The organism is Sphingomonas sp. BK069, assembly GCF_014193405.1.
Taxonomy (GTDB): Bacteria; Pseudomonadota; Alphaproteobacteria; order Sphingomonadales; family Sphingomonadaceae; genus Sphingomonas.
The window spans coordinates 1-226,356 of sequence record NZ_JACHZH010000005.1 but is presented as its reverse complement, the minus strand read 5'-3'; the positions used below and the strand labels follow the sequence as shown (position 1 = coordinate 226,356).

220 protein-coding genes, 3 tRNA genes and 4 pseudogenes (1 of these 227 only partly in view) are annotated in these 226,356 nt (G+C 69.9%); 96 read left to right on the top strand and 131 right to left on the bottom strand.

Annotated features, from left to right (window positions below; translation table 11 throughout):
• Positions 1-365, bottom strand: the beginning of a protein-coding gene (locus tag FHY02_RS23085; RefSeq protein WP_311731865.1) for a PEPxxWA-CTERM sorting domain-containing protein. Its footprint begins 478 nt before the window's first position; 365 of the gene's 843 nt are visible here — the first part of the coding sequence; the start codon lies at positions 363-365; its stop codon lies beyond the left edge, outside the window.
• 288 nt (positions 366-653) lie between these two features.
• Here FHY02_RS23085 and FHY02_RS16520 point away from each other — a divergent pair, with 288 nt between their 5' ends.
• A complete protein-coding gene (locus tag FHY02_RS16520) occupies positions 654-1,454 on the top strand; it encodes a hypothetical protein (protein ID WP_183924158.1) in 801 nt (266 codons plus the stop codon).
• Between the two features lie 362 nt (positions 1,455-1,816).
• Positions 1,817-2,080, top strand: a complete 264-nt coding sequence (locus FHY02_RS16515; protein ID WP_183924156.1) for a hypothetical protein — start codon at positions 1,817-1,819, stop codon at positions 2,078-2,080.
• 164 nt (positions 2,081-2,244) lie between these two features.
• Here FHY02_RS16515 and rfbA read toward each other — a convergent pair whose 3' ends face one another.
• The 8 genes and pseudogenes from rfbA to FHY02_RS16475 all read right to left on the bottom strand — a co-directional run bounded on the left by rfbA (position 2,245) and on the right by FHY02_RS16475 (position 9,001).
• A complete protein-coding gene (rfbA, locus tag FHY02_RS16510) occupies positions 2,245-3,117 on the bottom strand; it encodes a glucose-1-phosphate thymidylyltransferase RfbA (protein WP_183924154.1) in 873 nt (290 codons plus the stop codon).
• The gene (rfbD, locus tag FHY02_RS16505) at positions 3,114-4,001 is read right to left on the bottom strand and encodes a dTDP-4-dehydrorhamnose reductase (RefSeq protein WP_183924152.1); all 888 of its coding nucleotides are present in this window, start codon (positions 3,999-4,001) and stop codon (positions 3,114-3,116) included. Before rfbD ends, rfbA begins: the two co-directional genes overlap by 4 nt.
• 99 nt (positions 4,002-4,100) lie before the next feature.
• A pseudogene (locus tag FHY02_RS16500) lies at positions 4,101-5,023 on the bottom strand (dTDP-glucose 4,6-dehydratase).
• Between the two features lie 11 nt (positions 5,024-5,034).
• Positions 5,035-5,601, bottom strand: coding sequence for a dTDP-4-dehydrorhamnose 3,5-epimerase (gene rfbC / locus FHY02_RS16495; protein WP_311731864.1), 567 nt, complete (start codon positions 5,599-5,601; stop codon positions 5,035-5,037).
• 109 nt (positions 5,602-5,710) lie between these two features.
• Positions 5,711-5,821 (bottom strand): annotated as a pseudogene (locus FHY02_RS23465) (PEPxxWA-CTERM sorting domain-containing protein); the annotation flags it as partial.
• Positions 5,822-6,081: 260 nt separating this feature from the next.
• The gene (locus FHY02_RS16485) at positions 6,082-6,954 is read right to left on the bottom strand and encodes a glycosyltransferase family A protein (RefSeq protein ID WP_183924148.1); all 873 of its coding nucleotides are present in this window, start codon (positions 6,952-6,954) and stop codon (positions 6,082-6,084) included.
• Positions 6,951-7,991, bottom strand: a complete 1,041-nt coding sequence (locus tag FHY02_RS16480) for a glycosyltransferase (protein WP_183924146.1) — start codon at positions 7,989-7,991, stop codon at positions 6,951-6,953. The genes FHY02_RS16485 and FHY02_RS16480 overlap by 4 nt, the downstream gene beginning before the upstream one ends.
• A gap of 8 nt (positions 7,992-7,999) precedes the next feature.
• Positions 8,000-9,001 carry a glycosyltransferase family 2 protein gene (locus FHY02_RS16475; protein WP_183924144.1) on the bottom strand — a complete coding sequence of 334 codons (1,002 nt, stop codon included), beginning with the start codon at positions 8,999-9,001 and terminating at the stop codon, positions 8,000-8,002.
• Between the two features lie 106 nt (positions 9,002-9,107).
• Here FHY02_RS16475 and FHY02_RS16470 point away from each other — a divergent pair, with 106 nt between their 5' ends.
• The 3 genes from FHY02_RS16470 to FHY02_RS16460 are packed head-to-tail and all read left to right on the top strand — an operon-like array spanning position 9,108 to position 12,531.
• The gene (locus FHY02_RS16470) at positions 9,108-10,571 is read left to right on the top strand and encodes an oligosaccharide flippase family protein (protein WP_311731863.1); all 1,464 of its coding nucleotides are present in this window, start codon (positions 9,108-9,110) and stop codon (positions 10,569-10,571) included.
• Complete coding sequence (locus tag FHY02_RS16465) at positions 10,568-11,716, top strand: glycosyltransferase family 2 protein (protein WP_183924141.1); 1,149 nt, start codon at positions 10,568-10,570, stop codon at positions 11,714-11,716. The genes FHY02_RS16470 and FHY02_RS16465 overlap by 4 nt, the downstream gene beginning before the upstream one ends.
• Positions 11,713-12,531 (top strand): beta-1,6-N-acetylglucosaminyltransferase, encoded by an 819-nt coding sequence (locus FHY02_RS16460; RefSeq protein WP_183924139.1) that lies wholly within the window; start codon positions 11,713-11,715, stop codon positions 12,529-12,531. Before FHY02_RS16465 ends, FHY02_RS16460 begins: the two co-directional genes overlap by 4 nt.
• Positions 12,532-12,570: 39 nt before the next feature.
• On the opposite strand, the gene FHY02_RS16455 is transcribed toward FHY02_RS16460, so the two are convergent.
• From FHY02_RS16455 to FHY02_RS16445, 3 genes are read right to left on the bottom strand one after another with little or no spacing between them, the layout of a single operon-like run.
• A complete protein-coding gene (locus FHY02_RS16455; protein WP_183924137.1) occupies positions 12,571-13,539 on the bottom strand; it encodes a glycoside hydrolase family 26 protein in 969 nt (322 codons plus the stop codon).
• Entirely contained in the window at positions 13,536-14,777 is a 1,242-nt protein-coding gene (locus FHY02_RS16450; RefSeq protein ID WP_183924135.1) for a hypothetical protein, read from the bottom strand. Before FHY02_RS16450 ends, FHY02_RS16455 begins: the two co-directional genes overlap by 4 nt.
• Entirely contained in the window at positions 14,774-15,892 is a 1,119-nt protein-coding gene (locus FHY02_RS16445; RefSeq protein WP_183924133.1) for an acyltransferase, read from the bottom strand. The genes FHY02_RS16450 and FHY02_RS16445 overlap by 4 nt, the downstream gene beginning before the upstream one ends.
• 56 nt (positions 15,893-15,948) lie before the next feature.
• Here FHY02_RS16445 and FHY02_RS16440 point away from each other — a divergent pair, with 56 nt between their 5' ends.
• Positions 15,949-16,266 (top strand): hypothetical protein, encoded by a 318-nt coding sequence (locus tag FHY02_RS16440; protein WP_183924131.1) that lies wholly within the window; start codon positions 15,949-15,951, stop codon positions 16,264-16,266.
• Between the two features lie 318 nt (positions 16,267-16,584).
• Here FHY02_RS16440 and FHY02_RS23355 read toward each other — a convergent pair whose 3' ends face one another.
• The 13 genes from FHY02_RS23355 to FHY02_RS16375 form a co-directional block, all read right to left on the bottom strand.
• On the bottom strand, positions 16,585-18,738 hold the full coding sequence (locus tag FHY02_RS23355) for a polysaccharide biosynthesis tyrosine autokinase (RefSeq protein WP_183924130.1): 2,154 nt from the start codon (positions 18,736-18,738) through the stop codon (positions 16,585-16,587).
• Positions 18,735-20,018, bottom strand: a complete 1,284-nt coding sequence (locus FHY02_RS16430; RefSeq protein ID WP_183924128.1) for an outer membrane beta-barrel protein — start codon at positions 20,016-20,018, stop codon at positions 18,735-18,737. The genes FHY02_RS23355 and FHY02_RS16430 overlap by 4 nt, the downstream gene beginning before the upstream one ends.
• Entirely contained in the window at positions 20,018-20,572 is a 555-nt protein-coding gene (locus FHY02_RS16425) for a polysaccharide biosynthesis/export family protein (RefSeq protein ID WP_183924125.1), read from the bottom strand. The genes FHY02_RS16430 and FHY02_RS16425 overlap by 1 nt, the downstream gene beginning before the upstream one ends.
• Entirely contained in the window at positions 20,572-21,585 is a 1,014-nt protein-coding gene (locus FHY02_RS16420; protein WP_183924123.1) for a glycosyltransferase family 2 protein, read from the bottom strand. Before FHY02_RS16420 ends, FHY02_RS16425 begins: the two co-directional genes overlap by 1 nt.
• Positions 21,582-22,709: a glycosyltransferase gene (locus FHY02_RS16415; protein ID WP_183924121.1), complete on the bottom strand. Its 1,128-nt coding sequence runs from the start codon at positions 22,707-22,709 to the stop codon at positions 21,582-21,584. Before FHY02_RS16415 ends, FHY02_RS16420 begins: the two co-directional genes overlap by 4 nt.
• The gene (locus tag FHY02_RS16410; RefSeq protein ID WP_183924119.1) at positions 22,706-23,905 is read right to left on the bottom strand and encodes a glycosyltransferase; all 1,200 of its coding nucleotides are present in this window, start codon (positions 23,903-23,905) and stop codon (positions 22,706-22,708) included. The genes FHY02_RS16415 and FHY02_RS16410 overlap by 4 nt, the downstream gene beginning before the upstream one ends.
• An 82-nt stretch (positions 23,906-23,987) precedes the next feature.
• Complete coding sequence (locus FHY02_RS16405; RefSeq protein WP_183924117.1) at positions 23,988-24,416, bottom strand: sugar transferase; 429 nt, start codon at positions 24,414-24,416, stop codon at positions 23,988-23,990.
• Between the two features lie 433 nt (positions 24,417-24,849).
• Positions 24,850-25,815, bottom strand: coding sequence for a glycosyltransferase family 2 protein (locus tag FHY02_RS16400; protein WP_183924115.1), 966 nt, complete (start codon positions 25,813-25,815; stop codon positions 24,850-24,852).
• Positions 25,812-26,675, bottom strand: coding sequence for a beta-1,6-N-acetylglucosaminyltransferase (locus FHY02_RS16395; RefSeq protein ID WP_183924113.1), 864 nt, complete (start codon positions 26,673-26,675; stop codon positions 25,812-25,814). Before FHY02_RS16395 ends, FHY02_RS16400 begins: the two co-directional genes overlap by 4 nt.
• A 415-nt stretch (positions 26,676-27,090) precedes the next feature.
• Positions 27,091-27,477 (bottom strand): hypothetical protein, encoded by a 387-nt coding sequence (locus FHY02_RS16390; RefSeq protein WP_183924111.1) that lies wholly within the window; start codon positions 27,475-27,477, stop codon positions 27,091-27,093.
• Between the two features lie 391 nt (positions 27,478-27,868).
• A complete protein-coding gene (locus tag FHY02_RS16385; protein ID WP_183924109.1) occupies positions 27,869-28,177 on the bottom strand; it encodes a type II toxin-antitoxin system RelE/ParE family toxin in 309 nt (102 codons plus the stop codon).
• On the bottom strand, positions 28,174-28,425 hold the full coding sequence (locus FHY02_RS16380; RefSeq protein ID WP_183924107.1) for a type II toxin-antitoxin system ParD family antitoxin: 252 nt from the start codon (positions 28,423-28,425) through the stop codon (positions 28,174-28,176). Before FHY02_RS16380 ends, FHY02_RS16385 begins: the two co-directional genes overlap by 4 nt.
• A gap of 149 nt (positions 28,426-28,574) precedes the next feature.
• The gene (locus tag FHY02_RS16375) at positions 28,575-29,216 is read right to left on the bottom strand and encodes a PEPxxWA-CTERM sorting domain-containing protein (RefSeq protein ID WP_260172951.1); all 642 of its coding nucleotides are present in this window, start codon (positions 29,214-29,216) and stop codon (positions 28,575-28,577) included.
• A gap of 277 nt (positions 29,217-29,493) precedes the next feature.
• On the opposite strand from FHY02_RS16375, the gene FHY02_RS16370 reads away from it, so the two are divergent.
• Both FHY02_RS16370 and FHY02_RS16365 read left to right on the top strand, forming a co-directional pair.
• The gene (locus FHY02_RS16370) at positions 29,494-29,766 is read left to right on the top strand and encodes a WGR domain-containing protein (RefSeq protein WP_183924106.1); all 273 of its coding nucleotides are present in this window, start codon (positions 29,494-29,496) and stop codon (positions 29,764-29,766) included.
• 35 nt (positions 29,767-29,801) lie between these two features.
• Positions 29,802-31,070: a glycosyl hydrolase gene (locus FHY02_RS16365; protein ID WP_183924104.1), complete on the top strand. Its 1,269-nt coding sequence runs from the start codon at positions 29,802-29,804 to the stop codon at positions 31,068-31,070.
• Positions 31,071-31,093: 23 nt separating this feature from the next.
• Here the strand turns inward: FHY02_RS16365 and FHY02_RS16360 are convergent, their stop codons facing one another.
• The 8 genes from FHY02_RS16360 to FHY02_RS16325 all read right to left on the bottom strand — a co-directional run bounded on the left by FHY02_RS16360 (position 31,094) and on the right by FHY02_RS16325 (position 36,204).
• Positions 31,094-31,522, bottom strand: coding sequence for a type II toxin-antitoxin system VapC family toxin (locus tag FHY02_RS16360; RefSeq protein ID WP_183924103.1), 429 nt, complete (start codon positions 31,520-31,522; stop codon positions 31,094-31,096).
• Between the two features lie 119 nt (positions 31,523-31,641).
• Positions 31,642-31,776: a type II toxin-antitoxin system prevent-host-death family antitoxin gene (locus FHY02_RS23350; RefSeq protein WP_183924101.1), complete on the bottom strand. Its 135-nt coding sequence runs from the start codon at positions 31,774-31,776 to the stop codon at positions 31,642-31,644.
• A gap of 210 nt (positions 31,777-31,986) precedes the next feature.
• Positions 31,987-32,433, bottom strand: coding sequence for a hypothetical protein (locus tag FHY02_RS16350; protein WP_183924098.1), 447 nt, complete (start codon positions 32,431-32,433; stop codon positions 31,987-31,989).
• A gap of 134 nt (positions 32,434-32,567) precedes the next feature.
• Positions 32,568-32,729 carry a hypothetical protein gene (locus FHY02_RS16345; protein WP_183924096.1) on the bottom strand — a complete coding sequence of 54 codons (162 nt, stop codon included), beginning with the start codon at positions 32,727-32,729 and terminating at the stop codon, positions 32,568-32,570.
• 705 nt (positions 32,730-33,434) lie between these two features.
• The gene (locus FHY02_RS16340) at positions 33,435-34,061 is read right to left on the bottom strand and encodes a hypothetical protein (protein WP_183924094.1); all 627 of its coding nucleotides are present in this window, start codon (positions 34,059-34,061) and stop codon (positions 33,435-33,437) included.
• A complete protein-coding gene (locus FHY02_RS16335; RefSeq protein ID WP_183924092.1) occupies positions 34,043-34,393 on the bottom strand; it encodes a hypothetical protein in 351 nt (116 codons plus the stop codon). The genes FHY02_RS16340 and FHY02_RS16335 overlap by 19 nt, the downstream gene beginning before the upstream one ends.
• A gap of 126 nt (positions 34,394-34,519) precedes the next feature.
• A complete protein-coding gene (locus FHY02_RS16330) occupies positions 34,520-34,723 on the bottom strand; it encodes a hypothetical protein (protein WP_183924090.1) in 204 nt (67 codons plus the stop codon).
• A 1,136-nt stretch (positions 34,724-35,859) separates the two neighbouring features.
• Positions 35,860-36,204, bottom strand: a complete 345-nt coding sequence (locus FHY02_RS16325) for an acyltransferase family protein (protein ID WP_183924088.1) — start codon at positions 36,202-36,204, stop codon at positions 35,860-35,862.
• Positions 36,205-36,837: 633 nt separating this feature from the next.
• Between FHY02_RS16325 and FHY02_RS16320 the strand changes: the two genes are divergently transcribed.
• Positions 36,838-37,452, top strand: a complete 615-nt coding sequence (locus FHY02_RS16320; RefSeq protein ID WP_260172950.1) for a PEPxxWA-CTERM sorting domain-containing protein — start codon at positions 36,838-36,840, stop codon at positions 37,450-37,452.
• A gap of 262 nt (positions 37,453-37,714) precedes the next feature.
• Here FHY02_RS16320 and FHY02_RS16315 read toward each other — a convergent pair whose 3' ends face one another.
• Positions 37,715-37,948 (bottom strand): hypothetical protein, encoded by a 234-nt coding sequence (locus FHY02_RS16315; protein WP_183924086.1) that lies wholly within the window; start codon positions 37,946-37,948, stop codon positions 37,715-37,717.
• 409 nt (positions 37,949-38,357) lie between these two features.
• On the opposite strand from FHY02_RS16315, the gene FHY02_RS16310 reads away from it, so the two are divergent.
• Positions 38,358-38,552 carry a hypothetical protein gene (locus FHY02_RS16310; RefSeq protein ID WP_183924084.1) on the top strand — a complete coding sequence of 65 codons (195 nt, stop codon included), beginning with the start codon at positions 38,358-38,360 and terminating at the stop codon, positions 38,550-38,552.
• A 233-nt stretch (positions 38,553-38,785) separates the two neighbouring features.
• Positions 38,786-39,301 carry a PEPxxWA-CTERM sorting domain-containing protein gene (locus tag FHY02_RS23070; protein WP_260172949.1) on the top strand — a complete coding sequence of 172 codons (516 nt, stop codon included), beginning with the start codon at positions 38,786-38,788 and terminating at the stop codon, positions 39,299-39,301.
• A gap of 5 nt (positions 39,302-39,306) precedes the next feature.
• On the opposite strand, the gene FHY02_RS16300 is transcribed toward FHY02_RS23070, so the two are convergent.
• From FHY02_RS16300 to FHY02_RS16280, 5 genes are all read right to left on the bottom strand, one after another.
• Positions 39,307-39,678 carry a hypothetical protein gene (locus FHY02_RS16300; protein ID WP_183924080.1) on the bottom strand — a complete coding sequence of 124 codons (372 nt, stop codon included), beginning with the start codon at positions 39,676-39,678 and terminating at the stop codon, positions 39,307-39,309.
• 54 nt (positions 39,679-39,732) lie between these two features.
• On the bottom strand, positions 39,733-39,957 hold the full coding sequence (locus tag FHY02_RS16295; RefSeq protein WP_183924078.1) for a hypothetical protein: 225 nt from the start codon (positions 39,955-39,957) through the stop codon (positions 39,733-39,735).
• Positions 39,951-40,511 (bottom strand): DUF1996 domain-containing protein, encoded by a 561-nt coding sequence (locus tag FHY02_RS16290; RefSeq protein WP_183924076.1) that lies wholly within the window; start codon positions 40,509-40,511, stop codon positions 39,951-39,953. The genes FHY02_RS16295 and FHY02_RS16290 overlap by 7 nt, the downstream gene beginning before the upstream one ends.
• Positions 40,512-40,723: 212 nt before the next feature.
• Positions 40,724-41,020, bottom strand: coding sequence for a hypothetical protein (locus tag FHY02_RS16285; RefSeq protein WP_183924074.1), 297 nt, complete (start codon positions 41,018-41,020; stop codon positions 40,724-40,726).
• 55 nt (positions 41,021-41,075) lie between these two features.
• Positions 41,076-42,059, bottom strand: coding sequence for a hypothetical protein (locus FHY02_RS16280; RefSeq protein ID WP_183924072.1), 984 nt, complete (start codon positions 42,057-42,059; stop codon positions 41,076-41,078).
• A gap of 117 nt (positions 42,060-42,176) precedes the next feature.
• Between FHY02_RS16280 and FHY02_RS16275 the strand changes: the two genes are divergently transcribed.
• Complete coding sequence (locus tag FHY02_RS16275; protein ID WP_311731869.1) at positions 42,177-43,610, top strand: acyltransferase family protein; 1,434 nt, start codon at positions 42,177-42,179, stop codon at positions 43,608-43,610.
• Here FHY02_RS16275 and FHY02_RS16270 read toward each other — a convergent pair.
• From FHY02_RS16270 to FHY02_RS16220, 13 genes are all read right to left on the bottom strand, one after another.
• Entirely contained in the window at positions 43,607-44,017 is a 411-nt protein-coding gene (locus FHY02_RS16270; RefSeq protein ID WP_183924068.1) for a hypothetical protein, read from the bottom strand. The two genes, FHY02_RS16275 and FHY02_RS16270, sit on opposite strands and share 4 nt — an antisense overlap.
• A 282-nt stretch (positions 44,018-44,299) precedes the next feature.
• A complete protein-coding gene (locus FHY02_RS16265; protein ID WP_183924066.1) occupies positions 44,300-44,887 on the bottom strand; it encodes a hypothetical protein in 588 nt (195 codons plus the stop codon).
• Between the two features lie 108 nt (positions 44,888-44,995).
• On the bottom strand, positions 44,996-45,349 hold the full coding sequence (locus tag FHY02_RS16260) for a hypothetical protein (RefSeq protein WP_183924064.1): 354 nt from the start codon (positions 45,347-45,349) through the stop codon (positions 44,996-44,998).
• Positions 45,346-46,335 carry a hypothetical protein gene (locus tag FHY02_RS16255; RefSeq protein WP_183924061.1) on the bottom strand — a complete coding sequence of 330 codons (990 nt, stop codon included), beginning with the start codon at positions 46,333-46,335 and terminating at the stop codon, positions 45,346-45,348. Before FHY02_RS16255 ends, FHY02_RS16260 begins: the two co-directional genes overlap by 4 nt.
• Before the next feature lie 229 nt (positions 46,336-46,564).
• On the bottom strand, positions 46,565-46,894 hold the full coding sequence (locus tag FHY02_RS16250) for a hypothetical protein (protein ID WP_183924059.1): 330 nt from the start codon (positions 46,892-46,894) through the stop codon (positions 46,565-46,567).
• A 223-nt stretch (positions 46,895-47,117) separates the two neighbouring features.
• Positions 47,118-47,261, bottom strand: coding sequence for a hypothetical protein (locus tag FHY02_RS16245; RefSeq protein WP_183924057.1), 144 nt, complete (start codon positions 47,259-47,261; stop codon positions 47,118-47,120).
• Entirely contained in the window at positions 47,258-47,740 is a 483-nt protein-coding gene (locus FHY02_RS16240) for a hypothetical protein (protein ID WP_183924055.1), read from the bottom strand. Before FHY02_RS16240 ends, FHY02_RS16245 begins: the two co-directional genes overlap by 4 nt.
• Positions 47,741-47,758: 18 nt before the next feature.
• On the bottom strand, positions 47,759-47,947 hold the full coding sequence (locus FHY02_RS16235) for a hypothetical protein (RefSeq protein WP_183924053.1): 189 nt from the start codon (positions 47,945-47,947) through the stop codon (positions 47,759-47,761).
• Between the two features lie 97 nt (positions 47,948-48,044).
• Positions 48,045-48,314 carry a hypothetical protein gene (locus FHY02_RS16230; RefSeq protein WP_183924051.1) on the bottom strand — a complete coding sequence of 90 codons (270 nt, stop codon included), beginning with the start codon at positions 48,312-48,314 and terminating at the stop codon, positions 48,045-48,047.
• Between the two features lie 5 nt (positions 48,315-48,319).
• Positions 48,320-48,442: a hypothetical protein gene (locus tag FHY02_RS23065; protein WP_260172946.1), complete on the bottom strand. Its 123-nt coding sequence runs from the start codon at positions 48,440-48,442 to the stop codon at positions 48,320-48,322.
• A gap of 49 nt (positions 48,443-48,491) precedes the next feature.
• Positions 48,492-48,800, bottom strand: a complete 309-nt coding sequence (locus FHY02_RS16225) for a hypothetical protein (RefSeq protein ID WP_183924049.1) — start codon at positions 48,798-48,800, stop codon at positions 48,492-48,494.
• Positions 48,801-48,811: 11 nt separating this feature from the next.
• A complete protein-coding gene (locus FHY02_RS23060) occupies positions 48,812-48,946 on the bottom strand; it encodes a hypothetical protein (protein ID WP_260172945.1) in 135 nt (44 codons plus the stop codon).
• 237 nt (positions 48,947-49,183) lie between these two features.
• Positions 49,184-50,344: a hypothetical protein gene (locus FHY02_RS16220; RefSeq protein WP_183924047.1), complete on the bottom strand. Its 1,161-nt coding sequence runs from the start codon at positions 50,342-50,344 to the stop codon at positions 49,184-49,186.
• 115 nt (positions 50,345-50,459) lie between these two features.
• Here FHY02_RS16220 and FHY02_RS16215 point away from each other — a divergent pair.
• Positions 50,460-50,535, top strand: a tRNA-Val gene (locus FHY02_RS16215).
• 21 nt (positions 50,536-50,556) lie between these two features.
• On the opposite strand, the gene FHY02_RS16210 is transcribed toward FHY02_RS16215, so the two are convergent.
• Genes FHY02_RS16210 through FHY02_RS16195 form a run of 4 tightly spaced genes read right to left on the bottom strand, consistent with a single transcriptional unit; the run spans position 50,557 to position 52,325 of the window.
• Positions 50,557-51,003 (bottom strand): winged helix DNA-binding protein, encoded by a 447-nt coding sequence (locus FHY02_RS16210; protein WP_183924045.1) that lies wholly within the window; start codon positions 51,001-51,003, stop codon positions 50,557-50,559.
• Positions 50,954-51,460 carry a hypothetical protein gene (locus FHY02_RS16205; protein WP_183924043.1) on the bottom strand — a complete coding sequence of 169 codons (507 nt, stop codon included), beginning with the start codon at positions 51,458-51,460 and terminating at the stop codon, positions 50,954-50,956. The genes FHY02_RS16210 and FHY02_RS16205 overlap by 50 nt, the downstream gene beginning before the upstream one ends.
• Before the next feature lie 45 nt (positions 51,461-51,505).
• Positions 51,506-51,796: a hypothetical protein gene (locus tag FHY02_RS16200; RefSeq protein WP_183924041.1), complete on the bottom strand. Its 291-nt coding sequence runs from the start codon at positions 51,794-51,796 to the stop codon at positions 51,506-51,508.
• A gap of 25 nt (positions 51,797-51,821) precedes the next feature.
• Positions 51,822-52,325: a response regulator transcription factor gene (locus FHY02_RS16195; protein WP_183924038.1), complete on the bottom strand. Its 504-nt coding sequence runs from the start codon at positions 52,323-52,325 to the stop codon at positions 51,822-51,824.
• 136 nt (positions 52,326-52,461) lie between these two features.
• Between FHY02_RS16195 and FHY02_RS16190 the strand changes: the two genes are divergently transcribed.
• Together FHY02_RS16190 and dapF are read left to right on the top strand one after the other, a co-directional pair.
• Entirely contained in the window at positions 52,462-52,932 is a 471-nt protein-coding gene (locus tag FHY02_RS16190; protein WP_183924036.1) for a DUF6456 domain-containing protein, read from the top strand.
• 45 nt (positions 52,933-52,977) lie between these two features.
• Positions 52,978-53,919 (top strand): diaminopimelate epimerase, encoded by a 942-nt coding sequence (gene dapF / locus FHY02_RS16185; protein ID WP_183924034.1) that lies wholly within the window; start codon positions 52,978-52,980, stop codon positions 53,917-53,919.
• Positions 53,920-54,098: 179 nt separating this feature from the next.
• On the opposite strand, the gene FHY02_RS16180 is transcribed toward dapF, so the two are convergent.
• The 6 genes from FHY02_RS16180 to FHY02_RS16155 all read right to left on the bottom strand — a co-directional run bounded on the left by FHY02_RS16180 (position 54,099) and on the right by FHY02_RS16155 (position 59,595).
• Complete coding sequence (locus FHY02_RS16180; RefSeq protein ID WP_183924032.1) at positions 54,099-54,896, bottom strand: SirB1 family protein; 798 nt, start codon at positions 54,894-54,896, stop codon at positions 54,099-54,101.
• A 206-nt stretch (positions 54,897-55,102) separates the two neighbouring features.
• Positions 55,103-55,822 (bottom strand): hydroxyacylglutathione hydrolase, encoded by a 720-nt coding sequence (gene gloB, locus FHY02_RS16175; protein ID WP_183924030.1) that lies wholly within the window; start codon positions 55,820-55,822, stop codon positions 55,103-55,105.
• Positions 55,822-56,274 (bottom strand): VOC family protein, encoded by a 453-nt coding sequence (locus FHY02_RS16170; protein ID WP_183924028.1) that lies wholly within the window; start codon positions 56,272-56,274, stop codon positions 55,822-55,824. The genes gloB and FHY02_RS16170 overlap by 1 nt, the downstream gene beginning before the upstream one ends.
• A 254-nt stretch (positions 56,275-56,528) precedes the next feature.
• Positions 56,529-57,257, bottom strand: coding sequence for a tetratricopeptide repeat protein (locus tag FHY02_RS16165; protein WP_183924026.1), 729 nt, complete (start codon positions 57,255-57,257; stop codon positions 56,529-56,531).
• Positions 57,254-57,979, bottom strand: coding sequence for an alpha/beta hydrolase (locus tag FHY02_RS16160; protein ID WP_183924024.1), 726 nt, complete (start codon positions 57,977-57,979; stop codon positions 57,254-57,256). Before FHY02_RS16160 ends, FHY02_RS16165 begins: the two co-directional genes overlap by 4 nt.
• A gap of 323 nt (positions 57,980-58,302) precedes the next feature.
• A complete protein-coding gene (locus FHY02_RS16155) occupies positions 58,303-59,595 on the bottom strand; it encodes an aspartyl/asparaginyl beta-hydroxylase domain-containing protein (RefSeq protein ID WP_183924022.1) in 1,293 nt (430 codons plus the stop codon).
• A 7-nt stretch (positions 59,596-59,602) separates the two neighbouring features.
• Here FHY02_RS16155 and FHY02_RS16150 point away from each other — a divergent pair, with 7 nt between their 5' ends.
• The gene (locus FHY02_RS16150; protein ID WP_311731862.1) at positions 59,603-60,685 is read left to right on the top strand and encodes a hypothetical protein; all 1,083 of its coding nucleotides are present in this window, start codon (positions 59,603-59,605) and stop codon (positions 60,683-60,685) included.
• A 13-nt stretch (positions 60,686-60,698) separates the two neighbouring features.
• Here FHY02_RS16150 and FHY02_RS16145 read toward each other — a convergent pair whose 3' ends face one another.
• Together FHY02_RS16145 and FHY02_RS16140 are read right to left on the bottom strand one after the other, a co-directional pair.
• Entirely contained in the window at positions 60,699-60,953 is a 255-nt protein-coding gene (locus tag FHY02_RS16145; RefSeq protein WP_183924020.1) for a hypothetical protein, read from the bottom strand.
• 82 nt (positions 60,954-61,035) lie between these two features.
• Positions 61,036-61,299, bottom strand: coding sequence for a hypothetical protein (locus FHY02_RS16140; protein WP_183924018.1), 264 nt, complete (start codon positions 61,297-61,299; stop codon positions 61,036-61,038).
• 55 nt (positions 61,300-61,354) lie between these two features.
• Between FHY02_RS16140 and FHY02_RS16135 the strand changes: the two genes are divergently transcribed.
• The 6 genes from FHY02_RS16135 to FHY02_RS16110 all read left to right on the top strand — a co-directional run bounded on the left by FHY02_RS16135 (position 61,355) and on the right by FHY02_RS16110 (position 68,681).
• Positions 61,355-62,995, top strand: a complete 1,641-nt coding sequence (locus FHY02_RS16135; RefSeq protein WP_183924016.1) for a sulfotransferase — start codon at positions 61,355-61,357, stop codon at positions 62,993-62,995.
• Between the two features lie 80 nt (positions 62,996-63,075).
• On the top strand, positions 63,076-65,133 hold the full coding sequence (locus FHY02_RS16130) for a S9 family peptidase (RefSeq protein ID WP_183924014.1): 2,058 nt from the start codon (positions 63,076-63,078) through the stop codon (positions 65,131-65,133).
• Positions 65,134-65,155: 22 nt separating this feature from the next.
• Positions 65,156-65,719 (top strand): DedA family protein, encoded by a 564-nt coding sequence (locus FHY02_RS16125; protein ID WP_183924012.1) that lies wholly within the window; start codon positions 65,156-65,158, stop codon positions 65,717-65,719.
• A complete protein-coding gene (locus FHY02_RS16120) occupies positions 65,716-66,108 on the top strand; it encodes a thioesterase family protein (protein WP_183924010.1) in 393 nt (130 codons plus the stop codon). The genes FHY02_RS16125 and FHY02_RS16120 overlap by 4 nt, the downstream gene beginning before the upstream one ends.
• Before the next feature lie 235 nt (positions 66,109-66,343).
• On the top strand, positions 66,344-67,597 hold the full coding sequence (locus tag FHY02_RS16115) for an HD-GYP domain-containing protein (protein WP_183924008.1): 1,254 nt from the start codon (positions 66,344-66,346) through the stop codon (positions 67,595-67,597).
• A gap of 4 nt (positions 67,598-67,601) precedes the next feature.
• The gene (locus FHY02_RS16110; RefSeq protein WP_183924006.1) at positions 67,602-68,681 is read left to right on the top strand and encodes a GGDEF domain-containing protein; all 1,080 of its coding nucleotides are present in this window, start codon (positions 67,602-67,604) and stop codon (positions 68,679-68,681) included.
• Positions 68,682-69,138: 457 nt separating this feature from the next.
• Here the strand turns inward: FHY02_RS16110 and FHY02_RS16105 are convergent, their stop codons facing one another.
• The 5 genes from FHY02_RS16105 to FHY02_RS16085 all read right to left on the bottom strand — a co-directional run bounded on the left by FHY02_RS16105 (position 69,139) and on the right by FHY02_RS16085 (position 74,029).
• The gene (locus FHY02_RS16105) at positions 69,139-70,521 is read right to left on the bottom strand and encodes a methyl-accepting chemotaxis protein (protein WP_183924004.1); all 1,383 of its coding nucleotides are present in this window, start codon (positions 70,519-70,521) and stop codon (positions 69,139-69,141) included.
• A 130-nt stretch (positions 70,522-70,651) separates the two neighbouring features.
• Complete coding sequence (locus FHY02_RS16100) at positions 70,652-71,785, bottom strand: glycosyltransferase family 2 protein (RefSeq protein ID WP_260172943.1); 1,134 nt, start codon at positions 71,783-71,785, stop codon at positions 70,652-70,654.
• A 295-nt stretch (positions 71,786-72,080) separates the two neighbouring features.
• Positions 72,081-73,088, bottom strand: coding sequence for an NAD-dependent epimerase/dehydratase family protein (locus tag FHY02_RS16095; RefSeq protein ID WP_183924002.1), 1,008 nt, complete (start codon positions 73,086-73,088; stop codon positions 72,081-72,083).
• Positions 73,089-73,379: 291 nt separating this feature from the next.
• Positions 73,380-73,838 carry a hypothetical protein gene (locus FHY02_RS16090; protein WP_183924000.1) on the bottom strand — a complete coding sequence of 153 codons (459 nt, stop codon included), beginning with the start codon at positions 73,836-73,838 and terminating at the stop codon, positions 73,380-73,382.
• A complete protein-coding gene (locus FHY02_RS16085; protein ID WP_183923998.1) occupies positions 73,796-74,029 on the bottom strand; it encodes a hypothetical protein in 234 nt (77 codons plus the stop codon). Before FHY02_RS16085 ends, FHY02_RS16090 begins: the two co-directional genes overlap by 43 nt.
• 766 nt (positions 74,030-74,795) lie before the next feature.
• Between FHY02_RS16085 and FHY02_RS22700 the strand changes: the two genes are divergently transcribed.
• Positions 74,796-75,014 (top strand): hypothetical protein, encoded by a 219-nt coding sequence (locus FHY02_RS22700; protein WP_221198694.1) that lies wholly within the window; start codon positions 74,796-74,798, stop codon positions 75,012-75,014.
• A 29-nt stretch (positions 75,015-75,043) separates the two neighbouring features.
• Entirely contained in the window at positions 75,044-75,160 is a 117-nt protein-coding gene (locus FHY02_RS23460; RefSeq protein WP_221198693.1) for a hypothetical protein, read from the top strand.
• Positions 75,161-75,210: 50 nt separating this feature from the next.
• On the opposite strand, the gene FHY02_RS16075 is transcribed toward FHY02_RS23460, so the two are convergent.
• The 11 genes from FHY02_RS16075 to FHY02_RS16025 all read right to left on the bottom strand — a co-directional run bounded on the left by FHY02_RS16075 (position 75,211) and on the right by FHY02_RS16025 (position 87,640).
• Complete coding sequence (locus FHY02_RS16075) at positions 75,211-75,450, bottom strand: hypothetical protein (protein ID WP_183923996.1); 240 nt, start codon at positions 75,448-75,450, stop codon at positions 75,211-75,213.
• Positions 75,451-76,379: 929 nt separating this feature from the next.
• Positions 76,380-77,042, bottom strand: a complete 663-nt coding sequence (locus FHY02_RS16070) for a sugar transferase (protein WP_311731861.1) — start codon at positions 77,040-77,042, stop codon at positions 76,380-76,382.
• A gap of 322 nt (positions 77,043-77,364) precedes the next feature.
• A complete protein-coding gene (locus tag FHY02_RS16065; RefSeq protein ID WP_183923994.1) occupies positions 77,365-77,832 on the bottom strand; it encodes a PilZ domain-containing protein in 468 nt (155 codons plus the stop codon).
• Between the two features lie 148 nt (positions 77,833-77,980).
• Positions 77,981-79,267 (bottom strand): DUF1996 domain-containing protein, encoded by a 1,287-nt coding sequence (locus FHY02_RS16060; RefSeq protein ID WP_183923992.1) that lies wholly within the window; start codon positions 79,265-79,267, stop codon positions 77,981-77,983.
• Between the two features lie 112 nt (positions 79,268-79,379).
• Positions 79,380-80,138, bottom strand: a complete 759-nt coding sequence (locus FHY02_RS16055) for a PEPxxWA-CTERM sorting domain-containing protein (protein ID WP_260158886.1) — start codon at positions 80,136-80,138, stop codon at positions 79,380-79,382.
• A 478-nt stretch (positions 80,139-80,616) separates the two neighbouring features.
• Positions 80,617-81,918 carry a DUF1996 domain-containing protein gene (locus FHY02_RS16050; RefSeq protein ID WP_183923990.1) on the bottom strand — a complete coding sequence of 434 codons (1,302 nt, stop codon included), beginning with the start codon at positions 81,916-81,918 and terminating at the stop codon, positions 80,617-80,619.
• A 95-nt stretch (positions 81,919-82,013) separates the two neighbouring features.
• Positions 82,014-83,372 carry an O-antigen ligase gene (locus FHY02_RS16045; protein ID WP_183923988.1) on the bottom strand — a complete coding sequence of 453 codons (1,359 nt, stop codon included), beginning with the start codon at positions 83,370-83,372 and terminating at the stop codon, positions 82,014-82,016.
• Positions 83,369-84,094: a hypothetical protein gene (locus FHY02_RS16040; protein WP_183923986.1), complete on the bottom strand. Its 726-nt coding sequence runs from the start codon at positions 84,092-84,094 to the stop codon at positions 83,369-83,371. Before FHY02_RS16040 ends, FHY02_RS16045 begins: the two co-directional genes overlap by 4 nt.
• A gap of 5 nt (positions 84,095-84,099) precedes the next feature.
• Positions 84,100-85,317 (bottom strand): glycosyltransferase family 4 protein, encoded by a 1,218-nt coding sequence (locus FHY02_RS16035; protein ID WP_183923984.1) that lies wholly within the window; start codon positions 85,315-85,317, stop codon positions 84,100-84,102.
• Positions 85,314-86,297 carry a glycosyltransferase family 2 protein gene (locus FHY02_RS16030; RefSeq protein WP_183923982.1) on the bottom strand — a complete coding sequence of 328 codons (984 nt, stop codon included), beginning with the start codon at positions 86,295-86,297 and terminating at the stop codon, positions 85,314-85,316. Before FHY02_RS16030 ends, FHY02_RS16035 begins: the two co-directional genes overlap by 4 nt.
• Complete coding sequence (locus FHY02_RS16025) at positions 86,294-87,640, bottom strand: oligosaccharide flippase family protein (protein WP_183923980.1); 1,347 nt, start codon at positions 87,638-87,640, stop codon at positions 86,294-86,296. The genes FHY02_RS16030 and FHY02_RS16025 overlap by 4 nt, the downstream gene beginning before the upstream one ends.
• Before the next feature lie 147 nt (positions 87,641-87,787).
• Between FHY02_RS16025 and FHY02_RS16020 the strand changes: the two genes are divergently transcribed.
• Positions 87,788-88,879, top strand: coding sequence for a glycosyltransferase family 4 protein (locus FHY02_RS16020; RefSeq protein WP_183923978.1), 1,092 nt, complete (start codon positions 87,788-87,790; stop codon positions 88,877-88,879).
• Positions 88,880-89,068: 189 nt separating this feature from the next.
• Here the strand turns inward: FHY02_RS16020 and FHY02_RS16015 are convergent, their stop codons facing one another.
• Together FHY02_RS16015 and FHY02_RS16010 are read right to left on the bottom strand one after the other, a co-directional pair.
• The gene (locus FHY02_RS16015; protein WP_260172942.1) at positions 89,069-90,751 is read right to left on the bottom strand and encodes a long-chain-fatty-acid--CoA ligase; all 1,683 of its coding nucleotides are present in this window, start codon (positions 90,749-90,751) and stop codon (positions 89,069-89,071) included.
• Between the two features lie 41 nt (positions 90,752-90,792).
• Positions 90,793-92,409, bottom strand: a complete 1,617-nt coding sequence (locus FHY02_RS16010) for a peptide MFS transporter (protein ID WP_183923975.1) — start codon at positions 92,407-92,409, stop codon at positions 90,793-90,795.
• A 120-nt stretch (positions 92,410-92,529) separates the two neighbouring features.
• Between FHY02_RS16010 and FHY02_RS16005 the strand changes: the two genes are divergently transcribed.
• Positions 92,530-93,108, top strand: coding sequence for a nitroreductase (locus FHY02_RS16005; protein ID WP_183923973.1), 579 nt, complete (start codon positions 92,530-92,532; stop codon positions 93,106-93,108).
• Between the two features lie 480 nt (positions 93,109-93,588).
• Positions 93,589-94,824, top strand: coding sequence for a DUF1996 domain-containing protein (locus FHY02_RS16000; RefSeq protein WP_183923971.1), 1,236 nt, complete (start codon positions 93,589-93,591; stop codon positions 94,822-94,824).
• Positions 94,825-95,960: 1,136 nt separating this feature from the next.
• On the opposite strand, the gene FHY02_RS15995 is transcribed toward FHY02_RS16000, so the two are convergent.
• From FHY02_RS15995 to infA, 5 genes are all read right to left on the bottom strand, one after another.
• Positions 95,961-96,036: transfer RNA gene (locus FHY02_RS15995), tRNA-Phe, on the bottom strand.
• A gap of 31 nt (positions 96,037-96,067) precedes the next feature.
• Positions 96,068-96,247 (bottom strand): DNA gyrase inhibitor YacG, encoded by a 180-nt coding sequence (locus tag FHY02_RS15990; RefSeq protein WP_183923969.1) that lies wholly within the window; start codon positions 96,245-96,247, stop codon positions 96,068-96,070.
• A complete protein-coding gene (locus FHY02_RS15985; RefSeq protein WP_183923967.1) occupies positions 96,247-97,170 on the bottom strand; it encodes a ribonuclease in 924 nt (307 codons plus the stop codon). The genes FHY02_RS15990 and FHY02_RS15985 overlap by 1 nt, the downstream gene beginning before the upstream one ends.
• Positions 97,163-97,753 (bottom strand): nucleoside triphosphate pyrophosphatase, encoded by a 591-nt coding sequence (locus FHY02_RS15980; protein WP_183923965.1) that lies wholly within the window; start codon positions 97,751-97,753, stop codon positions 97,163-97,165. The genes FHY02_RS15985 and FHY02_RS15980 overlap by 8 nt, the downstream gene beginning before the upstream one ends.
• A gap of 44 nt (positions 97,754-97,797) precedes the next feature.
• Entirely contained in the window at positions 97,798-98,043 is a 246-nt protein-coding gene (gene infA / locus FHY02_RS15975; protein WP_022685627.1) for a translation initiation factor IF-1, read from the bottom strand.
• A gap of 166 nt (positions 98,044-98,209) precedes the next feature.
• Here infA and FHY02_RS15970 point away from each other — a divergent pair, with 166 nt between their 5' ends.
• Complete coding sequence (locus FHY02_RS15970; protein ID WP_183923963.1) at positions 98,210-98,725, top strand: hypothetical protein; 516 nt, start codon at positions 98,210-98,212, stop codon at positions 98,723-98,725.
• A gap of 2 nt (positions 98,726-98,727) precedes the next feature.
• Here the strand turns inward: FHY02_RS15970 and FHY02_RS15965 are convergent, their stop codons facing one another.
• The 5 genes and pseudogenes from FHY02_RS15965 to thiL all read right to left on the bottom strand — a co-directional run bounded on the left by FHY02_RS15965 (position 98,728) and on the right by thiL (position 103,942).
• Entirely contained in the window at positions 98,728-99,006 is a 279-nt protein-coding gene (locus FHY02_RS15965) for a hypothetical protein (protein WP_183923961.1), read from the bottom strand.
• Positions 99,007-99,194: 188 nt separating this feature from the next.
• A complete protein-coding gene (locus tag FHY02_RS23055) occupies positions 99,195-99,599 on the bottom strand; it encodes a restriction endonuclease (RefSeq protein WP_260172961.1) in 405 nt (134 codons plus the stop codon).
• A 150-nt stretch (positions 99,600-99,749) separates the two neighbouring features.
• A pseudogene (locus FHY02_RS23050) lies at positions 99,750-100,634 on the bottom strand (DNA-methyltransferase); the annotation flags it as partial.
• Between the two features lie 165 nt (positions 100,635-100,799).
• Positions 100,800-102,983: a sodium-translocating pyrophosphatase gene (locus FHY02_RS15955; protein ID WP_183923959.1), complete on the bottom strand. Its 2,184-nt coding sequence runs from the start codon at positions 102,981-102,983 to the stop codon at positions 100,800-100,802.
• 80 nt (positions 102,984-103,063) lie between these two features.
• Positions 103,064-103,942, bottom strand: a complete 879-nt coding sequence (gene thiL, locus FHY02_RS15950) for a thiamine-phosphate kinase (RefSeq protein WP_183923957.1) — start codon at positions 103,940-103,942, stop codon at positions 103,064-103,066.
• A 96-nt stretch (positions 103,943-104,038) separates the two neighbouring features.
• Here thiL and FHY02_RS15945 point away from each other — a divergent pair, with 96 nt between their 5' ends.
• The gene (locus tag FHY02_RS15945; protein ID WP_183923954.1) at positions 104,039-104,413 is read left to right on the top strand and encodes a hypothetical protein; all 375 of its coding nucleotides are present in this window, start codon (positions 104,039-104,041) and stop codon (positions 104,411-104,413) included.
• Positions 104,414-104,454: 41 nt separating this feature from the next.
• The gene (locus tag FHY02_RS15940) at positions 104,455-105,135 is read left to right on the top strand and encodes a M24 family metallopeptidase (RefSeq protein ID WP_183923952.1); all 681 of its coding nucleotides are present in this window, start codon (positions 104,455-104,457) and stop codon (positions 105,133-105,135) included.
• A 204-nt stretch (positions 105,136-105,339) separates the two neighbouring features.
• Here FHY02_RS15940 and FHY02_RS15935 read toward each other — a convergent pair whose 3' ends face one another.
• The gene (locus tag FHY02_RS15935; protein WP_183923950.1) at positions 105,340-105,549 is read right to left on the bottom strand and encodes a DUF4169 family protein; all 210 of its coding nucleotides are present in this window, start codon (positions 105,547-105,549) and stop codon (positions 105,340-105,342) included.
• Position 105,550: 1 nt separating this feature from the next.
• Positions 105,551-106,006, bottom strand: coding sequence for a transcription antitermination factor NusB (nusB, locus tag FHY02_RS15930; protein WP_183923948.1), 456 nt, complete (start codon positions 106,004-106,006; stop codon positions 105,551-105,553).
• A gap of 152 nt (positions 106,007-106,158) precedes the next feature.
• Between nusB and FHY02_RS15925 the strand changes: the two genes are divergently transcribed.
• From FHY02_RS15925 to metK, 5 genes are all read left to right on the top strand, one after another.
• The gene (locus FHY02_RS15925) at positions 106,159-106,674 is read left to right on the top strand and encodes a ferritin-like domain-containing protein (RefSeq protein WP_183923946.1); all 516 of its coding nucleotides are present in this window, start codon (positions 106,159-106,161) and stop codon (positions 106,672-106,674) included.
• Positions 106,675-107,013: 339 nt separating this feature from the next.
• Complete coding sequence (gene hrpB, locus FHY02_RS15920; RefSeq protein ID WP_183923944.1) at positions 107,014-109,443, top strand: ATP-dependent helicase HrpB; 2,430 nt, start codon at positions 107,014-107,016, stop codon at positions 109,441-109,443.
• A 253-nt stretch (positions 109,444-109,696) separates the two neighbouring features.
• A complete protein-coding gene (locus FHY02_RS15915; protein ID WP_183923942.1) occupies positions 109,697-112,600 on the top strand; it encodes a TonB-dependent receptor in 2,904 nt (967 codons plus the stop codon).
• 205 nt (positions 112,601-112,805) lie between these two features.
• Positions 112,806-114,341 (top strand): apolipoprotein N-acyltransferase, encoded by a 1,536-nt coding sequence (gene lnt, locus FHY02_RS15910; RefSeq protein ID WP_183923940.1) that lies wholly within the window; start codon positions 112,806-112,808, stop codon positions 114,339-114,341.
• 42 nt (positions 114,342-114,383) lie between these two features.
• Entirely contained in the window at positions 114,384-115,583 is a 1,200-nt protein-coding gene (gene metK / locus FHY02_RS15905; RefSeq protein ID WP_183923938.1) for a methionine adenosyltransferase, read from the top strand.
• 260 nt (positions 115,584-115,843) lie between these two features.
• On the opposite strand, the gene aguB is transcribed toward metK, so the two are convergent.
• A complete protein-coding gene (aguB, locus tag FHY02_RS15900) occupies positions 115,844-116,707 on the bottom strand; it encodes an N-carbamoylputrescine amidase (protein ID WP_183923936.1) in 864 nt (287 codons plus the stop codon).
• 74 nt (positions 116,708-116,781) lie between these two features.
• Positions 116,782-117,444, bottom strand: a complete 663-nt coding sequence (locus tag FHY02_RS15895) for a hypothetical protein (RefSeq protein ID WP_183923934.1) — start codon at positions 117,442-117,444, stop codon at positions 116,782-116,784.
• A gap of 137 nt (positions 117,445-117,581) precedes the next feature.
• Between FHY02_RS15895 and FHY02_RS15890 the strand changes: the two genes are divergently transcribed.
• The 3 genes from FHY02_RS15890 to FHY02_RS15880 all read left to right on the top strand — a co-directional run bounded on the left by FHY02_RS15890 (position 117,582) and on the right by FHY02_RS15880 (position 123,541).
• Positions 117,582-118,388: a DUF815 domain-containing protein gene (locus FHY02_RS15890; RefSeq protein ID WP_183923932.1), complete on the top strand. Its 807-nt coding sequence runs from the start codon at positions 117,582-117,584 to the stop codon at positions 118,386-118,388.
• Positions 118,389-118,585: 197 nt separating this feature from the next.
• Complete coding sequence (locus FHY02_RS15885) at positions 118,586-121,711, top strand: TonB-dependent receptor domain-containing protein (RefSeq protein WP_311731860.1); 3,126 nt, start codon at positions 118,586-118,588, stop codon at positions 121,709-121,711.
• Between the two features lie 207 nt (positions 121,712-121,918).
• On the top strand, positions 121,919-123,541 hold the full coding sequence (locus tag FHY02_RS15880) for an alkaline phosphatase (RefSeq protein WP_183923930.1): 1,623 nt from the start codon (positions 121,919-121,921) through the stop codon (positions 123,539-123,541).
• Between the two features lie 188 nt (positions 123,542-123,729).
• On the opposite strand, the gene FHY02_RS15875 is transcribed toward FHY02_RS15880, so the two are convergent.
• The gene (locus FHY02_RS15875; RefSeq protein ID WP_183923928.1) at positions 123,730-124,113 is read right to left on the bottom strand and encodes a helix-turn-helix domain-containing protein; all 384 of its coding nucleotides are present in this window, start codon (positions 124,111-124,113) and stop codon (positions 123,730-123,732) included.
• 101 nt (positions 124,114-124,214) lie between these two features.
• Between FHY02_RS15875 and FHY02_RS15870 the strand changes: the two genes are divergently transcribed.
• The 3 genes from FHY02_RS15870 (at position 124,215) to FHY02_RS15860 (ending at position 126,128) form a co-directional block, all read left to right on the top strand.
• Positions 124,215-125,327, top strand: a complete 1,113-nt coding sequence (locus tag FHY02_RS15870; RefSeq protein ID WP_183923926.1) for an NADH:flavin oxidoreductase — start codon at positions 124,215-124,217, stop codon at positions 125,325-125,327.
• Positions 125,328-125,432: 105 nt separating this feature from the next.
• The gene (locus tag FHY02_RS15865; RefSeq protein ID WP_183923924.1) at positions 125,433-125,876 is read left to right on the top strand and encodes a cupin domain-containing protein; all 444 of its coding nucleotides are present in this window, start codon (positions 125,433-125,435) and stop codon (positions 125,874-125,876) included.
• A 63-nt stretch (positions 125,877-125,939) separates the two neighbouring features.
• Positions 125,940-126,128: a hypothetical protein gene (locus tag FHY02_RS15860; protein WP_183923922.1), complete on the top strand. Its 189-nt coding sequence runs from the start codon at positions 125,940-125,942 to the stop codon at positions 126,126-126,128.
• 7 nt (positions 126,129-126,135) lie between these two features.
• Here the strand turns inward: FHY02_RS15860 and FHY02_RS15855 are convergent, their stop codons facing one another.
• The 3 genes from FHY02_RS15855 to FHY02_RS15845 all read right to left on the bottom strand — a co-directional run bounded on the left by FHY02_RS15855 (position 126,136) and on the right by FHY02_RS15845 (position 131,958).
• Positions 126,136-127,476 (bottom strand): methyl-accepting chemotaxis protein, encoded by a 1,341-nt coding sequence (locus FHY02_RS15855; protein ID WP_183923920.1) that lies wholly within the window; start codon positions 127,474-127,476, stop codon positions 126,136-126,138.
• 97 nt (positions 127,477-127,573) lie between these two features.
• On the bottom strand, positions 127,574-128,908 hold the full coding sequence (locus FHY02_RS15850; protein WP_311731868.1) for a methyl-accepting chemotaxis protein: 1,335 nt from the start codon (positions 128,906-128,908) through the stop codon (positions 127,574-127,576).
• Between the two features lie 122 nt (positions 128,909-129,030).
• Positions 129,031-131,958, bottom strand: a complete 2,928-nt coding sequence (locus tag FHY02_RS15845) for a TonB-dependent receptor domain-containing protein (RefSeq protein ID WP_183923915.1) — start codon at positions 131,956-131,958, stop codon at positions 129,031-129,033.
• Between the two features lie 290 nt (positions 131,959-132,248).
• On the opposite strand from FHY02_RS15845, the gene FHY02_RS15840 reads away from it, so the two are divergent.
• A complete protein-coding gene (locus FHY02_RS15840; RefSeq protein WP_183923913.1) occupies positions 132,249-135,326 on the top strand; it encodes a TonB-dependent receptor in 3,078 nt (1,025 codons plus the stop codon).
• Positions 135,327-135,375: 49 nt separating this feature from the next.
• Here FHY02_RS15840 and FHY02_RS15835 read toward each other — a convergent pair whose 3' ends face one another.
• The gene (locus FHY02_RS15835; RefSeq protein WP_260172941.1) at positions 135,376-138,468 is read right to left on the bottom strand and encodes a TonB-dependent receptor plug domain-containing protein; all 3,093 of its coding nucleotides are present in this window, start codon (positions 138,466-138,468) and stop codon (positions 135,376-135,378) included.
• 371 nt (positions 138,469-138,839) lie between these two features.
• On the opposite strand from FHY02_RS15835, the gene FHY02_RS15830 reads away from it, so the two are divergent.
• The 11 genes and pseudogenes from FHY02_RS15830 (at position 138,840) to virB11 (ending at position 148,328) form a co-directional block, all read left to right on the top strand.
• Positions 138,840-138,995 (top strand): hypothetical protein, encoded by a 156-nt coding sequence (locus tag FHY02_RS15830; RefSeq protein WP_183923911.1) that lies wholly within the window; start codon positions 138,840-138,842, stop codon positions 138,993-138,995.
• A gap of 251 nt (positions 138,996-139,246) precedes the next feature.
• Positions 139,247-139,453, top strand: a complete 207-nt coding sequence (locus FHY02_RS15825) for a hypothetical protein (RefSeq protein ID WP_183923909.1) — start codon at positions 139,247-139,249, stop codon at positions 139,451-139,453.
• Positions 139,454-139,606: 153 nt separating this feature from the next.
• Complete coding sequence (locus FHY02_RS15820) at positions 139,607-142,726, top strand: RHS repeat protein (protein WP_183923907.1); 3,120 nt, start codon at positions 139,607-139,609, stop codon at positions 142,724-142,726.
• A 509-nt stretch (positions 142,727-143,235) separates the two neighbouring features.
• Positions 143,236-143,706 carry a hypothetical protein gene (locus FHY02_RS15815; protein ID WP_183923905.1) on the top strand — a complete coding sequence of 157 codons (471 nt, stop codon included), beginning with the start codon at positions 143,236-143,238 and terminating at the stop codon, positions 143,704-143,706.
• Between the two features lie 416 nt (positions 143,707-144,122).
• A complete protein-coding gene (locus FHY02_RS15810; RefSeq protein ID WP_311721474.1) occupies positions 144,123-144,443 on the top strand; it encodes a TrbC/VirB2 family protein in 321 nt (106 codons plus the stop codon).
• A 2-nt stretch (positions 144,444-144,445) separates the two neighbouring features.
• Positions 144,446-144,730: a VirB3 family type IV secretion system protein gene (locus FHY02_RS15805; RefSeq protein ID WP_183923903.1), complete on the top strand. Its 285-nt coding sequence runs from the start codon at positions 144,446-144,448 to the stop codon at positions 144,728-144,730.
• A pseudogene (locus tag FHY02_RS15800) lies at positions 144,709-144,915 on the top strand (hypothetical protein); the annotation flags it as partial. The gene FHY02_RS15805 and the pseudogene FHY02_RS15800, both read left to right, overlap by 22 nt.
• 224 nt (positions 144,916-145,139) lie before the next feature.
• A complete protein-coding gene (locus FHY02_RS15795; RefSeq protein WP_183923901.1) occupies positions 145,140-145,454 on the top strand; it encodes a hypothetical protein in 315 nt (104 codons plus the stop codon).
• Between the two features lie 26 nt (positions 145,455-145,480).
• Positions 145,481-146,212 (top strand): virB8 family protein, encoded by a 732-nt coding sequence (locus tag FHY02_RS15790; RefSeq protein WP_183923899.1) that lies wholly within the window; start codon positions 145,481-145,483, stop codon positions 146,210-146,212.
• Positions 146,209-147,357: a TrbI/VirB10 family protein gene (locus tag FHY02_RS23345; RefSeq protein ID WP_311731859.1), complete on the top strand. Its 1,149-nt coding sequence runs from the start codon at positions 146,209-146,211 to the stop codon at positions 147,355-147,357. Before FHY02_RS15790 ends, FHY02_RS23345 begins: the two co-directional genes overlap by 4 nt.
• A complete protein-coding gene (gene virB11 / locus FHY02_RS15780) occupies positions 147,354-148,328 on the top strand; it encodes a P-type DNA transfer ATPase VirB11 (RefSeq protein ID WP_183923897.1) in 975 nt (324 codons plus the stop codon). Before FHY02_RS23345 ends, virB11 begins: the two co-directional genes overlap by 4 nt.
• 48 nt (positions 148,329-148,376) lie before the next feature.
• Here the strand turns inward: virB11 and FHY02_RS15775 are convergent, their stop codons facing one another.
• Entirely contained in the window at positions 148,377-149,075 is a 699-nt protein-coding gene (locus FHY02_RS15775; RefSeq protein WP_183923894.1) for a pirin family protein, read from the bottom strand.
• A gap of 113 nt (positions 149,076-149,188) precedes the next feature.
• Here FHY02_RS15775 and FHY02_RS15770 point away from each other — a divergent pair, with 113 nt between their 5' ends.
• The 3 genes from FHY02_RS15770 (at position 149,189) to FHY02_RS15760 (ending at position 152,204) form a co-directional block, all read left to right on the top strand.
• Positions 149,189-150,118, top strand: coding sequence for a LysR family transcriptional regulator (locus FHY02_RS15770; protein ID WP_183923892.1), 930 nt, complete (start codon positions 149,189-149,191; stop codon positions 150,116-150,118).
• 219 nt (positions 150,119-150,337) lie between these two features.
• Entirely contained in the window at positions 150,338-150,724 is a 387-nt protein-coding gene (locus FHY02_RS15765; protein ID WP_183923890.1) for a hypothetical protein, read from the top strand.
• Positions 150,725-150,896: 172 nt separating this feature from the next.
• Complete coding sequence (locus FHY02_RS15760; RefSeq protein WP_183923888.1) at positions 150,897-152,204, top strand: PepSY domain-containing protein; 1,308 nt, start codon at positions 150,897-150,899, stop codon at positions 152,202-152,204.
• A 36-nt stretch (positions 152,205-152,240) separates the two neighbouring features.
• Here FHY02_RS15760 and FHY02_RS15755 read toward each other — a convergent pair whose 3' ends face one another.
• The 3 genes from FHY02_RS15755 to FHY02_RS15745 all read right to left on the bottom strand — a co-directional run bounded on the left by FHY02_RS15755 (position 152,241) and on the right by FHY02_RS15745 (position 156,276).
• Entirely contained in the window at positions 152,241-152,924 is a 684-nt protein-coding gene (locus FHY02_RS15755; RefSeq protein ID WP_183923886.1) for a hypothetical protein, read from the bottom strand.
• A gap of 142 nt (positions 152,925-153,066) precedes the next feature.
• Positions 153,067-154,041, bottom strand: coding sequence for a DUF6607 family protein (locus tag FHY02_RS15750; protein ID WP_183923884.1), 975 nt, complete (start codon positions 154,039-154,041; stop codon positions 153,067-153,069).
• Between the two features lie 12 nt (positions 154,042-154,053).
• Positions 154,054-156,276: a TonB-dependent hemoglobin/transferrin/lactoferrin family receptor gene (locus tag FHY02_RS15745; RefSeq protein WP_221198690.1), complete on the bottom strand. Its 2,223-nt coding sequence runs from the start codon at positions 156,274-156,276 to the stop codon at positions 154,054-154,056.
• 180 nt (positions 156,277-156,456) lie between these two features.
• Here FHY02_RS15745 and FHY02_RS15740 point away from each other — a divergent pair, with 180 nt between their 5' ends.
• The 9 genes from FHY02_RS15740 to FHY02_RS15700 all read left to right on the top strand — a co-directional run bounded on the left by FHY02_RS15740 (position 156,457) and on the right by FHY02_RS15700 (position 168,076).
• Complete coding sequence (locus tag FHY02_RS15740; RefSeq protein ID WP_183923880.1) at positions 156,457-158,505, top strand: M3 family metallopeptidase; 2,049 nt, start codon at positions 156,457-156,459, stop codon at positions 158,503-158,505.
• The gene (locus tag FHY02_RS15735; protein WP_183923878.1) at positions 158,502-158,996 is read left to right on the top strand and encodes an asparaginase domain-containing protein; all 495 of its coding nucleotides are present in this window, start codon (positions 158,502-158,504) and stop codon (positions 158,994-158,996) included. Before FHY02_RS15740 ends, FHY02_RS15735 begins: the two co-directional genes overlap by 4 nt.
• A gap of 224 nt (positions 158,997-159,220) precedes the next feature.
• The gene (locus FHY02_RS15730) at positions 159,221-159,721 is read left to right on the top strand and encodes a YbgC/FadM family acyl-CoA thioesterase (RefSeq protein WP_183923876.1); all 501 of its coding nucleotides are present in this window, start codon (positions 159,221-159,223) and stop codon (positions 159,719-159,721) included.
• On the top strand, positions 159,718-160,410 hold the full coding sequence (tolQ, locus tag FHY02_RS15725) for a protein TolQ (RefSeq protein ID WP_183923874.1): 693 nt from the start codon (positions 159,718-159,720) through the stop codon (positions 160,408-160,410). Before FHY02_RS15730 ends, tolQ begins: the two co-directional genes overlap by 4 nt.
• 12 nt (positions 160,411-160,422) lie before the next feature.
• Positions 160,423-160,854, top strand: coding sequence for a protein TolR (gene tolR, locus FHY02_RS15720; RefSeq protein WP_183923872.1), 432 nt, complete (start codon positions 160,423-160,425; stop codon positions 160,852-160,854).
• A gap of 7 nt (positions 160,855-160,861) precedes the next feature.
• Positions 160,862-161,836: a cell envelope biogenesis protein TolA gene (locus FHY02_RS15715; RefSeq protein WP_183923870.1), complete on the top strand. Its 975-nt coding sequence runs from the start codon at positions 160,862-160,864 to the stop codon at positions 161,834-161,836.
• Between the two features lie 275 nt (positions 161,837-162,111).
• Positions 162,112-163,476, top strand: coding sequence for a Tol-Pal system beta propeller repeat protein TolB (tolB, locus tag FHY02_RS15710; protein ID WP_260172958.1), 1,365 nt, complete (start codon positions 162,112-162,114; stop codon positions 163,474-163,476).
• Positions 163,477-163,544: 68 nt separating this feature from the next.
• Positions 163,545-164,060: a peptidoglycan-associated lipoprotein Pal gene (pal, locus tag FHY02_RS15705; RefSeq protein WP_132909553.1), complete on the top strand. Its 516-nt coding sequence runs from the start codon at positions 163,545-163,547 to the stop codon at positions 164,058-164,060.
• 212 nt (positions 164,061-164,272) lie between these two features.
• Positions 164,273-168,076 (top strand): TonB-dependent receptor domain-containing protein, encoded by a 3,804-nt coding sequence (locus FHY02_RS15700; RefSeq protein WP_183923868.1) that lies wholly within the window; start codon positions 164,273-164,275, stop codon positions 168,074-168,076.
• A 34-nt stretch (positions 168,077-168,110) separates the two neighbouring features.
• Here the strand turns inward: FHY02_RS15700 and FHY02_RS15695 are convergent, their stop codons facing one another.
• Both FHY02_RS15695 and FHY02_RS15690 read right to left on the bottom strand, forming a co-directional pair.
• On the bottom strand, positions 168,111-168,962 hold the full coding sequence (locus FHY02_RS15695) for an oxygenase MpaB family protein (RefSeq protein WP_311731858.1): 852 nt from the start codon (positions 168,960-168,962) through the stop codon (positions 168,111-168,113).
• A gap of 28 nt (positions 168,963-168,990) precedes the next feature.
• Positions 168,991-169,500, bottom strand: coding sequence for a MucR family transcriptional regulator (locus FHY02_RS15690; protein WP_183923866.1), 510 nt, complete (start codon positions 169,498-169,500; stop codon positions 168,991-168,993).
• 225 nt (positions 169,501-169,725) lie between these two features.
• Here FHY02_RS15690 and FHY02_RS15685 point away from each other — a divergent pair, with 225 nt between their 5' ends.
• The 3 genes from FHY02_RS15685 to FHY02_RS15675 all read left to right on the top strand — a co-directional run bounded on the left by FHY02_RS15685 (position 169,726) and on the right by FHY02_RS15675 (position 173,969).
• A complete protein-coding gene (locus FHY02_RS15685; protein WP_183923864.1) occupies positions 169,726-171,147 on the top strand; it encodes an amidohydrolase in 1,422 nt (473 codons plus the stop codon).
• Positions 171,148-171,185: 38 nt separating this feature from the next.
• Positions 171,186-172,442, top strand: coding sequence for an amidohydrolase family protein (locus FHY02_RS15680; protein WP_183924352.1), 1,257 nt, complete (start codon positions 171,186-171,188; stop codon positions 172,440-172,442).
• 225 nt (positions 172,443-172,667) lie between these two features.
• Positions 172,668-173,969: an Nramp family divalent metal transporter gene (locus FHY02_RS15675; RefSeq protein ID WP_183923861.1), complete on the top strand. Its 1,302-nt coding sequence runs from the start codon at positions 172,668-172,670 to the stop codon at positions 173,967-173,969.
• 15 nt (positions 173,970-173,984) lie between these two features.
• Here FHY02_RS15675 and FHY02_RS15670 read toward each other — a convergent pair whose 3' ends face one another.
• The 3 genes from FHY02_RS15670 to lepB form a co-directional block, all read right to left on the bottom strand.
• Positions 173,985-174,323, bottom strand: a complete 339-nt coding sequence (locus FHY02_RS15670; RefSeq protein WP_183923859.1) for an HNH endonuclease signature motif containing protein — start codon at positions 174,321-174,323, stop codon at positions 173,985-173,987.
• 251 nt (positions 174,324-174,574) lie between these two features.
• Positions 174,575-175,294 carry a ribonuclease III gene (gene rnc, locus FHY02_RS15665; protein ID WP_260172940.1) on the bottom strand — a complete coding sequence of 240 codons (720 nt, stop codon included), beginning with the start codon at positions 175,292-175,294 and terminating at the stop codon, positions 174,575-174,577.
• Positions 175,291-176,106 carry a signal peptidase I gene (gene lepB, locus FHY02_RS15660; protein WP_183923857.1) on the bottom strand — a complete coding sequence of 272 codons (816 nt, stop codon included), beginning with the start codon at positions 176,104-176,106 and terminating at the stop codon, positions 175,291-175,293. The genes rnc and lepB overlap by 4 nt, the downstream gene beginning before the upstream one ends.
• Positions 176,107-176,207: 101 nt before the next feature.
• Between lepB and pgi the strand changes: the two genes are divergently transcribed.
• The gene (pgi, locus tag FHY02_RS15655) at positions 176,208-177,698 is read left to right on the top strand and encodes a glucose-6-phosphate isomerase (protein WP_183923855.1); all 1,491 of its coding nucleotides are present in this window, start codon (positions 176,208-176,210) and stop codon (positions 177,696-177,698) included.
• A gap of 341 nt (positions 177,699-178,039) precedes the next feature.
• Here pgi and FHY02_RS15650 read toward each other — a convergent pair whose 3' ends face one another.
• The 3 genes from FHY02_RS15650 to FHY02_RS15640 all read right to left on the bottom strand — a co-directional run bounded on the left by FHY02_RS15650 (position 178,040) and on the right by FHY02_RS15640 (position 180,438).
• A complete protein-coding gene (locus FHY02_RS15650) occupies positions 178,040-178,936 on the bottom strand; it encodes an alpha/beta fold hydrolase (protein WP_183923853.1) in 897 nt (298 codons plus the stop codon).
• Between the two features lie 173 nt (positions 178,937-179,109).
• Positions 179,110-180,162: a ribonucleotide-diphosphate reductase subunit beta gene (locus FHY02_RS15645; protein WP_183923851.1), complete on the bottom strand. Its 1,053-nt coding sequence runs from the start codon at positions 180,160-180,162 to the stop codon at positions 179,110-179,112.
• Between the two features lie 63 nt (positions 180,163-180,225).
• The gene (locus FHY02_RS15640) at positions 180,226-180,438 is read right to left on the bottom strand and encodes a hypothetical protein (RefSeq protein WP_183923849.1); all 213 of its coding nucleotides are present in this window, start codon (positions 180,436-180,438) and stop codon (positions 180,226-180,228) included.
• A 56-nt stretch (positions 180,439-180,494) separates the two neighbouring features.
• Here FHY02_RS15640 and FHY02_RS15635 point away from each other — a divergent pair, with 56 nt between their 5' ends.
• Both FHY02_RS15635 and pcaF read left to right on the top strand, forming a co-directional pair.
• Positions 180,495-180,746, top strand: coding sequence for a DUF2171 domain-containing protein (locus FHY02_RS15635; RefSeq protein ID WP_183923847.1), 252 nt, complete (start codon positions 180,495-180,497; stop codon positions 180,744-180,746).
• An 872-nt stretch (positions 180,747-181,618) separates the two neighbouring features.
• Positions 181,619-182,821, top strand: coding sequence for a 3-oxoadipyl-CoA thiolase (gene pcaF / locus FHY02_RS15630; RefSeq protein ID WP_183923845.1), 1,203 nt, complete (start codon positions 181,619-181,621; stop codon positions 182,819-182,821).
• A gap of 97 nt (positions 182,822-182,918) precedes the next feature.
• Here pcaF and FHY02_RS15625 read toward each other — a convergent pair whose 3' ends face one another.
• Positions 182,919-184,442, bottom strand: coding sequence for an alpha-L-fucosidase (locus tag FHY02_RS15625; RefSeq protein ID WP_183923843.1), 1,524 nt, complete (start codon positions 184,440-184,442; stop codon positions 182,919-182,921).
• Between the two features lie 356 nt (positions 184,443-184,798).
• Between FHY02_RS15625 and FHY02_RS15620 the strand changes: the two genes are divergently transcribed.
• Positions 184,799-185,572, top strand: coding sequence for an IclR family transcriptional regulator (locus tag FHY02_RS15620; RefSeq protein WP_311731857.1), 774 nt, complete (start codon positions 184,799-184,801; stop codon positions 185,570-185,572).
• Positions 185,573-185,657: 85 nt separating this feature from the next.
• Here the strand turns inward: FHY02_RS15620 and FHY02_RS15615 are convergent, their stop codons facing one another.
• Complete coding sequence (locus FHY02_RS15615; RefSeq protein ID WP_183924347.1) at positions 185,658-187,604, bottom strand: ribonucleoside-diphosphate reductase subunit alpha; 1,947 nt, start codon at positions 187,602-187,604, stop codon at positions 185,658-185,660.
• Between the two features lie 539 nt (positions 187,605-188,143).
• Between FHY02_RS15615 and FHY02_RS15610 the strand changes: the two genes are divergently transcribed.
• From FHY02_RS15610 to FHY02_RS15590, 5 genes are all read left to right on the top strand, one after another.
• A complete protein-coding gene (locus FHY02_RS15610) occupies positions 188,144-189,694 on the top strand; it encodes a sensor histidine kinase (RefSeq protein ID WP_183923838.1) in 1,551 nt (516 codons plus the stop codon).
• Positions 189,691-190,080, top strand: coding sequence for a response regulator (locus FHY02_RS15605; protein ID WP_183923829.1), 390 nt, complete (start codon positions 189,691-189,693; stop codon positions 190,078-190,080). Before FHY02_RS15610 ends, FHY02_RS15605 begins: the two co-directional genes overlap by 4 nt.
• 104 nt (positions 190,081-190,184) lie before the next feature.
• Positions 190,185-190,484 (top strand): hypothetical protein, encoded by a 300-nt coding sequence (locus FHY02_RS15600; protein WP_260172939.1) that lies wholly within the window; start codon positions 190,185-190,187, stop codon positions 190,482-190,484.
• Between the two features lie 15 nt (positions 190,485-190,499).
• Positions 190,500-191,165 (top strand): response regulator transcription factor, encoded by a 666-nt coding sequence (locus FHY02_RS15595; RefSeq protein ID WP_183923825.1) that lies wholly within the window; start codon positions 190,500-190,502, stop codon positions 191,163-191,165.
• A 76-nt stretch (positions 191,166-191,241) separates the two neighbouring features.
• The gene (locus tag FHY02_RS15590; protein WP_183924345.1) at positions 191,242-192,549 is read left to right on the top strand and encodes a HAMP domain-containing sensor histidine kinase; all 1,308 of its coding nucleotides are present in this window, start codon (positions 191,242-191,244) and stop codon (positions 192,547-192,549) included.
• Between the two features lie 12 nt (positions 192,550-192,561).
• Here the strand turns inward: FHY02_RS15590 and FHY02_RS15585 are convergent, their stop codons facing one another.
• Entirely contained in the window at positions 192,562-193,386 is an 825-nt protein-coding gene (locus FHY02_RS15585) for a DUF5694 domain-containing protein (protein ID WP_183923823.1), read from the bottom strand.
• A gap of 198 nt (positions 193,387-193,584) precedes the next feature.
• Here FHY02_RS15585 and FHY02_RS15580 point away from each other — a divergent pair, with 198 nt between their 5' ends.
• A complete protein-coding gene (locus FHY02_RS15580; RefSeq protein ID WP_183923821.1) occupies positions 193,585-194,286 on the top strand; it encodes a PEPxxWA-CTERM sorting domain-containing protein in 702 nt (233 codons plus the stop codon).
• Between the two features lie 69 nt (positions 194,287-194,355).
• On the opposite strand, the gene FHY02_RS15575 is transcribed toward FHY02_RS15580, so the two are convergent.
• From FHY02_RS15575 to FHY02_RS15565, 3 genes are all read right to left on the bottom strand, one after another.
• A complete protein-coding gene (locus FHY02_RS15575; protein WP_183923819.1) occupies positions 194,356-194,646 on the bottom strand; it encodes a hypothetical protein in 291 nt (96 codons plus the stop codon).
• Positions 194,647-194,787: 141 nt separating this feature from the next.
• Positions 194,788-195,474, bottom strand: a complete 687-nt coding sequence (gene gpmA / locus FHY02_RS15570; RefSeq protein WP_183923817.1) for a 2,3-diphosphoglycerate-dependent phosphoglycerate mutase — start codon at positions 195,472-195,474, stop codon at positions 194,788-194,790.
• Positions 195,475-195,487: 13 nt separating this feature from the next.
• The gene (locus FHY02_RS15565) at positions 195,488-195,973 is read right to left on the bottom strand and encodes a GNAT family N-acetyltransferase (RefSeq protein WP_311731856.1); all 486 of its coding nucleotides are present in this window, start codon (positions 195,971-195,973) and stop codon (positions 195,488-195,490) included.
• A gap of 83 nt (positions 195,974-196,056) precedes the next feature.
• On the opposite strand from FHY02_RS15565, the gene FHY02_RS15560 reads away from it, so the two are divergent.
• The 5 genes from FHY02_RS15560 (at position 196,057) to FHY02_RS15540 (ending at position 202,137) form a co-directional block, all read left to right on the top strand.
• On the top strand, positions 196,057-196,779 hold the full coding sequence (locus FHY02_RS15560) for a dienelactone hydrolase family protein (RefSeq protein ID WP_183923813.1): 723 nt from the start codon (positions 196,057-196,059) through the stop codon (positions 196,777-196,779).
• A 160-nt stretch (positions 196,780-196,939) separates the two neighbouring features.
• A complete protein-coding gene (locus tag FHY02_RS15555; RefSeq protein WP_183923811.1) occupies positions 196,940-199,402 on the top strand; it encodes a ribonuclease R family protein in 2,463 nt (820 codons plus the stop codon).
• Positions 199,403-199,616: 214 nt separating this feature from the next.
• Positions 199,617-199,919, top strand: a complete 303-nt coding sequence (locus FHY02_RS15550; protein ID WP_183923809.1) for a hypothetical protein — start codon at positions 199,617-199,619, stop codon at positions 199,917-199,919.
• A 67-nt stretch (positions 199,920-199,986) separates the two neighbouring features.
• Positions 199,987-201,759 (top strand): gamma-glutamyltransferase, encoded by a 1,773-nt coding sequence (gene ggt / locus FHY02_RS15545; RefSeq protein ID WP_183923807.1) that lies wholly within the window; start codon positions 199,987-199,989, stop codon positions 201,757-201,759.
• 60 nt (positions 201,760-201,819) lie between these two features.
• On the top strand, positions 201,820-202,137 hold the full coding sequence (locus FHY02_RS15540) for a hypothetical protein (RefSeq protein WP_183923805.1): 318 nt from the start codon (positions 201,820-201,822) through the stop codon (positions 202,135-202,137).
• A gap of 36 nt (positions 202,138-202,173) precedes the next feature.
• On the opposite strand, the gene FHY02_RS15535 is transcribed toward FHY02_RS15540, so the two are convergent.
• On the bottom strand, positions 202,174-202,473 hold the full coding sequence (locus tag FHY02_RS15535; protein ID WP_183923803.1) for a hypothetical protein: 300 nt from the start codon (positions 202,471-202,473) through the stop codon (positions 202,174-202,176).
• Positions 202,470-202,646, bottom strand: coding sequence for a hypothetical protein (locus FHY02_RS15530; RefSeq protein WP_183923801.1), 177 nt, complete (start codon positions 202,644-202,646; stop codon positions 202,470-202,472). Before FHY02_RS15530 ends, FHY02_RS15535 begins: the two co-directional genes overlap by 4 nt.
• An 86-nt stretch (positions 202,647-202,732) precedes the next feature.
• On the opposite strand from FHY02_RS15530, the gene FHY02_RS15525 reads away from it, so the two are divergent.
• Both FHY02_RS15525 and FHY02_RS15520 read left to right on the top strand, forming a co-directional pair.
• Positions 202,733-203,347, top strand: a complete 615-nt coding sequence (locus tag FHY02_RS15525; RefSeq protein ID WP_183923799.1) for a S24 family peptidase — start codon at positions 202,733-202,735, stop codon at positions 203,345-203,347.
• A 266-nt stretch (positions 203,348-203,613) separates the two neighbouring features.
• Positions 203,614-204,864: an arsenic transporter gene (locus FHY02_RS15520; protein ID WP_183923797.1), complete on the top strand. Its 1,251-nt coding sequence runs from the start codon at positions 203,614-203,616 to the stop codon at positions 204,862-204,864.
• A 96-nt stretch (positions 204,865-204,960) separates the two neighbouring features.
• On the opposite strand, the gene FHY02_RS15515 is transcribed toward FHY02_RS15520, so the two are convergent.
• From FHY02_RS15515 to ispH, 6 genes are all read right to left on the bottom strand, one after another.
• Complete coding sequence (locus tag FHY02_RS15515) at positions 204,961-206,004, bottom strand: rod shape-determining protein (RefSeq protein ID WP_311721505.1); 1,044 nt, start codon at positions 206,002-206,004, stop codon at positions 204,961-204,963.
• A 154-nt stretch (positions 206,005-206,158) separates the two neighbouring features.
• Complete coding sequence (locus FHY02_RS15510; RefSeq protein WP_260172938.1) at positions 206,159-206,869, bottom strand: spermidine synthase; 711 nt, start codon at positions 206,867-206,869, stop codon at positions 206,159-206,161.
• 8 nt (positions 206,870-206,877) lie between these two features.
• Positions 206,878-207,084, bottom strand: coding sequence for a cold-shock protein (locus FHY02_RS15505; protein WP_183923795.1), 207 nt, complete (start codon positions 207,082-207,084; stop codon positions 206,878-206,880).
• 454 nt (positions 207,085-207,538) lie between these two features.
• A complete protein-coding gene (gene rnhA / locus FHY02_RS15500) occupies positions 207,539-207,997 on the bottom strand; it encodes a ribonuclease HI (RefSeq protein WP_183923793.1) in 459 nt (152 codons plus the stop codon).
• Entirely contained in the window at positions 207,994-208,947 is a 954-nt protein-coding gene (thrB, locus tag FHY02_RS15495) for a homoserine kinase (RefSeq protein WP_183923791.1), read from the bottom strand. Before thrB ends, rnhA begins: the two co-directional genes overlap by 4 nt.
• A 264-nt stretch (positions 208,948-209,211) precedes the next feature.
• The gene (gene ispH / locus FHY02_RS15490) at positions 209,212-210,177 is read right to left on the bottom strand and encodes a 4-hydroxy-3-methylbut-2-enyl diphosphate reductase (RefSeq protein ID WP_183923789.1); all 966 of its coding nucleotides are present in this window, start codon (positions 210,175-210,177) and stop codon (positions 209,212-209,214) included.
• A gap of 116 nt (positions 210,178-210,293) precedes the next feature.
• Between ispH and FHY02_RS15485 the strand changes: the two genes are divergently transcribed.
• The 6 genes from FHY02_RS15485 to FHY02_RS15460 all read left to right on the top strand — a co-directional run bounded on the left by FHY02_RS15485 (position 210,294) and on the right by FHY02_RS15460 (position 216,436).
• Positions 210,294-210,959, top strand: coding sequence for a hypothetical protein (locus FHY02_RS15485; protein WP_311721511.1), 666 nt, complete (start codon positions 210,294-210,296; stop codon positions 210,957-210,959).
• Positions 210,960-211,086: 127 nt separating this feature from the next.
• Positions 211,087-211,455: a hypothetical protein gene (locus tag FHY02_RS15480; RefSeq protein WP_183923787.1), complete on the top strand. Its 369-nt coding sequence runs from the start codon at positions 211,087-211,089 to the stop codon at positions 211,453-211,455.
• Positions 211,456-211,769: 314 nt separating this feature from the next.
• Complete coding sequence (ruvB, locus tag FHY02_RS15475) at positions 211,770-212,792, top strand: Holliday junction branch migration DNA helicase RuvB (RefSeq protein WP_183923785.1); 1,023 nt, start codon at positions 211,770-211,772, stop codon at positions 212,790-212,792.
• Positions 212,793-213,256: 464 nt separating this feature from the next.
• Entirely contained in the window at positions 213,257-214,300 is a 1,044-nt protein-coding gene (gene hrcA, locus FHY02_RS15470; RefSeq protein WP_183924337.1) for a heat-inducible transcriptional repressor HrcA, read from the top strand.
• Between the two features lie 43 nt (positions 214,301-214,343).
• Positions 214,344-214,895: a nucleotide exchange factor GrpE gene (gene grpE / locus FHY02_RS15465; RefSeq protein ID WP_183923783.1), complete on the top strand. Its 552-nt coding sequence runs from the start codon at positions 214,344-214,346 to the stop codon at positions 214,893-214,895.
• 317 nt (positions 214,896-215,212) lie between these two features.
• Complete coding sequence (locus FHY02_RS15460) at positions 215,213-216,436, top strand: threonine synthase (protein ID WP_183923781.1); 1,224 nt, start codon at positions 215,213-215,215, stop codon at positions 216,434-216,436.
• Positions 216,437-216,447: 11 nt separating this feature from the next.
• Here FHY02_RS15460 and FHY02_RS15455 read toward each other — a convergent pair whose 3' ends face one another.
• Positions 216,448-217,188, bottom strand: coding sequence for a folate-binding protein YgfZ (locus FHY02_RS15455; RefSeq protein ID WP_183923779.1), 741 nt, complete (start codon positions 217,186-217,188; stop codon positions 216,448-216,450).
• A 54-nt stretch (positions 217,189-217,242) separates the two neighbouring features.
• On the opposite strand from FHY02_RS15455, the gene FHY02_RS15450 reads away from it, so the two are divergent.
• From FHY02_RS15450 to FHY02_RS15440, 3 genes are all read left to right on the top strand, one after another.
• Entirely contained in the window at positions 217,243-218,577 is a 1,335-nt protein-coding gene (locus tag FHY02_RS15450) for a dihydroorotase (protein WP_183923777.1), read from the top strand.
• 198 nt (positions 218,578-218,775) lie between these two features.
• On the top strand, positions 218,776-219,270 hold the full coding sequence (locus FHY02_RS15445) for a MarR family winged helix-turn-helix transcriptional regulator (protein WP_183923774.1): 495 nt from the start codon (positions 218,776-218,778) through the stop codon (positions 219,268-219,270).
• Positions 219,267-220,127 carry an SDR family oxidoreductase gene (locus tag FHY02_RS15440; RefSeq protein WP_183923772.1) on the top strand — a complete coding sequence of 287 codons (861 nt, stop codon included), beginning with the start codon at positions 219,267-219,269 and terminating at the stop codon, positions 220,125-220,127. Before FHY02_RS15445 ends, FHY02_RS15440 begins: the two co-directional genes overlap by 4 nt.
• A gap of 142 nt (positions 220,128-220,269) precedes the next feature.
• Here the strand turns inward: FHY02_RS15440 and FHY02_RS15435 are convergent, their stop codons facing one another.
• Positions 220,270-221,031: a DUF1134 domain-containing protein gene (locus tag FHY02_RS15435; protein ID WP_183923770.1), complete on the bottom strand. Its 762-nt coding sequence runs from the start codon at positions 221,029-221,031 to the stop codon at positions 220,270-220,272.
• Positions 221,032-221,190: 159 nt separating this feature from the next.
• On the opposite strand from FHY02_RS15435, the gene FHY02_RS15430 reads away from it, so the two are divergent.
• Positions 221,191-221,280: transfer RNA gene (locus tag FHY02_RS15430), tRNA-Ser, on the top strand.
• A 926-nt stretch (positions 221,281-222,206) separates the two neighbouring features.
• On the opposite strand, the gene FHY02_RS15425 is transcribed toward FHY02_RS15430, so the two are convergent.
• Complete coding sequence (locus FHY02_RS15425) at positions 222,207-223,229, bottom strand: IS110 family transposase (RefSeq protein WP_183923768.1); 1,023 nt, start codon at positions 223,227-223,229, stop codon at positions 222,207-222,209.
• A 340-nt stretch (positions 223,230-223,569) separates the two neighbouring features.
• On the opposite strand from FHY02_RS15425, the gene FHY02_RS15420 reads away from it, so the two are divergent.
• Entirely contained in the window at positions 223,570-223,965 is a 396-nt protein-coding gene (locus FHY02_RS15420) for a hypothetical protein (protein WP_183923767.1), read from the top strand.
• 949 nt (positions 223,966-224,914) lie between these two features.
• Here the strand turns inward: FHY02_RS15420 and FHY02_RS15415 are convergent.
• Positions 224,915-225,619 carry a PEPxxWA-CTERM sorting domain-containing protein gene (locus FHY02_RS15415; protein WP_260172937.1) on the bottom strand — a complete coding sequence of 235 codons (705 nt, stop codon included), beginning with the start codon at positions 225,617-225,619 and terminating at the stop codon, positions 224,915-224,917.
• Between the last annotated feature and the right edge of the window lie 737 nt (positions 225,620-226,356).

Below are 226,356 nucleotides of genomic sequence, written 5' to 3'. Positions count from 1 at the left end.
TTCACAATGCTCAACGGTTCAAGCGTGAATTGCTGACCTACCACCTGTTCGCCCTCGTTGCAGGTGGAGCAATATGCGGTATCGGAGATCCCGGCGGTGATGTCTGGAACCGATTCGAAGAGCGTGGCCGCACTACTGACGACCGGTGTGAAGGCCGCACAAATTGCGACAGCCGCGAGCGTAATCCGGTTCAACGTGATTCTCCCTTTTACTGCACGAGCCCAGATAATTGTCGGTTTCTGCGCCAGAAAGCAATGCAGGGCGGAGGAGGCTTCGCCCGCGGCGCTCCAGCGAGCGGCCAAGACCATGCTGTGGTTCATCAGCCCGCGGCGCGGGCTCTGCAAACCCCAGACGTCGCGGGACACCGGCCCCTTGCTTCCTCAAGCGAACTCGCTTCGTGGCTCGCAACCAACGCCTATTTCAACATAACAAATAATTATCGGCATCTCGATTAGCGCCGCAATGGAGACGCAACGTACAAGTGGCACACTCCCGCTATTTAGAAATGGCACAGCCATTCTGCAGCGGGTCTCCGGTGCCATAACCATCCTCGGACATCGAGGATGTGTGAGCGATGACGGTGCTGACAATGAGTGCTGATGAAATAAGCCGGTTCGATACGCTGAGGCGGCTCGACCGCGGTCCCCGGCCTGATGGGCACGCGCGACGATATCGTGCTGGTCGGCATGGGCACGATCCTGGAGAATTGGTTCGCCAAGCGGCTGGCGCCGGAGAAGCGCAAGCTGGTGCTGGGTTCGGGCGGGGGGATGACGCTCCCCGTGCTGGCGACGGACGATACGTGGACCTTCTACGGCGTGCGTGGTCCGCTCACCGCGCGCTACCTCGGGCTGGAGCCCGATCGCGCGCTCACCGATCCCGCCATGTGCATCGGCCGCTGGATCGAGGCGCACACGCAGCGTCGCGGCGTCGGCTTCATGCCGCATCACCACAGCCTGGCGCGATGGGACTGGCCCGCGGTCTGCGCGCAGGCGGGGCTCGTCTACCTCGATCCGCACGCCGATCCGCTGGAGACGCTCCACCGCATCAACGGCCTGGAAAAGGTGATCGCCGAGGCGATGCACACCGCGATCGTCGCCGATGCGCTCCGGATCCCCTGGGTCCCGCTGCGCATCAACCAGTGGAATTACGTCGCCAAGTGGGACGATTGGGCCAGCACGCTCGGGCTGCCCGTCCATTTCCGCATCGTGCCCGAACTACACGATCCAGTATTTGGCAAGGATGCCGTTACGCGGATGAGTTGGAGGCTGCGCGCCATGGCGGGCCGGCAGACACCCGCCTCTCCGCGCCGTGTGGTGAATTTCGTCCGGCGCGAACTGATGCGGATGGCGGAGAGCGACGATGGCCAGCTCAGCACCGACGCGGCCCTGGGCGACGTGGTGGACCGGTTCCTGGAGAGGGCAGGGCAGCTGCGATCGGATATCGCGCCGGGCTGATCGACGGGAGGCGGACCCAAACGCAAGCGGGTAGGGTTCTCGCTGCAGAACGCAGAGCAGCTTGGAGTGACATGTCGACATGTCAATCGTCGGATCGATGAATGGGTGCCGGTTCAGGTCAGCCGGTCGTAGCTCGGGAAGACCCGACCCTCGTTGAGGCGCGCGAGCGTGCAGATCTCCTCGTAGACGCGCATCGCGCCGGCGGTGAGCGCGGCCATCGCGCGATCCGCGGGCGAGAGGACGAGCCCGTCGGCGCGCGCGCGGCGCTTCAGGCGCCGCCCGGTATCGAGCGCGGCGCGCGCGGTGCGCAGCAGCCGGTCGCACTCCCCCTTCGCAACAACCCCTCGAACGTCTCCGCCTCGATGCTGTCGCGGCGCACGGGCGCGCAATGGGCCAGGGGCCGCTTCACCCCCGGCACCCCGCGCTGGTTCGTCCTGAAGCCCGGCGCGTCCGCGGTCGACAAAGATCTCGCCGACCACGCCGCCCGCATCGTCGAGACCGGCCCCGACGCGGCCGATGCGACGCTCGACGGAGGGCGGCTCAGGAAGAGGGGCGCGAACGGCAGCGACGGGCTGATCGCCGCGGTCAGCCGCAGCGATCCGCGGTGGTGGGCTATTATGCGGTGACCTTCACGGCGGGGTCGCCGGAGTAGGCGGCTGCGTATCGCCTCGCCCATCCCGTTCGCCCTGAGCCTGTCGAAGGGCATACAGGCGATCGATGGTACAGGCCGGCCTTCGACAGGCTCAGGCCGAACGGGACGAGATGGGTGGCACGTCAGCGGAGACTTGCGTCAGCGCCCGTCATCTACCGCGCGCAGGATCGCGCGGCCGTAGGCGGTCTTGCTGAACATCTCGCCCCGCACCCGCGCTTCGTCGGCGGTGATGAAGCCCTGTTCGTAGGCGATCTCCTCCAGGCAGGCGATCTGGCTGCCCTGGCGGTGCTGGAGGCTGCGGACGAACTCGCTCGCCTCGATCAGGCTGTCGTGGGTGCCGGTGTCGAGCCAGGCGTAGCCCCGGCCCATCTGCTCGACGTAGAGGTCGCCCGCTTCCATGTAGAGGCGATTGAGGTCGGTGATCTCCAACTCGCCGCGCGGCGAGGGCTTCAGATTGCGGGCATAGTCCACCACCCGGTTGTCGTAGAAATAGAGACCGGTCACCGCGCAGTTCGACTTCGGGGCGGCGGGCTTCTCCTCCAGCGACAATGCGCGGCCGTCCGCGGCCAGCTCCACCACACCGTAGCGCTCGGGATCCTCGACACGGTAGCTGAAGACGGTCGCGCCGCTCTCCCGCTTCACGGCACTTTCCAGCAGGTCGGTGAGGTGCGCGCCGAAGAAGATGTTGTCGCCCAGCACCAGCGCGACGCGATCGTCGCCGATGAAGTCGGCGCCGATCGTGAACGCCTGCGCGAGGCCCTCGGGGCGGGGCTGCTCGGCATAGGCGATCGACAGGCCGAACGCCGATCCGTCGCCGAACAACCGCTGGTAATTGCCGAGATATTCGGGCGAGGAGATGATGAGCACGTCGCGGATGCCCGCCAGCATCAGCACGCTGAGCGGGTAGTAGATCATCGGTTTGTCGTAGACCGGCAGCAGCTGCTTGTTCACCGCGAGCGTCGCGGGGTGCAGCCGGGTGCCCGATCCGCCGGCGAGGATGATACCCTTCATTGCGGTGCTCCGATCAGCTCGTCGAGGATGTCGCCCAGCGCCTGCGCCCAGGCGCGGGGAGTGATGCCGTAGGCGGCGGTGATCGCCTGCGCCGACAGCAGCGAGTTGGCGGGGCGACGCGCGGGGGTGGGATAATCGGCGGTCGCGATCGGCTCCACCGTGGCGCTCGGCCCGCCGCGCAGCGCCGACTGGCGGAAGATCTCCTCCGCGAAGCCCGCCCAACTGGTCGCACCGGCGTTCGAGAAGTGGAAGGTGCCGGTCGGCGCGGACTCGTCCTGGGCCAGGCGAACCGCGATCGTCGCCAGTACGGCCGCGAGGTCCGCGGCGCTGGTCGGCGCGCCATGCTGGTCGGCGACGACGCGCAGGGTCTCGCGATCCGCGCCGACGCGCAGCATCGTCTTCACGAAATTGTGGCCGTGCGCCGAGACGACCCATGCCGTCCGCACGATGGCGGCCCTTGCGCCGCTGGTGCGCACCGCAAGCTCGCCGCCCAGTTTTGACGCGCCGTAGACGCCGAGCGGGGCGACGGGATCGTCCACCTCCCACGCACCCGGCTCGTCGCCAGCGAAGACGTAATCGGTCGACACCTGCACCAATGGGATGACGGCCGTGGCACAGGCCTGCGCGAAGGCGGCGGGCGCCAGCGCGTTGACCTGCCACGCTGTCACCTGGTCGTGCTCGGCCTTGTCGACCGCGGTATAGGCCGCGCCGTTGATGACCGCCGCCCACGGGCGCTCCGCCACCTTGGCCGCGATCGCGGCGGGATCGGCAAGGTCGAGGTCCGCCCTGTCGATCGCGACGGCGCGCCAGCCGTCGGGCCAGCGCACGCGCTGCAATTCGGTGCCGAGCTGGCCGTCCGCGCCGGTGACGAGGATCTCAGGCATGATGACATTCCGACATGTCGACACCTAGACTGATGAGCTTATCGAACCCAAGCATAGATCTGGAATCAACCAAAGTGTCGACATGACGACACATCGACATCACGCCACTCCGCGCCGCTCGGCCGCCTTCGCCTCGACCAGCGGGCGCCACCAGCCTTCGTTGGCGAGATACCAGGCGACGGTCTTCTCGATCCCGGTCTCGAACGTCTCGGCCGGCTCCCAGCCGAGTTCGTCCCTGATCCGCGAGGCGTCGATCGCGTAGCGCTTGTCGTGGCCGGGGCGGTCGGCGACGGAGGTGATCTGTCCGGCATAGCTCCGGCCGTCGCCGCGTGGGTGCAGCCGGTCGAGGATCGCGCACGAGGTGCGCACCACCTTGATGCTCTGCTCCTCGTTGTTGCCGCCGACATTGTAGCTGCGCCCGGGCGCGCCGCGCTCGAACACCGCCTGCAGCACGCGGACGTGATCCTCCACGAACAGCCAGTCGCGCACCTGGTTGCCCTTGCCGTAGACGGGGAGCGGTTCGCCGGCGAGCGCCTTGACGATCATCAGCGGGATCAGCCTCTCGGGAAATGGTACGGCCCGTAATTGTTCGAGCGATTGGTGACGACCACCGGCAGCCCGAAGGTGTGGCCCCAAGCGCTGACGAGATGGTCGCTGCCCGCCTCGTCCAGCCCCTGCCAATAGGCGCGCGCCTCGGCCAGCATCGTGTAGGTGCCGACCGCATTGGTCAGGACGAAGGCGCCGGGGCCGTCGATCGAGCGGTCGACGTGGCTCTCCGCGGCGAGGTGGGTCATGACGTCGGGTCGGAACTCCGCGATCGCGGCGCGGACGGCATCGGCGTCGCAGATGTCGCCCTGCACGAAGCGGTAGCGGTTCGAGGATGCGACCCGCTCGACCGTCGACAGCGTACCGGCATAGGTCCGCTTGTCGAAGTTGAGCACCTCGTGAGTCGTGTGCTCGATCAGGTGGCGGACAAGCGCCGAGCCGATGAAGCCGGCCCCGCCGGTGACTAGGATGCGCAAGTGCAATGTCCTCAGGCGAGAGGGACGAGCGGGCGCCCGGCATAAGAGAAGGGGCTGTCGAACGCCGCGAGCGTCGGCTGGCGGCCGTCCTTCGGCGACAGTTCGGGCGTGGTGCCGGCGGGGAGGGGCCAGTCGATGCCGGCACTGTCCCACGCGATCCCGCCGTCATGCGCGGGCGCGTAGGTGTCCGAGCATTTGTAGACGACCTCGACGTCGGGCTCGAGCGTCAGGAAGCCGTGCGCGAAGCCGACCGGCACGAACAGCTGATGACCGTTCTCGGCGCTGAGCTCGGCACCGACCCACCGGCCGTAGGTGGGCGACCCGCGGCGCAGGTCGACCGCCACGTCAAAGATCCGTCCGCGCACGCAGCGCACCAATTTGTCCAGCGCGCGCGGCGGGGTTTGGAAGTGCAGCCCGCGCAGCGTGAAGGCGGGGGCGGAGAGCGAGTGATTATCCTGCACGAAGGTCACGTCGATCCCGAGTCCCGCGAAAGTATCGCGGTTGTAGGTCTCGACGAACCAGCCGCGCGCGTCGCCGTGGCGCTTGGGACGGATGAGCTGAACCGTTAGTGCGCCCACGATAGAGCCGCCTCGCAGATGCAGCAAATCTTAAGCTTGCTCGATAAGGAAATTGCCGCCGTCCTCTCGGCCGGCGGCTCTCTCGCTTCAGCTTTCGCGTGAACCGGGTTCAGGCGACCGCGACCGCGAGCGCGCTGCGCTCCTTGCAGCGACGCATCGCAGCGCCGATCGCGCCGAAGCCCAGGATCATCATGCCCCAAGTCGCCGGTTCCGGCACCGCCTGGCTGACACCGGCCGCGAGGTTGTCGAACTCGAACGAGATGACCGGTGCCGCCGAGGCCGGAACCGCGGCAGTCCCAAGAGCGAGAGCTGCGGCAATAGCGAGCCGCATGATAGTTCCCCTTTGACAAGTTGGCTGCAAGTCCCCTGGCAGCAGCCACGCAGGTAGAAAGTTAAACGATCTGCTGACCGAACAAAAGCCTCAGCGAGCATTCTCGCGGCCATTGTACAAAAGACCCACGCAGCCAGGATGAAGGCGGATCATCGTCCCAGAACGATACGCGCCAGCTGCCGAAGATGCGTCCGCTTCGGATCCAGCGCCGCGGCGGTGATCGCCTGGACCAGCGCATCGCGGCGCAGGCCGTGGCGACGGAAGAGCCGGGTCAGCACCTCCGCATGCGAGGCGCGGATGCGCGCGCGGGCACGCCAGCCGGCAACGTCGGCCAGCGCTTTGGCGAATACCGCGCGGTGGCCGGCGATCGCTTTGACCGGATTGCCGGTAATGCGCTCGTGCAGGCCGTCCTCGTACAGGACCAGGCTGTCGGTGACGACTGCAAAGGGACCAGCGCGGCGCAGACGCAGCCACAGGTCCCAATCCTGGCAGCTGGGCAAAGTCGGGTCGAACCCGCCGACCGAGCGCAGTACGTCGGTGCGGACCATCGCGGCTGAGGTCGTGCCCAGCGCATTATGGCGACGCAGATCGTCGAGCGTCGGGTCGGCAGGAATGTCGTAATGGTAGAGCGGTCGGTCGCCGTCAACAGCGAGGATGCCAGTGAAGCTGGCGACCGCATCGGGCCGCGACGCCCATGCGGCAAGTTGGCGGGCGATCTTGGTAGGTTCCCACCGGTCGTCGGAATCGAGAAAGGCGACCAGCGCGGTCGCGGCATGGCTGATGCCGTTGTTGCGCGCGACATTGGCGCCGGCATTGGTTTGTTCGACGAGCGTGATACGTGGATCGGCCACGGCCAACCGCGCGACTAGCGCACGGGTGTCGTCGGTCGAGCCGTCGTCGACGATGACGATCGCGGTGACCGGCGCGGTCTGCGCCTGGATGCTGGCGATTGACTTGCCGATCAGATCGGCACGATTGTAGGTCGGGACGACCACGGTGACATCGGTGCCGCGCCACGTCATTGCCTAAGCTCCAGTCGTTCGTAGAAGCGACGGGCATCGGCGCCAATCACGTGGATGTCGAGAGCTCGAAGGTCAGGCACCGGCGCCTCCGCGGGCAGCGCAGCCAGCGTGTCCGGGGTGAGCGGCCCATCGTACAGTCGAATCGAAGCGCGGCCCACCAGCGTCGCTAGATCCTCCGCAAAGGCCGCGCGGGGGGTCAGCACCGGCCGCCCGAAGCTGAGTGCGTGGACCATCGAGCCGGAATGGAGATAATCGCGGAACGGCAGCACGATCCAGTCCGCCGCAGCGGTATGGAGCGCCAGTTCGCGATCGTCGAGCGCCCGCGCCGCCAAGGTGATGCGCCCGTCGCCCGCTGCCAGCCCGGTCAGCGTGGCGGCATAGCCGGGCTGGCAGCGGCCCGCGATGACCAGCCGATGCCGATCGCTGGGCAGCGCACGGAAGCTCTCGATTAGTGCCTCTGCCCCCTTGTACGGGCGCAGGAAGCCCAACATCGCCAGCACCGTCGCCTCGGCAGGCAGGCCCAGTGCGGCACGCGCTGCGTCGCGGGCGAGAGCGTGGTCGGCGGGATAGGAGGGATGCGGCACCGTCTGTGCGGGCGTGTCGCGCAGCGCCGGAAAGGTGTCATGCACGCGCGGCAGCGTTGCTGGGCTGAGCGTCATTACTCCGTCGACCAGCGCCGGCAGCCGATGCTCGATCAGGCGCCATAGGAGACGGCGCACGCCGGTCAGCTCGTGGGGGCGCAGGTTGTGGACCATCCAGACGATTCGGATACCGCGACGTCGCAAACGGCCCAGCGTGGCAAGCGCACGCACCACGCGCAGCGCCTGCACCGCGACCGACCCGCCCTGCCACAACAGCTGTTCAGGCCAGTGGATGTGCAAGATGTCGATGGGTTCGCGCAGGCGCATCGGGTTGACTAGATCGACGATCCGGCATCCTGCCGCCTCTAGCGCCCGCGCATAGATCGCGGCGAAGTCGTTGGTCGCGAAGGATGGCCCCGGCCAAAGGCCGATGACGAGGGGTTTGTCCGATGCCATCGCGGCCGTCAGCCCGCGGCCAGCCGGAGGGTGCGCGGGCGCGACTGGGCGGCGCGAATGCTGTCGGGACAGTCGCCAAAGCGGCGCGTGACATAGTCGATCAGCCCGCGGCGAAAGGCGAAGGCGACCGGGTCCGCCTGTGGCAGGAGCATGTGCCATGCGGAGCCCGACGTCAGCTCGCGCGCCCTCCAGATCTGACGGCGGAGCAGTCGCAGTCGGCTGCGCGCGGTGCCGTGTTTTTCAGCATAAAGCAGACGATTACGGGTCATGAAATAGGTCTGGAGCGGTGAGGTGACGCCCCCGATCGAAGCCGAGCCAACATGGTCGATGATCGCGTCGCGGACCATCAGCAACGGAAAGCCTGTCCGCTCGGCTCGCGCACACCAATCGGTGTCGTCGAAATTGAGGTAGAAGCGATCGTCGAACAGGCCGATCGCGTCGAAGTGACGGCGGTGGATCAGCATGCCCGCGCCGCTGATATAGCTGGTAGGATAGGTCGGCTGACGTGTCTCAAGTCCTTGGTGTGCGGGCAGGGTCCGGACCGGGATGTCGGTCTTGGGATCGCGGTGCGACCCGCGAAAGTCGTAGCTGGCCGAACCGGTGCCCTGATGGACTGGGCCGAGCACCGGCAGCGTCGCTGCGCCCCCGCGGCTCTCGATCGCCAGCGTGTCGATGAGGATCGCGAGCGTGCCGGGACGGACGAACGCATCGTTGTTCAGGATGAACACCAAGTCGTGCCCGGCCGCGAGCGCGCGCTTGATCCCGAGGTTGTTGCCCCCGGTCCAGCCGCCATTGACCGACGAGCGGATCAACGTGGCGTCGCCGTCGCCACCTTGGCCATCGGCGGACATCTCGCGTGCTAGCCGATCGGTCGAACCGTCGGTTGATGCGTTGTCGACAACGTACAGATGCCATGCGACTCGTTCCGACGCGCGCAGCGCCGCCAGACAGCGCAATGTGTTATCGGCACCGTTCCAGTTGATGGTTACCACGGCAATCGGGTTGTCCATGGTTTGTCTCTGCCTAGCTAAGCCGATGCGAGCAACGATTATATTGCACCGCCGCAAGGTCGTGCTAGGCGGTGAATGCTAATTTTCTAACAGGTAATCGCTTCTCGTGCTAACCGATACTCCTGCTCCGGCGCTTCGACGGTCGCTCGCCTGGGTGGGCATGGGCCAGGTCGCCTATATCGTCCTGACGTTCCTGGGATCGGTCGCGGTCGCGCGGCTGCTGACCCCGTACGACACCGGGGTCTTCGCCATTGCCGCCTCGACCATTGGCCTGCTGGCGATCATCCAGGCCATGGGGCTGAATAATTTCCTGATCCGTGAGCCGGAGCTGACCCCCGATCTGATCGCGACCACCTATACGGTCAACGCCATGATCTCGGTCCTGCTTGCGATGATGATCGTACTGATCGGTATCGCCGGCGGGTTCTTCTTCCGAGATGCTGGGGTTCGCGACGTGCTGCTGGTGCTGGCGGTGGTCCCGATCATCGGGCAGCTCGCTTTCCTGCCGAACGCCATGCTGGAACGCGAGGGCCGATTCCGCACCCTGGCACTGATGAAGACCACGTCGACCGCGCTCGGGCTGCTGATGACAGTCGGCTTCGCGCTGGCCGGCTATCGCTACATGAGCTTGGCTTATAGTCAGGTCGGGACGGCGCTGGTCACCAACCTGATCCTACTGGTCGTCGCGCGCCGACATGTCAGCTTCCGTTTCTCGCTGACACACTGGGCCAGCGTGTCGCGGTTCGGCGCGCAGATTTTTGCGATATCGGGCATCAGCCGCATGGCACAGCGTATGTCTGACATCGTGCTGGGCCGGCTGGTCGGGCTGCCTGCGCTTGGCCTCTACTCGCGCGCGGCGAGCAACTACAACATGCTGTGGGACAACATCCATACCATCGCGGCGCGGGTGCTGATTGTCGACTTCGCGGCCGTGCATCGCAGCGGCGCAGCGCTGCGCGACCGCTATGTCCAGGCCAGCCGCATGTTGACGTCGGTGCTATGGCCCGCCTTTCTGGGCGTGGCGGTGCTGGCCGGACCGCTGATCCGCATCGTCTATGGTGAGAAATGGGACGGGGCGGCGGTACCGCTCACCCTGTTGTGCCTGGCAGGTGTGCTATTGTCGTCGATCACCATGGCATGGGAGGTATTCATTGTGATGGGAGAAACCGGGCGGCAGGCGCGACTGGAAGTAAGCCGCACGATCATCGGCTTCGGCCTGTTCGTCGCTGGCTGCCTGCACAGCCTGGAAGCGGCCGCGCTGGCGCGGGTCGGCGATGCGATGGTCGCGCAATTCATCTATCGCCGCCATCTGTGCCGCCTGACCGGCACGACTCCGGTCGACCTGTATCGCGTCTATTGGTCGAGTGCGTTGCTGTGCGTTCCCGCCGTTGCGCCAGCGGTTGTAGTGATGGCGATGTGGCGCTGGTCGCCCGCGGTACCGCCGGCCGCGATAGTGGCAGCGATCGTGATAGGCGGGCTGGGCTGGGTGGTCGCCCTCCGCCAGTCGGGCCATCCGCTGTGGGCCGAGGTCACGCGGCTGCTCAACCGTCGCCGGGCGGTGTCGGCATGAGCGCGGCGATCGACGTCTTGATCCCGGCGTACAACGCTGCGCGCACGCTGCGATCGGCGGTCGGCAGCATCCAGGCGCAGACCTTGGCCGACATCGCCATCCACGTGGTCGACGACGGATCGACCGACAACACGCCCCAGATCCTGGCCGAGTTGGCCACAGCCGATCCGCGGGTACGTGTCCATCGCAAGGCTAATGGTGGCATCGTCGACGCGCTCAACCACGGCCTCACCTTCTGCACCGCGCCGCTGATCGCACGGCACGACGCCGACGACCTCGCCTATCCCGAGCGGCTCGCGGTGCAGAAGGCGTGGCTCGACGCGAACCCAGGCGCGGTCGCGGTCGGCGCTGCGGCGCGCCACATCGACGCCGACGACCGCCCGACCGGCACGATCGCGCGGCTCGACCAGCCCGATACCGCCAGCCTCTCCGCAGTGCCGGCGCGCGAGCCCTACATGATCCACCCCTTCCTGATGGTGCGCCGCGACGCGCTGGAGAGGGTGGGAGGCTATCGCTACGCCCACCATGCCGAGGATACCGACCTCTACTGGCGATTGATGGGGGAGGGGCGGCTTTACAACCTGCCGGACGTGCTGGGCGACTATCGGATGCATGCCGAGAGCATCTCGGGCAAGTCGATCGTCAACGGCCGCGTCATGTCGATCGGCTCGCAGCTCGCCGCCTTCTCCGCGCGCCGGCGCCGCGACGGGCGGGCGGACCTCGTCTTCGCCAAGGAGCAGCAGCGCGCGCTGGAGGCGGCGGGAACGATCGCGGCGATGGTCGACGTGGCCGCCACGGGCATGGCCGCCGACGAGCGGCTCGCCTTCGAGGAGGCGGTCGCCGGCAAGCTCCTCGAACTCACCAGCTATCGCCCCTACGAATTGGAGCGTTCCGACGCCGAATTCGTGCGCAGCGTGGCGAACCGCGGCTTCGGGCATTTATCCCCAGCCGACCGCGCGCTGCAGGTGCGCCGCGTCGCCGGGGCGGGCGCGCGCCTCGCCGCGGCGGGGCGACCTCGCGACGGCCTCGCGCTCGTGCCGCGCGCGCTGGCGCCGCAGATGGGGCTGCGCTGGCTGCTGCGCGCGCCGCTGTTCTCCGCGCTGCGCGCGCGCGTCGCCCGCTCGCGCGCGGCGCCGGTGAAATGAAGATCGCCGCGCTCATCCAGGCGCATCACGCGCCGGACCTGCTCGCGCGGCTGGTCGACGCGCTGGCGGGCGATCTGTGGCAGCCGTACCTCCACCTCGACGCGAAGGCGAACGCGGACGCCTTTGCCGACACGATCGCGCGGGTGCGCCTGGTCGATCGGCGCGTCGACGTGCGCTGGAGCGAGTTCACCCAGGTCGAGGCGACGCTCGCGTCGCTGCGCACCGCGCTGGCGGATGCGGCGAACACGCATTTCTACCTGATGAGCGGCCAGTGCTTTCCGCTGCGCAGCGACGACGTTATCCGGCGCACGATCGAGGCGCTGCCGGCGGATGCGCAGAACCTGATCGCGGTGCGCCCCATGCCCGAGCCGAGCAAGCCGCTGTCGCGCCTCGACTGGCACAGCCGGCTGCGCCGCCCGTGGCGCCTGCGCGCCCTGATCGACGCGGTCGCCGCGCGGCTCGGCCCGCCGCCCGCCAGCCGGCGCCTGATCGGTATGGGCGTGCTCCACGCCGGCAGCAACTGGTGGCTGCTCGATCGCGCGACGGTGACGGCGATGCTGGGCTGGCTCGCGGCCAACCCATGGTATCTCCGCGCCATGAAGCGCGCGAAATTCGCCGACGAAATGTTCTTCCAGACGTTGCTGATGCTGACCGGCCGCAGGGCGGGCGGCCCGCAGCCGACCATTGCCAAATGGATCGAGGGCCGCGCCAATCCGGAGATCGTCGACGCAGCCGTCCTGACCGAGATGCTGGCCGGATCGGCGCTGTTCGGGCGCAAGTTCACGGCAATGTCGCCGACGCCGGATCTGGCTTAGCCTGGATACCTTGTCTTACAGGTCAGGCTTTCAGCCTGCCTACCGCCTCCCGAAATGTCGCCGGAACGCCGCGGCGCTGCGCGGTTGGCGGCCGTTCGACAGCTCGGCGTTGTAATCGCCCGCGTTGTAATCCCAATAGCCGGTGAAAACGACGCGGTTGGCGCGCGCGAAGGCCGCCACCTGCTCGATGAAATACGGGTCGTCGCCGAAGCCCTTGCCGTCGGGGCGGGTGCCGGTGCCCCATTCGGGCAGCGCGAGCGGCTTCTTGTGCTCGCGCGCGAAGCGGGTGATCCAGGCGAGGCCGTAGGATTGCTCGACCAATGTCTTCCAGCGCCGTTCCGCGCTCAGCTTGTCGAGCGGGTTCCACGACTGGTTGTAGAGATCGGTCGCCACCACGTCGACGTAAGCATCGCCCGGCCATGCTTTGTCGGGGGCGATCTGCTGCTCGCCCTGCGCGGGGTTCCAGACGATCACGAAGCGCTGCCCCGGCACCGATCGCATCGCCGTCACGATGCGGCGGAAGTGGCGTTTGAACGCATCGGGATCCTGCTTCGCGGCCCAGGGATACCAGCCGCCGTTGAACTCCCAGCCGATGCGCAGATAGGCGTCGGCGTGGCCCTTCTTCACCAGCAATTCGCCCAGCGCGCGGAAGTGCGCGTCATAGGCGCCGGCCGCGCCCTGGGAGAGCGAGGTGCCCTTGTCCATCAGCATCGGCACCGACTGCGCCAGCCGGTATTTCGTGCCGTCCCAGCAGCCCAGCGCCCAGTTGATCGAGCTGAGCATATGCGCCCAGTCGCTGCGCTCGCTGAACTCGACGATGCCGTCGGCGGGGCGGCCGAGCAATTTCTCGAACGCCGCCATTCGCCCCCGCCCGGTGCAGCCCGCGCCGCGATAGACGAACATCGCCGCCTTCACCGGCCCGACCTTCGGCGCTTCGGGCATGGGCTCGGCGGACGAGCAGCCGCTGGTCGCCAAGGCGAGCGATGCGGCGATGGCGGCGATCCTCATGCGGCAACTCCTTCCGGTTCGCTCCCGGCCTTCTCCACCCGCGCATCCTCGGCGCCGGTCGACCAGATGCACAAGGTCGCCATGATGACGACGAACGGCGGGAACAGCAGGAACCCGCCACCCAGCTGGAAATTGACGAGGCCATAGACGCACACGATCGCGATGTCGCGCCGCCACACCGCCGCGACGAGGAAGGTGACGAACGCCGTCAGCCCGAACAGGCCGTAGTCGATGAACAATTTGGTCAGCGCGCTGCCGCTGCCGGCGATGAAGAAGCTCGCCCGCTCCATCGCGCCAGGGCCGTAGCCCACCAAGGTCCGCGTCTCCCCCAACACCGCGCCGATCACCTGGAAGGGCGCGACGTAGCGCGCATAGCCGCTGCTGCCGCTGTAGCGCAGCTCGTCCGCGCGGCCGGCGATTGCGGCGAACTGATCGGGCAGCGCGATCGCGCCGATCACGCCCACCACCACCAGCCCCGCGACGAACGCCATGATGCGCCCGGTAGAGCGGGAATCGACCAGCGCCAGGATCGGCAGCGTCACCGCCAGCGCCAGCAGCCCCGTGCCCGAATAGGAGAGCAGGTGGGCGACGACGTACAGCGGCACGAACCACCACTGGCGGCGCACGAAGATGTCGACGATCAACGCCAGCACCAGCAATTGCGAGAACACGCTCGGCTCGATCAGGAAGAAGCCGTTGGCGCGCATGATGTTCGAACCATAGGCGATCCACGGCTCGTGGTTGAACATCGGCTCCACCACCACCGCGCGCAACGCCGGCACCATCGCCATGAACGAGAAGGTGCGGATGCCGACGAACTGGAGCAGATATTGCGCGATGCCCAGCACAGCGGTGAGGCGGATGTAGCCCACGAAGATCGCGAAGGTGCGCGTCGCGTCGAAGCGGGCGGTCGGACGTACCACCAGCAGCGCGTAGAGCAGCAGCACGATCACCATCGAGCCAATGCTGATCGTGATCCGCTGGTCCGCCACGTTCACCGCGACGAGCGTGCTGACCAGCGCCAGCGCCGCGAACCCCACCAGCAACAGGGAGACGGCGGGGCGCAACGTCGCGCGGCCGGTCAGCAGCATCGCCGCGATGGCGGCCATGAAGATCATCTGCGCGACGTAGAAGGCGCCGGCGCCGACGTAGACGCAGAAGCGCTGGAGCACGATCGCGCCGATGAAGGCGGCGTGGATCATCAGCCGGCTGAGGCGGTCGCCGCGTGCGTCGGTCACAGCCGCGCGCCCTCATCGGCCTGCGCTGTTACGGGCGGCAAGCCACGATCCTCGCGCGGTCCGCGTCGGCGCAGCCAGCGGGTGAGCGCCAATTCCAGCCACTGCTGGCTGAGATGTGCGGCGATCAGCGCCGGCGGCAGGCTGATCGCACCGAACGCCACCTGAGACCATGCGCCGAGCGCACCGGGCGCGCCGGTCCGCTCCATCACCGCCTTCACCGTCGCCATCACCACCGGATGCCACAAATAGAAGCTGTAGCTGACCGACCCGAGCCATTGCAGCGGCGCCGTGGCCAGCAGCCGCGACAACAGGCCGCGCCCGCCGGCGATGCCGTTGAGCGCCAGCGCCCCCACGAGCCCCGCGACTAGCATCGCCGGCACCAGCGGCAGCCAGCCGGCGAGCGGCAGCACCTGCGGGCCGGCGGTCTGCACCCCGCCGCTCGCCATGTCGACGCCGCGCCACAGCGCCAGGAAGCCGAGCAGCAGCAGACCCGGCGCGGCGGAGAGCCGGTGCCATGGCGCGCGCGTGCCGATGCCCATCGCGATCAGCACGCCCGCCGGGATCAGGATCGCGCGCGGGAAGCAGGCGATCAGCGCCGCGCCCGCCACCCCCGCCAGGATCAGCCACACGCCCGGCAGCCGTGGGCGCAGCCACCAGGCGGCGCCGGCCAAGGCGTAGAAGGTCAGCTCGTAACCCAGCGACCAGGCGGCCGGGTTGATCTGGCCGATGTGGATGAAGGGCGGGGGCGCGACGAAGTTGAGCAGCCACTGGCCGGGCGGGGGCCGCCAGCGCCCGAGCGCCAGCGCGGCGATGCTGATCGCCGCCAGCGACACCCACAATACCGGATAGATGCGCGTCGCCCGGTCCCACAGGAAGGCGCGCGCCGACGGCGTGCGGCGGATAGCGCCGACGATCACGAAGCCGCTGATGCCGAAGAACAGCTCCACGCCGAACTGCAGGCTGGCGAGCGAATCGGTGACGGCTTTCGCGCGCGCCCAGGCGAAGGTCGGCAGCCCAGAATTGGCGATGTGGAACACGAACACCATCGCCGCGAACAGCCCGCGCGCACCGTGCACGTAGGGGTTGAACGAAGGGGAAGGGGAGCCGCGCCTCATGACGATTTCACCGCCGCGCAACCACTGCGTAAACTCTCTGTAGCTAAATCCATCTTATGCAATGGTCGTCGGATAATCGCAGGCTGGCAGGCGTTGCGGGAAGTGACCCCGCCACCGGCGGGATAACGGCGGGGACGACGGCTTCGCGACATGTCGTCGGAGAGGATGGCACGGAGAAGGACAACCACCTGGCCATGGCGGCCATGATCGGCGAATCGCCCCTCGGATCGGCCGCGTTCGGTCGCGGTCCCTGGGACGGGATGGGCGGACCGGGGGGCCTGTCCGAAGACGCGCTGCGGATCGTGCTCATCTGCTGGATCGGCGCCACCCTGGTCAGCGCGCTCATGTGGATCGTCGCCGCCCGGCTGATCTGAGCGGGCAAATCCCCTGGAACAGCGCCGTCTCGCGCGCTCGGCGATTGGCGACGTCCTGCCTGCTTCATTTCCATCATCCCGGCCCTGAGTTGGGGTTGCGCTGCCTTCCCAGCCGTCGTCAGAGAAAGAAGCTGGACCCCGGATTAAGTCCGGGGTGACGGGCTTCGATGAGTGTGGCCGCGATCGGCCGAGAAACAGGCTGCAACCGGACCCACGCGCACCGTCACCCCGGCCTCGCTCCGGCGTCCGGCCCGTTCCTCTGCGACGACCGCCGGCAAGGCCCGGCGCCGCGACGGCAGGTCGTGATCGCGGCATGGCTCAGCTGTAGCCGTAGTTCTTGTAGGCCTTGTAGTTATAGTCGACGTCGTCGATGCCGTAGCGCGAGATCGCGCGCAGGTCGGCCATCGTCAGCACCACGCCCACCGGCTCCACGTCGACGTCGCGCAGCCGCTTCAGCGCGGCGCGCACCACCGGCAGCAGCGTCTTGTTCCAGCGCACCGCGAACACCACCGCGTCGACGTTCTGGACGATTGCGCGCGATTCCGCCGCGGCCAGCACGGGCGGCGTGTCGACGATCACCGTGTCGAACAGCGGCGCGAGCATGGCGACGAGATCGTCGAACCGCTCCGCCGCGCCGAATTGCGCCGCGGTGTAGCGCTGCACCAGCGCGGGCAGCACCCAGGCGCCGCTCGCCTCATCCTGCACCAGCGCCTCCTTCAGCGTCGCGCCGCCCGCCATCACCTCCACCACGCCCGCGCGGGGCTGGATACCGAGCGCGGGGCACACCCGGCCGCGGCGGATGTCGCCGTCGACCAGCACCACGCGCCGTCCACCCAGCGCCGCCATCCGCGCCAGGCTGATGGCGAGCGTCGTCTTGCCCTCCTCGGGCCGCGAGGAGGTGACCGCGATCACCTTTTCCCCCTCCACCGCGACCAGGATGTTGCGCGCCGCCTCCGCCACCATCGACAAGGGGCGCTCGATCGCGAAGTCGGCCGGCGCGATGCCGCGCTCCTCGCGCGTGGCGATCGATCGCAGCAGCGGCCAGTTGGCTAGGTGGCGCAGCCCCAGCAGCCGCTCGGCATCGCGCGAGGTGGCGATGCCGCGGTCGAACATCTGGAGCAATGCGACGGTGATGCCCGCCAGCACCGTCGCCAGCAGCGCGCCGATCACCAGGTTGAGCTTGCGATTGGGGGAGGAGGGATTCTCCGGCACCTGCGCGGGCGAGAAGACGCGCGCGTCGTCGGTGCCGATCATCGCCCCGCTGGTCACCGCGTTGCGGCGCTCCATCATCGCCTGATAGGTGGCCTTCAGCGCGTCGGAGCGGCGCTGCAGCTCGCCCAGCCGCACCGATGCGGCATTGTTGGCGGTGAGCTGGCTCTGCGCGCCGCCCAGGATGCCGCTCGCCGTTGCGGCACGCTGCTGCGACACGGAGACGCGCGCCTCCAGGTTGGAGATGACGCGCCGGATCTCGGCCTGGATCGCCTGGTTGACGTCGGCGAGCTGCTGCTTGGCCTTTTCGAGATCGGGATAGCCGTCCTTGTAGCGGGTGCGCAGCTCGGCCACCTTGCCGCTCAGCTGCGCTTGCTGCTGGCGCAGGCCCCCGATCACCGACGATCCCAGCGCCTCGCCCACGTCCTCGCCGGTCGATCCGCTGCGAAGCTGCGCGCGCGCGGTGTTCAGCCGGGCGCGATCCTCGGCCAGCGTGGTGTTGGCGGTCGCCTCCTGCTGACGGTAGAGCGACACTTCCTGCTCGGTCAGCGTCGATCCCTCGGCGGAGAGCAGGTTGTTGGCCGCCTTGTACTGTGCCACTGACGCCTCCGCCGCCTCCACCTGGGCGCGCAGCGTGTCGATCTGGCGGCCGATGTCGGTGCCGGCGGAGCGCGCCGCGCCCAGCCGGGTGCCCGCCTTGACGGCGAGATATTCGGTGCCGAACGTGTTGGCCACCGCCGCGGCCAGCTCGGGATCGGGGGCGGTGTAGTTCACGCTCAGCACGTTGGTGTCGCCGGGACGGCGCACCGCGAGCCGCCCTTGCAGCACGTTGGCGACGAGGCGGTTTGCGGCGGGCTGCGGCTGGCCGGTGACGCGCGTGGCGAAGTTGGGATCGCGTGCCGCGAGCGTAGCGGCGACGCGCTGCGCGACCTCGCGCGATTGCAGGATCTGCACCTCGGTATTGACCGCCGCGTCGCTGTCCGACGCCTTGGGCACCACCCCCTTCTCGGGCGACACGACGTCCAGCACGCGCGCGTTCACCACCAGGCTGGCGGTGGCGGTATAGGCGAGGGGCTGGCGCCAAGTGTAGAAAACGACCGCACCCAGCACCAAGGCGAACACCGCCAGCGCCGGCAGCCAGCGCCGGCGCAGCGTTGCGAACGAGCGGCGCGCGGCGTCGGTGACGACGCCCGTCGCGGTTTCGGGCTGGTTCACCAGCGCGCGGTTGCGCGGCAGCACGTCGAGCCGGTCGGGATCGGTCACGGACGCACACCTACGCCAAAGAGGAAACGATTGGCCACGAACGACCTGTAGGCGTCGCCGCCGTTGGATGACAGGTCGGTGCGGCTGGCACTGACCCGTGCCGAGACATTGGGTTTGAGCCGGTAGGCCGCCGACGCCGACAGTTCGACGCGATTGTCGTCGCGGTCGACGCCGTTGAAGCTGTCGCGCTGGTAGCGGACGCCCGCACTCAGCAGCAGCTGTCGCAGCAGCTCGTGATCGACGCGCACGCCGCCCACCAGGCTGGCGTAGCCGCTCGACGTGGGCAGGCCGGTGTCGTTCACCGTCCGCTCCGCCGTCACCACGACGTTGGTGAGCTGGGTGGGCAGGAACGTCACCTCGGTACGCACCGCCAGCCCCGACACGGGCGTGAACCGCTCGGCGCGGTAGCTGCCGCGGGTGTAGCCGATGCCCACCTCGCCGCGCGCCAGCACAGGCAGCTCGAAGCGGGCACCGGCCAGCAGCTCGACGGTTTCCGATTCACGTGCGCTGGCCAGCGGATCGCGGGCGCGCAGGCGGAAGTCGCGCTTGCTGTAGGTGCCCTGCGCGAACCAAGCGAAGGCGGGCGACGCGGCGAACTCGGCACGCACGCGCCCGCGCTTCAGCACGCTGTCGCGGAAATCCTGGTCCACCGCCGCGCCATCGCTGCGGCGCACCGCATCGTCGAAGTCGCTCTTCACCACATAGGCGTCCGCCTGCACCTGGCTGTTGGCGAAGCGCTGCCGCGCCCCCACCGCCAGTTCCAGCGTGCGGAAACGGATCGGCCGGCGAGTCAGCACGAACACGTCCTGCGCCTCGCGCGATTCACGCAGCGATTGGAAGCGGACGAGCGTGCGGAAGCGCGTGCTGCGCGACAGGTCGTGCCAGCCATAGGCGGACAGGTTCGTGTTGATGCTGTTCTCGGTGGTGAGCTTGGCGTAGCGATCGACGTCGGCGGTGGCGCTGAGCGACAGCACGCTGTCCGACCAGTTGGAGTTCGCGTTGATCGACGGCGTCAGCCGCGCCAGCACGTCGCCGCGCGGATGGTCCTCCAGCGCCAGCACGTTGTCGTTATACTGGACGTTGGCGTCTAGCGACGGGTTCAGCGTGAAGCTGGAGAGCGGAATGCCCGCCGTCGCATAGCCCCTGAGCTGCCGCTCGCGCACCGACACGTAGCGGTTGAACACGACGAGGCTCTGATCGTCCGGCAACGTCTGCGCATGCGCCGCCATCGCCGCGGGCAACAGCACCAACGTCAGCGCCAGCGCGTGCGCGCGCGCCATCAGAAGAAGCGCTCGCGCACGCGCACTGTGTCGCCGGGCAGCACCGGCAGGTCGGCGGTGATGTCGTAGCGGCGCTCGCCCGCCTCGCCGAAATGCTGGATCAGCACGTGCTTCTGGTTGGCGCGATAGGTGTAGCCGCCCGCGGTCGCCACCGCGCCGTTCAGCGTCAGGCCGGTGCGATAGGGATATTGGCCGGGCCGGTTCACCTCGCCCAGGATGAAGAAGGGGCGGTATTGCGTGATCTCGATCGACACGCGCGGGTTCTGCACCGAGGCGGAGAGGCCCGCGGTCAGCTTCTGCGTCAGCTCGGCGAGCGTCAGCCCCTTGGCGGGCACCGCGCCGAGCAGGGGATAGGCGAGCCGCCCGTCGCTGCCCACGGTATAGTCGCCGGTCAGCCCCTCCTCGCCGAAGACGGTGATCTTCAGCTTGTCGTCGGCCGCGAGGCGATAGACGGGGATCTCGCGCGCAGGCAGCGGCGCGTCGGGCGCGACACCCTGATTGCCGGCGCACGCCGCCAGCAGCGCGGCCCCAAGAAAGATCGCCAGTCGCTTCATCATATCGTCCCCCTCGTCTCGTCGCGCACCTGTGTGGCACGAACATGGCCGCGCCGGAACCGTTCTCGGATCAGCGCGGCCAGGAACCCGCCGCCCCACGCCAGGTGCATCGTCGCCAGCGCGGGAAAGGCGAGCAACGCTTCCACCCGGCGGGTGCGCGCGGTGAGGATGGCGGTCGCCAGCGCGAGGCCGGCGAGATAGGCGGCAGGCACCAGCAATGCCGCAGGGCTCCACAGCGCGAGTACAAGCGAAGAGGCGAGCGCCACCACCATTGCGGGCGGCATCAGCTGGCGCGGCCGGATCTCGCGATGCTTCAGTGCATTGGCGGCGCGGCCGGTGCCGTAGCGGCGATACTGGCGGGCGAGCGCCGACAAGGTGCGGCGCGGATAATAACCCACCTCGATCCCGCCCGCGAGCCAGATGCGCCCACCCGCGGCGCGCACCCGCGCGTCATATTCGGCGTCCTCGTTGGCGACGAACGTCTCGTCATAGCCGCCCAGCCGCTCGAACGTCGCGCGGTCGAACCCCGCATGGTGGCCGTGATCGACCCAGCCCGAATAGCCGCCCTGGCGGTGCGCCGAGCCGCCCGCTCCGAACGGGCTGTTCGAGGCGACCGCGATCGCGCGCTGCATCGGCGTGCGCCCCTCGGTCCGCAGCCGCGTCGCCAGCACGTCGGCGCCGGTTTGCGCCAGCTCGGCCAGCACGCGCGGCACGTAATCGGCCGGATAGTCGGCGTGGGCGTCGATCCGCACGAAGGCGATAACCGCGGGATCGAGCCCGGCGACCGCGGCGTTGATCCCGGCGGACTGGATGCGGCGCGGATTGTCGACGAGGCGAATGCGCGGGTCGGCGCTCGCTGCCTCCGCCACCAGCGCGCGGGTCGCGTCGCGGCTGCCCCCGTCGGCGACCAGTATCTCGCGCACCAACGTCTCGGGCAGCGCGGCGCATTGCGCCAGCAGCGCGGCGATGTGCGCCGCCTCGTCCAGCGTCGGGATGATGATCGCCGCGGTCATCGCGCCGCCTCCGCCAGCGCCGCGGCGAAGGCGGCGCGCGAGGCGGCGAGGGTGCGCGGCGCCAGCACCTGCGCGGCACGCGCGTCATAGACGGCGCGAGCCTCGGGCGCGGTTGCCAGCGCGATCGCCTGCGACAGGCGCACGGCCGCGAAATCAGCGAGGTTGGCGGGGGGCAGATAGGCGGCGAACACGTCGATCGGCGACGCGAGCAGCGGCACGCGCGCGGTCATCGCCTCCAGCATGGCGAGCGGCAGCCCCTCCCAGCGCGACGGCATCAGCAGCACGTCGGCCGCGGCGATGGCCAGATCGGGCCGGTCGCTCCAGCCGATGTGGCGGATGTCGATCGCGGGATGCGCGGCTTTCGCGGCCGCCACGTCGGGCGCGGCGGGGCCGTCGCCGACGAACAGGAAGGTCGTTCCCGCCAGCGCATCGGCGTCGCGGGCGATCGCGGCGAGCAGCAGGTCGACGCCCTTCTGCCCGGTGTCGAGCCGCCCCAGGAACAGCGCGACTTGCGCGTCCGCCGGCAGGTCCAGCGCCGCGCGCGCCTCCGCCCGGCCGGCGGTGACGGGAGCGACGACGTTGGCGGCGACGCGCACCGGCGCGGTGCCGCCCGCCGCGGCCACCTGCGCCGCGACCGCCGGGTCGGGGACGATGAACAGGTCGGGCCGGCGATAGAGCCGGCGCCGCACCCGATCGCCGATCGCGCCGCTGCGCCCCATGTCAGTGAGGCGATGCGCCATCGGCAGGAAACTGGCGACCGGCAGATCGCGCGGCAGCACGCGCGCCGGCACCGCGAGATGCTCGATCCGGCCCTGCACCAGCAGCATCAGCCGCGGCGCCTCGCGCGCGACGATCGCGCGCACCGCCGCGGCGTAGCGGCGCCGGAAGGGGTGGAGATAAGGCTCGGCGCGGCGCTTCTCGAACGGCCAAGTTTCAACGCGCAGCCGCGGCGAGCCGAGCGCGGCCAGCGCGTCCTGCAGGCGGCGGTTGGCTTCTGGCACGTAGAAGGCGAGTTCGTCGAACGTCGCGCCGTCGAGCGCGGCGGGCAGCAGATCGAGCAGAATCCGCTCATGCCCACCGAACGCCGCGCTGTCGTGCAGCGCCAGCAGCCGTCTGACGCTCATCGCGTCGTTCCACCGTCACCCCGGACCTGTTCCGGGGCCCACCGCGCGGCAGACGCTGGGGCGGAGATCTCTTGCGAAAGCGCTCGCGGGCCAGTGGACCCCGGAACGTGTCCGGGGTGACGATGGGCAACCCAATCCGCCCGCGCCCGTGCGTAGACCTCGCGCGTCAGCCGCCCGATCGTCGCCCAGTCGGGCACGTCCGCGTCGATCGCGCGCGACGGCTCGCGGCCGATCGAGGCGATCAGCGCCGCGGCCAGCGCGTCGGCGTCGGTGGGATCGACGAGCGCGCCCGCCGCGCCGTCGCGACCGACGAGGGCGGGAAAGGCACCGGTGTCGCTCGCGACGATCCAGCGGCGCAGCCCGGCGACGAGGTGAAGCACGCCGCTCGCCTCAATCGTACGATAGGGGAAGACGAAGGCGTCGGCGGAGGCGAGCAGCGCGCCCATCGCGTCCTTCGACAGGAAGCCGAAGCGGAAGTCGATCGCCTCACCCAGCCCCAGCGCCGCGGCGCGCGCAATCAGCGGCGCGGTCTCGACCTGCGCCTCGCCCGCCACCACCACCTTGATGCGCGCGCGGGTGGCGGGATCGATCCGGCCGAGCGCCTCCACCAGCAGATCGACGCCCTTGTAATGCTGGATGCGGCCGAACTGGACGATGCGCCAGCGGCCGTCGGTCGCGGGCGCACGGTCGGGAATGGCGGCGCCGAGCAGGCCGTGCGGCACCACGTCGATCCGCTCCGCCGGCAGCCCGGCCGCGGCGAGCTGCTCCTTCGCGCCATCGGTGTGGACGATCAACCGGTCCGCCGCGGCGAGCGCGCGCGCGAACCCGCCGCGCTGGAGGACCGACACCTGCTTGCCGTTGAACGGCGTCGCATCGTGGACGGTGACGACGACGGGCGCGTGGCGACGCAGGCGGCGGATCGCGATCCGATCGAGGAAGGGCAGCACCGCCCATTGCAGATGGACGACATCGGGCCGCATCCGGCGCGTCAGGCGCAGCGCGGCGGCGAGCCCCGCGGCATGTTCGACGCCCTTCAGCAGCCGCGCCGCCTTGCCCTGGCGCCGGCGCGGCCCGTCGGTCAGCCGGTAGAAAAGTGTGCGCGTGTCCTGCGCCGGTAGGTCCGCCGCCTCGCCCACGCGCAGCGGCCGCGTCAGCCACGTCGGCGCGACGCCGGCAGCGGACAGCCCGCGCGACAAGGCAGCATCATAGGGCGCGGTGAACAGCGCCGGATCGAGGAGAAGCGCGTTCAGGCCGTCGCCGACCGCGCCGGGGATCCTGTTAATAGGAGCCTCGCCGTAGCAGCACGCTCGGCACGGTGCGTGACATGATGATGAGGTTGAACCGTACCGACTTGGAGCGGCTGTAGACGTGATTGCGATCGAGATGCTCCGCCAGCACGCGGGCGCAATCATAGACCATCGTGCGGAACTTCAGGCAGGCGAACATCTGCCCGCCGCGGCCGACGCGCTGCTGGGCGAAGATCGGCGAATGCCAGTCCGTCAGCCAGATGAGCAGGGCCATGACCGCCATCACCGGCAACAGCAGCACGATCGCGATCGACGCGACCGCCAGATCGAGCAGGCGCCTCACGAGATCGGCGTCGCCGCTCGTCGCATTGTCGGTGGAGAAGGTGGTGCTCTGCCGCACCACCGCCGGCTGGCTGATGGCAGCAGGCATGCTCAACCAGCTCGCGCCGCTTCGGATCATTGGCTTGTTCTCTTTTGCGTTACGGTAACTGACAGCCGGAGCTGCTCTGCAACATTATACCTACCAAATTATTACCGCAGGAGGCCACCCTGTTTTTTGCGTTGCAGCATCAATCCGCCTCGCGCCGGGCATATTTCGTCCCGATCGTCGCCACCCGCGGGGGAATCCTCTACAAAGTTCCCCTTGGAGGCGCGCTGGGACGGGCGGTACATTCCCTTTATGGGACTAAGGCGCGACCGGCGTGCGTTTTTCTCGTCCGTTATGGCACGGGGTCCGGGACGATGATCGCAAATGGGACGATGGAGAACCTGCCTCGAACCGCAGGGATTCGTTCGGGCATGACGCTATTCTCGCACAACATTGCGGCCTTCCTGCGTCGTATCCCGGCGCGCGCCGGCTACGACAGACGGTCTCAACCCGGCTGCATCACCCGCTACCGCCAATACCCCCCACGCAGCGCCTTGGCGGCGATAACGGGCAGCTGGCGCAGGCTCTCCTCCGCGATCAGCGCGGCGCTGCGGGGGGAGAAGATGAGGGTGCGCAGCGCGGGCGCGACGCGCTTCGCCTTCACGTCGTCGGTGAAGGAGCGATAATAATAGCAGCGGTCCACCACCCGCTGGTGGCGGCGCACCGTCGCGGCGAAGGCACGGTCGTCGCCGGCGTCGGCCAGCAGCGCGGCCTGCACCTCGCGCAGCCGCGACAGATCGTGCACCGTCTGCACCTGCGTCAGCGAATCGCCGCGCACCCGGTAGCGATAGGTCGCCTGCGGCATCAGCCACCAGCGCGCGCCGCGCCGCAAACAGGCGACGTAGAGCGTGAAATCCTCCGCGAAGCGCACCCGCTCGTCGTAGCGCAGGCCGTGCTCGCGCAGGAAGCCGGCGCGGAACAGCGGCTTCAGGAAACCGAAGTTGCAGCCGGGATAGCGCGCATCGGCGATGTTGCGGCGGACGAATTCGGCTAGGGGGAGGGCGCGCGGCTCGGACAGCAGGCCGGCGGGGATCATCGCGCGCGCCGCGCCAGGATGCTCGTCGGGCACCAGCAGCAGATTGTCGGCCACCATGTCGAGCGCCTGGGCCTCGCCCAGCGCCACCAGCGGCGCGAGGCGATCGGGCAGGAAGGCGTCGTCGGCGTCGAGGATCGCGATCCAGCGCCCGCGCGCTTCCCCCAGGCCGCGGTTGCGCGCCGCGGACGGACCGGCATTCTCCGCCTGCCGCAGCACGCGCACGCGCGCGTCCGTGGTGGCGAACCGCTCGGCGATGGCGGCGGTGTTGTCTGTCGAGGCGTCGTCGACCACGATCAGCTCCAGGTCGGCCAGCGTCTGCACTAGCGCGGAGGCGATCGCCTCCTCGATGTAGCGCGCGGCATTATACGCCGGCATGATGATCGAGACCGCGGTCATCGCGCCGATCCCGGGCCGGGTGTCGCGCCGATGTGCGCCGCCAGCGTGTCGAGCACCGCCACGTCGGTCCTCGCGTCGAACTTGCGCCCGAACCAGGCGTCGCCGGCGCGGATCGCGGGCAGGTCATTGCCGGTCAGCACCTTCGGACCGGGCCACACGATGTGGCGGCGATAGGCGCGGATGCGCTCGCGAAATGGCCCGTTCCACGCCAGCGCCTGGATCACCAGCTCGTCGCTGAGCAGCAGGTTGCGCAGATAGGCGGCGACCCGCTTCGTGAGCGGCGCCGTGATCGCCCAGGCGCAGAAGGCGCGCGGCAGCACCACCCATTGCGAGCCCTTGTGCTCCAGCGCGAAGCCGCGCGGCGGGCGGCGCCGGCCGGGCAGCTTGAACGCGCGGACGGGCAATTCCAGCATCGGGTGCCAGTTGCGGTGCCAATCGTCGGCGGGCAGCGTGTCGAAGGGGCGCATCTCCACCATCACCGCCTCGCCCGCCTCCGCCATCTCGCGGCGGATCTCGGCCATGGGCTTCAGCGGATAGCACTGGCCGCTGAGGTTCACGAAATGCGTCCAGTCGGGATCCAGCCGCAGCGCGAGCCGCAGCGCGTCGAGCAGGGTGCGCGAGAGCGACCAGCCGCCCCAATTGGTGAAGCGCGAGCGCATGAAATGCACGTTAGGCCGTCCCGCGCAGATGCGGCGCACCTCGCGCATCAGCCCGCGGCGATCCTTCTTCAGCCCCAGCCGCGATTTCAGATCGACGTGGATGATGATCGTGTCATCAGCGCTGTCGAGCGCATTCATCAGCCAGGCAAACTGCTCGGGCTTGTGATGCACCATGATGAACCACGCGACGCGGGCGCTCATTGCGATGGGGACCGGGGCTGTGGACGGGACGTGGCGTCCTTACCGGACGAGGGGGCATTGCACCACCCCCGGAGACCGGATCGACCGCGACCCGAAAAGCGTCCGGCGCGGACGAAGCGGATGGCGGCGATGTGGCATTACCGGCAGGGATGACGCAAACCGGCCGTGTAGGAAAAGCCGGTCGCCGCCTGGTCCGTGGAAAGCAGGCTGATGGTGCGCCGGCGGCAACGGTCGGGCGCGCGGTGGATAAGGGCCGGGCCGGGCGGCCTATGCCGTCCTGCGGCGCCCAGTCGACCGAGCAGGCCGCGGTCACCTTCACCTCCGTACGGTTGGATTTCAGTTGCGCGGCGTCGATGCCGTTGACCCGCGCGAACCGGTAGCGGCCGGGCTCCAAGAACAGCACCTCCGGCATGGTCTAACCGCGGCGCAGGCCGTCCAGATCGTCGGTGCCGACGGCGAAGCGGTGCTGCGTGCGCGCCTTGGACCAGGAGATGGCCTGCGACGGCACGATGAGGTCGCCGGCCTTCGCCGCGGCGTTGTCATAGGGCGAGTAGATTTCCAGCAGCCCGCGTTCCGGCGTCACCACCGCCAGCACGTGGCGGCGCGCGGCCGCGTCCGCCGGCAGCGTCAGCGTCAGGGCACGCGACTCGGGGCTGGTCCCGCTGAGCGTGCCGGGCGAGCAGGTCATGCCGCCGATGCCGGCCACCCCGGCCGGAAAGGGCGCCTTCTTCGCCCCCGCCACCGCCCGCGCCAGATCGGCGGCATTGAGCACGGCGGGAGTTTCGGCCGGGGCCGCCTTCATCGGCGCGGCCGCTTTGGCGGGGGAAATGGGAGAGGCCGCGATCCCGGCTCGACCGCGGTGGCGACCCCGGCCGTGGCGCTGCCCGCCCGATCGCACCCGGCGGCGAGCAGCGCGACCGGGGTGAGTGCGACGAGCAGGATCCTAGGGTGTGTACTAGCGGAACTGGACGTGAAGATGGTCATCCTCCACCGCTACCGACTGGACGGCGGGCAGGGAGCGGTGTGTCATGCACCTGTCCCGGCGTCGCTAATCGTATCGGTTAGGGCCTTACGCGCCGCGCTCCCCGCGCAAGGGGCGGCCGCCCACGAGAGGACGGGTGGCCAGCGTCCGCGCAGGATGGATCTCGGGACGCTGCCATAATGTCTGTCGCCATGTCGACACCTCGACAATCTTACAGTGGAAAACCCCTCGCGGTGACGCGCAGCGCGTCGGCGCTCATCTCGCGGGTGGCGAGCAGGCCGTCGCCGCCGGTGGCGAGGAACGCCCAGCTCGAATGCGGGCGGGGCGGGGGCTTCAGCGCGGCGGGATCGAGTACCGCCACGTTGACGCCCGCCGCATGGTCTGCCAAGCTCCTGATCTGTGTCTCGATGCGATTGATATCGCCGCCCGCGATCCGTTTATTGGCTTCGGCTGCAATCCATCGATTCAGGTCGATCAGATCCTCGATGGCAAGCGGGGACAACCGGACGACATGGCTCAATCGCCGCGCGCAACGGCTGCTCGCACCTGCGCGAAGCCCTCTGCCGCATCGATCATCGGCCGAGGATCGGCAGGTGCGTCGGCAACCCGCGAGCGGACGAGTTCATCGAGTGCAGCTTCCTCGCGGTCAAGCGCGCGCAGCCCAGCTCGCACGACTTCGCTCATGGATGCGAACCGGCTTGACGCAAGGTGGCGCTCGGCATGGGTGGTCATGTCACCCAACGTGACTGTAACGGCCTTGGCAGGCATGAGGCAACTCCAATATGATTTTATCATAGTGCTCGCCGAGCCTCCTGACCACTAGCGCTGTAAGCAGGGCGGTCGGCATCAGGCCGCCAGCAAAAACGCCGCCCGCAGGTGCGGACGGCGTCTTGCCTCGCGGCGATGCGCAGGATGGATCAGGCGATCGCGCCGGCGTTGCGCTCGCGGCGACGGCGCATCGCGGCGCCGATCGCGCCGAAGCCCAGAATCATCATGCCCCAGGTCGCCGGCTCGGGCACGGCGGGGCCGCCCGTCGCCAGATTGTCGAACTCGAACGAGTTGGTGTCGGACTTGAACACCGCGCCGATAATCGCCGGCCCGCCGTTGACGGTGTAGCTGACGGTGCCGTTGCTGCTGGCGGCGGCCTGGTTGCCGGCCGCATAGCTCTCGCCGCCCACGATCTCCCCGCCGTTGTACACGCGGCTGGTGCTGTCGGCGAACTTGAGCGTCAGCTGGTTGTAGCGGTCGAGCGAGCCGAGCACGAAGGCGAAGACGTCGGTCGGGCCGAACGACACGCTGTAGGTGCCGCCGCCCAGCACCGCGGCGAAATTGCCGGTGCTGCCGAACGCCGGGCGCGCGCCCTTGTCGCTGTTCACGTCATAGACGTTGGCGAAGGTGCCGATCGACGAACCCGCCTTCAGGCTGTCAAAGGTCTGGAACACGGTGGTGCCGGCGACCGGCCCGCCGAACCCGCCGGTGAAGTCGATGATCGGGGCCGCCATCGCCGGCGTGGCGGACAGTCCAAGGGCAAGCGCCGTCGCAATCGCTACGATCCGCATGGTATGTTCTCCCAATATCATGAGACCAGCGGGCTTTGCCCTGCTGGACGTTATCAACGAGGCCCGAGTGGGTATATGAACTCTCCGGTAACCTAAATCATCGGGCGAGTCGATCAAACCCAGCGGCGATCCGTCGATAACGGACGCGACTGTGGCCGTGCGAACACATAACGTGTTGCATTTTGAGCCAGCGCCATCGATTGCGTGAATCAATCTCGCGCCACTGATTCAGACAAGTCGTCGGACACGCATCCGCCACACGGCTAGGATCTCCGGCATGGAGACATTGCCCTTCATGCCCATCGAGCTGGTCGCGATCGATCCGGCACGCAATCTCAGACAGCGCTGGCGCGTGGTCGCCGCGCGCGACCTGTTCGGGCGGATCGTGGTGGAGACGGGCTGGAGGCGGATCGGCACGCGCGGGCGGACGCTGGTACGCAGCTTCGCGGAGGAGGGGGCCGCGCTCGCCTATGTCCGCGCCGCCTTGCGGCAGCGGGCGAGCGCGCCGCGGCGGATCGGCGTCGCCTGTGTGCCGACGGTTGCGGCTTAAATCGGTTTTAACCCCGATGGCTTACGAACGCGGGCATGATAAATCGCCTCAACGCCGTCTCGTGGAAGTCCGCGCCGCTGCTCCTGCTGCTGGGGGCGTGCGGCGGGCAATCCGCGCAGAAGTCGGGCGTCACCGTCGTGTCGGCCGCGCCCGCCCTGTCACCCTCGCCGACTCCGGCGCCAACCCCGGCACCATCGCCGACGCCCCCGCCCGACGCGACAGCGGTCTCCGTCGCCACCCCGACGCTGGCGCCCGGCGTCACCGGCGCCGCGCTGGTCCCCTACGGCCTCTACGTCGGCAATCCGCAAGGCAACGACAGCGCGGCGATGGCGCGTTTCCAGGCCGATTGGGACGCGTCGGTGAAGCAGCTGCGCCGCACCCCGCAATTCTTCGGCACCTTCACCGATTTCAGCCAGGACTGGAGTCAGTGGAAGAGCAACGCGAGCTGGTTCGCCTGGTCGTTCAACCAGTCCAAGCGCGTGGCGGGGATGAAGCCGGTGATCGGCATCAAGCTGTCGACCAACGCCTACTGGAACAAGCAGGGCAACGCCTTCCGCGAGATCATCGCGGGCCAGCGCGACCAGGTGTATCGCGACGTCGTCACCGCCTGGCGCGACGCAGGCTATACCGAGCTGCGCTTCCGCATCTCGTACGAGTTCAACGGCAATTTCATGCCGGACAATTTCGGCAACGACGCCGCCACGCTGGACCTGTGGAAGAAGGCGTTCGCGCGCGTCGCCGACGTGATGCACGCGGTGCCGGGGGTGAAGGTGCTGGTCGTGTGGAATCCGGCGAGCATCAACTGGTCCGCCCAGTCGGTGGCTGCGGCCTATCCGGGCGACCAATATGTCGACGTAATCGCGTCGGACATCTACAGCCGCGTCTATCCGCCCACGCTCTATGACTGGACGACCCGCAAGGATGCGGCGTCTAAGACGGAATGGGCGAAGAGCGCCGCCAACCGCATAAAGTTCTGGGACTATCCCGGCGCGACGCAGTGGAGCGCCACGGGCAGCGGCTGGGGCCTGGCGCAGGCGCTCGACTTCGCGCTCCAGCGCCGCAAGCCGTTCGGGCTGGGCGAGACCGGGGTGGGCGGTAACGACGGCGACACCGGCCCGGCCGACGATCCGGAATTCCCCGCCTATCTGCGCACGCGCCTCGCCGATCACGTCGCGAAGGGCGGCACGATCGATCATGTGGTGATCTGGGACTATAACGCCAGCGACGGCGCGTGGCGCTTCACCGGCGTGCCGACGCGGACGGCGACGGCCGCGGCGTGGACGGCGTTCATCAACGCGCAGTAGTGGGCGGGCGACCGGCCCGGCGATCAGGCCGGACGATGCTCCCACGGATTACTGATGGCGACGCCGGTGTTCGCGAAATCGGCGACGTTGCGGGTGACGATGCCGAGCCCATGCACGAGCGCCGTCGCGGCGAGCCACGCATCCTGCTGTGGCCGTGGGTCCGGATCACGCAGAAGCGCGCAGCGCGAGGCGATCTCGCTCGTGATCGGCAGGACGCGCTCTGCAAAGGCGGGCCTGACATGGTGCTGCAGCCAGCGCCTGAGCATGTCCGCCTGGACGGGGTCACGCCGGTCGAGGCGCGCTATCCCGAGTTCGAGCTCCATGAGCGTCACGACCGAGAGGTGGAGGCTGCCCTCTTCCACCGCGGCAAACCAGGCGACCACCGCGCGGTCGGCACGACCGTCGGAGAGCTTCCTCAATTCGGAGACGACGTTGGTGTCGATGAGGAACATCAGCCGAAGTCTGCGCCGCGCGGAGGATCGCGTGGCAACGACGCGTCGAGATCGATCCCGGACAGACCGGCCATGCCGATGCGATCGAGGAACGAGCGGCCGTTGCCGGTAAGCGACGCCTAACGCTCATAGGAAATGACGACGATGTCCGGTCGGTTGCGCTCGGTGATGATGACCGGTCCCTGCTTTGCGGCGCGTTTGATGCGGCTGGGCTCGCAATTAAAATCCCTGCTGGTGAACGTCGCTGGCGGCACTGGCGCCTCCTGGAGGTAGTTATATAACTACATAGGTTTCGGTATTCAGGTTGTAAAGCAGCCCGACCGCCACGGAGGCCTTGCCCACGATCATGGACGACCTCTGACTCGATGACGAAATTGTAACACACACCCCCGAAAGGCGGCAGTCATCGCTGCCGGCGATCTTGCCGGGGGAGGTAATGGGAAGCTTCTCGAACGTCGAAGCAATCATTGCCGATGCTGTCCCCGCTCGAGCGATGTCTGGATCGCCAGATGCGGCACCGTAATCTTCGCAGCAGACGCCGCTCGACCGATCGTCTTCAGTTCACGATCACGCAGCTCCTCGAGGTCTTCGGGCACTTTGACGGTCGCAAAGGGTCCGGCGGATGATGGCAGATCGGCTTCCGGCAGATCGACAAGACGGCCATCGACATGAAGGTACGGACGCTGCCCCGGTGCGCGGGCCGGAGCCGCAGGCGGCGCCGGCACCGGGCGACCTGCATGGACCCGGTTCCAGTGTCCCTGGGGCGGTCCGGAGACACCATACGAGCGCAGCAGCTTCTTGAGGCCAACATCCGACATGCCGACGCACGTGGCGAGCTCAGGGATCGGCGCAGACCACGCAAAGGCGATCAAATCCGCAAGAGCGACACCCCGGTTATTCCACCCGTACATCGGCCCTGATCTCCTCGCCGGTCCAGCCTATCTGCCCGGCCTCGTGGGTGGCGATATCGACCTCCTAGCCGTTGATCGAAAACGCCATCCCGATCGCCGTTCGGGATATTTCCGGTCGATAAACCAGCGGCTCTTCAATGGCACCTTGCAGAGCGTGCCGTCGTGATCGCGCTGGAGGGTAAATCGACCCCGCCGTCATAAACCGGACAGAACGTGTTCAAGCCCCGATCGAGCATCAGACTAATCACCACATGGCGGTTGGTGACCTCGAGGATCTGGCGGCGATAGCTGCTCATGCGGATCTTGCCTCTACAACACTCTACCGCCCGTTTTGTCGGGCTCCCCGGCAAAGTTCCCTACCCCTACTTTCCGCGCTTTGGATCACAGCCGGAGAGCGAGCATTTCCGCTCACCGGCTGCTGTTTGATCGAATTAGGAACGGACCAGGTGGTGTGCCTCCACACGCTCGTGAGCAATGTCGATAATCTTCTCCCCGTAGTCAGGTGGTCGCGCGTGATGATGAGGTCCATCGACGCCGATAATTGCTCCAGAATGAGGAGCACCCGGTTCACGTTGAAGGAGTGGTTGGCCGTGACGACTGGCAGTCCGTAGCTGAGCGCCAAGCGGATCATTTCGGACCGGGAGACACCCCGATTGAATGCTGCCCGATCTCAATCCGCTCGTTCGTGGTCGGACAAACGCAGCGTGAGATGTGTGTTCAACATAAAACCATCCCGACTGGGGAGGACTTGGCTGCCTGCCTCTTCAGCCGTCGCGATAACTCGACCTGATGAAGTCCAGGTTTCCGGAGGGGTACCACGGAGCGCCAGCCGATAGGATATTTCCGCATGCCAAGTGGCGACGATCCCTGCTCAGATGTGAGGATCCACCGGTGTCTTCGGCAGAGGCAGGGAGCGCCGTCCGATCGGGCGTTAAAACTCGCTTCGGTGACGCCGATCCGGCTCCGTCGCGCAACACCAACGCGATGCCCAGATGGAGCCGTTAGAAGGCGCTGACGATGGTGCGCCGGTCAAGCTGGAAGCGACGTCTGGCCGGACGTGCAGCATGATCAGTTATGGCGCTTCTTCGACGCCTCGGGATCGGAGGGCATGACAGGTTCCGAGAGGTAGTTACCGCCCAGTTCGCGGGCCGCTTCATGGCCTGCTGGGGGCGTCTCGAAACCGGTGGACTCAAGCAGGCCTTTCTGACGCAGCGACCGGAGGCCGGAGGCCGGAGGCCGGAGGCCGCCTGTGGCCAATGCCGTGCCGACTGTCCCAGCAGATCGGAAAGCCGCGTCGCCTGGCCGCCTTTGTCGCAGGCGGCGGACAGCAGAATGCCGACGTCGAACGAGGCCGCAGCATCGTCGCCATCGAAGGCGAGGACGTGCCCATTCTCGCTGACATATTCGATCGGCAGAGGCCGCGTCCTGTGGCCGGTGTTCGCCTGAAAGCGCCGGTACAGATGGGCGAACAGCAGGGCGAGCGGATCGTCGCCGCCCAACGCATCCTCGTCCGCCAGATCGTCCAACAAAAGCTCGACCAGCCAGACGGCCTCATCGCCGATCTGGCCGGAAAATTCTTCATCCTCCAGCGCCCGATACCGAATGCCTTTCAGGAGGAACCAGAGCACGGCCGCGAGATGGTTTCCGGCCTAGCCATGATCGTGCCGAAGAGCCTGAGATCGTCGGTGTTGCCGAGCGCCTTGGCCGTGTCCTGGACCGTCTGTTCATATGGATCGCGTGCCTCGATATCCCAAATGTGAAGGCAGGTCTCGAAGCCGAAGGTTTCGCCCTTCCCCAGCGGGTTTTCGCGCAGCACCCGTTCGACGATCGCCTGGCCCGCGGCGTCCGCTGCGAGCAGGGCCGGCGCGAGATGATCGACAAGCCGGCGGACGCTCAGCTCACGCAGCTGGAGTGCGGTATAGCGCACACCGGACAAGGGTGGCTGTTCGTCGTCGCTCATCCATGCCGACCAGGAAATGGGCAACGATGCTGATCGGCATTCCTCAATGGTCGGACCTCGAGGGCGTTACTCGCGCCGGTATCAGGTACCCGGGACGTCGCTGGGATCAGATCCAGCCGGGTTCGATCAGCCCAGACAACTGGCGATGAAAGCGCCCGTCGCCATGAGCGCGAGAGCGGCTAGGGTAGCCTGGCCGAGGACCGGAAAGAACCGCGTCTCGAGCTTCACCGCGGCCAGCTCCGCCTGCGTACGATGGATCTCCGCCTGTACCCTGTCGATATGGGCCAGCTGTTCGCCGATGTCGAGGTGAGGTGAGGCGGCCGTCGTCATGACAAATCCACTCCGGCGTAGCGATGATCATCGGATCCATGCACGACCATAAGCGAGTCCGGTCATTCTCTCCAGGGATCATGACCGCGATTGTAGCTGTGGGAAGAGAACCCGTTGTCATGACGGTGGAAGTTGTCGTCGAAGCTGCTGGACCAGCAATCGTATCAATCGAGATTGTGCCGGTGCATGTCGACGCCGTACGGATTGCGGGCGACGTCTGGTGAGCCGACACCTGCAACCGTTGGCAACCCGGTCGCGGGATTGATATCGGCGTCTCGATCGATGCCGGCGGGGGCGGCGGGACCGGTCGATCCTCGAACCAGGCGCTGATGCGGTCGAACAGTTCCATGGTCTGTCTCCCGATAGGTTATATACAGAATGGAGGTTTCGCCCCCTCGCCGCAAGCGGGGTGCCTGAAGGCCAATACGAGCCCTCGGCTTTTCACACCGTTGGCAACGAAGCCGGTGATCCGAGGTCCTGCTCGACCGATGGTGTGAGATGGCCGCCAGAGCCGCTGCAGGCGCTACTACCGTCCAAAACGCACCTGGCCTTCAATATGCGCCTTTTCGTGGTCTGGAGGTCCCTCTCCGGGGCAATTTTCGCCCTGTGAAAACAAGGCTGCGCCAGAGCATCGCGTCTTCGAAGCGAAGCCGTGCCTTACCTGCTGGCCCTCCGTTCGGCAGTTGTCTCCCTGCCGGACCGATGGACCGTGATCCGGAGGGGGCTTACATCGGGATCCGACGGCGACAATCCTGACCGTTGAACAGCAGCACCGTGCCGGTGACGCCGCGCGCAAGGTCAGCAGTGACTCCGAACTGATCCGTCGCGAAGCCGAGTAGCGCGCGGTCGAAGGCTAGGGGCGGATTGTTCGCGTCGCCGCAGAGATCGCTACCATATCAAACCCCGGTCGACCGGTTTGCCTGCTTCCGCCTGATCGCGCTCACCCGTGGCAAGCGCCTTCGACGAGCATAACGCCTGACAGGCACACACCACCGGAACGGCTTGGTTTCCCCCCGGAAGCCTGCGGCCGTTAGGCCGCTCCTGTGACGACGGTAGCCAGAACGCATTGCCTTTTGGGTTAATTCCGCATTCCCCTTCCCTGCTGTTCATCCGTGCAGTGGGGTTAAGTGATTCTGTTAAATAGGTATCTCGTTGAACTCAAGTCGCTCGAATAGCGTCAACGAGCCAATCATCGCGAGCGGCAGCGCCAGCCAGTAGGCGTTGTGGCGGTCGATCAGGCGCAGCAGCGGCGTGGCGGCGTAGATGATCATGATTATCGGCACGAACCACAGCGGTCCGAGGTGAAGTCCGGTGGCGTAGAGGTACAGCGGCAGCTGCCAAGCCGCCAGCTGGCTGAGATCGACGTGCGGGTGCGTCTTGTGCCCGAACACGTACACCGCGACCGCTGGGGCCGAGACGATCAGATAGGGGATCACCACGTTGCGGACGCGACCCTCGAGGAAGGTGCGATAGTAGCACACGCCTTCGTCACGCCATCGGCCAAGCGCTCCCATAGCACCCGCGGCTTCTCCAGCGGCGCCCGCTCGTTAATCGGCACTGTTGAGGTGCTGCCCGCTTCGCCGCGCCCAGGTCGGCGTAAACCGCCCCAGCTCTTCCCAGTACGGCAACAGCAGCCGGTCCTTAAGGGATGGGCGCGGCTCGTCACTTATCGGTTGATCGATCTCCGAAAGCCAGTGACGTAGTATGTCTCACCGGAACTCCGCCCAGACCGGGTGCCCGGCGTCGACCAGCTTGGTGACGATCCACCGCATCGGCTGGAGCGCCGGCCCGTGCGGCTTCCCCGCCCGGTCTCCGCCGCGGGCTCCCGCACACGCTGTCGGACGATACCTGCCTTGCAGAACGCTTAGAAGTTAAGGGATCGGTGGCGGTTGCAGGTGAACAAATGGCTGGAAGCGGCTCACCCATGGTGCTGCGATATAGCCACCACGTCATTGAGCACCTCGGCCTCAAGCTGTACCAAAATCGAACCGCGAACGTCATCGCCGAGCTGCTTCCGAGGGTGGACCGGGATTTACGAAAGTGTCTCCGTTATCCTATGGATCGGGTCCCGCCAGCGAGGGGTCTCGCTCTGCCTTCAAAAGGGGAATACCTTCATGACCAAGATGAAGCTCGTCCTAGCGGCCGTCGCTGCCTCGTTCCTGTCCACCGGCGCGCAGGCGGCTGTCTCCTACGACTTCGCGCCGATCGGCACCGCCCCCAAGGAGGGCACGACCATCACGTTCGACAAGGATCTGCCCAAGGGCGTCCGCGTCGTCGGTGGCCTGATCCAGTCGGCCAGCAACTCGTACGGCGCCAATCCGACCGGCTCGTCGAACTACCTGACCTCGAACTCGTCGGCCGGCACCGGTTCGGCGTCGATCTTCTCGGACGTCGGCTACAAGACGATCTCGTTCGACTGGGGCACCATCGACAGCTACAACAACTTCGCGCTGCTCGACGCGGTCGGCAACGCGTTTTTCACCCTGTCGGGCGCCAAGGCGCCGGTCGCCAACGGCGTCGCGGGCACCCGCATCTCGCTGACCAGCGACAGCCAGGCCATCTACGGCCTGCGCATCTACTCGGGCTCGCCCGCCTTCGAGGTGGACAACGTGACGCTCTCGTCCGCGGTCCCCGAGCCGGCGACCTGGGGCCTCATGATCCTGGGCTTCGGCGCCGTGGGCGCGTCCCTGCGTCGCCGTTCCTCGCGCGGCACCGCCGTCGCCGCCTGACCGGTCGGCCCGTCGGGTGTGGGCGCCTCCGGACATCGTCCAGGGGCGCCCTTCCTTTTCTCCATTCCCAGTTCCGTTCCACCGGACATTCCCGATCGGGCATGCCGGCCGGGCAGAGCGTGGGTCTGAGACGTCAGGCGAGCGGAATGGGCTCGAAGGGAAGCGTGACGTGAACGGCATGGCTCCTGCGTCTGCGCAGTGCGTCGGGTCGACTACGTTCAAGACGTGCATGGACGAGCAGGGCAACTCGGAGGAGCGCCGCTCACCGGAACTCCGCCCACATCGGATGCCCGGCGTCGACCAGCTTGGTGACGATCCACCGCATGGCCTGGAGCGCCGGCCCATGCGGCTTCCCGCCCTCAATCTCTGCCGCGGTCCAGAACGGCACCAGCAGCTCGCGGTCCGGCAGGTAGGGGCGCAGCACGCGGAGGGCGAGCCGGGTGGCGGGCACACAGACGTCCTCGTCGCACGCGCGGCGACTGGCGTCATCGAGCACTTCAGCGCCAAGTTCATCAGCAAAGCGCGGGATCGGCGCGCGCGTTGCTCGACGTCGTCCTGCCCGAACGGCACCCTGTCGACCCGTGTGTCGTTCGCCCCGCACTCATGGCACTGCATGCCGTGGCGCACCGCCTCCCACTCCATCGAGAGCCGGCGAAAGCGGCGATCAATGATCAGCTCCTCGAGGTCGTGCTGCTAACCGCCTAGCATGCGCGGCAGGTCACGCGCACCGCGCCCTCCACTCGGCGGAGGTCCTGAAGCGTCTTCGAGGGCCCGACCATACGACCATAATGCCGGAACGTAGCAGGAACGGAAAGACTTGATCGGCCGCTGGAAGGCTGCAACTAACCGGGCGACCGGGAGCGCCGAGTCCCTGACCGACGCGACCGGACAGAAGCGAGCACCCTATGACCGATCACCCACACGCCGGCGACGGGCACAATTCGGGCAGCTGCCTGATCTGCAGCTCAACAGACCGCGCGGGCTTGGTCCAGCGATTGGCCGAAGAGCTGTGGGAGAGCCTGCAGGATGACACCCAGCGGGCGCGCAGCTGGGCGAACGCCGGCGAGCTGTGGAACATCCGCTTCCGCGAGCTCGCGTAGATCGCAATAGGCTTCCTGGAGCGATCAGAAGCGGAGTAAGGAAGGCTGCGCCAGCCGGCGACGAAGACGACTGGCGCAGCCCGTCGGCTTGTTCAGGTCCGACGCCTCCTTATCGCTCTCATTTATTTAGATATGGTTGATGCCCAAGGCCGCCGTGCTAGCAAGGTAGCTGCCCATGGACGCGGTTCTGCATCCCGCTCGTCGCGCTGCGGGTTACGATGAGGGGACCGTATATGACGCGCTCAATCGCTGCCGCGCTATTAGCAAGTGCAATCACCTCGTGCCCAGCAGCAGCAGCTCCTCTCCTGTTCGACTTCGTAGCCCTTAATAGCTCACAAAGCATAAGCTTCACGCTAGTTAACAGCTCTGCTCCTGATTATTCTGGTGACGATTACGTTGAGTTCGATAACGTCAGCACCAGCTCCGCAGATGGTAAAAGCGTTGCTCAGATAACGTTCTACGTTTCTTCGGCTCTAGGCGGCTTCTCTATATACCAGAATTCGGATCTTTTCGCCGACACCAGGGGTCCGCAGGTATTTAGCTCGGACACGACCAAGCCGGTGTTCGCCTCCGGGTCTTACATCGTTGCAGCGGGCAACCCCGGATTTACTGGCGGTACGCTCACCATCAAAGCCGTCGCCGCGGCAGTTCCTGAACCTGCGACTTGGGCGATGATGGTCGCGGGCTTCTCAGCGATCGGCTTTGCCATGCGTCGGCGGAAGCAGGACGTCGTATTAGGCGCACGATAATCCGCTCACCCGCGGCGAGCTCGGCTCAGCATCAGCGCCGCGGGTGCAAGGGCTACGGCCGCGCCGGAGATCGGCACCAGACGCGGGCTGGCGCGGTAGGTCAGGGGCCGGTCCTGCTGCATCATCGTTTCGTTGCCGAGGTCGGCCGCCGAGCAGTTGAGCAGCTTGTTGATGCTGTTGTCGGTCCAGGTCCGCATGGTGGCGTCGTCCCACGCGCCGTCCCAGTCCGCGTGGAAGGTCGAACCCGGCGTCATCTGGGTGACCTTGCCGCCCATGTTCATCGCATTGCTCGAGATCGACCACGACGAGACAGAGCCGGGCTGACCAATCGACACATTGCCGACGTCGTACCAGGCGCCGAGCGTGAAGGTCGGCACGATATAGGGGTGAGTCGCGGGGCAGTGCGGCTGCCCGTCCTTCTCATAGCGCTGCTACGCCATGTGGTCGCGGTGGTTCGACGTGTCGAGCTCGCGGCCGTGCCAGCACTCCGGCGCGTTGATGATCGCGCCGAGGCGGTTCGGCTCGCCGGCACCCGCCGGGGTCGGCCCGCACATCGGCGCTGCGACGGTCAGGCCTTTATAGTGGCCCGGCACCGCGTTCGGCGCGCCCTGGCAGTTGAGGTAGTAGGCGCCGGTCGGCTGGGTTCCGGTCACCATGTCGTAGCCGAACACGAAGTGCAGGCCGCGGGGCAGGTCGACGCAGGCCTTCCCGCGCTGCTGGCACCGCGGATCGCTGGCGGGCAGGCGCTGTAGTAGATCGACACGAAGTCGGGACGCGCCACGTTGCCGCGACCGTCCAGTATCGCCGGCATCCAGTAGGCGGACCGGTTCAGCTTGTTGACGCACGTCGACTCGCCGGTCGTCCGAAGCGAGGCGAAGGTGCTGTAGGCATCTGCGCTCTCATTCCCATAGAACTGGTGAAGGTGGCTCTTGTCGGGCTGGCCCGGGAAGACGACCGGATCGTCATAGCGCAGCTGACCCGCGGCGCAGATGAACCGGAAGGCGCCAACGATGTCGGGCGCGCCGCTCGGCGGGATCGGAACGGTGACCAGCACCTTCGCCGCGTCGAAGTTGCTGGCGATCGCCGCCGGCTGAGCGGTGACCGGCACACTGATCGGCGCCGGCTCGACCGTGTCGCCCACGCCCGCGGCGAGTGCCGGAGTGGAAGCGGCGGGCGCGCCGCCGAGCGCGCGGTCGACGGCTGCGGCCACAACGTCCGGTCGGTGCAAGGCACGCGGTCGCCGCCGAGCGCGCCGGCGATGTCGAACACGCCGTCGATCTTGGATCCGACAGCGGCACGGATCGCGGCGTTGACGATCGGCCGGCGCTGAGCGTGGCGCGCGACATAGTCGGCGTAATGCGCCCCATCCAGGCAGATCGGCAGCACGGTGCCAACGACCACCTTCGCGCCGGTTGCCTTCACCTAGCCGACATAGCTCCACAGCGCGGCGAGCCACGCCTTGGGGGTCGGGTATTGGCCGTCGCCGAGGTCGTTCGCCCCGTTGAGGATCGAGACCACGGCCGGCTCAGCGGCGATCAGCGTCGGCAGCCGCTGGAGCATGCCGTTGCCCCCGCCCGTGTCGCTGATCCGCGAGCCCGCGACCGCGAGCGCGGTCAGCTTCACCTTCGGGTGCGCGGCCTCGTACTGGCCGACGTAGTTGCCGCCCCACTTGAGCGTGATGCTGTCACCCTCGGCGACGAGACCGGCGCGCCTCGGCACAGGCTTCGGCGCGGTCAGTTGCGCGATCCGCTTCTCGCGGTCGGCGATGCTGTCGTCAGCCTTGGCCTTGACCCGGACGAAGCAGGCGATGTCCGCCCGCAGCTTGTCGACGCTCTTCGCGGTAGCGACGTTCGCCCCGCTGTAGTTGTAGCAGCCCTTGTCGATCTGACCCGACGCGGGCGAGGCGACCAGCAGCGCGAGCGCCGCGGCGAGTAGCAAACGGATCATGGCGGATACTGCGGGAGGTCGACGGTCTGGCCGGCGAGCGCGTGAGTGCAGTCGGTGAGGAACTGAATTCGGCCCCGAATTCAGGCAGCGTTCCCATCGTGACCGAGTTGGCGGTGGATTTACGCCGACACGAGATCGTCCATCGTAAACATCGCGGGAAAACCAGCGTGGTATTCAACGCCGGCTCGCGATTGTCGTACAGCGGATTGCTGACGCCGGCGATGTACCCATTGGCATCGAGCGGAGTCGTTGTCGGCCCCGGATTGCCCCACTGGTTGCGCACGCGCACTGCTGCACCGGGTGCGGTTTGCAGCACGATACGAACCCGCGCCGCATCCAGCACGGTTACCGAGCTGATCGCCAGCTTGTTCCCGAAGCTGCCATCAGACGCCAACGCCACCTCGAAACCGGTGATGTCGCCCGCCTGCGCGGCCTTTAACGCGCTGCCGCCATTGTGCGCGAAGCTGACGTCTACATTGACGTCACTGACCGCCACACCGGTCGGACGCGGCCCGATCGACGAGGTTGGCTCCGCGCCCATCAGCCAGTTGACTGTACGCGCGATGCGCTCGGCCTGCTTGCCCATACCGCCGCTGTCCGAGGTGGCGTGGACCTTATCGACCAGTTTCAAATCATTGACGCTGCCGACTCTCCAGACACCGCGTGCGACGTTGCCGAGAGCGTACTGATGCTGTGCGACGCGGATCTGCTGGAAGGCACCGCCGTCGCCGGCAAGGTTGCCGTTATCGCACAGCGGCTCGATCAGGAAACGCCAGTCCCAAGGGAACTGCTGCTTTATCGCCGCGAACATGCTTTCCAGCTTGAGAATGTAGACGTTCGCGTTGTCACCCGTGTTCCGTGACCCTGTGCGAAGTAGTAGAAGTTGGGATTGATCCGGCGGGCGGTGTCAGCCATCGGCTCGAGCCCAATGTTGTTGCCGGGTTGCCAAGCGTTCATCGCTAAACCTTCCACCACCGACCTAGTGTCCGCAGTGAGCGCAGACTGGCGGCTCCAGCGTCATAGCACGTGGCAGCCGATAGCATTGCCGCACTCCGCTATGCTCTCACCCGACGCGGGCGATGCGCAGCCGAATGCGGCCGCTGCCGCGATGGCGGCGAGGTATGGTCGTTTCATGGTCGTTCTCCGATGGTCTAGATCGAGGTCAGATCAGCGTGCTTGTGTAGAAGCGAGTTGCCTCGTACCGGGCGGCATGCCTCACGCTTCTCCAATCCCGGATGGCGCACTTCAGCATCCTGCGCGCGAGCCGCACCTTGATGCAGTGCGGTGCCTGTTGATGTTGGCCGGCTTGCCGTTCCACGCCGCTTACCCGTTTCATACCAAATACGGCTGGCTAGTAGTATCAACGTCGAAGTCAGCGGCGCTAACAACGATGATCAGCTTTCTGCATCTGTTTAGAATGCAAGGCTTCTTCATGCTGGCAGGGTATCTTGCTGCACTGACGATCTCGAAGCGTGGGACGCTGCCGTGGGTGAAATCACGTCTTGCCAGATTGCTTCCGCCCTTTTTCACCGCTCTGGTGATCTTGGTTCCGCTGATGAACTTATTTTCCGCCTACGCGTCGCCGCTCAATAGCGATCCAATTATCTCATGGATGCAATCGATCGTGCACGTCGGCCGGCAGACGACCGGCCATCTTTGGTTCGTGCTGGTGTTGATCTATTACAACGTCGCTCTTGCGATACTTTGTTGGGCGTTCCCATCGCTTAGAACATATCACGTCGCGATTAGCGAGCAGACCGCGGGTCGAATGTTTCTGCCGCTCCTACTTGCTTGCGCCGTAGCGATCTCGGCCTGGCAGCGGGGGGCAATGGCAGCGGTCTATCATCTGCCACAAGTGGCGATACACCCTGGCGGGCTTGGCTATGCCGTAGAGTATGCCCCCTACTTCGCCCTCGGACTGCTTCTGCAGCGCTGCCGCTCTGTCTATCACCGGTTCAATCGCTTCTCGTGGTCGGTCGCACTAATCGGTGTAGGGACGGCGATCTTCTGCCTTACTCGCGATCAGCACATTCCACGTCTTATCGAGCACACGCTCACTGCGCTTGCTGCGCTAGGGATCGTCCATGTCATTGTGGCGACTGCGGCGCGGGTTTTCGATGCCGAACGGAAGTGGGTGAAGGAGGTGGTTCGAGCCTCGTTCGTGATCTATCTGTTCCACATGCCGGTGATCGCCGGCGCTTTCCTCCTTGTGGATCATCTTGCCGTTTCCGTCTTGGTTCGCTTCCTGCTGCTGCTTACGGCGGCCGCCGGCGGGTCAACGCTTGCGTGGCTTGTCATCAAAAAGGTACCGGCACTGCTATTCGCGTTCAGCGGCGAGACGTCTAAGCTCACGCGGGCTTAGACGTTCCCCCACCGGGCGCGCACGTTGGCCATCTGCTCTTGGTTCGGCTTGCTTGGATAGGCCTGGGTGCCGAACCAGGGTGTTACGGGTAGATTGTAAAGCGACCCGCCCGACTTGAACTCGGCGGGGATCGCGATCTCTTTGGTTTCGACGCCATGGCCGATGTGGCCTTCACCGAGCAGGAAGCAGCGTCCCTCCTTGCGGAACCAGCGCATGCCGATATTCTTGCGAGAATAGGCCTCGTTCAAGCTGGGATAGCTGGCAAGGTCGGCATAAGTTTCGACGCCGTTTGCGCGCGAGCCCTTGATGCTGAAGGCGGCACCCGTGCCACCCGAGCGGATGAGCATGCCTTCAACTTGATCAAGGTAGTTCCACGCCGCGCCGGCCGCCGCCACGCGGAAACCCATCCCGAAACGACGATCAGCGCCAGCACTACGGCTGCGCTAGTCCTTCACGCTTACTTCCAAATACTAAGTCGTCGCGGCGAGTTCCTCGAAACAGAGTAGCACCGGGCGCATAGTGCTTTGGGCACCCGTGCTTTCTATCTGTACCTCAGTGTCCGGGGCGAAGCTGAGCGCCTGTGTGCGTGGATTGTAGACGGACAGCCCGGCGGGCAGCGCAGTCATCGTGCGGAAATCATGCTCGCGGACGGTGAGCGTCGCCGGGATCGCGGGTGATCGGGGCTCAAACTAAGTGTTCTGCCGATTGCGGCGCGAGGACGTGCCGATGAACGTTACGTTCCGCTTGGCGGTGCCATCGGTCGGGACGTTCACGCCCTGCGCCATCACAATCCGCTCGGTTTCGCGAGCAATAACGGTCGGGATGGCTGCGTTGTCCGTCACATCGGCATTGAGTGGCATGCCGATAACTGGGATGGGCTTCGCGATGATCTCAGTCCCAGTCGGATCGAAGAGAAACTCGAACAGACTGCCGCGCTGTACAGCCGTACCGGAGCCGCTTTGCGTCAGCCCCCCGCCTAGACCGGCAATACCCTGCCTTACCGGGCCGGCCGTCGCTACGTCGCTGCAATAGAGGCCCGCCTCCATCCCGGGACGCCCGTGCTGCGACGATATTGTTTGAATAAACGTCGCCCTTCCCCGGGTGGGATCGTTGCACCCCCACTGAGCGTACAGGCATATGTCGCCGCCGCCAAACAGCGAGGCGATGATCCAGTTATACGGAATGGCTGAACGCGAGAAGATGTTCGGAGCCATGCGCGCATATCCGGTATGGCCATCGCCCAGGTTGCCGAGAACCGTACCGGCGGGCACGATCAACCAAGGAGCGGTGCGTGGGCCCGACCAGTTCAAGCCGTCTGCCGAAAGCACCTGATTTGTACATTACTTGACCGAACCGTTGACCGAGTAGGTTTGGTAAAACTTTGCTCAGTCGACGCAAATTTTAATGACATGTGGTGTTTCGATCGAGAAGCCGGCGCCGTGCTTGAAGATGGGGTTCTTCGACGGCTTGGTCGTGACCGACGCAAAAAGGCCGGCGGCGAGCGCCTGATCGTAGGTTCGCCACGACGACAGCACCTTCGGGTCGGCAGCCGTCGACACGGATAGCCAGATGCCACCTTCGCTGTCGTGATCGGTCGAGCAGTACGAGATCCACCGTATCCCGAGCGGCCCCCAGAATGGATCGTTCGCAACGTCGTTTGCGCCGGTCGTCGAGTTTTTCGGCGGGCCGCCCCAGTACGGGTCGAAGCCCGGCATGCCCGCAGGCTTACGCTGGATCACGCCTGCATCGTTGAAGGCGTACGTCGACCGCTGCGTCGTGACTGCCAGGCTGATGACAACCTCGTCAGCCCCAGCTGCCCCAACCTGAACTGTTGCCGAGACGCCCGCGCGCCAGCGGCGGCGACGGCCAGCGCGATCGTGCCGGCGTTCGCAACCGTGAGGCCGACAACCACCTTCCAGCCGTTCGTGGCATCGCCTGCGATCGCTAGGCGACCGTCGTTGGGGGTCAGAGTCGGCGTCGCACCGGTGGGCACATTGCCGATCGTCGCGACGAGCGTGCCGGCTGCTGCACCAGAGGCGAACGCCAGCGGACCACCGATGGTCAGGGTCGGAAGCGCCGCTGCAACTGTCACGGCGTTGCTGGTGGTCGGAGAAGAGCCACCCGACCCAGTCGCAGTGACTTCTAGCGTGAGGCTATCCGCAGCGTACGGCGTCACGGTCGTGCCAGTGCCGATCTGCGAGCCGTTGAGCAGCCAGCGGCGCGTGAAGCTGGTCGCGTCCGACGCCGCGCCGTTGCTGGCGATGAAGGTTGTGCCGACCGAGCCGGTGCTTGGGCTGATCAAAGGCTGAATCGTGAACGCCGGGGCGGTCGTGCCGTTCGACGAGACCTTCACGATCGCCGTGTTGATCTCCAGCACCGGAGCCGCGGTGATCATCCAATTGGCGGCGCCGATGGTCTCCGGCATGCCGAAGACTCGCATCTGGAAGTAGCGCAGCGCGCCATCCGGCTTCGTGACGCGCACGGCATAGAGCCCGGCGTTGCTGGGCTGCGACGCCACCGCCAGCAGCGCCTGGCCGGCGTCGGCATCGTCGACCGCCAGCGTCGAGTTCAACGACCCGTGGTCGGTCGGCCCCTTGTATCTCTGCTGTGGCCCTTTGAGCGGCTGGAAGGTCACAACCTCCGTGGCCGCGCCAAAGCCGCCGATCGACTCGACGCCACCGATCTTGGTGTACGAGAGCGCCCCATAAGCGGCCGCGCTCTGCACCGCGGGAGACTCTGCGGAATAGCGATGCCGGTCCCGGCCGCGGTGGTCGAAGGCGTAGGTGTTCTCCCTGAGAGCGCCGGCTAGACAGCCATGTAGATGTTGGATTTTTTGACCTGGGTCCGGCGCAGAGACGGATTGTTCACGCTTGCGCGGTAGGAAGGTGGGGTCAGGCTTGAATCAGCCGACACGCTGCGCCAGTCGTCTTCGTCGCCGGCTGGCGCAGCGCTTCTCAGCGCGCCTTCAGCTGCTGATCGACGGCGCGGTCTCGCGCCTCGCAGCGGCGGATCGCGTCGAGCGCGGCGCGGCGATAAGGGGTTCGACGTCTCGAGGCGACCGGTTTGAGCGTCGCCGAAGACCTGCCAGTCGGCCACCGCCGCCGGATCTGCGGGAGATCGGCGGGCGCAACATCAGCGGCCAGTGGCTCCTGCACCAGGTCCGAGCAGGGCAACGCAGCGCGGCTGATTGCGATACGAGGGCCGCAGGCGAAGAGCCCGCGGGCCAGCGCCGTTAGAGGCAGCAGGGACAGCAGTCGTCGCCCCGGGCGCGGATCGGATTGCATTCTCGTGCTCCTTGGGGGTGGCCGCGATCACCGCGGCGGTCGTCATGGCGCTGGCGGTGTCGGCCGCGGCGCCGATCGCGGCGTCGGCCATGGCGTCCGAGCGCGCGATGTCCGCCTGCGCCTCCCGGCGGTCTGCTACGCCCTGCTGCATGCGCGCGGGCCGAAGAAGGCGAGGGCGGCCACGGCGAGCACCAGCACGGCAATCGCGATGATGCGACGCGCATCAGCGCGCCCACTCACCGGTCTTGCCGTGAAGCCACGACAAGAACTGAGCCACCGTCTTTTCGCGCAGGATCGACTCGTTCGCTTTGGTCGCGGGCTCGCCGGCGATGCTGTCGGCGCGGTCGTTGAGGTCGGCGCGGATCACCTTGCCGGCCGAGCCGCGCCCATGAAGTGGGCAGCGTAGAGCGAGGCCTTGTTGATCGGCGCGCCGAGGCGTCGGAGCGCAGCGACGTTCTTTGCGGTGAAGGTCTTCACTCGCGCGAGCTGCTCCTCCGCGGACGGCTTGAGCCCGCCGAACGGGAGCGCCGGATTGTCGCCCCAACGCCCGCCCTCACCGAGCCACGTCGCCTTGACGAACTGGTAGAGCCCCGATGCGCTCGACGTGGTCGCCTTGGCGTAGAGTCGATCACCGCTTTCGATGTGCGAGAGCATGGCCCAGTACTCCATCGGTACGCCGACCAGGGACGCGGAAGGCGAGGGCTCTGCCGCAGGCACCGCCCCCCCCTTTGGCAACCCGAGCGCATCCGCGAGTGCGTCCAGCGCCGGCATGTGCCGCTCCAGCAGCTTCCCACCCGGCCCGAACGGGCGCATGGCATCGGCGAGCTTCGCCCGTGTCGTCGTCATCAGTCCTTTCGGGTGGGGTCAGCGCGGCTCGTCGGCCGGCGGATTAGGTGTGGCTGTCGGCACCGAGTTGGACAGCGCGGTGGCGAGGTCGCTCCGATCGGCGCTTTCCCAGATCGACTTGATCACGCCGAGCACCTCGCGGAACGAGAGCAGCAGGGCGGTGAAGAGGCCGGCGTCCGCCAGCGGCACCTTGCCGTCAGGCGTCATTTTGCAAGCGCGGAGTGGAAGGTGTCGCCGATCAGGTAGAGGATGGCCGCGGCGAGGAGCGTCATGGCAACGATGCCGGCGATTTGGACGTGCTTGGTCATGACGCGCCCCCTCCAGTCTGCTGGATCACAGCGGCGTGGATGGCCGCCTTCTCAAGCGCCTCGACCTCCATCTGCCGCTGCCGCATCGTCTTCACGGCCGCGATCGCGTCAGCCGCCTTCTCAGGCGAGTTTTCGAACATCATGAAGAGAGCGTTGAAGCACTGGTCGAAGTTGTTGAGGCGGTGCCGGTCGACGGAGCGCTCGGCCTCGTGACGCGCTCGCTGTTTGTCCATCTCGGCTCGCACGGCGTCGAGCTCGGCACGCAACGCTTTCATCTCGGCTGCCGCTCTTCAAGGAGGTTGGCTTCGCGCTCGTCGGCGATCTTCTTCAATGCCGGGCGGGTGCGAACGATGGTGACCAGGAGGCCGCCGATCAGGATATTGGCGAGGCCCATGAGAGCCGCGGTTCAAGCGAAGCCTTGGACCGCGACCGGCACGGCATTCTCAGCTGGCATCGCGTCCCTCCTCGTTCCGGTGAAGGAGCGCGCCCCGTCCGTAGGTGTGCGCGAGCCGCAGGATATAGAGCGCCAGCACCGAGCTCAGGACGAGGAGAGCCTTGAGCAGGCTCTCGTCATCGCGCCACAGCAGCCAGCGCATGTTGAAGGAGATCACGACAACCGCGGTTGGCGCGCACGCGAGCCGCATGGGGTCGCCGAAGCGAGCGTGCTTGATCCAGGCAGCAACGGCGCCGCGCAGGACGTACAGCAGCATGAGCCCCCAGCAGATGTTGCTGAGGATGCGCAGCGCCGTCACGGTTATTTCGCCTAGCCGTCGTCGTAGGTCTGATTGACCTCGACCATGTCGGCCGGCGTGGTCGGCGTGTTGCTGCGCGGCTCGTCGGTGCAGGCAGCCGTCAGGGCTGCGGCGGCTAGGGCAGCCGCCAGCATGATCGTCTTCATGGTCGTTCTCCGGTTGCTGGTTAGGAGGGCCAGGAGATGATCGTATCGAACGCATCGAGATCGTGCGCGCGGACGGCGCCGATCGCAAACTGACCGTAGAGGAGGCCGAGAGGCTATGAGCATGATGGGGAAGGTGGCGGCCAAGTACCGCCGCGCGCTCCGGAACCGCACCGGTTTGCATCTCACCATCGACGAGTTGCAGGCCTTCGCTGAGGCGGGCGCGCTCGAAATTGCTACTCAGGCAGAGACCCAGGAGCTTGTGAATTGTCCCGAGAGACCAGCCCGTACATCGTCGGCGACTTCTGGCTCGACCAGCGGCGCGACGGGAAGTCCCCGGGCATCTGGCAGATCGCCCGATATGCCGAGCAATCTCGATCGGTCGTATATCGCAGCACTCGCAAGCGGAGCGTAGAGTTGGCCAAGCCGGTCATCCACGCGCACGTGGAAGCCGAGCGCGCCAAGAGCCTTCAGCCTGTCGAGGATGCCGAGGCGGTGCCTCAGCTGCTGCTCTACTGGAAGGAGCACGGCCAGCACACCCGCAAGCCCGGCACTATCGCGACGTCGCTGCGCGCGTTCATCGGCTTCCTGATGCAGGACCACCTCGGTACGCGCGCCACGATCGCGGACCTGAAGCCAGTCGCCTTCGACCACTTCCGACGCTGGCGCATGCAGGAGCATAGCTTCCATGTACCGTGGGGAGGCAAGGCCTTCCCGGTCGACAGCCAAGGCGTGTCCGGTGAGGCGGTCCAGCGCAACCTGGACGACGAGCGCGCGGCACTCAATCGCGCTGCCCGCAACGGTCGGATCCCATATGCACCCAAGGTGCCGAGCGTGCCGACGCATCTGCGCAGCCCTGCGCGCGACGTCCGTGTGACGCTGCCGCAGCTCGGCGCAATGCTCGGCTTCGCGCAGGCCGGCGGGCTGGACGACGGCGGCTCCCTGCGCTTGCTGCTGCTGCTCACCGCGACCGCCTGCCGCCCCGAGGCCGCGCTGGCGTTCGATCCGCGCGCGCAGTGGCACGGCGCTACGATCGACATGCACCCGCCGGAGTGGCCCCGGACCAAGAAGCGCAACCCGGTGCTGCCGACGATCCGGCCCATGCGGCTGGTGCTGCGCCAGTGGCAGAAGGATGGTGCCAGCGCTGTGCTGTCGCGACGGATTGCATGGCGGACCATGCGGCGCGCGCTCGGGCTGCCCGCCGCGGTGATCCCGAAGACGATCCGCCACACGATCGCCACCGAGATGCCCAGCCGCGGCGTGCCGGCCGAGCAGATCAGCGGCATTCTCGGCCACACCGCGATGGACCGCACGACCGAGGTTTACGCCAAGTACGCTCCCGCCTATCTCGCGGAAGCGCGTCGGGTGCTGACAACGATCTTTGTCGAGGTCCTGCGTCACCGCCGCCGCTGGCTTGCTGACCACTTGCGGACCGAAGTGGGGAAACGGGCTGGTGGAGGTGGTTGCGAGGGAAGGCGGGAAAGAATAGGCAGACTGCGGCGTTGCAGGGTGGTGAGGGCGCTTAGCTCAGCTGGTAGAGCGGCTCGTTTACACCGAGTAGGTCGGCGGTTCGAACCCGTCAGCGCCCACCACCGCCGTGCCGCCGCCCCCTCTTACCCCAGCCCGACCCAGCTGCTCGCCAGGTACAGCTCGATCATCCGCAGCCCCTTGGCGCTGAGCGTCACCAGCGAGCGGCGGCGGTCGTCGACGTCGGCGCGGCGCACCACCAGCCCGCGCGACTCGAGCTTGCCGAGGCAGCGCAGCGCGGTGCTGGGCGGCACCGCGGCGCCGATGCAGGCGCTCGACACCGGCACCAGCGCGCCGCGGCCGTGGTGGATGTAGAGATCGAGCAGCATGTCCCAGGCGGCCTCGCCGAACAGGTCGGTGCCGAACAGCCGGTCGCGCGAGCGGCGCTCCTGGTACATCAGCTCGGCGCGCTCGAGCAGCCCGGGCGCGGGTGCCGGCTGCTGCGCCTCCTTGGCGCGTAGTCGCTCGAGCAGCGCCTCGATCTCACGGATGGCGCATCCCAGCTCCTCGCGCGTGGCAGGTTCGTGCCTCATCGGCCGCCCCCCGCCGCTGGAAGGTCCAGTCGAACTCGCGCGCCCCCGCGCGCAGCCGGCGGTGATGCCGCGCCACGCCGATCACCAGCAGCAGCAGCCCCGGATAGGCCAGCCACGCCGCCACGCGCGTGTAGACGATCGGCAGCACCGCCGGATCGTAGGCGCGCACGCCGTGTGTCATCACCGTCAGCGCGTGGAAGGCGGTGAGGTACAGCGGCCAGAAGCGGTCCGCCGTGAGGCTCACCGCGACCAGCCCGGCGAGCAGCGCGGTGTCGATCGCCACCCGCTGCCACTCGACGTGGAAGTAGGTGTAACCGCGCACGTGCGGCAGCAGGTAGGAGGCGATCGCCGCCGTCAGCAGCAGCGCCGCCACCCATCGTTCCGGCGCGCCGCCGCGCCGGAAGGCATAGAGGCAGGTGCCCAGCAGCACCGCGGCGAAGACGAGGACTCGCGTCATCGGCCGCTTTCCCGATCAGGTTGATCACGTTCGCTCCGCCGCGGCTCAGGCGGTGAAGCCGGGGCGGGGATCCTGCTTGTCGGTATCGCCGTACAGCCGCACGTCGAGCCCGCGCGCCTTGGCCAGCGCCTCGAGCAGGCGGTGGACGTCGGCGGTGGCGCCCTGCGCGCCGCTGATCTGCACCGCGACGTCGCTGATCCCGGCGCGGATCGACTTGCCGACGATCGGCGCGATGTTCTGCTCGATGCGCGCGTCGATGAGCGCCGCCATGAGCCGGCCGCACACCGCGAAGGCGCGGTCCTGCAGCATCTCGAGCTCGCGCAGCAGCGTGGCCACCGCCTCGACCTCGACCGAGGCGGACTCACCGCGCGAGCTGCGCGACGACGTCGCTGAGGGTGCGGACGAAGAGAGCGAAAAGACCGAAGCCGGTGACGAGGCCGAATATGATAGCGCCGAGCCAGAAGAGGCGCTGTGCGACAGTGAGGTCATTACCATCCCCTTTGCGGAACGGCAGCCACGAGGCGGCGGGGGCGTGTGTCGGCGCTCCCGTCCCGACCGTGGCGGCCGGTGCCGGTGCGTCATCGCCCGGCGGCGACGGCTCTGCGGTCGGCAGGGGGGTGGGGTCTCCCACCGAGAAGCGACCCCTCGCATCGGGGTGGGCGGCCTCATAGGCGGCCAGAGCGGCGGCCGCGGCGGGGCGGCCGCCGACGCCGAGCAGCGCGGTGGCCTCGGTGAGGTAGCCGCTGGCGGTATTCTCCGAGATGGCGAGCGCGCGCGCGATCTCCTTCACGCGGTAGCGCTGGTGGTAGAGGCGCAGGCATTCCCGTTGCCGGGTCGTCAGTTTGGCGAATCGGTCCGGCGACATGGTCCCGAGATGGGATAGCGCGCGATCCAAGTCATCAACCAAGATGCGGGGCGCGTGCCGCGGCGGGCCGCGGGCGCTGTCCTACATCGTCCAACATCTGCCACCCCGTCGCCTCGTTGGATCCGAGGGAGGGACGATGCGAGAGCTGGTGGAGCAGGTGATCGACTCAAGCGGGCGGCGCGGCGCGGTGGTGCGCGGCGCGCGGCGCGGGCGGACGGTGACGGTGAACCGGCGCGAGTCGCCGCTGGCGTGGCTCGCCGCGCGCGGGCTGGTCGACGCGCGCCAGGCCGAGGCGGGCGAGCGGCTGCGCGCCGATTACGAGCGCGCGCAGCTCGCCCCCGCGGTGACGATGCGCTGGGCGCCGCGCGTGGACAATGGCCGCGGCACCGCGCCCGACCCGGGCGAGGCGCAGCTCGCCGCCAAGCGCCGCTTCGACGCGGCGGTCGGCGCCGCGGGGCGCGGTCTGGCCGACGTGCTGTGGCGCGTGGTCTGCGCGGGCGAGTCGCTGCCCGACAGCGAGCGCGCGCTCGGCTGGCCGGCGCGCAGCGGACGGCTGGTGCTGTCGCTCGCGCTCGACCGGCTGGCGGATCATTACCGCCTGCCGTGATCCACGCCCCTTGCCCCGCGCCGTCAGCGCGGACACATAGGCGCGATGCGGCTGCGCTTCGTCAAATGCCATGGCTCGGGCAACGATTTCCCGCTGATCGACGCGCGCGACGCCGCGCTCGACGGCACCGACTGGGCGGGCGTGGCGCGCGCGCTCGCCGACCGCGCCGGTCCGGTCGGCGGCGACGGGCTGCTGCTGCTCACCCGCGGCGACGAACGCGCCGCCTTCGGCATGCGCATGTTCAATAGCGACGGCAGCGAGGCCGAGACCTGCCTCAACGGGCTGCGCTGCGTCGCGCGCGCGGGCTTCGCCGCGCTGGGGCTGGAACGCGCCACGGTGCGGCTCAAGACCAGCTACGCCGAGGTGGCGCTTGCCGAGGCGCTCGCGCCGGGCGTCTACACCGTCGCGGAGACCGCGGGGCCGGCCTCGCTCGACGCCGCCGCCTGGCCGCTGCGCGACGCGCCGGCGCGGATCGTCGAGGCGCGGGTGCCGCCGCTGCCGGGCGAGCGCGCCTTCACCGCGGTGGCGATGCCCAACCCGCACCTGGTCGCCTTCGTCGACACGGTCGACGAGGCCGAGCTGGTCGCGGTCGGGCAAGCGTGCGAGGCGGCGCCGCCGTGGCTGCCCAATCGCGCCAACGTCTCCTTTGTCGAGCTGCGCGGCGACGATCGGCTCTACGTCCGCACCTTCGAGCGCGGCGTCGGTCTGACCGACAGCTGCGGCAGCGCGATGGCGGCCTCGACCTACGCCGCGGGGCTGACCGGGCGCGTGGCGTTCGACCGCGCGCTGACGGTGTACAACCGCGGCGGCCTGGTGCGCGCGCGCGCGGGTGCGGACGCGATGGTGACGCTCCACGGGAACGCCACCTGGGAGTGGGAGGGCAGCGTCACCGTCGATCCCGCCCGCGGCGTCGCTGGCGAGTTGGCGGTAGACCGCCACGCCGCCGACGAGATCGCCGCCTGGGCGCGCGTGGTCGCGGCGGCGTAGGTCGGGCAGGGGGGGGCAGGGCAGGCGACCCCTCCCCCGCCTCCGCCGTCATCCTGAGCTTGTCTCAGGATCCACCCTTTCGCGCGTTCACACGCCGCTGAGCCAGTGGCCCGGTGGATCTTGCGACAAGCTCAGGATGACGGCAGTATGGGGGGCAGAAGCGGGCCCAGGATCCCCCCTCACTCCCCGCCGAGCTGCTCCAGCAGATCGGTCACCTTGCCGCGCAGCTCGGCGTCGCGCGTGATCTCGAGGATCGCACCCAGGCTGCGGCGCGCGCGCTCGTGGTCGCCGTCGACCAGCTCGAGCCGCGCGCGCTCCCACCAGCCGTGCGGCTGGTCGGGCGCGAACACTGTCATCCGCTCGTACAGCTCGAGCGCGCGGCGGCCCTTGCCGGCGAGCTCGGCGCGCGCCGCCTGGTTCTGGAGCAGACGCACCAGCACCGCGCGGTTGGGCATGGCGGCGACGTGGGTCACCGCGCGCCCCGGCCGCGCCGCCTCGAGCAGCGCCGACAGCCGCTCCGCGCCGACGCGCGCGCCGCCCGCGAAGGGGTCGACGATCACCGGCTCGCTCTCGGCCTCGATCAGCACCAGCACGTGGCCTGGCACGTCGAGCACGTCGGCGCTCCAGCCGAGCCGCCGCGCCGCGGCGACGTAGAGGATCGCCAGGCTCACCGGCAGCCCGCGGCGGCGCTCAAGCACCTGGAGCAGGTCGGCGTTGGCGGGGTCATCGTAGCTGGCGGAGTCGCCGAGGAATCCGAACTCGCCCGCGAACACCTCGGCGAGCGCGTCGGCGCGCTCGAGCGAGGTCTCGGCGTCGGCGCCGGCGACGTCGAGCCGGGTCGCGATCGCCTCGAGCAGGTCGTGCGCGGGGGAGGGGTCTGTGTCGGGGTGGTCGAGCAGGGCGAGCAGCAGCGCGGCGTCGTCGAGCACGATATCGTCCTCGTCGATCAGGCCGAGGCGAAGGAGGTCGTCGGTCATATCGGCTGAGATGGGGGCGCGGGGCGCGACATGCGAGGGGCAGGCGTCGATGATCCTCCCCGGCACGGGGAGGAGGACCATCGCGCAGCGATGGTGGAGGGGGCCCGCCCGACTCGAGCCGGTGCGTGTGCGGAGAGCCCCCTCCACCACCGCGCTGCGCGCGGCGGTCCCCCTCCCCGCTGAGCGGGGAGGATCTGTTCAGCTCCTCAGAACGAATCCTTCGCCGCGCGCCACCGCGCGAAGGTCGCCACGTCCGCTGCGCGCAGGAAAGGGTTGGTCGCGCGCTCGGCGGCCATCGTGGTCGGCACCGTCGCCTCGCCCGCGCCCCGGGCGCGGTCGACCTCGGCCACGCGCGCCACCAGCGCGGCATTCACCGGCTCGACGGTCAGCGCGAAGCGGCCGTTGCTCTGCGTGTACTCGTGGCCGCAATAGACCGAGGTGGCGTCGGGCAGCGCGGCGAAGCGGCGCATGTTGGCGTACATCTGCGCCGCATCGCCCTCGAACAACCGCCCGCAGCCGAGCGCGAAAAGGGTGTCGCCGGTGAAGATCACCGCGTCGTCGGCGAGGTGGAGCGCGATATGGCCCGCGGTATGGCCCGGCACTTCCAGCACGGTGGCGCGATGCTGGCCGAGCGTGAGCGAGTCGCCCTCGCGCACGCCGCGGTCGAGCGGGTCGATCTTGGCGCGCTCCGCCTCGGGGCCGGTGACGGTCGCGCCGGTCGCTGCCTTCACCGCCGCGACGCCGCCGGTGTGATCGCGGTGCCAGTGCGTGATCCACACCTGCCCGATCGTCCAGCCGCGCGCCTGGGCGGCGTCGAGCACCGGGGCCGCGTCGCCGGGATCGACCACTGCGACCGCGCCGTCCTCGGCGCGCACCAGCCAGCTGTAATTGTCCTTGAGTACCGGCACGCGGACGATCTCTAGCATCACCACGTCCCCGTGTTGGGCATCGACGCCCAGGGCTCGGCCGGGGCGAGCGGCGCGCGCGCCTGGAGCAGCTCGATCGAGATGCCGTCAGGCGTCTTCACGAAGGCCATATGGCCGTCGCGCGGCGGGCGGTTGATCGTCACCCCGGCGTCGGCGAACCGCTGGCAGGTCGCGTAGATGTCGTCGACGCGGTAGGCGAGATGGCCGAAGTTGCGACCGCCGGTGTAGACCTCGGCGGCGCTGCCGTCGGCGGGCGGCCAATTGTAGGTCAGCTCGACCTCGACGCGGCGCTCGCCGATCGCTTTATCTGCCTCGGCGGCGAGGAAGATCAGCGTGAACCGCCCCGCCTCATTGTCGATCCGGCGCACTTCCTCGAGGCCCAGCAGCGCGAAGAAGGCGACGGTCGCGTCGGGGTCGCTGACGCGGATCATGGTGTGGAGATATTGGGTCATTGTACCTTCCGTTGGTGGAGGCGGGCGGTGGTCAGACAGCGTGCGCTCGACCGCGGTTTCAATGGAATGAGCGAGGGCGATACTGGTTGCTCACTTCTGGACCATTCGGCCTAGCGAGCTATGCCAGTTCTCATCGTGCTCCCGCGCACGCGGGGGCCCAGGAGCCCCGATCGCCGCACGCCGCGGTCCTGCTTGACTCTGGGTTCCCGCCTCCGCGGGGAAAACAAGTGGAGGACCACGGGCGGTAGCGCGGTCTATTTCCCGCCAAACTGCGTCAGCGCCTGCGCCGCCGACTGACCGGCGGGCGAGTCGGGCGCGAGCCGCGCCGCTTCCTGCCACGCCGCCTTGGCGCGATCGGCGTCGCCGCCCGCCGCGGCGATATTGCCCGCCTCGAGCTGGACCGAGGCGTCGTCGGCGGAACGGCGCAGCGCCTGCGCGATGTCGGCGCGCGCGCGGCCGAGATCGCCGCCGCGCCGCGCCAAGGTGGCGGAGAGCAGCCACGCCAACGGGTCGTCGCCCGCGGTCGCCAGCGCCTGGTCGAGGTCGGTGCGCGCGCCGGCGGCGTCGCCCAGCGCGACCAGCGCGCGCGCGCGGTCGAGATGCGCCTCGCCGCGCTGCAGTTCCACCAACGTGCCCGCCGCCAGCGCGGCGTCGAGCGCGCCGCGCGCCTTGGCGGCGTCGCCCGCGGCCAGCCAGGCGTTGCCCGCCTGCGCCCAATAGTCCGCCGCGTGCGAGTCGTGCGCCAGCTCGGCGCCGCGCGCCGCCTCGGCGAAGGCCGCGCCCGCCTCGGCGTAGCGGTCCTGCGCCGCCAGCGCGAGCGCGAGGCACGCGCGCAGCCCCGCGCCACCGCGCCGCGCGCGCGCCTCCGCCGCGGCGGGGTCGCTGCGCGTCTCGGCCACGCAGCCCGCCGCGGGGTCGCTGCCCGCCACACCCGGGGGCGTCGCGGCTTGGGCGGTGAGCAGCAGCGCGGCGAGCGGGATCATGGCACCACATCCTCCACCGCGCGGATCAGCAGCGCGAGATCGTCCTCGCGCGACAGGCGGTGGTCGCCGTCCTTGACCAGCCAGGTCTGAACGTGCGGCGAACGGATCAGCTCGGCGAGCCGTGCCGAGCGAGGCCACGGCACGTCGGGGTCGGCCTGGCCGTGCAGCAGCCGCACTGGTCCATCGAACGCGATCGTTCCCGACATCAGCCGGTTGGCCTCGCCCGACTGCCAGAAGCGGCGGGTGTAGACGGTCGGTGCCGGGCCATAGGGGTTGGCGCGTTCGAGCCGGCCGTGCTCGAGCAGGTACATCTTCTCGTCCTGCGAGAAGCCCCAATCGGTGAAGTCGGGCGCGGTGGCGATCCCGACCAGTGCGGCGACACGCGCGGGGCGCGCCAGCGCGGCGAGCAGCATCACCCAGCCGCCCATCGACGAGCCGACCAGCACCACCGGCCCGTCGACATGGTCGATCATCGCCACCGCGTCGTCGCGCCAGTCGGCGAGCGCCTGCTCCTCGAACTTGCCGTCGGAGGCGCCGCAGCCGCCATAGTCGAAGCGCAGGAAGCCCTGGCCGCGTGCCTTGGCCCATCGCTCGAGCGCGAGCGCCTTGGTGCCGCTCATGTCGGAGGCATAGCCGGGGAGGAAGATCACCGTCGGCGCGGTGCCGGCGTGATGGTGGTAGGCGAGGCGCGGTCGCTTCGGCGCGGTGGTGACGATGCTCATGCGCCGTGGCTTAGACGCGGTGCAGCGCTTTGCGAAGGCGGGGAAGTTGGCTCGCGTGCGGGGGAGCGGCAGGACTGCCTTCCTCTCCTTCACGTTGCTTCAACCCACCGCTCCCCTCCGTCATTTCCGCGAAGGCGGGAATCCAGATGCGCTGACGTCACGCCTCCATCGACAGGTCCGCGCGTCTGGATACCCGCCTCCGCGGGGATGACGATTATGAGGCGAGGATGACGAGGAAGGCGCGGGTACGGCGATTGCTGAAGCGGTGCCGCGCACTCACCTCCTGGTTCCCCTAGACCAGCCACCAACGCCCACGCGCACCCTCACTCCCCGACGCGCAGCCGTGCCAGCTCGCGCTCGGGCGCACCGGCGGAGGCGGCGAAGAACTGGCGCAGCAGTGCGCGCTCGTCCACGGTGAGATGCGGGTTCCAGGCGTCGAGGATCAGGATCGCGCGGGGCCGGTCGGAGCGGTTCCACGCCTCGTGCTCGATGGTGTCGTCGAACGCCCAGGCGCGGCCTTCCGCCCACTGGCGCGTTTCGCCGCCGACACGGAAGCCGCAGTCGGGCGGCACCACCAGCGGCAGATGGACGATCGCGCGCGCGTTGCTCACCCCGGTGTGCGCGGGCAGATGCGCGCCCGGCGCGAGGATGGAGAAGAACACCGTCGGCGTCCGCCCCGGCAGATCGGAGAGCGGCAGCGCCTCCACCACCGCGGCGGTGCGCGGCACACGCGCGCAGACCGCGTCGTCGCGCCGGCCGTCGCGCCACAGATGGAGCGCGCCCCAGGCGAGCGAGCCGTCGAGCGCTGACCATTTGTTGCGCGGCGTCCCCGGCTTCATCGCGACATAGGGGCGCAGCGCGTCGGCATCCTCGGCCAGCACGCGCAGCAGCTCGTCGCGGATCGTCGCGGTCTCGGCCTCGAGCCGGTCGAACCACGGGAACAGCTCGCGCGCGAAGAACTCGTCGGCGGGGAGGAAGGGGACGTGCAGCCCGGCGCAGTGGTTGGCGTAGATCTGGCGCCGGCCCAGCGCATGGTCGACGCAGGCGTCGACGCGGCGCCGCGCGGCCGGCGCGAGCGCGGCGCGGGCCGGCGCCAGCGCGGCGTCGATCGCGGCCGCGAAGCCGGCGCGCTGCGTCGCGACATAGTCGCGCGCGTGCTCGAGCATCGCCTCGATGGCGGGCGAGCGCTCGTCGAGCAGCGCTGCCATCGTCAGCACGTTGCCCCAGCGCTCCGCCGCCTCATCCCGCTCGCCCGCGCGCTCGTGCCACTCGGCCAGCCTGACGAGCGCCATGAAGTGGCGCTGGTCGATCGCCAGCGCGCCCTCCAGCGCGGCGCGCTCGGCCACGGCGTCGTCGCGCGAGCGATGCGCGCGCGCCAGGTTCATCCACAGTTCCGGCGCGGCCGGATCGGCGGCGATCGCGCGCGTGAACCAGTCCGCCGCCGCCGCGAAGGCGCCGCGCGCGAGCGAGTCGACGCCGATCGCGTTGAGCGCCAGCGGATGCTCGGCCCCGTCCGCGACCGCGGCGTGGAACAGCCGCACCGCCTCGTCGCGGCGGCCGGCGTCGCGCGCCGCGAGCGCGGCGGCGAGATGCTGCTGGGATCGGGCCGAGTTCATAACATGAATGATAACCGATCACGCGGACTGGACAATCGCGCGCGTGCCGGCGCACAGCGCGGCGATGGCGGCGGCTCCTCTCCCCCTGCTCGACGCGACGTGGCTGGCGCATCGCTACGATCCGGGTCACGATGCCTTTCACTTCCGGCGCGTGCCGCGCGAGACGCACCGCGCCGCCACCTTCCTCACCGACGAGTATCTGCCGCAGGACAGCGCGGCGCCGCTGGTGGTACGCCGCACCGACGTCCGCGCCGCCGCGCCGGCCCCCGCGCCGCTGCACTGGATCTTCCACTCCGCCTTCTGCTGCTCGACGCTGCTGGCGCGCGCGGTCGATCATCCCGGCGCGGCGATGGGGCTGAAGGAGCCGGTGGTGCTCAACGACCTGATCGGCTGGCGCCGCCGCGGCGAGCCCGGTCCCGATCTCGCCGCGGTGCTTGACGACACGCTCGCGCTGCTGGCCCGCCCGTTCGCGCCGGGCGAGGCGGTAATCGTCAAGCCTTCGACCATCGCCAACGGCTTCGCGCCCGCTTTGCTGACGCTGCGGTCCGACAGCACCGCGCTGCTGCTCCACGCGCCGCTGCCGACCTATCTCGGCTCGGTGGCGAAGAAGGAGCTGGAGGGGCGGCTGTGGGTGCGCACCCTGCTCGCGGGCATGCTCGACGACGGGCTGGCGCGCTTCGGCCATGACGCGCGCGCGTTGTTCGCGCTGACCGACCTGCAGGTCGCCGCGCTCGGCTGGCTCGGCCAGCACGCGCTCTTCGCCGAGCTGGTCGAGCGCTTCGGCGCGACGCGGGTGCGCACGCTCGACAGCGCGACGCTGATGGCGCGCCCGCGCGAGGCGCTGGCCGCGCTGGCGGCGCTCTACCGGCTACGCCTCGACGATGCCGCGCTCGATGCGATCGTGGCGGGGCCGGCGTTCACGCGTCACTCGAAGTTCGGCAACGCCTTCGACGCGACCGCACGCGCGGCCGAGCATCGCGACGCCGCGGCGCTGCACGCGCGCGAGATAGAGCTGGTGGTGCGATGGGCCGAGCAGGTCGCGGCGACCTTCGGCATCGCGCTGACACCGCCGGCACCGCTGCTCCGCTAGCCGACGTGCGCGCTCACTGCTGCTCGCCGGGCATCCGGCCGCCCATGCGGCTCTGGTTGATCGAGCGCAGCTCGTCGCGGTCGCGCTGCCACTCGGCCTTGGTCTTGCACACGCGCTCGCTGTCGACCAGCGACCCGGTCTTGGTGAAGCGCTTGCAGATCACCTTGTCGGCCGCATCCACCGCTTTCTCCGGCGCGTCCTTGGTCTTGGCCTGCGCCGCGGGTGAGGCGACGGCGAGCAGGAGGGCGAGGGCGGTGAACCGGTGCATGATCGGGCCTTGTTCGTCGGAGGCGATGCGGCGAGGCTAAGCCGCGCCGCCGGGGCCTGTCAAACCGCCCCGCGCGGCCCGTTCAACAGCCGTTGAGCGTCGGCTGACCGCATGCGCCCGAGGAGGCGGAATTGCGCAGATTGTCGCGGTCGCGCTGCCACTCGCCTTTCGTCTTGCACACGCGCACGCTGTCGACGAGCGAGCCCGTCTTGGTGAAGCGCTTGCAGATCATCTTGTCTGCCCGGTCCGCCGCCTTCTCGGCGGCGTCGCGCGGCTTGGCTTGTTCAGCCGCGGCCGACCCGGCGACGGTGGCCAGGGTGAGGGCCAGCGCGGCGATGCTGTGCATGGGAGAGCCCCTGTCGTATGCGGCTGGTCCAGAGGCTAAGACGGAGCGCCGAGTCATGTCAAACCGAGTCGTGCGGCGGCGCACCAGAGCGGGTCGCGGTGACGCCGCGACGAACCGCGCGGCGATCGAGCGCGCGCTCGCCGCGGGTGACGTGCCGCGCGCGGCCGCGCTGGCCGACGCCGCCCTCGCCGCCGGCGCGAGCGACCCGATGATCCTCAACCTCGCGGCGTGGCGGCGGGAGGAGGCGGGCGACTATGCCGGCGCGCACGCGCTGCTGCGCCGCGCGCTCGCGCTGGCACCGGGCGACGTGCTGATCGCGGGCTCGATCGGCGCGGTGCTGCGTAAGGAGGGGCGGTATGACGAAGCGCTAGCGGTGCTCGACCGCGTCGTCGCCGCCGAGCCGCGCCACGCCGCCGCCTGGCTGGAGCGCGGCTACACGCTCGACTCGCTCAAGCGCGAGGAGGAGGCGGGCGAGAGCTACCGCCGCGCACTCGCGCTCGACTCGACCCTGGCGCCCGCCTACGGCCGCCTGGCCGACACCGCCGCGCGCCGCGGCCGCGCCGAGGAGGCACGCGACCAGGCCGCGCGCGCGCTCGCGCTCGACCCGCACGAGCCCGCCGCGTGCGCCGCGCTGGCCACCGTCGCGATCGAGGCGCGCGACGGCGCCGCGGCCGAGGCGCTGCTGCGGCCGCTGGTCGAGCGCGTCCGCGGCGACGATCGCACGCGCACGCTGACGCTGCTGGGCGACGCGCTCGATCGCCAAGATCGCACCGAGGCGGCATTCGACTGCTACCGCGGCGCGCAGGCCAACTTCCGCGAGGTCTATCGTGCCGCGCTCGAGCCCGGGCCGGAGCGTCCGTCGCACCGCGCCTTCATCGAGCGGATCGCGGCGCAGCTCGATTCGCCGCGCGCGCCGGCGTCCGCCGATGACGCGCCCGGCGCCGCCGCGACCCATGTCTTCCTGCTCGGCTATCCGCGCTCGGGCACGACGCTGGTCGAGAACGTGCTGGCGAGCGCGCCCGGGGTAACCGCGCTGGAGGAGCGCGAGACGCTCGCCGGCACCGACGGCGTGCTGGTGCGGAACGACGGGGCGATGCCGGACCTCGCCGCGCTTGATCCCGCGCTGCGCGACCGGCTGCGCGCCGATTACTGGCGGCGCGTGGCGGCGATGGGCGCGGCGACGGCCGGCACGTTCGTCGACATGAACCCGCTCAACGGCGCCAAGCTGCCGATCATCGCCGCGCTGTTCCCGCAGGCTCGCGTGCTGGTGATGCGGCGCGACCCCCGCGACGTGGTGCTGAGCTGCTACCGCATCAACTTTACCCCCAGTCCGGCGGCCTGGTGCTTCAGCGACCTGGAAGAGACGGCGTGCCACTATGACGCGCTGATGACACTGACCGAGCGCGCGCGCGCGACGCTGCCGCTGGCCTTCCACGAGGTGCGCTATGATCGGCTGGTGACCGACTTCGCGCCGACGGTACGCGCGATGGCGGATTTCATCGGCCTGCCCTGGACCGACGACTTCGCGCGCTTCGACCGCACCGCGCAGGCCCGCGGGGTGCGTACCGCGAGCGCCACCCAGGTCCGCCGCGGCCTGTTTGACGGGCGCGGCCAGTGGCGCCGCTACGCCGACCAGCTCGCCCCGGTGCTGCCGATCCTGCAGCCCTGGGTGGACCGGTTCGGTTTCGCGGATTAAGACGCCCTGCGTGATAGCGCGAAGGGCGCAACAGCCGACCGATGTTGCCGCTCTACCGCGCACACCCTAGGTAACGCGGGATGACGCTCACTCCACCGGTCGCCGCGACGCGCGCGCATTCCTTCACGCGCCACGGCGTCACCGTCGAGGACCCGTATGCCTGGCTCAAGGATCCGAGCTATCCGGAGGTCACCGACCCCGACGTGCTCGCCTATCTCGAGGCCGAGAACGCCTATTTCGAGGCGCAGATGGCGCCGCACCGGGCGCTGGTCGACCGCCTCTACGAGGAGATGAAGGCGCGCATCAAGGAGGACGAGTCGAGCGTTCCGCAGAAGGACGGCGATTATGTCTACTGGACCGCGTTCGAGACCGGCGGCCAGTATCGCCAATGGTGGCGCAAGCCCGTCGCCGGCGGTGCGGACGAGCTGCTGCTCGACGAGCCCGCGCTGGCCGAGGGCAAGGAATACTTCCGCCTCGGCGCCTTCGCCATCTCGAACGACGCGACGAAGCTCGCCTATGCCATCGACGACAATGGCTCGGAGCGGTTCACGATCCACGTCAAGGATCTGACCAGCGGCGCGCTGCTGCCCGACACGATCCCCGGCATGCTCTCCGACATCGTGTGGAGCGCCGACGACAGCGGCTTCCTCTACGGGCTCGCCAACAAGGAGTGGCGCACCGACAACGCGCGCTTCCACCGGCTCGGCACCGACCCGAGCGAGGACATCGAGCTCTACCACGAGGACGACGAGGGCTATCGCGTCGCGGTGGGCGAGACGAGCGACCGTCGCTGGATCGTGATCTCGACCGGCGACCATGTCACCAGCGAGGTGCGGCTGCTCCCCGCCGCCGACCCGTTCGCGGCGCCGATCCTGGTCGCGCCGCGGCAGGACGGACGCGAGTATGACGTCGACACGCACGGCGACACGCTCTTCATCCACACCAACGACACCGACCCGATGTGGCGCCTCGTCACCGCGTCGATCATCGCGCCGGGGGAGTGGACCGAGCGGATCGCGCCGAGCCCGCATTTCTACATGACCGGGGTGGATTGTTTCCGCGACTATCTTGTCGTCGAGGGTCGCGAGGACGGGCTCGACCAGATCGAGATCCATTCCTACGACCCCGCCGCCGCGCCGCGCCGCATCGCCTTCCCCGAGGCGAGCTACACCGCCGGGATCGGCGACAATCCAGAATATGACACGCAGGTGCTGCGGCTCGGCTATGAGTCGATGGTCACGCCCGGCACGGTCTACGACTATGACGTCGCGAGCGGCGCGCTGACCGTGCTGAAGGTGCAGGAGATCCCCTCGGGCTATGACGGCGAACGCTACGCCACCGAGCGGCTCAAGATCGTCGCGCGCGACGGCACGGAGGTGCCGGTCTCGATCGTCTACCCGCGCGACTTCCCGCGCGACGGCTCGCGCCCGCTGTTCCTCTACGCCTATGGCGCCTACGGCCACGCCATCCCGCCGGGCTTCTCGACCGGGCGGCTGTCGCTGCTCGACCGCGGCTTCGCCTACGCCATCGCGCATATCCGCGGCGGCGACGATCTCGGCCAGCAATGGTACCATGACGGCAAGCTCGAGAAGCGCGCCAACACCTTCACCGACTTCGTCGACGTCGCGCGCGGGCTGATCGCGGGCGGGTGGACCAGCGAAGGTCGGATCGCGGTGGCGGGGCGCTCGGCCGGCGGCGAGCTGATGGGCGCGGTGGTCAACTCCGACCCCGAGCTGTGGGGCGCGGTGATCGCCGACGTGCCCTTCGTCGACGTGCTCAACACGATGCTCGACGAGACGCTGCCGCTCACCCCGGGCGAGTGGCCCGAATGGGGCAATCCGATCGAGGACGCGGCCGCCTTCCACCTGATCCGCGGATACAGCCCCTACGACAACGTCCGCGCCCAGGCCTATCCGCCGCTGTTCATCTCGGGCGGGCTCAACGACCCGCGCGTGACCTATTGGGAGCCCGCCAAGTGGGCGGCCAAGCTGCGCGCCACCAAGACCGACGACAATCTGCTGCTGCTCAAGACCAACATGGGCGCGGGCCACGGCGGCAAGTCGGGCCGGTTCGAGAGCCTGCGCGAGGCCGCCGAGGAACATGCCTTCGTGCTGTGGCAGCTGGGGATCGAGTCATGAGGCGCGACCGGCACAGCGCCTCGTGACGATCGAGACGATCGTCGAGCACTACGGGCTGGCGGCGGTGTTCGCCGGCGCCGCGCTGGAGGGCGAGGCCGCGGTGATCGCGGGCGGGCTGCTGGCGCATCAGGACATGTTCCCGCTCGCCGGCGCGATGGCCGCGGCGGCGGCGGGCTCGTTCACCGCCGACCAGGCCTATTTCTATGCCGGCCGGCGCTTCCGCGACCATCGCTGGGTCGCCGCCGCGCGCGAGCGCCCCGCCTTCGCCAAGGCGATGGCGGCGCTGGAGCGCCACCCGATCGGGTTCATCTTCGTGTTCCGCTTCCTCTACGGGCTGCGCACGATCAGCCCGATCGCCATCGGCACCGCCGGGATCCGCCCGCGGCTGTACGCCGCGGTCAACGCGGTGTCGGCGATCCTGTGGGCGATCTGCTTCACCACGATCGGCTTCGTGTTCGGCGACACGTTCGAGGCGGCGGTTGGGCGCCTGCGGCACGACTCGCGTCTATGGTGGCTGGCCGGCAGCGTGGTCGCCGCGGGCATCGCGATCGCGCTGATCCACCGCATCAGGAGTCGCCGGACATGACGCCGTTCCGCCGTGAGGTCACCGCCCAGCCCGAGGACATCGACGAGCTCGGCCACGTCAACAATGCGGTGTGGGTGCGCTGGATCCAGGAGCTGGCCGTGGCGCATTGGGCCGCGGTGGCGCCGCCGGACCAGCAGGCGGCGCACGTGTGGGTCGTGACCCGCCACGAGATCGACTATCGCGGCAACGTCGTCGCGGGCGAGACGGTGACGGCCGAGACCTGGGTGCCCGGCGCACCGCGCGGGGCGCGCTTCGACCGCCACTTCCGCTTCCTCGGCAGCGACGGCCGCGTCCGCGTCGAGGGGGTGACGACCTGGGCGCTGCTCGACCGCGCGACCGGGCGGCTGCTCCGCATCCGGCCCGAGATCGCCGCGCCCTTCGTGGGGTGACGGCCAAAATCCTCCCCTGCAAGGGGAGGTGGCAGGCCGCAGGCCTGACGGAGGGGTTTCGCGAGACGTAGTCGTCGCTGGTCTCATTACCCGCGACACGCCTCCGTCGCGCTGCGCGCGCCACCTCCCCTTGAAGAGGAGGATCTTCTCCCCCGCTAAACCCAAATTAACGCCGCGCCGTCATACCCTGAGCAACGGATTCGCCGGGAACAGGGGGGCTGGTCGGGCGGTGCTGGTGACGATCAAGACGAGCGCTGCGCGGCCCGGGATGTACGTCCACGCGGTCGAGGGCGGCTGGATGGCGAGCCCGTTCTGGCGCAAGCACCTCGTGCTCGCCAGCGCGCGCGACGTCGCCAAGCTGGTCGAGGCCGGCATCGGCGAGATCGTGATCGACACCGACAAGGGCGTCGGCCCGCTCGCGCCGGCGTCGGCGCCGCTCTCCGTCGCGGCAGCGGTCGAGACTGCCGCCCCGGCCGTGACGTCGACCGCGCCGCCGCCCCGCACGCGCCGCCGTGCCGCCAGCGAGCTCGACCGCGCCCGCGCGGTGGTGGAGCAGTCGCGCGCGGCGATGCTGCGCATGTTCGCCGACGCGCGCATGGGGCACGCGATCGACCATCGCGCGCTCGCCCCCTTGGTCGATTCGATCACCGAGTTTGTCGCGCGTGACCAGCGCGCGCTGCTTACCGTCACGCGACTGCGCAGCAAGGACGAATATACCTGGCTCCACTCGGTCGCGGTCGGCGCGCTGCTGATCGGCTTCGCGCGCCATCTCGGCCTGCCCGAGGATGAGGCGAGCGACCTCGGCCTCGCCGGGCTGCTGCACGACATCGGCAAGATGGCGGTGCCGAGCGCGGTGCTGGAGAAGACCGGCAGCCTCGATCCCGCGGAGCTGGCGGTGGTGCGCCACCATCCCGAGAAGGGCCATGCGCTTCTGCTCGGCGGCGACGTGCCCGAGGTGGTGCGCGACGTCTGCCTGCATCACCACGAGCGCGTCGACGGGCGCGGCTATCCCTTCGGCCTCGCCGGCGACCGGCTCAGCCTCGCGGCACGGATGAGCGCGGTGTGTGACGTTTACGATGCGGTCACGTCGCTGCGCCCGTACAAGCGCCCTTGGGCGCCGGGCGACGCGCTGGCGCGAATGCAGTCGTGGCACGGCCATTTCGACCAGGAGCTGCTCGGCGCGTTCATCGATCATATCGGCATCCACCCCCCCGGCGCGCTGGTGCGGCTGCGCTCGAACCGGCTTGCGCTGGTGCTCGGCACCGGCGCCGACGACCCGACCGCGCCGCCGGTGCGCGCCTTCTTCGACATCCCGACACAGTCGCGGCTTCCGCTGACCGAGGTCGCGACGGACGCGACGGGCGACCCGATCCTGGGCGGCGAGCGCGGCGCCTATTGGTTCGGTCTGGCGTGGGATCGGATGCGCACCGCGGTGCTCACCGCCAACGGCACCGACGCGGCGCCGTCCCCGCGCGCGGTCGGGGCCTGAGGCCATGGCCGCCCGCCCTCATCCCGCCCCGGCGCCCACGCCCGCTCCGCTGCGCCGCATGCTCGACTGGCTCTCGCCCGCGCGCCGGGCGCAGCGCCTCGACGAGCGGCTCGCCGCGCGGCGCCGGCTGTTCGACTCGATCGGCGAGCTGCTGTTCGCCAGCCGGCTCGCGCCTTCGCCGCGCAACTACGGGCTGGTCCACTCCTATCTGTCGGGCGAGGACGTCGCCACCAGCGTCGCGGTGGCGGAGGCGCTGCGCGCCACAGGGACGCTGAGCGAGGCCGCGGCGGCGCGGATCGCCGACGGGCAGGAGACGACCGAGCTCGGCCCCGACACGCTCGCGCGGATCGCAGAGACGCTGGAGGCGCGCATCGGCGAGTGCCTCGGCGCCGCCGGCCAGTCGCGCCGCACCGCCGAGCAGTTCGGCAGTGCGATCGAGGGCGAGGCGGCGCGGCTCGCCGAGGACCCGGCGGCGACGATCGCGCGCATCGCCGCGCTGACCCGCGACGCGGTCACCGCGACACGGCTGGCTGAGGTGCAGCTCGAGCGCACGCGCCGCGAGGCCGACTCGCTGCGCCGCGACCTGCGTCAGGCACGCCGCGCCGCCGAGCGCGACCATCTCACCGGCCTTCCCAACCGCCGCGCACTGGAGGCGGCGCTGCGCGCGCTCGACGCCGGCGACACGCCGGCGACGGTGGCATTGTGCGACATCGACGATTTCAAGCAGGTCAACGACCGCTTCGGCCATGCCGCGGGCGACCGCGTGCTGCGCTTCGTCGCCGGCTTCCTTGAGCGCGAGCTGGGCGGTGACGTGCTGGTGGCGCGCCACGGCGGCGAGGAGTTCGCCTGCCTGTTCCGCCGCGCCGACTCGCGCGCCGCGATGGCGCGGCTCGACACCGCGCGCGAGCGGCTGTCGGCGCGCTCGCTGGTCAACCAGGAGACCGGGCTGGCGTTCGACCGGGTCACCTTCTCGGCGGGCGTGGCGCCGCTGGGCGAGGACGGCGGCGCGGCGGCGCTGGCCGAGGCCGATCTCGCGCTCTACGCGGCGAAGCATGCGGGGAAGAACCGGTTGTGTGCGGGGTAGCGGGACAGCAGTCCGGGGTGCGGCGGGCGCCCGGGTGGCTCCCCCGCGAGAGCATCGTCGCGAGAGCACCGGCAGCACGGGCGTGAGCCGCTATTCATCCATTGATCTAAACGCAGGACGTTCATTGACGCTGCAGCGGCTCGCCCAGCCGTCATCCCGGGCTCGACCCTCGATCCATGGTCCGCGTGAGTGGCCGGCGTTGCTCTCGCGGAAGGATGGATCCCGGCTCTAGGCCGGGATGATGAGGAAGGGCGAGCCGCTGCCTGCCGATGTATGTGTCTAGGTCCGGATCAGCTATCACTGGCTTTGGAAATAGAGAGCGACGCCACTGGCGGTGTCAAAGGGGCCGGGCTGCCCTACGGCGGTCGCACAGCGTCGTGATCACGACGATGCGCCGCCGGAAAGAGTCAGGCGATATCCGGCCGAGAAGGGCCCTATCGCCCACGCGCCGAACCGCTCACCCCTGGTTCTCATACGCCAGCTGGAGTACACCCCAGTGTGCGCCATTGACGCTGATCGAGGCGATCACCTGCTTGAGCAGCACCACCCCGCCGCCGGCGAGCGGGCGGCGATAGGCCTTGAGGCAGAAGGGCTGGGTGATCTTCACCTGAACCGCTGTCTCGGGGAAGTGGAAGAACACGCCCGCGCGCGAGAACTCGCTGTTCCACTTGGGATCGCCCGGCCGCTGCGGCAGCGAGCGCTCAGGCATCGCCACCGCGCCGAAGCAGTTGCGATCGGTGAAGCTCATCCCGAAGAAGCCGGGCAGCGCGCGCGCCGATTCCTGGTGCGGCCGCGCCAGCGAGGTGATCAGCGCCATCGCCGGATGCGTGAACAGCGCGGGATCGGTGTCCGGCACGGGGGCGTAGCGCTCGCTCAGGATCGCTTCGCGGCTGATCTCGCCCGTGCTGGCGGCGCGCGCGAGCCCCGCCGAGACCTGGCGCGCGGCCTCCAGCGCGAAGCGGATATAGGGCCGGTCGGGCATGTCGGCGTCGCTCTCGGCGAGCCGCTGGAGCAGGTCGTTGGTGTCGTCGCTCACGCTGGTGATGCGCTCGGAGAGGCGTTGCAGCCCCTGCGCATTGTCCGACGAGGTGCGCGCCAGCTCGCCGAGCCCGCCCTCGACCTCGCCGACCGCGTGGACCATCGAGCCGATCCGATCGGCGACGCCCTCGCTCGAACGGGTCAGCCCGTCCATCAGCCCGCGTAGCCGCGCCACCAGCGCCTCGATGTCGCGGGTGTCGCGGTGCGCCGAGCGCGCGGTGGCGACGCCCGCGTCGACCTTGCCCAGCATCGCGTCGGCCTGGGTGGTGAGCGTGTCGATCGAGCCGGTGATCCGCGCCGTCGCCACCGCGGTCTCGGAGGCGAGCTTCTTGACCTCGCCCGCCACCACCGCGAAGCCGCGCCCCGCCTCGCCCGCGCGCGCCGCCTCGATCGTGGCGTTGAGCGCGAGCAGGTTGGTCTGCTTGGCGATCGCGTCGATCGTCGCGGTGACGCGCGCGACCTCCTCCAGCGCCGCGGTGAAGCCGCCGATGCTCTCGTGAATACGGCTGACCTGGGTGATCAGCTCGACCACCTCGCTGGTCGCCGCCTCGACCTGGACGTGCGAGTCGGCCAAGACCGCGTGCGCGCCCGCGGTATGCTCGCGCGCGCTGCGCGCCGCGGCGGCGACCTCGTCGACGTCGTCGGCGAGCCGGCCGGTCTGCCGCCCGATCTGCTCGATCGTGCCGGCCTGGGCGGTGACGCGGGTGGAGAGCTCGGCGATATCGGCCTGCAGGTCGAGCGTGCGCAATCCCAGCTCGCCCGACTGGCGGGCCGCCTCGGCAATCGTCTGATCCAGCGTCAACGCGTTAGTCCTCCCACCCTGGCAAGTGGCTAACCGGCTAGAATTAAAACCATATTATCGGGTTTGACGACGAAAATCGACGCGTGCCCCGCCGAGGGTCACGCCGCTACCAGCCCGGGCTCGGGCTTGGTCAGGCGGACAAGCGTCGACGCCAAGTGAAGACCGAGGACATACCGTAGTTCCAAACGACGCTCACGAGTGCTCCAGCGGCGGCGGACCAGAGCCAGTAATTATTATGAACAATGAGCCATTGCGCGATGTTGATGTTTGCCACCGCGCCGGTGACGCACACAAGATTGAACGTTAGCCATCCGCGTAACAGGGCGCGTCCGCGGAGCCGCTGATCACGATATGTCAGTTTATTATTCAAGAAGAAGTTGTTCGTGATAGCGACGGCGGTCGCCACGATCTGAGCCGTTGAAAACGGTGCCATGCCGATCACATATACAAGCATGAATGTAAGGATGTGAACGAATAGTCCGACCAAGCCGACCAACGCAAAGCTGAAAAATCGTAATGGTATTCTTCCGCCGGTGAGCTTCTCCAGCAAGAGTTGAGCAAACTCCCATAGAACAAGCGAGTCCATCTTGCTGTCGCCATGACGACGAGCCCGAAAGGCGTAGGGTAGCTCGGCCAAACGGAGGGGATCGGGCGCGCTGAGAATGAGGTCCAGCAGAATCTTGAAACCGACGGACGAGAGGTGCGGCAGCGAACGTTCGAACGACGCACGGGTGAGCATGAAAAATCCGCTCATGGGATCGCTCATCGGAATTTTCGTCAACCATACCGCGAACCGCGTCGCGAGCCGGCTCGCCCTGGCGCGGTCGCGCGCCCAGTCGGCGACGCTGCCCCCGCTCGAGTAGCGCGTGCCCACGACGAGATCGATCTCGCCCGATCTCAACTGGTCAAGCATCGGCGGCAGCAGCATCTCGTCATGCTGCAGGTCGCAATCGATCACCGCTATGTAGGGCGACGCCGTAGCGAGCATCCCCTCGATGCACGCGGAGGCAAGACCGCGACGACCCACACGTTGCAAAACGCGTACGCGCGCGTCTCGCTGAGCCAACTCTCGAACGCGCGTGGCAGTGCCGTCAGGTGAATCGTCGTCCACGAAGACGACCTCCCAATCGATGCCGGAGAGCGCTCGATCAAGAGCGTGAATCAAGGAGGCGACGTTCTCGCGTTCGTTGAAGGCGGGAACCACGATCGCCAATTGCGCTGGCGGAGGACGCCGCTCCGATCCCTGCTTGGACATCGCCTCCATCGCCGTGATCTCCCACACGAGCCAGACTGCTGCAAGGTCGCTCTGGCGCTGGGCGCAGGTCAGCGCGCCCGATTTTAGCGCAGGAATAGGATCTGTGGTATCAACTCCTGCGATGCGACCGGCGTTAACGGCGCCGCTTCGATGCCGCGCCCGCTACGTACGTCATCGCGATCCGGTCGGCGGCACGCCGCTAATCAGTAAGACCAGCTCGCTTCCTGCCTGCGTGAAGACCCCGCCCAACCGACATCCGCGGGATCACGGATGTCATACGCCGAGTGATACGTTCACAACGATCTCAGCCGCGGCGCGCGCGATAGCCCTTGTACCACTCGACCCACTTGGGGATGCCGACCGCGATCGGCGTGGTGGGGCGGAAGCCGAGATCGTCGCGGATCGCGGTCAGATCGGCGTAGGTCGCGGGCACGTCGCCGGGCTGCATGCCCTTGTCGACCCGGATCGCCTTCTGCCCGCACGCCTCCTCGATCAGCGTGATCAAGGTCTCGAGCTCCTCGGCCTTGTTGTTGCCGATGTTGTAGAGGCGGTGCGGCGACACGCTGCCGCCCGCCTTCACCTGGCCGTCGTCGGCGGGCGGGTTGTCCAGCGCGGCGACGATCCCGGTGACGATGTCGTCGATATAGGTGAAGTCACGCCGCATGTTGCCGCCGTTATAGACCTCGATCGGCTGGCCGGAGAGGATCTTGTCGGTGAAGCCCCACACCGCCATGTCGGGCCGGCCCCACGGCCCGTAGACGGTGAAGAAGCGCAGCCCGGTCTGCGGGATGCGGTACAGATGCGCGTAGGTCTCGCTCATCAGCTCGTCCGCCTTCTTGGTGGCGGCGTAGAGCGAGATCGGGAAGTCGACGCGTTGCTCCACGCGGAACGGCAGGTCGGGGCTGGTGCCGTAGACCGAGGAGGAGGAAGCGTAGACCATCTGCTCGACCCGCCGCGCGCGCGCCAGCTCGAGCATGTTGACGTGACCGGCGAGGTTGGACGCGACATAGGCGCGCGGGTTGCTCAGCGAGTAGCGCACGCCCGCCTGCGCGCCGAGATGGACGATGCGCTCGATCGCGGTGCCGCCGAGCGCGGCGTCGATCGCTTCATGGTCGCTGAAGTCGAGCTGGTGGAAGGTGAAGCGCTCGGCGCCGCCGTCCGCGGTGATCGCCTCGAGCCGGTCGCGCTTGAGCTGCACCGGGTTGTAGTCGTTGAGATTGTCGATCCCGACCACGGTGTCGCCGCGCGCGAGCAGCCGGCGCGCGACATGGCTGCCGATGAAGCCGGCGACGCCGGTGACCAGAACCTGCATGATCTCTCCCTGTTAGACGGTGCCGCCTTCCGCCAATACGCATCATGCTGCAAATGCTCAGTGATCTGCCTGCACCGCCGTGGAACGACGGTAACGAGCGGGGAGAGGCGGCGCGAAGCCGCGCGACTCCCCCCACTCGACGCGCAATCAGCCGCCGAGCTGGACGGGGAACGGCCGCGAACCGCTCGTGTGAGTCTCGATCAGCGCGACGTCGCCGCCGTCGAAAACCGCGGCGGTCAGTCGACCGCTAAGATAACCACCGCTGTCGAGACACAGTCGACCAGGTCCGCCTTAGGCCTCTTTCTTTAGGCGTATGGCCGTGCACAGCCAATCATTGATCGTCCCGCTCGGCCTGCAGGACTCGCTGCGGATCCACAGCAGGTCGCGCTTATCCTCCAGGTCTAGCGGCACGCCGGGGCGGATGCCCGCGTGCACGAACAGGAGGCTGTCCTGCGCCACCGACAGCTGAAGTCGCTCCAGAAAGACGCGGTGCGTCTGAGGCATTGCGGCGCGAAACGCGTCCCGACATGCGGCCCAAACGGTGCGCGACTCCTCGCGCGGCGGCGCCACGCCATAGGAGCGGAGTGTAGCATCGCCGCCATCCTTGCTCCAGCCGAGCCCGCTGATCCGCTGATCGAGATACTCGAGCATCGCGTCCTCGTGGTTGCCGAACAGCGAGACGATGAAGAAGACGTAGGACAGGATTTCTAAATCAGGCCATATTCCACCGTGGCCTTCACGATCGGCCACCAAAAGATGTTCATGGCGCGCTCGATCTGCCCGGCGCCAACGCCTGAGTAGATCGCGTTTTGGTCCGCCAGCGCGCGACGGATATGATCGAGCGGATCGATGAAACGGGACGAGCCGCTTGATTCGGCGCGCTGGAACTCGCCTAGGCGGTCGGCGGGCTGGTATTGGGCGTTCAGCTTTCCGGCCGGCATGGCGCCACGGCTGGATCAGCGGCGCGGGGTGCTCGACTTCATGCCCGTGGCGAACGCCCGCCCGCTGCTCGTCCTGAGTCTCGGCGGCGTCAAGATGGCACCGCAAGGTATACCAGTCGACGATCAGCGATTCTGGCAAAATGCGCCATCTCTCCCGAGCGGCAGGGCTACAATCTCGCGCAGTACGTTCTACAGTCGTCGACGCTGCCGTGGCTGCGCGATTCCTGGATCTATGATCTGAAGGGCATCGGCCAGAATCCAAACGACATCGAGATAATCTCAGCGTCTATCGCCCCCGACGACAGCGCCGAACCGTCGGGAAGCTTCGTGCGCGAGTCGCGGGCGATTGTCTCGGCCGCTACGTCCGTAGAGCTGAAGAACCCTTTCCACGGAATCTACGTCCTGCGCGCGGTCCTGCCTCATCGCCAGGTAGCCGCGGTGTGAACCAGCAACACCTTGCTGATCGGGCACGTCACGCTCGAGGAGCAGCCTAAGGCGGCTCGGACGATGTGCGGCTAGTCGGCCGGCAAAGGTGCCTCGCCGATCACGCTCGAGCCGATCCTCGCCGATTACCCGTCAGGGGGCGTGACGATAATAGTCTCGGGTTAACGGGTCTTACGGCGTGAGACAGATGATCCGCTACCGCGACATTGTGCGCGCGGACTTGTATGCCGCGACGGGGCACCGGCGCCTGCGTCGTGTGGTTACGGCCTTTCTCTTCGTCTTGGTGTTCAGCACGATGCTACTCCATTGACTGGCGCTCCCGATGATCCGCACCCCGCTCGACAAGCTCGGCAACTATATTTGGGCGTGGAACGTCGAGCGCAGTGGCTGCCACCTTCACCTCGACATCGTGATCGCTCCTGCGTTGCGCTTACCGCACCCGGTGGCAGTGGTGCTCGGTCAGGGAGTGACGGTCGCGCGCAGCTTCACGCTTTACCAGTCGGTGACGATCGGTCGCTCCAAGAGCGAAAATATTCCGTAATCGAGGATGATGTCATCATCTACCCGAGCGTGGTCGTGATCGGCCCGATCCGCGTCGGCGAAGGCGCGGTGATCGGCGCGGGCTCGGCGGTGCTGCGCGACGCGCCCCCGGGCGCCGTCGTCGCACAATCCCGCGCGCATCCTTAAGGCTGCCGGACTTCTCCGTCGCGGAGCTACCGGGGACGCATTGACCGACATCAGGTAAACAGCGCAATCGGTCCGCGCCCGGCCGTCGACCGGTTGACCAGTTCGGTACGACATAGGGCATGTCCGCGTCGGTAGGAGGCCAGCCTGGCGGTCGCGTCGCCGCCGTTCGACACCACCAGCATCTGCGACAGAGCGAAAGCGACCCGCTGGCGCAGTTGGTCGGGGCCATCGTGGCGTCGGCGTAGAAGCGCATGGCGATCCGATTGCGCGAGAAATGGATTGAGGCGCATTTCGGCACCGCGGTGTTGTTGGTACAGAACTCGGCCGACACCGCTCGATCAGATCCTTGTAGGTGCTGCGGCGCAGCGTGAACTGCTCGTCGACCCTTTGTTATGCCGATCTCGGCGATGCGGCTCACCACCTGCGGTGTCGGCCGAAGGTGGCCTGACGCGCGAGCCGTATGACGTGGGGCGGGATCGCCGCCGCGCCTGCGGCGCTCAGCACCGGTGAGCGGAAGCCGGTGAGCAAGTGCTCCACGGCGTGCTACCGCCCTTGGCCGTGAACAGCGCGAGGAGGCGCCAGAAGCATCGATGATGATGTTGGCGACATCCGTGATCAGGCCGGCGAGATAGAAGAAGCTGCCGACGGGCTGATCGTCGGCAGGGGCTGAGGCGCTGTGAAACGGAACAGGCGTCGTCGCCGGGGTGGGCGTGGGCGTGACGACGACGATCTCGCCACCGCCATTACCAGTGCCGCTGCTCTGTGTCGCCGTCGGGGCAGGAGTCGCCGACGGGGCCGGCGTCGGCGTGACGATCACGATCGCGCCGTCGCTCGCGGTGGGTGCGGGCGTCGGCGTCACGGTCGGTGCGGAGCTGACGGGGGGGGGGCAGTGTGGGCGTCGGCGTCGGGCTCGGCGCCGGCACGATCACGACGGGTGCGGGGGTCGCGGATGAACCCCGCCGCCACCGCCGCCGCAGTTCGCCAGCGCCAGAGGAGCGCAGGCTGCCAGCAAATGATATCGCTTCGTGCGCTTAACACGCCAGCCCCGCCAACTCATTGATCTGGAAGTCGCGCGGTGACCGCGCTGCCAGATCAATAACTGGGCGTGCTAAAGGACGAGTTAACGGAATCGCCAAACTCATCGGCGCGAGCAGAATGTCGGAACGGCGCCGCTCCATGGGCGACACCGTCTGGTACCCACCTTTAACGACGGGTGAGGTCAGTAGGAGCCGCGCTGGAACAGCACGCTCGGCACCGTGTACGCCATGATCTTGACGTTCATCGCGCACGAGCGCGCGCGGCTGTACGTCACATCATAGGCGACGCGGCGGCGGTAGGACACGTCGTTGCGGCCACCGACCTGCCACAGCCCGGTGATGCCCGGGCGCACCGCGCAATAATGCTCGAAATAGCGGCCGTAGCGCGCGATCTCGCCGACCACGATCGGGCGCGGCCCGACCAGGCTCATCTCGCCGCGCACGACGTTGATCAGCTGGGGCAGCTCGTCGAGGCTGGTCTTGCGCAAAAACTTGCCGATGCCGATCACGCGCGGGTCGTCGCGCAGCTTGTGGTCGCGCTCCCACTCCTCGCGCGCCTCGGCGCTGGTCTCGAGCAGGTTGCGCAGACGCGCGTCGGCGTCGACCACCATCGAGCGGAACTTGAGGCACGGGAAGGCACGCCCGCCGCGACCGATGCGCTGGTGCGCGAAGATGATCGGGCCGGGATCCAGGATGTAGATCACCGCCGCGATGATCAGCATCAGCGGCGCCAGGATGATCAGCGCGATCACCGCCAGCGTGACGTCGAGCGTACGGCTCGCCATGTCGTCGATCTGACGCAGGTTGAACCCGTCCTCGCGGGGATCCACGTCGCTGCGGGGCACCGACGTGGTGATAGTCGCTTCATGCACGAAGATCGCTCCCTAACGATACGCTGCACCGCAACATTAGGTTATTTGGTCGTTAATGTAACCCCGAAGGTGCAGCGGCTCGTCTCGAATCCTGGCGCGATCGTCGCAGCTTGTACCGATGCGGTACGGTCAAGCCTCAGCAATCAGTAGTAAAACCCTACCGATCCCGCGCTTTTTTCCAATGAAGTGGTGGCGACAGGGAATATCATCCATCGCTGCGCGACGTGGGCGCGACTCGGCGCTCGCCTTCGCTGAAGCGATCGCCGAGGGGGTAATCCTGCTGCGCTGCGGCGGATCAGAAGAGCGCGACGGCGGCCCGCGCGATCAGCGCCCAGAGCAGCGCCGAGCTGCCGACGATCACCCCCAGCCGGACCGCGCCGGGCAGCTTCTGGATCTCGGGCTCGGCGAACGGCGCCTCCAGCGGCGCCGAGGAGGTGAGCTGGATCACGGTGTCGTTCCGGAAGGCGCTCGCGACCACCGAACGGCTGACCGGCTCGGCGAACTCGCAGCCATAGCCACCCGGCACCTGGCGGACCACCCGCGCCATCGCCCGCCCGTGGCCGGCGAGGCCGATCGTCACCGTGCTGCCAATCGCGAGCCGCGAGTCGGTGGTGACGCTGAAGCCCGTCTCCGACAGGTCGGCGACGTAGACGTCGTGCGCGCCGCGATCGCCGCGCAGCGTCGACGGCTGGTTGATCGGCTGGCGCTCGGCACCGCGGCGATCGTCATTGTCCTCGTTCACCATCACTGCGTGGAGCAGCATCGTCGCACCCTTTCGATCAGCTGTGCGAGGAGTAGCGGTGACGCGCCTACTATCGAGTTAACCGACGCCGCCGGATCAGGGCGGAAGAGCCGGATTCAGCGGCTATTTCGCCTATCGTGGTAAAAATCGTTCTAACCATCAGCCTCGCTCAGCGCAGAGTCGTGGCGTGCGCCATGCCCGCCATCCCGGCATGCGGCTCGACGCCCGCCGCGGCGGGGCGATCGGGCACCGGCACCGCGTGCGGCTTGGCGAGCCAGGCGAAGGGCGTCACCTGGCGCAGCTGCTTGCCGTTGCCCAGGTCGCCGCCGTGGCAGTTGAGCAGCTTGTCGATACAATTCTCGGTCCACTGACGCATCGTCGCATCGTCCCAGGCGCCGAACCAGTCGGCGTGGAAGGTGGTGCCGGGCACACGCATCGTGCCATTCGCGCCGGGCATCTCGTCGGACGAGAGATGCCAGGTCGGGCGCGTGCCGTCCCACGTGCCGCTGCGATCGAGCGTGGCGTCGACCGTGTACCACGAACCCATGGTGAAGGTGGGGATCACCATCGGATGCGTGAACGGACAATGTTCTCTGCCCCCGGTCCACTGCGGATAAGCGACATGCTCGCGGTGATCGGGACTGTCGAGCCGCTTGCCGTCCCAGCAGCTCGGCGCGTTGATGATCGCGCCCAGCTGCGCGCCGGGCGGGCACACTTTCGCCACCTCGACCAGGGTCGGGTAATGTCCCTCGGTCGCGCCCGGACCCTGGCAGTTGAAGTGATGCGAGCCGGTCGCCGGCGCGTCGGGGTGTACCATGTCGAAGCCGAACACGAAGCGCAGGCCGCGCGGCAGCGCGACGCAGGCGGCGCGCACACGGTTGCACTCCGGATCGGTGTTGGGCCGGCGCTTGTAGTAGATCGAGACATAGTCGGGGCGGATCACCTGACCGCGGCCGTTGAGCATCGCCGGCATCCAATAGGCCGAGCGGTTGAGCCGGTTCATGCAGGTACTGTCGCCGCTGCGGCGCAGGCTGGCGTAGGTCGAATTCGCGTCCGCGGCGGTGTTGCCGAAGAACTGGTGCAGGTGCGACTGGCCCGGCTTGCCGGGGTAGAGGATCGGGTCGTCGAAGCGCAGCTGCCCCGCCATGCACAGGAAGCGGAAGGCGCCGACCACGTCGGGCGCGGCGCTCTGCGGGATCGCGCCGAGCGGGCCGCTCTCGTGCGAGACCATGATGCCGCTGGCGGCGTCGAAGTTGCTCGCCACCGCGGGCTCCTCGCCCTCGGGACCGCCGGCGGCCTCGCGCGGCTGGGCGAGATCGCCGGTGCCGCCGATCTTGCCCCTGGCGTGCTGAGTCGTCGGCGCCGCCGGGCGATCGGCGTGCGCCGCGCCGGCCAGCGCCAGCGCGAGCAGCAGCGCGCCTATCCAGCCCCGATTCCCGCTCGTCCGCACTCGCATCACGCCTCCGTCACTCGGTCGGCGCTATACATCAGGCACGCGCGCGGCGCACGCGAAAGGGCCGGCCACTCGCGCGGCCGGCCCCTCGAATGTCCCAATCGAAAGCGCGCGTTCAGGCGACCGCGGCGCCGCCGGTGACGCTCTTGCGACGACGCACCGCGGCGCCGACCATCGCGAAACCGCCGATCATCATCATCCAGGTCGCCGGCTCGGGCACCGCGCTGCTGACGGTGACCGCACCCAGCTTGAAGCCGTCGATGGTCTTGTCGGGCGCGCCGGCTACTGCGGCGCCGACCAGCCACAGGTTCGACGCGCTCGCGCCGGTGACCGAGCGGGTCGAGGTGGTGCTGCCACCAGCCAGCGTGGTGCTGCCGTCGAGCAGGTTGGTCAGCGTGGCATACGACTTGTTGTTCAAGCCGAGCGACTGGTTCCAAGCGGTGGTGACGTCGCCCCATGCGACGGTGGCATCCGAGTCCTTGTCATTACCGATCTGGAACGGCGACGTGGTGATCTTCGACAGCAGCACGTCGGTGCTGAACTGGAGCAGCACGAAATCGTAGCCGTACTGGTTGTCGATCGTGTGCGTGTTGCCCCCGCCGCTGCCTTCGGCATCGTTGGTCACGCCCAGACCCTCGGTCCAGACGCCCAGCTTGGCGTCGTAGATGCGGCCGGTCGAGTCCGTGCCGACCGACCAGGCGGTGGCGCGCGCGTTCACGGTCTTGCCGTCGAGCTGGAACGAATAGTCGCGATAGGCGCCGCTTCCGCTGCCCGTCGCCGTCAGATTGAGCAGGAAGTCCGCGGCGCTCGCCGGCGCCGCCGCGGTCGCCAGCGCGAGCCCGGCCACTGCCGCCATCATCTTCAACTTGGTCATGATTTCGTCCCCCCAGAAACTCTGTTCGTCGCGTGATTGCCGTGCGGCGGGGGGAGCATCAAGGAGCGACCGTTACGCCCCTGTCCCGATTTCGGACCCGTGCGACACTCGGCGTGCCGGCCTCGTTCGTCGGCCTCGCGGCCCTCGCCCGGCAGCCTCGGGGCTTCTGCTCGGCATCCCCGTGCCATCACCGGTCGTCTCCGCGCCCTCCCGCCGTCATCCCTGCGGAGGCAGGGATCCAGACGCGCGGACCTGTCGAAGGAGGCGGGACGTCGGCGTGTCTGGATCCCCGCCCGCGCGGGGATGACGAAGGGGTGGGGATGAAGAAGGGGACGCGGCTGACGGGAGCGGGATGACGAAGGACGGCGGCACGTCGGGGGCGACCCGCCGAGTCGAAGGCGGCTCGGCCAGGACGACGAGCCCGGGTGCCGCCCAAGGCGAGATCCTCGCCCGCCCTCACTCGCTCACCGCAGGACGCTCATTTCGGCAGCGCCACCACGTGCGGGTTGCTGGTCCAAGCGAAGGCGTCGAACATCTTCATCTGACGGCCGTTGCCCAGGTCGCCGCCGCTGCAGTTGAGCAGCTTGTTGATGCAATTATCCATCCACATCTTCATCACCTCGTCGTCCCACGCGCCGAACCAGTCGGCGTGGAAGGTCGAGCCCGGGCGCATCGCCGCCATGCCCGGCATCTCGTCCGAGGCGAGATGCCAGCCGCTGGTGCCGCCGTCCCAGCTGCCGCTGCGGTTGAGGTCCGAGTCGACCGTGTACCAGGCCCCCATGGTGAAGGTGGGGATCACGTACGGGTGGTCGGCCGGGCACTTCTCATAGCCCCAGTCGCCGTAGCTGGTGTAGGCGACGTGAGAGCGATGGTCGGCGCTGTCGAGGTTCTTGCCGTCCCAGCAATTGGGCGCGTTGATCACCGCGCCGATCTGGTTGCCGACGCCGCAATGTTTCCCTGCCTCGATCAGGTCGGGGTAGTGGCCGGGCTCGGCGGTCGGGCCCTGGCAATTGTAATAGCCGGCGCCGGTCGGCGGCGTGCCGTTGATCATGTCATAGCCGAACACGAAGCGCAGCCCGCGCGGCAGGTCGACGCACGCCTTGCCCATGCGCTGGCACTCGGGGTCGCTGGCGGGGCGGCGCTTGTAGTAGATCGAGACGTAATCGGGCCGCACCACGCCGTTCTTGCCGTTGAGCATCGCCGGCATCCAATAGGCCGAGCGGTTGAGCGCGTTGGTGCAGGTGCTGTCGCCGCTGGTGCGCAGGCTGCGATAGGTCGAGTTGGCGTCCGCCAGCGAGTTGCCGAAGAACTGGTGGAGGTGCGACCGGCCGGGCTGGCCTGGGAAGACGATCGGGTCGTCCTTGGCCTCGTGGCTGGGGGTGCAGATGAAGCGGAAGGCGCCGACCACGTCGGGCGCGCCGCTCGACGGTACCGCACCCGTGCCCCAGGCGGCGACGAGCTGCTGGCTGACGTCGAAGTTGCTTGGGATCGAGTCATAGTCACCCGCTACCGGCAGGCTGCCGGGCGCCACCACCACGCCGCTGCTGGCGGGGGTGGGCGTCGGCGTGGGCGCGGGCGTCACGGCCGGGGCGGTGGGGGCGATCGGCGCGCTCGCCACCGGATTGGTCGCGGCGGTGGCGCCGCCGCCGCCGCCGCCGCCACAACCGGCGAGCGCCAGCGCGAGCAGGAGGTGGGGCATGAGCCGAGCGGCGCGCGGCAGCATGGTCGCGGGGGCGCGCATCAGCGCGGGGCGCGCGCACGCGCCCAGCAGCGTCATCATCCGAGTTACTCCCAGACGCCGCGGGCGAACTCGAGCCCGGCAGCCGTTCAGGCCACGCTAGGGACGCTGGGTTAAATCGACGTAGGGAAGCGTGCTTAAGCGACGTTAAGGATTGGTTCCACGGCGCTTTCCGCCGCATCGTGGCGATCCGGCGCGGCCACCGCGCGCTTCCGCCGCGGCGCCCAGAAGCCCATGTCCGCGGCGATGCCCGCGATCAGCCCGACTGCGATCGCGTACAGATATTGGGTGACGTAGACGACGAAGATCCACTCGAAGAGTGAGTGCAGGCTGACCATCACCAGCGCCACCGCCAAGCCCAGCAGGACGTCGCCGCGCGGGTCGCGCCGGAACCGCCAGGCACAGCGCAGCGCCACCACCATAGGCCATAGCAGCAGGACCACGAAGGCGGCGATGCCGGTATAGCCCATCTCCGCGGCCGACAGCAGATAGGCGTTGTGGACGTGCGCGCTGCGGCTGCCGTAGACCGCGGCCACGCCGGCGCGATCCGAATAGCCCTGCGTGTTGGCGACCACGACATAATGGTTGCCGCCGATGCCGAGCGGATGGTCATGGACGATCGCCTTGGCGGCGCGTTCGAAGGCGGCGCGTTCGTCATAGCCGCCATCGTCGGCCTGCTTGCTGAAGCGCGCGCCGAGCGTGGCATAGGCCACTGGCGCGGCCACCACCAGCGACAGCACGCCCGCGACCGCGACCGTGGTCTTACGCGCGCTCGGCTGGCGCATGATCGACAGCAGCAGCGTCAGCACGACGCCGGCCGCGGAGAAGCCGATCGTCGCGCGCGACGCGGTCAGCACCACGGCGGTCAGACCCGCGATCGGGCCGAGCCACAGCCAGCGCGACCTCTTCGTGGCCAGCAGCATCGCCAGCGACGGGAAGATCACGAAGTGAGTCAGCATGCCAAGCAGGTTCTGGTGCCCTAGCGTGCCGGCCGCCTGCAGCGCGCCCTCCGCATGCGCCTTCACCGACATCACCGCTTGGAAGCAGATGCCGAGGATCAGCCCGAGCATGAGCGCGCGCGGCGTGCGCGGGTCGCGGCAGCTGACCGCGACCGCGGTGATCACCAGCGCCATCCGCAGCAGCTGCCAGACGTAGAAGAAGGTCGACATCGGCACGTCGTTCTGCAGCATGCTAAGCAGCACCAACGCGGTATAGACCAGGAGCGGCCAGCGCAGATGGGCGCGACGTCGCTTGGCCGGGGCGGACAGGATCAGTGCCACCGCCAGCGCGTCGAGCAGCGTGACTTCCACGCCTTTGACAAAGCCGGGCCAATAGGCCCAGGAGATCGGTGCGACCAGGAGGTGCCATGTGCTGATCACGAACGGCATCGCACCGAACACGACCATCACGCGCGGCAGATGGCGCTGGTTCGCGCGCAGCCAGCCGATGAACGCGGGCAGCAGCGCGAGCACCGCGAGGAGCGCGACCCACTTCATGCGAACACCGCCACCAGCGCCGCCGCGCTGCCGATGCCGACGATCGCGAGCACGATCGACTCGCCCAGCCCGAAGCTGCGCCGCGCCGCCGCGCGCTTGAACGCGCGCGCCGCGCCGGCGCCCTCCCGCAGCAGCGGCAGGCGATCGAAGAAGCGCAACGCGGCGATATCGGTGCGCGACGGGCGCTGCTCGGCCAGGACCGGCTCGGCGAACACCGTTCGCACCTCCGGACGCGCGCGGCGATACCACACATAGGCGCCGTCGATCGGGGGATGGTCGTCGAGCGTCAGCAGGTGGCGCAGATAGGCGGCGAGCGGCGCGACCGTGTCGGCGCTGAACGCCATGCAGTGCGCGCCGATGATGTCGCTCGCGGGCAGGTCGTCGGGCGTCGCGGCGTAATAGCCGCCGTAGAGGATCTGCCAGCCGGGCGGCACGCTCACGTCGCGCGCGGCCGGCGTGAAATCGGCGTCATCCTCCAGGATCAGCACGCTCTCGCCCGCCGCCGCCGCTTCCTCGAGGATGGCGAGATGGCTGTGATACACGCCGCGCGCACCGCGCGAGGTGAAGCTGCCCGCGTCGTCGAAGCGGCATGCGTCGAAGAACGCCACCTTCGGGTCGTGCTCGGCGCCGAGCCGGCGCAGCTCGCCCAGCATCTGCGCGCGCCGGTCAGTGCGATGCGCGAGGTTGATGATGCGGACTCGGTCGACATGGTCGAACAGCATAGAGATCAGCCTATTCGGGCGGCGAAGCGGGAGACGAGCGGGGCGACCGCGGTGGCGATGTCGAACTCGCGTTCGACCTTGGCGCGGCCGGCGGCGGCGAGCCGGTCGCCCAGCGCGGCATCGTCGCGCAGCCGCGCGATCTGGCGGCGCAGGTCGTCCCAGTCGCCGGAGCGAAAGAGCAGGCCCTCGGCGCCGTCCTCGATCAGCTCGGGCACCCCCGCGACCCGGCTGCCGATCACGGGCAGGCCGAGCGCCATCGCCTCCATCAGCACGATCGGCAGGCCCTCCATGAAGCTCGGCAGCACCAGCATGTCGTGGCGCGCGATCTCGGCCAGCGTCGCGGCCTCGTCGAGCCGCCCCGCGAAACGGACGCGCGCGCCGAGCCCGAGCCGCGCCACCGCGGCGTCGATCTGGCCGCGCAGCGGGCCGTCACCCACCAACGTGAGCTCGACGTCGAGCGGTGCGATCGCCTCGAGCAGCCCGAGATGCCCCTTCTCCGCCGACAGCCGCGCCACGCACACCAGCCGACGCCGCGCGCCAGCTGTGCGCGCGACCGGGGCGGCGAGCGCGGGCGCGGCGAGGTCGAGCCCGCAGCGCACCACCGCGAATTTGTGCCAGTGCGCCGGCGCGGTGACCCGCATCGCCTGCGCCCGCCCGAACCAGGAAACACAGGCGGCGAACTCGGCCTGCTCCAGCTTGGCGCCGAGCGTCAGCCCGGCGGGATAGTCGGTCTCCGAGATGCCGTGCAGCGTCAGGCTCCACGGCAGGCCCGCGAAGCGCGCCGCCATCATGCCGACGGTCGCGCCCGCGTTCGCGAAATGATTGTGCACGTGGCTGACCCGGTCCTCGCCGAACATCCGCGCCAACACCACCGCTTCGGCGAAGTGGAACAGCGCCCAGAGCGCGGCGCGCAGCCCCGGCGCGCGGTGGCGCCAGGCGAGCCGAAGCAGCGCGAGATAGGCGCCAGGACGGCGCGTCAGCGCGCCCAGATGCGCGCCGAGCAGCGCGCCCGCGCCCAGCGGCAGCACGAAGCGCGTGGTCTCGGCCGAGGCGCGGTCCTCGGGCGCGACCAGCTCGGCCGCGCCGGGGCGGCGGATGCTATAGGTGCGCACGTCGACCTCGTGGCGGCGCAGGCTCTCCACCTCGCGCCGGATGAAGGTGTGCGACGAGGCCGGATATTGGCTCACCACATAGGCGATGCGGGGGGGGCGTGGGTCGGTCATTTGTAGGTGATCGCCGATCCCGCGGCGCGGCGGCGGCGCGCATAGCGCAGCATGCCCTGCAGCTCGGGGAATTTCGCCAGCATCGTGTAGAAGGCGTTGGGCCAGGCCATCGCGCCATGGCGGTCGCGCCGGGCCACCCGCGCCACCTGGAGCGCGAGCAGCAGCACGGGCAGCAGCAGCAGCGCGGGATCGACCAGCAGCGCCAGCACCGCGCCCGCGAGCGGCAGCGCGCCCGCCCATAGCAGCGCGCGGCGGCGCTCGGCGCGGTAGAGCGGATGCGGCAGCGCACGGGTCGCCTCGCCGGCCTGGGCATAGCCGAAGCCGCCGCGCACCGCGCGCCACCACCATTGGCCGAAGCGCAGCATCGCGGCGTCGTGCAGCGTCATTGCCGCGTCGATCCGCCACACCCGCCAGCCGGCGGCGCGCAGCCGCGCGCACAGCTCGGGCTCCTCGCCCGCGGTGAGATCGTCGCGGAAGCCGCCCGCGGCGCGGACCACCTCGGCGCGCATCAGCGAGTCGCCGCCGCACGCCCCGGCCTCGCCGATCGGCGTGTCCCACTCCAGGTCGCACAGTCGGTTGTAGACCGAGGCCTCGGGATGGCGCTCGCGCCGGCGTCCGCACACCACCGCCACGTCGGGGTGCGCGGCGAGGAAGCGAGTCGCGGCGGCGAGCCAGTCCGGCGCCAGCTCGCAGTCGCCGTCGATGAATTGGACGAGGTCGCAGTCGGCGGGCAGGGCGTTGAAGCCGGCGTTGCGCGCGCGCGCCGCGGTGAAGGGGAGCGCCATGTCGAGATCGACCACCTGCGCGCCGAGTTCGCGCGCGCGCGCGGGGCTGCCGTCGGTCGAGGCCGAGTCGACATAGATCACCGCCGCGGCACCGCTGCCTTCGAGCGAGCGCAGGCAGCGCATCAGCCGCTCGCCCTCGTTGCGGCCGATCGCGACGATGCCGATGCGCGGCGGGGGCGAAAAAGGCGCGCTCATCTCCACGGCAGCAGACTCGTCACGTCGCCGGTCAGCCCGACGCCGTACAGCGCCTCCCGGAAGAGCACGGCCAGACCCAGCATGACCAGCGTCATAGCAAGGTCCTGCCGCGCGAACGACAGCCCCTCGCGACGCTGCGCGACCCAGAGCGGCACGTAACGGACCAGCTCGGCGCTGGCGATCACGAGCACCGCGCCGCCGATACCGTAGAAGTTGACCGCGACCGGCAGGCCGACCAGCAGCCAGGCGAACTTGCCGATATTGGCGCTGGCGCCATAGACCGGCTTGCCGATGCCGAGCAGCACCGATTCGTTGATCGTCGACAGGATCGCGAACCACACGCCGAACGACAGCGCGGGCAGCATCTGCGCCGCCCCCTGGTAGCGCTGGTCGTAAAGCAGGGCGGTGAGCAGGTCCGACACGGCGATGAACCCCGCCACCGCCGCGGCGGCGCCGAGCAGCAGCAGCGGGCGGTGCCGTGCCAGCCGCGCGCGCAGCTCGGCGGTGGTGTCGAACGAGGCCGCCACCATTGGAAAGACGATCATGTTGCCGAAGCGCGCGACCAGCAGGTTGAGGATGTCGGCGAGCGAGCGCGCGATGCCATAGGTGCCCAGCACCGCCAGCGACACCGCCCGCGCCATGTACAGCCGGTCGAAGTTCATCGCCAGGAAGTAGACGATCGAGGACAGCGCGACCCAGCGGCCGAACGACAGGATCTCGCGCACCGCGCCGCGGTCGATCAGGAAGCGGTGGCGCATGCCGGGGATCAGCAGATAGCTCGCCACCATCACCGCCGCGCTGGAGGTGATGCCGCCGAACACCAGCGCCCAGATCGTCGGCGTGGCCAGCGCGAACAGGATGTGCGCCACCGTCGAGATCGCGGTATAGCCGACCTCGAACGCGGTCAGCGCGGCGAGCCGCAGGTGCTTCTGCGCGATGAAGCGCCCGGTCGATTCGAACCCGGCGAAGACGAAGAACAGCGACGCCACCGCGAAGATGCCGGCGAGCTCGGGCTTGCGGTAGAACCACGCCACCGGCCAGGCGAGCGCGGCGCAGACCATGCCGAGCGCAAGGCCGCGGACCAGCTGCAGCGTCCAGGCGGTGTCGTAGAAGTCGGGCTGTTCCGCGCGCGGGTTGCTGATGATGTTCTGGCCGATGCCGATGTCGGACGCCAGCTCGATGCCGGTGCGCACGGTGTTGACGATGATCATGATGCCGAACAGCTCGGGCGCGAGCAGCCGCGCCAGCACGACGTTGTTGACGAGCCGCAGTGCTTGCACCACGCCATAGCCGGCGGTGGACCAGCCCAGCCGTGTCAGGATCGATCGGGAAAGCAACTTCATGCGCGGGCGGACGATCCCAGGAAGGTACCGGCCGGCACGGTCGAATCGACGCGGGCCGGGGCGGCTGCGCGGTCTCTAGCAGCCGAAGCCTTAAAATCGAGGCACACGATCGTTGACGCGTTTTTCACCGGCGTTTGAGGAAAAGTGATGCGGATCCTGTTCGCCCTGCCGGGCTTCCATCGTTTCGAGCGCGGCGCCGAGGTGGCGCTGCTGTCGCTCGCGACCGAGCTGGCGCGCGGCGGCGACGCGGTGACGGTGATCGGCGCGGGCGAGGCGCGCGCGGGCACGCCCTATCGCTTCCGCCACGCCGGCGCGCTGCGGCGTGAGAAGCTCGAGCGGATGCCGCGCGTCCCCGCGCTGCGCAGCGAGACCGGCTGGGAGGAGGCGAGCTTCGTCCCCGGCCTGCTCCGCGCCTATCGCCCGCGCGACCATGACGTGACGGTCACCTGCTCCTTTCCCTTCACCAACTGGGTGCTGCGCCGCCCGGTGCTGTTCGGCCGCCGCCCGCCGCACGTCTTCGTCACGCAGAACGGCGACTGGCCGGCCTTCTCGAACGACGCCGAATATCGCACCTTCGGCTGCGACGGGCTGGTCTGCACCAACCCCGATTATCTCGAGCGCAACCAGGAGAAATGGCGCTGCGCGCTGATCCCCAACGGGATGGACGCCGAGCGCTTCACGCCCGGCTCGCCCGAGCGCGCGCGCTTCGGCCTGCCCGCGCGCGGCACGGTGGTGCTGATGGTGAGCGCGCTGATCCCGACCAAGCGGGTCGCCGACGGCGTGCGCGCGGTGGCGCAGCTGCCCGACGCGCACCTGGTGGTCGCGGGTGACGGGCCCGAGCGCGAGGCGGTCGACCGGCTCGCCGCCGAGCTGCTGCCGGGGCGGTTCAAGCGGCTGACCGTCGGGGCGGCGGACATGCCGCTGCTGTACCGCTCGGCCGACGTGTTCCTCCACCTCTCGCGCGAGGAATCGTTCGGCAACGTCTATATCGAGGCGCTGGCGTGCGGTGCGCCGGTGGTGGCGCATGACTCGCCGCGGCTGCGCTGGATCGTCGGCGACGACGCGGTGCTGCTCGACACGGGCGACCCCGCGGCGGTGGCGGCGGCGCTGGCGCACGCGATCGCGGCGCGCTCCGAGCTGGCCCCGCGCGGCCGCGTCCGCGCTTTGCGCTACGCCTGGCCGCGCGTCGCGGCGCAGTACCGCACCTTCCTGGGCGAGGTGATCGCAGCGGCGAAGTAGGACTTCCGCCCCCACAGCGTAGACTGCCGATCTCATCCTCCCCTGGAACGGGAGGTGGCGCGCGAAGCGCGACGGAGGGGTGACCCGGCTGGTGAGGGTCGCTGGACTCACCACCCGCGACACCCCTCCGTCACGCCTTCGGCGTGCCACCTCCCCTTGCAGGGGAGGATCGTTGTAGCCGTTCCCCGTCTACCCCCCCGCCCCCTCCAGCCGGTCGTCGCGCAGCCGCTCGCGCAGCAGCTTTTTGTCGATCTTGCCGGTGGCGCCGAGCGGGATCGCGTCCACCACCAGCACGTCGTCGGGCATCCACCAGCGCGCGATCTGGCCGTCGAGGAAGGCGAGCAGTTCCTCCTTGAGGCAGGTCGCGCCCGGCGCGGGCTGGACCAGCAGCACAGGCCGCTCGCCCCACACCGGATGCGCCACGCCGATCACCGCCGCGATCGCCACCGAGGGGTGCGCCACCGCCAGATTCTCGATCTCGATCGAGCTGATCCACTCGCCGCCCGACTTCACGATGTCCTTGGCGCGGTCGGTGATGCGCACATAGCCCGCGTCGTCGATCACCGCGACGTCGCCGGTATCGAACCAGCCCTCGGCGTCGACCGCCTCCGCCGGCTCGCCGTAATAGGCGCGCGCGATCGTCGGGCCGCGGATCAGCAGCCGCCCCGCGGTGGCGCCGTCGTGCGGCAGCACCGCGCCCGCGTCGTCGACCAGCCGCAGCTCGAGCCCGCACACCGGCCGCCCCTGCATCGCCTTGCGCCGCACCTGCTCGTCATAGGGCTGCGCCAGCACGTCCGCGGTGGGGGAGGAGAGCGTCGCCAGCGGCGAGGTCTCGGTCATGCCCCAGCCCTGCACCACCTCGACGCCGTAATCGTCCTGGAAGGCGCGGATCAGCGCCTCGGGCGGCGCGGCGCCGCCGATGATCACGCGCTCCAGCGAGGTGAAGCCGCGCCCGGTGCCGCGCAGGTGCTGGAGCAGCCCTTGCCACACCGTCGGCACCGCGGCGGAGAAGGTCACCTGCTCCTGCTCGATCAGCTCGTAGAGCGAGGCGCCGTCCATCCGCTGGCCCGGCAGCACCAGCTTGGCGCCGACCGCGGGGGCCGAATAGACCACGCCCCAGCTGTTGGCATGGTACATCGGCACCACCAGCAGCAGCGTGTCGCGCGCGGAGAGCCCCATCGCGTCGTGCTGGAGCGCCATCATCGTGTGCAGCCAGTTGGAGCGGTGCGAGTAGAGCACGCCCTTGGGCAAGCCGGTGGTGCCCGAGGTGTAGCACAGCCCGCAGGCGGCGCGCTCGTCGAACCCGCCCCAGGGATGGTCGATCGGCTGCGCCGCGACCCATTCGTCGAAGGCGAGCGCGCCGGGCTCGGGCAGTGCGTCCGTGCCGCACAGATAGACGATCCGCTCGAGCGAGGGCACCTCGCGCAGCAGCCGCTGCGCCAACGCGGCGCACTCGGGATCGGCGAAGAGCAGCCGGTCGCCGGCATGGTCGGCGATGTAGCGGATCTGGTCGGGGAACAGCCGCGGGTTGAGCGTGTGGAGCACCGCGCCCATGTTGGTGGCGCCGTACCAGGCGGCGAGATGGCGGAAGCCGTTCCAGCCCAGCGTGGCGACCCGGTCGCCGGGCGCGATGCCGAGCGCGGCGAGCGCGGCCGACACCTGCTTGGCGATGCGATGCAGCCCGGCGTAGTCGGTGCGGCTCACCGCGCCGGCGGCGTCGCGCGAGACGATCTCGCGGCGCGGGTGCCATCTCGCCGCATGGTCGAGGAAGCGGTCGACCGTCAGCGGCATGTCCTGCATCAGCCCGGGCAGCGGCATCGTCTCTCCCACCCGCGCGCCGCGTGGATCGCGGTCGCGTCGGGCGGCGATCATGGCTCAGCCGCGCGCTTCTGTCGCGTGTCGATTGAAGTCGGTCAGGGTCGGGGCGGGCGCGTCGCGCTGGCGCTGTCGAACCCCGCCGCCTGCGGCTCGGCCAGCTCGGCCTCGCCCGCCATGGCGTGCGACTCGTCGTGGTCGCGCAGCGTGTCGAGGTGCATCAGGCGGCGCACCAGCGGGCTCACCAGCAGCACCAGGAGCGCGATGCCCATCGCCCACCAGCCGATCGTCTCGTACACCCCCAGCGTGCCGTCGCGCGTCATCGTGCCGCCCTCGCCGCCGCCGGTCGCCTCGCCGATCTTGCCCGCGACGAAATTGCCCACCGCGGTCATGTAGAACCACGCGCCCATGATCAGGCTGGCGAGGTGACGCGGCGCCAGCCGGTTCATCGCCGAGAGGCCCACCGGCGACAGGCACAATTCGCCCGAGGTCTGGAAGAAATAGATCATGAAGACGAGATACACCGGGGTCAGCGCCGCGCCGTACAGCCGCGCGCCCCAGACGAAGAGCAGGAAGCTCAGCGCCACCTGCACCAGCGCCAGCCCGAACTTGGCCGGCGCCGAGGGTTCCCAGCCGCGCCGCCCGAGGAACACCCACAGCGCGGCGAAGATCGGGCCGAGCAGCACGATGTAGATCGGGTTGACCGACTGGAACAGCGAGGCGGGCACGCCGCCGCGGTCGACGAAGCGGTCGGTGTACAGGTTGAGGCTGCCGCCAGCCTGCTCGTACAGCCCCCAGAACAGCGGGTTGAGCGCGATCAGGAAGAGCACCGCGAACATCCGGTCGCGCGCGTGCGGCTCCAGCTTGAACGAGGCGAACAGCACGTAGCCGAGCAGCGCGACCCCCGAGACCATCAGCAGCGTCTGGATCACGTCCTGATACTGGATCAGCAGCCAGATCACCCCCACCGCGGCGACGCCGATCGCGTAGAGCGTCCACTCGAGCGACCGGGCGAGCGCGCGCGGCGCCTCGCCGCGCCCCTGCAGGAGCGGCTTGCCCAGCACGAACACCAGCAGCCCGAGCAGCATGCCGACGCCCGCCGCGCCGAAGCCATAGGACCAGCCGTAGGTCTCGCCGAGCCAGCCGGCCAGGATCGTGCCGAGCGCCGCGCCGGTGTTGATGCCGATGTAGAAGATCGTATACGCGCCGTCGCGCCGGATGTCGGTGAGCGGGTACAGCTGGCCCACGATCACCGAGATATTGGCCTTGAGGAAGCCCGAGCCGACGATGATGAAGCCCAGTGCGAGCCAGAAGACGTTGATCGCCGCCGAGGCCTGGCCGCCGTCTCCCTCCACCGCCATCAGCAGGTGGCCCAGCGTGAGCAGCACCGCGCCATAGACCACGGCGCGGCGCTGACCGAGGTAGCGGTCCGCCAGATAGCCGCCGAGCACCGGCGTGATGTACACCAGCGAGGTATAGGCGCCGTAGATCAGGTTGGCCTTGCCGTCGTCGAACAGCCAGTGCTTGGTCAGGTAGAAGATCAGCAGCGCGCGCATGCCGTAATAGGAGAAGCGCTCCCACATCTCGGCGAAGAACAGGACGTAGAGGCCTTTGGGGTGGCCGGCGAACTCGTCGCCGGGTTTCACCGCGGCGGCGATCCCGCCGCCCAGCAACAAGGCGAGGAAAGCGAGCGCGATCGTGGGGATGATGGGCAAGGGAGAGCGGCTCCGCTGAGGGGCAGGGCGCGCCCGCGAGCGGCGCCGATTGGTTGCGCGCGAGACTAGCGATCCAGGCGCCGCTGTAAATATCCCCGCGGCGCGCTATCTGTCGCGGCGATGTTCAACGACCTCTCCTCCCCGCTCGCGCTGCTCGCCACGCGCCGCTCGGGCAAGCCGCGCGACCTGGTCGCGCCCGGGCCGACGCGCGACCAGCTCGTCGGCATGATCCAGCTCGCCGGGCGCACCCCCGATCACGGCAAGCTCGCGCCGTGGCGCTTCGTGATCGTCCCGGACGAGCGCCGCGACGCCTTCGCCGCGCGGCTGGTGGAGGCCTATCGCGCCGAGCGTCCAACCGCGGCGCGGCTCGAGCTCGACGCGATGGACCAGTTCGCGCGCCAGGCGCCCGCGCTGGTGGTGGCGCTCTCCTCGCCCCGGCTGGAAAGCCATATTCCGTTGTGGGAGCAGGAGCTGTCGGCAGGGGCAGCGTGCATGAACCTGCTCCACGCCGCGCACGCGCACGGCTTCGTCGCGGGCTGGCTGACCGGCTGGCCGGCCTTCTCCGACGCGGTGCGCGACCTGTTCGGCGCCGCGCCCGAGCGGATCGCCGGCTTCATGTTCATCGGCACCCCCGGCCGCGCGCTCGAGGAACGCCCGCGTCCCGACCCCGCCACGCTGTGGAGCGAGTGGGCGGGCTGACGGCGCTGCCCGTTGGAGCGAGCCGTGATGGCAGTTCAACGTTAGATGCGGCGTCGTGCGCGCTGTGCCCGCACCGACCCGGACTGGCGGGCCGAAGGGTCGCAGCAGCGCTACTATCGTCCGGCCGCAGCCGCGCCTGTGTCGCCGTGAGCACCGGACTTGCCTCAAGACGTCGCGTCATCGCAAACCTTGATCGTTGCTCGTTCAGTAACACGGCGTGATGCTCGCAGTGGACGCCGCGGCGGGGCGCTTCTCGGCGCAGTTGCTCGGCGCTCGCGCTCGATAAGTCGAGCGTGCCCGGTGCGGCGATTAAGTAACAGTTAACACCGCCCGAACGAACGTATCGGTTAAGATCATGAAACCTTGTGGTTTAACCGATCTGAATGGAATGCCGGAGTAAGAAGGTTTTAGTCGGAAGGCGCGCGACCCTCTCGCATTGTCGCAGCGGCTCCGTCCAACGTCTATCTCTTCGGGGGTTTCATGAAGAAGCTTTGGATCGTGGGCGCGGCCGTGGTCGCCGCGTCGAGTGCTTATGCGGCGACGAACACCGCCAGCGTCGCTCAGGCCGCCAATAGCCTGGTCGCGGTGGTCGCTGCGCCGGCTACCCCGGTGGCCAAGCCCGCCGCGACGGTGAAGCTCGCTGCCGACGGCCTCCCGGTCGACGCGATCCGCAAGACCGGGCCGTTCGGCGTCGTGCAGCAGCCGTCATATGCCAGCAACTTCAAGACGGAGGATCTGCTGGTCCCATCCTGGGGGACGGGCGCTATCCCGCAGTCGGGTGCGCCGGACGTGGTCGGCGCCTTCCGCTTCATCTGCATGCCCGGGCAGGTGCTCAAGGACGACCCGATCGTCTTCCCAGGCCAACCCGGCAAGTCGCACGCGCACCAGTTTTTCGGCAACACCGGCGCCAACGCTTATTCCGACTACGGCAAGCTGCGTTTCAGCGGTGACAGCACGTGCAACAATAAACTCAACCGTTCGGCCTATTGGGTCCCGGCGATGCTCAACGGCAAGGGCAAGGTTGTTCGTCCAGACTATGTTTCAATCTACTACAAGCGCATTCCTGAAAGCAGCCCAGCCTGCCAGATTGAGGGCAAGGCATGCGTCGACATGCCGCGCGGTCTACGCTTCGTGTTCGGTTACAACATGGGAACTGGTAAGAGCGATAATAACTTCTACTTCAACTGCGATGGCCCGACTGCGACACCCGGCCATTATCCGGATCTTGTCACCGCGGCGAAATTCTGCCCGGTGGGCAATCGCATCGGTGCGGTGATCCAAGCGCCGAGCTGCTGGAACGGACGTCAACTCAACTCGGGTGATCATCGCAGCCACATGGCTTTCCCGAGCTACGGCTGGGATGGTATCCTCAAGTGCCCGGCGACGCACCCGTACGTCGTGCCGACCTTCACGCTCGGCGCGTGGTACACGGTGGACGAGGATCTCGACACCTCGGGTGAGTGGAGCGAGGGCAAGAGCACCTGGACGCTCGCCTCCGACTCGATGCCCGGCATGGCGACGCAGCGCCCCGGCACGACCTTCCACGCTGACTGGATTGGCGCCTGGGACGACAAGGTGCTCGCGATGTGGACCGCGAACTGCATCAACAAGCTGCTCAACTGCTCCGGTGGCGACCTCGGCAACGGTCTGCAGCTTAAGATGCGCGACGATTTCAGCTGGTACGCCACGCCGCGCCTCGTCGACATGCCCAAGTAAGCGCGCTCCAGCCGGCGCGGGAACTCACGCCCGCGCCGTCGACGACCACCTGACGTGTGATGCTGGAGGGGCTGCGCGCGGCGACAGGGCATGGGCTTTGATTCGAGGTCGCTCGGTTCGACGTTGGCGACATTAGGCCCAGCCCAACAGCGGACGTAGCCTCGGGCTCCACGATGCAGGAGTGGCATACAAAGGCGTCAATCACGAGCTCCTCTGTAAGAGGGGCTTCTAGGCTGCGGACGCGGTTGCAACTGCCGCACTTGCAGTTTTCCAATCTTCCGCGAAGCCGCCTGCATCTAAATTCAGAGCGTGTAGTTGTTACATTGCTGATGTCTGCGTGAGCTATTCGCCTCGACCAGTTCGGCATGCGCATCCTGCAGAAAACCTGCACCAACATCGTCCAATATTCAGCGGAGTTAAAAAGTAGTAGAACTTACGTCCGACGCGCTGGTGCAATGGCATATCGCAAACGGCAGGGTAATACTACATGTATTGAATGGAGATAAGTTAGATTTCCGGATTTCTACGTATAGAAAAGGGTGGCCGTTGCAATCAATTTGCCTAGGCGCAGCTGTCGATGTTCGTGATGCCGGCACGCGACGGTGCCGAGCTTCCTTATCATAAAATCCTCCCCCGATCAGTGTGGATGGCGACCGGCGAACATCTTCGGGTGCAGGAGCATCCTGAGCGCGCCGCTTCATTTTGACCCTGCGTCTGCCTTCGACGTCGTTGAGCGTGGGGGCGTCTCGTTGGAGTTCGGGCCTCGAAAGAAGAGCGGCGGCGACGAACTGTCCTTTCTCGTATCCCGCCGTGCTCGACGCTTTGAAGCGCTCGTGCCTGCTTTACATCCAAGTCTTAGCGCCGCTTGGGGGCATCGTAGACGCGATACGCTTCGACCCTGAGGACGTGCTTGGCGCCGAGCGGCAATTTCAGCTCGTGTTGGCTCGCTTGACCAGGAAGGGCCGGATTGTCTCTGGGTAGCCGCGACGGAACATGAGGCGGCCAGTCGCCTCCTTGCGGACCCATTCTGGTAGCTTTGCCATGGCCGACTTCACCCGCGTGTTTGTATCAGGTTCGTCGAGCGGAATGGCGGATTTCTGAGTTTTCCAAGGCACTGCAGGCCGCTAGGAAGGAAATGGTGCCCAAGGGCGGGATCGAACCACCGACACTACGATTTTCAGTCGTATGCTCTACCAACTGAGCTACTTGGGCGCACCGCTCGCCGAGCGGTGAGGCGCGGTCCCTAGGCGGTGTCGCGCGGCTTGTCCAGCCCCTCGTGCATCTCCTCGTCGATCGGCTGGCCGGGCAGGCGATAACCCTCACCGAGCCAGCGCAGCAGGTCGCGGTCCTTGCAGCCGCGGCCGCAGAAGGGGGCATGGTCGGGGTGCGCCGGGGCGGCACAGATCGGGCAGCGCTGGGTCATCACTCGAAGATAAGCAGTCGCCCGGTGCGGCGCAGCAGCGCGTCCTGCCAGTCGGGGCTGGCCAGTACGCGCGCGCGCACCGGCTCGGGCAGGCGGTGGCGCGGCGAGGCGCTCGGCGGCTCGCGCTCGATCCGGCGCAGCGCGGCGCGCGCCTCGGCCCCGACGGGATCCTCGCGCAGCCGCTCGGGCAGCGAGGCGCGCGGGCGCGGTCGCACCACCTGGAGGAAGCCGAAGCCGTTGACCGCGGTGCGCTCGAACGGCGGCGGCAGCGCGGCGTCGAGCGCGGCGGCGACCGCCTGGCGCGCCGCCTTGCCGGTGACGCTGGGAAAGTCGATCCCGATCGAGCCGCCGATGCCGTGGCGCCGTATCGCCAGCGCCACCGCCGTGGCGGCGCGCAGCGCGAGCGCGTCGGGCGCGTCGTCGCCGTCGACGTCGAACAGCGTCATCGCCGGGGTGGGCGACATCCGCAGCGCGCCGCCGGCGAAGGCGATCTCGCCGGTGCGCGCCTCCTCCAACACCTCCGACCAGCCCGCCGCCTCGAGCACGTCGGCCTCGTGCGCGCGCGGCTCGATCACCGGGAGGCCGGTCGCGGCGATCCGCTCGCGGAGGCTCGCGCCCGCGACCGGCGCCGCGTCGGTGACGCGACCGCGCGCGCGCTTGGCGCGGCCGGGTTCGGGGATCGCCTCGCGCGTCACCTCCACCGTCAGCCGCGCGCCGAGCGTCACGCCCGGCGGCGCGCGGTCGAGCAGCAGCTCGCGCCCGTCCTCCAGCGCCGCGACCTGAAGCTCGCGCAGCCGCGCCGGCGCGACGGTGCCGACGCGCAGGCCGTCGGGCAGTTCGACACGCGCCGCGAGGATGCGTTCGCCCTCGACCAGCGCGGCGCGCGCCTCGCCGATCCCCTCCTCGTACAGCCACTCAGCCAAAGGCGACGCCCGCGGTGGCGAGCAGCGCGCGCGTCTCGAACAGCGGCAGGCCGATCACCCCCGAGTGGCTGCCGGCGAGGAAGCGCACGAAGGCCTCGGCGCGGCCCTGGATGGCATAGCCGCCCGCCTTGCCGAGCCCCTCGCCGCACGCGACATAGGCGTCGATCTCCGCCTCGCTCAGCGGCTTGAACGCGACGACCGTGTCCGCCAGCCGGGTGCGCGCGCGGCCGTCGGGCGCGATCACGCACACCGCCGACAGCGCGTGGTGGCGCCGTCCCGCGAGCAGCCGCAGCAAGGTGCGCTGCACCTCCGGGTCGGTGGCGGGGGGGAGGATACGGCGGCCGAGCGCGATCGTGGTGTCGCCCGCGAGCACCGCCTCGCCCGCCTCGCGCGTCACCGCGCGCGCTTTCTCCTGGGCGAGGCGCAGCGCATAGGCGCGCGGCAGCTCGCGCGGGCGTGGCGTCTCGTCGATGTCGGGCGACTCGGTCCGCGCTGGCGCCACGCCGAGCCGTGCGAGCAGGTCGCGGCGGCGCGGCGAGGAGGAGGCGAGCACCAGCGGCGCGGCGCCGTCGGGCGGCGTCACGCTCTCACCGTCGACGTCATGGGAGAGCTCGTCCGGCGCGTGGCTCAGGACGGGCCGGGGCCGCCGCGGCCGGGCATGAAGCGGTAGGTGATACGGCCCTTGGTGAGGTCGTACGGGGTCAGCTCGACCAGCACCTCGTCGCCGACGAGGACGCGGATGCGGTTCTTGCGCATCTTGCCCGCGGTGTGGCCGAGGATCTCGTGGTCGTTCTCGAGCCGGACGCGGAACATCGCGTTGGGCAGCAGCTCCACCACCTGCCCGCGCATCTCGAGGAGTTCTTCTTTCGCCAAACGGTGTCTCTTTCGCGCTGAGTGCGCGCGCCCTTAGCCGAGACGGCGGAGAAAGGAAAGGCGAGCGCGTGGATCGCGCGGCGACCCGTGAGGCGCGGCGCGCTCCGTATATGGACAGTGCGGGGCGGTTCGGCAAGCCGGCGCGCGCGGCCGTCTATAGTGGAGCATGGGGGCTACCACTTTCACGCTGCGTCACGAGGACCTGCTGGCGGCGACGCGCGCGGGCGCGGCGGGGCGCGGCTGGTGCCGCCGCGTCACCCTGATCGCGCTGCCCTGGGCGGGGCTTGCGGTCGCGCTCGGCACGGGCGATCTCGGCGGGGGCGAGCGGAATGTGGCGGAGGTCGCGCTGGTGCTCGCCGCGCTGGGCTGGAGCGCGGCGATGCTGCTGGTGGCGCCGCTCGTGGCACGAGGTCGGCTGGTCCGACGCGTCCGCCGCCGCTTCGCCTGCCAGCCCCACACCGCGCTGCTCACCACGCTGGCATGGCGTGAGAGCGGGCTGGTGCTGGCCTCGCCGCGCGGCACGCTGCGGCTCGGCTGGGACGAGGTGGCGGCGGTGGAGCAGGGCGCGCTGCTGCTGTTCCACCGGCGCAACGGCGGGGTGCCGCCGTTCGTGCCGCTCGCGCTACAGACGCCGGCGCAGCGCGCCGAGCTGCTCGCGCTGGGTGAGGCCGCGCGGCGGTGAGATCAGGCGGGCAGCGGCGCGTCCGAGAGCAGCCAGGCCTCGGCCTCGGCCGGCGTCGCGAAGAAGGCCGCGCCCCGGATCTCGGCGGCGCGGCGGATCTGCCGGCGCGCGAGCGACAGGCCGACGACGAAGGCGAGTCGCCGCGACGCGGTGGCGGGGTCGCCGACCACGCGCTGGAAGGCGTCCACGCTGTCCTGCGCCTGAATGTCGATCGCGCGGATGTCGACGAGCGTGACGTGCTGGTTGGGCGCGCAGCGCAGCTCACGCTGTGCCGCTGCCAACTCTCGCGCGAACGCGGCGATGTCGGGTGCGGTGAAGAAGCCGGCGATGGTGATGCGTTAGAGGTCGCGGGCGGGGTCGATCGCGAAGGAGTAAGCGGGCGGCATCCCGAGCCGCTAGCACGCGCCGCCCGGCTTGATGGCACTAAGTGACTGATCGACATCTGTTCAGCCGCGCCGGCCGGATGGCTTCACAGCAGCGAGCCCTGGTCGCCGCGATCCTCGCGCACGGCCTGGCGGAAGGCGGCGTTGGGGTCGATATGCGGCAGGTCGGGGCGCTTGCCCGCCATCAGCTCGGCGAGCGTCAGGATCTGCAACCGCGCGTAGCTGCGCCCGGTCGCGCTGCTCGCGAAGCGGCCCACGGCGGCGGCCTCGCGGATCATCGGCTCGGTCGGCGCGGCGCGGGTGACGAACACGCCCGCGATCGCGCGATCGCGCACCATCGCCGAGTGGAGCTCGCGCACCATCGCGACACCGACCTGCTCGCCGCTCTTCACCGACACCAACGCGCGCTCGACCGTGCGCCCGTCGGGGCGGCAGTAGAGCAGCCCGTCGACCCCGCCGTCCGCGCCCTTGCGGCGCCCGCCGTGCGGCATCGCGCCGATCAGGAAGACGACCCACCATTGGAACTGGTAGCGGTCGCGTCGCGCCAGATCCTCGGCCGAGGCGAGGTCGCGCGGCGTGCCCTCGACGGTGAAGCGGGCGTCAGGAAAGGCGGCGTGCAGCCGTTTCTCGATCAGCGCGATGGCGAGATGGGTCACGTCGATCCCGATCCAGCGCCGCGCCAGCTTCTGGGCGGCATGCACCGCGGTGCCGCAGCCGCAGAACGGGTCGAGCACGAGGTCGCCCGGCCGCTACGAGGCGGCGATGATCCGCTCGAGCAGCGCGACCGGCTTCTGCGTCGGATATCCCAGCTTCTCGACCGAGAAGGACTTGATGTTGGGCGAGTAGAGCGCGGGATCGTCCCACACGTCGTCGATCGGCTTGCCGAGCGGGTTGGCGCCCCCGCCGCGGCGCTCGTACCCGGCGGCGTGCGCGACATATTGCTTGTTGAAGGTCCAGTCGGCGGCGGGATCGCGGACGTAGTAGAAGATCGTGTCGTGGTTGCGCACCCAGTTGGCGGTGCGCGTCTTGAAGCCGCTCACCCAGCCGGAGCGCCACACGATCTCGCGGCGGAAGGCGCGGGGCGCGAACACGCCGTCGAGCAGCAGCTTGAGGTAATGGCCCGCGGTCGGGTCGCAGTGGAGATAGAGGCTGCCGCTGGGCTTGAGCACGCGGCGCAGCTCGATCAGCCGGATCGTCATCATCGCGAGGTAGGCGAGCATGTCGTTCTCGCCGAGGAAGCGGCGCAGCGAGTCGAGCAGCTGGAACGCGTCCGCATGGCCGCTGCGCGCGACCTGGTCGAAGGCGTCGGCGGCGGCGTCGTTCCAGTGCCAGCTGTCGTGGAAGGCCTCGACCTGCGCCGCGGTGCCCGCGCCGTCGGGCGCGCGGAAGAGGATGTTGTAGCTGGCGTTCGAGTTGAACGGGGGATCGAGGTAGATCAGGTCGACGCTGGCGTCGGCGATCTCGCGCCGGAGCACGTCGAGATTGTCGCCGTAGTAGAGGTGGTTCGTCGGTCGGTTCGTACCCATGCGCGCGAGAGCAGCGTGGTTGGTACGAGGGCGTCACGGGCTGGTTGGTCCAGAACGGACGGTCGCGGCACGGCGCGAGGGTAGCAAGGTCCGATGTGGATCGATCTGAGGTTAGCGAGGGAAAATCCTCCCCGCACGGCGGGGAGGATCGAGGACTCGCCTGCCTCAGCCGCCACCGCCCGCCAGCGCGGCGAGCAGCAGCAGGGCGACGATGTTGGTGATCTTGATCATCGGGTTCACCGCCGGCCCCGCGGTGTCCTTGTACGGGTCGCCGACCGTGTCGCCGGTCACCGCGGCCTTGTGCGCCTCGGAGCCCTTGCCGCCGTGGTTGCCGTCCTCGATGAACTTCTTGGCATTGTCCCAGGCGCCGCCGCCCGAGGTCATTGACAGGGCCACGAACAGCCCCGAGACGATCACGCCGAGCAGCATCGCGCCCAGCGCCGCGAAACCGCTCGCCTGCCCGTCCACCGCGGTGACGATGTAGTAGAGTGCGATCGGCGACAGCACCGGCAGCAGCGAGGGCACGATCATCTCGCGGATGGCGGCGCGGGTGACGAGGTCGACGGTGCGGCCGTAGTTGGGCCGGCTGGTCCCCTGCATGATGCCGGGATTGTCGCGGAACTGCTGGCGCACCTCCTCGACCACCGCGCCCGCGGCGCGCCCCACCGCGGTCATGCCGAACGCGCCGAACAGATAGGGCAGCAGCGCGCCGAGCAGCAGCCCGACGATCACGTACGGGTTGCTGAGCGAGAAGTTGACCGACAGGTCGGGAAAGTAGGTCTGGAGGTCGGTGGTATAGGCGCCGAACAGCACCAAAGCGGCGAGGCCGGCCGAGCCGATCGCATAGCCCTTGGTCACCGCCTTGGTGGTGTTGCCGACCGCGTCGAGCGCGTCGGTGCGCTCGCGCACCTCGTCCTCCAGCCCCGCCATCTCGGCGATGCCGCCGGCATTGTCGGTCACCGGGCCGTAGGCGTCGAGCGCGACGACCATGCCCGCCTGCGCCAGCATCGCGGTCGCGGCGAAGGCGATGCCGATGATCCCGGCGAGCTTGTAGGCCGCGACCACCGCGACCACGATCACGAGCGTCGGCAGCGCGGTCGCCTCGAGGCTGATCGCGAGGCCCTGGATCACGTTGGTGCCGTGGCCGGTCTCGCTCGCCTTGGCGATCGACTTGACCGGGCGATAGTTGGTGCCGGTGTAATATTCGGTGATCCACACGATCAGCCCGGTCACCGCCAGCCCGATCAGCATCGAGAAGAACAGGTCATAGCCGGTGAAGGCGCTCGCCGCGGGAACGCCCGCGACGCCGCTCGCCGCCTGCGAGGTCGCGCCCGCGTCGGGCACCGCGCCGCTGCCGGCGTCGAGGAAGCCGGCGCCGCCGATCACACGGTGAAGGTCGCCGAGCGTCCACTGCGTCACCGCCCAGATCGCGGGGATCGACAGCAGCGCCGAGGTCCAGAAGCCCTTGTACAGCGCGCCCATGATCGAGCCGCCGCCGAGCCGCACCATATAGGTGCCGACGATCGAGGTGATGATGCACACGCCGCCGACCGCGAGCGGCAGGCTCATCAGCCGCATCAGCTCGGCCGCGTCGGCCTGGATCAGCAGCGCGATCGACACCATCGTGACGCCGAGCGTAACGACATAGGTCTCGAACAGATCGGCCGCCATGCCGGCGCAGTCGCCGACGTTGTCGCCCACGTTGTCCGCGATCACCGCGGGGTTGCGCGGATCGTCCTCGGGGATGCCGGCCTCGACCTTGCCGACCAGATCGGCGCCGACGTCGGCGGCCTTGGTGAAGATGCCCCCGCCCAGCCGCGCAAAGATCGAGATCAGCGAGGCGCCGAACGCCAGCGCGGTGAGCGCCTCGACGATCGCGCGGTCGTTGGGCAGCAGTCCCGCCGGGCCGGTGAGATACCAGAAGAACAGGGCGATCGAGAGCAGCCCCAGCCCGGCGACGAGCATCCCGGTCACCGCGCCCGAGCGGAACGCCATCGTCAGCCCGCGCTGGAGCGTGTGGCGCGCCGCCTCGGCGGTGCGGACGTTGGCGCGCACCGAGATCGTCATGCCGACGAACCCGGCCAGGCCCGAGAGCAGGGCGCCAATGACGAAGCCGACCGTGGACAGCAGCCCGAGCGTGACCGCGAGCACGACCGCGACGATCGCGCCGACCACGGCGATGGTGGTGTACTGGCGCCCGAGATAGGCCTTGGCCCCCTCCTGGATCGCGCTGGCGATATCCTGCATCCGCTCATTGCCCGGCGACGCGGCGAGCACCTGGCGGCTGGTGACGAAGCCATAGAGTACGGCGATGACGCCGCAGACGATGGCAAGGTAGACGATCGTCATGCCTCACATCCCTCCTGTTGCGCGCCCGGTCTGTCGCCGGGAGGTGTCGCGCGGGAGGCGGAGGCTAACATGCGGGAACGTCAGCGCAACCCGTGCTCATACCCGAGCCGGCGAGGGATCGGCAGCGGCTCGCCGGCGCGGGTCAGCCGAAGCCCCACGCCGGGATCGAAGCGCCCGACGCGGGTCGCCGGCACCGGCGGGATGAATCCCGGCGCGGCGGCGAACAGCAGTTCGTAATCGTCGCCGGCGGTCGCCGCGGCGAGCGCGTCGGTGACCCCCGCCGCCAGCGGCACGTCGGCGAGCTCGACCGTCACTGCCACCCCGCTCGCCGCCGCCATCCGCGCCGCGTCGATCAGCAGCCCGTCGGAGACGTCCATCATCGCGGCGACCAGCGGTGCGAGCGCGCGCCCCTCGGCCAGCCGCGGCACCGGGCGGCGGTAGCGCGCCAGCAGCGCCGCGTCGCTGTGGCCCGCGCGCGCGATCGCCAGCCCCGCGCCGGCGTCGCCGATCGTGCCGGTGACCCACAGCGAGTCGCCCGCGCGCGCGCCCGACCGCGCCGGGGCGGCGGCGTCGCGCCCGATCGCGGTGAGCGTCAGCACGCGCGGCGCGCCCGCGGGCAGCGCCACCGTGTCGCCGCCGAGCAGCGCGCCGCCGAGTGCGCGCAGGGCGGCCTCGAGCCCGTCCATGAAGGCGGCGTCCCAGTCGGCGTCGCGCAGCGGGTAGTTGAGCAGCGCGCCCTCGACCAGCGCGCCCTTGGCGGCGAGGTCGGAGTAATTGGTCGCGAGCAGCTTCCAGGCCACGTCGGCGGCGGGATCGTCGGGGAGGAAGTGGACGCCCTCGACCAGCGTGTCGGTGGTGAGCGTGTAGCCGCCCAGCGACGCGGTATCGTCGGTGAGGCCGCGGGCGCCGGGGTGGAGCGGCAGGCGGCGCAGGCGCGCGAGAAGATCGGCCTCGGTCATGCGCGCGGGATAGCCGTGGCGGGGCGGGTTGTCGTGTGTGGCGAACCGCTCGTTAACGCCCGCGCCCGTATGTCGATCGCTCGATAGGAGCTGACGATGTCGGGCGTACCGGCCGAACATGATGACCTGCGCCGGCGAATGGCGCGTTTCCTCCCGCTGATGGACTCGACCGGCCATGCCAGCGGGGTGCTGCTGCGCGAGCGGCTCGAGTTCTCGCGCCTCTTCCAGACGCACAGCCAGGAGGAGCAGCGCGCGGTCGCGGCGCGCGCCGCGGCCGAGCCGGGCTTCGCCCGCACCGCGGCGGCTCATCGCGACCAGCTCGACCGCCTGCGTACCGACTATAGCGCGCATATCGCGCACTGGCCGCCCGCCGCGATCCGCGACGATGCCGCCGGCTATCGCGCCGCGGTGGTGAGCTTGCAGCGCCGCTTCCACGAGCTGCTCGCCTGGGAGGAGCGCCACCTGCTGTGACCCGCGCGCGATCCCGCTATGATAGGAGCGGGAGGCGCGGAATGACGCAGCGGCGGGCGGCACTGGAGGCGGCGGAGCGACGCGCGCTCGACCTGCTCGCGGCGATCGAGTCGCGCGGGCTGATCGCGCCCGGGCGCACCGAGCGGGCGGTCGAGCACGACATCTACGCGCTGGCCGAGCGCGACTTCGGCGTCGAGAGACACTGGCACAAGCGGATCGTGCGCGCCGGCGTCAACACGCTGGCGATCGCGGCGGACAACCCGCCGGTGCGCGAGATCGCCGCCGACGACATCGTCTTCCTCGATCTCGGCCCGGTGTTCGGCACCTGGGAGGCCGATGTCGGCACGAGCTACGCGTTGGGCGACGACCCGGTGAAGCGCGCCTTGTGCCGCGACCTGGAGGCGCAGTTCGCTGCCGTCTGCGCGCGCTTCCGCGACGAGCCCGACATCACGGGCGCGGCGCTCTACGCCTTCGCGTGCGAGTCGGCCGCGGCGGCGGGGTGGCGCTTCGGCGGGCGGATCGCGGGGCATATCGTCGCGGAGTTCCCGCACGCGCGGCTGCCCGGCGCCAAGCAGGTCCACCAGATCAGCGCGGAGAACCCGACGCGGCTGCGCGACCCGGACGCGAACGGCCAAGAGCGTCACTGGATCTGCGAGATCCACCTGGTCGAGCCCGAGGGGCGGTTCGCCGGCTTCTACGAGCGGCTGATCCCGCTGGGGTGAGGGGGGCGGAAGGGGCTCGCGACCGCTCCTCCCATAGCCGTCATCCCGGACCCTTCGACAAGCTCAGGAGAGCCTTGGTCCGGGATCCACCGGCCCGCACATCCAGCGGTGGCGGCGCCTGCGGCACCGTGGATCCTGAAACGAGTCCAGAATGACGGCAGGAATGAGGAAGAGGACAGGGCAAGTACGACGCCCCCCAGCCCATCACGCCTCGCTCGTCGCGCTCCCGTCGTCGGGCAACTGCTCCCGTGCTGCTCCGTCGAGCACCGCCTCTTGCCGCGCGCGCTCCTGCCGCTCGGCCTGTTTCTCCGCCTTGGTGCGGCCGTAGGCGGCGCGGTTGGCCGCCGCCTGAGCGGCGTCCGCGGCCCGTCGCTTCGCCTTGCGCGCGCGGCTCAGCGAGACCAGCGCGCCCATCTCAGCCGCGCACGTCCTTGGCGATATTGTCGAGCAGCCCGTTGACGAACCCTGCCTCGCGCTTCTGATAGAAAGCGTGCGCGACGTCGACGTAGGAGCTGATCGCCGCGCCCACCGGCACGTCCTCGCGCGCGAGCAGCTCGTAGCAGCCGGCGCGCAGGATCGCCTTCATCGGCTTGTCGAGCCGCTCCAGCGTCCAGCCGGTGCTCAGCTTGGCCTCGATCAGCCGGTCGATCTCGCCCTGGCGCGCGTTCGTGCCGGTGACGAGGTCGTCGAAGAAGTCGACGTCGGCCTCCGCGTACTGCGCCTCCTCGATCTCGGCGCCGAGTCGGTGGTGGTGGAACTCGTGGAGCAGGGCGGGCAACGCGGTGCCCTCCATCTCGCGCTGGTACAAGGCCTGGACGGCGGCGAGGCGGGCGGCGGCGCGGGCCTTGGTGCGGGCAGCGGTGCGGGACATAAGCGGCGCCCTGTACGCCGGTGCGCGCGCCGCGTCACCCCTCCCGCGCCGTTGATCTCGATCAGGCTGTTCGCGTGCTGATCTGGCGCAACGTCCCCGGCTCCCCGTCGTTCGTGCAGCATCCCTTCGCACATAGTCAGAGGAGCATCACCATGGGCCTGTTCACCAAGGACATCGCGACGCTGCACGACCTGTTCCTGCACACGCTGCAGGACATCTATTACGCCGAGCACCAGATCACCAAGGCGCTGCCCAAGATGATCGAGAAGGCGACCGCGCCCGAGCTCAAGCAGGGCTTCGAGACCCACCTGCGCGAGACCGAGGGCCAGATCGCGCGGCTGGAGCAGGCGTTCGACGCGCTGGGCGAGAAGGCCAAGGCGGTGACTTGCCCCGCCATCGACGGCATCATCAAGGAAGCCAACGAGGTCGCCGGCGACATCGCCGACAAGTCGGTGCTCGACGCCGCGCTGATCGCCTCGGCGCAGGCGGTCGAGCATTATGAGATCACGCGCTACGGCACGCTGATCGCCTGGGCCAAGCAGATGGGCCACGACCAGGTCGTCACCCTGCTCCAGGCGACGCTCGACGAGGAGAAGTCGACCGACGAGAAGCTGACCTCGCTGGCCGAGAGCAAGGCCAATGCGAAGGCGGACCTCGCGACCGCGTGAGGCGGAGGGGCCGCTCGGAGAGGGGCGGCTCGGGAGGCTTGAGGTGGCAGGGCGTCCGGTCGGAGAGCGGCCCGCCGCCCTGCCTTCTTGTTACCCGGCGAACGCCGGGGCCCAGGTGGGGGACGCTGTTGAGCCAGGTGACGGGAGTCACGCTCACGTCTCCGCGTGAGCCGACGTTGGCATGTGACCACCGTCGCACGTCACCGCCACGGCCGTCCCAACTGGGCCCCGGCCTTCGCCGGGGCACAAGCGGTGGGTGTCGGGTGCGATAGCGCACGCCGCGGTATCCGCGACGTCACCCCCTTCATCCCGCCCGCGTCGCCCGCTAGGGCGAGCCGCGTGACCCCGACGCTGCCGATCCACACCGTCCTCCCAGCGCTGCTCGCCGCGCTGCGCGACGTCGGCGCCGCGGTGCTGGTCGCACCGCCCGGCGCGGGCAAGACCACCGCGGTCGCCCCCGCGCTGCTCGCCGAGCCCTGGTGCGACGGCGAGATCATCGTCACCTCGCCGCGCCGCCTCGCCGCGCGCGCCGCGGCCGAGCGGATGGCGCAGCTCGCCGGCGAGCCGGTCGGCCAGACCTTCGGCTATGCCACGCGGCTCGACACCCAGCGTTCCGCGGCGACTCGCGTCACCGTCGTGACCGAGGGGATCCTCACCGCGCGGCTCCAGGGCGACCCCGAGCTGACCGGCGTTGCCGCGCTGCTGTTCGACGAGGTGCACGAGCGCAGCCTCGACGGCGACTTCGGCCTCGCGCTCGCGCTCGACGCGCGCGCCGCGCTGCGCCCCGACCTGCGCGTCGTCGCGATGTCGGCGACGCTCGACGGCGGGCGCTTCTCCGAGTTGCTCGACGGCGCGCCGGTGGTCGAGAGCGAGGGGCGCAGCTTCCCGCTGGAGCTGCGCCACCTCGGCCGCGCCGCCGAGGCGCGGCTCGACGACTCGATGGCGGCCGCGATCCGCCAGGCGCTGCGCGAGGAGCAGGGCGGGGTGCTCGCCTTCCTCCCCGGTGTCGCCGAGATCGAGCGCACCGCCGAGCGGGTCGGCGACCTGCCCGGGGTGCGGCTCCACCGCCTCCACGGCAGCCTCGACCCCGCCGCGCAGCGTGCCGCGATCCGCGCCGAGCCCGATGGCGCGCGCAAGCTCGTACTCGCCACCAGCATCGCCGAGACCAGCCTGACGCTCGACGGCATTCGCGTGGTGGTCGACAGCGGCGTGGCGCGGCGCCCGCGCTACGACCGCGCCGCCGGGATGACGCGGCTGGTCACCGAGCGCGCCAGCCAGGCCGCGGCGACGCAGCGCGCCGGCCGCGCCGCGCGGCAGGGGCCGGGCGTGGCCTATCGCCTGTGGGAGGCGGCGGCGACCGCGGGCATGCCGCGCTTCGACCCGCCCGAGATCCTTGAGGCTGACCTCTCCGCGCTCGTGCTCGCCTGTGCGTTTTGGGGGGTGAGTGACCCGCGCGAGCTGCGCTGGCTCGACGCGCCGCCCGAGGCCGCGGTAACGGAGGCGCGCGCGCGGCTCACCGCGCTGGGCGCGCTCGACGCGGACGCGCGGCCGACCGCGCACGGCCGCGCGATCGCGGCGCTGCCGATGCCGCCGCGGCTCGCGCACATGCTGCTCGCCGCCCCCGACCCGCGCCGCGCCGCCGAGGTGGCGGTGCTGCTCCAGGAGCGCGGGCTTGGCGGCGCGGACGCGGACCTCGAGCTGCGGTGGCGGCGCTGGCGCGGCGACCGCTCGCCCAAGGCGGAGAGCGCGCGCGGGATGGCAAGGCGCTGGGCGGGGCTGGTGACGCGCGGGCAGGACGAGGGCGCGCCCGAATCGATCGGCGCCTGTGTCGCTCTCGGCTTCCCCGATCGCGTGGCGCGGCGGCGCGACGCGAGCGGCGAGCGCTGGGTGTCCGCCGGCGGGCGCGGGTTCAAGCTCGACCCGACGTCGCCGCTCGCCAGCGCGGAATGGCTCGCGGTGGCGGAGACGCAGGGCATGGCGGCGGGGGCACGCATCCTCGCCGCCGCGCCGATCGCGGCGGAGGAGGTGGAGGCGCTGTTCGCCGACCGGATCGAGACGCGCCGCACCGCCGACTTCGATCCCGCCACCGGCGCGGTGCAGCCGCTGCGCGAGCGCCGGCTGGGCGCGATCCGGCTGTCGAGCGGGCCGGACAGCACGGCCGACCCCGCGCTGATCGCCGCGGCGTTGGTCGAGGGCGCGCGGGCGCACGGTCTCGCGCTGCTGCCCTGGTCGCGCGCGGCCGAGGCGCTGCGCACGCGCGCGGCCTATGCGGGTGTATCGCTCGACGACGCCGCGCTGCTGGAGCGGCTCGACGACTGGCTGCCCGCGCTGGTCGAGGGCAAGCGCCGGCTCGATGCGATCGCGCCCGGCGCGCTGGTGGAGGCGCTGCGCACGCTGCTCGGCTGGGACTCGCTGCGTGCGATCGATCGTGTCGCACCGGCGGACTTCACCAGCCCGGCGGGCTCGACTCACGCGATCGACTATGGCGCGGAGGCGGGGCCGACGGTGGAGCTGCGCGTCCAGGCGTTGTTCGGGCTCGACCAGCATCCGGTGGTCGGGGCCGAGCGCGTGCCGCTGGTGCTGTCGCTGACCTCGCCCGCGGGCCGGCCGATCCAGACGACGCGTGACCTGCCCGGTTTCTGGCGCGGCAGCTGGCACGCGGTGGCCAAGGAGATGCGCGGCCGCTACCCGCGCCACCCCTGGCCCGACGACCCGGCCGGCGCGGCGGCGACGCTGCGCACCAAGAACGCCGACGCGCGACGCGGGTGAAGGCGACACACGTGCGTTACGCGTCATCGCACAGTCCGGTCAAAGGTTTCTCTTCTAGCTGTGAACATTCACATCCGCGCATTCGGCGCGATCGAACACGATCACAGCCGAGCAACAATGCGGCGATGTTAGCGCTCACGCCTAAACCGGTTACATTCTCGCCTTGATCTCACCGGTTGTTACTCCCATAGGCCCAAAAATCATAAGAATAGCCGTGGTCAAGCGGCAGTGTTTCACGGGAGAGGAACGGGTCATGCGAACATCGATCAAGCTTTGTCTGCTGCTGGGCAGCGTCCTGAGCGGCGCGCCCGTGCTGGCGCAGACCGGCTCGGCACCCGAGAACCCGGCCTCGGTGCCGCAGGAGCAGACGCCCCCCGCCGCCGCGGTCGGCCAGGACGCCCCGGTCGGCCAGGGTGGCGCGGCGGTCGCGCCGGACGCTCCTGCCGCCGGCGACGAGATCGTCGTCACCGGCATCCGCGCCAGCCTCAGCTCCTCGGCGCAGACGAAGCGTGACGCGAACCAGATCGTCGATTCGATCAGCGCGGTCGACGTCGGCAAATTCCCCGATGCCAACATCGCCGAGTCGCTCCAGCGCATCACCGGCGTGGCGATCGACCGCTCGGGCGGCGAGGGCCAGTTCATCACCGTCCGCGGCCTCGGGCCCGAGTTCAACACCGTCCTCGTCAACGGTCGCGTCATGGCGACCGACAACGCGGGGCGCGAGTTCTCGTTCGACGTGCTGTCGTCGAACATGATCCAGCGCACCGACGTGTTCAAATCGCCCGTGCCCGAGCTGCAGGAAGGCGGCATCGGCGCGACGGTCAACATCGTCACCGCGCGTCCGCTGGAGGGCCGCAGCGGCTTCCGCGCCGCGGCGCAGATCGGCGGCATCTACGACCGCTCGCGCGAGCGGATCACCCCCGATCTTGCCGCCACGGTCTCCTACGCCAACCCGGACAAGACCTTCGGCGTGCTGCTCGCGGGCTCCTACACCAAGCGCAAGAGCCAGACCGATCAGATCGCGATCGACGGCTGGATCAACGGCCGCCCCGATATCGTCCAGACGATCGGCGGCGTGCCGACGCTGATCACCGGGTCGGACTCGCGCTATCCCGTCACCGGCAACGCCAACCTGCCGCAGAGCGTCTACTACCAGCGCGCGCAGGAAGAGCGCGAGCGGATCAACGTCTCGGGCGCGGTGCAGTTCAGGCCGGCGGACAATCTCGAGATCACCGTCGACGGCATCTACTCGCGCTTCAACATCTCGGGCGTGACGCGCCGCCTCGATAACTTCATGGCCGCGCCTTATTACCAGCCGACCTTCGACGACACCAACACCGCCACCGGCCTGACCATGCTGGGGCGCGACTTCATCGCCGCCAACCCGCAGTTCCTGGCCGCGAACCCGACGCTGACCAACAACGGCGTCAACGCCAAGGTCGATCACGTCTACAACACGACCAATCGCAAGTCGGACAGCTATCAGGTCGGTGCCAACGTAAAGTGGAACCCGACCGAGAACGTCGAGCTGCGCTTCGATGCCTCGAAGACGGGTGCCAACCGCAACTCGCCCAACGCCTATTACGTCTATGGCGCGCTGCTGCCCTACAGCTACCAGTTCTCGCTCGACGGCGGGAAGGGCATCCCGGCGATCTCCTACGACAACAGCATCATCAACAACCCCGACCTGATGCGGCTGCACTACATGGGGATCGACGCCAACCGCTCGCGCGACCGCGGCTCGGAATATCACTTCGACACCAAGTGGACTGTCGACGGCTCGATCCTGCGCAACGTGACGCTCGGCGGGTCGTACACCGAGCGGCGCAAGATCAACCGCCAGTTCAACAACAGCGACTCGAACTGCACCTATTGCGGCTACCAGGTGCCGATCGCCTCGGGCCTGCTCCAGCCCTATGAGTGGGGCGACCTGCTCGGCGGCGGGCAGAACATCCCGCCCTCGCTGTTCCAGGTCGATCCGCAGGCCTTCCTCGCCTATCTCAACGATCCCGCCACGCTCAACATCCCCTCGAACGGGCGCACGCCCGAGCAGCAGGCGGCCTATGCGGCGCAGGTGCAGGCACTGGAGGGCGGGCCGTTCGGCGTGCGCGAGCAGCTGCGCGGCACCGTCAACGTGCAGGAGCGGCTGACCGCGGGCTATATCAGCATGCAGTTCGGCAACGATCGCTGGACCGGCAACGCCGGCGTGCGCGTGATCCGCACCCAGGTGCTCTCCTCGGGCTTCGACACGCCGGTCACCGGGATCGCCAACACGCCGGGCGACGACACGCTGCAATATACCTATGGGCCCGCCACCGCGATCGCGGTGCGCAGCAGCTACGTCAACGCTTTGCCCTCGGCCAACGTGAAGTACAACCTGACCGAGAAGCTGATCGCGCGCGCCGCTTTCTCGCAGACGATCACGCGACCGACGCTGACCGACCTGGGCGTCAACAACGATTACGGCGGGCGCATCGCGGTGCCGCTGTCGTCGGGCGGCAACCCCAACCTGCTGCCGTTCCGCTCGACCAACTATGACCTGTCGCTGGAATGGTATCTCTCGCGCGTGAGCTACATCAGCGTGGGCGGCTTCTATAAGGACCTGTCCGACTTCCTCGAGCTGCAGACGCTGCCGGTCGAGCGCTTCGGTCGGGTCTATCAGGACACGCGCACGCGCAACGGGCAGAGCGGCACGATCAAGGGCATCGAGGTCGGCGGGCAATATTCGTTCGACGCGCTAGGCGGCTTCGTCGGCGGCTTCGGCCTCACCGGCAACTACACCTATGTCGCCAGCAGCGCCGAGCGCGACCAGGTGCTGGCGGACTTCCAGTGCGGCTACAACGGCCTGTCGCCGCACTCGGCGAACGGCAGCGTGTTCTACGAGAAATACGGCATCTCGGCGCGCGTGTCGTACAACTGGCGCTCGGACTATCTGCGCAACTGTCGCGACAGCCAGTCGCGGCCGCGCAACCGCTCCTCGTACGGCCAGCTCGACTTCAACGTGTCCTACGACCTCACGCCGAATTTCCAGCTCTACGTGCAGGGCGTGAACGTGACCAACGAGTTCATCGACGAGTGGTCGGCGATCAAGGAGCGCTACCTGCTCCAGCAGGAGACCGGCGCGCGCTACAACGTCGGCCTGCGCGTCAAGCTGTGAGGGGGTGAGGGCGCGTTGCGCTGAGGCGACGCGCGCTTAGGGAGCGCGATCGGCGCACGCTTCACCTTCCGTCATCCCGGACCAGGTCCGGGATGACGGAAGGGGTTCGCAGACGGGTCGTGCGGCGCAAGCGGAGGGGTGACGCCAGGGAGTCGATGCGCCACCCCCCTCCCGCGCGACCCGCGGAGGTGCTAGCGGCGCGCGCATGACTCGCCGTCCCGCTCTCGTCGCGCTGCTGCTCGGCGTCGCTGCCGCCTGCGGCTTCGCCCCGCTCGAGCTGTGGTGGCTCGCGCTCGCCGCGTTCGCGGGATGGCTGGCGCTGGTCCATGCCGCGCCGACGCTGCGTCAGGCGCTGTGGCGCGGCTATGCCTTCGGCGTCGGTCATTTCACCATCAATGACAATTGGTTCCAGCACGCCTTCACGTTCCAGGACAAGATGCCGCACGCGCTGGGCTATCTCGCCCCGTTCGCGCTCGCGCTGTACCTGGCGGTGTTCCCCGCCGCCGCGGCGGGGCTGGCGTGGCGGATGCGGCGCGGCACCGCACCCGATCTCGGCTGGGTGATGCTGGCGGGCGCGTGCTGGATCGCCACCGAGTGGGTGCGCTCCTGGCTGTTCACCGGCTATGCCTGGGACCCGCTCGCGGTGATGTGGGTGCCGGTCCAGCCGGTGGCGTGGCTGGCGAGCCTCGTCGGCACCTACGCGCTGTCCGGCCTCACCGTGGCGCTCGCGGGCCTGTTGCTGCTGGTGCCGCGCCGCGCGTTGCCGCTGGGCGGCGTGGTGCTCGCCGCCGCGGCGCTGCTCGGCGCGCAGGCGCTGAGCTATCGCGGTCCGCCTCCCGCCGCCGCACCCGACGCCCCCCGCGTCGTCGTGGTGCAGCCCAACGTGCCGCAGGACCAGCGCGGCGAGAGCGATCAGGCGATGATGCTGGCGCGGCTCACCCGCCTCTCCGGCCGGCCCGGCGCGGCGCCGCGGCTGGTGCTGTGGCCCGAGGGCGTGATCCGCGACTTCATCGAGGACGATTACCCGCTCTGGGTCTATGGCGACACCAGCCCCTGGGTCACCCGCGCGCGTATGACCGCGGTGCTCGGCCCGGGCGACATGCTGATGACGGGCGGCACCGCGCTCCAGTTCGACTCGCGCGGCGAGGTCACCGGCGCGACCAACTCGGTGTTCGTGCTCGACCCCGCGCGGCGCATCCGTGCGCGCTACGACAAGGCGCATCTGGTGCCCTACGGCGAGTATCTGCCGATGCCCTGGCTGCTCAAGCCGCTCGGGCTGGCGCGGCTGGTGCCCGGCGACCTCGACTTCGCGCCCGGCCCCGGGCCGCGCACGCTGGCGGTGCCGGGCTTCGGCGCAATCGGGGTGCAGCTCTGCTACGAGATCATCTTCTCGGGGGAGGTGGTCGATCGCGCGCACCGCCCGCGGCTGCTCTTCAACCCCTCCAACGACGCCTGGTTCGGCACCTGGGGTCCACCGCAGCACCTCGCCCAGGCGCGGCTGCGCGCGATCGAGGAGGGGCTGCCGGTGGTGCGCGCCACGCCCAATGGCATCTCCGCGGTGATCGCCGCGGACGGCACCCTGCTCGGCACGGTGGCGCACCATCTCGGCGGGGCGGTGGACGTGGCGCTGCCGCCGGCGCAGGCGGCTACCTTGTTCTCCCAATTGGGCAATGCAGCGGCGCTGCTGGTAGGGCTCGCGCTGGTGGCGGGCGCGGTTGCGTTGCGCGCGCGCCGGCGGTAAGCATATAAAGCTATCTTTATATCGTTATCTGCCGGAGCCTCCATGCGTCAGTCGTTCATCTTCACGTCGGAGTCGGTGTCGGAAGGGCACCCCGACAAGGTCGCGGACCAGATCTCGGACGCGATCGTCGACCTGTTCCTCGCCAAGGACCCCGAGGCGCGCGTCGCGTGCGAGACGATGACCACCACCAACAAGGTGGTGCTCGCGGGCGAGATCCGCGGTCGCGGCATCTACGAGAACGATCAATGGGCGCCGGGCGTGCTCGACGAGATCGAGGCGGCGGTGCGCGCCACGGTGAAGCGGATCGGCTATGAGCAGTCAGGCTTCCACTGGCAGACGTTCGACTTCTCGAACAACCTGCACGGCCAGTCGGCGCATATCGCGATGGGCGTCGACGAGAGCGGCAACAAGGACGAGGGCGCGGGCGACCAGGGCATCATGTTCGGCTACGCCACCGACGAGACCCCTGGCCTGATGCCCGCGACGCTCTATTACAGCCACAAGATCCTCGAGAAGATGGCGGCGGACCGCCACGCCGGGACCGCGCCCTTCCTTGAGCCCGACGCCAAGAGCCAGGTGACGCTGCAATATGAGAAGGGCGTGCCGGTGCGCGCCACCGCGCTGGTGGTGTCGACCCAGCATTCGGCCGAGCTGTCGAACGAGGCGGGCCAGGCCAAGCTGCGCGACTACGTCAAGGGCGTGTTCGCCGAGGTGCTGCCCGAGGGCTGGCTGCCCGAGGAGAAGGCGATCTACGTCAACCCGACGGGTCTGTTCGAGATCGGCGGGCCCGACGGCGACGCCGGGCTGACCGGGCGCAAGATCATCGTCGACACCTATGGCGGCGCGGCGCCGCACGGCGGCGGCGCGTTCAGCGGCAAGGACCCCACCAAGGTCGACCGCTCGGCGGCCTATGTCGCGCGCTATCTCGCCAAGAACGTGGTCGCGGCCGGGCTCGCCAAGCGCTGCACGATCCAGCTGAGCTACGCGATCGGCGTGGCCGAGCCGCTCAGCGTCTACGTCGACCTGCACGGCACCGGCAATGTCGAGGAGAGCAAGCTCGAGGCGGCGCTGCCCAAGCTGGTGCGGCTGACCCCCAAGGGCATCCGCGAGCATCTCAAGCTCAACGCGCCGATCTACAGCAAGACTGCGGCCTACGGCCATTTCGGTCGCGATCCCGAAGGTGACCTGTTCACCTGGGAGAAGACCGACCTGGTCGAGCAGCTCAAGCAGGCGGTGGCCTGAGGAGCGGCGGCCCGGCCCGGCCTGTGTAAGGCCGCGCCGATGCGAGTGAGCCCCTCCCCTCTAGGAGAGGGGCCGGGCTGGGGCGGTTCCGCAAGGACTGCGCTCGCGGAAGTGCCCCGCCCCCAACCCCTGCCCTGACGAGGAGGGGGCCGTCATGCGGCTCTATCCCGCTCTCGATGAGCGATGCCGGGATCCCGACTCAGGGTCGGAGTGCCGGCACTGAGCTGTTGATGCCCCTCACATCTGCGGGCCAGCGCCCCTCAGATATCCTGCACCAGCCGCCCGTACAGCTCGGGCCGGCGGTCGCGGAAGAAACCGAAGGCGGCGCGGTGGCGGCGCACGCGGTCGAGGTCGAGCGTCGCGGTGATCACGCCCTCCTCCTCGCGGTCGAGCTCGGCCAGGATGTCGCCGCGCTCGTCGGTGATGAAGCTGGTGCCGTAGAAGGTCTGGTCGTGTTCAACGCCGACGCGGTTGGCCGCGATCACCGGCACCACGTTCGAGACCGCATGCCCCACCATCGCACGCCGCCACAGCCGCGCGGTGTCGAGCGAGGTGTCGTGCGGCTCGCTGCCGATCGCGGTGGGGTAGAACAGCACCTCAGCCCCCATCAGCATCATCGCGCGCGCGGTCTCGGGGTACCATTGGTCCCAGCAGACGCCGACGCCGAGCCGGGTGCGGTGCCCCGCGCTGACCGGCCCGTCCCACACCTTGAAGCCGGTGTTGCCGGGGCGGAAGTAGAATTTCTCCTCGTAGCCGGGGCCGTCGGGGATGTGGCTCTTGCGGTACACGCCCTGGATCTCGCCGTCCGGGCCGATCATCGCCAGCGAGTTGTAATGGTGCGGTCCGTCCAGCTCGAAGAAGCTGGTGGGAATATGGACCTGCAGCGCCTCGGCGAGCGCCTGCATCGCCAGCACCGCCTTGTGCTCGCGCACGGGCGCGGCGTTGGCGAACAGCGACTCGTCCTCGACGCGGCAGAAATACTCGCCCTCAAACAATTCGGGCGGCAGGATCACCTGCGCGCCGCGCGCGTGCGCCTCGCGCACCGCCTCGGAGACCTTGGCGATGTTGGCGTCGATGTCGGCGGAGAAGGCCAGCTGCAGCGCGGCGACGGTGATCTCGGTCATGCGCGCGCACATAAGGTGCGCGCGGGCGGGAGGCTAGGGCGCAGGTGCGCGCCGCTTCCCTTCCTGCCCGACCGTCACGGCAGGATACTGCCTGTCCGGTACAGGCGATCCTCCAGCAGCGGGACGATCTCCTCCTCCTCGGTGGCGCGCGCCGGGTCGAGCGCGAGCAGCGCGGCGAGCGCGTGCCAGCCGTAGCGCGGCGTCACGGTCGCGCCGCCGGGGGCGCCGAGCCGGCGGATCACGCCGAGGCCCTGCTCCAGATCGACCGCGCCGCCGACCTCGACCGCGCTCTCGCCGCTCACCAGCACCGGCGCGCGCAGGTCGCCGCCGACCACCAGCACCGACTCCTCCCGCGCGGTGTAGATCCAGTCGCCGACGATCAGGTCGCCGGTGACGACCACGCGGCTGCCCCAGTCGTTGAGCAGGCTGCCGCAGCGCAGGCTGCCGAACACCACCAGCGCGGCATGGCCGTCGTTGCCGTCGACCTCCTGCGTCGAGACCTGGCCCGCGACGCTGAGATCGCCCTCGATCAGCGTCAGCAGCGTCAGTGGGGTGTAGTCGCCCGCGATCGTGACGTCGCCATGGTGACGCCCGGCGCTGACGTCGTCGGGCTCGAGCACGGGCGAGACCAGCTCGATCTGCGAGAGCAGGTCGGCGAGCGCGGCGTCGGGCAGCGCCTCGACCAGCACCGCGATCTTGTTCTGCCACGTCTCCATCGGCATCCGCTGCCATGCCATCGCACGTCTCCTCGCTTGTCCAAGGGCTTATAGGAGGAGGACGCAGGTGGAGCGGCAGCGCGAGTTGGCGCCTGACCCGGATCGAACGGAGCGGCGAGGCCCTTGAGCCGCGTGCGACGCGCGGCTAGCCCCCGTCGATGGACCCGCTCGACCGCATCGCCGCCGCGCTGGAGCGGCTCGCGCCGCCGCCGCCGCCCGCCGCCGACCCGCTGGCGCACCCGGCCTATGTATGGCGCGGCGGCGTGCTGGTCGCGGCGCGCGCCTTCGCGCCGCTCGACCTGGCGCTGCTCCAGCGCGTCGACCAGCAGCGTGACGCGCTGGTGGCCAATTTCGAGCGGCTCGCCGCGGGCCATGCCGCGCAGGACGTGCTGCTGTGGGGCGCGCGCGGCACCGGCAAGTCGGCGCTGGTCAAGGCGAGCGTCGGCGCGGTGCAGGCGCACGGCGGCGCGCTCGCGCTGGTGGAGGTGGCGGCGGAGCAGCTCGCCACGCTGCCCGCACTGTTCGAGGTGCTGGCGCGGCAGCCGCGCGCCTACGCGCTGTTCGTGGACGATCTCGGCGTCGATGACGCCGCCGAGGCGCGCGCGCTGCGCTCGCTGCTGGAGGGTGGCGCCGAGGCGCGACCCGCCAACGCGCGGCTGATCGTCACCGCCAACCGCCGCCATCTCGTGGTACGCGAGCACGCCGCCGCCGAGCGCGCGATCAACCCGCGCGACGCCGACGATGACCAGCTCGCATTGGCCGACCGCTTCGGGCTCAGCCTCGGCTTCCACGCCGTCGACCAGGACCATTATCTCGCAATTGTGCGCGCCTATGCCGAGCGCCACGGCCTGACCTTCGACCCCGCCGAGGCGGTGCGCTGGGCCACCCAGCGCGGCAGCCGCTCGGGCCGGGTGGCGTGGCAATATGTCGTCGAGCTCGCGGGGCGTAGCGGCATCTCGTTGTGATCGCGAGATGAATTAGGTAAGTAACAGTGACGAACCGTGGCACGATCGCGCCAGATGGAGTTGTGACACGAGTTTACAATTCGGTGGCGACAGCGTCTTCTTAACCATCGCTGCAGCGGAGCGTCCGATTCCGCGCGACTTGGAAAGCATGACGCCCGCGCCGCCCCCCTCGGCGCCGGTGCACCAGGGAGTCCATCGTGTCCGATCATCGTCTGTTCTCGCGCGCGTCGCTGCGCCACGGCGTCGCTTGCTCAGCGCTCGCGCTCGCCAGCCTGACCGTCCTCGCCGCCGCGCCGGCTCATGCCCAGGCCGCTTCGCCGACCACGCCGACGATGCCGCAGAGCGAGCAGCCGCCCGCACCGGTCGAGCAGAGCCCGGTCGAACCGGCCGCCGGCGCTGAGGCGCCCGCGGGCGGCGACATCGTCGTCACCGGATCGATCCTGCGCACTACCGATCGCGCCAGCCCCTCGCCCGTCACCACGGTGAGCGCCGAGGCGCTCGACCAGCGCGGCGTCACCACGGTGCAGGAGGGGATCCAGCAGCTCACCTCGAACAACGGCCCGGCGCTGACCAACTCCTTCAGCGCCAACGGCGCCTTCGCCGGGGGCGCGTCGGCGGTGTCGCTGCGCGGCCTGTCGACCAACTCGACGCTGGTGCTGTTCGACGGCGTGCGCGCGGCCTATTACCCGCTGTCCGACGACGGCACGCGCAACTTCGTCGATCTGAACACCATCCCCGACGACATCGTCGACCGCATCGAGGTGCTGCGCGACGGCGCCTCGTCGAGCTACGGCGCGGACGCGATCGCGGGCGTGGTCAACATCATCACCAAGCGCCAGTACAAGGGCATCGGCGGCCGCGCCGAGGCCGGGATCAGCGAGCGCGGCGACGCCTCCAACCAGCGGCTCAGCCTGATCGCGGGCACCGGCGACATCGACGACAACGGCTATAACGCGTACGTCAGCGGCTTCTATTTCCGCCAGAGCGCGCTGTACAACCGCGACCGGCCGTACCCGTACAACACTGACGATCGCCGCCGTATCTGCAACGACGGCGCGTGCGGCCCCAACCAGGTGGTCAACGGGCTCGACGGGGACGGCGGCTACACCTTCTCCGAGGGCGTCTTCAACACCGGTGGCACGCTCTACGTGCGGCCGTTCGACCCGACCAACACCGACGCGCAGGGGCGCTATCAGCAGCTCAACCCGGCGCTCGGCTGCCGCACTGGGCCGAGCTATACGCTCAACGCCGCCGATCTGGCGCGCACCGACACGGACGGCAATCTCGTCAACGCCGCCGCGCCGACCTCGGTGTGCCAGGACGATCTGGTCAACAATTACGGCGTGATCTCGCCGCAGATCGAGCGCTTCGGCGGGTCAGCGCGCTTCACCGCGCGGGTCGGCGACAATGCCGAGGCCTATGCGATGTTCAACTTCCAGCAGAGCCGGGTGGGGTATAGCGGCGGGAACGCGACGATCCGCGGCAACGCCAACGCGGGAATCGACTTCCCGCGCTTCACCACCAGCGGCACCGGCGGCGCCTTCGCGCCGGGCTCGTTCGCGCTGACGCTGCCGGCCTATGTCTGTGACAATGGGGTCGGCGCGGCCAACGGCATCGATACCGGGTGCAACGCCGCCAACGGCACGCTGAACCCGAACAACCCGTTCGCGGCGAGCGGGCAGGTGGCGCGGATCGTCGGTCGGATCCCGAGCATCCGCACCTATGACGAGACGCGCAGCCGCGTGTACCGCGCCGCGCTCGGCATCAAGGGGCAGGTCGCCGACACCTGGGACTATGCGGTCGACGCCACCGCGATGCACACCGACCTGCGCCGGTTGCAGCGCGGCTACGTCCGCATCGACAACCTGCTCACCGCGATCGCGCGCGGCACCTACAATTTCGTCGATCCGTTCGCCAACACGCAGGCGCAGCAGGACTTCCTCTCGCCCGACAACGTCAACGACGCGCAGTCCGACCTGGCGCAGGTGCAGGCGACGCTCGGCCGCTCGCTCGCGACACTGCCCGGCGGTCCGCTCCAGCTCGGCCTCGGCATCGCCTATCGCTACGAGTCGATCAACTCGCCCAGCGCCAACCCCGACTATAACGGCCCGACCGACCGCTATTTCGTGCTCAACGCCTTCGGCATCGACGGCAGCCGCTCGGTCTATTCGGCGTTCGGCGAGCTGAACGCGCCGATCGTCGACCAATTCCTCGTCAACGTGTCCGGCCGCTACGACAGATATTCGAGCGGGCAGAGCGCCTTCTCGCCCAAGGTCGGGGCCAAGTTCACGCCGTTCCGCCAGCTGGCGATCCGCGGCACCTACTCGCGCGGCTTCCGCATCCCGAGCTTCGGCGAGGCCAACTCGCTGCCGACCAGCGGCTTCGTCAACGCCTCGCCGAGCACCTATTCGGACGCGTTCCTGGCGCAATACGGCTGCTCGCAGGCGACCTTCACCTCCTGCCCGGCCTATATCAGCAACTCGTCCTACGGGCAGACGACGCGCGCCACGCCCGACCTCAAGCCCGAGAAGTCGCGCAGCTTCACCGCGGGCGTGATCTTCGAGCCGATCCGCCAGCTGACGCTGACGGTCGACTATTTCAACATTAAGAAGACCGACGCGATCGCCGCGGCGGACAATCAGGCCGCGATCGACGCCTATAACGCCGGGCAGGACGCGCCCGCCGGCTTCGGCCTGGTGCCCGACGTGGTCGACCCGCGCTTCCCCAACGCGCGCCCGCGGCTCGCCTTCGTCGAGGCGAGCTACGTCAACGAGAACACGATCCGCTCGCAGGGCATCGACTTCGGCGCGACCGGCACGCTGGACGTCGCCGACGACGTCAGCTTCACCTCGGCGGCGCAGGCGAGCCTGATCCTCGAGCTGTCCACCGAGTTCGCCGACGGGTCGAAGCAGACCTACCAGGGCACGATCGGCAACTACAATCTGACCGCCGGCTCGGGCACGCCGCGGTGGCGCGGGACGTGGCAGAACACGCTCAACTACAAGGACTACACGCTGAGCGCGACGGCGCAGTACTTCGACGGCTACAATCTCTCGGCGGAGGACCAGGGCGGCACGCGCGGCGACTGCTCGCTCAATCCCGGCTATGTGCCGTGCGACGTCAAGAGCTACATCACCGTCGACCTCACCGGCAGCGTCAAGATCAACGATCGCGCGACCTTCTACGTCAACGTGATCAACCTGCTCGACGACCTGCCGCCGATCGACCCGGTGACCTACGGCGCCAACCTCTACAATCCCGTGCAGGGCGGCACCGGGATCTTCGGGCGCATGTTCCGCGCCGGCTTCAAGGTGGGGCTGTGATCTAGCGGGGCCATCCATCCGCGCTGATCGTGCTCCTGCGCACGCAGGAGTCTAGGGTAACACAGGGCAGTGCTCCTGGCCCTGGGCTCCTGCATGCGCAGGAGCACGACCAGGGGAACGGGTGAGGGCGCGCGATGGCCCTCTGTCACAACGGCGTCACCGATCGGGGCGAGAGCGCGGGCACTCGCTTCCCGGGGAACCGCCACGATGACGCTCACGCTCTCCCGCCGCTCGTTGCTCGCCACCGGCACGCTCGGTCTATGCGCGCTCGCGCTGCCCGGCTTCGCCGCGGCGCAGAGCGTGCTCGCCGCGCGCGGCTTCACCCATTCGGTGGCGAGCGGCGAGCCGGCGAGCGACTCGATGCTGCTGTGGACCCGCTACGTCCCCGCCGGCGGCGACTCGGCGCGGCTGGTCGCGGAGATCAGCGACACGCCCGACTTCGCGCGCGTGATCGCCTCGGGCGCGTTCGTCACCGGCGCGTGGCGCGACTGGACCGCCAAGGTGACGCTCGACGGGCTGACGCCGGGCACCGACTATCACTACCGCTTCGTCGCCGCCGACGGCACGCGCTCGCCGGTCGGCCGCACGCGCACTTTACCCAACGACGGCGCGCGCGCCTTCACCGCGGCGATCTTCTCCTGCTCCAACCTCGGCTTCGGCTGGTTCAACGCCTACGGCCACGCCGCCGCGCGCGACGACCTCGACCTGGTGATCCACCTCGGCGACTATTTCTACGAATATTCGCCGGGCAATTACCCGCCGAAGGCGGCGCAGGTAGCCGGCCGCGTGCCCCAGCCGCTCGCCGAGACGATCCACCTCGCCGACTATCGCCTGCGCTACGCCAGCTATCGCGCCGACCCCGACCTGCAGGCGCTGCACGCGCGCGTTCCCTGGGTGGTGCAGTGGGACGATCACGAGAGCGCCAACGACAGCTGGGAGGGCGGCGCCGAGAACCACGATCCCGCCAGCGAGGGGGACTGGAACCAGCGTCGCGCCGCCTCGGTCCAGGCCTATCGCGAGTGGATGCCGGTCAGCGAGGAGCCGTGGAAGGCCTATGACATCGGCACGCTCGCGACGCTATGGCGCACCGAGACGCGGCTGTTCGCGCGCTCGCGCCAGAACGAGATCGCGACGCTGCTGCGGTCGCCCGATCCCGCCGCCGCGCTCAGGGCGTTCCGCGACGGTGCGTGGCAGGATCCCGCGGTGACGATGATGGGCTCGCAGCAGGAGGTGTGGCTGGCGCACGACCTGCGCCGCTCGGTCAAGCAGGGGCAGCGCTGGCAGGTGGTCGGCTTCGGCACGATCATGGGCAAGCAGCAGCTGCCGGTCGCGGCCGAGGCGCTGCTCGGCGGTGCCACCGGGCATGTCGACGATTACGTCCGCGGCGCCATCGCGGCGACGCGCGCGGGCGTGGCCTCCAACCTCGACTCCTGGGGCGGCTATCCCGCGGCGCGCGCGCGCTTCCTGCACTCGGCGCAGGCGGCCGAGGCCGATCTCGTCGTGCTCAGCGGCGACAGCCACAATGCCTGGGCGTTCGACCTGGCGCAGGACGGCGCCGCCGGGGTCGAGTTCGCCGGGCAGGCGGTGACGTCGCCGGGGTTCGAGAGCGCCTTCGCCACGGACCCGAAGCGGGTCGCGCGGATGATGGTGGAGGGCAATCCCGAGCTGAAATGGTGCGACACGTCGCGGCGCGGCTATATGGCGCTGACGATCACCCCCGAGCAGGTGCGCAACGACTGGCTGTTCGTCGACACGATCCGCCAGCGCACGCCGCGCGCGAGCGTCGGCCACCGCGCGACGGTGCAGCGCGGGCGGCGGGTGATGGCATAGGATGGCGCTTCAAAAGATGAGATTGGGTCGTTTCGCCTTTGATCCTCCCCTGCAAGGGGAGGTGGCAGCGCGTCAGCGCTGACGGAGGGGTGACCCGGCTGGGACGTTCGTCGACACTCACCAGCGTCGACACCCCTCCGTCGCGCTGCGCGCGCCATCTCCCCTTTCAGCGGAAGGATTTCCCTCCGTCACCCCGCGCGCGCGTCGAATGCCACCCGCGCCGCCTCCACCTCGGGCATCGCCTCGCGCGTCCAGCGGTACAGCGCGCGGAACGGCGGCTGGAGCGAGCGGCCCAGCGGCGTGATCGCATATTCCACCGCGACCGGGGAGGTCGCCAGGACGCATCGCTCGACCAGCCCGTTGCGCTCCAGCCGGCGCAGGCATTGCGTCAGCGCCTTCTGCGTCACCCCCTCCAGCCCGCGCCGGATCGCGTTGAAGCGCAGCGGCCCGTCGTCCAGCACCGTCAGCACCATCATGGTCCACTTGTCGGCGATCTGGTCGAACAGGTCACGGCTCGGGCAGTCGCTGGAGAAGCGCCGCCGGCACTCGGCCTTGTCCGCGGGCAGATGCATGAAGGTTTCCTCGATGATCCCTAGCGTCGTGACGGCGCCTCATTGACACCTGGTATCCTAGATATACCTAAGGAGCGTCTATCGCAACGGAGCTTGCCCGCATGGCCTCGGCCGACATCCTCTTCCGCCCGTTCCGCCTCAAGTCGCTCGAGCTGGCGAACCGCATCGTCATGGCGCCGATGACCCGTACCTTCGCGCCCGAGGGCGTGCCCGGCGCCGCCAACGCGGCCTATTACCAGCGCCGCGCTGAGGGCGGGGTGGGGCTGATCCTGTCCGAGGGCACGGTGATCGACCGCCCCGCCGCGCGCAACGAACCCGCCATCCCCTTCTTCCACGGCGAGGCGGCGCTGGCGGGCTGGCAGCAGGTGATCGACGCGGTCCACGCCGCCGGCGGCAAGATGGGGCCGCAGCTGTGGCACACCGGCTCGACCAAGGGGCAGAGCGGCTGGGAGCCCGAGGTGGCGGTGGAGAGCCCCTCGGGGCTGCTCGCGCCGGACAAGCCCCGCGGCGCGGTGATGAGCGAGGAGGACATCGCCGACACCGTCGCCGCCTTCGCGCGCGCCGCGGCCGACGCGAAGCGGCTCGGCTTCGACACAGTCGAGATCCACGGCGCGCACGGCTATCTGATCGACCAGTTCTTCTGGTCGGGCACCAACAGGCGCGAGGACCGCTACGGCGGCGCGACGATCCGCGAGCGCGCGCGGCTGGCGGGCGAGGTGGTGGCGGCGATCCGCGCCGCGGTGGGCGAGGACTATCCGATCATCCTGCGCGTCAGCCAGTGGAAGCAGCAGGATTTCGGCGCCCGGCTCGCGCACACGCCCGACGAGATGGCGGACTGGCTCCAGCCGCTGGTCGATGCCGGGGTCGACGTGCTGCACTGCTCGCAGCGCCGCTTCTGGGAGCCCGAGTTCCCCGAGCTGGACGGCGAGCAGGGGCTCAACTTCGCCGGCTGGGCGAAGAAGCTGACCGGCGCGACGACGATCAGCGTCGGCTCGGTCGGCCTGTCGGGCGAGTTCATCGCGGCGTTCGGCGGCGAGGCGTCGCGCCCCGAGGGGCTGGAGCGGCTGATCGAGCGGATGGAGCGAGACGAGTTCGACCTGATCGCGGTCGGCCGCGCACTGATCAGCGACCCGCAGTGGGTCGCCAAGGTGCGCGCCGGTGACAGCGACGGGCTGAAGGACTTCGACGCGAGCGCGCTGCGCGAACTGGTGTGAGGTGAGGGCGGGCGGGGCTAATCGGTGCCGCCCGCCGCTCCCCAAAGACGGTCAGCCGGCGGATGGTCGCGCCCAACCGGGAAGGGCATGATAGATGCCCCGCCGTTGAAGGGCTCCGCCATGCGACTCATGCTTGCCCTGCTCGGCTCCTGCTTCCTCGCGCCGGCCGGGATCGCTGCTCCCGCCAAAGTCACACGCACGCCGCTGCTCGATCAGCCTCTCCCCACAGGCACCGCTCTCCATGGGGTGCGCGGCCAGCGCATCGAGTTCGCGCCGTCGCAGCCCGGCGGACGGCACCGCCATCCCGTCCCGGTATTCGGCGTTGTCACGCGCGGGCGCTTCCTCTTCCAGGTCGAGGGCACGCCAGCGCGCGTGCTCGACACTGGAGATGCCTTCTATGAGCCGGCCGGAGCCGCCATCGCGCATTTTGACAACGCGTCGGCCAGCGAACCTGCGGCGATCAGCGTTTTCTACCTGATCGACGATCCGGCCGCGGCGTTGGTCGAGCCGTTGCCGCCGGTCAAGCCCGAGAGCCCGCACGTCCCTTGAGGTGAGCGAGCGGTGCGGAGCGCCGCGCGATGCGTTATGCTCCGGTCAGTCGGAGACACGCGCATGTTCATGGACTTTCGCGACCAGCCCCCGCCGCCGCGCTGGGAGCCGCGCCCCGTGCGGCCGCGACTGTCGGCGCGGCAGGAGCGCTGGCTCGGCCGGCTGGTGCTGGCCAACATGCTGCTGCTGCTGCTTGCCCCGATCGGCGGCGCCACGCTGATCGACGCGCTCCTCACCCTGTTCCGGAGCTGAGCCGCGCTCACCCGCGCGCGCTGCGCGACCGCAGCGTCACGACCCGACCGGGCGACTCGGCCGCAGCGAGGCGGAAACGGCCGACCTGCCCGCCCAGCGTCGCGGCGCGCTCGGCCAGCCCGTGCGTGGCCGCGTTGGTCTGTTCGGCCATCGCCGCATTCTCCTGCGTCATGCGGCTCATCTCGGCGATGGCGCTGTTGACCTGCGCGATGCCGCGGGCCTGCTCGCGCGCACTCACGGCCACCTCGCCGACTAGGCCGCGCACGTCCTCGACCCGCGCGAGGATCTGACGCAGCGCCGCGGCGGTCTCGCCGACGAGACGGACCCCCGCGCCGATCTCGTCGGTAGCGGTGGCGATCTGCGCCTTCACCTCACTCGCCGCGGTGGCCGAGCGCTGCGCCAGCGCGCGCACCTCCTGCGCGACCACGGCGAAGCCGCGCCCGGCGTCACCCGCACGTGCCGCCTCCACGCCCGCGTTGAGTGCGAGCAGGTTGGTCTGGAAGGCGATGCCGTCGATCAGCGCGATGATCTCGCCGATCTCGCTGCCCGATCGCTCGATCCCCGTCATCGCCGCGATGGCCTGCTGCGCCACCGCACCGCTCGCCGCGGCGGCGGCACTGGCCTCCGCGGCGAGCTGATCGGCGCGTGCGCTGTCGTCGGCGCTGGTAGCGACGCTGCGGGTCAGCTGATCGAGCGCCGCCGCGCTCTGTTCCAGCGCGGCCGCCTGGCGCTCGGTGCGACCGCTGAGCGCGTCGGCAGCGTCGCGGATCTCGCGCGTGTCGCCGTCGATGGCGCGCGCGGTCTCGCTCACGGCCCCCACCATCTGGCGCAGGTCGCCGAGCAGGCGATTGTAGGCGGCGCGCACCGGCTCATATTGATCGATCAGCCGGTCCTCTAGCGGGCGGCTGAGATCGCCCTGGGCGAGCCGCCCGAGACCGTCGCTGAGCGCCGTCACCATCGACGCGACGTCGCTGAGATCGCTGCACGTCACGATCGTCGCCGGGCGTCCGCGCCACTGCGTGGCGAACAGCATCATCATCGCCGGGAAGTCCGCGCCGCCGCGTCGCGTGCAGCGCCAGCGAAATCGCAGCACGCCGCCGCGCTGCGACTCCTCGACGCGGCGCCGGATCAGCGTCTCGGTGGGCGTGCCGCAATCCTGTCGCTCGGGCGAGGTGATGCCCGCCTTCGCGCCGACGAATTCCTCACGCGCATAGCCGAACAAGGCGAGCGCGGCGGGATTGCAGTCCACATAGATGCCGTTCTGGATGACATAGATCGCGTCGGGCGAGTTGGCGTAATAAACGTCTCCGACGCTCGGCGCGCGGTGGCGCCTGATGATCGTCCGCACCCCGTCGCTCCCTTCTGACCACAACGGCCTCTCTATAGCTGACCCGCCGCCGAGCGATCGAACGTCGCGCCGCGGCTGACCCGTGGCGACCGGCGCGTCAGTCGAGCCGTGCCGGGATCGCGACCGCGCGCGGGGGCGTCGCGGCATCGAGCCGGAACCGCGCCGCGTCGCGTTCGAGCTGCGCCGCGCGCTCGGCGAGGTCGTGCGCGGCGGCGTTGGTCTGCTCGATCATCGCGGCATGCTGCTGCGTCGCGCCACTCATCTCGGCGACCGCGACGTTGAGCTGGCCGATGCCGTCCGCCTCCTGCCGCGTGGCACGCGCCACGCGCGCGATGCGCTCGTCGATCCCGTCGATCTGCGCGAGGATGCGGCGCAGCGCCGCTTCCGTCTCGTCCACCAGGCCGACGCCGGCGTCGACCTGGCCCGCGGCGGCGCCGATCCGCTGCTTGACCTCGCGCGCCGCCTCGGCCGAGCGCTGCGCCAGCGCGCGCACCTCCTGCGCCACCACCGCGAAGCCGCGACCCGCGTCGCCGGCGCGCGCCGCCTCCACGCCGGCGTTGAGCGCGAGCAGGTTGGTCTGAAAGGCGATGCCGTCGATCACGCCGATGATCTCGGCGATCGCGTGGCTGGACTGATCGATCTCGCGCATCGCCGCGATCGCGCGCTGCGCCAGCGTCGCGGTGGAGCCGGCGTCGGCGCGGGCGGCGGCGGCGAGTTCGCTCGCCGCGTCGGTCTCGCCCGCGGTGGCGGTGAGGCTGGCGGTGAGCTGATCGAGTGCGGCCGCGCTCTGCTCCAGCGCGGCGGCCTGACGCTCGATCCGGTCGGACACGCCCTCCGCGGCAGCGCTGATCTCGGCGGTGCCGCCGCGCATCTCCCGCGCCCCCGTCGCCACCGCGCCGACGAGCCGGCGCAGGTCGTCGACCACGGCGTTGAACGATCCCCGGATCGTCTCGTACCGCGGCGCGAAGGCGGTGCGGATCGGCTGGGTGAGATCGCCCGCGGCGAGACGGCGCAGGCCCGCGGTGACGCCGCCGATCATCTGCGCGACGTCGGTGAGGTCGACCGTAGTGCCCACCACCATCGGCTCGCCGTCCAACTCATCGGCGAGCAAGGTGACCAGCCCCGGGAACTGACTGCCGTCCTTGCGCTGGCACTGCCACTCGAACCGCGCCACGCCGGTACGGATCGCCTCCCGCGCGCGCGGCGCGATCAGCTCGGCCGAGGGCGTGCCGCACGGCTGCATCGGCGGCGAGAGCATCGCGGGGCTGCTGCCGATGAACTCGTCATGCGTATAGCCGAAGAGTCGTAGCGCGCCCGGGTTGCAGAAGAGGAAGCGATCGTTCCGCGCGGCGTAGATGGCGTCGGGGACGAGGTGAACGAACAGCTCGGCGGGACTGGTCCGACGCTGCCACCAGCGTCCCTTGCGCCACACCGTCAATCCGCCGCCCTCATGTTGGCGGCCGTAGCCGCGTCCGACCCGTTCATTATAGCGGATCAGGCGCGGCGCGCGGGGCGCCGGGGCGGCGGCGGTGCGCGCCGCCGCCCCATCGCGGGTCAGAAGCCGTAGCTCAGCCGCGCGTAGCCGAAGCGGCCGGGCACGTCGTAGGTGGTCGGGTCGTAATTGTTGAGGCTGCACGAGAAGCAGGCGGGTGGATCGGTGTCGAAGACATTGTTGACGCCGAGCGTCAGCCCGATCTTCTCGTTCAGCCAGGACGGGCGGAACGACAGCTGGACATCGCCGTAGAAGCGGCTCTTGAGCTTGTTGCCGCCCGAGGTCTCGATCACGTCGTCGATGTAGCGGCCGGTGAAGGCCGCCGCGACCGGGCCGATGTCCCAGTCGAGCGTCGCCTGCCCCTTGAAGTGGGGATAGGCCTGGTCGGGGCTGCCGCGCTCGGTGCCGGTATATTCGGTGCTGGTCGTGCCCTCGGTGGCGGGAACGATCTCCTCGTACTTGAGCAGGTAGTTGCCGCTCACCGACAGGCCGAACGTGCCGGCGCCGGTCGGCTGCGTGCGCAGGTTGAAGGTGGCATCGATGCCGCGGGTGCGGATGCCGCCGGTGTTGAGCAGCACGCCGTTGATCGCCGAGATGAAGCCGTTCGGCGTGCGGCCGACCGCGCCGCACGACAGCGCGTCCCCGGTCTGGACGCAGCGGTTGAGCAGCACCGCCGCCGGGATCGACGCGATCGCGCCGTCGACCTTGATGTCGTAGTAATTGACCTCGAGGCTGAGCGCGCTGGCGAAGCCTTGTCGCGCCCAGGCCGGGCTGTACACGCCGCCGAACACCCAGGTGCGCGCCGTCTCCGGGCGCAGCGCGGCGTTGCCGCCGGTCTGCACGCTGATCTGGCCGCCCTGCGGCTCGGTGTAGCTGCCGTCGGCGGGAACGCCGTTGGCGATGCAGTTGGCGCGCACCGTCGGGTTGCTCTGGAACAGGCCGCCCGCGGCGCTGGTGCAGGGATCGTCCAGCGTCTGGTCGAAGCGCGACTGCGCGCCGAACAGCTCGCCGATCGAGGCGGCGCGATAGCTCTCGGCATATTGCGCGCGCAGCAGCAGGTCGCTGACCGGCTTCCACAGCGCGCCGCCCGAGTAGGTGGTGTTGCCGCCGTAGGTCGAGAAGTTGGAGTGGCGCACCGCGCCGTTGAGCTCGACCAGCTGGAGGAGCGGCACGTCGCGGATCAGCGGCAGCCGGATCTCGCCGTACACCTCGTCGACGTTGAAGCGGCCGCGCGCGGCCTGCGCGGGGATGTCGGCGCCCAGCCCGGCCTGGATGACCGGATCGGGGGTGAAGCTGCCCTGCTGGTAGCGATGCTCGTAGCCAGCGGCGATGCCGATCGGCCCGCCCGGCAGGTCGAACAGCTCGCCCGACACGTTGAACGTATAGTCACGCAGCTGCTGCTGGCTGCGCGAGCGCTCGTCGAAGCCGACGAAGGCGAGCATCTCGGGCGTGACCGAGCCCTCGCCACCGAAGATGTTGAACGGCACGCAGCCGTCGGTGCACTGGCTCACCGGGCCGAGCGCCTGCGCCAGCCGCGCCGCGTTGAGGTTGCCGGTGAAGAGCTGGTGCGCGTCGTTGCTGCCCAGCACCGCGTTGGCGTCATAGTACCAGTTTTTGCCGAACAGCTGGAACTTGCCGTCGATCGTGCCGGTGACGCTGAAGGTGTCGACCGTCTGGTTGTAGGTGCGCTGCCCCGCCTCGATCAGGCGGCGCCCGATCAGCGAGTAGGTCGCGGGCTGGCCGTTGGCGCCCGAGTTGAGCGTGATCCCGAACGGATTGTACGGGTTGGTGGCGTCGATCGAGATCGTGTCGAGCAGGTTGCCGTTGCCCGCGTCCGGCCCGAGGTTGAGCGGCAGGAACGCCGCCTGGTTCTGCGACTGGCGATGCGCCCAGCTGGCCTTGAGGCGCAGGTTGAACAGGTCGCTGAACTCGGCGCGCGCGTTGACGAAGCCGCCGTAGCGCTCGTTCGGCGTCAGGAAGTAATTGTACGGTGCGAAGTTGAAGCGGTCCGCGCTGGTGAAGGAGCGGAAGTCGCCGCCCTGCAGCGTGGGGTCGTAGACGCCGCGGCCGTTGAGCGGCGGGTTGCGGACGGTGATCGTGCCGCCCGCCGGCAGCGAGGGGTTGCCGGGGCTGAACACGATACGGCCGTTGAGCGCGGCGCCGGAGCAGCCGCCGATCGCGTCGGTGCAGCTGGTCTGGCCCGGGTTGGGGAATTGCGAGATGTCGCGGTCGGCGGCGCGCACCGGGTCCTGCTTGGTGTAGAAGCCGCCGACGTCGAGGTGGACCCGCTCGCTGCCGCCGCCCCAGCTCAGCTGGTAGTTCTGCGTCTCGCCATCACCCTCGCCGAGATACTGGCCGTATTGCGCCTGCGCGCGGAAGCCCTTCTGGTTGGAGCGGGTGATGATGTTGACCACGCCGCCGATCGCGTCCGAGCCGTACAGCGCCGAGGCGGCCGACTGGAGCACCTCGACGCGCTGGATCATCACGTCGGGAATCGAGTTGAGGTCGACCGTGCCGGGGATGCCGCTGGCGCTGGCGCCGTTGACGTAGCGCAGGCCGTCGACCAGCACGAGCGTGCGCTTGGCGCCGAGATAGCGCAGGTCGATCGCGGCCGAGCCGGCGCCGACGCCGCCGCCGTCGGGCGGGTTGCCCGAATTGCCCGAGTTGTTGAACTTCGAGTTCAGCCCGCCCGACGACGCCGGGATGCGCTGGAGCACGTCGGCGATCGAGGACAGGCCGGTCTTGGCGATGGCGGCCTCGTCGACGGTGACGACGGGGGAGGGATTGTCGAGCGGGTCGCGGCGGATGCGCGAGCCGGTGACGACGACGTCCTCGCCGGTCTGCGCCGCGATCTGGGCGGCGTCCTGCTCGGGCGCGGCCTGGGCGTGCGCGACGCCGGGCAGCGCCGCGGCGGCGGTGAGCGCGAACAGGCTCGACGTGAGCAGGCTGGGCGTGAGCAGGCGGTGACGTCGGGCGAGCGATCGCTTCATGGGTCTTCCCTGTGCTGCGGCGCCTTGCGCGGCGCCTGTCGGACACGATGCTGCAAAGCAATCGGGGGCGGCGGCAAGGTTATTTGCGACTGGATCAGTGCAGCGACAGATAATGTCGATCACTTGTGGTAAATAAGACACGATCGCGACAGTAGGACCGTCATGTCCTCTCGCCAAGATGGGCTACCGTCTATCTCGTGCGAGCCACCGATTTATCCTTAGTCTTCCTCCCCGCTGGCTCGTTCGGGTGAGCCAGAGGGAGCGTCAACGATAGACAAGGGGAAGTAAAGATGCGGGCGACCCGTCGCGCCGGACGAGCGCTGCTGCCAGCAGCCGCGGCAAGATCGATAGCATATCTATCCGCGTCCATACCCGCGCTTGTAGTAGGCGGGCCGGCCCAGGCGCAAGACTATACCACCGGAGCGCTGTCGGGCACGGTGCAGCGCGCCGACGGCACGCGCGCGGAGGGCGGCGCGGTCACGCTGCGGTCCGAGGCACAGGGGTTCACGCGCGTCGCGGCGGTGTCGCGCGACGGCTCGTTCCGCGTCGCCGCATTGCCGATCGGCCGCTACGAGGTGACGATCGAGCTGCCCGGCGCGGCCACGCTGACCGACACGGTGACGATCGGCGCGGGGGCGGTGAACGCCTATACGTTCACGGTCGGCGCGCCGGCGGCGGAGGAGCGCGCCGTGGCGGACGTGGTCGTCACCGGGCAAGCGCGGCGCGTCAACGATCTCGGGCCGGGAACCGGCGGCGTGGCGATCGGCGACGTCGGCGGGCTGCTCGACCGTTCGCCGATCGCGCGCGACCAGACGGCGCTGACGCTGCTCGCGCCCGGCACCAACGCGGGCGACACGACCTTCGGCAGCCTCGCCTCCCTGTCGGGCGCCACCGTGGCCGAGAACGCCTATTACGTGAACGGGCTGAACGTCACCAACTTCCGCACCTTCCTCGGCGGCAACACGCCGCCGATCGAATTCTACCAGTCGTTTTCGGTGCAGACCTACGGCCTGCCGGCGGAGTTCGGCCGCGTGCTGGGTGGCGCGGTTACCGCGGTCACTAAATCGGGCTCGAACCGCTTCAAGGCCGGCGCGCTGGTGAGCTACGCGCCCGATCGGCTGCGCGCGACCTCGCCCGACAGCTACGCCTGGCGCTACCGCGAGCACGCGCGGAGCGAGGCGGAAGCCAATTATTATGTCAGCGGCCCGATCATCCGCGATCACCTGTTCCTCTACGCGCTCTACAACCCCAACAGCCGCAGCGAGACCAAGGTCAATCTGCTCGACGCGCGGCAGGAGCGGAAGAGCGACCGCTCGCCGTTCTTCGGCGCCAAGGTCGACGCGGTGATCAGCGACGGCCAGCGACTGGAAGCGACGTTCTTCCGCAACCGCTACACCGACCATTACCGCTATCGCGCCTTCGACGCCGCGAGCGACCGGGTCGGCGCGGCGATCGGCGGGGTGGACGAGACCCATGGCGGCAACAATTTCGTCGTCACCTACCATGGCCAGTTCGCGCCCTGGCTGTCGCTGTCGGGATCGTACGGCGAGAACCACGACGCCGGTGAGCATGAAGCCGATCCGGAACTGGCGGTTGTGACGAGCACACTCAGCGGCGACACCAAGATCGTGCGAGGCTACGATTATTATCGTTCTGCCGGCGGCGACACACGCCGCTTCTACCGCGCCGACGCGGACGCGCATCTAAGACTGGCGGGCGCGCACCATGTACGTGCCGGAGTCGAGCGAGAGTCGCTCACCTCCGTCAGCGACACCTCGTTTAACGGCGGTCATTACTTCACACTCATGCCAGAGTATATCCGTCGCAGCTTCTCGCGGAACGCGGGCGTCTGGCACGCGCGCAACGAGTCCTTCTACGTGCAGGACAGCTGGTCGCTGCTCGGCGACCGGCTGACGCTCCAGCCCGGGCTGCGCGACGACCGCTTCAGCAACGACGCGATCGACGGCGCCACCTTCTTCCGCTCGGGCGACCAATGGGGGCCGCGGCTCGGCGCCGCGCTGGACGTGTTCGGCGACCATCGCACCAGCCTGTTCGGCTCATGGAACCGCTATTTCCTGCCGGTCTCGACCGACATCGACGTGCATCTCGGCGGTGCCGGCCTGAACTACCAGCAGGATTTCGCGTATCCCGCCGGAGTCGACCCGCGCGTGGTCGATTCCGCCGGCGTGCCGCTCGGCCTGCGCTTCGACGCGCGCGGCAACATGCTCGGGCTCGGTGCGGCGACCCGCGGTCACCCGTGCCCCGCCGTCGCGCCCAACGCGGGCGAGCTCTGCTCCGGCGTCTTCCGCAGCGGCGTCAAGGTGCCGACCGACGGGCTGATCTCGAGCACGCTCCAGCCGAACTATACCGACGAGTGGAACCTGGGCGTCGAGCAGCGGCTCGGCGCGTGGCGGTTCCGCGCGGCCTATATCAACCGCCGGCTCGGCCGCGCGCTCGACGACATGGCGGTGGACGCGGCGGCGATCGCTTACTGCCGCGACAACGGCATCGCCGGCTGCGAGGACGTGTTCACCGGCTTCCACCAATATGTGCTCGCCAACCCGGGCAGCGACGTGACGGTGCGGCTCAACGGGCGCTGCGACGTCGATCCGCGCCAGTGCGGCGTGGCGCGGCTCAGCGCGGCGGCGCTCGCGCTGCCCAAGGCGCGGCGCGACTATGACAGCGTCCAGCTCGAGGTGCAGCGCGGCTACGCCGATCGCTGGTCGCTCCAGGCGAGCTACACCTACACGCGGCTGCGCGGTAATTACGAGGGCTCGGTCAAATCGGACAACGGCCAGCGCAACGCCGGCGAGACGCAGGATTTCGACCAGCCCGGGCTGCTCGACGGGGCCGATGGCATCCTGCCCAACGAGCGCGCGCACACGGTCAAACTGCTCGGCAGCTACGGCATCGGCGCGCACTGGCGGGTCGGTGCCAACGTGCTGATCGAGTCACCGCGGCATTTCTCCTGCCTCGGCACCTATTACGACGCCGCCAATTTCGCCGCGGCCTACGACAACGGGAGCTATTATTGCGCGCAGCCGCGCTTCTCCGCGCGACAGGTCTTCCGCGACCCGGCGAGCGGCCGCGAGACCTATCTGGTGCCGCGCGGCACCGCCTTCGCGAGCGACTGGCGGCGGCAGCTCGACGTCAACGCGCAGCTCGACCTGCCGCGGCTGCCGGGCAGCTTCGTCTCGATCGACGTGTTCAACCTGCTCGGGCTGGCGGCGCGCACCGATTATAACGAATATGGCGAGAATCGCGCCGGCACGCTCGACCCGCATTACGGCCTGCCGCTCGAATATCAGCCGCCGCGCTCGGTGCGGCTGACGCTTGGCGTCCGCCTCGGCGAACGCGGCGACGGGTGAGGGAGCGGCCGTGCCTCCCGGTGGGGAGCGCACGGCCGCTCAGTTTAGGTCACAGCCGCAGCGACACGCCCGCGACGATCTGCCGGCCGAGCAGGTCATAGCCCATGATCGTGTTGCCGCGCAGCAGCCCGATGGTCGAGCGGCTGTCGGGCACGATCGGGGGATCGCGGTCGAACAGGTTGTTGGCGGCGACGCGGAAGGTCATCTGCTTGCTGATGTCGAACGTCAGCGCCAGGTCGATCCAATCGTACGCGCCGATGCCGGGGAACTGGTCCCGCCGCGCGCTCTCGTCCTGCTGCGGGATGCCGGTGTCCTCGGGCGCGTAGAAGGTCAGCGGCATGGCAGCGCGGTGGCGCCAGTTGACCGAGACGCTGGTGCTGTTGTCCGGCGCGGTCCAGGTGGTGCGCAGCTGGTGCTGCCAGCGCGGCATGCTCTCGCCGCAGCCGGCGCCGAAATAGCCGGTGCAGTTGCGCTTGATCGCCGCGGGCGAGGCTTGGCCACCGTTGCGCGTCATCAGCGTGCCGTTGAAGCTCATGTCGAGCTTGCCGTAATTGCCAAGGCCGAGATTGTACTGGCCCTGGAAGTCCCAGCCGTACGACTGCTCGGTATAGCCGTTCGACGAGCCACGCGCGACCCAGCCGCTCGCCGGGCTGGTCGCGGGCGAGCTCGACAGCGTGCCCGCGGCGTTGCGCACGATGCCGCGGCAGAAATACTCCAGCCCGGTATTGAGGCACTCGTTGATGATGTCCTGCGGCTGGAGGAACACCAACTGATCCTTGAGGTCGATCAGCCAGCGGTCGATCGAGACGGTCAGCCCCGGCAGGAAGCGCGGGCGCAGCACCACGCCGAACGTCTTGGTGAAGGCGCTCTCCGGCGTCAGGTTGAAGCCGCCCTCGCGCACGGTGCAGGCGTCGTTGGGGCAGATCAGGGTCGTGCTGCCGTAGAGGTTGGCTGGCAGCCCGGTGTTGGCGCACTGCGCCGGCGTGCCGAGCGGCGCGAGCCGCGGGCCGTTGGGGTTGCCCGGGTCGATGCGCGGCGCGCAGGGATCGGAGTAGAAGCCCTGGTTCCACGTGATGTTGGTCGCCCCCGCCGCGGCGCCGACGCCGGGCGCCGCCTGCGACTTGTTGTACGAGGCGCGGAAGGTGATGTCCGCCACCGGCGACCACAGGCCCTCGATCTTCCAGGTGTCGAACTTGCCGGCGAGCCGGTTGTACTTGGAGACGCGATAGCCGCCGTTGAGCTGGAGCAGCCGCGTCCACGACTGGTCCTCTACCAGCGGCGCCTGGATCTCGGCGTTGGCCTCGAAGATGTTCTGCGTGACGCGCTGGTTCTGCCCGCCGTTGTTCTGGACGAAGATCTCGTTGACGATCGTCCGCTCCATCTCCTCGCGATATTCGGCGCCCAGCGCGAGCGCGACGCCCTGCTGCGCGAAGGGCGAGGTGATGCCGTATTTGCCGAGGTCGCCGCTCACCGTGCCGAGGAACTGGAGCAGCCGCGGGATCCGCGTGCTGATCCCGCCGGTGGCGCCGCCGTACAGGTAGTTGTTGGTCGCCTGGTCGCGGTTGAACGGCACGAAGGCGTTGAACGGGACGCAGCTCGGGTCGGTGCCGTTGACGACCGAGCGGCAGGTCGGCGTGCCGCCGACGTTGACCACGTCGAGCGAGCGGTTGATCTGGTCGAAGCGCGCGAACGGCACGTCGATCGTGTCGAGCCGCGCGCGCGACACCATGCCAGCGATGTCATAGGACCAGACGTCGTTGAAGCCCTTGCCGCGCAGGCCGGCGACGATGCGATAGCCCTCGTTGGTGAATTTCTGCTGGGTTAGCGGCAGACCGTCGAAGCGGTAGCGCACGTCGAGCGGCGCGAACGCGCCCGCCACGCCCGCGTTGGTGCCGCACAGCACCTGCGCCTGCGACCCGGACAGGAAGGGGTTGTCGCAGTTCACCTGGAACGGCGTGTCGCCGTAGACGGAGTAGCTGTACGTGCGGTTGAGCTGGGTATTGTACGACTTGTCGCGATAAAACAGCACGTTGCTGTAGAGTTCGATGTCATCGGCCAATTGTGCGGTGAGGAAGCCGCCGACGTTGACGCGGTTGAACGGGCGCTGGAACGCCCAGTCGTCATACGGGTTCGCCGAGCTGCCCGCCGGCCCGCTGTTGATCGGGATGAAGGTGCCATTCCCGTTGGGGTTGTTGACGAACTGCTGCCCCGCGAAGGCGCCCGACTGGGGGATGATCGTGCCGGCCGGGGTGTAGCTGGCGCGCGTGCACGACAGCGGCGCGGTGTTGCTCGGCTGGGTCACCTCGCAGACGCTGTTCGAGCGATCCACCAGCTTGACCAGGCTCGACTGGCGATAGTTGATGAAGCTGGTGATGTTCACGCGCCCGTCGAACAGGTCGGCGCCGGCGGCGAGGCTGACGTCGGCGCGGCCGCCGTCGTTGCTCAGCCCGTCCACTGCGTTGAAGCCGGCGCGCTCGGCCGCCTCCGTCACCGCGCTGCTGCGGTTGTTGTGGTTGAAGAAGCTGTAGTTGCCGTCGATGCGGACGCCGGTGAAGTTCTTCTTCAGCACGAAGTTGACGACGCCCGAGACCGCGTCCGACCCGTACACCGACGAGGCGCCGCCGGTCAGCACGTCGATCCGCTCGACCAGCGCGTTGGGGATGATGCCGACGTCGACGGTGTTGGGCAGGCCGATGCGCAGCCCGTCGATCAGCATCAGCGTGCGCTCATAGCCCAGGCTGCGCAGCTTGATGCGCTGGCGCCCCTCGGAATCGCTGAAGTTCTGCTCGCTGTTGACCTGCACCTGCGGCAGGCGGTTGACCACCTCCTCGATCGTGGTCGCACCCTGCGCGGCGATGTCGGCGGCGGTGGTGGTGACGATCGGCGCGGCCGAGCGATTGTTGGGGCGGACGATGCGCGTGCCGGTGACGACCACGTCGCCGCTGCTCGCGCTACCGTCCGCCTCACCGGCGCGCTGCACGTCGGCCGCGAGCTTGGCCGAGGCGACCGGATCGCCGATCGGTTTGGCGGTGCCCTGATCGGTGTCGGTCGCGCTATCGGTGGTGACCTGCGCTGCGGCGGGCAGCGCCATCAGCGCCGCCGCGCAACAGGACGCGGCGAGCATTCCCCTGAACATCATCATGTCTTCCCCTTCGTTCGCCAACGAGCGCGGGTGAGACATGCGCGCGCGGCGATCGCTGTCGCGCGACCTTCCCGCACCCGCACGCGCACGGCTGGCTAATGGCCATTACCGCGCGGCGGACCCGCTCCCTCCCGTGTTGGTAGGTACCATGCTGTCATGATGGCAGGGCCGAAACAATACCAATTTGACAATTAGATCGGGAGTGTAGCCGGGGCGCATCGCGTGGCGGTCTTTCGATCAGGCGAAGGGGCTCGTGGGCGGCCGGTCTATGCGCGGCGGCGTCCGGCCGTTCGGTCGCGCACGCTGTCAAAGGGGGAAAGTGGATGATCGTCATGCGATCGTCCGATCGGGCGCGCGCGTCATCGCGTGAGATGTCGGAACCGACGGCGTATAATGAAGGTTGGGCACGCGGCGCCGACGTGCGCGGGGCGCTCGGCGACTGCCCGTATCTCACATCGCTGGTGCGGTATGAACGCACGGAGTGGCTGCGCGGCTTCGCCGCCGGACGGCAGGATCGGCGCGGCTGAGCGGCGCCCGCTGACCCATCCCGGCGTGAGAGAAGCTGGTATCTCGCGCGCCGCGCGATGCCGCCGTCCTGCCCCGCCTATAATGTGGCGGAGGGCGGCGATGATCGTGGTGCGGCACAGAACGGCTCGATCGGCGTGGCGCGGAGGCGTCGCGACGAGGCGGGTGTAAGCCGCGTCATCGCCAATCCGTCAGGGTCTGGCGTCGCGTTCTGCGGGAGTGTCGCGGCTGGCGCATATGGGAAAGCGCCGTCGTGTCCGTCATTCTCCCCGCCGTCTGTCGCGGCCTGTTGCTGTTCGTCTCTCTGATTGCAGCCGCTTCCGCGCGAGCGCAGGTTAGCGACGATGATCCCGAGCTCGGGCCCGTCTACGTCGATCCCGGCACGCCGGGGCAAACGGTCGACAAGAACGGGATCGATCTCGCGACCGGCCGCTTCGTTGGTCACTACGCGTCGTTGTAGATCGGCAGCGGCGATACCGCGCTGCGCTGGTCCGATGGGGCCGACGATCTCACGCGCGCGCGGCTGCTGATCCAGGGGAGCGGCTATTTCGTCTCGATCGGCGACATCACCACCGAATTCCTCCAGCAGGACGGTGGAGGGTTCGTCCCGCTGATGAAGAAGGGCGAGACGCTCCAGCTGATCGGCAACGACTTCATCTACACCAATCGCTCCGGGGACCAGCTGATGTTCCGGCTTAAATGGCTGGAACACTACCAGATCGCGAACACGCCCAGCAATTACCTGCCGGTGTCGCTGCGGCGCCACGACGGTCTCACGGTCAGTTTCAACTATGACAGCGGCACGACCCGGCATTCCGCCATCCGCAAGAAGAAAAAGCGTTGGATGCGGCTCGGCTCGCTGTCGACCAACGGCTATGTCCTGCGGCTGCTATACGGGCAGAGCGAGCTGCCCGACACTGGCTCCTGGACGATGCCATGGTTCCAGCGCACCGGCTACGGGATCGGCCGCCTCGCCGACGGGTGCGGCGCGACGTCGGGCGCGGGGTGTCTGCGCCAGGTCTCGGTCGACGCCGACGGCTCGGCGACCGACGCGGCAGGACAGCGGACGACGGTGACCCGCGCCGATGGCACGATCAGCGTGCGGCGGCCGGGCTCGACCAGCGACGACGAGGTGATCGTCGGGGAGGGCAGCCCCACCGTGACGAATGGCGGCGTGACGACGACCTACTCCCGTACAGACAACGAGGACCTCACCCATACGATGACGGTCGTCGAGGGCGACCTGCCGGCGCGGCGATACGTGTTCAGCGAGACGCTGTTCAACCTGCTGCGCGAAGAGTGGCAAGCCGAGCCGGACGGGCCGGTCCTGACGCGGCGATACGAGTATGACCCGGACAGCGGCCTGCTCCTGCGCGTGACCGAACCCGAAGGCAATTACACTAGGTTCAGCTACGATGACCGGGGCAACGTCGTCGAGACCAGGATCGTGTCGAAGACGCCCGGCACCCCGGCGGACATCGTCACCAGCGCGACCTATCCGGCGACATGCGACAACCCGCTGACGTGCAACCAGCCGCTCACCACCACCGACGCCCGCGGCGGCGTGACCGACTATAGCTACGATCCGGTCCACGGCGGGGTGCGCAGCGTGACACGGCCCGCGGCGGATCCGGGTCAGCCGGCACGGCGCGCGACCGCGCGCTACGACTATGACAAGTTCGACGCGCACGGCGCGGCGATCGATACGACGCCGCAATATGACGACGACGGCAACCTCATCGACTCCGCCCCCGGCGTGTGGCTGCCCTCGCGGCTCTCCGTCTGCGCTACGCGGGTCGACTGCGCCGGCACCGCCGACGAGACAGTGACGGCACTGAGCTACGGCGAAGGGCTCAACGTGGCGTCGATCGCGCGCGCGGCGGGGGGCCGGGCGTCTCCCGACGATGCCGCGGTGCTGAGCGCGACGACGAGCTTCGCCTATGACACGATCGGCGACGTGACGGCCGCCGATGGGCCGCTGGTAGGCCCGGCCGACACGGTGCGCACCCGCTACGATCTGCTGCGCCGACCGACCGGCACGGTGTTGCCCGACCCGGACGGCGACGGCCCGCGCGCGGCACGCGCGACGCGGGTGACCTACAATGCCGACGGCAGCGTGGGGTCGGTCGAGCAGGGCACGGACACGAGTCCGGCCGCGCCCGACTTCGGCGGCTTCACCCCGCTGCAGCGGCTCGATTACGGCTATGACGGCTATCACCGTCCGGTGCGCCAGGCGCTCGCGCTGGGCGGAAAGACCTATGCGCTGAGCCAGCAGAGCTACGACGGCCATGGCCGCCCGGAGTGCAGCGTGACGCGGCTCGACCCGTCGCAGTGGGACAAAGCGGGCGACGCGTGCACGCCGCAGACGGGTCCTCACGGCACCGACCGGGTGGTGCGTCGCGGCTATGACCTGCTCGGCCGGGTGCGGTGGCAGACGAGCGGCTATGGCAGCGCGACGCCGTCGACCGAGCGGACGAGCTACAGCGCGAACGGCGTGGTGGCGGTGGTGACCGACGGTGACGACCATCCGACGGCCTATGCGCGCGACGGTTTCGACCGTCCGTGGCGGAGCTGCTACGCGGTGGCGAGCGTGGCGGACTGCGCGGCGGGGCCGGCGGACTATCGTGAGCTGAGCTTCGCGGTCAACGGCGACCTGGCGGGAGTGCGGCTGCGGGACGGTCGCGCGCTGTCGTTCGGCTATGACGGGCTGGGTCGTCGCGCGACGGTGACGTTCGTGTCGCCGACCGGGGCGAGCGACGCGACGACGACCTACGGCTACGACCTGCTCGACCGCACGGTGAGCGTGAGCGACGTGGCGGGGCAGAGCGTGGGCTACGGCTATGACGCGCTCGGGCGGGTGGTGAGCGAGACGGGCGCCTCGGGGACGCTGCGCAGCGACTATGACGCGGCCGGCCGGCGGGTGCGGCTGACCTGGGGCGACGGCTTCTGGGTGCGCTACGACTATGACCCGACCGGCGCGCTGACCGCGGTGACGGAGGACAGCGGTCACAGCCTGGCGTCGTACGAGTATGACGCGCTGGGTCGGCGGACGCGGCGGCTGCTCGGCAACGGCGCGAACACGAGCTACGATTACGGCGGGACGCCGTGGCTGGGGACGCTGGGCGTGGGCGGCGTGTCGATCGGGCTCGACACGAACGCGGCGGGGCAGATCACCGGGCGGACGCTGTCGGACCGGACGCTGGCGTATCGCGCGCCGATGGACGTGACGCGCGGCTACGGGGTGAACGCGCTGAACCAGTACACGCGCTCGGGGGCGGTGGTGCCGAGCTATGACGCGCGCGGCAACCTGACGAGCGCGCACGGGGCGAGCGGGGGCGACCGCTACGTGTACGACCTGCACGACCGGCTGGTGGCGGCGGGGGCGGACGGCGCGGCGGCGGACCGGCGCCTGGGCTATGACCCGCTGGGTCGGCTGGTGCAGGTGGAGCCGGCGGGTCTGGCGTGGGAGTGGGACGGCGCGCAGCTGGTGACGGAGCGGCGCGCGGGCGCGGTGGTGGCGCGCTACGTGCCGGGGGCGGGGGCGGACGAGCCTTTGGTGTGGTACGACGGGGCGGACCGGACGCGGCGGCGCTGGCTGGAGGCGGACGAGCGCGGCTCCGGGCCTCGGCGCGAGGGTGCAGTTCGACACGCAGGGCACGCAGGGCACGCAGGGCACGCAGGGCACGCTGGGCCGCATGGACGTTGGCGCGACCGCGTCGACGAGTGGTCCTGACGGCACCGTCGGTGCCGAGGTGGTTGTCACGGCGAAAGTGCCCTGCAACCTGCTATGCCGGGTCGGACGCGTCTTCCACATCGGCAGGATTGGAGCTCAGGGAGAAGCCGCGGTTCGCGCGCATTACGACATTGGGCCGAAGGGTACTACAGACTTGCCAGGAGGGCAGCGGCGATATCCGGATGGCATAAATAGAACTACACTGAGCAAAGTGAAGAACGTTGAATATCTATTTCTCGAGTCAATTGCGGTCGTATCTTGCTTACAGCAAGCGAAGCGGTCTTGCATTCAGCTTGTATATAAGGTCTAATTCAAGATTGAGCGGCGACTAGGGAGAGTTGATGATGTCTGGTGACATTCATATTAGACACATTACAGGTGAGTAGGTGATAATAAGAAGAAAGGGTCCAATTACGGCGGCAGAGCTGCTGGCGCGACTTGGCGGAGACCCTGTCTCCCAGGCCAGAGCAAGAAAGAAAGCGGCCGAAACCGCCGGAAAAATTAGGATTATGGACGAGGGCAGCGCGCCACTTGCGACGGAACTTAAGCAAGTCGGCTGGGATGTGAGAAGCCCTTGGGAACTGGTCAACACGCCGGTACCATATGAGAGTGCGATCCCCGTCTTGCTGCAGCATCTCGATGGGCCGTACCTCGACCGAAATCGCGAGGGGATCGGGCGTGCGCTGGCGGTAAAGGAGGCGGCCTATGCGTGGCCGATCCTCCGCGCCGCCTATGAGAAGGAGCCGCCTGATACGGGTATGAAGACCGGTCTCGCCGTCGCGCTGTCCGCGATCGCCAAGCCGGACCGGCGCGGTGAACTGATCGAACTCGTGTCGAACCCGGTCCACGGTCGCACGCGCATCTTCTTCGTCGACAATCTCCGTAGATCGCGCTCACCCGAGGCCAAGGCCACCTTGGACGCACTCGCCGACGATCCGGATCTTGGCTCGGACATAGCGCGCTACAAATCGAAGCGCTGAGTTCTGCCGCAGCGGCTTCGCATGATGCCGCTACGCGACGGGCGCGGGCTGTCGCTCGGCTATGACGCGCTGGAGCGCTGCGCGGCGGTGACGTTCGTGTGAGAGGGCAGGGCGGGCGACGCGACGACGCGCGTCGCCCATGACCCGTCGGGTCGGCGGCGCCGGATCGAGCCGGCGGGGCTGTCGTGCGACTTGGCCGCCGCTCCTCCGAGCGGATCGGGGCGTCGCGGGTCGGCCCGGCAGCGGACGGCGTCAGCCATTCGGCGCTGTTCGCCCCGCTCGGCCGATCATTCCGCGCCACGACCGCCGCGATCGCATGTGCCGCACCTATAATGAACGAGACGCCGTCGCCGGCCGACCGCGGGCCGCGGGCGCGGCGTGCGGCGTCCGGCGACGCGGTAGGTGGGAGTGAGTGCGTGAGACGAGCGCGAGCGGCGATGGCGACCGGCACGGCGCTGTTCCTCTGTTGCGCGTCGACCGCCGCCGCGCAGGAGCTGGGCAGCGATCCCGCCGGCTCGGGGGCGATCGTCGGCGCGGTCCACTGGCTGCAGGGGACGCTGCTCGGCACGGTGGCCACGGTCGCGGCGGTGATCGCGGTCGCGGTCGTCGGCTTCATGATGCTCACGGGGCGAATAAACTGGCGCTACGGGGCCACCGTGATCTTGGGATGCTTCATCCTGTTCGGCGCGGCCAGCATCGTCGCGGGGATCCGCACCACCGCCACGCTGGGCGGCTGAACGTGGCGGAGATCGAGCGTGACCGGCTGTTCGTCGCGCTGACTCGCCCGCAGATGTTCGCCGGGGTCACCTACAGCTTTTTCACCGCCAACGCGGTGCTCGCGACCGAGCTGTTCCTGCTCTCGCACGGCGCGTGGGTGATCGCCGCGGCGCTGCTGATTCGCCTTGCCGGCATGGCGCTGTGCGTGCGCGAGCCGCGCATTTTCGACCTGTGGCTGGCGCGCGTCGGCCGCTGCCCGCGGGTGCGCAACCACGCGATCTGGCGATGCAACTCCTACCGGCCCTGACGCGCGACCCGAACCTCATCGCGCGTGAGCGGTCGGTTGGCAGTCACCTGCCCTACGCACGCCACGTCGACGCGCACACGCTGGAGACGCGCGACGGGCTGCTGCTCCAAGTCATCCACCTGCGCGGGCTGCTGTTCGAGACCGCCGACAGCGACGAGCTCGACTATCGCAAGTGGCTGCGCGACCGTGCGATCACACGCGCGGCAGCGATCAGCGGTGCCGCCGCACGCTCCGCTGGCGAGCCGCAGGCGGGTGCGACCACTGCTATCGGGCAAAGCGTCCGGCGGCGCACGACGCAGCGCACCTCCCGCGGCGGCAGCCTGCGTGACGCGCGGTGATGGAGATGAGGCAGCGGAGCCAAGCGATGAAGTTACGCCGACGTGAGATGATATCGGGGATCGTCGGCGCCATGTCGCTCACCCTTGCGACGTTGGCGCCCGCAGCCGCTCTAGCGAGCTCCGTCACGGGCAAGATCCTCCAGCTCTACACGCGCGAAACCGATGGCCTGCAGATGGTCGAGGTCGAGGGACGTGGAGCGCGCCCCGCCTGCGCGACGCAGACCTACATGCTTATCCGCGACGAGAAGTCCGAAGCGGGCAAGGCGCAGTTCGCCATGTTGATGGCGGCCTTTCTTGCTGATCGTCAGGTGATCGTCTTCGGCAGCGACACCTGTACGCGCTGGCCGGACGGCGAGGATATCACGATCGTCGAATACGCGCGATGACGCAGCCCAGCGCCCACGGACGATCGATGCCGCCCGCGTCCGCACAGCCCGACCATCTCGCTCACGGCGCGAGCTGGGCGCAGGACCGGCGCGACGCGCTGTTCCGCTCGCGCCGTACCGCGTGGCTCGTCGCCGCGGCAGCGACGGTCGTGGCCGTGTGTGAGGCGCTCGCGCTGGTCGCGCTGCTGCCGCTCAAGACGGTGGTACCGTACACGCTGATGGTGGATCGCCAGACCGGCTACGTCCAGGCGCTCAAGCCCTTCGACGCCGAGCGCGTCGTCCCCGACCGCGCGCTGACGCAATCGTTGCTGGTGCAATATGTCATCGCCCGCGAGGGCTTCGACGTTGACACCGTGCAGAGCGACTATCGCAAGGTCGGCCTGTGGTCGGTGGGGCAGGCGCGCGCCGATTATCTCACCGCCATGCAAGCCTCGGATCCGGCGAGCCCGCTCGCGCTGTATCCGCGCACCACGGTCGTCGCGGTCGAGGTCAAGAGCGTCACCCCGCTGGGCAGCGGCGTCGCGCTGGTGCGCTACGACACCCGACGACGCGACGTCGGCGGCACGCTGCAGCCGGCGCGCCCCTGGGTGGCGGTGATCCGATACGGCTTCTCCGGCGAGCCGCTCAGCACCGCGGACCGCTTCGTCAATCCGCTCGGCTTCCAAGTTCGCCGCTATCGCCGCAGCGAGGAGGCGCTGCCCGCTTCTGCCGCGCCGGGCGCAGCGCCGACCGTGCCGCCGACGATGACGCTGCCGTGACCGCGGCGCGTGAGGCGGCGGGCGGCGACCCGCGCGCAACGCTCGACCCCGCGACGCGGGAGCGCGACGTGCGGCCGATCGTCGCGCGGCCGCGCCCCGGCCTCTCGGCAGGGGCGATCACGCTGACCGCGATCGCCGCCGCGGCGCTGTTGTTCGGACTGCTCGAGGAGCGGCGGCGCGCGGCGGTGGTGCCGGCGGTGGCGCCGAGCGGGGCGGCGGAGGTGGTCGCCGCACCGCCGCCTCTGATGATACCTCCTGCTCCCCCGACCCCCGCGCCGTCGCGCGCCGTTGCTCCGTCGGCACCCGAGCCGCACCCGATGTCGGCGCCGGTGGCGCCGGCGGTGTCAACTCACGCGCGCACCCCCGCCGGGGCGACCGGGCCGAGCGTCGGCACACCCGCGCCCGCGCCCGCGAAGACGCCGTCCACGCCGGCCGCCCCCCCACGCGTCGCGCCGGGTCAGGCACTCATCGTCGACACGTCCGCGCCGCTCGATGTCGACCATGGCACGGATGCCGCCGCGGACGAGAAGAACGGCGCGGGCCGGCAGCCGGTGCTCTCGACCAGCCGCGCGCGCGCCGCGATGCTCGCGAACCGCGCGACCACCGTGGCGCAGGGCACGCTGATCCCGGCGGTGCTCGAGACCGGCTTCGACTCGACCAGCCCGGGCTTCGCGCGCGCGCTGGTGCAGCGCGACGTGCGCGGCTTCGACGGGACGCGCGTGCTGATCCCGCGCGGCAGCCGGCTGATCGGCGACTATGGCTCCGACACGCAGCGCGGGCAGAATCGGGCGGTGATCCTGTGGTCGCGGCTGATCCGGCCGGACGGAGTGACGATCGCGATTGGCTCGCCCGCGGCCGATCCGGTCGGCCGCGGCGGGGTGCGCGCCGACGTCAACACGCACTTCCTCGAGCGCTTCAGCGGCGCGATCCTCCAGTCTGTGCTCGACCTGGGCGTCACCATGGCGGGGCGCGGCAGCCGCTCGCCGGTGATCGTCGCGCTACCCGGCGCAGGCAGCAGGGTCGCGGCGACGGTGCCGGCCACGGGAAGCGACATCGTGCCGACGCTGCGCGTGCCGCCCGGGCGCAGCGTCGGCGTGTTCGTCGCGCGCGACCTCGATTTCACCGAGTCGGAAGCGGCGCGGTGAGCGAGGACGGCTGGCGCTATCTGCACCGCGGCCTCGCCCCGCTGGCGCCGCTGCTGGCGCGCGGGGACGTCACCGACCTCTACGTCAACCGCCCCGGCGAAGTGTGGATCGAGACGCTGGGCGGCGCGACCGAGCGGCTCGACGTGCCCGCGCTCGACGCGGCGGCGCTGCGGCGACTGGTCGAGCAGGTCGCCGCCTTCTCGCACCAAGGGATCAGCCGGGCGCACCCGCTGCTCTCGGCGACGCTGCCGGGCGGCGAGCGGGTGCAGGTGATCGCGCCGCCGGCGACACGCGGCGCGCTGGCGCTCGCGATCCGGCGCCCCGTCGTCGCCGATCTGTCACTCGACGACCTCTCCGCCGCGGGCGCCTTCGCGCCGCTGGCGGAAGCACGGGCGATGCTTCGGGTAGACGCGGCGCTGGACGAGCTGCGCGCGCGCGGCGAGATCGCCGGGTTGCTGCGCGCGGCCGTGCGCCGGCGACGCAACATCCTGGTCTCGGGCGGGACCTCGTCGGGCAAGACGACCTTCCTTGACGCGCTGCTGCGCGAGATCCCGCCGCACGAGCGGCTGATCACGATCGAGGACGTTTCCGAGCTGCGCCCGCCGCACGCCAATCACGTCGGCCTGGTCGCGGTGCGCGGCGCGCTGGGCGAGGCGCAGGTAAGCGCGGACGATCTCGTCACCGCCGCGCTGCGGATGCGCCCGGACAGGATCATCCTGGGCGAGCTGCGCGGCGTCGAGGCCGTCGCCTTCCTGCGCGCGATCAACACCGGCCATCCCGGATCGATGGCGACGGTGCACGCTGACAGCGCGGCGGGCGCGGTGGAGCAGATCGCGCTCCTGGTATTGCAGGGCGGGACGCGGCTGAGCCGCGCGGACGTGCTCGATTATGTCCGCGGCGCGATCCACGTCTTTGTCCAGCTCGGCCGGGTCGACGGGTGTCGGGTCGTCACCGAGCTCGTCGTGCGCTGAACCGGGCCTGAGCGGCGTGCCCAGCACAGGACACGCCGCCGCGTCCCCCTAGGCGGCGTCGACCAGCACCAATTCGCTGTCCTCCAGCGCGGTGACGCTCAGCACCTCGACCGCGCTGATCGCGGCGCCGTCGCGCGCGTTGACCCGCACGCCGTCGATCTCGACCGCGCCGGTGGCGGGCACCAGATAGGCTTTGCGGTCGCGGCCGAGCGGATAGTCGGCGCGCTCGCCCTTGCGCAGGGTCGCACCGACCACGCGCGCGTCGGTGCGGATCGGCAGCGCGTCGCCGTCGCCGTCATAGCCGCTGGCGAGCGTGACGAACTGGCCCGAGCGCTCGCCCTTGGGAAAGGGCTTGGCGCCCCATTGCGGCTGGTCGCCGGTGCGCGTCGGCACGATCCAGATCTGGAAGATGCGCGTGGTCACGTCCTCCATGTTATACTCGGCGTGGCGGATGCCGGTGCCCGCGCTCATCACCTGGACGTCGCCCGCCTCGGTGCGGCCGGCGTTGCCGAGATTGTCCTGGTGCGTGATCGCGCCCTCGCGGACATAGGTGATGATCTCCATGTCGCGGTGCGGGTGCGGCGGGAAGCCGGTCTTGGGCGCGATCGTGTCGTCGTTCCACACGCGCAGGTTGCCCCAATGGGTGCGCGCCGGGTCATGGTAACCGCCGAATGAGAAATGGTGCTTGGCGTCGAGCCAGCCGTGGTTGGCGCCGCCGAGCGAGGCGAGGGGGCGGAGGTCGATCATGCTGTTCACTCCTGTTAGGCCGCTGGTGGCCGGTGCATGGCGATGATCTAGGGCTTGCGGACCCTCGCGTTCAGCCGGATAAATTCGTCCGTCATGTTCGAGGAAGTGGAACAGTGAGCGAGCCCGGCACGCCGACCTTCGACCAGCTGCGCCTCTTCCTCGCGATCGTCGACGAGGGCAGCTTCGGCGCGGCGGCGCGCCGGCTCAACCGCGCGGTATCGGTGGTGAGCTACGGCGTCGCCAATCTGGAGGCGCAGCTCGGCCTGACGCTGTTCGAGCGCGAGGGCACACGCCGCCCGGTGCTGACCGAGGCGGGGCGCGCGGTGCTCGCCGAGGCGCGAGCGGTCGCCGCGGGGATCGACGGGCTGCGCGCCAAGGCGCGCGGGCTGCTCCAGGGGCTGGAGGCGGAGGTGGTGCTCGCGGTCGACGTGATGCTGCCGGCGGAGCGGCTCGGGCGCGTGCTGCGCGGCTTCGCGCGCGAATATCCCACGGTGGCGCTGCGGCTCCACGTCGAGGCGCTCGGCGCCGTGGCGGCGATGGTGCTCGACCGCGCCGCCGCGATCGGCGTCTCCGGGCCGCTCGCCGCCGGGGTGGAGGGGCTGGAGTGCGAGGCGGCGGGGGCGCTGGCGATGGTGCCGGTGGCGGCGCCCGACCACCCGCTCGGCCGCATGACCACGATCGCGCCGGGCGCGGCGCGCGGCTACACGCAGCTGGTGCTGAGCGACCGGTCGCGCTTCACCGAGGGGCGCGACTTCGCGGTGGTAAGCCGCCAGACGTGGCGGCTCGCCGACCTCGGCGCCAAGCACGCGCTGCTGCGCGAGGGGATCGGCTGGGGCAACATGCCGCTGCCGATGGTGGCGGACGACCTGCTCGCGGGTACGTTGGTGCGGCTGGCGCTGCCCGATCATCCCGGCGGCATCTACCGCTTCGGCACGATCTGGCGCCGCGACTCGCCACCCGGGCCGGCGGCGTCGTGGCTGCTGACGCAGTTCGTCGCAGAGGGGCGCGGCGACGCCGAGGAGGCGGGGCTGGGGGATATCTGAGGGGGAGAGCTGAACTCCTCCCCGGCACGGGGAGGGGACCAGCCGAAGGCTGGTGGAGGGGGCGCTCCGCCAACGCTGTGCTTCGTGGTGAGCCCCCTCCACCACCCGGCTGCGCCGGGCGGTCCCCCTCCCCGCGAGCGGGGAGGATCTGCTTCTCTCCCGGTCCCGTGCTGATCGACGTCGTTGCGTCGCCCCCGCGACGCGCCTAGTCCCGCCGGCGTGACGTCGCTGCGCCGACTCCTCGCGAACAGCCCGTGCCTGGCCCTGTGGCTGGTGGTGGCGGCGCTCGCGGTGCGGCTGCTCGTCCCCGCCGGCTATATGCTGAGCCCGGCCCGGCCGCTCGCGCTGGTCGCCTGCCCCGGTGTCGCGCCGGTGGCGCACCACCGGCATGACCGCTCTCCCGCCCACCACCGGGCGCCCGAACAGCCTTGCGCCTTCGCCGCGCTTACCACGCCGCTCGCGGTCGCCGCCGCGACGGTGCCGCCGGCGGTGACCGCGCTGGCCGCCGCGACGCCGGCCCCGCGGCGGCGCGCCGTCGCCGCCCCGCGTGCGCCGCCGCGGTGGCGCCCGCCGCTGCGCGCGCCGCCGCTCGCCCTCGTCGCCTGACCCGTCGCCGGCGCGCGCGCCGGTGCCCGACCAAGCCGCGCGCGTGCCCAGCGCCGCGCGCGCACGAGGGATTGTCCGCGATGACCGTCGCTTCCTGCCGTACGCGCCCCGGTGAGCGCGTTGTTAACCATCTCTGCGCTACGTCGCGCACCGTCCAAGCGGAGCGGTGACGATGGCGGACCTGTATCGCGCGGTGTGGCGCTGGCATTTCTTCGCCGGCCTGCTCACGCTCCCCTTCCTGCTGTGGCTCGCGGTGACGGGCTCGCTCTATCTCTACAAGCCCGAGCTGGAGCGCGTCGTCTACGGCGACTGGCTGCGCGCTACCGCCCCCGGCGCACCTTTGTCGGCCGGCACGCTGACGGCGCGCGTCGAGCGCCAGACCGGCGGCCGCGTCGTCCAGCTGCTCCGTCCCGCGCGCGACGACGAGGCGTGGCGGATCACCTATGCCCTGCCCGAGGGTGCCACCCGAATGGCCTTCGTCGACCCGGGCGACGCGCGGATTGCCGGCACCACGACGCCGGGCGGGGTGATGCAGACGGTGAAGAAGCTCCACAGCCTCGCGCTGACCGGCTGGGTCGGCAATTGGCTGATCGAGATCGCGGCGGGCTGGTCGATCGTGCTGGTGCTGAGCGGGCTGTACCTGTGGTGGCAGCGCGGCCGCGCGCCCGCGATCGGCGTCCGCGGTTCGCCCGCCAAGCGGCTGTTCTGGCGCGACCTCCACGCCTCGACCGGGCTGGTGGCGGGCGCGGTGATCCTGTTCCTCTCGCTCAGCGGGCTGCCGTGGAGCGCGGTGTGGGGCCGCAACGTCCAGGCCGCGGTGGCGGGGGCGGGCTGGGGGCGTCCGGCCGCGCCGGTCGCGCCCGCGCTCGAGCACGCGCAGCACGATCTGCCCTGGTCGCTGCAGCAGCGGCCGATGCCGCACGGCTCGGCGCACGGGGGCGCGACTCACGGCGGCGCCACGATTACCGCCGACCAGGCGCTCGCCGCGGCGGCGCGGCACGGCGTGACGCGCGACTATACGCTGACCTGGCCCGCCGCTTCGGGCACACCGTGGCTGGTCAGCGCCAATCTCGGGCCGGCGCAGGCGGCGCATGTGATCTACGTCGACGCGGGCGACGGGCGCGTGCTGCAGGACGTGCGCTTCGACGAGTTCGGCGGCGCCGCGCGCGTGATCGAGTGGAGCGCCGCGGTCCACCAGGGCAAGCAATATGGCGAGCCCAACCGGCTGGTGATGCTCGCCGCCTGCGCCGCGCTGGCGCTGCTGTGCGCGAGCGCGCCCGTGATGTGGTGGAAGCGCCGCCCGCGCGGGCGCCTGGGTGCGCCGCCGGGGCAGAGCGGCGCCGGGCTGGTCGCGATCATGGGCGTCGCGGGGCTGCTCTTCCCGCTGACCGGGCTGACGATGGTGGCGGCTCTCGCGGCGCAGGCGGCGTGGCGCTGGCGAGTTCGGAGCGGCGCGCGACGGCTCGTCGCGGCGGAGTGAGGGGGCGGTGACGGCGGGATCGTCAGGCCGAGGACATCATGGCCGGAGACAGGAATCGTCGGGCGGATAGGCGATCGTGCCCAGGTTACCCAGCACCTGTCGCGCGAACAGCGCCGCGGGCTGACCTCCCGGCTCGCGTTCCGTCGCGGCCATACGGCGGAGCAGCGCCACCAGCGGGGAGGTGCAGCCCCCCGCGCCGGTGAGCAGCGCGACCGCGCGCCGCGCCGCCGCGGCCGAGGCGCTCAGCCGCTCCGTCGGTGGCGGCGTCCAATCGTAGCGGCGCCGGGCACGTCGATCGTCGGGCGTCTCGGCTGGCCCGGAGCGATCGAGCCGGTCACCCGCCGCGCCGACCGCCAGCGCCGCCGCGACGGTGCGGAGGTCGATGCCCGGGGTCGACGGCGTCCCCGCGGCGCCGTCGTCGTCGTGACCCAGCGCGAGCGCGGCGAAGGCGAGCGCCTCCGGCGGGGTGCGGATCAGTTCGGCCACGCGCGCATCGACGATGACCGCGTCCGCCTCGCGGCGCACGAACGGCGCCGCCACGGCCGCGTCGGAAAGGGTCACCCGCGGCGGCATGGCGGTGGGCGGCAGCAGTCGCGCGAACGCGGCGGTCAACACCGCCGTCGCGTGTGCGCGATCGTCGTGCGCGGCGGCCGCGTGAGGCGAGACAGCAGGCGCCCCGGTCGCGAACGATCCGAGCAGCAGGACGAGGGCGGTGAGCATGATGCCGCTGGCCTCCTAAGAAGACCTCTCATCATAGACCGGTCGCGCTCGACCGGCGCGACCTGACCGACAAACCTCGCCACCTTGCCTCGGACGCGAGCGGCGGGACGCGTCGACCGATGTTATCGCCCGGGTCGGCGCCTCATTGCGCCGCCCGCCGCGCGATCACCGCACGGGCCGACGCCAGCGCCTGATCGGGCGATCGCTCGCCGCGTGCGACCTCATCCGCGAGCTCGGTCAGCCCCTTGGCGCCGCTCACCTGCGGCATGGGGGCGGCGTCGAGCGTCAGCCCGCCTGCGGCCTCGATCGCCGCTGCCCAGGCGGCACGCACGCCGGCCCAAAATCTCGCGGTCTTCGCCCAATAATCGTTGGCGGGCGCGACCGGTATGGAGCCCGATCTCGCATAGGCGTTGACCCCCACCTCGTGCGCGATCGCGACCGGCGTGTCGTCGTGCGTGGCGAGCTTGGTATTGTCCTGCTCCTGTACCCAGCCGGCCGGGGTGAGCAGGTGACGGTTGACGCCGACATAATGGTCATCGGGCGGGTCGCGCTCGGCGTCGCGGCGCGCGAGCGGGCGCCGCGTCTCGTCGCTGGTCCAGCGCGCCACCCCGCCGTCGTAGCGCCAGCGCCCGACCCCGCCGTAACGCGGCGAGTCGTCGACCTGCCACACCGTCTGCGACCAGGCGCCCCGTCGCGCCTCGGCGGAGAGGGCGCGCTCCGCCCAGCGGTTCGGACCCGTGTTGCGCAGCACGGTCGCGGGCTCGTAGCGCCAGTCCTGCCGCCAATGTTTGATGACGCGCGCCGGCCCGTCTCGCCCGCGGAGCACGAGCAGATGTTGCAGCACGATCTGCCGCGGCGTGTCCTCGGCGACGCGCACCACTTCCTGCGCATGGACCGGCTTGGACGGGAGCAAGGTGTAGCCGGGCACCAGCGCCACCGTCTCGCGCAGGTCGAAGGTGACATCAAAGGCGCCCGCCATGGCGAGGATCGAGCGCCGGTCACGCGCCTCGTCGCCGTAGAGCGGCGCATCGGGCGACGCGACGGCGGTCGGCACGGCGACGGACGCCAGCGCGGGCGTCGCGAGCGCGAGCGCGGGGGCGAGCAGCGGGGACAGCATCGGGCGACTCCTTCAGAAACGCTGGGTGAGCGACACGGCGGCGGTGCGTCCGGCCTGCGAGTAGGCGTCGCGCGCGGACGCGTCGGCGGCGAGGTCGCGCACGTCGCTCCAGCGGAAATAGCGCCGGTCGGTGAGGTTGAAGACGCCCGCGCGCAGCGTCGCGCCGCCGCGCAGCGCCAGCGCGGCGGTGGCGTCGAGCACCCAGAAGCCGGGCGGAGTGAAGCAGCGCTCGCTGCCGTCCCCGCAGGTCGGCGTGACGTCGCCGGCATGCTTGTGTGCGGCATGGGTGAGGTCGATCGCACCGCTGAGCACCGCGTCGTCGGGGCGGTAGAACAGCCCGGTGACCAGCGTGAACGGGTCGACGCTGTCGAGCGGCAGCGCGTCGGGTGCGGTGGGCGCGCGTGTCCGCCCGCGCGCATAGGCCGCGGCGGCGTGGAGCCCGGCACCGCCGTCGAGGCGCCACTCGCCCTTCGCCTCGACGCCGCGGATCGTCACGCGATAGCGGTTGATGTAGCGATATACCGCCGGGTCGGCCGCGGTGAACCGGCCGCCGACCAGCGCCTGGTCGATGAAGTCGCGGAAGCGGCTGTCGAATACCGTCCCGCTCAGCGACCAGCGCGGCGCCACCAGCCGGGTGCCGGCCTCGACGCTGCGGCTCGTCTCGGGGCGGAGCGCGGGGTTGGGCTGCGAGCTGTAATGGGCCACCGGGTTGACGAAGCCGTTGTTGACCTGGCTCGGCTCGGGCGGGCGAAAGCCCTCGCTGTAGTTGGCGAACAGTCGCACCAGCGCGCCCGCCCGCGCCACCGCGCCCAGCCGCGGCGTCCAGCGCGCGCCGTGCTGCGACCGGGCCGCGAAGGCGGTGAAGAGCGGGTCAACGCGGGGCGTCAGCGCGTAACGGTCGTGGCGCAGCGCGGGGAACAGCGTCAGCGCGCCGCCCGCCAGTGCGATCTCGTCCTGCGCGAACAGGCCGAGATGCGCGTCGTCGGTGGTGGGGAAGGCGCGCGTCGGGAAATGATCCCCGGCCGGCGGCACCAGCCCGTCGCGCAGCCCGCGCTGGCGCAGATGCGCATAGTCGGCGCCATAGACGAGACGGTGGGTGATGCCGCCGGTCGTCGCGCGCGAGTCGAGCTGGAGCAGCCCGCCGTACAGCGCATTGTCGAACAGGTTGCGGCGCACGCGGTCAGGCGCCGCGAGGCGGTCCTCCCAGCTGTTCTGCGCGCTGGTGCTGCTCTGGACATAGGCGGCGGCGCGGATGCCGCCGAGCGCCCCGCTGCCCTGATAGGCATAATCGATCGTGCCGCGCGCGCGTCCGAGCCGGTCGAGCGCGGTCAGCCCGATCACCGATCGCGCGGTGAGCGGCGGCAGTGCGTGCGCGCTCAGCACGTCGGTGGCGACGGTCGAGGCGAGCCGCTCATAGGTCAGCCGCACGCGGCTGCGCGCGCCCGGCGTCCAGGCGAGCCGTGCGAGCAGCGCGTCCGACGCGCTGTCCTGCGGATCGGGCGCGGTGCGGAGCGGCGAGGCGCTGGTGTCGCTGCCCCGGTTGCGCGGGGCATGGCCGTCGCGGCGGGTATAGGCCAGCCCCGCCGACAGTGCGCCGTCTCGCCCGGCGACCGTCAGCCCCTTGGTCCAGCTCGCGTCCGACCCGTCATAGCCGATCCGCGCGCCGCCGCCGACGCGGGCGTCCGCCGCGAGCAGGTCGGCCGGATCCTTGGTGATGAAGCTCACCGCACCGGCGACGCCGTCGCTGCCGTACAACGCCGAGGCCGGGCCGCGCAGCAGCTCGACCGAGCGGATCAGGTCGAGATCGACATAGTCGCCACGGCCGACCGACTGCGCCCCGAAACCGAAAGCATCGGGCACGCGCACGCCGTCCACCGTGATCATCACGCGATTGCCGTCGAGCCCGCGAACGGTGAAGCCGCTGTCGCGGTCGCGCCCCGTGCTGCTCCCCGCCGCGCTGAAGCGCGCCGGCGCGCGCCGCACCGAGGCGCCCGGTTCGTAGCGTACCAGCGCCTTGATCCCGCCGGCGAGCTGGTCAGCGATCGTCTCCGCACCGATCACGGTAACGGTGACCGGCACGTCCTCCGCCGGCGTCGCCGTGCGCGTCGCGGTCACGGTGACCTCGGCGGGCGCGTCGCTTGCCGGCGGGGTCGGTGCCGCGTCCGCCGACGGCGCGCCGCCCGCCAGTGCCGCCGCGGCGGCGGCGCCGAACCATGGTTGATAACTCCCCCTCACGCGCGATCCCCTTTCACGCGCACTGCTAGTGCGAGTCGTTCGCATCACGCAAGGGCGGGCGGGTAAGCCTTTGGCGGTCGGTCGAGCGGGCGGGCCGGCAGCGGTCGCGACTCGCCTCGCGACCCGGAATCGCGGCGCCACTCTGGCAAGCCGCTCCCGCCGTCCCTATCATCGCGGGTGATGACCGACACCGACCTGCTCGACCCGATCGCGCTGCCCGACTATGCCGCGCTGACCCCCGCCACCATCGCCCGCGCGCTCGACGCCGCGATCGCGCGCCACGCCGAAGCGGTCGCCACCGTCACGCGCGAACGCCCGACCGACTTCGCCGCCGCCTGGCTCCCGCTCGAGCGCGCCGAGGCGGCGATCGACGCTCTGTGGTCGGCGGTGTCGCACCTGCGCGGCGTCGCCGACACGCCCGAGCTGCGCGCCGCGCATGCCGCCGGGCAGGAGAAGCTGGTCGAGCACAGCATGAAGGTCGCGCAGAACCGCGACCTCTACGAGGTGCTCACCGCGCTGGAGGCGTCGGCCGCCTTCGCCGCGCTGCCGCGGCAGGACCGTGTCGCGGTGGAACATGCGGTGCGCGACTTCCGCCTCGCCGGCGTCGCGCTCGACGCCGAGAAGCGCGAGCGCTTCGCCGCGATCTCGGTCGAGCTCTCCGCGCTCTCGACCGAGTTCGGCAGCGCGTTGCTCGACGCCACCGACGCCTGGACGCTCGCGATCGCGGACGAGGCGCGGCTCGCCGGCCTGTCCGACGCGGACAAGGCGATGTTCGCCGCCGCCGCCAGGGCCAAGGGGCAGGACGGCTGGCTCGTCACGCTGCAGCAGCCGAGCGTCACCGCGGTGCTGACGTTCGCCGAGGACCGCGACCTGCGCGAGGCGGTGTACCGCGCCTATGGCACGCGCGCGTCCGACCAGGAGCCGAACGCGGGCCAGTTCGACAACGGCCCGCGGATCGCGCGCATCCTCGCCTTGCGCCGCGAGGCGGCGGGGTTGCTGGGCTTCACCGATCCGGTGGAATGGTCGCTCGCCACCAAGATGGCGCCCAACGCGGGGGAGGTGCTGACCTTCCTGCGCGACCTCGCCCGCCGCGCGCGCCCCGCCGCGCAGCGCGACCGCGACGCGCTGGAGGCGTTCGCGCGCGACACGCTCGGGCTCGACCGGCTCGAGCCGTGGGACGCGGGCTTCGCCGCCAACCGGCTGCGCCAGGCGCGCTACGCGGTCGACGAGCAGGAGGTGCGCGGCTATTTCCCGGTCGAGCGCGTCACCGCGGGCTGGCAGGCGTTGCTCGGGCGGCTGTTCGGCCTCAAGCTGGTCGCGCGGGACGACGTCGCCACCTATCACGCCGACGCCACTTACTACGACGTGGTCGACGACGCGGGCGAGACCTTCGCCGGCCTGTACCTCGACCTCCACGCGCGCCCGGGCAAGCGCGGCGGCGCGTGGATGGCGCAGGCGCGCCCGCGGCTGCGCGACGGCAACAATGTCCGCGTGCCGGTCGCCTATCTCGTCTGCAACTTCGCGCCCAAGAGCCCCGACGCGCCCTCGCTGCTGAGCCACAACGACGTGGTGACGCTGCTGCACGAGACCGGCCACTGCATCCACCACCTGTTCACGCGCGTCGACCGCCCCTCGATCGCGGGGACGAGCGGGTTCGAGTGGGACGCGGTGGAGCTGCCGAGCCAGCTGATGGAGGATTTCGCCTGGGACCGCGACATCCTCACCGGCATGTCGGGGCATCACGCGACGGGCGCGCCGCTGCCGCCCGCGCTGTTCGAGAAGATGGTGGCGGCGCGGCGCTTCCAATCGGGGCTGTTCATCGTCCGCCAGCTCGAGTTCGCGCTGTTCGACCTGCTGCTCCACCTCGGCACGCTCGGCAGCGACCCGATGGAGGTGATCGAGGCGGTGCGCGACGAGGTGGCGGTGATCCGCCCGCCCGAATGGCACCGCTTCCCGCACGGCTTCGCGCATATCTTCGCGGGCGGCTATGCCTCGGGCTATTACAGCTATCTCTGGGCCGAGGTGCTGGCCGCGGACGGTTTCGGCAAGTTCGCCGAGAGCGGGCTGGTCGATCGCGCCACCGGCACCGCGCTGCGCGAGGAAGTGCTGGCGCGCGGCGCGACGCGGCCCGCGGCGGAGAGCTTCCGTGCCTTCCGCGGGCGCGACCCGGACCCGGCGGCGATGCTGGCGCGCCACGGCCTTCTCGAAGGTGTTGAGGGGGAGGCGTGAGCCTGCTCGTCGTCACTACCGGCGGCACGATCGACAAGCTCTATTTCGACGCGCTGAGCGAATATCAGATCGGCGACAGCGTGGTGGAGCGCGTGCTGCGCCAGGCGCGCGTGGCGCTGCCGTTCCGCGTGGTGGAGCTGCTGCGCAAGGACAGCCTCGACCTCACCGACGCCGACCGCGCCGCGATCGTCGCGGCCGTGGCGGCGGCGCCCGAGACGCGCGCGGTGATCACGCACGGTACCGACACGATGACCGACACCGCCGCGGCGCTGCTGGCGGCGGGGGCGGGGGTCGCGGGCAAGACGATCGTGCTGGTCGGCGCGCTGGCGCCGGCGCGCTTCGCCGACAGCGACGCGCCGTTCAACCTCGGCATGGCGGTGGCCGCGGCGCAGACCGCCGCGCCCGGCGTGTGGATCGCGATGAACGGCACGGTGTTCGACGGCGCCAGGGTACGCAAGGACCGCTCGGTCAACAGCTTCGTGGCGAGGTGAACGCTGACTCATCCTCCCCTGAAAGGGGAGGTGGCAGCGCGAAGCGCTGACGGAGGGGTGTAAACAGTCGTGAGGACATTCTCCCTCACCAGCGTCGACACCCCTCCGTCAGGCCTGCGGCCTGCCACCTCCCCTTGCAGGGGAGGATCAAGCCCCCCCAGCTGACCCACGTCACGCCCATGCGGGGTTCCCACCCCCCGGCGCATCGGTTACCAGCCTCAGCCATGACGGCGGGCGTGCACGATCAGCCAGCAGAGGGGCGGTTCGCGGGGAGGGTGCATCTCTTCCCGCTGCGCGTCTATTTCGAGGACACCGATCTCTCCGGCGTGGTCTACCACGCCAATTACCTGCGCTACATGGAGCGCGCCCGCTCCGACATGCTCCACGTCGCCGGCATCGACCAGCGCGCGCATCACGAGGCGGGCGGCGGCGCCTATGCCATCGCCGACCTGCACATCCGCTACGCCGCGCCCGCGCGGCTCGGCGACGCGCTGCTGGTCGAGAGCGAGGTCGCGCAGGCGCGCGCCGCCAGCGTGGTCATTCATCAGACAGTCAGGCGCGGCGCGGAAATGCTGGCGCGGGCAGAGGTCACCGCGGCGCTGGTCGGCGCCGACGGTCGGCCGCGGCGCCAGCCGGCGGCCTGGCTCGAGCAGTTCCGCCGCCTCGCCGCCACCGCCGCGGCGGATACCGCGACGGTCGACACCACAGGGGAAGAGACGCCGTGAATCCGATCTTGCAGACCGACGCCGCGACGCTGTCGCCGATCGCGCTGTTCCTCCAGGCCGACTGGGTGGTGAAGGGCGTGATGCTCGGGCTGCTGCTCGCCAGTATCTGGACCTGGGCGATCATCATCGGCTTCTGGCTCAAGCTCGGCCGCACCAAGAAGAAGAGCGCGCAGTTCGAGCGCGACTTCTGGAAGGCGGACGACATCGACGCCTTCTACAAGAGCAACGGCCAGAGCGACCTGCCGTCCGCGCGCGTGCTCGCCGCGGGCGTCACCGAGTGGCGCCGTTCCACCCACGGCAACGTGATCGACCGCGACGGCACGCGCGAGCGGCTCGGCACCGTCATGGGCGCGGCGGTGGCCAAGGAGATCGACGACATCTCGGACCGGCTCAACGTGCTCGCCACGGTCGGCTCGGTGGCGCCGTTCGTCGGGCTGTTCGGCACCGTCTGGGGCATCATGCGCAGCTTCACCGCGATTGCGAGCCAGCAGAACACCAGCCTCTCGGTGGTGGCGCCGGGCATTGCCGAGGCGCTGTTCGCCACCGCGATCGGGCTGTTCGCGGCGATCCCCGCGGTGATCGCCTACAATCGCTTCGGCCATGCGATCAACCGCATCGAGGCGCGGCTCAACCGCTTCGCCGACGGCTTCCACGCCACGCTGTCGCGCCAGCTCGACGGCGAGCGCTGAGGGCTAACGCACATGGCGATGAACCTCCCCTCCAGCCGCGGCAAGGGCCGCAAGGCGCCGATGGCGGAGATCAACGTGACGCCGCTGGTCGACGTCATGCTGGTGCTGCTGATCATCTTCATGGTCACCGCGCCGCTGCTGACCCAGGGCGTGCCGGTGAACCTGCCCGACAGCCGCGCCAAGCCGCTCGACCAGGACCAGCAGCCGACCGAGATCTCGCTCGACCAGCAGGGCCGTATCTTCGTCGCCAAGGAGGAGGTGCCCGCCGACGCGCTGCCGTCGCGGCTCGCCGCCATTGCCGCGAAGGGAACGGAAGGCCAGCCGCCGCAGGTCTTCCTGCGCGCCGACCGCGGGCTCGACTATGGCCGCGTGATGCGCGTGATGGGCGAGCTCAACCGCGCCGGGCTCAACCGCGTCGCGCTCGTCACGGTCGGCGAGGACTGACGCCGACGTGGAACGCGCCGAGAAGATCGGGCTGGGAGTCGCGGCGGCCGGGCATGTCTTGCTCTTCGGCCTGCTGTCGGTCGGCTTCCTCGACACGCCCAACCCGATCAAGCTGAAGCAGAACCCGGTCGAGGTCAGCCTCGTGCAGGACGTCGCGCTCGAGGCCGCCGCGCCCGCCGCGACCGAGCCGCCGTCGCAGCGCGTGTCGCCCGAGGCGGGCGAGCCGGTCGACTCGCCGCCGCCCGCCGCGGCGCCCCCCGCGCCGGTGCCCGCCCCCGCGCCGGTCCCCGAGCCGCGCCCCGAGCCCAAGCCGGAACCGAAGCCCGCGCCGCCGAAGCCGGCGCCGCCCAAGCCCGCGCCGCCGAAGCCGGCGCCCGCGCCTAAGCCGGAACCCAAGCCGCAGCCCAAGCCCAAGCCGGCGCCGGCGGCGGAGAAGGCGCCGGCCAAGTCCGCGCCGACCAAGCAGCAGAGCGCGGCGAGCGCGCCGAGCAAGGCCAAGGCGCCCGCCGCGGCGGCCAAGGGCAACGGCAAGACCGAGACCGCCAAGGCCGAGCGCGCCAAGGGCGGCCGGCTCGGCAGCGACTTCCTCAAGGGGCTCACCGCGGAGAAGAGCAGCGCCAAGGAGAGCGACGCGCCGCCGTCCGCGGCGCGGGTCGACGCGCGCGCGCTGGCGGGGATCCAGCAGGCGATCGCGCGCCAGATCCAGCCCTGCGCCGACCGCCAGGTCGATCCCGGCCCGGGCGCCAACCAGATCGTCACCACGCTCAACCTGCGGCTCAACCGCGACGGCACGCTGGCGGCGGTGCCGACGGTGGTGCGCCAGTCGGGCGTCGACGACGACAACCAGCGCTACGCGCGGCGCGTGGTCGATCTCGGCATCGCCGCGTTCAAGGGCTGCTCGCCGCTCAAGCTGCCGGCCGAATATTACGCCACCGCCAACGGGGGGTGGAGCAACATCAACTACAATTGGAAGCTGCGGTGATGCGACTCCGACTCTGCGGTTCTACGCCCTTCCGCCGGGCCTCTTCCCTGACCGCCGCCGCGCTGCCGGTGGGGGGACTAACATCGCCCGCTACACCCACTCCGTCATGCCGGACTTGGTCCGGGATCCAGGGTGCTGCAAACTCGTTGAGCGCGGCGCGCGCGGGCCGGTGGATCCCGGACCAAGTCCGGGATGACGGAAGAGGGGCGGGGCGCAGGCGCGGAACCATCATCGGTGCGCTGGCGCCCACCGCGCTCCTCGCCTCCGCCGCCGCGCTGCTCGCCACCCCCGCCGCGGCGCAGCTCGTCCCGCCCGCCGGCGCCCCCGCCGCGCCCGCGCCCGCGCAGCAGCCCGGCACGCCCGTGGGCCAGACCCCGCCGCCACTCGAGGTGGACGTCACCGGCGGCATCTCGGCGCCGATGCCGATCGCGATCCCGCCGATGCCGACCCAGTCGGTGGTGCAGACTCCCGCCGGCCCGACCGACCGGCTCGGCCGCCAGCTCAGCGAGATCGTCGCCAACGACCTGCGCAACTCCGGGCTGTTCAACCCGCTGGCAGGTGCCGCGACGCGCGCGATCGCCTTTCCCGAGGTGACCGCGCCCGCCTACGACTATTGGGGCGGCTCGGGCGCGCAGGCGCTGGTGCAGGGCTATATCCGCGCCAATGGCGACGGCACGCTGACGGTGGGCTGCTACCTCTATGACGTCTCGGCGCGCACCGAGCTGACGCGCCAGGGCTTCGTCGTGCCGCCGTCGGACTGGCGTCGCGCCGCGCACAAATGCGCCGACATGGTCTATACCCGCCTCACCGGCGAGGGCGCCTATTTCGACAGCCGCGTCGTCTATGTCAGCGAGACCGGGCCCAAGGCCAACCGCATCAAGCGGCTCGCGATCATGGACCAGGACGGCGCCAACAGCCGCTTCCTCACCGCCGGCTCGTCGATCGTGCTGACGCCGCGCTTCGCGCCCAACCAGCAGTCGATCGTCTATATGAGCTACGTGGGACGGACGCCCGCCATCTATGTCTACGAGCTCGGCTCGGGGCGGCAGCGGCTGGTGGTGCAGAACGTCGCCACCACCTTCGCGCCGCGCTTCTCGCCGGACGGGCGCTACATTCTTTTCTCGATGGCGCAGGCGGGCAACACCGACCTGTACCGCGTCTCGGCTGCGGGCGGCACGCCGCAGCGGCTGACCAACTCGCCCGGCATCGACACCGGCGGCAGCTATTCGCCCGACGGCTCCCGGATCGTGTTCGAGAGCGATCGCTCGGGCGGACAGCAGATCTACGTGATGAACGCCGACGGCTCGAACCAGCAGCGCATCAGCTTCGGCGGCGGGCGCTACGCCACGCCGGTGTGGAGCCCGCGCGGCGACCTGATCGCCTTCACCAAGATCCAGGGCGCGTTCCGCATCGGCATCATGAGTCCGAACGGCTCCGGCGAGAAGCTGCTGACCAACAGCTGGCAGGACGAGGGACCGTCGTGGAGCCCCAACGGCCGCGTGCTGATGTTCTTCCGCCAGGGCCGCGGCAACGCCGGAAAGGCCGATCTGTGGTCGGTCGACCTGACGGGCGTCAACGAGCGCCGCGTGCCGACGCCGCTCGACGGCTCGGATCCGGCCTGGGGGCCATTGCGCCCGTGAGCGGAAGCGGCGACACTCGATCCTGACATACGATGACCAAGACATTGGCGAACATGGGAGAACACGCGATGGCACGTTTGACGACCACCCTGTTGATGGCGACGGCTCTGGTGGCCACCGCGGCCTGCTCGAAGAAGCGCCCCGACGTGCTGCCGCCCGCCCCCGGCGGCGCACCCGAGGCGCCCCCGGCGCCCGCGACCGACCCCAATGGCGGGATCACGCCGGGCTCGGCGGCCGATTTCAAGCGCTCGGCGCAGAGCGACACGGTGCTGTTCGGGCTCGACATGTATGACATCGACGGCACCGCGCGCGGTATCCTCGACAGCCAGGCGGCGTGGCTGACGCGCTATCCCAACGTGCGCATCACGGTGGAGGGCCATGCCGACGAGCGCGGCACGCGCGAGTATAACCTGGCGCTGGGCGACCGCCGCGCCAATGCGGCGAAGAACTATCTGGTGGCGCGCGGCATCGCGCCGGCGCGGATCACCACGATCAGCTACGGCAAGGAGCGCCCGGTCGCGCTCGGCTCGGACGAGGAGAGCTGGGCGCAGAACCGCCGCGCGGTCACCGTGGTGGTGGGCTGATCCTGCCGCGCCCGACCCGGATCGGGGAAGGGGTGCGGTAATCCCCATTAAGCGTCACTCAAGATGGCGAGTGGCGCCGCACTTCTTTACTCAAGTAATTGACAAAAACGGGGTCGTGACTTTGTTGCTCCATAGCAACAGAGTTGCGACTCTTTTGTTGCAGGGATCACCCTCTCGTCTCGGCCATGGGCGGCCGGGACAAGGGGTGACAGATGAGAAGGGTGACGTTACTCGCCGCGACCGCGCTGGTCAGCGGTATGATCGTGCCGGGCGCGGCGCGCGCGCAGCCGGTGGTCGGCGAGCAGGTCCCGCCGCCGGCCAGCCCATCCTCGGCCGATGGCGCGGAGACGCCGCGCGAGGTGGTGGTCACCGGCTCGCGCATCGTCCAGCCCGCCTATGACGGGGTAATCCCCGGCGCGCAGGTCAGCGGCGAGCAGATCCAGCGCCGCGCCTTCACCAACGCGCTCGACGCGTTGACCGACGTGCCGTTCATCGGCAGCGGCGCCTCGGCCTATGGCGACAACGGCGGCCAGCCCGCCAGCCTCGGTCAGGCCTATGTCGACCTGTTCGATCTCGGCTCGGCGCGGACGCTGACGCTGGTTAACGGCCGGCGCTACGTCTCCGGCAACGCGGCGTCGCTGTTCGTCGCCAACAATGCGCGGGGGTCGCAGGTCGATCTCAGCACGATCCCGGCGGCGCTGATCGCGCGCACCGATGCGGTGACGGTCGGGGGCGCGGTGGCCTATGGCTCGGATGCGATCGCGGGCGTGGTCAACATCGTGCTCAAGGACGACGTGCAGGGCCTCTCGCTCGGCGCGCTGAGCGGGCTGACCGCGCGGGGCGACGGCGCGCGCTATCGGTTGAGCGCGCTCGGTGGGACCAACTTCGCGGACGGCCGCGGCAACGTCACCGTCGCGCTCGAATATGATCGCGACGACGCGCTCTACGGCGACGCGCGCGCGGGCTATCGCGCCAACTGGCAGGCGCCGACGAGCTTCCGCGACGGCGGCGTGCGCAACGCGGCCTACACGCCGACGCTCGATGGCAGCGGCGGCAGCGCGTTCCTCCCCGCCGCCTCGGACAAGGTACCGCGCCTGATCGCGGGGGCGGGCTATCGCGGCGGATCGTTGCTGTACTCGCACCCTGGCGCGGTCTTCAGTTTCGACGCGCCGGGCGACCTAGCCGATGATCTGCCCCGCGACTTCCAGGGCCTGATCACGACCGATCCCAATGATCCGGAAGCCTCACCCGGCTATCGGCCCGAGACGCTATGGACGATGCCGCGCAACACCAACCTTGTGCCCGGTCGCCCGATGGCACGCGGCAACGGCTGCCGGGTGACCGATCTCACCGGCTTCTGCGCCTTTGCGCCGGAGTCGCTGCCGGGCACCCGCGCCGACGAGACCGGCGCGGCGGCGCGCGACGCGTTCGACGCCGCGGTGATCGCGCGCTACGCCCCCGCGCTGGCGGGAGCGGGCGGGACCGCGGCGCAGCGCGACTCGCTTGCGCTCAACCTGCTCCAGGCGCACCTGCCGACCCCGCGCGACTATCTGAAGGTGCATCCCGGCACCGACATCAACGCCTTTATCGGCAGCTTCGTGAAGGGCTTCCTCACCGCGCCCAATCGCAACGCGGCGACCCGCGGCGCGCTGCCGCGCGTGGCCCTGCCGCTCCAGTTCGACGCCAGCGGTGGGCTGCGCGCGATCCTGCCCGCGGTGATCGCCGACCCCGACGTGACGCCGAGCACGACCGGCGCCGCGATCGGCGGCGACCCCGCCGACGTCGACCAGGGCGCGCGGCTTAATCTGCTGCATGCGGAGCAGGACCGCGCCATCGCCGACCTAATCGCGCATTACACCGTGAGCGACGCGCTGACGCTCTACACCGAAAACCACTATGCTCGCGTCCGCAGCGTCGTCCCGCGCGCGGAGGGATGGGGCAATTCGATATCCTACGCGAGCGCGGAATATAGCGCTTTGGCGATCCAGCTGAGCAATCCGTATCTCAGCCAACAGGCACGTGACCTGCTCGGCCAGGCGGGGGTGACCGACCGCTTCCTGCTGTCGCGCAGCAACCAGGACCTCTACGACGGACACCCGACAGTCGCGACCAGCGACACCTATCGCACCGTCGTCGGCGCGCGCGGCGAGTTTCCCGCGTTCGGCAAGACGACGCATTATGACGCGTCGCTCAGCTATGCCGCCAGCGACCTGTTCCACCGCGAGTACCAGATCCGCGACATCGAATATGCGCTCGCCGCCGATGCGGTGCGCGACTCCGCCGGCAACATCGTCTGCCGCGCTCAGACGGCGCAGGGGGCCGCGGTGCTCGGCACGACGCCCTATGGCGTGATCGGCCAGGAGATCGTGCGCGATCGCGACCGCGCCGACCATCTGAGCGAACATTACCTGCGCCGCACCGTGTCGGCCGCGCAGATCGCCGCCTGCCGTCCGCTCGACCTGTTCGGCTACGGGCAGATGTCGGCCGAGGCGCGCGACTATGTGATGGCGCCGACGCTCCTGACCAATCGAGCGCGCATGTTGTTCGGCCAGGCGTCGCTGAGCGGCGCGGTGATCGACCTGCCCGGCGGCACCGCGCGCTACGCGCTGTTCGGTGAATATCGACGCGAGCAGATCGACTATCGCAACGACGAGCTGTCACGGACGGGCGGCACGCGTTCGGTCGCGCTCGCCGACACGCAGGGCCATATCCAATCGGCCGAGTTCGGGGGCGAGGCGATCGTGCCCTTGCTCGGCGAAGACTTCTCCGCACCGCTGTTGCGCGAGCTGCACTTCCAGCCCGGCATCCGCTTTGTCCGCCAGAGCGGCGCCGCGCCTGACGTGCAACTGCTCGACGGCCGCGACATCACGCAGCGCGAGCAGGGCAAGTGGAACCGCATCTGGTCGCTCGCGGGCACGTGGCGCCCGGTCCACGCGCTACAGGTGCGCGGCAACGTCACCCGCTCGATCCGCCAGCCGAGCATCACGGAGCTGTTCCTCGGCGGTCAATCAGCCTTCAGGTGGCCGACCGATCCCTGCGCGTCGAGCGAGATCGGCCAGGGACTGCACCCGCAGACCCGCCTGGCCAACTGCCGACGCGCGGTGATCGACGCCGGTCTGGCGAGCGACACGGCCGGCGCCGACCAGTTCCTCAACACCTACGTGCCCTCGGGTGTGGCGATCACCGGCGTTGACAACGGTACGCCGGGGTTGCGCCCGGAGCGCGGCAAGAGCTGGACGGTCGGCGCGGTGCTCACCCCGGCCTTTCTGCCGCGGCTCAAGCTGAGCGGCGACTATGTCCATGTGCTCGTCGAGGATCAGATCAGCCTGGTCGACTCCGACACCGAGCTCCAGCTCTGCTACGACAGCCCGACCTATCCGGACACGTCGCGCAGTCTGGGGGTTAACACCTGCGGCTTCTACAAGCGCCTGCCGAGCAGCCACCAGCGCGCGTTCGAATTGGCCGATGGCTTCAACGACAGCTTCCTCAATCTCGGCAAGCTCAAGGTGGAGGCGGCCAACGCCACGCTCGACTATTCGGTGCCGCTCGGCGGCGAGAGCGGCAAGCTCACGCTCTACGCCAACGTCTACCGGCTGTTTCACTACCTCAATGCACCGGACAACGACCTGAGCGCCGCTTATGAGTCGGCCGGGAGCATCGGCTTCAGCAAGTGGCGCACGCAGCTGCGTCCGGGCTACGAACGCGGCGGCTTCTTCGCGCAATGGGTGTGGAACTGGAACAACGCCACGCGCTACTTCTCCGCGGGCGCGCCGGTGGAGGGCGCCGATGCCGAGAACGAGATCCGCGACTTCATCCGCGTGCCCGGCTACAGCCTGCACGATGCCACCGTCGGCTATGCCTTCGGCGAGCAGCGGCGCTTCGGACTAACGTTCAACGTCAGCAACGTCTTCGACAAGCTGACCGCGGGCACGGCGGTACAATCCTATGCTTTCAGGAGCACCATCATCGACGACTTCGGCCGCCGCTTCACCTTGAGCGTCGACGTGAAGTGGTGACCGTCCGCGCTCCTGCTCCGGCGGGAGCGCACCCTCACCGCGCCCGCAACGCCCAGCGCATCACCCGGCTCATCCCGTCCGCGCCGGCGCGGATCGCGGGGCGTGCGGCGGCGGGCTGGAGGCGGCCGTGCAGCGCCGCCGCCCAGCCCGGCAGCAGGTCCACCGCCGCCGCGCTCGCCACGGTCAGCGCCGCGGCGGCGGCGGGATCGTCGCCGGGCGCGAGCAGCGCCGCCGCCACCTCGCGCGTGCGATGGTCGGCGCGCAGCGCGGGCAGGATCCGCGCGTAATAGGCCGCCACCGCGGCGCGCGAGCGCGGCACCTCGACGGCGCCGAGCTTCTCCGCCACCACCGCGGTGTCGGCGAGATAGCGGTCCTGCTCGGCCGCGCTCAGCGACGCGTCGCGGTAGCGCAGATAGCCGCGCAGGAAGCTGTCCACCTCCGCGACGTGGATCCAGGTGAGCAGCGCCGGGTCGTCGGCACGATAGGGCGTGCCGTCGGGCAGCGTGCCGGTGACATGGTCGTGAACGCGACGCACCTGCGCGATCGCCCGCTCGGCGGTGTCGGTCGCGCCGAAGGTGGTGATGGCGATGAAGCTGGCGGTGCGGCGCAGCCGGCCGAGCCGGTCGTCGCGGAAGCCGCTATGGTCCCACACCCCGGCCAGCGCGCGCGGGTGGAGCATCTGGAGCAGCAGCGCGGAGATGCCGCCGATCATCATCGCGGAGAAGTCGGCGTGGACCGCCCAGGCGGGCGAGTCGCGCGCGATCAGGCCGGGATCGTCGGCCGCGCGCGCCAGGTCGAGCTGCTCGCTCGCCACCAGCGCGCGCAACCGGTCGCCGAGCGCGCCGCGCGCGCGCTCGACCAGACCGGCCGCGGGGGCGTCGCTCACGCCCCGATCCCCGCGGCCGGCGTCAGGCTCAGGCCTCGGCCGGGGCCGACTTGCGGCGGCCGCGCGGCGCGGGCGCCGGCGTCGGCGCGGCTTCCTCGGCCCCACCGCGGCGCGCGCCGGGCTTCCGGCCGAGGCCGATCTTCTTCGCCATGTCGCGGCGCGCCTGCGAGTAATTCTCGGCGACCATCGGGTAATCGGGCTTCAGGCCGAAGCGCTGGCGATAGTCGTCGGGGGTCAGACCGTGGCCGGCGAGGTGGCGACGCAGCGTCTTGTACGGCTTGCCGTCGATCAGCGAGATCAGATGATCCTTCGACGCCAACGATTTACGCACCGAGACCGCGGGGGTATAGTCGCTCGCGGGCTCCTCCGAGCTGGTCACCGAAGTGCTCGACGACAGGTTCGACACCGCGTCGTGCATCGTGCGCAGAAACGCCGGAACGTCCTCGCCCGAGGCGCGCGTGTTGGGATTGGACAGCCAGGCGATCGTCAGTTCGGTCGCGAGCTCGACCACATTGGTGCTGGCGGTCTCGTCGTTCATCGTAACACTCCTCGAAATGATGATGTGGCGTCTATACAGCGGCTGAGATGCCGTCAACGCGCCTGAGCTAATAGTCATAACATGTGTTCGACAGAAGAGACAGTTGAACTCTTGTTACGGCAGATGTCGCGGCCGGCCGTCCCATATTCGCACGAAGCTTGACCGCCGCACTCCCCCCGTTCCATGATCCCAGAGAGGGTAGAGCATAAGAAAAGGGGTTAATGCATGAAGCTCGGTCGAGGGCGCCGCGCGCTCTGGGGCGCGGTCGCGATCGCGCTGCCACTCGCCGCCTGCGCGAGTGACGGCAAGGATCGTCCCAAGAGCGCCGCGGCCAAGGCGCCGCCGGTGAAATACGCGCGCGATCCTTACCCCTCGACCTATCACGCTTATCCCGGCGTGCCGACGCTGGTGCGCAACGTCACCGTGTTCGACGGCGAGGGCGGGCGGATCGACGGCGGCGCGGTGCTGCTCGCGGACGGCAAGATCGCCGCGGTGGGTCAGTCGCTCGACGCGCCCGCGGGCGCGACCGTGGTCGACGGCGCGGGCAAGTATATCACCCCCGGCATCGTCGACATCCACAGCCATCTCGGCGATTATCCCAGCCCGCAGGTGCAGGCGTTGTCCGACGGCAACGAGGCGACCGCGCCGATCACCGCGGACGTCTGGGCCGAGCACAGCGTGTGGCCGCAGGACCCCGGCTTCGGCCGCGCGCTCGCCAACGGCGGGGTAACGACGCTGCAGATCCTGCCCGGCTCGGCCAACCTGATGGGCGGGCGCAGCGTGGTGCTCAAGAACGTCTACGCGCGGACGATGCAGGCGATGAAGTTCCCCGGCGCGCCCTACGGTCTCAAGATGGCCTGCGGGGAGAACCCCAAGCGCGTCTACGGCAGCAAGAACCGCGAGCCCTCGACCCGCATGGGCAATGTCGCGGTCGATCGCCAGACCTGGGCCAAGGCGGTGGCGTACAAGCGCAAGTGGGACAAGTACGAGAAGGAGGGCGGCGACCCACCCGATCGCGACATCGGCATGGACACGCTGCGCGGCGTGCTCTCGGGCGAGATCATGGTGCAGAACCACTGCTACCGCGCCGACGAGATGGCCATCGTGCTCGATATGGCCAAGGAGTTCGGCTACCATGTCACCGCCTTCCACCACGCGGTCGAGGCGTACAAGATCGCGGACCTGCTCAAGGCCAGCGGCACCTGCGCCGCGGTCTGGGCCGACTGGTACGGCTTCAAGATGGAGAGCTACGACGGGATCGGCGAGAACCTCGCGATCCTCGATCACGCGGGCGCGTGCGCGATGATCCACTCCGACGACGAGAACGGCATCCAGCGGCTCAACCAGGAGGTCGCCAAGGTGCTCTCCTCGGCGCGACATGCCGGCATCCAGGTGAGCGACGCGGCGGCGTGGAAGTGGCTCTCGCTCGGGCCGGCCAAGGCGCTCGGCATCGACCAGCAGACCGGCAGCCTGCGCCCCGGCAAGATGGCCGACGCGGTGCTGTGGAACGGCAATCCGTTCAGCGTCTACACGAGGCCCGAGAAGGTCTGGGTCGACGGCGCGTTGCTCTATGATTCGAGCGACCCGAAGCGCCGCCCGGTGAGCGACTTCGAGCTCGGCCAGCCCGGTTCGGGAGACGTCAAGTGACGCGCGCTTTGCTCCTCCTCGCCGCCAGCGTGCTGGCCATGCCCGCCGCGGCGCAGACGATCGCGATCACCGGCGGCACTGTCGCGATCGGCGACGGCTCGGCGCCGATCGAGCGCGGCACCGTGTTGGTCGCGAACGGCCGCATTGTCGCCGCGGGCGCTGGCGTGGCGGTGCCCGCGGGCGCCGAGGTGGTCGACGCCACCGGCAAATGGGTGACGCCCGGCGTGGTGTCGGCGATGACCGACCTGTCGCTGGTCGACGCCGACGGCGTGTCCGAGAGCAACGACGCGGGCGCGCGCGGCTCGCCGTTCAAGGCCTCGATCGACGTGTCGGTCGCGGTCAACCCGGCGGGGGTGAAGGTCGCCAACGAGCGGCTCGGCGGCGTGACGCGCGCGATCGTCGCGCCCGAGGCGGGCGGGTCTATCTTCGCCGGGCAGGGCGCGGTGATCGACCTTGGCAGCGACCCCGACGCGCTGACCCGCGCGCGCGCGTTCGAATATGTCGAGCTGGGCGAGGACAGCGGCAAGCTCGCCGGCGGCAGCCGCCCCGCGGCCTGGGCGCTGCTGCGCGACGCCTTCCAGCAGGCGCAGGACTACCGCCGCGATCCCAAGGCGTTCGACGGCCGCTCGCGCGATTCGCTGGTGACCCGCGGCGACGCCGAGACGCTGGGGCGCGTGCTCGACGGCCAGCTGCCGCTGCTGGTCCATGTCGAGCGCGCGGCGGACATCCGCCAGGTGCTCGGCATGACGCGCGACTATCCCAGAGTGAAGCTCGTGCTGGTCGGCGTCGCCGAGGGCTGGCTGGTGGCGCGCGAGATCGCCGCGGCGCGCGTGCCGGTGATCGCGCACGCGCTCGCCGATTTGCCCGCCAGCTTCGAGAGCCTGGCCGCGACCGAGTCGAACGTCGGGCGGATGCGCGCCGCCGGGGTGCAGGTGGCGCTCGCCTCCACCGGCGCGTCGGGCGGCGACCATGTGCTGCGCCAGTTCGCCGGCAACCTTGTGGCGATCACGCGCGTGCCGGGCGCGACCGGGCTCGACTGGGGCCAGGCCTGGGCCGCGATCACCAGCGGCCCCGCCGAGGCGATCGGGCTGGGCGGCGAGATCGGCTCGCTGCGTCCCGGCCGTCGTGCGGACGTGGTGCTGTGGGACGGCGACCCGCTCGAGCTGTCCTCGGTGCCGGTCGCGACCTGGGTCGATGGCCGCGCGCAACCGATGCGCTCGCGCCAGACCGACCTGCGCGACCGCTATCTGACGCCGACCGAGGGCGCGCTGCCCAAGGCGTACGAGCGGCGGTGAGGGCGAAATCCTCCCCGGCACGGGGAGGGGGACCGCTCGCGAAGCGAGTGGTGGAGGGGGCTCGCCGCCGCTCACGCACCGGCTCGCGTGCGGAGAACCCCCTCCACCACCGGCTTCGCCGGCGGTCCCCCTCCCCGCCAAGCGGGGAGGATTTGAGCTGCTCCGCGCACCTTCCCACCCCTCCCCATTGAAACCCCGGCGCGTCTCCCGCATTCAACGCGCCACATGACCTCCACCGCGCGTTCGCTCGGCGACAGCTTCGCCACCGTCCCCATCCCCGAGGGGGCGGGTTTCTGGCGCAAGCTGATGGCCTTCGTCGGGCCGGGCTGGCTCGTCGCGGTCGGCTATATGGACCCGGGCAATTGGGCGACCGACATCGCTGGCGGCTCGGCGTTCGGCTACACGCTCCTCTCGGTCGTGCTGCTGTCGAACCTGATGGCGATCGTGCTCCAGGCGCTGTCGGCGCGGCTCGGTATCGGCGCGGGGCTCGATCTCGCGCAGGCGTGCCGTCAGCACTCGTCGCGCCCGGTCGCCTGGCTGCTGTGGGGGCTGGCCGAGATCGCCATCATCGCCTGCGACCTCGCCGAGGTGCTGGGCACCGCGATCGCGCTCAAGCTGCTGTTCGGCCTGCCGCTGGTGTACGGCGTCATCGTCACCGCGCTCGACGTTTTCCTGATCCTCGCGCTGCAGCGCTACGGCTTCCGTCGGCTCGAGGCGTTCATCGCCAGCCTGCTGATCATCATCGCCGGCTGTTTCGCGTTCGAGCTGTTCTGGGCCAACCCCGACTGGGGCGGCGCCGCGCGCGGGCTGGTGCCCTCGCGCGAGGTGGTGACCAACCCGGCGATGCTCTACATCGCGATCGGTATCCTCGGCGCGACGGTGATGCCGCATAATCTCTACCTTCATTCCTCGATCGTGCAGACGCGCGCGTACGGCAGCGGCGCGCGCGACCGGCGCGAGGCGCTCACGCTCGCGACGATCGACTCCACGGTGGCGCTGGGGCTGGCCTTCTTCATCAACGCGGCGATCCTGATCCTGGCAGCGGCGGCCTTCCACACCGCCGGCCGCACCGAGGTGGCCGAGATCGAGCAGGCGCACGAGCTGCTGTCGCCGATGCTCGGCGTCGGCGGCGCGAGCGCGGTGTTCGCGGTGGCGCTGCTCGCGAGCGGGCAGAACTCGACCGTGACGGGCACGCTGGCCGGGCAGATCGTGATGGAGGGGTTCCTCGACGTGCGGCTGCCGGTGTGGCTGCGCCGGCTGGTGACGCGCGCGATCGCGATCGTGCCGGCGGTGCTGGTGGTGGCGGCGATGGGCGACCGCGGCGCGACCGAGCTGCTGGTGCTGAGCCAGGTGGTGCTGAGCCTCCAGCTGCCGTTCGCGGTGATCCCGCTGGTGGCCTATACCGCCAACCGCCGCCTGATGGGCGAGTTCGCCGCGCCGCGCTGGCTGGCGGGGCTGGCGTGGGGAATCGCGGCGGTGATCGTCGCGCTCAACGGCTATCTGCTGTGGGGGATGATGGCGGGCTGAGACGCTCTCCCGCCGTCACGCGACCCCGCGGCGGGTCGGCGCGTGGAAGTCGGGGGGCTTGTCGGCGATCCAGCCGAGGAAGCGCGCGATCGCGGGCCAGCCGCGGATCGCGTCGAGCGTCCCGGCGCGGGCGAGCGCGCCGTTGTCCGCGGCGGCGTGGATCGCGCGGTGGCAGATCGGGTGGAGCGGCACGGTATCGCGCCCGCCCTCGCTGCGCGGCACGACATGGTGCCACTCGACACGGCGACCGAGCGGGCGATCGCACAGCGCGCAACGATCCGGGAGCGCGGTCTCGGTCGCAGCGCGCCGCTCGGCCTCGACCAGTCCCTGCTTGCGCCGCACGCGTCCTGCCATGCGGGCCGGAATGTGCGGGATGGGCAGGGTGTTCCGGCGGAAGGGCGGCAGAGCGAAGCGTGAGGGACGGACCTATCCGCTTTCGTCATCCTGAGCTTGTCTCAGGATCCACGTCGCGGCAAACCCAGCGGTGGCGATACCTGCGGCACGGTGGATCCTGAAACGAGTTCAGGATGACGCTAAGTGAAGGGCAAGGTGCCGCGTTCTTCCAGATGCAGACGCGCTCCTGCGTGCGCAGGAGCACAGCCACGTCACCGCCGCCGGCGTCCCCTTGCCGGCACCGCCTGCGCCGACAGCGCGGCGAGCAGCGCCTTGGCGGCCTCGGTCTCGGCCTCCTGCTTGCTGGTCCCCTCCGCGAGCATCTCGTCCTTGCCGACGGTCGCGCGCACGGTGAAGCGCGGCGCGTGGCCCGGCCCGGCGCGATCGATGATCGCGTAGGAGGGCACCGCGCGGCGGTTGGCGGCGGCCCATTCCTGCAGCGCCGATTTGGGATGCTGCGGCGCGCGCGCCTCGACATGGACCTTGTCCTGCCACAGCCGCCGCACCGCCGCGCGCGCGGGCGCCAGACCGGCGGTGAGATACACCGCGCCGAGCAGCGCCTCGACCACGTCGCCCAGCACGTTGTCGCTGTGCTGCGCGCCGTCGTCGCGCGCCTGCTTGCCGAGCCGCACGCGCGCGTCGGCGCCGATCTCGCGCGCCACCTCGGCGCACACCGCGCCGGTGACGAGCGCGTTGAAGCGTTTCGACAATTGCCCCTCAGGCTCGGCCGGGAACAGCTCCACAAGCCACTCGGCCATCGAGAGCCCGAGCACCCGGTCGCCGAGGAACTCGAGCCGCTCGTAGCTGGCGCCGGTCTGCCCCTCTGCGTGGCTGCTGTGCGTCAGCGCTCGGACGAACGGCGCGGTGTCGTCGGGCCGGACGCCGAACTGCGCCTCGACCCAGCCGGCGAGGTCGTCGCCGGCGTCGCTCAAAAACCCTCCCCGATGCGGCGGAAGCGCGCCGCCGAGACCCAGGTCCAGGGCTTGAGCCACTCGGCCGAGCCGTCGGTCGACCAGAAGGTGACCACCGCCTTGCCCTCGATCCGCTCCATCGGGATATAGCCCATGCCGACCGGCGGGGCGAAGCGGCTGTCCGCCGAATCGTCGCGGTTGTCGCCCATCAGGAAGACGTTGCCCGCGGGCACCTTGTACACGTCGGTGTCGTCGGCGACCGGGATATTCTCCTGGTCCAGCACATTGTAGCTGCGGCCGCCCGGCAGCGTCTCGCGGAAGCGCGGGTAGCGGCAGATCGGCTGCCCCTGCGCGTCGCTGTCCTGGAAGCGCGCACCGCACTTCTCGGCGGGGAAGTTGGGCGAGAGCGGCACGACGAAGTCCGCGACTCGCTGCTTGGGGATCGCCTGGCCGTTGAGGAACAGCTGGCCGTCCCGCATCTGCACCGTGTCGCCGGGCAGGCCGATCACGCGCTTGATCACGTCATGGTCGTCCGGCCCCATCGAGCGGAACACCACGGTGTCGCCGCGGGTCGGATCGTGCGCGAAGATGCGGCCGGGGATCAGCGGCACGCCCCACGGCAGCGACCAGCGGGAGTAGCCGTAGTTCCACTTGGAGACGAACAGATAGTCGCCGATCAGCAGCCGCGGCAGCATCGACTCGCTCGGGATCGAGAAAGGCGAGAAGATGAAGCTGCGCAGCACGAATACGAAGAGCGCCAGCTTCAGCAGGAAGCGGACCGTCTCGGCGGTTTCCGAACGCGCGGGCTTGCCGGCGGCAGTGGGGGTGGCCATGAAGCACCGCGTCGCGCAACCGTCGCGTCGCGTCAAGCGGAGCCTTGGCGCCGCCGGCCCGTTGTGCGCCGCGACACGAGACAGCCGGAAGGACAGATGACATGGCGGACTGGTCGACGATCGAGGCGCTGCCGCAGGAGCGGCTCGAGGCGCTCTTCGCCGAGGACCCGGATCGGTTGAAGCGGCTGTCGCTCGACGTCGCGGGCATCCACTTCGACTGGTCCAAGACGCACCTCAGCGCCGCGGCGCTCACCGCCTTCGAGGCGCTGGCCAAGTCGGTCGACCTCGCGGGCAAGCGCGAGGCGATGTTCGCGGGCGCCAACGTCAACGTCACCGAGGACCGCCCGGTCGAGCACACCGCCGAGCGCGGCGAGGGCAAGGCCGAGAGCGTGGCGCGCGCGGCCTCGTACCACGCACGGATGCGCGGGCTGATCGACGCGATCGAGGCCGAGGCGTTCGGCCCGGTGCGCTCGATCCTGCACGTCGGCATCGGCGGCTCGGCGCTCGGGCCGCACCTGCTGGTCGACGCGCTCGGCCGCGGCAGCGACCGCTACGACGTCGCGATCGTCTCCAACGTCGACGGCATGGCGCTGGACGACGTGTTCGACGACTTCGACCCCGAGACGACGCTGCTGGTGGTCGCCTCCAAGACCTTCACCACCACCGAGACGATGATGAACGCGGAGAGCGTCATCCAGTGGATGACCGGCGCGGGCGTCGAGGACCCGTACGGCCGCGTGATCGCGCTGACCGCCTCGCCCGAGAAGGCGATCGAGTGGGGCGTCGACGAGACCCGCATCCTGCCCTTCTCCGAGGGTGTCGGCGGCCGCTACTCTTTGTGGTCGTCGATCGGCTTTCCCGCCGCGATCGCGCTCGGCTGGGACCAGTTCGAGGAGCTGCTCGAGGGCGCGGCCGAGATGGACCGCCACTTCCGCCTCGCCGCGCTGCACGAGAACGCGCCCGCGCTCGCCGCCTTCGCCGACCTCTATTACACCCAGGTGCGCCACGCCGAGACGCGCGCGCCCTTCGCCTATGACGAGCGGCTGCGGCTGCTGCCGAGCTACCTCCAGCAGCTCGAGATGGAGTCGAACGGCAAGGGCGTGACGGTCGACGGTCAGCCGGTCGGCCGCCCGACCGCGCCGATCACCTGGGGCGGGGTGGGCACCGACGCGCAGCACGCGGTGTTCCAGCTGCTCCACCAGGGCACGCATCTCGTGCCGGTCGAGTTCCTCGCGGTGATCGAGGCGGGCGACACGCTGCCGGCGGAGCATCACCGCCAGCTGCTGCTCAACGCCTTCGCGCAGGGCGCGGCGCTGATGACGGGCAAGCAGGTCGACGATCCGGCGCGCAGCTATCCCGGCGACCGCCCGTCGTCGACTTTGCTGCTCGACCGGCTCGACGCGCGCACGCTCGGCGCGCTGATCGCGTTCTACGAGCATCGCGTGTTCGTGAACGGCGTGCTGCTGGGGATCAACTCCTTCGACCAGTTCGGTGTCGAGCTGGGCAAGGAGATGGCCAAGGCGGCGGCCAAGGGCGGCGGTGACTTCGACGCCTCCACCGCGGACCTGATCCGACGCGCCTTCGGGGAGTGAGGGAGAGCGGCCGCCCTATCCTCTGCGCTGGCATCATCCTGAACTCGTTTCAGGATCCACTTGGCCGCTCTCTCCGCGGCCAAGTGGAGGACGTAGCGCTCGCCGACCGCGTCACGGTCCCCCAGCGGCGGCTGCGACCGCTGCGCCGTGGATCCTGAAACGAGTTCAGGATGACGGGGAGAGAGAGCGGAGAGCGGCCACTGCCAATCCCTTTCCGTGTTGCTGCACACGCAGGAACCCAGGGCCACGCACGTCACCCCCGCGGCCCTGGGCTCCGGCGTGCGCCGGAGCAAGGCGTCGCTCGAGCGTGTCGGTCGGCCGGAGCATCTCCCCCGTCCGGCTCACCCCACCCGCGGCAGCCACTCGCGCAGGGTCGCGTTGACCGCCTCGGGCGCCTCCTGCTGCACCCAGTGCGACACGCCCGGCAGCCGCCGCACGGTGAGGTCGGCGACGTAGCGCTCGGTCCCGTCGAGCGTCTCCAGCCCGAGCGCTTTGTCCTCCTCACCCCATACGATCAGCGTGGGCACCTCGACCCGCCCTCCGTTGCCGAAGCGCATCCGCTCGCGGTGGCGCGCGGCGGCGCGATACCAGTTGATCATCGCCCTGAGCGCGCCCGGCCGCCGCGCCGCGGCGGCGAAGACGTCGAGCACCGCGTCGGGGAAGCGCGTCTTGTCCACCGCCATGCCGCGGAAGGCGCGGCGCACCAACGCGGCGTCGCCCAGCGCCATCAGCTGCTCGGGCAGCCACGGGAGCTGGAAAGCGCCGATGTACCAGCTGCGCCGCCGCTGCGGCCGGTGGCGCAGCGCCGCGGCGAAGCAGGCGGGGTGGGGCAGGTTCATCACCACCAGCCGCTCGAGCGGGCGCACCTTGTTGATCGCGAAGTTCCACGCGATCGCGCCGCCCCAGTCGTGCGCGATCAGCGTGAGCGTGCGCGCGCCGCTCGCGTCGAACAAGGCGGCGGCGTCGGCGACGATCCGGTCCATCGTATAGTCGGTGACCGCGGCGGGGCGTGAGGTGCCGCCATAGCCGCGCTGGTTCGGCGCCCAGACGCGATAGCCGAGCCCGGCGAGCAGCGGCATCTGGTGGCGCCAGCTATAGTGCAGCTCGGGGAAGCCGTGGAGGCACAGCGCGAGATGCTCGCCGCTGCCCGCCTCGGCGACCTCGAAGGTAAGGCCGTTGGCGGCGACTTCACGGATCGCGATGCCGCAGTCGGGGGCGGGGTGCCAACTGGGGGTCATGGTGTCCGCTCAAACAATCTTTTCGGGCGGCGGCTGTCCAGACGGCGCTGCCGAGGAGGCATGACCTTGCTCCCTACCCTTCAGGGAAGGGCTGGGGTGGGCGCTTGCGCGAGCTGCACGCCCACGGTGAAGCCCCACCCCCAGCCCCTCCTCTACAGGGGAGGGGCGCTAGCTCACTCCGCCGCGACGCCCGCGAACATGTCGCCGCTGGCCTCGCCCGCGTCCTCGTTCGCCGGGCGCGCACCCTTGGCCTTCTGGCGCTTGTCGAACGAGTCCCACACGTCGTTCCACTGGCCCTTGGTCGCCGCCTTCGAATACTCCGTCGCGCGCGTCTCGAAGAAGTTGGCGTGCTCCACGCCGTTGAGCAGCGGGGTGAGCCACGGCAGCGGGTGCTCGTCGATCATGTAGATCGGCTTCAGTCCCAGCTGGTTGAGCCGCCAGTCCGCGATATAGCGGATGTACTTCTTGATCTCCTTCGGCTTCATCCCCTCGACCGGGCCCATCTCGAAGGCCAGATCGATGAAATTGTCCTCCAGCCGGATCGTCGTCTGGCACACGTCGGCAATGTCGTCCTTCACCGCCTTGGTCAGGCACTGGCGCTCTGCACAGAAAGCGTGGAACATGCGGATGATGCCCTCGCAGTGCAGGCTCTCGTCGCGCACCGACCAGCTGACGATCTGCCCCATGCCCTTCATCTTGTTGAAGCGCGGGAAGTTCATCAGCATCGCGAAGCTGGCGAAGAGCTGGACGCCCTCGGTGAAGCCGCCGAACATGGCGAGCGTGCGCGCGATGTCCTGATCGTTGTCGACGCCGAAGTTCTGCATGTAATCATGCTTGTCCTTCATCTCGCCGTACTCGAGGAAGGCGCCATACTCGCTCTCGGGCATGCCGATCGTGTCGAGCAGGTGCGAGTAGGCGGCGATGTGGACCGTCTCCATGTTGCTGAACGCGGTCAGCATCATCTTGACCTCGGTCGGCTTGAACACGCGGCCGTATTTCTCGTGGTAGCAGTCCTGCACCTCGACGTCGGCCTGGGTGAAGAAGCGGAAGATCTGGGTGAGCAGGTTGCGCTCGTGGTCGGTCAGCTTCTGCGCCCAATCGCGGCAGTCCTCGCCCAGCGGCACTTCCTCGGGCAGCCAGTGGAGCTGCTGCTGGCGCTTCCAGAACTCGAACGCCCAGGGGTATTCGAACGGCTTGTACTGCTTGCGGGCTTCGAGAAGGGACATGGCTACACTCCGGGTGAGACGAATATAGGAAATCAGGTGGGCGAGATCAGGCGGGCGGGTCGGTCATGGCTCGAGGCTCCACTGCCACATCGCCGCGGCGGACAGCGCCAGCACGACCCCGCCCGACAGCGCCATCACACCGACCATGCGATAGGCATAGACCCGCGCCTCGGGCAGCGGGCGGCGCAGCTCGGCGAGCAGCCACGCGCCGGCGAGCGCGAACACCGCCGCCACCGCGAACATGATCGCGGACTGGAGCGGCAGCGTGCTCAGCATGCGACCATCTCCCGCCCCGTGCGTTGCGCCCCCGAACCGAACAGAGGAGACTGACGATGGTCGATGCCAGCCAGATCAAGGAACATGCCGAGGTGATCGGCGCGGACGGCGTGCACGTCGGCACCGTCGACCATGTCGACGGCGACCGGATCAAGCTGACCAAGAACGACTCGCCCTCGACGCAGGACGGGCAGGGCGCGAAGCACCATTACTTGCCGCTCGGGCTGGTGGCGGAGGTCGAGGGCGACCAGGTCCGCCTCTCGGCGACCGCGCAGAACGCGCAGGACATGTTCGAAGAGGCCGAGTGAGGCGTTAGCGCCTCCTCCCGGCGGGCGGGGGCGCGAGGCCGATCGGATCGTGACAGGTGGGGCGGCGCTCGTCATCGGGCGCCGCCCTTTCGCGTGGGACACGCACCGCCGGCCGTCACCGTGGCGACCGTGCTGAGCGGCGATCGTCGCGCGTGGGCGGGAGGGGGCAGTGATCGATCGTCCCCGAGGGGCATCGCTGCTCTCCTGCCCAACGGTCACGCTCACCCGGGCGGGCAACCTGCGGGAAGACGCCTCCGCTCTTCCGCCGAGGGGTGAGGCGAACCGCATCAGCGCGCGCGCGGCGAGCCGCTCGCGCCACGCGCCATGGTCGCCGGCGACGAGACGATAGGAGCGCCTCTCACGCACTGTGCCTGCGATCGCCGCTGGCTCGGGGCAGATGCCATGTTCAACCACCTTGGGCACGAGATGTGTCAGCCTTCTCAGCGTCCTCGCGGTCGCACGCGCCGAGTCTCCGAAGTCCCTCCCAGATACCCGATCGACCCCGCCGTCGCCACCGTTTTCTCAATTGGGAAGCCATAGCTCGCACTGTCAAAACACAACATATGGGGCCGATCCGATGCGAGTGCCGCCATGGCTAGTGCGAGCGTGAGCGCCTCGCCTTGCCGTGGCGATCCGCGTCCAGACGTCGCGCCCCGGAAGCATCCCGCTAGACGGCGCGATCGTCCGGGGATGAACAGCTCATCCCGGGCGGGCGGGGCGATCTCGCGCCGGCCCCGGCCGCTACGGCGCACGTGGCTCGGCGGCGACGAAAACCGGACGAGGTCACTTGCCCTCTACGCCGGGCTGCCCGCCGCCGCTACTGATGTTCCGGACTCGCAGAGTTCCATCGCTACGCTGGAGCAGGACGCCCGATGCCGCACGCCTTTATCTGTGACGCGATCCGCACCCCGATCGGCCGGCTGGGCGGCGCGCTCGCGACGATCCGCACCGACGACCTTGCCGCGGTCCCGCTGCGCGCGCTGATCGAGCGCAACCCGCGCGTCGACTGGGCCGCGGTCGACGACGTGCTGCTCGGCTGCGCCAACCAGGCCGGAGAGGACAATCGCAACGTCGCGCGCATGGCGACGCTGCTCGCCGGACTGCCCGACTCGGTGCCGGGGGCGACGATCAACCGGCTGTGCGGATCGGGGCTCAACGCGGTGGGCAGCGCGGCGCAGGCGATAAGGGGCGGCGACGCCGCGCTGCTGATCGCAGGCGGGGTCGAGAGCATGACCCGCGCGCCCTTCGTGCTGGGGAAGGCGCAGGCGGCGTTCGACCGCGCGCAGCAGCTCGAGGACACGACCTTGGGCTGGCGCTTCATCAACCCGAAGATGCGCGAGGCGTACGGCGTCGATTCGATGCCGGAGACGGCGGAGAACGTCGCCGACGAGTGGCGCATCACCCGCGCGGAGCAGGACGCCTTCGCACTCGCCAGCCAGCAGAAGGCCGCCGCGGCGATCGCCGGCGGGCGGATGGCGGCGGAGATCGTCGCGGTCAGCGTGCCGCAGCGCGACGGCGAGCCGATCCTGGTCGAGCGCGACGAGCATCCCCGCACGACCAGCCTGGAGGCGCTGGCCAAGCTGAAGCCGGTGGTGCGGGCCGACGGCACCGTCACCGCGGGCAATGCCTCCGGCCTCAACGACGGCGCGGCGGCGATGCTGGTCGCGAGCGAGGAAGCAGCGGCGCGGCACGGGCTGACGCCGCGCGCGCGCGTCCTCGGCATGGCGGTGGCGGGGATCGCGCCGCGCATCATGGGGGTCGGGCCGATCGAGGCGGCGCGCAAGCTGTGCCGTGTCACCGGCATCGGTCTCGACCAGCTCGACGTGATCGAGCTGAACGAGGCCTTCGCCGCGCAGGCGCTCGCGACCTTGCGCGACCTCGGCATCGCGAGCGACGACCCGCGCGTCAATCGCAACGGCGGCGCGATCGCGCTGGGCCATCCGCTCGGCATGTCGGGCGCGCGGATCGCGATGAGCGCGGTGGAGGAGCTGCACCGCACGCGCAGCCGCTATGCCATGGTCTTCATGTGCATCGGCGTGGGGCAGGGCATCGCCCTCATGCTGGAGCGCGTCTAGTCGCGCGCTTCCGCAGTCGCCGGAGCACGCTTCAGCTCGCCGGATCGTGTCGTTCGCGCCGGCACGGTCCGTCGGAGAAGGGTTCACCCCCGGGTGATCAGGCGAAGCTGATCTCGAAGGCGCTGGCGTGGCGGCTCGGCAGGCGCGCGGGGCAGTCGATCACCAACGCGCGATCGGTCTGACGAAAGGCGATCGTGCCGTCGTGGCCGAGCAGCCGCACGCGCCGCACCCGCCGCGGCTCGTGCGGGTTGCCCGAGGCGAGCGACGTGACCGCGACGTCGCCCTGCGGCGGTGCGAGCGTGATCGCGTAGAGCCGCCCGTCGCGCGTGGTGAAGCGGATGTCCTGCGCGACATAGTCGCCGCTCTCCTTGAAGTCGCCCGCCGCCGCCTCGGTCGGCCCTTCGCCGTGGACTTTCCACGGCCGGGTGCCGTGGATCGCCGCGCCGTTGACCGGCATCCAGGCGGCGAGCGCGTCCAGCAGCTCGACCGACGGCGGCGGCAGGCTGCCGTCGGCGCGGAGCGCGACGTTGAGCAGCAGGTTGCCGTTCTTGCTGACGATGTCGGCCAGCATCGAGATGACCTGCGCCGGCGTCTTGTAGCGATCGTTCTCGTTCTCGAACCAGTCGCCGTTGGACGTGTCGGTCTGCCACGGCAGCGGGTCGATGCCCTTCAGCACGCCGCGCTCGACGTCCTGCACGCCCCATTCGCGGTGGAACTCGCCCGAGCCGAGGCTCTTCGAGGCGTAGACCGCCTCCAGCCGGCCGCTGCGCGCGATGCTGCTGTTGTAGAGGTGCGCCACCAGCGAGCGCCCGACCTCGCCGAACGGCAGCCCGCCGTCGGAGTAGAGCAGGTCGGGCTGGTAGCTGTCGACCAGGTCGCGGATGCGCTTGTACCAGTGCGCGTGATAGGCCGGGTTCCTGGTGTACCAGGTGTCGGGCGGGCCGAGGAACGGTTCGTCGCGGTTGTCGTGATACAGATCGGCGTAGCGCGGGTCGGCACCGTCGTAGCGCACCCCGAGCTTGGGCCAGAACTGGTCATATAGGTGGCTGGGATACCACCAATTGTAGCTCGCACCGAGATGCTCGGAAACGCCGAAGCGCAGGCCCCGGCGCCGCGCCGCGTCGCGCCAGGCGCCGACGATGTCGCGCTTCGGTCCCATCGCGGCGGCGTTCCAGCGGTGATGCTTGGACCGCCACAGGTCGAAATTGTCGTGGTGCACCCCCATCGAGACGAAGTAGCGCGCGCCCGCCGCGGCATAGCGCGTCATCAGCGCCTCGGGATCGAACTTGTCGGCGGTCCAGAGCGGGATGATGTCCTTGTAGCCGAACTCGGACGGGTGCCCGTAAGTCTTGAGGTGGTGCGCGTAATGCGGGTGGCCGGGGCAGTACATAAAACGCGCGTACCAATCGCCCTGGCGCGGCACCGCCTGCGGCCCCCAGTGCGCCCAGATGCCGAACTTGGCGTCGCGGAACCAGTCGGGCGCCTGATAGCCGAGCAGCGACTCCACGGTGGGTCGAAAGCGGCCCGGCGCGACCGCGAGCGGCACCGCGGGTGCCTCAGCGCCGGCGGCGGCGGCCCCCAGCGAGCCCGCCATGAACTCGCGCTTGCTCCAGCCCGGCATCGCTCTCCCCCTCCCCCTCCCCCTCCCCTGATCGCTCTCATCCTTGCAAGCACGTTTTCATTTTGCAAGCGGGAACGCCATGGGTCACGATTGTTCGCGCTCGTCGAACCGGCCTTGAGCGTGACTTTTGTGTTATCCCCCTCGTCATTCCGGACTTGGTCCGGGATCCACCGTGCCGCAAGCCAACGGCGCGCTGTTCCCGCGGAGGCGTGGATCCCCGAACAAGTCCGGGGTGACGGAACCGGCAATATGGATCCGGGCGCAAGACCGGGACGACAGCAGGAACAAGGGCGCCCACATTTGACAGGATCGCCGCGGCTCCTATGGCCGTGTCACGCTTTTGGGGGAGGTGGCGCGTGACGGCGGGAGGAAAGGCGACCTACGCGGCGCCGGCGGTCCAGAAGACCTTCGAGATCCTCGAGCTGCTCGAGCGCCACCCCGGCGGCCTGCTCGTGAGCGAGATGGCCACGCTGCTCGGCCGATCGGTCGGCGAGCTCTTCCGCATCGTCGTCGTCGTCGAGCAGCTCGGCTATCTCCGCAAGTCGCGCAAGGACGATCGCTACTCGGTCGCCTACAAGCTGCTCGACCTGGCCTATCGCTCGACCCCGGCGCGCAACCTGGTCGATGTCGCGCGCCCGGTGGTGCGGCGCCTGGCGGTGGAGACCGGGCAATCGTGCCACCTCGTCGTCCGCAACGAGGCCAGCGGGCTCGTCATCGCGCGCGAGCACAATCCCGGCACGCGCGGCTTCGCGCTTCGCCTCGGCGCCAGCGTCGACCTACTCGCGAGCTGTTCGGGCAAGGTGCTGTTGTCGTTCGCGACACCGGAGGATCGCGAGATCGCGATCACGCAGGCGGCCGAGATCGCGGCGCCGCTGGATCGTGACGCGCTGGAGCGGCAGCTGGCGCTGATCCGCAAGGCCGGTTTCGCCCAGCGCAAGAGCCCGATCACGCTCGGTGTCACCGACATCAGCTATCCGGTGTTCGGCTTCGACGGACTCGTCGCGGCGGCGCTGACGATCCCCTTCCTTCGCCTGATCGACGGCTCGCAGACGGTCGATCTCGACGCCGCGCGCGAGCGGCTCGCCGCCGCGGCGGGCGAGATCACCAACGACCTGTCCTCGGCGGCCTGACGTCGCCGCCCTGGCGGTGAGGCGGGGTGAGGCGGATGATCCTGGCGGTCACGCACGACCCTGTCATGCGTGACCGCCCGTTACCTCACTGACAGGCGAGGCACTCGTCATAGTCGGTGCTCTCGGCGAGCGAGAATTGCGGCTTGTCGAGCGTGTTGTCCGCCTCGACCCCGCCCTGGCCCTCGGCCCCCGCGAAGCCGGCGCGCTGCACCGACTTGGAGCGGAGATAATAGAGCGACTTGATCCCCAGCTCCCACGCACGGAAGTGGAGCATCAGCAGGTCCCACTTCTCCACGTCCGCCGGGATGAACAGGTTGAGCGACTGCGCCTGGTCGATATAGGGCGTGCGGTCGCCGGCGAGCTCGAGCAGCCAGCGCTGGTCGATCTCGAACGACGTCTTGTAGCAGTCCTTCTCCTCCTGGCTGAGGAAGTCGAGGTGCTGCACCGAGCCGCCATGCTCGAGAATCGAGTTCCACACCGCGTCCGAGTTCTTGCTCTTCTCGGTGAGCAGCTTCTCGAGATACGGGTTCTTCACCGCGAAGCTGCCCGACAGCGTCTTGTGGGTGTAGATATTGGCCGGGATCGGCTCGATGCAGGCGCTGGTGCCGCCGCAGATGATCGAGATCGACGCGGTCGGCGCGATCGCCATCTTGCACGAGAAGCGCTCCATCACCCCCATGTCGGCGGCGTCGGGGCACGGCCCGCGCTCATGCGCGAGCACCATCGAGGCCTCGTTCACCTGCGCGTTGATCTGGCGGAACATCTTGAGGTTCCAGCTCTTCGCCATCGCCCCCTCGAACGGCAGCCCGCGCTGCTGGAGGAAGGAGTGGAAGCCCATCACGCCCAGCCCGACCGAGCGCTCGCGTCCCGCCGAATAGGCCGCGCGCTCCATCCCGGGCTCGTGGCGATCGATGTAATCCTGCAGCACGTTGTCGAGGAAGCGCATCACGTCCTCGACGAAGCCCTTCTCGTCCTTCCACTCGTCCCACGTCTCGAGGTTGAGCGAGGAGAGGCAGCACACTGCGGTGCGGTCGTTGCCGAGATGATCACGGCCGGTCGGCAGCGTGATCTCGCTGCACAGGTTCGAGGTCGAGACCTTGAGCCCGAGGTCGCGGTGATGCTTGGGCATGGTCGAGTTCACATGGTCCGCGAAGACGATGTACGGCTCGCCGGTGGCCAGCCGGGTCTCGACCAGTTTCTGGAACAAGGCGCGCGCGTCCACCGTGTTGCGCACCGACCCGTCCTTGGGGCTCTTGAGCTGCCACTCGGCGCCGTCGCGCACCGCCTCCATGAAGGCGTCGGGGATCAGCACGCCGTGGTGCAAGTTGAGCGCCTTGCGGTTGAAGTCGCCCGAGGGTTTGCGGATCTCGAGGAACTCCTCGATCTCGGGGTGCGAGATGTCGAGGTAGCAGGCGGCCGAGCCGCGCCGCAGCGAACCCTGGCTGATCGCCAGCGTCAGCGAGTCCATCACGCGCACGAACGGGATGATGCCGCTGGTCTTGCCGTTGAGCCCGACCGGCTCGCCGATGCCGCGGACGTTGCCCCAATAGGTGCCGATCCCGCCGCCGCGCGAGGCGAGCCAGACGTTCTCGTTCCAGGTCTGCACGATGCCGTCGAGGCTGTCGGGCACCGAGTTGAGGTAGCAGCTGATCGGCAGCCCGCGCCCGGTGCCGCCGTTGGACAGGACCGGGGTGGCCGGCATGAACCATAGCTTGGAGATGTAGTCGTACAGCCGCTGCGCGTGCGCGGCGTCGTCGGCATAGGCCGAGGCGACGCGGACGAACAGGTCCTGGAAGCTCTCGCCGGGCAGCAGGTAGCGGTCCTTGAGCGTCTCCTTGCCGAAATCGGTCAGCAGCGCGTCGCGCCCGTGATCGACCTCGACCGGATAGGGCCGCGCCCGCGCGCCGTGCTTGGCGATCGTGTCGCTGCCGGGCGTGTCGCCGCTGGGCTGCGCCTCGGTCACCGCGCTCGCGCTCGCCGTCTCGATCGTCTCGGTGATCATCGCCGCACCGTCCGTTTCCCTGAAATCCATCGCCATGCCGCTCCCGCTCCTGGCTTCACTCACCGAATCGAGGCAGAACCCGATCCTAGACGACACCGAACCCGCTGAGAACAAAAAGAGACCACCGCATCGTCCGCGACCGTCCGGGCGCGCCCCACCGATATGGGGAGCCATGTCCTGTTCTACTACCATTGGGGTCGATACGCCGACCTGACCTCTACAGATTGTGGCAGATCGCGATGGCGGGCAAGCCGGTAAAAGCGCCCGAGAGCGGACCTAAGCACCGCGCAGCCCCGGTCGCGGTGCGGCGACGCGCGGACTTTCGCCGCCTCCCGCAATTGCAAGAGAACGATCGGCGAACAAAAATTTTTTGGGGCGACCGTCCTGCAGGCGCCCATTTCTCCTACCGCGCGTTCTGTCCCGAAACGGGATGAATAGCCGAACGCGCTGCCCGGCTGAGCCCTGCGCACGGCAAATTTGTCCAATAAGTCCTGCCGTCTATGCGGCAGGTTCGATGGAATTCACGCCGCGACCCAGGGTCGCGGGAGCGGCGTGCGGAGACGAATGCGATGCCTGCTGACGGATCGCCGCTGGACGCGTTCCCCGCGTCCTCGCGCGCGCCCGGCGCCGCGCTCCACCAGCACGAGATGCTCGCCGCCTTCGCCGAGCTCGCCATCCTGTCGGAGGACATCGACCTGCTGCTGCAGGAAGCGTGCGACTATGTCCGGCGCGCGGTCGGTGCCGACATCGTGCTGCTCTACCGCCAGAACGCGGACCGCCGCTCGGTCGAGCTGCGCGCCGGGGCGGGCATCGCGCCGTCGCTGATCGGCAGCCATATCGCGCAGGGTGACGAGCGGTCCCTGGAGAGCCGGCTGCTGCGCGACGGCGAACCCGTGATCGTGCCCGACGTGCTGGACGAGCCGCGGCTGGAGACGCGCGGGCTGCTGCGCAGCTTCGACCAGCGCGGGCTGGCGCTGATTCCCCTGCGCGACGGGCCGGGCACGCCGATGCTGGGCCTGCTCCACATCAGCACGCGCGCGCCGCGTGACTTCTCGGCCGAGTTCGCCTTCCTGCGCATCTACGCCAGCCTGGTCGCGGCGAGCATGTTGCGCATCGACGCGCTGCGCCGCCGCCGCGACGAGCAGGCCGCGCGCGAGCGCAGCGAGTGGCAGCTGCGGCTGGTGCTCGAGGGCATCCCGCAGCTCGTCTGGTGCGCCGAACCGGGCGCGCAGTGGCGCTGGATGGGGCCGCAATGGACCGAGGTGACCGGGCGCGACCCCGACTCGAGCCTCGGCCGCGGCTGGCTCGACGCGGTCCACCCCGAGGACGCGGTCGCGGTGGAGGAAGCCTGGGGCGCGGCCGAGGTGCGCGGGATCTTCGAGGTGGAGTGCCGGATCTGGCACCAGCATGACGGGACCTATCGTTGGTACCAGGGCCGCGCGCTGCCGACCGCGTTCGAGCTCGGCGAGCCGACCTGGGTGGGCACCTTCACCGACGTCGAGGACCTGCGCGCGCTCGAGGCGCGTCAGGCGGTGCTGGTCGCCGAGTTGCAGCATCGCACGCGCAACCTGCTCGCGGTGGTGGAGGGGATCGCGTTGCAGACGATGGCCGCGGCGGCCTCGCCCGAGGCGTTCGAGGCAGGCTTCCACGACCGCTTGCAGGCGCTCGCGCGCGCGCAGCGGCTGCTGTCGGGGAGCGAGAAGCTGACGCTGCGCCACCTGCTGGAGACAGAGCGCGATGCGCTGGGGATCGTCGACCGCGAGTCGCTGATCACGCTCGACGGACCCGACGTGCTGCTGCCGAGCACGATGGTGCAGACGCTGGCGCTGGTGGTCCACGAGCTCGCCACCAACTCGCGCAAGCACGGTGTGATCGCGCGCGGCGCGGGGCGGATCGCGATCCGCTGGCAGGTGAACGTTACCGGCGGCGAGCCGATGCTCGATCTCGCCTGGGAGGAGACCGGCGACTGGCCCGCCCCGGCCGCCGACTCGCGGCGCGGCTTCGGGCGCGAGCTGATCGAGCGCGCGCTGCCGTTCCAGCTCGGCGCGTCGAGCGATTATCGCATCGCGGCGGGCACGGTGACGTGCCGGCTCCACGTCCCGCTCGGCGGCGCGGCATGAGCGGCGGCGCGGGGGAGGGGGAGGTCGGCGCGTTCGCGGGGCGGCGCCTGCTGGTGTGCGAGGACGAATTCTACGTCGCGGTGCGGCTGGAGCGCGCGCTGCTCGACGCGGGCGCGAGCGTCACGCTGTTCGCCAGCCTCGCGCCGGCGCTGGCGCATGCTGCCCACGAGGAACTGCCCGACGCAGCGCTGCTCGACATCAACCTGCGCGGCGAGCTCAGCTTCCCGCTCGCCGACGCGCTGCTCGCGCGCGGCGTGCCGGTGATCTTCCTCAGCGGCTATGACACCGCCACGATCCCTCCGGCCTATCGCGACGTGGCGCGGCTTCAGAAGCCCGTGACGCTCGTGCAATTGACCGGCCGGCTGGAGCAGCTGCTCCGCCGCTGATCCTGGTCGCGCGGAACATCCAGCGGCGGCAACGGGTTGCTGCGCCGCGTCGCCTCCATTCACAGGCTGTTCAAGCCCCTCTCCCTATGCGAGCACGAGTGAGAATGCACCGCCGCCTGCTCCCGCTCCTGCTGCCATTCGGGCTCGCCGCGCCGGCCGCGGCCGCGCCCGACCAGGTGCGCGAGGGAGCGGTGGCGCTGCAGGCGCGGCGCGCGGGCAAGATCCTGCCGCTGCCCGAGATCGAGCGGCGCGTGCTGCCGACGATGAAGGGCGCGCAATATATCGGGGTCGACCTGGAGATGCCCAGCGGCATCTACACGCTCAAGTTCCTGCGCGACGGCAACGTCATCTGGGTCGACGTCGACGGCCGTTCGGGGCAGATCATCGGCCGTACCGGCAACTGAGGGGGAAGAAGAGTAATGCGCGTGCTCATCGTCGAGGACGAGCCGAACCTCGGCCAGCAGCTCAAGTCCACGCTGGAGGGCGCGGGCTATGCCATCGATCTCGCCACCGACGGCGAGGAGGGGCATTTCCTCGGCTCGACCGAGAATTACGACGCGATCGTGCTCGACCTCGGTTTGCCCGAGATCGACGGGCTGACCGTGCTCGACCGCTGGCGCAAGGAAGGGCGCGTCACGCCGGTGCTGGTGCTCACCGCGCGCGACAGCTGGTCCGACAAGGTCGCGGGGCTGGATGCCGGCGCCGACGATTATGTCGCCAAGCCGTTCCAGACCGAGGAGCTGATCGCCCGGCTGCGCGCGCTGATCCGCCGCGCCTCGGGCAATGCCTCGTCCGAGCTGACCGCGGGCGACGTGCGGCTCGACACGCGCTCGGGCAAGGTGACGCGCAACGGCGAGCCGGTGAAGCTCACCGCGCAGGAATACAAGCTGCTGAGCTACCTGCTCCATCACAAGGGCAAGGTGGTCAGCCGCACCGAGCTGATCGAGCACATCTACGACCAGGACTTCGACCGCGACTCGAACACGATCGAGGTGTTCGTCACGCGCATCCGCAAGAAGCTGGGGCAGGACGTGATCACCACGATCCGTGGCCTCGGCTACAGCCTGGACGATCCGGACGCGTGATCGCGTGACCGCGGCCGACCCCGCCGTCGACGCGCCGGCCGAGGAACCGCGCGCGCGCGGCTCGATCACGCGGCGCATGATCCTGATCGCGGCGCTGTGGATCTCGGCGCTGCTGGTCGGCGGCGGCTTTGCGCTCGACCGCGTGCTGGTCGGCGCGGTGACGGGCAACGCCGACGACCAGCTGGAATATGTGCTGCGCTCGCTGCTGGTCTCGGCCGAGATGGACTCGACCGGCGAGGTGACCTTCAACCGCGAGCCCGCCGACCAGCGCTTCGTCGAGCCTTATTCGGGGCTCTACTGGCAGGTCTCGGCGCCGGGCCACGAGGCGTTCGTGTCGCGCTCGCTGTGGGACCGCCAGCTCGCCTATGGCAAGCCGCACGACGATCGCGCCGTCCACAGCTACGACAGCGCTCAGTTCAAGGACGAGAAGCTGCGCATCGTCGAGCGCGACGTCACCTTGCCCGGCTCCAAGGTGCGCTGGCGCTTCCAGGTGGCGTCGAGCCGCGAGGCGCTCGACGCCCAGATCGCGGTGCTGCGGCGTACCTTGGTGCGCAGCTTCGTGCTGCTCGGCGTCGGGCTGGTGATCCTGGCGGCGTTGCAGACCTTCTACGGTCTGCTGCCGCTGCGCCGGCTGCGCATCGAGATCGCCAAGATGCGCGCCGGCCGCTCCAGCCGGATCAGCGGGAAGATGCCGCTCGAGCTGCTGCCGATGGTGGAGGAGCTCAACGCCTTGGTGGCGCACAACGAGACCCAGGCGGAGGAGGCGCGGCGTCACGCCGGCAACCTGGCGCACGCGCTCAAGACGCCGCTCACCGTGATCATGAACGCGGCCACCGCGCAGTCGGACGACCTCGCCGCGACGGTGATCCGCGAAGCGCGGACGATGCGGCGTCAGGTCGACCATCACCTCGCGCGCGCGCGCGCGGTGGGACGGCGCGGCTCGGCGCACAGCCGCGCCGCGGTGTGGCCTAGTGTCGAGTCGGTCGAGCGCGCGGTGCAGCGGCTCTACCCGCACGTCCGCATCGACATGACCGGGCCGCGCGACCTGGTGGCGCATATCGAGCGCCAGGATCTCGACGAGATCATGGGCAACCTCGTCGAGAATGCGGCCAAATACGGCGGCGGCAGCGTCTTCGTCACGGTCGGCGCGCAGGCCGGCTTCGTCGAGGTGGTGGTGGAGGACGACGGGCTCGGCATCCCCGAGGCCGACCGGGTCCGCATCTTCGACCGCGGCGTGCGGCTCGACACCGGCAAGCCCGGCACCGGCCTGGGCCTCGCGATCGTGCGCGACGTCGCCGAGATTTACGACGGCACGGTGGCGCTGGAGGAGAGCGAGGACCTCGGCGGGCTGCTGGTGCGGCTGCGGCTGCCCATGGCGAGCTGAGCAGCAGTCGCCTCAGCAGGTCGCCGGGCTGGGCGCCGGCAGATAGTCGCTCAGCTCGACCAGTCGAAACCGGCCCGACAGGCGCGCGTCGTCCCGGAGCAAGGGGCCGTGCCCGGCGCCGAAGATCGCCACGGTGCGATCGCCCGCCGCGCCGCCGACCCGCAGCAGGTTGGCGTAGATGCGCAGGTTGCGCGCGTACCAGCCGCCCACCCAGGCGGCGCCTGGATTGCGTTCGTCGTCGCCGAAGGTGGCGATCTGGTAATAAGGGCGGGCGAACGCGGCCAGTGTGGCCTGGTCATTATAGTGCCGCACCCAGTCGGCGAAGACGTGGCACCGCTCGAACGCGCCGTCGGCGTCCGCCTCGCGCTGCGCTGCCGCCTGATAGGCCGCCCACTCGGCGGCGCGGCCATGCCCTTTCATCCAGCCGACAAAATCGTAGTCCGCGTCGCTGCCCGGATTCTCCTTGAGCCAGTCAACCGCGTCGACGCGCCGCAGGCCGAGTCGGGCGGCGAGACGCAGCCCGATCTGGTCGACCTCGTTGGTCGTCAGCGTGTAGTGCCCCGCGCGGTAGGCAGCGTAGCGCCGGTCGAGCCCAGCCTGGTCGCTCGCCGCCCACTCCACCGCCACGTGAGTCGGCCGGAAGGCGGCGAGCCGCTCGACCAGCGCGACGATCTCGCGCTGGCGCGCTGGCGTGAGCACGTCCTCCACCTTCGTGTTGGCGATGTCGCGCCCGGGATTGGCGAGATGCGGCAGGCCGACGACCATGAGCTCGGGCGTCTGCGCGCGCGCGCCCGGCGCGACCAGCACCCCCGCCGCCGCGATCATCCACCGTCGCATCCTGCCCTACCTCCCTCGTTGTCGCACCGCGATCATCGGGCCGCGCGCCGGCACGCGCAACCGCACGCCCGGCGGCGCTGACCCACGCCGGTGGCGGTCTCCCCGGCGCGAACGTACAATCCATTAACCATCTTCTCGCCTAGCATTCGCGCCGGCGCCGCGGCGACCCGACGGCGCGAGTCTCGGAGGGGAAAAGTGATGAGGCTATGGGCAGTGATCGCCGCCGCGGCGGCCGTGACGATGAGCGCACCCGCGAGCGCGGCCAGCTATGTGTTCGACTTCAGTGGGGGCGGGCTCAGCGGCACCGTCTCGCTCACCTATGAGGCCAATCCGAACACCGGCCCGATCGGCACCTCGCCCAATCGCTACGACCCGGTCGGCTCCTATGTCATCACGGGCGCGAGCGGTACGCTCAGCAACAGCAACATCGACCTGACCACCACGATCACCGGTGTCGTACCCAGCAACCCGGGCAAGCCGACCCCGGACAACCTGCTCGCGCCCGCCAGCTTCGGCCATTATGTCGTGAAGAACGGCGTGCCCGGTCCGGGCGGGGTCGCGCCCGGCTTCTCCTACGACAATCTCTTCTACCCGGCCGGGTCGCCGCCGACCGCGACCGATTACCCGTTCGGCGGCGGCTTCCTCGACATCTACGGGCTGGTCTTCACCACCAGCAGCGGCAAGGCGGTGAACTTCTGGAGCAACGGCGACACCGGCCAGGGCGTCAGCTACGGCGCCGGCACCACCGACGGGGTCAGCGTGCTCGATTATGCCGGCGGCATCGTCGCGCGCACCGCGGTGCCCGAACCGGCCACCTGGTTAACGATGATCCTCGGCTTCGCGCTCGCCGGTATCGCACTGCGCCGCCGCCGCGGCAAGGAGGTGCTCGCGCTGCCCTGACTCGAGACGGCGGCGCGACGTCTCGGCGACACGCCGTCCGCGGCGACCATGCCGCTCAGGGCAGGTCGATCAACGCGGTTGCGGAACGGCCAAGGCCTTGCCTGCGCGTGGCGCCGCGCCGCCAGGCGTCGCCGCGGCACCGTCCGCGCTGGGCGCACCGGCGACGTTGACCGGGGTCGGGCCCGGCGCCGGTCTCGGCGCGCCGGCGGTGGCGGTGCCGTCGACGATCGTGAGGTCGCGCGCGGGCGGATCGCCGACGATATGGATGCGCAGCCCGTAGGCGAGCGCGGCGAGGACCAGCGTCGCGCCGATCAGCAGCAGCAGCCGGAGCATCAGGGGCTTGGATGTCAGGCGGGACATGGCACCTCTGCTCGCGACCCAAAGGGATGGGCGGGCAGCTGCCGGCGCGGCCGGATGACGGTCCGCCCGCCGCCCTCATTGTAGCGGGCGGCGCGCGTGCCATGCCGATCGGCGTCGATTATCTCGCCGGTGCTGAGCTCCTCAGCGCTCGCTCAGATAGTAACGGTCGGTCGCCGCCAGCTGATCATCCAGCTCGTAGACGATCGGCTGGCCGGTCGGGATCTCCAGCCCGGTGATCTCGTCGTCGGGGATGTTCGACAGGTGCTTGACCAGCGCGCGCAGCGAGTTGCCGTGCGCCGAGATCAGCACGCGCTGGCCGTCCCGCAGCGCGGGCGCGATGCGCTGCTCCCAGTAGGGCAACACGCGAGCGATCGTGTCCTTCAGGCTCTCGGTCGCGGGCACGTCGATCCCGGCGTAGCGGCGGTCGGCGGAGAGGTCGAAGGCGCTGCCCGGCTCCATCGGCGGCGGCGGCACGTCGAAGCTGCGGCGCCAGACATGGACCTGCTCGTCGCCGTGCTTGGCCGCGGTCTCGGCCTTGTTGAGCCCGGTCAGCCCGCCGTAATGGCGCTCGTTCAGCCGCCAGTCTTTCTCCACCGGCAGCCACAGCCGCCCCATCGCTTCCAGCGCGAGGTCGAGCGTCTTGATCGCGCGCGTCTGCAGCGAGGTGAAGGTCTGGTCGAAGTCGAGCCCCTTGGCCGCCATCAGCTCGCCCGCGGCGCGCGCCTCCGCGGCGCCCTGCTCGGTGACGTCGACGTCCCACCAGCCGGTGAAGCGGTTCTCGAGGTTCCAGGCCGACTGGCCGTGGCGGATCAGGACGAGCGTGGGCATGCGGATACTCCTGCTAGAGCGCGAGCGCGAGAAACTGGTTGTGCGGGCTGGGTTGGTAGTCGGCGAAGGCGGCGCAGGGGGCGAAGCCGGCGCGGCGGTACAGCGCCAGCGCGGCGTCATAGGCCGGGGTGGTGCCGGTCTCGAGATAGAGCCGCGTCAGTCCCGCGTCGCGCGCGGCCGCCACGATCACGGCGAGGATGGCGCGCCCGGCACCGCGGCCGCGATAGGCCGGCGCGGCGCGCATCGACTTGACCTCGCCGGCGCCGCCGTCGAGCCGCTTGAGCGCGCCGACCGCGGCGAGCGCGTCGCCGTCCCAGGCGGCGAACAGCGCCACGTCGGGCGCCGCCAGCCGCGCCGCGTCGAGCGCGAAGGAGAAACCCGCCGGCGTGCCCGTGCGCTGGTCGGCGACATGTGCGGCGAGAAGCGCCGCGATCGCGGGCTCGGACGGGTCGCCGCGCCGCACCCGATAGTCGCGCCTCGCCTCACCCGGTCCGTCCACGCTCGCTCCCGCTTGTCGCCTGCTCGGCATCGCTCTAGCGGAAGGAGCGTGCGAGACAACCGCGCTCGCCCGGAGACTCAGCGATGCCGATCACCCGCCGCCCGCTCCACCACGACGGCCCCGGCGGCCGTTTCGCCGGCGTGTTCGCCTGGGACGACTCGATCGCCGGCCCGCGCCCCGGCGTGCTCGTCGTGCCCAACATCCTCGGCCAGAAGGAGGCCGACAACGCCAAGGCCGAGGCGCTCGCCGCGCTCGGCTACGCCGCTTATGCCTGCGACCTGTACGGCGAGGGCCGCCGCGCCGAGCCCGGCCCCGACATCGCGCGCTACATGGACGAGCTCAACGCCGATCGCGCTCTGTTACGCGATCGGCTCGCCGCCAGCCTCGCCGCGCTGGTGGCGCAGCCCGAGGTCGAAGCCGCACGCACTGCCGCGATCGGCTTCTGCTTCGGCGGCAAGTGCGTGCTCGACATGGCGCGCGCCGGGCTCGAGGTGCGCGGCGTGGTGAGCTTCCACGGCGTGTACGATCGGCCCGACTATGCCAGTGTCGCGCCGATCACGGCCAAGGTGCTGGTGTGCCACGGCTGGGACGACCCCCTCGGCCCACCTGAGGCGGTCACCGCACTGGCGCAGGAGCTGACCGAGGCGAGGGCGGACTGGCAGATCCACGCTTACGGCAACGCCGGCCACGCCTTCACCGATGAGGCGCGCCGCGGCTCGACCGTGCCCGGCGTCGCCTACGAGGAGCGGGCGGACCGGCGGAGCTGGGCGGCGATGCGGTACTTCCTGGAGGAAGCGCTGGGGTGAAGGGGCTAAATGCTCCCCTTCCAGGGGAGCGTTGCGAAATTCGCTCGACGTGCGGGTTTGATGACGTGTTCCGGCGAACGCCGGAATCCAGGGCCAAGCAGAACAACCCTTTGCGGCGTATGCGTTCCTGTGCAAGCGGAGGGTCTGAGGCTTTTCCCGCATGGCGCCGGCCGCCCAGAGCCCCTATCTCCGAGGGGTGCCAAAGAAACCGTCCCCCGGCCTGCCCACGCGCGAGCAGGTGCTCGACTTCATCGCCACTTCCGCCACGCCCGCGGGCAAGCGCGAGATCGCGCGCGCCTTCGCGCTCTCCGCGCAACAGAAGATCGCGCTCAAGGCGCTGCTCAAGGACATGGCCGACGAGGGGCTGATCGACTCCGCCCCCGGTCGCGCCTTTCACAAGATGGGCGGGCTGCCCAAGGTGACCGTGCTGCGCGTCGCCGACGTCGACGAGGGCGGCAACGTCTGGGCGGTGCCGGAGAACTGGCAGTCCGACGCGCCCGTGCCGCGGATCCGCGTGCGCGAGCGCCGGCGCGGCGCGCTCGGCGTCGGCGAGCGGCTGCTCGCGCGGACGGAAGAGACCGGCCACGGCTGGACCGCGCACCCGATGAAGGTGCTCGCGCCCGCGGCCGAGCAGCTGATCGGCGTGCTGCGGCGCGAGGGCGATCGGCTCTGGCTCCAGGGCGTCGAGAAGAAGGAGCGGCGCGAATATGCCGTGTCCGACGCGGGCGACGCCGAGGCGGGCGACCTGGTACTCGCCGAGAAGGCCGGCCGCCCGCCGCGGATCACCGCGCGCGTGGTGCAGCGGCTGGGCGACCCGTTCGCGCCGCGCAGCTTCTCGCTGATCGCGATCCACCGGCTCGGCATCCCCGACGTGTTCGCGCAGGAGGCGCTCGACGAGGCGGCGCGGGTCGCGCGCCAGCCGCTCGGCGAGGGGCGCGAGGACCTCACCCACCTGCCGATCGTCGCGATCGACCCCGCCGACGCGCGCGACCACGACGACGCGGTCTGGGCCGCGCCCGACGACGATCCCGCCAACGCGGGCGGGTGGCAGGCGATCGTCGCGATCGCGGACGTGAGCTACTATGTCCGCCCGAAGAGCGCGCTCGACCGCGAGGCGCGCGCGCGCGGCAACTCGGTCTATTTCCCCGACCGGGTCGTGCCGATGCTGCCCGAGATCCTCTCCGCCGACGTCTGCTCGCTCAAGGCGGGGGAGGACCGCGCCGCGCTGGCCTGCCACCTGCGAATCGGCAAGGACGGTGCGCTGAAGAGCTGGCGCTTCTCGCGCGCGCTGGTGCGGCTGGCGGCGAACATCGCCTACGAGGAGGCGCAGGCCGCGATCGACGCGCGGGCGGCGCGCACGGTCCGCCCCGACACGGGGAGGGGGACCGCCGGCGCAGCCGGTGGTGGAGGGGGGGCGCCACAGGCGCTGCCGTCGGGAGAGTCGCGTCCTACCATCGTCCCGACGGTGGAGCGCCCCCTCCACCACCCGGCTGCGCCGGGCGGTCCCCCTCCCCGTGCCGGGGAGGATTTAGCCCCCTTCGCCTGGAACCCCACCCTCGTCGACACCGCGCTGGCGCCGCTGTGGGACTGCTGGCGCGCGCTCGCCGCGGCGCGCGACCGGCGCGAGCCGCTTGAGCTCGACCTGCCCGAGCGCCGCGTCGTGCTCGACGAGAAGGGACGGATCATGTCGGTGGCACCGCGCGAGCGGCTCGACGCGCACCGGCTGATCGAGGATTATATGATCGCCGCCAACGTCGCCGCCGCCAAGGCGCTGGAGGCCAAGAAGGCGCCCGTGATGTACCGCGTCCACGAGGCGCCCGCGCGAGAGAAGCTGGTCGCGCTCAAGGACTATCTCGCCACCTTCGAGGTCGCCTTCGCGCTCGGCCAGGTGATCCGCCCCGCCACCTTCAACCACATCATCGCGCGCGTCGGTGATGCCGAGTTCCGCCCAGAAATTATGGAGCAGATCCTGCGCAGCCAGACTCAGGCCTATTACGCCCCGCTCAACCAGGGGCATTTCGGGCTGGCGCTGGGCAGCTACGCGCATTTCACCTCGCCGATCCGGCGCTACGCCGACCTGATGGTCCACCGCGCGCTGGTGAGCGCCTACGCGCTCGGCCCCGGCGGGCTGGCGGGCGACGAGGATTTCGAGCGCGCGGGCGAGACGATCAGCCAGCTCGAGCGCCGCGCGATGGAGGCCGAGCGCGAGACGATCGACCGCTATGTCGCCGCGTATCTGGCGGAGCGTGTCGGCGAGCTGGTCGAGGCGCGGATCACCGGCGTCACCAACTTCGGCTTCTTCGCCACGGTCGAGGGGGTCGGCGGCGACGGATTGATGCCGGTGCGCGACCTGGGCGGCGAATATTTCCGCTATGATGAGGCGTCTCGCCGGCTGGTCGGCGAGCATAGCGGCGAGACCTATGCGCAGGGGCAGCGGCTGGAGTTGCGGCTGGCGGAGGCCAACCCGGTCTCGGGCGCGCTGCGCTTCGAGCTGCCCGAGGGCCGCTACGGCGGCGCGGGTGGGGGAGGGCGGGCGCGAGAGAGGGAGAGCGAGCGCCGCCCGCCGCGCGTGCTCAAGCGGCGCGGGCGGCCCGGCAACATCCGCCACCAGGGGAAACGCTGACGTCCTCTCTTCCCTTCAGGATGCCCCGGTGGTCATACCAGCACGCTCCTCACTCTTCGTCATCCCGGACTTGTTCCGGGATCCACTTCTCCGCGAGAGCGACGCTTTCAGAGTAAGCGGCACGGTGGATCCCGGACCAAGTCCGGGATGACGGAAGAGGTTCTGCAGACGGTTCCCTCCAGGGGAGGGAGATGATCGACACAGGAGACTCAACATGCCCGGCACCATCGCCGCGACGGTGATCATGAAGGCGCGAAAGAAGATCGCGTGGCACTTCCTCTCGGCAGGCGCGACCACCGCGGCCACCGCGACGGCGTTCGAGCGGCCCGCGACGCGCCTCGGCGGCGAGGAGTTCGACCGCATGATCGCGTTCGGCGCGCTCGAGAAGACCGAGGACGGGCGCTACTGGCTCCACCGCCGCCGCTACGCCGACTATCGCAAGGAGTCGCTGGCGCGCGTGCTCGGCTATCTCGCGCTCGCGGGCTTCGCCGCGGCGGGAGCGATCGCGCTGGGATGAGCCGCGCGGTGGACGCTGCGGTCGCCCGCCGCTATCCGCGCCGCTTCGGATAGCGGAAGGAACGGCCATGGCAGCGCGCGCGAGCTCGTGGGGAACAAGCGTCGCGCTGGCGCTGGCGGCGCTGCTCGGCGGCTGCGCGACGCCGCCGCCCGCGGTGCATGAGGCGGCGCGGCCGGCGGCGACGGCGCCCGCGCCCGCCGCCGCCACCGCGACGACGCAGCCGCAGCTCTTCGTCGTCGCCGCCAACCCGCTCGCCGCCGACGCCGGGCTGGCGGTGCTGCGCCGCGGCGGCTCGGCCGTGGACGCCGCGATCGCGGTGCAGGCGATGCTGTCGCTGGTCGAGCCGCAGAGCTCGGGCATGGGCGGCGGCGCCTTCATGACCTATTACGACGCCGCCAGCACGCAGGTGACCGTCTACGACGGACGCGAGACCGCCCCGGCCGGCGCCACGCCCGACATGTTCCTCGACGACGGCGGCAAGCCGCTGCCCTTCGCCACCGCGGTGCTGAGCGGGCGCGCCACCGGCGTGCCCGGCGCGGTGAAGATGCTCGCCGAGGCGCATCGCCGCCACGGCGCGCTGCCGTGGCGCGACCTGTTCGGCGACGCCGAGCGTACCGCGCGCGACGGCTTCCTGGTCTCGCCGCGGCTCGGCCGCTTCCTGGCGAGCGGGCGCTTCCCCGAGTCGAACGCGCCCGACGTGCTCGCCTATTTCGCGCGCCCCGGCGGCGGGCTGCTGCGCCCCGGCGACCGGCTGCGCAACCCGGCCTATGCCGGTTTTCTCCAGCGGCTCGCCGCGCAGGGACCGGACGCACTCTACGCCGGGGAGACCGCGCGGCGGATCGTCGCGCGCGTCCACGAGGGCGCGCTCGCGGGGAGCATGACGCTCGCCGACCTCGCCGCCTACCGCCCCGTCGTGCGCGAGCCGCTGTGCGCACCCTATCGCGTGCTGCTGGTCTGCGCGCCGCCGCCGCCCGCGAGCGGCGTGGGCCTGCTCGAGCTGCTCGGCCTGCTCGAGCGCACCGACGTGGCGCGCTACGGCGCGGACGACCCGCGCGGCTGGTTCCTCTTCGCCGAGGCGAGCCGGCTGATGTACGCCGACCGCGACCGCTACGTCGGCGACCCTGCCTTCGTCGACGTGCCCGTCGCCGGGCTGCTCGCCCCCGCCTATCTCGATCGCCGCGCGCGGCTGATCGGCGAGCGCGCCGGCGCCGCGCCCGCACCCGGCCAGCCCGAGGGCGCGGCACCGCGCGGCGTCGACCGCACGCTCGAGCCCACCGGCACCTCGCACTTCGTCGTCGGGGACGCGCGCGGCAACGTCGTGTCGATGACGACCACGGTGGAGTCGATCTTCGGCTCCGGGCGGATGGTCGACGGCTTCTTCCTCAACAACCAGATGACCGACTTCTCCTTCAGCCCGCGCGACGCCGACGGCCGCGCCGCGGCCAACGCGGTGGCCGCGGGCAAGCGCCCGCGCTCGTCGATGACGCCGCTGATCCTGCTCGACCGCCAGCGCCATTTCGCCGGCGCGGTCGGCTCGGCGGGGGGCAACGCGATCCTGGCCTATGTCGGCAAGGCGGTGGTCGGCGCGGTCGACTGGGGACTCACGATGCAGCAGGCGCTGGCGCTGCCCAACCTGATCGCGCGCGGCGACTCGTTCCAGGGCGAGGCCGACAAGTTTGCGCCCGCGATCCGCGACGGCCTCGCCGCGCGGGGCGTGACGGTGCGGCCGGGGCAGGGCGAGGACTCGGGGCTGCACGGCGTCATCGTCCGCGATGGGCGGCTCGACGGCGGCTACGACCCGCGGCGCGAGGGCAAGGTGGCGCTGGCGCCGGTGAACTGAAGCGCTGGTCTTTCAGCGCGTTAACCATAGACTTACGATTGCCTGGCTAGGGACAGGCACATGGTCGCCGATGTCCTCACCCGCTCCGCCGCCGCCCCCTTCGCCGCGGCCCCGCTCTCTGGTCTGGCCGACGCGTGGCGTCGGCTGCGGCGCCGCGACGAGCGCCACGCGCGCGACGCCGCCGGGGCGGCGCCGGCGTGGCTGACGCCGCCGCCGGAGCGCCCGCTGCCGCGCGACCTCGACCTGCCGCTGCGCCTGTTCGATCCCGCCGCGCTCGCGCGCGCCACGCCCGAGGCGGCACCCGCGCCGCGCGCGATGGCGCTGGAGCCGCTGCTGCTCGACGAGACGCTGCAACGACTGCGCCGTTTGGTGGGGTGAAGGGCGCCGTAAGCCTCCCCTGACCGGCGGACGACCTCACCCCGCCGCCACCGTCACGCCCTCCAGCCGCGCGTGCGTCGCCCCCGCCTCGCACGCGCGCGCCACCACGCGCAGCTCCGCCAGCACATGGCCGGGCAGCGCGAGCGAGTCGGCGTCGAGCGAGTCGAGCCAGGCGTCGAGCCGCGGGTCGCTGCGCCCCGCCAGCACCAGCTCGTGCCGGTCGCCGGTGAAGGTCGCGCTGTGCCACGCCACCGCGCGGTGGCGCTCGATCGCCACCGCCGCGCCCGCGCGCGCCGCGGAGCGCGCCAGCGCGCGCTGCAGCCGCCCCGCGCTCATCGCACGCCCGCGCGCAGCACCGCTTCGATCCGCCGCCGCATCCGCTCGCCCGGCACGCGACCGCACCGCAGGTCGCGGACCAGCCGCGGGTCGTTGACGGTTCGCCGCCCGAACGTCGTCGGTGCGACTCCGGTGCGGCGCAGATAGCGTTCGATCTCCAGCAACAGACTCATCGATACATCTCCCTCGACTCACCCGTTCTTCATCTGTTCTCACTTTTCCAACTTGTCGAGGAAAAATCCTCAGGCTAGGGTTGCGCATGGCCGAGACCCCGCAGCAGGCGCTCACGCGTGCCGCCGCCGAGCGTGGCGTGGCGCTCTCCGCACTGTCGCGGATGATCGGGCGCAATCAGGCCTATCTCAGCCAGTTCGTGCTGCGCGGCTCGCCGCGGCGCCTGCCCGAGCGCGAGCGCCGGCTGCTCGCCGACTTCCTGGCGCTCGATGAAGCGGTGCTGGGCGCCGCACCGCGCGAGGAGGACGTGGCGGTGCCGTGGCTGGCGGTACGCGCCGCGGCGGGGCACGGGCGGGTAGCGGAGGAGCGCCTGCTCCGCGCCGAGCCGGTGCCGCGCGCGCTGCTCCGCGCGGCCGGGATCGCGCCCGCCGCCGCCTCGCTGATCACGGTGGCGGGCGAGTCGATGGCGCCGACCTTGCGCGACGGCGACCGGTTGCTCGTCGACACCGCCGACCGCCGCCCCGCCGCGGGCGGTGCGATCTACGTGATCCGGCGCGACGAGGAACTGGCGGTCAAGCGGCTGGTCCCGGAAGGCGCGACCGTCGCGGTGCACAGCGACAATCCCGACTGGCCGACGTCGCGGGTCGCGGCGCGCGCGCTCGTCGTCATCGGACGCGCGCGGCTGCTCACCCGCATGCTGTGAGGCAGGCGAGCCGCTGATATACATCAGTGCCGGTGCGGCTATAGGAGACCGTGACAGGGTTGGCGCGGCATGATCGGAGGCGCGGCGATGGCGGTGGCCGCCACGGACAGTTCGGGCAGGGCGGAAGCGGGTCGGCCGCCGAGGCTCGATCGGCGCGGAGGGCATCGCGTGCCGGAAGCACGTCGCGACGGCGCATCCGAGCACGTTCCACCGTCGCGCCAGCCGTGCGGCACGCGTCTCGGTCGCGACACCGACGGCGGTCCCTGGTGATCCTCGGTGCCGGTGCGACCTGGGGCATCTGCGCCGCCGCCACCGCGGCGGTGATCGCGCGCCCGTTCCGCTGGCCCGAGGCGATCTGGGCGGTCGCCGGCGCCGGGCTGCTGCTACTGCTCGGGCTGATGCCGTGGCAGGCGGCGCTGGGCGCGGTGGCGAAGGGCGGCGACGTCTACCTCTTCCTGATCGGCATGATGCTGCTGAGCGAGACCGCGCGCGAGCAGGGGCTGTTCGACTGGGTCGCCGCCGCCGCCGCGGCACACGCGCGGGGCTCGCCGCGGCGGCTGTTCGCGCTGGTCTATGCCACGGGCATCGTCACCACGACCTTCCTGTCGAACGACGCCACCGCGGTGGTGCTGACCCCCGCGGTCTATGCCGCCGCGCGCAAGGCCAGGGCGGACCCGCTGCCGCTGCTGTTCGCCTGCGCGCTGATCGCCAACGCGGCCAGCTTCGTGCTGCCGATCTCCAATCCCGCCAACCTCGTCCTGTACGGCGGGACGATGCCGCCGCTCGGCCAATGGTTCGGCTCGTTCGCGCTGCCCTCGCTCGCCGCGATCGGCGTGACCTTCGTCGCATTGCGCTGGGCCGAGCGCGCGCGGCTGACCGGCAGCTGTGCGATCGACGTCGCGCGGACGCCGCTACCCGCGGGCGGTCGCGCCGCGCTGGCGGGGATCGCGGCGACCGCGCTGCTGCTGCTGGTGATCTCGGCGCGCGACCTGCCGCTCGGGCTGCCGACCTGCGTCGCCGGTGTCGTGACGACGCTGCTGGTGTGCGCGCTGGCGCGGCGCTCGCCGCTGGCGCTGGCGCGGCAGGTGTCATGGAGCGTGCTGCCGCTGGTCGCCGGGTTGTTCGTGCTGGTCGAGGCGCTCGATCGCACCGGCGTGATCGCGCAGGTCGCCGCGGCGCTGCGCACCACCGCGGCCGACCCGGTGCGCGGCGCGGCGGTGGCGGGGACGGTGCTCGCCTTCGTCTCCAACCTGATGAACAACCTGCCCGCCGGGCTGGTCGCCAGCACCGCGGTGGCGCAGGCGCACCCGCCGCGGCTGGTGGTGGACGCGCTGCTGATCGGCGTCGACCTCGGCCCCAACCTCTCGATCACGGGCAGCCTCGCGACGATCCTGTGGCTGCAGGCGATCCGCCGCGAGGGCGAGGACGTCGGCTTCTGGCGCTTCTTGAAGGTGGGGGCGGTGACGATGATCCCGGCGCTGGCGGCGGCGCTCGGCGCGCGGCTGCTGATCGGGTAGGGGGCGCATAGCGTTGCCGAGGGAGCGGCGTCTCGAGCGTCAGTCGCTACCTCATCCTCTCCTTGCAGGGGAGGATCGATAGGCCCCCCATCCCCATCACCCCTGCGACAGCGCGTCGCGCAGCCGCGGGTCCTCCAGCGCCAGGCCGGCGCCGACCGCGACGCACAGCAGCGGCGAGTCGGCCACCACCACCGGCAGCCCGGTCGCGGCGCTGAGCACCTCGTCGAGCCGGGTCAGCATCGCGCCCCCACCCGTCATGACGATGCCCTGCTCGACGACATCGGCGGCGAGCTCGGGCTTGATATGGCCGAGCGTGCGCAGCACCGCCTCGACGATCTGGCCGACCAGGTCGGCCAGCGCGTCGGCGATCTCGCCCTCGGTGATGGTGATCTCCTTGGGGATGCCGTTGACGAGGTCGCGCCCCTTGACGCGCATCGGCCGGTCGGCCTCGTTGCCGGGGCGGCTGGCCGAGCCGATCGTCAGCTTGATCCGCTCGGCCGTCGCCTCGCCGATCATCAGATTGTGGCGGCGGCGGACGTGCGAGGCGATCGCGTCGTCGAGCTTGTCGCCGCCGACGCGGACCGAGCTGCTGTACGCCAGCCCGCTCAGCGACAGCACCGCCACCTCGGTGGTGCCCCCGCCGATGTCGACCACCATCGAGCCGGTCGGCGCGGTGATCGGCAGCCCGGCACCGAGCGCGGCGGCGAGCGCCTCCTCGATCAGCCGCACCTCGGAAGCGCCCGCGCTCAGCGCCGCCTGGCGGATCGCGCGGCGCTCGACCTGGGTCGAGCCGGTCGGGATCGAGATCACCATGCCCGGCCGGCGCTGGAGCCGGCCGCGCCCGCCGTGGACCTTGTCGATGAAATGCTTGATCATCTGCTCGGCGACGTCGAGGTCGGCGATCACGCCGTCGCGCAGCGGGCGGATGGTGCGGATATGCTCGGGCGTCTTGCCCATCATCAGCTTGGCGTCTGACCCGACCGCGAGCACGCGCGTGACGCCGTCGCGCTCCTCGACCGCGACGACCGAGGGCTCGTCGATGACGATGCCGCGCCCGGCGACGTGGACCAGCGTGTTGACGGTGCCAAGGTCGACCGCGAGGTCGTGCGAGCGAAGGCCGAGGATGGAGGGTAAGCGCACGGGCACCGTTCTCTCGATGATGTCGGCGGCGCGCTGCCAACAAGGGGGCTCAAGGGTCTGGCGCGGCTCGCGACTTTCGCTTCACCCGTCAATGCGCTTGCGATCAGCGGCGGGTGGCGGGCGGCAGGTGGCGGGCGCCACCCGCCGCATTGGGTCAGCGCGTGGCGAGCCAGATCGTGTGCGGCGGCGCCTCGCCGTGGCCGTCGGGATCCACCGTGGCGACGTCGACCGCGAAGCCGGCGGCGCGCAGCCGCGCGGTGAAGTCGGGGTCGGCGAAGGCCGACCACACCGCGAGCACGCCGCCGGGGCGGAGCGCGGCGCGCGCGGTGCGCAGCCCCCAGTCACAGTAGAGCCGCTCGTTGGCGAGGTGGATCAGGCCCTCGGGGCCGTTGTCGACGTCGAGCAGGATCGCGTCGAAGCGCATCTCCTGCTCGAGGATGACGTCGTGGACGTCGCCGACGATCAGCGACACGCGCGGGTCGCCGAGCGACTCGCCGTGGATGTGGCGCAGCGGCCCGGTCGCCCAGGCAACTACCTCGGGGACAAGCTCGGCGACGGTGATCGTCGCCGCACCCGGCAGCGCGGCGCACGCCGCGGCGAGGGTGAAGCCCATGCCGAGTCCACCGATCAGCACGCGCGGCGCGGCGCCGAGCCCGCGCAGCGCCAGCGTGGCGAGCGCCTCCTCGGAGCGCACCGCCCAGCTGCCCATCAGCTGCTCGTCGCCGAACAGGATCTCATAGTCCTGTTCGTGACGCCGCAGATGGAGCTGGCCGCCGTCGGGCAGCTCGGCGGTGTCGACGAGCATGCCCCAGGGGCCGTCCGCGCCGACGTCAGGCGTGCCGAGGGCCGCCTCGGCCACCGCCATCGCGCCGCTCAGGCGGACTGGAGGTTGACGGCCGAGACCTTGCCGCGCCGGTCGGTCTCCAGCTCGTAGCTGACGCGCTGGTCCTTATCGAGCGTGCGCATGCCGGCGCGCTCGACCGCGCTGATGTGGACAAAGGCGTCGGTGCCGCCGTCCTCCGGCGCGATGAAGCCATAGCCCTTGTCGGCGTTGAAGAATTTGACGGTGCCGGTGATCATGAGGGCGTCCTTCATCCCAGGTGACGGGGCTGCCACGGGAGCGGCACCCCGGCTTCGTTTAGCTTGAAAGGGATATGGGGCGCGCAGTGGCCCGAGATCCGTCGCATACGACGTCGCCGCACTGCGATAGAGCTATGGCGAAGGGAAAGATAGGCGGAATCGGTGGGGCGGGCGAACAGTGAGCGCCGGGCGGCGGCGGTCCGGGATCCACCGTGCTGCCCTCGCGGGTCAGCCCTACCCCATCTCTCCGTCATCCCGGACTTGTTCCGGGATCCACCGTGCCGCGCGCTCCAGAGACGTTGCTGTTGCCGAGGAGTGGATCCCGGAACAAGTCCGAGATGACGGAAGGGTGAGGCGCGTCGCCGACGATCCGCGCAGGAAGCCCGGAAGGAGATCGATGACCTTCCGGCTGTACGTCGACACCCGCGCTGCCAACAGGCCGGCCCGCCGCCTCTCACCCCCGCTTGGCGCGCCCCGCCGCCATCGCGGCGTCGCTGGCGAGCCGGTCGGCGCGCTCGTTCTCGGGGTGGCCGGCATGGCCCTTGACCCACTCCCACTCGACGCGGTGCGGCTCGGCCGCGGCGAGCAGCGCCTGCCACAGCTCGGCGTTCTTCACCGGCTTCTTGTCCGCGGTCTTCCAGCCGTTCTTGCGCCAGCCGTGGATCCATTTGGTCAGCCCGTCCATGACGTAGCGGCTGTCGGTCATCAGCTTGACGCGGCACGGGCGGGTCAGCGCGTTGAGCCCCTCGATCGCGGCGGTCAGCTCCATCCGGTTGTTGGTGGTGACCGCATCGCCGCCGGAGAGCTCCTTCTCGTGCGCGCCGCTGCGGATCACCACGCCCCAGCCGCCGGGGCCGGGATTGCCCTTGCAGGCGCCGTCGGTGAACATCTCGACGAGGGTGAGTTCGGTCATGCAAAACAGTCCGGATGAGCCTCGTACCAGGCGAGGCGGTGGAGATAGGCGAGCGGGTCCTTGCGCGTGACCAAAGCGTCGGCGGGCGTGTGCAGCCAGTCCCACGCGCGGCTCAGCAGGAAGCGGACGCAGGCGCCGCGCGCGAGCAGCGGCAGCGCGGCGCGCTCGGCGGCGGAGAGCGGCGCCGCCGCGGCGTAGCCGGCGAGCAGCGCCTCGCCCACCGCGGCATCGACCGGCGCGCCGGCGGCGTCGAACGCCCAGGCCGAGTGCATCACCGCCAGGTCGTAGGCGGTGAGGTCGGTGCAGGCGAAATAGAAGTCGATCAGGCCGGTGACCGCGTCGCCGAGCATCAGCACGTTGTCGGGGAAGAGGTCGGCGTGGATCGCGCCGCTCGGCAGGTCGCTGGGCCAGTCGCGCTCGATCGCGTCGAGCGCGCGCGCGACGCGGTCGAACAGGCCGGGCCGGATCGCGTCGATGTCGCGTCCGCAGCGCTCGAGCAGCGCGCGCCACGTCGCCACGCCCATCGAGTTGGCCCGGGCCGGGACGAAATCGGCGAGCGCGACGTGCATCTCGCCCAGCGCGCGCGCGGCGGCGTGCGCCTGCGCCGGGCTGGGGTGCGACACCGAGACGCCGGGGAGGAAGCGGATCAGGCAGGCGGGCCGGTCGGCGAGCCGCTGGATCGCGACGCCGTCGCGGTCGGCGATCGCGGGGGGCACGGGCAGGCCTTTCGCCGCGAGATGGTCGAGCAGCGCGAGGAAGAACGGCAGGTCGTCGGCCGCGACGCGCTTCTCGTAGAGGGTGAGGATGAAGCGCGCGTCGGTGGTGTCGACGAGATAGTTGGAATTCTCCACCCCCTCGGCGATGCCCTTGGCCGAGACCAAAGCGCCCGCGTCATAGCGCGCGAGGAAGGCGGCGAGCGCCTCGGCCGATACCTGCGTGTAGACTGCCACCTGCTGCCCCCTCGTGGCGGCCGTCCCAGCGCCCGCGGCGGGTTCGTTCGCGGAAGAGAGGAGGCCGGGTCAAGCCCAGGGGTGCGATTCCTGGTGCGATGCGGGCCCTCACCCACGTCCCGTCACCCCGGACTTGTTCCGGAGCCCATCTCCCCGCGTCCTCACGGGCCGATGAACGTGCCGCACGGTGGATCCCGGAACAAGTCCGGGATGACGGGACGTGGGTGAGGGCCCGGCGCGCGAAAGCCCACAGCCCGCTCCCGGTTACGCCGCCTCCGCCTCCAGCCCGCGGGGCAGCTTGAAGGCGATCGTCTCGCGCGTGGTTTCCTCCTCGCGCTCGGTCACGTCGAAGCGGGTCGACAGCCGGTCGACCAGCTCGCGCACCAGCAGCTCGGGCGCGGAGGCGCCCGCGGTGACGCCCAGCGTGCCGACGCCGTCGAGGAACGCCCAGTCGAGGTCGGCGGCGCGCTGGATCAGCGCCGAGCGGATGCCCTGACGCTCCGCCACCTCGACCAGCCGCAGCGAGTTGGACGAGTTGGGCGCGCCGATCACCAGCACCGCGTCGCACGCCGCCGCGATCGCCTTCACCGCGGCCTGGCGGTTGGAGGTGGCGTAGCAGATGTCCTCGCCGTGCGGCGCCTGGATCGCGGGGAAGCGCGCGTGCAGCGCGGCGACCACCGCGGCGGTGTCGTCGACCGAGAGCGTCGTCTGGGTGAGGAAGGCGAGGTTGGCGGGATCGGCGGGGACTAGCGCGGCGACGTCCTCCACCGTCTCGATCAACGTCATCGCGCCGGCGGGCACCTGGCCGAAGGTGCCGATCACCTCGGGATGGCCGGCATGGCCGATGAACAGGATGTGCCGCCCCGCCGCGACCAGCCGCTCGGCCTGGCGGTGCACCTTGGAGACCAAAGGGCAGGTCGCGTCGAGATAGTCGAGCCCGCGGTCCTGCGCCGCCGCGGGCACCGACTTGGGCACGCCGTGCGCGGAGAAGACCACCGGCGCGCCGTCGGGCACCTCGTCCAGCTCCTCGACGAAGATCGCGCCCTTGGCCTTCAGCGAGTCGACCACGAATTTGTTGTGGACGATCTCGTGGCGGACGTAGACGGGGGCGCCGTGCTTCTCGATCGCCAGCTCGACGATGCGGATCGCGCGGTCGACGCCGGCGCAGAAGCCGCGCGGCGCGGCGATCAGCAGCTCGAGCGGGCGGCGGGCGGGAACGGGTTCGGCCATGCGCCCGCGTCTACGCCAATGCTTGCTCCGGCGATAGTCGGTTCCTATGCTGCGGGCGTGACCGGGGCCGTTCGCGCGGCCCCGTTGTCGCATGTGCTGATTGTCGGGATGCCCCAGTGAATTCTCCCCGCGTGCTCCTTTACCGCCCGCTCGCCGCGTCGCTCGTCCTCCTGCTCGCGGCGGGCTGCGCGCGCACCGGCGAGATCGACGTCTCGCGCGGCGGCGCCGGCATCACCGCGGTACGCTCGGCCTGCCCGACCGTGGCGGTCCCCGCGGGCACCGGCGACGTCACCCTGTTCGACCCGCCCGCCAGCCGCACCGCCAGCGCGATCGACACCGTGGCGACGATCAGCAACGTGCGCTCCACCTGTGACGACCAGGGCAGCGACGTGATCACGCGCGTCACCTTCGACGTGCGCGCGCGCCGCGTCCGCGCCGACTCGCCGCGCGACGTGACCTTGCCCTATTTCATCGCGATCACGCGCGGCGGCAGCTCGGTGGTGGCCAAGCGGCTCGGCCAGGTCGCGCTCCACTTCGACGCCGGCCAGCCGGTAGCGACCGCTTCCGCCGAGGCCACCAGCGCGGTGTCGCGCGCCGCGGCGACGCTGCCGTCCGAGGTGCGCGACCGGCTGACCAAGAAGCGCAAGGCGGGCGACGAGGACGCCGCGCTCGATCCGCTCGCTGACCCGCAGGTGCGCACCGCGGTCGCCTCGGCCAGCTTCGAGGCGCTGGTCGGCTTCCAGCTCACGCCCGATCAGCTGAAGTATAACGCAACCCGCTGACGACGCGGTACTTTCACACCTTCTGCGACGAGCCGAGTCGGAGCGGCGGCGAGCCGGTCACCTTTGAGCAACCATTATCGGCCTAAGCCTTTGGTTGAAGGCGCTATCGGTGCCGCAGGAGTTGTTCGTGACCGCATTGACGCCGCTGCTGTCCTCCTCGTCGCTGGCTCCCACGGCCGCGCCGACGACGCGTCCGACGGTCCCGGTGGCGGCCGTTCCGGGCGCGGCCGCGACGCCGGACCGAACGATCGGCGCCCGGGTCGACTCGCAGGTGGCGGGCGGGGCGCTCAGCGCGGACGCGGGCGCCTCGCTCAAGGACTTCTTCGGCGAGACGGGGGAGGCGGGCACGACCGGCAGCCTGATCCGCCGCGCCGGCGCGCAGCTCGATCAGTTCGACCGCGTGCTCGACACATTGCGCGCGAGCCTCGGCGGCGGCGCGACCTACGGCGGTCTCGCGCCGGGCAGCAGCGGGATGGTGGTCGACCGGCTGGCGTGAGCCAGCGGGGGCTGCTCCTTCTCTAGGGCTGGCGGTCTCACGCGCTGGCCCGAGACGGTCGCGCTCTGCCGCCTTCCCCTCGCATCATCGTCGCGCCTGTGTGGCGTCATCGCCCCTCTCCCTCCGTCATCCCCGCCTGCGCGGGGATGACGAGAAAGGGGGGCGGATGATGAAAAGGGGAGAGCCGGGATGACGATCATGGGGCAGGTCGCGCGCGCTCCTCGCCGACCTTCCTCGCGCCTTCGCCAAGGCTTTGCCCTTCCACCACCCGCCGGGGCTTTGCCCGTGCCCCGCCGCGCGCTACGGAACGAAGCGTGACCGACGCCGACCGCCTGATCTCGTCCACGCGCCGCGTCGAGGACGTCGACGCCGCCCTGCGCCCCAAGACGCTCGACGATTTCGTCGGCCAGAAGGCCGCGCGCGAGAATCTGCGAGTCTTCATCGACGCCGCGCGGGGCCGCGGCGACGCGCTCGACCATGTCCTGTTCTTCGGCCCCCCCGGGCTGGGCAAGACCACGCTCGCGCAGATCATCGCGCGCGAGATGGGGGTGGGCTTCCGCGCCACCTCGGGGCCGGTGATCGCCAAGTCGGGCGACCTCGCCGCGCTGCTGACCAACCTCGAGGACGGCGACGTGCTGTTCATCGACGAGATCCACCGGCTCCAGCCAGCGGTCGAGGAGGTGCTGTACCCCGCGATGGAGGACCGCGCGCTCGATCTGATGATCGGCGAGGGGCCGTCGGCGCGCTCGGTGCGGATCGACCTGCCGCGCTTCACCCTGGTGGGCGCGACGACGCGGCAGGGGCTGCTCACCACGCCGTTGCGGGATCGCTTCGGGATCCCGGTGCGGCTGCAATTCTACACCGTCGAGGAGCTGACCCGCGTGGTCGCGCGCGCGGCGGGGCTGCTCGAGCTCGGCATCGCCCCCGACGGCGCCGCCGAGATCGCGCGGCGCGCGCGCGGCACGCCGCGCATCGCGGGGCGGCTGCTGCGCCGCGTGCGCGACTTCGCCAACGTCGCCGGGGCGACGACGGTGGACGCGGGAGTCGCCGACCGCGCGCTCAACCGGCTCGAGGTCGACAAGCTCGGGCTCGACGCGATGGACCGGCGCTATCTCACGATGATCGCCGACGTGTATCGCGGCGGCCCGGTCGGGGTGGAGACGCTCGCCGCCGGGCTGAGCGAGCCGCGCGACACGATCGAGGAGGTGATCGAGCCCTATCTGATCCAGCTCGGGCTGGTGGCGCGCACCGCGCGCGGGCGCGTGCTCAACGCGGGCGGGTGGAAGCATCTCGGGCTCAACCCGCCGGCGGGGAGCCAGGACGGGTTGTTCGATTAGAGCGGGCGAAGATTGTCCCGGCATGGCGGGGAGGGGCTTTCCAAGTAGCGCAGCAATCGTCGGCTGACCTCGCCGGCCGGGAGCCAGGACGGCCTGTGCAATCGAGGGCTAAGATCCTCCCCGCATGGCGGGGAGGGGGACCGCCGCGCGCAGCGCGGTGGTGGAGGGGGCTCTCCACGCAGCGCAGCGCTTGCGGATGCCCCCCTCCACCACTCGCTGCGCGAGCGGTCCCCCTCCCCGTGCCGGGGAGGATCGGAGAGCGGCAGCGCTGTCCTACGCCACACACGCTCGGCTAGATCGCGCGGGTGACCGCTCGCTCCCTGCTCGCCCCGCGCCGCTCCCACCCGCGACTCAACATCCGACCCCAGACGCGCCAGCGACTCAACATTCGCAACATTCGCGCCCGCCGCCGCCGTCACCCGCACCCGGTTGAGCCCGCCCCCGCCGCCGCCTACATTGCGCGCGTGACGCCCTCGCCCCCGATCGCCGAGCTGACCGACCGCGCGCGCGACATCTTCCGCCGCGTCGTCGACGGCTATCTCCACAGCGGCCAGCCGGTCGGCTCCAAGGCGCTGGCGCAGGCGGGGCTCAACCTCTCGCCCGCGTCGATCCGCAACGTCCTCGCCCAGCTCGAGGCCGCCGGGCTGCTCGCCGCGCCGCACACATCGGCGGGGCGGATGCCGACCGAGCGCGGCCTGCGGCTGTTCGTCGACGGCATGATGCAGGCGCGCGAGCCCTCGATCGAGGAGCGCGCACAGATCGAGGCGCGCGCCGCCGCCGCCGGGCCGGTGGAGGAGGCGCTCGCCGCCACCACCGCGGCGCTGTCGGGCCTGTCCGCCTGCGCCGGGCTGGTGATGGTGCCCAAGCGCGAGGCGGTGCTGCGCTCGATCGGCTTCGTCCCGCTCGGCCCGGCCCAGGCGCTGGCGGTGCTGGTCGGCGAGGACGGCGCGGTGGAGAATCGCGTGATCGACCTGCCTGCCGCGCTCGATCCCTCGGCGCTGGTCGAGGCGGGCAATTACATGACCGCGACGCTGGGCGGGCTGACGCTCGCCGAGGCGCGCCAGCGGCTCGAGCGCGAGCTGGCCGACGGGCGGAGCGCGCTCGACGCGGCCGCGCGCGCGCTGGTCGAGCGCGGGCTGGCGGTGTGGAGCGAGGATGGCGCGCGCCGCCCGGTGCTGATCGTGCGCGGGCAGGGGCGGCTGCTCGACGACGCCGCCACCGCCGACCTGGAGCGCGTGCGCGGGCTGCTCGACGACCTCGAGGGCAAGCAGGAGATCGCCGCGTTGCTCGACTCGGCGCGCGCGGGCGACGCGACCCGCATCTTCATCGGCGCGGAGAACAAGCTGTTCGCGCTGTCGGGATCCTCCGTCATCGCGAAACCGTTCCGCGGGCATGACGGGCGCGTGGTCGGCGTGGTCGGGGTGATCGGGCCGACGCGGTTGAACTATGCGCGGGTCGTGCCCATGGTGGATTTCACCGCCGCGACGCTCGCCCGCCTGCTCGGGTGACGCGCGCGCACCCGTTCGAGACGCTTAAGTAGACAGGGACAGAATGAGCGACCAACCGACTTCCGCCGACGACCTGCGCGAGGCCACCGCCGAGGCCGCGCCCGAGGTGGCCGAGCACGACACCCAGGCGCAGCGCATCGCCGAGCTGGAGGACCAGCTCGCCGCCGCGCGCCAGGAGACGCTGTACGCGCAGGCCGACATCCAGAACGTGCGCCGCCGCGCGGAGAAGGACGCGGCCGACGCGCGCGCCTATGCCGCCACCAACTTCGCGCGCGACGTGCTGTCGGTGAACGACAATCTCGAGCGCGCGCTGGCCGCGATCCCGGAGGAGCTGCGCGCCGACGACAAGTTCAAGGGGCTCGTCACCGGGCTGGAGGCGACCGGGCGCGAGCTGACCAACGTGTTCGCGCGCCACGGGCTGACCAAGATCGAGGCGATGGGCCAGCCGCTCGACCCCAACCGCCACCAGGCGATGGTGGAGATGCCGAGCGACGCTGAGCCGGGCACGGTGGTGCAGGAGATGCAGTCGGGCTGGATGATCAAGGACCGGCTGCTGCGCCCGGCGCTGGTCGGGGTGGCGAAGAGGCCGGAGTGAGGTGAGGGCGGGGGTGGCCTGCCGCCGCGTTGGTGGCGCTGCTGCGTACCTCTGAGCTGCAGGGCAGGCGCGCGATGAGCGCGCGCCGGTCACCCTCCACCGTCATCCCGAACTTGGTCCGGGATCCACCATGCCGCACATCCTGCAGGCGTTCCTCTTGCAGGGGGCTGGATCCCGGAACAAGTCCGGGATGACGGAGGGTGTGGAGGCGAGACGGGACGCGTCTCGCTGAACATGCCGCATCAGGACCGGCCACCCTCGACCGCCCGCCGCGCCGCCGCAGTGGACGCCGCCGCGCTACCCGCTAAGGCTATCGCATGAACGACAATCTCACCGCCGAGCGCGCCACCTTCGTGACCCATCTGGAGTGTTCGCTGACCGGCGAGCATTACGCGGCGGACCAGCTCCACAACCTCTCGCGTGCCGGACGTCCGCTGCTGGTGCGCTACGACCTCGACTCCGTCCGTGCCGCGCTGCCGCGCGACACGCTGGCGGCGCGCGCGACGGACCTGTGGCGCTGGCGCGAGCTGCTGCCGGTGCGGCACACCGCCAACGTGGTCAGCCTCGGCGAGATCGAGACGCCGCTGATCCCGATCGCGCGGAGCGGGGGCGCCAACGTCTGGGTCAAGGACGAGGGCCGCTTGCCGACCGGCAGCTTCAAGGCGCGCGGGCTGGTGATGGCGGTGGCGATGGCCAAGGAGCTCGGCGTCACGCGCATCGCGATGCCGACCAACGGCAACGCCGGCGCGGCGCTGGCGGCCTATGCCACGCGCGTGGGGATCGAGACGATCGTCTTCTGCCCCGAGGACACGCCCGAGGTGAACGTGCGCGAGATCGCGGCGCAGGGCGCGCGCGTGTGGCGGGTCAACGGACTGATCGACGACTGCGGCGCGATCGTCGGCAAGGGCGCGGCGGAGGGACGCTGGTTCGATTTCTCGACGCTCAAGGAGCCCTATCGGATCGAGGGCAAGAAGACGATGGGGCTGGAGCTCGCCGCGCAGCTCGGCTGGCGGTTGCCCAGGGCGATCTTCTACCCGACCGGCGGCGGCACCGGACTGATCGGCATGTGGAAGGCGTTCGACGAGCTCGAGCGGCTCGGCTGGATCGGCAGCGAGCGGCCGCGCATGTACGCGGTGCAGGCGTCTGGCTGCGCACCGATCGTCCGCGCCTTCGAGGCGGGGGAGGAGCACGCCGAGCGCTGGGAGGACGCGCACACCGTCGCCGCGGGCATCCGCGTGCCGCGCGCGGTCGGCGACTTCCTCATCCTGCGCGCGGTGCGCGAGAGCGGCGGCAAGGCGCTGGCGGTGGGTGACCCCGCGATCCTGGCGGCGGTCGACGCCTGCGCGCGGCAGGACGGGCTGCTGCTCTGCCCCGAAGGCGGGGCGACGCTGGCGGCGTATCACCAGGCGCTGCGCGACGGCGAGGTCGACGAGGACGAGGAGGTGGTGCTGTTCAACTGCGCGACCGGGCTGAAATACCCGCTGCCGCCAGCGGAGCAGCGGCTCGATCGCCACGGCGCGATCGACTTCGATCGGCTGTGAGCGCCTAGATCTCAGGCGTCCGCGTCGAGCGTCTCGGCCAGCCACGCGGGGCGAAGCGCGTCGCCGAGCGCCTCGACGCGGCGCAGCGCCACCATCAGCCCCAGCTCGGGGTAGAGCGCGCGCGCCTTGGCCTCGTGGGGCGCGAGCGGCGCCACCACCAGCCGGCGGTTGACCTTGCTGCGATGGTGCATCCGCGCGGTATTCTCCTGGCCGACGTAGCAACCCTTGGCGAAGCTCACCCCGCCCAGCTCGCGCGCGTTGGCCTCGAGCCAGAGCGTCTCGCCGTCGCCCAGCTCGGCGCGTCCCTCGGGTACGCCGAGCGACAGGCGGTGGGCCCGCCACGGTGCCGAAGCGTCTCCCGCGTCCGCGGGCGCGATCCAGCGCCAGCCGAGCGCCGCCAGCCGCGGGTCGGGTACCGCGTCGGCGACGTCGGGCCGCTCGGCCGCCCAATGGACCGCGAGCGTGTCCTCGGGCGCGATCGTGATCGCGCGGCGCAGCCGGTACATCGTGAGCCGCCGCGCCAGCGCGTCGCGCGCGTCACGCTCGACGTCGAGCAGCACGTCGGCGTCGTCGGCCCAGACGAGGAAGTCGAACAAGGCCTTGCCCTGCGGCGACAGCAGCCCCGCCCAGCACGGCAGCGGGCTGCCCGTGTCGTTGGTGACGAGCCCCTGGAGGAAGCCGCGCGGGTCGTCGCCGGAGAGCCGCAGCAGCGCGCGGTCGGCGAGCGTGGTGGCCGGTCTGGTATCGCTCATGTCGGCAAGGTAGGGAGGCGCCACACACGGTGAAAGACCCGGAAAGGACCGACGATGGCGAGCTACGATCTCCTGCTGAGCGGCGGCACCGTCCATACCCCGGGCGGCCCGGTGCAGGCCGACGTGGGCGTGAGCGACGGGCGCATCGTCGCGATCGGCGCGAGCGGCGATGCCGGGCGGCGGATCGACTGCACCGGGCTCGACATCCTGCCCGGGGTGATCGACAGCCAGGTGCATTTCCGCGAGCCCGGACTGGAGCATAAGGAGGATCTCGCGAGCGGCAGCGAGGCCGCGGTGCGCGGCGGCGTGGTGGCGGTGTTCGAGATGCCCAACACCAAGCCCAACACCGACTCGGCCGAGGCGATCGCCGACAAACTCGCGCGCGCGCAGGGCCGGATGTGGTGCGACCACGCCTTCTACGTCGGCGCCACCAACCACAATGCGCGCGAGCTCGCCGAGCTGGAGCGGCTGCCCGGCACCGCCGGCGTGAAGATCTTCATGGGCGCCTCCACCGGCGACCTGCTGGTGAGCGAGGATTCGCGCCTCGCCGAGGTGCTGGCGCACGGCGTCCGCCGCGTCGCGATCCACGCCGAGGACGAGGACCGGATGAACGCGCGCGCCGGCGAGCGCGTCGCGGGCGATCCCTCGTCGCACCCGGTGTGGCGCGACGACGAGAGCGCGATGCTGGCGACGACGCGGATCCTGCGGCTGGCGCGCGCGGCGCGGCGGCGCATCCACGTGCTGCACGTGACCACGCCGGCCGAGCTCGAGCTGCTCGGGCGCAACAAGGACATCGCGACCTGCGAGGTGACGCCGCAGCATCTCACGCTGGCGGGCGAGGAGGCCTATCCGCGGCTCGGCACGCTGGCGCAGATGAACCCGCCGATCCGATCGGGCGCGCACCGCGACGGGCTGTGGCACTGGCTCAACCAGGGCGTGCCCGACGTGATCGGTTCCGACCACGCGCCGCACACGCTGGAGGAGAAGGGCAAGGCCTATCCGGCGAGCCCGAGCGGCATGCCGGGCGTGCAGACGCTGCTGCCGCTGCTGCTCGACCATGCCGCCAACGGCCGGCTGTCGCTCCAGCGCGTGATCGAGCTGACCAGCGCGGGCGCGCAGCGCATCTTCGGGCTGGTCGGCAAGGGGCGGATTGCGCGCGGCTATGACGCCGACTTCACCGTGGTGGACCTGCGCAAGCGCTGGACGATCGAGGACCGCTGGCTGGCGTCGCGCGCGGGCTGGTCGCCCTTCACCGGCATGGAGCTGACCGGCAAGCCGATCGGCACGATCATCCGCGGCGAGGTGGCGATGTGGGAGGACGAGCTCGGCACCGCGCCGCAGGGCCAGCCGCTGCGCTTCGAGGCGACTCAGTTCCCGGGCGGGAAGTAACGGCGCTGCGCAACCGCGGGGCGGGCCATCGCTGACGGGGGGCGCACTTTGGCTTAAGGCACGAGCGCCGACGCTGGTGTGCGACGGCGCGTCCGGCCGCATCGCATGCGTCTGCCTCCACCTCGCGCGGCTCGGCCGGAACAGCTTATGCGATCACGGGTTTGACAGGATGTTGTCAATCTAACAGCAGGCTGTCCAATGCAGGGTCAGACGATCGACGTACGCGCGTTGGCGTTCGCGATCTTCGCGGCCAACGGGCGTCTGGTCAGTGCAGGAAATGACCTCGTCGCGCATCTGGGTCTCACCAGCGCCTGGTGGCAGGTGCTCGCGGCCTTGCGCTATGCCGCCACCCCGCTTCCGACCGCATCGATCGCCCGCAACATGGGTCTGGCCCGGCAAGGGGTACAGCGGATCGTCGATGTCCTCGCCGTGCGGGGACTGGTCGAGTTCAGGGCGAACCCGCATCACCGCCGCGCCAAACTCGTGGTGCTGACCGAGGCCGGGCTGCGGGCGGTCACCGCCGCCGAACAGGTCGTAGCCCCGCTCGATCAGGCCATTGTCGACCGGATCGGCGCGGATCGCCTGCGCCACGCGGTCCGGACGTTGGACGAGATGATCGACGTCATCTCGCAGGAGATCGACGCGCGCCGCGATGTCAGTGCCGCTCGAACCTCGGAGACCATGGCCTCATGATCCTGGTGTCAGGAGCGACCGGCGGTATCGGCGGCGAACTATGCCGGTTGCTGTGCGACGCCGGCGTGCCGTTCCGCGCGCTGTGCCGCAAGCCATCGCAGGTCGAAACACTACGACGTAACGGCATGGACGCCGCGCAGGGCGATTTCGATCGGCCGGAGACATTGCCGGCCGCGATGCAGGGCTGCGACACGATGTTCCTGATCACGCCGCCGACCCCTGAACAGGTTCGACAGGAGACCGGGGCAATCAACGCGGCCAAGCGCGTCGGGGTCGGAAGGATCGTGAAGATCTCCGCGTCCGACAGCAACGTGCGATCGCCGGTGCCGTGGGCGAGATCGCACGCGCTGATCGACCATCATCTGCGCGGGTCGGGTATCGGCTGGACGATCCTGAAGCCCACCGCCTTCATGCAGAACTTCCTGTGGTTCAAGAACCCGATCGCCAGCGGCTTCTTGCCGCAGGTCGCAGGCGAAGGATCGGTTTCCTGGGTGGATACGCGAGACGTCGCACGCGTCGCCGCCACCGTGCTGACACAGGAAGGTCATGAGAAAGCGACTTATTTTCTCACCGGGCCGGAGACGTTCGACATGAAGGCCGCGGCGCTGCGGCTGTCGCAGGTACTGGGCCGCAAAATCCGCTATCTCGATCTACCGACGCCGGTGTTTCGGGCGATCCTTCGCCTGACCGGCAACTCGCGCTGGATGGCCGGCGGGCTCGTCGCGCAGTTCAACGATGTCGTCGCGGGACATCACGATATCGACCCTACCTTCGAGATCGAGCGCCTCACCGGTACGCCCCCGCTTGATTTCACTACGTTCCTTCGCGATCACCGCGAGCGTTTCACGCTTCCCTGACGCAGCGCCGGTCGGGACCGGTGCCTCGTAGGGTCGATGGCGCAATCCGCTGTGCCGTGGGGGTCACGCGACGGCGGCCCGGCACTCTTGCCAGGCGTTCCCGAGCGACGCGCGGGCAGCGCGCGCGCCCGCGCTCACCCGATCAGAACGGCAGCCATTTGGCGGTCTCGCTGAACTTCATGTAGCCGACGTTGACCCCGGCGCGCCAGCCGACGCCCAGCCGCACCGGGATCAGCACGACGTTGCCGCGGCGCAGATACGTCGCCGCGAAGCCGCCGACGAAGTAGAGCCGTCCCTCGGCACCGGGAAAGCGGTTGAACAGGTCGTGCGTGTCGTAGAGGTTGTAGACCAGCACGAAGACCTTGTTGGCGTCGCCGCCGACGTCGAAGCCGACCGACGGCCCGGTCCAATAGACCGGGCGCTGGCCCTCGACCTTGTGCGTCATGATGCCCGAGCCGTAGCGCAGCCCGACGACGAACGCGCCCGAGGCCTCGCGCCCCGCGATATAGGCGTTGGGCTCGCCCTGGTCCTTCAGGATCTTCTCGATGATCTGCGCGAAGCCTTCCGCGCCCTTGCCGAACACGCCCTCGCCCGCGGCGATCAGATCGTCGCGCTTGTACGTCTCCGCCGCGTTGGTGGTGGCGTTGGCACGCGCGTCGCCCTGCGGCGTGGGCGGACTCGGCGTGGCGGGCGGCGTCTCGGCCGAGGGCAGCGGGTCGTCACCGCTTTGGGTCGGCTCGGCGGGCAGTGGCGCGCGCGGCGTGCGCACCGCCGGCTGGCCGCCGACGTCCTGATCGATCGCGGCATTGGGATCGATCGTGCGCACCTGCGCGCTCCCCGGTCCGGCGAGCATGAGCCCCGCCACCATCATCGCGCCCCGCGCGCCGCGCCATATCGTCCGCATCGTCACTGTCCCCACACCGGAGCGCGAGCATAGCGACAGCGGTGCTGTCGGGGCAATGAACACCGCGACGACCCGACTCCGTGACGCGCCGCGCTGAATCGCCGCAGGCCCATTGATCACGCCGATGACGCTCGCTATAGCCGCGCCTCACGCCGGCCCGGAGACGTGGGTGAGTGGCTGAAACCAACGCTTTGCTAAAGCGTCATACGGGAAACCGTATCGAGGGTTCGAATCCCTCCGTCTCCGCCAAGGCTGCTGAAAAAATCGGCAGAAAAGCTCGTGTTTTTGCGGCAGTCGTCGCTTCGTTCCCTCATCTGTTCCCACACTCTGATGCGGTTGTCGGCGATCGGCGATGAACCGCTACGAACGCTGAATCGAGGCCGAGCCTCTGATGCCGCACGCCCTTTGTGTGCGTAATGGACGCTTTTGCATCCGATCTCGCCTACTTGCCTCGCTGATAGCTTCATCGATGACGCGCTACGCCCTTCACTGACAAAACTGTCAAAAGGTTGGCCCCCGGGGGGCGGGGACGTGGTGAGGCTGAAGCCGCCGTCGCTTAGAGCGGTTCCATCCTGATGTAGTCGCGCCCCCCGGGTCGAGTTTGAGAGTACCCGTCCCACACGGATTGGGAGTGTCGTTTACGAAGGTGATCCGCGGCTATCGAGCTCGGCCCAAATCACGCCGGAATTCCCGTACGCCGGTGTCCCGCACAACGGCCGTGAAAGCTGCCCGGCTGCTTCGGTCCGCGGCTCGGCCTTTATGGCCGCTTGTGGAGGGGCGGCGAGGATCCAGGCATGGACCGCTGAGATACTGCCTAATCGTTTCCGACTGGCGGCGGCGGCAATCGGATCTTTTTACGGGGCAGGGAAGGGGGGCCCGATTGCCGGCGGAGGGGTGGATAACTGCCCGTCCGTGTGTGGACGCCCCTCCGAATGCAAGGGGGTGGCGGAGAGATTTTAGCGCGCGGGTTCAGGTGCTTCCGTGTGTCCGGCCTGTTGATGCAGCCTTCATCACGGCTGCTGGCCTGAATGGAGATCGCGGATCGGGTCCAAACCGCTTTCGCGCGCTCGAGGCGCTTGGACAGTGCACTGGTTATCCCAACCCCGTCTGCTGACCGTTGCGCCATTCCTCTCTACTGACCTTTCCTGCGTCCCTGACGCCTCAAGCCTTGGCAGTTACGCCGCGGCCGGAGCTCTGTAGGTGCCGCCGTGCGCCATCAGCGCCCAGACGATCCGTGCCATCTTGTTCGCGAACGCGACGGTGACCAGCATGCGCGGCTTGCGCGCGAGCATGCCTGCTAACCACGCACTGGCCTTATCGGGCTTGCGCGCCGCGACCTTCGTTGCCGAACTTGCCCCCAGGATCAGCAGGCGTCGCAGGCTGCGCTCGCCCATCTTGGTTGTACGTCCCAGCCGTTCCTTGCCGCCGCTCGAATGCTGGCGCGGAACGAGGCCGAGCCAGGCTGCGAAGTCGCGTCCCCGCCGGAAGGTGCTGGCGGCTGGCGCTAGCGCCACCAGTGCGGTCGCTGTCACGGGGCCGACACCGGGGATCGTCATCAGCCGCTTCGCAACCGGGTTCGCCTTCGCCCGGCTCGCGATCTCACGATCGAGAAGGGCGATCTGCTCCTGTAGCGCCTGTAAGCCCTGTGCGATGACGGCCAGTACGGGGCGCGCCTCGGCCGGCAGATCGGAAGCCGGGTCGGCGACGATCTCGACGAGCTTGCCGACGTGCCCAACACCCTGACGCACGATGTAGCCGAACTCGGTGAGGTGGCCGCGCAGGGCGTTGATCAACTGGGTACGTTGACGCACGAGCAGGTCGCGGGTCCGGAACACCACCGCCGATGCCTGCGCCTCAGCACTTTTGCCTTGAACGAACCGCATCGTCGGGCGCTGCGCCGCCTCACAGATCGCTTCTGCATCGGCCATGTCGTTCTTCTGCCGTTTGACGAACGGCTTCACGTACGCCGGTGGGATCAATTTGGTGTCGTGACCCAGTGCGGCGAGCTCGCGTGCCCAATAGTGGGCACTCGCGTTCGCCTCCATCGCGACCACGCATCGCGGTAAGGTCGAAAAGAACGGCAGAACCTGATCACGCCGAAGCTTCTTGCGGAACACGACCCCGCCGCTCGCATCCTCACCGTGAGCCTGAAAAACCGACTTGGCCAGATCGATGCCGACTGTGCTAACCTCACCCACGGACGCCTCCTACAGTGGTGTTTCAACACCTCCACTCTGGCACATCGATGCCGTCAGGGGGCGTCCACCCCAACGACGTTAAGGAGCTGGCAGGCCGACCTGAGTGACCGGAGTTGGGTCCTCGCCACGAGAGGGAGGGGGCGCAGTCCGCCCGAAATCAGTCATCCCGGTTCGCTCTCCTCGCAGCCCTCCGAAAGGCGAGCTAGCTAGCTTGGGTCGGCAGCGGGGCTGGTGCTGCATCTGCCATTCGGGCAGGCCCGCCTCTCAACTCCTCAGGACTGCGCCGTTTCGAGGCGAGGGAGCATTGACAATCGGACGCGGCGGAACTCATTTAACACCAATGATCTCGGCGCTTCGGAAGCCATCGATCGGCGCGTTGCTGATTCTCGCCTCTAGTGTAGGAGCGGCCGTCGCGCAGACGCCGCTGACACCCGCGGGCACGAAATATTGGCTTGAAAACAGCCGCAAGTCATCCGCCGATGCTAAGCGCCTAACGAGGATCGCACGGGCGTTCGCGGATGCGCCGTTGCCGGACGGTTGGGTGCCGAACCGACCGATCTCGCCTCCAGCACAGCTTTGGGATTTCGACGACGACGGTCGTCTAGAACTATACTCGATCGGCCAGTCCTCCGTCAGCGGGGACAAGCACGCCCTCCTGGTTGCGGAGCAACAGGCTGACGGTAGCTGGATGACTGGTAAGGTCGCCGATACGGGCGAGTCCACGTTGCTCCGCTAAGCCATCGTTCCGCCGGGCAAATATCTTACGAGCTGCAACAACTGCCCTGTTACCGACCGAGCCACCGTCCTCTTGGATCGGACCAGCTTGGAATATAAATCGGGGTATACCTGGCGCTACTTTGTTCCTGGCAACAGCGGTTTGGTCGAGGTGACTGGAAAGCGCTGATCAGCGCGGCGCTTCGTTACACGAAGATCGCCGAATTACGGACATCGATAATGTGCCATCTCGACTGCACGCCTCGGCGCCTTCAGCTAGCAAAGCGCGGTACCGCTCGGCATGCTGATGCCAATAAGCGGTGAGGACCAGCGATGTTTTTGTTGGCGATTATCGGGCTTAGCGCCTTCGCGACGACGCAGCCTCAGACGGAGCGGATTAGGCGTCTAACCGATGCAGAGATCCGGAAGACGTTGGTAGGCCGAACTACGCTGTTTCCGCCCGCTAGAGCACGGGCAAAGCTGCGGACGAGAGAGTATTTCTGGGCAGGTGGGCGCTACACCGGGCCGGCGGGCGCCGTTGCGGTAGAGAGCACCTACCGAGTGGACCGCGGCCGAATATGCGTCGGATCAGGCGATCAAGCTTGCAGACAGATCGGTCGCGACGGAGGTGGGCGTACCTACTTCGTCTTTGGAGGAGATCTCGTGGAGTTTGAAGCGCGTCCTATCGAATGAGGCAGCTGATCGTCCTCACGAGTCGGGGATCCGGCGACGTCCGCTAACCTGCCAAAATAAGCCAGCCGGACGGCTGCGCGGAACGCCCAAAGCGGCTCGCACGGCGAGATGAACAAGAGTCCGAAATCGGGACGGCGCCAAGTGGCCCTGAGTGACCGGTGTTGGGTCGGGGTTTCGACCATGTTGAACCATCGTCACGGCTCTCCGGACCACTTCTACGCGGCGGCGCAAACTCGTTACACGGCGATGATCCGAACTGATCGGAAGGCGCTCCAGCGTCAGGCCACCGCGACTTGGCGCCGGCGCCGCCGCAACGCCGCGCCGGTGATGGCGAAGCCGCTTAGCATCATCGCCCACGTCGCAGGTTCCGGCACCGCCGGCGTATAGTCGTAAGTCAGCTTGAAGTTTAGCCACCCGCACAGATCCTCCGCGCCCGCATTCCACAGCACCGAACATCCGCCGGGAACCTGGCGATAGGTGGCATCCGCCATCCCAGTGAACACCGTGTCGCCTGTCGTCGAGTAAAAATAACCGAGATCGAACCCGGTGAAGGTATTGCGCTTTCCGACGAACAACGCAGTGTCGAATGTGAGCGACGCGGTACCCGACAATTGCACGTCCATGAAGCCAGTGTAAAGCGGCCCGCCCAGTGGTTGGGTGGTGACTGTGGTCGTGCCCGAACCCGAGATTGGCACCAGCACCGATGCGATCGCCGGATTGTAGCTGCTCAACTGCCACTGGCCTGTCGCGCTCCACGTGATCGGCGCAGTCATCGCGGTTGCGGTTTGCACTCCCCACATTCGGTACTTGGTCACGCTGATATCAAGCGTCACCGTGTCGAGCTGCCCCAGGCGGGTGTCGAACCCGTCGAAGCCGCGCAAGATGACCTCGTTATCGTTCTGGACGATAGTGGCGGCGGATGCGGCGCCGGTGCCACAAGCCGCCAACGCTGCAACCGTAATCAGAACGGCAGAACGGTTCATGACATACCCCTTAGAGCCGGCCGATTCATGTATGGCCGTGTTCATCCGCGATTAACCTTAGTTTGCCCGTTATCGAAGCATTCTTTCTTCCAATCCTACGATCCAAAAGAAGCTGTAGGGCAGCACGCGAGACGCGAAGGGGGTAGTCGAGCGGTCAAAGATCGTAGCTCGGAATTGGGCAGCCTGTGGTTCTCTACATCTTGCCAATCCGCCTCGGTGCCATCGCCAGATTGCCCGACCTGCATAGTCAAGGTAACCACCTGACCGTCGTTGGCGAGGGTGGCGGCAGCTTGGATCCTCGGATGCGGCTGATCTGTCAGTATCACGAGCTCGATCCGAGAACCCATCTAGCGGTCTCAACTGCTTTAGAGCCGCCGGTGCTCAAACCAGCCAGACCGACCGGGCTAACGGCTGCGCGGCGCGTCACGCGTGTCGGCGGCGGAGATGAATGGGCGTACGAAGTTGGGAGCCGTTCAGAGTGCCGGGAGTGACCGCTTCTGGGTCCTCGGGTCGACGCCGAGACTAAGTCGGGCTATCGTCAGCCACATGCTCGCAACCCTCTGCCGCTCCTCCGACCTCACCCTTGAAAATGACGGAGCGCGACTCGTCGCACAAGCTTTGAACGAAGCTGCGTGCGGTCGCCTAGGGTCAGGACTCGTTGATCACAGCCAGAAGATGACAGTGGCAGCGAGCGCGATGGCGGAGAAGAATGCGGTTGGGCAGCGGTCGTAGCGGGT

Coding starts and splice junctions, on each gene's coding strand:
- FHY02_RS16520 (WP_183924158.1), top strand. CDS start 654: ATGGGCACGCGCGACGATATCGTGCTGGTCGGCATGGGCACGATCCTG.
- FHY02_RS16515 (WP_183924156.1), top strand. CDS start 1,817: ATGCTGTCGCGGCGCACGGGCGCGCAATGGGCCAGGGGCCGCTTCACC.
- rfbA (WP_183924154.1), bottom strand. CDS start 3,117: ATGAAGGGTATCATCCTCGCCGGCGGATCGGGCACCCGGCTGCACCCC.
- rfbD (WP_183924152.1), bottom strand. CDS start 4,001: ATGCCTGAGATCCTCGTCACCGGCGCGGACGGCCAGCTCGGCACCGAA.
- FHY02_RS16485 (WP_183924148.1), bottom strand. CDS start 6,954: ATGACGTGGCGCGGCACCGATGTCACCGTGGTCGTCCCGACCTACAAT.
- FHY02_RS16480 (WP_183924146.1), bottom strand. CDS start 7,991: ATGGCATCGGACAAACCCCTCGTCATCGGCCTTTGGCCGGGGCCATCC.
- FHY02_RS16475 (WP_183924144.1), bottom strand. CDS start 9,001: ATGGACAACCCGATTGCCGTGGTAACCATCAACTGGAACGGTGCCGAT.
- FHY02_RS16465 (WP_183924141.1), top strand. CDS start 10,568: ATGAGCGCGGCGATCGACGTCTTGATCCCGGCGTACAACGCTGCGCGC.
- FHY02_RS16460 (WP_183924139.1), top strand. CDS start 11,713: ATGAAGATCGCCGCGCTCATCCAGGCGCATCACGCGCCGGACCTGCTC.
- FHY02_RS16455 (WP_183924137.1), bottom strand. CDS start 13,539: ATGAGGATCGCCGCCATCGCCGCATCGCTCGCCTTGGCGACCAGCGGC.
- FHY02_RS16445 (WP_183924133.1), bottom strand. CDS start 15,892: ATGAGGCGCGGCTCCCCTTCCCCTTCGTTCAACCCCTACGTGCACGGT.
- FHY02_RS16440 (WP_183924131.1), top strand. CDS start 15,949: ATGCAATGGTCGTCGGATAATCGCAGGCTGGCAGGCGTTGCGGGAAGT.
- FHY02_RS16430 (WP_183924128.1), bottom strand. CDS start 20,018: ATGGCGCGCGCGCACGCGCTGGCGCTGACGTTGGTGCTGTTGCCCGCG.
- FHY02_RS16425 (WP_183924125.1), bottom strand. CDS start 20,572: ATGAAGCGACTGGCGATCTTTCTTGGGGCCGCGCTGCTGGCGGCGTGC.
- FHY02_RS16420 (WP_183924123.1), bottom strand. CDS start 21,585: ATGACCGCGGCGATCATCATCCCGACGCTGGACGAGGCGGCGCACATC.
- FHY02_RS16415 (WP_183924121.1), bottom strand. CDS start 22,709: ATGAGCGTCAGACGGCTGCTGGCGCTGCACGACAGCGCGGCGTTCGGT.
- FHY02_RS16405 (WP_183924117.1), bottom strand. CDS start 24,416: ATGATCCGAAGCGGCGCGAGCTGGTTGAGCATGCCTGCTGCCATCAGC.
- FHY02_RS16400 (WP_183924115.1), bottom strand. CDS start 25,815: ATGACCGCGGTCTCGATCATCATGCCGGCGTATAATGCCGCGCGCTAC.
- FHY02_RS16395 (WP_183924113.1), bottom strand. CDS start 26,675: ATGAGCGCCCGCGTCGCGTGGTTCATCATGGTGCATCACAAGCCCGAG.
- FHY02_RS16390 (WP_183924111.1), bottom strand. CDS start 27,477: ATGAAGGCGGCCCCGGCCGAAACTCCCGCCGTGCTCAATGCCGCCGAT.
- FHY02_RS16380 (WP_183924107.1), bottom strand. CDS start 28,425: ATGCCTGCCAAGGCCGTTACAGTCACGTTGGGTGACATGACCACCCAT.
- FHY02_RS16375 (WP_260172951.1), bottom strand. CDS start 29,216: ATGCGGATCGTAGCGATTGCGACGGCGCTTGCCCTTGGACTGTCCGCC.
- FHY02_RS16370 (WP_183924106.1), top strand. CDS start 29,494: ATGGAGACATTGCCCTTCATGCCCATCGAGCTGGTCGCGATCGATCCG.
- FHY02_RS16365 (WP_183924104.1), top strand. CDS start 29,802: ATGATAAATCGCCTCAACGCCGTCTCGTGGAAGTCCGCGCCGCTGCTC.
- FHY02_RS16360 (WP_183924103.1), bottom strand. CDS start 31,522: ATGTTCCTCATCGACACCAACGTCGTCTCCGAATTGAGGAAGCTCTCC.
- FHY02_RS16350 (WP_183924098.1), bottom strand. CDS start 32,433: ATGTACGGGTGGAATAACCGGGGTGTCGCTCTTGCGGATTTGATCGCC.
- FHY02_RS16345 (WP_183924096.1), bottom strand. CDS start 32,729: ATGAGCAGCTATCGCCGCCAGATCCTCGAGGTCACCAACCGCCATGTG.
- FHY02_RS16335 (WP_183924092.1), bottom strand. CDS start 34,393: ATGAGCGACGACGAACAGCCACCCTTGTCCGGTGTGCGCTATACCGCA.
- FHY02_RS16330 (WP_183924090.1), bottom strand. CDS start 34,723: ATGACGACGGCCGCCTCACCTCACCTCGACATCGGCGAACAGCTGGCC.
- FHY02_RS16320 (WP_260172950.1), top strand. CDS start 36,838: ATGACCAAGATGAAGCTCGTCCTAGCGGCCGTCGCTGCCTCGTTCCTG.
- FHY02_RS16310 (WP_183924084.1), top strand. CDS start 38,358: ATGACCGATCACCCACACGCCGGCGACGGGCACAATTCGGGCAGCTGC.
- FHY02_RS23070 (WP_260172949.1), top strand. CDS start 38,786: ATGACGCGCTCAATCGCTGCCGCGCTATTAGCAAGTGCAATCACCTCG.
- FHY02_RS16295 (WP_183924078.1), bottom strand. CDS start 39,957: ATGGTGACCGGAACCCAGCCGACCGGCGCCTACTACCTCAACTGCCAG.
- FHY02_RS16280 (WP_183924072.1), bottom strand. CDS start 42,059: ATGTTCGCGGCGATAAAGCAGCAGTTCCCTTGGGACTGGCGTTTCCTG.
- FHY02_RS16275 (WP_311731869.1), top strand. CDS start 42,177: ATGTTGTTGCCGGGTTGCCAAGCGTTCATCGCTAAACCTTCCACCACC.
- FHY02_RS16270 (WP_183924068.1), bottom strand. CDS start 44,017: ATGGGTTTCCGCGTGGCGGCGGCCGGCGCGGCGTGGAACTACCTTGAT.
- FHY02_RS16250 (WP_183924059.1), bottom strand. CDS start 46,894: ATGCAATCCGATCCGCGCCCGGGGCGACGACTGCTGTCCCTGCTGCCT.
- FHY02_RS16240 (WP_183924055.1), bottom strand. CDS start 47,740: ATGACGACGACACGGGCGAAGCTCGCCGATGCCATGCGCCCGTTCGGG.
- FHY02_RS16235 (WP_183924053.1), bottom strand. CDS start 47,947: ATGACGCCTGACGGCAAGGTGCCGCTGGCGGACGCCGGCCTCTTCACC.
- FHY02_RS23065 (WP_260172946.1), bottom strand. CDS start 48,442: ATGGGCCTCGCCAATATCCTGATCGGCGGCCTCCTGGTCACCATCGTT.
- FHY02_RS23060 (WP_260172945.1), bottom strand. CDS start 48,946: ATGAAGACGATCATGCTGGCGGCTGCCCTAGCCGCCGCAGCCCTGACG.
- FHY02_RS16210 (WP_183924045.1), bottom strand. CDS start 51,003: ATGAGGCACGAACCTGCCACGCGCGAGGAGCTGGGATGCGCCATCCGT.
- FHY02_RS16205 (WP_183924043.1), bottom strand. CDS start 51,460: ATGACGCGAGTCCTCGTCTTCGCCGCGGTGCTGCTGGGCACCTGCCTC.
- FHY02_RS16195 (WP_183924038.1), bottom strand. CDS start 52,325: ATGTCGCCGGACCGATTCGCCAAACTGACGACCCGGCAACGGGAATGC.
- FHY02_RS16190 (WP_183924036.1), top strand. CDS start 52,462: ATGCGAGAGCTGGTGGAGCAGGTGATCGACTCAAGCGGGCGGCGCGGC.
- dapF (WP_183924034.1), top strand. CDS start 52,978: ATGCGGCTGCGCTTCGTCAAATGCCATGGCTCGGGCAACGATTTCCCG.
- FHY02_RS16180 (WP_183924032.1), bottom strand. CDS start 54,896: ATGACCGACGACCTCCTTCGCCTCGGCCTGATCGACGAGGACGATATC.
- gloB (WP_183924030.1), bottom strand. CDS start 55,822: ATGCTAGAGATCGTCCGCGTGCCGGTACTCAAGGACAATTACAGCTGG.
- FHY02_RS16170 (WP_183924028.1), bottom strand. CDS start 56,274: ATGACCCAATATCTCCACACCATGATCCGCGTCAGCGACCCCGACGCG.
- FHY02_RS16165 (WP_183924026.1), bottom strand. CDS start 57,257: ATGATCCCGCTCGCCGCGCTGCTGCTCACCGCCCAAGCCGCGACGCCC.
- FHY02_RS16160 (WP_183924024.1), bottom strand. CDS start 57,979: ATGAGCATCGTCACCACCGCGCCGAAGCGACCGCGCCTCGCCTACCAC.
- FHY02_RS16155 (WP_183924022.1), bottom strand. CDS start 59,595: ATGAACTCGGCCCGATCCCAGCAGCATCTCGCCGCCGCGCTCGCGGCG.
- FHY02_RS16150 (WP_311731862.1), top strand. CDS start 59,603: ATGATAACCGATCACGCGGACTGGACAATCGCGCGCGTGCCGGCGCAC.
- FHY02_RS16145 (WP_183924020.1), bottom strand. CDS start 60,953: ATGCACCGGTTCACCGCCCTCGCCCTCCTGCTCGCCGTCGCCTCACCC.
- FHY02_RS16140 (WP_183924018.1), bottom strand. CDS start 61,299: ATGCACAGCATCGCCGCGCTGGCCCTCACCCTGGCCACCGTCGCCGGG.
- FHY02_RS16135 (WP_183924016.1), top strand. CDS start 61,355: ATGTCAAACCGAGTCGTGCGGCGGCGCACCAGAGCGGGTCGCGGTGAC.
- FHY02_RS16130 (WP_183924014.1), top strand. CDS start 63,076: ATGACGCTCACTCCACCGGTCGCCGCGACGCGCGCGCATTCCTTCACG.
- FHY02_RS16120 (WP_183924010.1), top strand. CDS start 65,716: ATGACGCCGTTCCGCCGTGAGGTCACCGCCCAGCCCGAGGACATCGAC.
- FHY02_RS16110 (WP_183924006.1), top strand. CDS start 67,602: ATGGCCGCCCGCCCTCATCCCGCCCCGGCGCCCACGCCCGCTCCGCTG.
- FHY02_RS16100 (WP_260172943.1), bottom strand. CDS start 71,785: ATGGAGGCGATGTCCAAGCAGGGATCGGAGCGGCGTCCTCCGCCAGCG.
- FHY02_RS16095 (WP_183924002.1), bottom strand. CDS start 73,088: ATGCAGGTTCTGGTCACCGGCGTCGCCGGCTTCATCGGCAGCCATGTC.
- FHY02_RS16085 (WP_183923998.1), bottom strand. CDS start 74,029: ATGCCGGCCGGAAAGCTGAACGCCCAATACCAGCCCGCCGACCGCCTA.
- FHY02_RS22700 (WP_221198694.1), top strand. CDS start 74,796: ATGATCCGCACCCCGCTCGACAAGCTCGGCAACTATATTTGGGCGTGG.
- FHY02_RS16075 (WP_183923996.1), bottom strand. CDS start 75,450: ATGCGCCTCAATCCATTTCTCGCGCAATCGGATCGCCATGCGCTTCTA.
- FHY02_RS16065 (WP_183923994.1), bottom strand. CDS start 77,832: ATGCTGCTCCACGCAGTGATGGTGAACGAGGACAATGACGATCGCCGC.
- FHY02_RS16060 (WP_183923992.1), bottom strand. CDS start 79,267: ATGCGAGTGCGGACGAGCGGGAATCGGGGCTGGATAGGCGCGCTGCTG.
- FHY02_RS16055 (WP_260158886.1), bottom strand. CDS start 80,138: ATGACCAAGTTGAAGATGATGGCGGCAGTGGCCGGGCTCGCGCTGGCG.
- FHY02_RS16050 (WP_183923990.1), bottom strand. CDS start 81,918: ATGATGACGCTGCTGGGCGCGTGCGCGCGCCCCGCGCTGATGCGCGCC.
- FHY02_RS16045 (WP_183923988.1), bottom strand. CDS start 83,372: ATGAAGTGGGTCGCGCTCCTCGCGGTGCTCGCGCTGCTGCCCGCGTTC.
- FHY02_RS16040 (WP_183923986.1), bottom strand. CDS start 84,094: ATGCTGTTCGACCATGTCGACCGAGTCCGCATCATCAACCTCGCGCAT.
- FHY02_RS16035 (WP_183923984.1), bottom strand. CDS start 85,317: ATGACCGACCCACGCCCCCCCCGCATCGCCTATGTGGTGAGCCAATAT.
- FHY02_RS16030 (WP_183923982.1), bottom strand. CDS start 86,297: ATGAGCGCGCCTTTTTCGCCCCCGCCGCGCATCGGCATCGTCGCGATC.
- FHY02_RS16025 (WP_183923980.1), bottom strand. CDS start 87,640: ATGAAGTTGCTTTCCCGATCGATCCTGACACGGCTGGGCTGGTCCACC.
- FHY02_RS16020 (WP_183923978.1), top strand. CDS start 87,788: ATGCGGATCCTGTTCGCCCTGCCGGGCTTCCATCGTTTCGAGCGCGGC.
- FHY02_RS16015 (WP_260172942.1), bottom strand. CDS start 90,751: ATGATCGCCGCCCGACGCGACCGCGATCCACGCGGCGCGCGGGTGGGA.
- FHY02_RS16005 (WP_183923973.1), top strand. CDS start 92,530: ATGTTCAACGACCTCTCCTCCCCGCTCGCGCTGCTCGCCACGCGCCGC.
- FHY02_RS16000 (WP_183923971.1), top strand. CDS start 93,589: ATGAAGAAGCTTTGGATCGTGGGCGCGGCCGTGGTCGCCGCGTCGAGT.
- FHY02_RS15990 (WP_183923969.1), bottom strand. CDS start 96,247: ATGACCCAGCGCTGCCCGATCTGTGCCGCCCCGGCGCACCCCGACCAT.
- FHY02_RS15970 (WP_183923963.1), top strand. CDS start 98,210: ATGGGGGCTACCACTTTCACGCTGCGTCACGAGGACCTGCTGGCGGCG.
- FHY02_RS23055 (WP_260172961.1), bottom strand. CDS start 99,599: ATGCCGCACGGCGGGCGCCGCAAGGGCGCGGACGGCGGGGTCGACGGG.
- FHY02_RS15955 (WP_183923959.1), bottom strand. CDS start 102,983: ATGACGATCGTCTACCTTGCCATCGTCTGCGGCGTCATCGCCGTACTC.
- thiL (WP_183923957.1), bottom strand. CDS start 103,942: ATGACCGAGGCCGATCTTCTCGCGCGCCTGCGCCGCCTGCCGCTCCAC.
- FHY02_RS15945 (WP_183923954.1), top strand. CDS start 104,039: ATGTCGGGCGTACCGGCCGAACATGATGACCTGCGCCGGCGAATGGCG.
- FHY02_RS15940 (WP_183923952.1), top strand. CDS start 104,455: ATGACGCAGCGGCGGGCGGCACTGGAGGCGGCGGAGCGACGCGCGCTC.
- FHY02_RS15935 (WP_183923950.1), bottom strand. CDS start 105,549: ATGGGCGCGCTGGTCTCGCTGAGCCGCGCGCGCAAGGCGAAGCGACGG.
- nusB (WP_183923948.1), bottom strand. CDS start 106,006: ATGTCCCGCACCGCTGCCCGCACCAAGGCCCGCGCCGCCGCCCGCCTC.
- FHY02_RS15925 (WP_183923946.1), top strand. CDS start 106,159: ATGGGCCTGTTCACCAAGGACATCGCGACGCTGCACGACCTGTTCCTG.
- FHY02_RS15915 (WP_183923942.1), top strand. CDS start 109,697: ATGCGAACATCGATCAAGCTTTGTCTGCTGCTGGGCAGCGTCCTGAGC.
- lnt (WP_183923940.1), top strand. CDS start 112,806: ATGACTCGCCGTCCCGCTCTCGTCGCGCTGCTGCTCGGCGTCGCTGCC.
- metK (WP_183923938.1), top strand. CDS start 114,384: ATGCGTCAGTCGTTCATCTTCACGTCGGAGTCGGTGTCGGAAGGGCAC.
- aguB (WP_183923936.1), bottom strand. CDS start 116,707: ATGACCGAGATCACCGTCGCCGCGCTGCAGCTGGCCTTCTCCGCCGAC.
- FHY02_RS15895 (WP_183923934.1), bottom strand. CDS start 117,444: ATGGCATGGCAGCGGATGCCGATGGAGACGTGGCAGAACAAGATCGCG.
- FHY02_RS15890 (WP_183923932.1), top strand. CDS start 117,582: ATGGACCCGCTCGACCGCATCGCCGCCGCGCTGGAGCGGCTCGCGCCG.
- FHY02_RS15880 (WP_183923930.1), top strand. CDS start 121,919: ATGACGCTCACGCTCTCCCGCCGCTCGTTGCTCGCCACCGGCACGCTC.
- FHY02_RS15875 (WP_183923928.1), bottom strand. CDS start 124,113: ATGCATCTGCCCGCGGACAAGGCCGAGTGCCGGCGGCGCTTCTCCAGC.
- FHY02_RS15870 (WP_183923926.1), top strand. CDS start 124,215: ATGGCCTCGGCCGACATCCTCTTCCGCCCGTTCCGCCTCAAGTCGCTC.
- FHY02_RS15860 (WP_183923922.1), top strand. CDS start 125,940: ATGTTCATGGACTTTCGCGACCAGCCCCCGCCGCCGCGCTGGGAGCCG.
- FHY02_RS15845 (WP_183923915.1), bottom strand. CDS start 131,958: ATGAAGCGATCGCTCGCCCGACGTCACCGCCTGCTCACGCCCAGCCTG.
- FHY02_RS15840 (WP_183923913.1), top strand. CDS start 132,249: ATGCGGGCGACCCGTCGCGCCGGACGAGCGCTGCTGCCAGCAGCCGCG.
- FHY02_RS15835 (WP_260172941.1), bottom strand. CDS start 138,468: ATGATGATGTTCAGGGGAATGCTCGCCGCGTCCTGTTGCGCGGCGGCG.
- FHY02_RS15830 (WP_183923911.1), top strand. CDS start 138,840: ATGTCGGAACCGACGGCGTATAATGAAGGTTGGGCACGCGGCGCCGAC.
- FHY02_RS15820 (WP_183923907.1), top strand. CDS start 139,607: ATGAAGAAGGGCGAGACGCTCCAGCTGATCGGCAACGACTTCATCTAC.
- FHY02_RS15815 (WP_183923905.1), top strand. CDS start 143,236: ATGGACGAGGGCAGCGCGCCACTTGCGACGGAACTTAAGCAAGTCGGC.
- FHY02_RS15795 (WP_183923901.1), top strand. CDS start 145,140: ATGTCGCTCACCCTTGCGACGTTGGCGCCCGCAGCCGCTCTAGCGAGC.
- FHY02_RS15790 (WP_183923899.1), top strand. CDS start 145,481: ATGCCGCCCGCGTCCGCACAGCCCGACCATCTCGCTCACGGCGCGAGC.
- FHY02_RS15775 (WP_183923894.1), bottom strand. CDS start 149,075: ATGATCGACCTCCGCCCCCTCGCCTCGCTCGGCGGCGCCAACCACGGC.
- FHY02_RS15760 (WP_183923888.1), top strand. CDS start 150,897: ATGGCGGACCTGTATCGCGCGGTGTGGCGCTGGCATTTCTTCGCCGGC.
- FHY02_RS15755 (WP_183923886.1), bottom strand. CDS start 152,924: ATGCTCACCGCCCTCGTCCTGCTGCTCGGATCGTTCGCGACCGGGGCG.
- FHY02_RS15750 (WP_183923884.1), bottom strand. CDS start 154,041: ATGCTGTCCCCGCTGCTCGCCCCCGCGCTCGCGCTCGCGACGCCCGCG.
- FHY02_RS15740 (WP_183923880.1), top strand. CDS start 156,457: ATGACCGACACCGACCTGCTCGACCCGATCGCGCTGCCCGACTATGCC.
- FHY02_RS15730 (WP_183923876.1), top strand. CDS start 159,221: ATGACGGCGGGCGTGCACGATCAGCCAGCAGAGGGGCGGTTCGCGGGG.
- tolR (WP_183923872.1), top strand. CDS start 160,423: ATGGCGATGAACCTCCCCTCCAGCCGCGGCAAGGGCCGCAAGGCGCCG.
- pal (WP_132909553.1), top strand. CDS start 163,545: ATGGCACGTTTGACGACCACCCTGTTGATGGCGACGGCTCTGGTGGCC.
- FHY02_RS15700 (WP_183923868.1), top strand. CDS start 164,273: ATGAGAAGGGTGACGTTACTCGCCGCGACCGCGCTGGTCAGCGGTATG.
- FHY02_RS15690 (WP_183923866.1), bottom strand. CDS start 169,500: ATGAACGACGAGACCGCCAGCACCAATGTGGTCGAGCTCGCGACCGAA.
- FHY02_RS15685 (WP_183923864.1), top strand. CDS start 169,726: ATGAAGCTCGGTCGAGGGCGCCGCGCGCTCTGGGGCGCGGTCGCGATC.
- FHY02_RS15680 (WP_183924352.1), top strand. CDS start 171,186: ATGCCCGCCGCGGCGCAGACGATCGCGATCACCGGCGGCACTGTCGCG.
- FHY02_RS15675 (WP_183923861.1), top strand. CDS start 172,668: ATGACCTCCACCGCGCGTTCGCTCGGCGACAGCTTCGCCACCGTCCCC.
- FHY02_RS15670 (WP_183923859.1), bottom strand. CDS start 174,323: ATGGCAGGACGCGTGCGGCGCAAGCAGGGACTGGTCGAGGCCGAGCGG.
- lepB (WP_183923857.1), bottom strand. CDS start 176,106: ATGGCCACCCCCACTGCCGCCGGCAAGCCCGCGCGTTCGGAAACCGCC.
- pgi (WP_183923855.1), top strand. CDS start 176,208: ATGGCGGACTGGTCGACGATCGAGGCGCTGCCGCAGGAGCGGCTCGAG.
- FHY02_RS15650 (WP_183923853.1), bottom strand. CDS start 178,936: ATGACCCCCAGTTGGCACCCCGCCCCCGACTGCGGCATCGCGATCCGT.
- FHY02_RS15645 (WP_183923851.1), bottom strand. CDS start 180,162: ATGTCCCTTCTCGAAGCCCGCAAGCAGTACAAGCCGTTCGAATACCCC.
- FHY02_RS15640 (WP_183923849.1), bottom strand. CDS start 180,438: ATGCTGAGCACGCTGCCGCTCCAGTCCGCGATCATGTTCGCGGTGGCG.
- FHY02_RS15635 (WP_183923847.1), top strand. CDS start 180,495: ATGGTCGATGCCAGCCAGATCAAGGAACATGCCGAGGTGATCGGCGCG.
- pcaF (WP_183923845.1), top strand. CDS start 181,619: ATGCCGCACGCCTTTATCTGTGACGCGATCCGCACCCCGATCGGCCGG.
- FHY02_RS15625 (WP_183923843.1), bottom strand. CDS start 184,442: ATGCCGGGCTGGAGCAAGCGCGAGTTCATGGCGGGCTCGCTGGGGGCC.
- FHY02_RS15615 (WP_183924347.1), bottom strand. CDS start 187,604: ATGGATTTCAGGGAAACGGACGGTGCGGCGATGATCACCGAGACGATC.
- FHY02_RS15610 (WP_183923838.1), top strand. CDS start 188,144: ATGCCTGCTGACGGATCGCCGCTGGACGCGTTCCCCGCGTCCTCGCGC.
- FHY02_RS15605 (WP_183923829.1), top strand. CDS start 189,691: ATGAGCGGCGGCGCGGGGGAGGGGGAGGTCGGCGCGTTCGCGGGGCGG.
- FHY02_RS15600 (WP_260172939.1), top strand. CDS start 190,185: ATGCACCGCCGCCTGCTCCCGCTCCTGCTGCCATTCGGGCTCGCCGCG.
- FHY02_RS15595 (WP_183923825.1), top strand. CDS start 190,500: ATGCGCGTGCTCATCGTCGAGGACGAGCCGAACCTCGGCCAGCAGCTC.
- FHY02_RS15590 (WP_183924345.1), top strand. CDS start 191,242: ATGATCCTGATCGCGGCGCTGTGGATCTCGGCGCTGCTGGTCGGCGGC.
- FHY02_RS15585 (WP_183923823.1), bottom strand. CDS start 193,386: ATGCGACGGTGGATGATCGCGGCGGCGGGGGTGCTGGTCGCGCCGGGC.
- FHY02_RS15580 (WP_183923821.1), top strand. CDS start 193,585: ATGAGGCTATGGGCAGTGATCGCCGCCGCGGCGGCCGTGACGATGAGC.
- FHY02_RS15575 (WP_183923819.1), bottom strand. CDS start 194,646: ATGTCCCGCCTGACATCCAAGCCCCTGATGCTCCGGCTGCTGCTGCTG.
- gpmA (WP_183923817.1), bottom strand. CDS start 195,474: ATGCCCACGCTCGTCCTGATCCGCCACGGCCAGTCGGCCTGGAACCTC.
- FHY02_RS15560 (WP_183923813.1), top strand. CDS start 196,057: ATGCCGATCACCCGCCGCCCGCTCCACCACGACGGCCCCGGCGGCCGT.
- FHY02_RS15555 (WP_183923811.1), top strand. CDS start 196,940: ATGGCGCCGGCCGCCCAGAGCCCCTATCTCCGAGGGGTGCCAAAGAAA.
- FHY02_RS15550 (WP_183923809.1), top strand. CDS start 199,617: ATGCCCGGCACCATCGCCGCGACGGTGATCATGAAGGCGCGAAAGAAG.
- ggt (WP_183923807.1), top strand. CDS start 199,987: ATGGCAGCGCGCGCGAGCTCGTGGGGAACAAGCGTCGCGCTGGCGCTG.
- FHY02_RS15540 (WP_183923805.1), top strand. CDS start 201,820: ATGGTCGCCGATGTCCTCACCCGCTCCGCCGCCGCCCCCTTCGCCGCG.
- FHY02_RS15535 (WP_183923803.1), bottom strand. CDS start 202,473: ATGAGCGCGGGGCGGCTGCAGCGCGCGCTGGCGCGCTCCGCGGCGCGC.
- FHY02_RS15530 (WP_183923801.1), bottom strand. CDS start 202,646: ATGAGTCTGTTGCTGGAGATCGAACGCTATCTGCGCCGCACCGGAGTC.
- FHY02_RS15525 (WP_183923799.1), top strand. CDS start 202,733: ATGGCCGAGACCCCGCAGCAGGCGCTCACGCGTGCCGCCGCCGAGCGT.
- FHY02_RS15510 (WP_260172938.1), bottom strand. CDS start 206,869: ATGGCGGTGGCCGAGGCGGCCCTCGGCACGCCTGACGTCGGCGCGGAC.
- FHY02_RS15505 (WP_183923795.1), bottom strand. CDS start 207,084: ATGATCACCGGCACCGTCAAATTCTTCAACGCCGACAAGGGCTATGGC.
- rnhA (WP_183923793.1), bottom strand. CDS start 207,997: ATGACCGAACTCACCCTCGTCGAGATGTTCACCGACGGCGCCTGCAAG.
- ispH (WP_183923789.1), bottom strand. CDS start 210,177: ATGGCCGAACCCGTTCCCGCCCGCCGCCCGCTCGAGCTGCTGATCGCC.
- grpE (WP_183923783.1), top strand. CDS start 214,344: ATGAGCGACCAACCGACTTCCGCCGACGACCTGCGCGAGGCCACCGCC.
- FHY02_RS15460 (WP_183923781.1), top strand. CDS start 215,213: ATGAACGACAATCTCACCGCCGAGCGCGCCACCTTCGTGACCCATCTG.
- FHY02_RS15455 (WP_183923779.1), bottom strand. CDS start 217,188: ATGAGCGATACCAGACCGGCCACCACGCTCGCCGACCGCGCGCTGCTG.
- FHY02_RS15450 (WP_183923777.1), top strand. CDS start 217,243: ATGGCGAGCTACGATCTCCTGCTGAGCGGCGGCACCGTCCATACCCCG.
- FHY02_RS15445 (WP_183923774.1), top strand. CDS start 218,776: ATGCAGGGTCAGACGATCGACGTACGCGCGTTGGCGTTCGCGATCTTC.
- FHY02_RS15440 (WP_183923772.1), top strand. CDS start 219,267: ATGATCCTGGTGTCAGGAGCGACCGGCGGTATCGGCGGCGAACTATGC.
- FHY02_RS15435 (WP_183923770.1), bottom strand. CDS start 221,031: ATGCGGACGATATGGCGCGGCGCGCGGGGCGCGATGATGGTGGCGGGG.
- FHY02_RS15420 (WP_183923767.1), top strand. CDS start 223,570: ATGATCTCGGCGCTTCGGAAGCCATCGATCGGCGCGTTGCTGATTCTC.
- FHY02_RS15415 (WP_260172937.1), bottom strand. CDS start 225,619: ATGAACCGTTCTGCCGTTCTGATTACGGTTGCAGCGTTGGCGGCTTGT.